Source organism: Hydrotalea sp. (assembly GCF_049968455.1).
GTDB lineage: Bacteria > Bacteroidota > Bacteroidia > Chitinophagales > Chitinophagaceae > Hydrotalea.
The window spans coordinates 166,863-335,753 of sequence record NZ_JBMFQT010000001.1 but is presented as its reverse complement, the minus strand read 5'-3'; the positions used below and the strand labels follow the sequence as shown (position 1 = coordinate 335,753).

General features: G+C 34.4%; 151 protein-coding genes, 6 tRNA genes, 2 rRNA genes and 1 pseudogene. 96 read left to right on the top strand and 64 right to left on the bottom strand.

All coding sequences use genetic code 11. The features are described 5' to 3' along the window. A 23S ribosomal RNA gene (locus tag ACP5P5_RS01515) occupies positions 1 to 142 on the top strand; the annotation flags it as partial. Positions 143 to 189: 47 nt separating this feature from the next. Further along, positions 190 to 303, top strand: a 5S ribosomal RNA gene (gene rrf, locus ACP5P5_RS01510). Between the two features lie 109 nt (positions 304 to 412). Here the strand turns inward: rrf and ACP5P5_RS01505 are convergent. The 7 genes from ACP5P5_RS01505 to ACP5P5_RS01475 form a co-directional block, all read right to left on the bottom strand. Then, on the bottom strand, positions 413 to 1,453 hold the full coding sequence (locus ACP5P5_RS01505; protein WP_428284352.1) for an agmatine deiminase family protein: 1,041 nt from the start codon (positions 1,451 to 1,453) through the stop codon (positions 413 to 415). Then, positions 1,453 to 2,328: a carbon-nitrogen hydrolase gene (locus tag ACP5P5_RS01500; RefSeq protein WP_428284351.1), complete on the bottom strand. Its 876-nt coding sequence runs from the start codon at positions 2,326 to 2,328 to the stop codon at positions 1,453 to 1,455. The genes ACP5P5_RS01505 and ACP5P5_RS01500 overlap by 1 nt, the downstream gene beginning before the upstream one ends. 151 nt (positions 2,329 to 2,479) lie before the next feature. Then, the gene (locus ACP5P5_RS01495) at positions 2,480 to 2,866 is read right to left on the bottom strand and encodes an RNA recognition motif domain-containing protein (RefSeq protein WP_428284350.1); all 387 of its coding nucleotides are present in this window, start codon (positions 2,864 to 2,866) and stop codon (positions 2,480 to 2,482) included. A gap of 225 nt (positions 2,867 to 3,091) precedes the next feature. After that, the gene (gene rplI / locus ACP5P5_RS01490) at positions 3,092 to 3,538 is read right to left on the bottom strand and encodes a 50S ribosomal protein L9 (RefSeq protein WP_298413608.1); all 447 of its coding nucleotides are present in this window, start codon (positions 3,536 to 3,538) and stop codon (positions 3,092 to 3,094) included. A gap of 94 nt (positions 3,539 to 3,632) precedes the next feature. After that, positions 3,633 to 3,896 carry a 30S ribosomal protein S18 gene (gene rpsR, locus ACP5P5_RS01485; RefSeq protein WP_298413605.1) on the bottom strand — a complete coding sequence of 88 codons (264 nt, stop codon included), beginning with the start codon at positions 3,894 to 3,896 and terminating at the stop codon, positions 3,633 to 3,635. A gap of 3 nt (positions 3,897 to 3,899) precedes the next feature. Further along, complete coding sequence (gene rpsF, locus ACP5P5_RS01480; protein ID WP_428284349.1) at positions 3,900 to 4,253, bottom strand: 30S ribosomal protein S6; 354 nt, start codon at positions 4,251 to 4,253, stop codon at positions 3,900 to 3,902. A gap of 228 nt (positions 4,254 to 4,481) precedes the next feature. Then, complete coding sequence (locus ACP5P5_RS01475; RefSeq protein ID WP_428284348.1) at positions 4,482 to 6,752, bottom strand: aconitate hydratase; 2,271 nt, start codon at positions 6,750 to 6,752, stop codon at positions 4,482 to 4,484. 167 nt (positions 6,753 to 6,919) lie between these two features. Between ACP5P5_RS01475 and ACP5P5_RS01470 the strand changes: the two genes are divergently transcribed. Beyond that, positions 6,920 to 7,150 (top strand): PspC domain-containing protein, encoded by a 231-nt coding sequence (locus tag ACP5P5_RS01470; protein ID WP_428284347.1) that lies wholly within the window; start codon positions 6,920 to 6,922, stop codon positions 7,148 to 7,150. 11 nt (positions 7,151 to 7,161) lie between these two features. On the opposite strand, the gene kdsA is transcribed toward ACP5P5_RS01470, so the two are convergent. After that, positions 7,162 to 7,995: a 3-deoxy-8-phosphooctulonate synthase gene (gene kdsA / locus ACP5P5_RS01465; RefSeq protein WP_428284346.1), complete on the bottom strand. Its 834-nt coding sequence runs from the start codon at positions 7,993 to 7,995 to the stop codon at positions 7,162 to 7,164. An 84-nt stretch (positions 7,996 to 8,079) separates the two neighbouring features. On the opposite strand from kdsA, the gene ACP5P5_RS01460 reads away from it, so the two are divergent. After that, positions 8,080 to 9,045: an NAD-dependent epimerase/dehydratase family protein gene (locus ACP5P5_RS01460; protein ID WP_428284345.1), complete on the top strand. Its 966-nt coding sequence runs from the start codon at positions 8,080 to 8,082 to the stop codon at positions 9,043 to 9,045. On the opposite strand, the gene ACP5P5_RS01455 is transcribed toward ACP5P5_RS01460, so the two are convergent. From ACP5P5_RS01455 to ACP5P5_RS01425, 7 genes are all read right to left on the bottom strand, one after another. After that, positions 9,035 to 9,820, bottom strand: coding sequence for a DUF3575 domain-containing protein (locus ACP5P5_RS01455; protein ID WP_428284344.1), 786 nt, complete (start codon positions 9,818 to 9,820; stop codon positions 9,035 to 9,037). The two genes, ACP5P5_RS01460 and ACP5P5_RS01455, sit on opposite strands and share 11 nt — an antisense overlap. 5 nt (positions 9,821 to 9,825) lie before the next feature. Then, complete coding sequence (locus ACP5P5_RS01450) at positions 9,826 to 10,239, bottom strand: RrF2 family transcriptional regulator (RefSeq protein ID WP_428284343.1); 414 nt, start codon at positions 10,237 to 10,239, stop codon at positions 9,826 to 9,828. 131 nt (positions 10,240 to 10,370) lie between these two features. Next, positions 10,371 to 11,090, bottom strand: a complete 720-nt coding sequence (gene dapB / locus ACP5P5_RS01445) for a 4-hydroxy-tetrahydrodipicolinate reductase (RefSeq protein ID WP_428284342.1) — start codon at positions 11,088 to 11,090, stop codon at positions 10,371 to 10,373. 14 nt (positions 11,091 to 11,104) lie between these two features. Then, on the bottom strand, positions 11,105 to 11,728 hold the full coding sequence (locus ACP5P5_RS01440; protein ID WP_428284341.1) for a DUF5683 domain-containing protein: 624 nt from the start codon (positions 11,726 to 11,728) through the stop codon (positions 11,105 to 11,107). A 41-nt stretch (positions 11,729 to 11,769) separates the two neighbouring features. Next, complete coding sequence (locus tag ACP5P5_RS01435) at positions 11,770 to 12,693, bottom strand: ParB/RepB/Spo0J family partition protein (RefSeq protein ID WP_428284340.1); 924 nt, start codon at positions 12,691 to 12,693, stop codon at positions 11,770 to 11,772. Positions 12,694 to 12,736: 43 nt separating this feature from the next. Beyond that, positions 12,737 to 13,537, bottom strand: a complete 801-nt coding sequence (locus tag ACP5P5_RS01430; protein ID WP_428284339.1) for a ParA family protein — start codon at positions 13,535 to 13,537, stop codon at positions 12,737 to 12,739. A 231-nt stretch (positions 13,538 to 13,768) separates the two neighbouring features. Further along, positions 13,769 to 14,449: a metal-dependent hydrolase gene (locus ACP5P5_RS01425; RefSeq protein WP_428284338.1), complete on the bottom strand. Its 681-nt coding sequence runs from the start codon at positions 14,447 to 14,449 to the stop codon at positions 13,769 to 13,771. A gap of 126 nt (positions 14,450 to 14,575) precedes the next feature. Here ACP5P5_RS01425 and ACP5P5_RS01420 point away from each other — a divergent pair, with 126 nt between their 5' ends. From ACP5P5_RS01420 to mbfA, 9 genes are all read left to right on the top strand, one after another. Next, positions 14,576 to 15,817, top strand: coding sequence for a metallophosphoesterase (locus ACP5P5_RS01420; RefSeq protein WP_428284337.1), 1,242 nt, complete (start codon positions 14,576 to 14,578; stop codon positions 15,815 to 15,817). Positions 15,818 to 15,943: 126 nt separating this feature from the next. After that, complete coding sequence (locus ACP5P5_RS01415) at positions 15,944 to 16,513, top strand: porin family protein (protein WP_428284336.1); 570 nt, start codon at positions 15,944 to 15,946, stop codon at positions 16,511 to 16,513. 186 nt (positions 16,514 to 16,699) lie between these two features. Further along, positions 16,700 to 19,096 carry an endopeptidase La gene (gene lon, locus ACP5P5_RS01410; RefSeq protein WP_428284335.1) on the top strand — a complete coding sequence of 799 codons (2,397 nt, stop codon included), beginning with the start codon at positions 16,700 to 16,702 and terminating at the stop codon, positions 19,094 to 19,096. A 53-nt stretch (positions 19,097 to 19,149) separates the two neighbouring features. Further along, complete coding sequence (locus tag ACP5P5_RS01405; RefSeq protein ID WP_428284334.1) at positions 19,150 to 19,770, top strand: RNA methyltransferase; 621 nt, start codon at positions 19,150 to 19,152, stop codon at positions 19,768 to 19,770. Between the two features lie 18 nt (positions 19,771 to 19,788). Further along, positions 19,789 to 20,697, top strand: coding sequence for a UbiA-like polyprenyltransferase (locus ACP5P5_RS01400; RefSeq protein ID WP_428284354.1), 909 nt, complete (start codon positions 19,789 to 19,791; stop codon positions 20,695 to 20,697). A gap of 13 nt (positions 20,698 to 20,710) precedes the next feature. Beyond that, positions 20,711 to 21,127, top strand: coding sequence for a Holliday junction resolvase RuvX (ruvX, locus tag ACP5P5_RS01395; protein WP_428284333.1), 417 nt, complete (start codon positions 20,711 to 20,713; stop codon positions 21,125 to 21,127). Between the two features lie 59 nt (positions 21,128 to 21,186). Then, positions 21,187 to 21,762, top strand: coding sequence for a peptide deformylase (def, locus tag ACP5P5_RS01390; RefSeq protein WP_428284332.1), 576 nt, complete (start codon positions 21,187 to 21,189; stop codon positions 21,760 to 21,762). Next, positions 21,759 to 22,724, top strand: a complete 966-nt coding sequence (locus ACP5P5_RS01385; RefSeq protein ID WP_428284331.1) for a hypothetical protein — start codon at positions 21,759 to 21,761, stop codon at positions 22,722 to 22,724. Before def ends, ACP5P5_RS01385 begins: the two co-directional genes overlap by 4 nt. A 187-nt stretch (positions 22,725 to 22,911) precedes the next feature. Further along, complete coding sequence (gene mbfA, locus ACP5P5_RS01380) at positions 22,912 to 23,865, top strand: iron exporter MbfA (RefSeq protein WP_428284330.1); 954 nt, start codon at positions 22,912 to 22,914, stop codon at positions 23,863 to 23,865. 14 nt (positions 23,866 to 23,879) lie between these two features. On the opposite strand, the gene ACP5P5_RS01375 is transcribed toward mbfA, so the two are convergent. The 5 genes from ACP5P5_RS01375 to ACP5P5_RS01355 form a co-directional block, all read right to left on the bottom strand. Beyond that, positions 23,880 to 24,863: a hypothetical protein gene (locus tag ACP5P5_RS01375; protein ID WP_428284329.1), complete on the bottom strand. Its 984-nt coding sequence runs from the start codon at positions 24,861 to 24,863 to the stop codon at positions 23,880 to 23,882. Between the two features lie 27 nt (positions 24,864 to 24,890). Continuing rightward, complete coding sequence (locus tag ACP5P5_RS01370) at positions 24,891 to 26,300, bottom strand: hypothetical protein (protein WP_428284328.1); 1,410 nt, start codon at positions 26,298 to 26,300, stop codon at positions 24,891 to 24,893. Continuing rightward, the gene (locus tag ACP5P5_RS01365) at positions 26,300 to 26,836 is read right to left on the bottom strand and encodes an RNA polymerase sigma factor (protein ID WP_428284327.1); all 537 of its coding nucleotides are present in this window, start codon (positions 26,834 to 26,836) and stop codon (positions 26,300 to 26,302) included. The genes ACP5P5_RS01370 and ACP5P5_RS01365 overlap by 1 nt, the downstream gene beginning before the upstream one ends. Positions 26,837 to 26,991: 155 nt before the next feature. Next, positions 26,992 to 28,101 (bottom strand): carboxylate-amine ligase, encoded by a 1,110-nt coding sequence (locus ACP5P5_RS01360; protein ID WP_428284326.1) that lies wholly within the window; start codon positions 28,099 to 28,101, stop codon positions 26,992 to 26,994. Positions 28,102 to 28,133: 32 nt separating this feature from the next. Beyond that, positions 28,134 to 29,087, bottom strand: coding sequence for an ATP-grasp domain-containing protein (locus ACP5P5_RS01355; protein WP_428284325.1), 954 nt, complete (start codon positions 29,085 to 29,087; stop codon positions 28,134 to 28,136). A gap of 207 nt (positions 29,088 to 29,294) precedes the next feature. On the opposite strand from ACP5P5_RS01355, the gene ACP5P5_RS01350 reads away from it, so the two are divergent. Continuing rightward, the gene (locus ACP5P5_RS01350; RefSeq protein WP_428284324.1) at positions 29,295 to 30,110 is read left to right on the top strand and encodes an alpha/beta hydrolase; all 816 of its coding nucleotides are present in this window, start codon (positions 29,295 to 29,297) and stop codon (positions 30,108 to 30,110) included. A gap of 84 nt (positions 30,111 to 30,194) precedes the next feature. Here ACP5P5_RS01350 and ACP5P5_RS01345 read toward each other — a convergent pair whose 3' ends face one another. Together ACP5P5_RS01345 and ACP5P5_RS01340 are read right to left on the bottom strand one after the other, a co-directional pair. After that, positions 30,195 to 33,458, bottom strand: coding sequence for a TonB-dependent receptor (locus ACP5P5_RS01345; protein WP_428284323.1), 3,264 nt, complete (start codon positions 33,456 to 33,458; stop codon positions 30,195 to 30,197). A 189-nt stretch (positions 33,459 to 33,647) separates the two neighbouring features. Continuing rightward, positions 33,648 to 36,914, bottom strand: a complete 3,267-nt coding sequence (locus ACP5P5_RS01340) for a TonB-dependent receptor (RefSeq protein ID WP_428284322.1) — start codon at positions 36,912 to 36,914, stop codon at positions 33,648 to 33,650. A 204-nt stretch (positions 36,915 to 37,118) separates the two neighbouring features. Between ACP5P5_RS01340 and ACP5P5_RS01335 the strand changes: the two genes are divergently transcribed. Then, positions 37,119 to 38,321 carry a bifunctional 3,4-dihydroxy-2-butanone-4-phosphate synthase/GTP cyclohydrolase II gene (locus ACP5P5_RS01335; RefSeq protein ID WP_428284321.1) on the top strand — a complete coding sequence of 401 codons (1,203 nt, stop codon included), beginning with the start codon at positions 37,119 to 37,121 and terminating at the stop codon, positions 38,319 to 38,321. A 43-nt stretch (positions 38,322 to 38,364) separates the two neighbouring features. Here the strand turns inward: ACP5P5_RS01335 and ACP5P5_RS01330 are convergent, their stop codons facing one another. From ACP5P5_RS01330 to ACP5P5_RS01310, 5 genes are all read right to left on the bottom strand, one after another. Next, positions 38,365 to 39,345 carry a PhoH family protein gene (locus tag ACP5P5_RS01330; protein WP_428284320.1) on the bottom strand — a complete coding sequence of 327 codons (981 nt, stop codon included), beginning with the start codon at positions 39,343 to 39,345 and terminating at the stop codon, positions 38,365 to 38,367. A gap of 234 nt (positions 39,346 to 39,579) precedes the next feature. Beyond that, positions 39,580 to 40,251, bottom strand: coding sequence for a MarC family protein (locus ACP5P5_RS01325; protein ID WP_428284319.1), 672 nt, complete (start codon positions 40,249 to 40,251; stop codon positions 39,580 to 39,582). Between the two features lie 13 nt (positions 40,252 to 40,264). After that, positions 40,265 to 40,741, bottom strand: a complete 477-nt coding sequence (locus ACP5P5_RS01320) for a DUF1003 domain-containing protein (RefSeq protein ID WP_428284318.1) — start codon at positions 40,739 to 40,741, stop codon at positions 40,265 to 40,267. Positions 40,742 to 40,760: 19 nt separating this feature from the next. Continuing rightward, positions 40,761 to 41,411: a ribulose-phosphate 3-epimerase gene (gene rpe / locus ACP5P5_RS01315; protein WP_428284317.1), complete on the bottom strand. Its 651-nt coding sequence runs from the start codon at positions 41,409 to 41,411 to the stop codon at positions 40,761 to 40,763. Between the two features lie 43 nt (positions 41,412 to 41,454). Beyond that, positions 41,455 to 42,279: a tetratricopeptide repeat protein gene (locus ACP5P5_RS01310; protein ID WP_428284316.1), complete on the bottom strand. Its 825-nt coding sequence runs from the start codon at positions 42,277 to 42,279 to the stop codon at positions 41,455 to 41,457. Positions 42,280 to 42,484: 205 nt separating this feature from the next. On the opposite strand from ACP5P5_RS01310, the gene ACP5P5_RS01305 reads away from it, so the two are divergent. Both ACP5P5_RS01305 and ACP5P5_RS01300 read left to right on the top strand, forming a co-directional pair. Next, positions 42,485 to 42,955 carry a hypothetical protein gene (locus ACP5P5_RS01305; protein WP_428284315.1) on the top strand — a complete coding sequence of 157 codons (471 nt, stop codon included), beginning with the start codon at positions 42,485 to 42,487 and terminating at the stop codon, positions 42,953 to 42,955. A 216-nt stretch (positions 42,956 to 43,171) separates the two neighbouring features. Further along, the gene (locus tag ACP5P5_RS01300; RefSeq protein ID WP_428284314.1) at positions 43,172 to 44,329 is read left to right on the top strand and encodes a homogentisate 1,2-dioxygenase; all 1,158 of its coding nucleotides are present in this window, start codon (positions 43,172 to 43,174) and stop codon (positions 44,327 to 44,329) included. Positions 44,330 to 44,478: 149 nt separating this feature from the next. Here ACP5P5_RS01300 and ACP5P5_RS01295 read toward each other — a convergent pair whose 3' ends face one another. After that, positions 44,479 to 45,210, bottom strand: a complete 732-nt coding sequence (locus tag ACP5P5_RS01295; RefSeq protein ID WP_428284313.1) for a LytR/AlgR family response regulator transcription factor — start codon at positions 45,208 to 45,210, stop codon at positions 44,479 to 44,481. 275 nt (positions 45,211 to 45,485) lie between these two features. After that, positions 45,486 to 46,436: a fasciclin domain-containing protein gene (locus tag ACP5P5_RS01290; RefSeq protein ID WP_428284312.1), complete on the bottom strand. Its 951-nt coding sequence runs from the start codon at positions 46,434 to 46,436 to the stop codon at positions 45,486 to 45,488. A 240-nt stretch (positions 46,437 to 46,676) separates the two neighbouring features. On the opposite strand from ACP5P5_RS01290, the gene ACP5P5_RS01285 reads away from it, so the two are divergent. From ACP5P5_RS01285 to ACP5P5_RS01270, 4 genes are all read left to right on the top strand, one after another. Next, positions 46,677 to 47,081, top strand: coding sequence for a hypothetical protein (locus ACP5P5_RS01285; RefSeq protein ID WP_428284311.1), 405 nt, complete (start codon positions 46,677 to 46,679; stop codon positions 47,079 to 47,081). Between the two features lie 121 nt (positions 47,082 to 47,202). Further along, the gene (locus tag ACP5P5_RS01280; protein WP_428284310.1) at positions 47,203 to 49,704 is read left to right on the top strand and encodes a M14 family metallopeptidase; all 2,502 of its coding nucleotides are present in this window, start codon (positions 47,203 to 47,205) and stop codon (positions 49,702 to 49,704) included. A 107-nt stretch (positions 49,705 to 49,811) separates the two neighbouring features. After that, positions 49,812 to 50,777, top strand: coding sequence for a YitT family protein (locus ACP5P5_RS01275; RefSeq protein ID WP_428284309.1), 966 nt, complete (start codon positions 49,812 to 49,814; stop codon positions 50,775 to 50,777). Positions 50,778 to 50,914: 137 nt separating this feature from the next. After that, positions 50,915 to 52,801, top strand: coding sequence for a PAS domain S-box protein (locus ACP5P5_RS01270; protein WP_428284308.1), 1,887 nt, complete (start codon positions 50,915 to 50,917; stop codon positions 52,799 to 52,801). On the opposite strand, the gene ACP5P5_RS01265 is transcribed toward ACP5P5_RS01270, so the two are convergent. Next, positions 52,796 to 53,836 (bottom strand): endonuclease/exonuclease/phosphatase, encoded by a 1,041-nt coding sequence (locus tag ACP5P5_RS01265; protein WP_428284307.1) that lies wholly within the window; start codon positions 53,834 to 53,836, stop codon positions 52,796 to 52,798. The two genes, ACP5P5_RS01270 and ACP5P5_RS01265, sit on opposite strands and share 6 nt — an antisense overlap. A 153-nt stretch (positions 53,837 to 53,989) precedes the next feature. On the opposite strand from ACP5P5_RS01265, the gene ACP5P5_RS01260 reads away from it, so the two are divergent. The 3 genes from ACP5P5_RS01260 to htpG all read left to right on the top strand — a co-directional run bounded on the left by ACP5P5_RS01260 (position 53,990) and on the right by htpG (position 60,657). After that, positions 53,990 to 56,545, top strand: coding sequence for a hypothetical protein (locus tag ACP5P5_RS01260; RefSeq protein ID WP_428284306.1), 2,556 nt, complete (start codon positions 53,990 to 53,992; stop codon positions 56,543 to 56,545). Positions 56,546 to 56,555: 10 nt separating this feature from the next. Next, entirely contained in the window at positions 56,556 to 58,634 is a 2,079-nt protein-coding gene (locus ACP5P5_RS01255) for a DUF5689 domain-containing protein (RefSeq protein WP_428284305.1), read from the top strand. Positions 58,635 to 58,770: 136 nt separating this feature from the next. Next, positions 58,771 to 60,657, top strand: coding sequence for a molecular chaperone HtpG (gene htpG, locus ACP5P5_RS01250; protein WP_428284304.1), 1,887 nt, complete (start codon positions 58,771 to 58,773; stop codon positions 60,655 to 60,657). Positions 60,658 to 60,764: 107 nt separating this feature from the next. Here htpG and recJ read toward each other — a convergent pair whose 3' ends face one another. Further along, on the bottom strand, positions 60,765 to 62,513 hold the full coding sequence (recJ, locus tag ACP5P5_RS01245; RefSeq protein WP_428284303.1) for a single-stranded-DNA-specific exonuclease RecJ: 1,749 nt from the start codon (positions 62,511 to 62,513) through the stop codon (positions 60,765 to 60,767). Positions 62,514 to 62,646: 133 nt separating this feature from the next. Further along, positions 62,647 to 63,609, bottom strand: a complete 963-nt coding sequence (locus ACP5P5_RS01240; protein WP_428284302.1) for a polyprenyl synthetase family protein — start codon at positions 63,607 to 63,609, stop codon at positions 62,647 to 62,649. A gap of 217 nt (positions 63,610 to 63,826) precedes the next feature. Between ACP5P5_RS01240 and ACP5P5_RS01235 the strand changes: the two genes are divergently transcribed. From ACP5P5_RS01235 to ACP5P5_RS01195, 9 genes are all read left to right on the top strand, one after another. Beyond that, positions 63,827 to 65,341: an OmpA family protein gene (locus ACP5P5_RS01235; protein WP_428284301.1), complete on the top strand. Its 1,515-nt coding sequence runs from the start codon at positions 63,827 to 63,829 to the stop codon at positions 65,339 to 65,341. A 186-nt stretch (positions 65,342 to 65,527) separates the two neighbouring features. After that, positions 65,528 to 66,382, top strand: coding sequence for an outer membrane protein assembly factor BamD (locus tag ACP5P5_RS01230; RefSeq protein ID WP_428284300.1), 855 nt, complete (start codon positions 65,528 to 65,530; stop codon positions 66,380 to 66,382). Next, positions 66,351 to 66,695, top strand: a complete 345-nt coding sequence (locus ACP5P5_RS01225) for a DNA-directed RNA polymerase subunit omega (RefSeq protein WP_428284299.1) — start codon at positions 66,351 to 66,353, stop codon at positions 66,693 to 66,695. Before ACP5P5_RS01230 ends, ACP5P5_RS01225 begins: the two co-directional genes overlap by 32 nt. Before the next feature lie 91 nt (positions 66,696 to 66,786). Beyond that, entirely contained in the window at positions 66,787 to 67,989 is a 1,203-nt protein-coding gene (gene coaBC / locus ACP5P5_RS01220) for a bifunctional phosphopantothenoylcysteine decarboxylase/phosphopantothenate--cysteine ligase CoaBC (protein ID WP_428284298.1), read from the top strand. Further along, positions 67,982 to 68,908 (top strand): DUF4835 family protein, encoded by a 927-nt coding sequence (locus ACP5P5_RS01215; RefSeq protein WP_428284297.1) that lies wholly within the window; start codon positions 67,982 to 67,984, stop codon positions 68,906 to 68,908. The genes coaBC and ACP5P5_RS01215 overlap by 8 nt, the downstream gene beginning before the upstream one ends. Positions 68,909 to 68,941: 33 nt before the next feature. Further along, a complete protein-coding gene (locus tag ACP5P5_RS01210; protein ID WP_428284296.1) occupies positions 68,942 to 69,304 on the top strand; it encodes a DUF4296 domain-containing protein in 363 nt (120 codons plus the stop codon). A gap of 130 nt (positions 69,305 to 69,434) precedes the next feature. After that, complete coding sequence (locus tag ACP5P5_RS01205) at positions 69,435 to 70,136, top strand: CoA transferase subunit A (protein WP_428284295.1); 702 nt, start codon at positions 69,435 to 69,437, stop codon at positions 70,134 to 70,136. 25 nt (positions 70,137 to 70,161) lie between these two features. After that, the gene (locus ACP5P5_RS01200; protein WP_428284294.1) at positions 70,162 to 70,818 is read left to right on the top strand and encodes a CoA transferase subunit B; all 657 of its coding nucleotides are present in this window, start codon (positions 70,162 to 70,164) and stop codon (positions 70,816 to 70,818) included. Between the two features lie 86 nt (positions 70,819 to 70,904). Then, positions 70,905 to 72,233, top strand: a complete 1,329-nt coding sequence (locus ACP5P5_RS01195; RefSeq protein ID WP_428284293.1) for a sensor histidine kinase — start codon at positions 70,905 to 70,907, stop codon at positions 72,231 to 72,233. 7 nt (positions 72,234 to 72,240) lie between these two features. On the opposite strand, the gene ACP5P5_RS01190 is transcribed toward ACP5P5_RS01195, so the two are convergent. Continuing rightward, a complete protein-coding gene (locus tag ACP5P5_RS01190) occupies positions 72,241 to 73,488 on the bottom strand; it encodes an S-adenosylmethionine:tRNA ribosyltransferase-isomerase (RefSeq protein WP_428284292.1) in 1,248 nt (415 codons plus the stop codon). 340 nt (positions 73,489 to 73,828) lie between these two features. On the opposite strand from ACP5P5_RS01190, the gene mraZ reads away from it, so the two are divergent. The 14 genes from mraZ (at position 73,829) to ACP5P5_RS01120 (ending at position 91,156) form a co-directional block, all read left to right on the top strand. Then, positions 73,829 to 74,290 (top strand): division/cell wall cluster transcriptional repressor MraZ, encoded by a 462-nt coding sequence (gene mraZ, locus ACP5P5_RS01185; RefSeq protein WP_428284291.1) that lies wholly within the window; start codon positions 73,829 to 73,831, stop codon positions 74,288 to 74,290. 27 nt (positions 74,291 to 74,317) lie between these two features. After that, on the top strand, positions 74,318 to 75,220 hold the full coding sequence (rsmH, locus tag ACP5P5_RS01180; protein WP_428284290.1) for a 16S rRNA (cytosine(1402)-N(4))-methyltransferase RsmH: 903 nt from the start codon (positions 74,318 to 74,320) through the stop codon (positions 75,218 to 75,220). A 12-nt stretch (positions 75,221 to 75,232) separates the two neighbouring features. Continuing rightward, on the top strand, positions 75,233 to 75,559 hold the full coding sequence (locus ACP5P5_RS01175) for an FtsL-like putative cell division protein (RefSeq protein WP_428284289.1): 327 nt from the start codon (positions 75,233 to 75,235) through the stop codon (positions 75,557 to 75,559). A 15-nt stretch (positions 75,560 to 75,574) separates the two neighbouring features. After that, entirely contained in the window at positions 75,575 to 77,677 is a 2,103-nt protein-coding gene (locus ACP5P5_RS01170) for a penicillin-binding protein (protein WP_428284288.1), read from the top strand. A gap of 5 nt (positions 77,678 to 77,682) precedes the next feature. Then, complete coding sequence (locus tag ACP5P5_RS01165; protein ID WP_428284287.1) at positions 77,683 to 79,137, top strand: UDP-N-acetylmuramoyl-L-alanyl-D-glutamate--2,6-diaminopimelate ligase; 1,455 nt, start codon at positions 77,683 to 77,685, stop codon at positions 79,135 to 79,137. 33 nt (positions 79,138 to 79,170) lie between these two features. After that, positions 79,171 to 80,484: a phospho-N-acetylmuramoyl-pentapeptide-transferase gene (gene mraY / locus ACP5P5_RS01160; RefSeq protein ID WP_428284286.1), complete on the top strand. Its 1,314-nt coding sequence runs from the start codon at positions 79,171 to 79,173 to the stop codon at positions 80,482 to 80,484. A gap of 7 nt (positions 80,485 to 80,491) precedes the next feature. Continuing rightward, positions 80,492 to 81,874 carry a UDP-N-acetylmuramoyl-L-alanine--D-glutamate ligase gene (gene murD / locus ACP5P5_RS01155; RefSeq protein WP_428284285.1) on the top strand — a complete coding sequence of 461 codons (1,383 nt, stop codon included), beginning with the start codon at positions 80,492 to 80,494 and terminating at the stop codon, positions 81,872 to 81,874. 2 nt (positions 81,875 to 81,876) lie between these two features. Next, positions 81,877 to 83,187 carry an FtsW/RodA/SpoVE family cell cycle protein gene (locus ACP5P5_RS01150; protein ID WP_428284284.1) on the top strand — a complete coding sequence of 437 codons (1,311 nt, stop codon included), beginning with the start codon at positions 81,877 to 81,879 and terminating at the stop codon, positions 83,185 to 83,187. Positions 83,188 to 83,195: 8 nt separating this feature from the next. Then, entirely contained in the window at positions 83,196 to 84,302 is a 1,107-nt protein-coding gene (murG, locus tag ACP5P5_RS01145; protein ID WP_428284283.1) for an undecaprenyldiphospho-muramoylpentapeptide beta-N-acetylglucosaminyltransferase, read from the top strand. After that, entirely contained in the window at positions 84,299 to 85,660 is a 1,362-nt protein-coding gene (gene murC, locus ACP5P5_RS01140) for a UDP-N-acetylmuramate--L-alanine ligase (RefSeq protein ID WP_428284282.1), read from the top strand. Before murG ends, murC begins: the two co-directional genes overlap by 4 nt. A gap of 56 nt (positions 85,661 to 85,716) precedes the next feature. Further along, complete coding sequence (locus ACP5P5_RS01135) at positions 85,717 to 86,736, top strand: cell division protein FtsQ/DivIB (RefSeq protein ID WP_428284281.1); 1,020 nt, start codon at positions 85,717 to 85,719, stop codon at positions 86,734 to 86,736. 35 nt (positions 86,737 to 86,771) lie between these two features. Then, positions 86,772 to 88,202 carry a cell division protein FtsA gene (ftsA, locus tag ACP5P5_RS01130; RefSeq protein ID WP_428284280.1) on the top strand — a complete coding sequence of 477 codons (1,431 nt, stop codon included), beginning with the start codon at positions 86,772 to 86,774 and terminating at the stop codon, positions 88,200 to 88,202. Between the two features lie 45 nt (positions 88,203 to 88,247). Beyond that, a complete protein-coding gene (gene ftsZ, locus ACP5P5_RS01125; RefSeq protein WP_428284279.1) occupies positions 88,248 to 90,101 on the top strand; it encodes a cell division protein FtsZ in 1,854 nt (617 codons plus the stop codon). 119 nt (positions 90,102 to 90,220) lie between these two features. Further along, a complete protein-coding gene (locus tag ACP5P5_RS01120; protein ID WP_428284278.1) occupies positions 90,221 to 91,156 on the top strand; it encodes a TIGR01777 family oxidoreductase in 936 nt (311 codons plus the stop codon). On the opposite strand, the gene ACP5P5_RS01115 is transcribed toward ACP5P5_RS01120, so the two are convergent. Genes ACP5P5_RS01115 through prmC form a run of 3 tightly spaced genes read right to left on the bottom strand, consistent with a single transcriptional unit; the run spans position 91,157 to position 93,851 of the window. Then, positions 91,157 to 91,984 carry an ABC transporter permease subunit gene (locus tag ACP5P5_RS01115; protein ID WP_428284277.1) on the bottom strand — a complete coding sequence of 276 codons (828 nt, stop codon included), beginning with the start codon at positions 91,982 to 91,984 and terminating at the stop codon, positions 91,157 to 91,159. 16 nt (positions 91,985 to 92,000) lie between these two features. Beyond that, entirely contained in the window at positions 92,001 to 92,897 is an 897-nt protein-coding gene (locus ACP5P5_RS01110; protein ID WP_428284276.1) for an ABC transporter ATP-binding protein, read from the bottom strand. A gap of 30 nt (positions 92,898 to 92,927) precedes the next feature. Beyond that, on the bottom strand, positions 92,928 to 93,851 hold the full coding sequence (gene prmC / locus ACP5P5_RS01105) for a peptide chain release factor N(5)-glutamine methyltransferase (protein ID WP_428284275.1): 924 nt from the start codon (positions 93,849 to 93,851) through the stop codon (positions 92,928 to 92,930). On the opposite strand from prmC, the gene ribD reads away from it, so the two are divergent. Together ribD and ACP5P5_RS01095 are read left to right on the top strand one after the other, a co-directional pair. Beyond that, positions 93,833 to 94,885: a bifunctional diaminohydroxyphosphoribosylaminopyrimidine deaminase/5-amino-6-(5-phosphoribosylamino)uracil reductase RibD gene (gene ribD, locus ACP5P5_RS01100; protein ID WP_428284274.1), complete on the top strand. Its 1,053-nt coding sequence runs from the start codon at positions 93,833 to 93,835 to the stop codon at positions 94,883 to 94,885. The genes prmC and ribD overlap by 19 nt on opposite strands. Continuing rightward, positions 94,878 to 95,486: an IMPACT family protein gene (locus ACP5P5_RS01095; RefSeq protein WP_428284273.1), complete on the top strand. Its 609-nt coding sequence runs from the start codon at positions 94,878 to 94,880 to the stop codon at positions 95,484 to 95,486. The genes ribD and ACP5P5_RS01095 overlap by 8 nt, the downstream gene beginning before the upstream one ends. Here ACP5P5_RS01095 and ACP5P5_RS01090 read toward each other — a convergent pair whose 3' ends face one another. From ACP5P5_RS01090 to ACP5P5_RS01080, 3 genes are all read right to left on the bottom strand, one after another. Further along, positions 95,487 to 96,242, bottom strand: coding sequence for a YdcF family protein (locus ACP5P5_RS01090; protein ID WP_428284272.1), 756 nt, complete (start codon positions 96,240 to 96,242; stop codon positions 95,487 to 95,489). Positions 96,243 to 96,314: 72 nt separating this feature from the next. Beyond that, positions 96,315 to 97,205, bottom strand: coding sequence for a 3-hydroxyacyl-CoA dehydrogenase family protein (locus ACP5P5_RS01085; protein ID WP_428284271.1), 891 nt, complete (start codon positions 97,203 to 97,205; stop codon positions 96,315 to 96,317). 28 nt (positions 97,206 to 97,233) lie between these two features. Further along, a complete protein-coding gene (locus tag ACP5P5_RS01080; protein ID WP_428284270.1) occupies positions 97,234 to 97,911 on the bottom strand; it encodes a carboxypeptidase-like regulatory domain-containing protein in 678 nt (225 codons plus the stop codon). A 234-nt stretch (positions 97,912 to 98,145) separates the two neighbouring features. Between ACP5P5_RS01080 and ACP5P5_RS01075 the strand changes: the two genes are divergently transcribed. The 3 genes and pseudogenes from ACP5P5_RS01075 (at position 98,146) to ACP5P5_RS01065 (ending at position 100,814) form a co-directional block, all read left to right on the top strand. Next, positions 98,146 to 99,237, top strand: coding sequence for an Mrp/NBP35 family ATP-binding protein (locus tag ACP5P5_RS01075; protein ID WP_428284353.1), 1,092 nt, complete (start codon positions 98,146 to 98,148; stop codon positions 99,235 to 99,237). Positions 99,238 to 99,286: 49 nt separating this feature from the next. Further along, positions 99,287 to 99,925: pseudogene (locus ACP5P5_RS01070) on the top strand (FMN-binding negative transcriptional regulator). Beyond that, positions 99,912 to 100,814 (top strand): glycerophosphodiester phosphodiesterase, encoded by a 903-nt coding sequence (locus ACP5P5_RS01065; protein ID WP_428284269.1) that lies wholly within the window; start codon positions 99,912 to 99,914, stop codon positions 100,812 to 100,814. The pseudogene ACP5P5_RS01070 and the gene ACP5P5_RS01065 overlap by 14 nt, the downstream one beginning before the upstream one ends. Here ACP5P5_RS01065 and ACP5P5_RS01060 read toward each other — a convergent pair. The 3 genes from ACP5P5_RS01060 to ACP5P5_RS01050 are packed head-to-tail and all read right to left on the bottom strand — an operon-like array spanning position 100,806 to position 104,596. Further along, positions 100,806 to 101,801: a LacI family DNA-binding transcriptional regulator gene (locus ACP5P5_RS01060; protein WP_428284268.1), complete on the bottom strand. Its 996-nt coding sequence runs from the start codon at positions 101,799 to 101,801 to the stop codon at positions 100,806 to 100,808. The two genes, ACP5P5_RS01065 and ACP5P5_RS01060, sit on opposite strands and share 9 nt — an antisense overlap. Before the next feature lie 11 nt (positions 101,802 to 101,812). Then, positions 101,813 to 103,327, bottom strand: coding sequence for an alpha,alpha-trehalase TreA (gene treA, locus ACP5P5_RS01055; protein ID WP_428284267.1), 1,515 nt, complete (start codon positions 103,325 to 103,327; stop codon positions 101,813 to 101,815). A gap of 12 nt (positions 103,328 to 103,339) precedes the next feature. Then, complete coding sequence (locus tag ACP5P5_RS01050; RefSeq protein WP_428284266.1) at positions 103,340 to 104,596, bottom strand: MFS transporter; 1,257 nt, start codon at positions 104,594 to 104,596, stop codon at positions 103,340 to 103,342. A 134-nt stretch (positions 104,597 to 104,730) separates the two neighbouring features. Here ACP5P5_RS01050 and ACP5P5_RS01045 point away from each other — a divergent pair, with 134 nt between their 5' ends. Further along, positions 104,731 to 105,276: a fasciclin domain-containing protein gene (locus tag ACP5P5_RS01045; RefSeq protein ID WP_428284265.1), complete on the top strand. Its 546-nt coding sequence runs from the start codon at positions 104,731 to 104,733 to the stop codon at positions 105,274 to 105,276. 144 nt (positions 105,277 to 105,420) lie between these two features. Here the strand turns inward: ACP5P5_RS01045 and mutS are convergent, their stop codons facing one another. After that, a complete protein-coding gene (gene mutS, locus ACP5P5_RS01040) occupies positions 105,421 to 108,048 on the bottom strand; it encodes a DNA mismatch repair protein MutS (protein ID WP_428284264.1) in 2,628 nt (875 codons plus the stop codon). A gap of 111 nt (positions 108,049 to 108,159) precedes the next feature. Between mutS and porQ the strand changes: the two genes are divergently transcribed. Then, complete coding sequence (gene porQ, locus ACP5P5_RS01035) at positions 108,160 to 109,182, top strand: type IX secretion system protein PorQ (protein ID WP_428284263.1); 1,023 nt, start codon at positions 108,160 to 108,162, stop codon at positions 109,180 to 109,182. Positions 109,183 to 109,203: 21 nt separating this feature from the next. Here porQ and bioB read toward each other — a convergent pair whose 3' ends face one another. From bioB to ACP5P5_RS01020, 3 genes are all read right to left on the bottom strand, one after another. Continuing rightward, complete coding sequence (gene bioB / locus ACP5P5_RS01030) at positions 109,204 to 110,208, bottom strand: biotin synthase BioB (protein ID WP_428284262.1); 1,005 nt, start codon at positions 110,206 to 110,208, stop codon at positions 109,204 to 109,206. Positions 110,209 to 110,273: 65 nt separating this feature from the next. Beyond that, positions 110,274 to 111,041: an FkbM family methyltransferase gene (locus tag ACP5P5_RS01025; RefSeq protein ID WP_428284261.1), complete on the bottom strand. Its 768-nt coding sequence runs from the start codon at positions 111,039 to 111,041 to the stop codon at positions 110,274 to 110,276. After that, positions 111,002 to 112,057, bottom strand: coding sequence for an RluA family pseudouridine synthase (locus ACP5P5_RS01020; RefSeq protein ID WP_428284260.1), 1,056 nt, complete (start codon positions 112,055 to 112,057; stop codon positions 111,002 to 111,004). The genes ACP5P5_RS01025 and ACP5P5_RS01020 overlap by 40 nt, the downstream gene beginning before the upstream one ends. A gap of 106 nt (positions 112,058 to 112,163) precedes the next feature. On the opposite strand from ACP5P5_RS01020, the gene lipB reads away from it, so the two are divergent. Continuing rightward, positions 112,164 to 112,856 (top strand): lipoyl(octanoyl) transferase LipB, encoded by a 693-nt coding sequence (lipB, locus tag ACP5P5_RS01015; protein ID WP_428284259.1) that lies wholly within the window; start codon positions 112,164 to 112,166, stop codon positions 112,854 to 112,856. On the opposite strand, the gene ACP5P5_RS01010 is transcribed toward lipB, so the two are convergent. Both ACP5P5_RS01010 and ACP5P5_RS01005 read right to left on the bottom strand, forming a co-directional pair. Then, on the bottom strand, positions 112,853 to 113,710 hold the full coding sequence (locus tag ACP5P5_RS01010; protein WP_428284258.1) for a hypothetical protein: 858 nt from the start codon (positions 113,708 to 113,710) through the stop codon (positions 112,853 to 112,855). The two genes, lipB and ACP5P5_RS01010, sit on opposite strands and share 4 nt — an antisense overlap. Positions 113,711 to 113,738: 28 nt before the next feature. Next, positions 113,739 to 114,635 carry a 1-aminocyclopropane-1-carboxylate deaminase/D-cysteine desulfhydrase gene (locus tag ACP5P5_RS01005; protein ID WP_428284257.1) on the bottom strand — a complete coding sequence of 299 codons (897 nt, stop codon included), beginning with the start codon at positions 114,633 to 114,635 and terminating at the stop codon, positions 113,739 to 113,741. Between the two features lie 77 nt (positions 114,636 to 114,712). Here ACP5P5_RS01005 and ACP5P5_RS01000 point away from each other — a divergent pair, with 77 nt between their 5' ends. Further along, complete coding sequence (locus ACP5P5_RS01000; protein ID WP_428284256.1) at positions 114,713 to 115,615, top strand: sugar phosphate nucleotidyltransferase; 903 nt, start codon at positions 114,713 to 114,715, stop codon at positions 115,613 to 115,615. Positions 115,616 to 115,703: 88 nt separating this feature from the next. On the opposite strand, the gene ACP5P5_RS00995 is transcribed toward ACP5P5_RS01000, so the two are convergent. Together ACP5P5_RS00995 and ACP5P5_RS00990 are read right to left on the bottom strand one after the other, a co-directional pair. After that, on the bottom strand, positions 115,704 to 116,816 hold the full coding sequence (locus tag ACP5P5_RS00995; RefSeq protein WP_428284255.1) for a S1C family serine protease: 1,113 nt from the start codon (positions 116,814 to 116,816) through the stop codon (positions 115,704 to 115,706). Positions 116,817 to 116,821: 5 nt separating this feature from the next. Then, positions 116,822 to 117,388: an RNA polymerase sigma factor gene (locus ACP5P5_RS00990; protein ID WP_428284254.1), complete on the bottom strand. Its 567-nt coding sequence runs from the start codon at positions 117,386 to 117,388 to the stop codon at positions 116,822 to 116,824. 147 nt (positions 117,389 to 117,535) lie between these two features. Between ACP5P5_RS00990 and ACP5P5_RS00985 the strand changes: the two genes are divergently transcribed. From ACP5P5_RS00985 to ACP5P5_RS00935, 11 genes are all read left to right on the top strand, one after another. Continuing rightward, on the top strand, positions 117,536 to 117,724 hold the full coding sequence (locus tag ACP5P5_RS00985) for a hypothetical protein (protein ID WP_428284253.1): 189 nt from the start codon (positions 117,536 to 117,538) through the stop codon (positions 117,722 to 117,724). Between the two features lie 399 nt (positions 117,725 to 118,123). After that, complete coding sequence (locus ACP5P5_RS00980; RefSeq protein WP_428284252.1) at positions 118,124 to 118,951, top strand: prephenate dehydratase; 828 nt, start codon at positions 118,124 to 118,126, stop codon at positions 118,949 to 118,951. 1 nt (position 118,952) lies between these two features. Then, positions 118,953 to 120,116 carry a pyridoxal phosphate-dependent aminotransferase gene (locus ACP5P5_RS00975; RefSeq protein ID WP_428284251.1) on the top strand — a complete coding sequence of 388 codons (1,164 nt, stop codon included), beginning with the start codon at positions 118,953 to 118,955 and terminating at the stop codon, positions 120,114 to 120,116. Further along, positions 120,109 to 120,957: a prephenate dehydrogenase gene (locus ACP5P5_RS00970; RefSeq protein WP_428284250.1), complete on the top strand. Its 849-nt coding sequence runs from the start codon at positions 120,109 to 120,111 to the stop codon at positions 120,955 to 120,957. The genes ACP5P5_RS00975 and ACP5P5_RS00970 overlap by 8 nt, the downstream gene beginning before the upstream one ends. Positions 120,958 to 121,040: 83 nt before the next feature. Continuing rightward, entirely contained in the window at positions 121,041 to 122,702 is a 1,662-nt protein-coding gene (locus ACP5P5_RS00965; protein WP_428284249.1) for a DEAD/DEAH box helicase, read from the top strand. A gap of 93 nt (positions 122,703 to 122,795) precedes the next feature. Next, on the top strand, positions 122,796 to 123,881 hold the full coding sequence (locus ACP5P5_RS00960; protein WP_428284248.1) for a chorismate mutase: 1,086 nt from the start codon (positions 122,796 to 122,798) through the stop codon (positions 123,879 to 123,881). Between the two features lie 112 nt (positions 123,882 to 123,993). Next, positions 123,994 to 125,016 carry a 3-dehydroquinate synthase gene (gene aroB, locus ACP5P5_RS00955; protein WP_428284247.1) on the top strand — a complete coding sequence of 341 codons (1,023 nt, stop codon included), beginning with the start codon at positions 123,994 to 123,996 and terminating at the stop codon, positions 125,014 to 125,016. Positions 125,017 to 125,025: 9 nt separating this feature from the next. Then, positions 125,026 to 126,306 carry a 3-phosphoshikimate 1-carboxyvinyltransferase gene (gene aroA / locus ACP5P5_RS00950; protein ID WP_428284246.1) on the top strand — a complete coding sequence of 427 codons (1,281 nt, stop codon included), beginning with the start codon at positions 125,026 to 125,028 and terminating at the stop codon, positions 126,304 to 126,306. A gap of 18 nt (positions 126,307 to 126,324) precedes the next feature. Beyond that, positions 126,325 to 127,332: a chorismate synthase gene (locus tag ACP5P5_RS00945; RefSeq protein ID WP_428284245.1), complete on the top strand. Its 1,008-nt coding sequence runs from the start codon at positions 126,325 to 126,327 to the stop codon at positions 127,330 to 127,332. Between the two features lie 4 nt (positions 127,333 to 127,336). Further along, positions 127,337 to 127,651, top strand: coding sequence for a DUF952 domain-containing protein (locus ACP5P5_RS00940; RefSeq protein WP_428284244.1), 315 nt, complete (start codon positions 127,337 to 127,339; stop codon positions 127,649 to 127,651). A 2-nt stretch (positions 127,652 to 127,653) separates the two neighbouring features. Then, positions 127,654 to 127,953, top strand: coding sequence for a thiamine-binding protein (locus ACP5P5_RS00935; protein ID WP_428284243.1), 300 nt, complete (start codon positions 127,654 to 127,656; stop codon positions 127,951 to 127,953). 9 nt (positions 127,954 to 127,962) lie between these two features. Here ACP5P5_RS00935 and ACP5P5_RS00930 read toward each other — a convergent pair whose 3' ends face one another. Next, positions 127,963 to 128,559, bottom strand: coding sequence for a M15 family metallopeptidase (locus ACP5P5_RS00930; RefSeq protein WP_428284242.1), 597 nt, complete (start codon positions 128,557 to 128,559; stop codon positions 127,963 to 127,965). Positions 128,560 to 128,896: 337 nt separating this feature from the next. Between ACP5P5_RS00930 and ACP5P5_RS00925 the strand changes: the two genes are divergently transcribed. After that, positions 128,897 to 129,328 carry a septal ring lytic transglycosylase RlpA family protein gene (locus ACP5P5_RS00925; protein WP_428284241.1) on the top strand — a complete coding sequence of 144 codons (432 nt, stop codon included), beginning with the start codon at positions 128,897 to 128,899 and terminating at the stop codon, positions 129,326 to 129,328. Between the two features lie 70 nt (positions 129,329 to 129,398). Further along, positions 129,399 to 130,763 carry an OmpA family protein gene (locus ACP5P5_RS00920; RefSeq protein ID WP_428284240.1) on the top strand — a complete coding sequence of 455 codons (1,365 nt, stop codon included), beginning with the start codon at positions 129,399 to 129,401 and terminating at the stop codon, positions 130,761 to 130,763. 116 nt (positions 130,764 to 130,879) lie between these two features. On the opposite strand, the gene glgP is transcribed toward ACP5P5_RS00920, so the two are convergent. Together glgP and ACP5P5_RS00910 are read right to left on the bottom strand one after the other, a co-directional pair. Next, entirely contained in the window at positions 130,880 to 132,532 is a 1,653-nt protein-coding gene (gene glgP, locus ACP5P5_RS00915) for an alpha-glucan family phosphorylase (RefSeq protein ID WP_428284239.1), read from the bottom strand. Positions 132,533 to 132,725: 193 nt separating this feature from the next. Further along, a complete protein-coding gene (locus ACP5P5_RS00910; RefSeq protein ID WP_428284238.1) occupies positions 132,726 to 133,682 on the bottom strand; it encodes a hypothetical protein in 957 nt (318 codons plus the stop codon). Between the two features lie 90 nt (positions 133,683 to 133,772). Here ACP5P5_RS00910 and ACP5P5_RS00905 point away from each other — a divergent pair, with 90 nt between their 5' ends. Together ACP5P5_RS00905 and ACP5P5_RS00900 are read left to right on the top strand one after the other, a co-directional pair. Then, on the top strand, positions 133,773 to 135,665 hold the full coding sequence (locus tag ACP5P5_RS00905) for an Nramp family divalent metal transporter (RefSeq protein WP_428284237.1): 1,893 nt from the start codon (positions 133,773 to 133,775) through the stop codon (positions 135,663 to 135,665). Between the two features lie 102 nt (positions 135,666 to 135,767). Next, a complete protein-coding gene (locus ACP5P5_RS00900) occupies positions 135,768 to 136,997 on the top strand; it encodes an NADP-dependent isocitrate dehydrogenase (protein WP_428284236.1) in 1,230 nt (409 codons plus the stop codon). An 80-nt stretch (positions 136,998 to 137,077) separates the two neighbouring features. Here ACP5P5_RS00900 and pafA read toward each other — a convergent pair whose 3' ends face one another. After that, entirely contained in the window at positions 137,078 to 138,751 is a 1,674-nt protein-coding gene (gene pafA, locus ACP5P5_RS00895; RefSeq protein ID WP_428284235.1) for an alkaline phosphatase PafA, read from the bottom strand. 226 nt (positions 138,752 to 138,977) lie between these two features. On the opposite strand from pafA, the gene ACP5P5_RS00890 reads away from it, so the two are divergent. After that, on the top strand, positions 138,978 to 140,237 hold the full coding sequence (locus ACP5P5_RS00890) for an aminotransferase class I/II-fold pyridoxal phosphate-dependent enzyme (protein ID WP_428284234.1): 1,260 nt from the start codon (positions 138,978 to 138,980) through the stop codon (positions 140,235 to 140,237). A gap of 76 nt (positions 140,238 to 140,313) precedes the next feature. Here the strand turns inward: ACP5P5_RS00890 and ACP5P5_RS00885 are convergent, their stop codons facing one another. Together ACP5P5_RS00885 and xerD are read right to left on the bottom strand one after the other, a co-directional pair. Beyond that, positions 140,314 to 141,156, bottom strand: a complete 843-nt coding sequence (locus ACP5P5_RS00885) for a DUF2911 domain-containing protein (RefSeq protein WP_428284233.1) — start codon at positions 141,154 to 141,156, stop codon at positions 140,314 to 140,316. Positions 141,157 to 141,218: 62 nt separating this feature from the next. Next, positions 141,219 to 142,121, bottom strand: coding sequence for a site-specific tyrosine recombinase XerD (gene xerD / locus ACP5P5_RS00880; protein ID WP_428284232.1), 903 nt, complete (start codon positions 142,119 to 142,121; stop codon positions 141,219 to 141,221). A gap of 172 nt (positions 142,122 to 142,293) precedes the next feature. Here xerD and ACP5P5_RS00875 point away from each other — a divergent pair, with 172 nt between their 5' ends. Further along, entirely contained in the window at positions 142,294 to 142,797 is a 504-nt protein-coding gene (locus ACP5P5_RS00875; RefSeq protein ID WP_428284231.1) for a YkgJ family cysteine cluster protein, read from the top strand. A 71-nt stretch (positions 142,798 to 142,868) separates the two neighbouring features. Here ACP5P5_RS00875 and ACP5P5_RS00870 read toward each other — a convergent pair whose 3' ends face one another. Beyond that, a complete protein-coding gene (locus ACP5P5_RS00870) occupies positions 142,869 to 143,225 on the bottom strand; it encodes a YraN family protein (RefSeq protein WP_428284230.1) in 357 nt (118 codons plus the stop codon). Positions 143,226 to 143,333: 108 nt separating this feature from the next. Here ACP5P5_RS00870 and manA point away from each other — a divergent pair, with 108 nt between their 5' ends. Next, positions 143,334 to 144,560 (top strand): mannose-6-phosphate isomerase, class I, encoded by a 1,227-nt coding sequence (gene manA / locus ACP5P5_RS00865; protein WP_428284229.1) that lies wholly within the window; start codon positions 143,334 to 143,336, stop codon positions 144,558 to 144,560. Positions 144,561 to 144,647: 87 nt separating this feature from the next. Then, positions 144,648 to 145,217 carry a DUF6580 family putative transport protein gene (locus ACP5P5_RS00860; protein WP_428284228.1) on the top strand — a complete coding sequence of 190 codons (570 nt, stop codon included), beginning with the start codon at positions 144,648 to 144,650 and terminating at the stop codon, positions 145,215 to 145,217. Positions 145,218 to 145,358: 141 nt separating this feature from the next. Here ACP5P5_RS00860 and ACP5P5_RS00855 read toward each other — a convergent pair whose 3' ends face one another. Together ACP5P5_RS00855 and glmM are read right to left on the bottom strand one after the other, a co-directional pair. Continuing rightward, a complete protein-coding gene (locus ACP5P5_RS00855; RefSeq protein WP_428284227.1) occupies positions 145,359 to 146,489 on the bottom strand; it encodes a cysteine desulfurase family protein in 1,131 nt (376 codons plus the stop codon). Between the two features lie 120 nt (positions 146,490 to 146,609). Continuing rightward, positions 146,610 to 147,998 (bottom strand): phosphoglucosamine mutase, encoded by a 1,389-nt coding sequence (gene glmM, locus ACP5P5_RS00850; protein ID WP_428284226.1) that lies wholly within the window; start codon positions 147,996 to 147,998, stop codon positions 146,610 to 146,612. A 307-nt stretch (positions 147,999 to 148,305) separates the two neighbouring features. Between glmM and ACP5P5_RS00845 the strand changes: the two genes are divergently transcribed. After that, the gene (locus tag ACP5P5_RS00845) at positions 148,306 to 149,991 is read left to right on the top strand and encodes an ArnT family glycosyltransferase (protein ID WP_428284225.1); all 1,686 of its coding nucleotides are present in this window, start codon (positions 148,306 to 148,308) and stop codon (positions 149,989 to 149,991) included. Here ACP5P5_RS00845 and ACP5P5_RS00840 read toward each other — a convergent pair. Then, the gene (locus ACP5P5_RS00840; RefSeq protein ID WP_428284224.1) at positions 149,981 to 150,424 is read right to left on the bottom strand and encodes a DUF6702 family protein; all 444 of its coding nucleotides are present in this window, start codon (positions 150,422 to 150,424) and stop codon (positions 149,981 to 149,983) included. The two genes, ACP5P5_RS00845 and ACP5P5_RS00840, sit on opposite strands and share 11 nt — an antisense overlap. Between ACP5P5_RS00840 and ACP5P5_RS00835 the strand changes: the two genes are divergently transcribed. Then, positions 150,423 to 151,106, top strand: a complete 684-nt coding sequence (locus ACP5P5_RS00835; RefSeq protein ID WP_428284223.1) for a HupE/UreJ family protein — start codon at positions 150,423 to 150,425, stop codon at positions 151,104 to 151,106. The genes ACP5P5_RS00840 and ACP5P5_RS00835 overlap by 2 nt on opposite strands. 13 nt (positions 151,107 to 151,119) lie before the next feature. Continuing rightward, positions 151,120 to 153,498, top strand: a complete 2,379-nt coding sequence (locus ACP5P5_RS00830; RefSeq protein WP_428284222.1) for a M1 family metallopeptidase — start codon at positions 151,120 to 151,122, stop codon at positions 153,496 to 153,498. A 148-nt stretch (positions 153,499 to 153,646) separates the two neighbouring features. Here ACP5P5_RS00830 and ACP5P5_RS00825 read toward each other — a convergent pair. Together ACP5P5_RS00825 and ACP5P5_RS00820 are read right to left on the bottom strand one after the other, a co-directional pair. Beyond that, positions 153,647 to 153,720, bottom strand: a tRNA-Gln gene (locus tag ACP5P5_RS00825). 132 nt (positions 153,721 to 153,852) lie between these two features. Then, on the bottom strand, positions 153,853 to 154,293 hold the full coding sequence (locus ACP5P5_RS00820; RefSeq protein WP_428284221.1) for an OmpA family protein: 441 nt from the start codon (positions 154,291 to 154,293) through the stop codon (positions 153,853 to 153,855). A gap of 178 nt (positions 154,294 to 154,471) precedes the next feature. Here ACP5P5_RS00820 and ACP5P5_RS00815 point away from each other — a divergent pair, with 178 nt between their 5' ends. Further along, positions 154,472 to 155,110, top strand: coding sequence for an SGNH/GDSL hydrolase family protein (locus ACP5P5_RS00815; RefSeq protein WP_428284220.1), 639 nt, complete (start codon positions 154,472 to 154,474; stop codon positions 155,108 to 155,110). Between the two features lie 53 nt (positions 155,111 to 155,163). Here the strand turns inward: ACP5P5_RS00815 and tyrS are convergent, their stop codons facing one another. Beyond that, complete coding sequence (tyrS, locus tag ACP5P5_RS00810) at positions 155,164 to 156,450, bottom strand: tyrosine--tRNA ligase (RefSeq protein WP_428284219.1); 1,287 nt, start codon at positions 156,448 to 156,450, stop codon at positions 155,164 to 155,166. Positions 156,451 to 156,589: 139 nt separating this feature from the next. On the opposite strand from tyrS, the gene ACP5P5_RS00805 reads away from it, so the two are divergent. Continuing rightward, a complete protein-coding gene (locus tag ACP5P5_RS00805) occupies positions 156,590 to 156,967 on the top strand; it encodes an RDD family protein (protein ID WP_428284218.1) in 378 nt (125 codons plus the stop codon). Between the two features lie 24 nt (positions 156,968 to 156,991). Here the strand turns inward: ACP5P5_RS00805 and ACP5P5_RS00800 are convergent, their stop codons facing one another. Beyond that, complete coding sequence (locus ACP5P5_RS00800) at positions 156,992 to 157,582, bottom strand: riboflavin synthase (protein ID WP_428284217.1); 591 nt, start codon at positions 157,580 to 157,582, stop codon at positions 156,992 to 156,994. 108 nt (positions 157,583 to 157,690) lie between these two features. On the opposite strand from ACP5P5_RS00800, the gene rpsU reads away from it, so the two are divergent. From rpsU to rpoB, 16 genes are all read left to right on the top strand, one after another. Continuing rightward, complete coding sequence (gene rpsU, locus ACP5P5_RS00795) at positions 157,691 to 157,888, top strand: 30S ribosomal protein S21 (protein WP_428284216.1); 198 nt, start codon at positions 157,691 to 157,693, stop codon at positions 157,886 to 157,888. 63 nt (positions 157,889 to 157,951) lie between these two features. Continuing rightward, positions 157,952 to 158,854, top strand: coding sequence for a tyrosine-type recombinase/integrase (locus ACP5P5_RS00790; RefSeq protein ID WP_428284215.1), 903 nt, complete (start codon positions 157,952 to 157,954; stop codon positions 158,852 to 158,854). A 168-nt stretch (positions 158,855 to 159,022) separates the two neighbouring features. After that, a complete protein-coding gene (locus ACP5P5_RS00785; protein WP_428284214.1) occupies positions 159,023 to 159,325 on the top strand; it encodes an HPF/RaiA family ribosome-associated protein in 303 nt (100 codons plus the stop codon). Positions 159,326 to 159,519: 194 nt separating this feature from the next. Continuing rightward, positions 159,520 to 159,592: transfer RNA gene (locus tag ACP5P5_RS00780), tRNA-Thr, on the top strand. 13 nt (positions 159,593 to 159,605) lie between these two features. Then, a tRNA-Tyr gene (locus ACP5P5_RS00775) sits at positions 159,606 to 159,688 on the top strand. Between the two features lie 55 nt (positions 159,689 to 159,743). Continuing rightward, positions 159,744 to 159,816 (top strand) — tRNA-Gly (locus ACP5P5_RS00770). Positions 159,817 to 159,883: 67 nt separating this feature from the next. Next, a tRNA-Thr gene (locus ACP5P5_RS00765) sits at positions 159,884 to 159,958 on the top strand. 131 nt (positions 159,959 to 160,089) lie between these two features. Further along, positions 160,090 to 161,277, top strand: coding sequence for an elongation factor Tu (gene tuf / locus ACP5P5_RS00760; RefSeq protein WP_428284213.1), 1,188 nt, complete (start codon positions 160,090 to 160,092; stop codon positions 161,275 to 161,277). A gap of 106 nt (positions 161,278 to 161,383) precedes the next feature. After that, a tRNA-Trp gene (locus tag ACP5P5_RS00755) sits at positions 161,384 to 161,455 on the top strand. Between the two features lie 71 nt (positions 161,456 to 161,526). After that, entirely contained in the window at positions 161,527 to 161,721 is a 195-nt protein-coding gene (gene secE / locus ACP5P5_RS00750; RefSeq protein WP_068246819.1) for a preprotein translocase subunit SecE, read from the top strand. 10 nt (positions 161,722 to 161,731) lie between these two features. Beyond that, positions 161,732 to 162,334, top strand: coding sequence for a transcription termination/antitermination protein NusG (gene nusG / locus ACP5P5_RS00745; RefSeq protein ID WP_428284212.1), 603 nt, complete (start codon positions 161,732 to 161,734; stop codon positions 162,332 to 162,334). Positions 162,335 to 162,507: 173 nt separating this feature from the next. Further along, on the top strand, positions 162,508 to 162,951 hold the full coding sequence (gene rplK, locus ACP5P5_RS00740; protein WP_428284211.1) for a 50S ribosomal protein L11: 444 nt from the start codon (positions 162,508 to 162,510) through the stop codon (positions 162,949 to 162,951). Between the two features lie 28 nt (positions 162,952 to 162,979). Further along, positions 162,980 to 163,672 carry a 50S ribosomal protein L1 gene (rplA, locus tag ACP5P5_RS00735; RefSeq protein WP_428284210.1) on the top strand — a complete coding sequence of 231 codons (693 nt, stop codon included), beginning with the start codon at positions 162,980 to 162,982 and terminating at the stop codon, positions 163,670 to 163,672. 52 nt (positions 163,673 to 163,724) lie between these two features. Next, on the top strand, positions 163,725 to 164,240 hold the full coding sequence (gene rplJ, locus ACP5P5_RS00730) for a 50S ribosomal protein L10 (RefSeq protein ID WP_428284209.1): 516 nt from the start codon (positions 163,725 to 163,727) through the stop codon (positions 164,238 to 164,240). Positions 164,241 to 164,347: 107 nt separating this feature from the next. Next, positions 164,348 to 164,725 carry a 50S ribosomal protein L7/L12 gene (rplL, locus tag ACP5P5_RS00725; protein ID WP_428284208.1) on the top strand — a complete coding sequence of 126 codons (378 nt, stop codon included), beginning with the start codon at positions 164,348 to 164,350 and terminating at the stop codon, positions 164,723 to 164,725. A gap of 297 nt (positions 164,726 to 165,022) precedes the next feature. Then, complete coding sequence (gene rpoB, locus ACP5P5_RS00720; RefSeq protein WP_428284207.1) at positions 165,023 to 168,826, top strand: DNA-directed RNA polymerase subunit beta; 3,804 nt, start codon at positions 165,023 to 165,025, stop codon at positions 168,824 to 168,826. Positions 168,827 to 168,891 lie beyond the last annotated feature (65 nt).

The window sequence follows — 168,891 nt, the reverse complement described above, 5'->3', positions numbered from 1 at the left end:
CTGAAAGCATCTAAGCGTGAAACCTTCCACAAGATGAGTTTACTTTTAAGGGTCGTCAGAGACGATGACGTTGATAGGCTACAGATGTAAAGCTGGTAACAGCAAAGTCGAGTAGTACTAATTACCCGTAAGCTTTATTTTTTTTATTTACACAAATCACTTCCCAATATGTTACCTTATTGAAGAGTTTATGGTGGTTATACCGAGGGTGTTCACCTCTTCCCATTCCGAACAGAGAAGTTAAGCCCCTCATGGCCGATGGTACTTGGGCCTTGTCCCTGGGAGAGTAGGTAGCTGCCGTATTTATCTAGCCTTCTTGTAGTACACAAGAAGGCTTTTTTATTTGATGTATATACAAAAAAAAGTGGCTATTTTTTTAAATAACCACTTCTACTATTCGGTACATTCTTTTTTAAACCTCAGGCTCTTGCTGGCTTAAACAATGCCAACTACCTAATCCCCAAATAACATCTGTTGAATCTATACCAATCACTTTTCGATTTGGAAATAAGCTTGCTATAATTTCTAAAGCCTCTTCATCTCTACTGCAGCGATAGATTGGAACAATTACTGATTTATTGGCAATATAAAAATTTGCATACGATGCGGGTAATCTTTGACCTTCATATATAACTGGTTCGGGCATCGGTAACTCAGCTATATTTAATTGTTTCCCATTTAATAAACGCATTTGTTGCAGCTGCTTTAAATTATGTTGCAATAAATGGTAATTCTCATCATTTTTATTCTCTTCAATAACAGTAATTACAGTATCGGTATTTACAAAGCGAACAGTATCATCAATGTGTCCATCCGTATCATCTCCAACAATCCCTTCATCAACCCATAAAATTTGTTCAACACCATAATAATTGTGTAAATAATCTTCTATTTGTTTTTGTGATAGGTGTGGGTTTCTATTTGGATTTAATAAACATGCTGTTGAAGTAATCAGTGTGCCGGCATCATTAAAGTCCACAGAGCCACCTTCCATTACAATGCCCGGATGGAATACAGGTAATCCTAACTTTTCTGCAATACGAGTTGGGATTACATCATCTAAATCGTAGGGTGGATATTTATTTCCCCAGGCATTATAATTCCAATCAACAATTGCTTTTTTCTGTTCAGTTCGGTGAATTAAAAACGCAGGGCCATGGTCTCTGCACCAAGCATCATTAGTAGGGTGCTGGTAAAATTCTACGGCATTAGTGTTAACCCCATTTTCTTTTAAAATAGTACGGGCAAATTGTTCCATTGATGCATCAGAAATATTAATGCAAACTTTTTCACCTTCGGTAAGTGTTTTAATAAATTCTGCATAAGGCTTATATATGGTATGAATTTTTCCGGGCCAACTTGCTTCCTTATGTGGCCAACTTAGCCATGTAGCAGTATGTTTATGCCATTCGGCTGGGAAATAATAGCCTTGTTGTTGCGGTGTTAAGTTCATTATTGTTCGTCAATAAATCGTTTTGTAATAGGTCGATAGGAGTCGATGCGCCTATCGCGTAAAAAAGGCCAGTGTATTCTATAGCTATCAGATTTTGCTAATTCTATTGGAACAACTGCCACTTCTTCTTGATCATGTGTAGCTTGGTAAAGTACAGTTCCAAATGGGTTGCTAACAAATGATCCGCCCCAAAATTTCATTAAACCATTTTGTTCAAATCCAACGCGGTTCACACTAACTACATGCACGCCATTGGCTATTGCGTGGCTGCGTTGCATTGTTTGCCAAGCATTGAATTGCTCTTTGTTTGTGGCTTCATCTTGTGAGGTAGCCCATCCAATGGCTGTTGGATAAAATAATATTTCTGCGCCCATTAAACTAGTAATACGTGCTGCTTCAGGATACCATTGATCCCAACAAATTAATACTCCAATAGTGGCAAATTTTGTTTTAAAAGTTTTATAGCCTAAATCGCCGGGCGTAAAATAAAATTTCTCAAAATATGCGGGGTCATCGGGGATATGCATTTTTCTGTACTTACCTAAGTAGGTGCCATCCGCATCAATTACGGCAGTTGTGTTATGGTATAAGCCTTGTGTTCTTTTTTCAAATAAAGAAGCTATTATTACTACATTATGTTCTTTTGCAACTAATGATAATGCTTCAGTAGATGGCCCCGGAATTGCTTCTGCTAATAAAAAATTATCATAATCTTCTACATCGCAAAAATATAAGGAAGTAAATAATTCTTGCAAACACACTATTTGTGCACCCTTTGCTGCAGCAGCTTTTATTTGTTGAATAGCTTTTTGCAGGTTGAGTTGTTTTTCGCTGGAACAACTCATTTGTACCAATCCTACATTAACAATTGACATGCTTAAAATTTTGTGTGCAAAAATAACGGTTGCATAGGGAATGTAATAAGCACAAACATTATTTTAATAACATTAGTTGCCATAATACCTATGAAAAATCCCATTCCTGCTTTGGAATGGGATTGAAGTGTCTTTTGTTTGGAACGGATGATTAATATCTGTTGTAACCGCCACCATTTCCACCACGGTCGCGATTGTAGCCGCCGCCACCACCGCGGTTACCACCATAACCACCACCGCGGTTACCACCGCCGTAGCTTTTTTTGAAGCCACCGCTTTTGCGTTCACCTTCGGGGCGTGGAGTTGATTCGTTTACCACAATTTTACGATCCTGCACGTCAGTATCGTGTAATGCACTAATAGCAGCTTTAGCAGCTTCATCATCAGGCATTTCAACAAAACCAAAACCTTTGCTACGGTTGTTATTGAATTTGTCAGTAACAATTTTAGCTGAAGTTACTTCACCATAAGGTGCAAAAAGTTCTTGCAGGTCTTCACTGGTCATGTTCCAGTTCAAATTTCCAACGTAAATGTTCATTTTTAAAAGTTAATTTAAGTGATACCAATGATAAAAACAGTAACCAAAAGCCCCGAAGCATTTACGTGAAAACCTTCTAGAGAAATGGAAGAACTGGTCATTGGACTAACGAAGATAATTTTTTTATTCATTCGTCCAACTTTTTTTTTAATAAGTAACAGATGTTTAAAAAAACAAAAGCCGCGGTATTAAGCCACGGCTTTTAATAATATTTGGAAAATTGAATTATTCAGCCACCACATCAAATTCAATTTCGGCAACATTACCATTACCAAAATCAATAGATGCTTTGTGTAATCCAATTTCTTTTACTTCAGTTAGAATATGAATACGTCTGCGGTCAATTTCGTAACCTTTTTGGTCGCGAATGGCACGGGTAATTTGCAATGCAGTAACAGTACCAAAAATTTTGCCGCTAGTACCTGTTTTAACACCAATTTTAACTGGAGAAGCTTTTAATACTTCCGTTACTTTATGAATTTCGGCTAACATGGCCGCTTCTTTTTTAGCCTGAACTTTTAAGCGTTCTTCTAATTGCTTTAAGTTGGAAGGGTTTGCCTCAACAGCAAACTTTTGAGGAATAAGATAATTACGAGCGTAACCATTTTTTACAGTTACTAATTCATTTTTTCCACCCAAATTATCTACATCCTGAATAAGAATTACTTGCATATTTTTAAGTTTTAGTTCCCTTTACCCAGTCATTTCAACTGTCCCTTACTCGGTTTGTGTATGAATAAGGTTAGGGAGGTTACTAAGAAAAGATTTATTTTAAAAGATCAGTTACATAAGGTAACAAAGCCATTTGACGGGCTTTCTTTATAGCATCGCCAACTTTACGTTGGTATTTTAATGAGTTTCCGCTTAAACGTCGAGGTAACATTTTACCTTGCTCATTAATGAATTTTTTCAAAAACTCAACATCTTTATAATCAACGTATTTAATGCCATATTTTTTAAACCGGCAGAATTTCTTTTTGGGTTTTTCCTGTTTAATGGCGGTCAGGTATTTTATTTCATTTTTTGCCATGGCTTATCCCTCCATTTTTTCGGTTACTTTAAATCCGCCATTTCTCTTTACTTCATTATACTCGACGGCGTTTTTATCGAGTTTAGAAATCATGTGACGCATGATTTGCTCATCGCGTAACATTTGGATTTTGAATTTCTCATTAAAGTCCGGAGTGGCAGTGTATTCCAATACCCAATAAATTCCGGTTGTTTTTTTCTGAATGGGGTAAGCTAAAGATTTTAAGCCCCATGGATTGCTATGAACAATGGTACCTCCATGTTCTGTAACAAAATCCGTATACTTTTTTTGAGCTGATTTAAAATCATCTTCGGAAAGTACCGGAGTGAAAATGATCATTAATTCGTAATGGTTCATTACTTGTTTTTTTGATGAAAAAATTGGTTTTTTCCCAATGGACAAACTTTCTTTGTTGAAAGTATGATTCTGCCAAAACAGAATTGGGGCTGCAAAAGTAGGAGTTTTTATTGAAACCAGAAACTGTTTTTTACTGCGGAAGTGCAATTTCGGTTGTTTTCCTATTTGAACAAAAAAGAACGCCATTGGTGGATGACGTTCTTTTAAATAGAAAATTTAGGATTACCCTTAATTGCCAGCTACTTGTTTGCGAATAATGTTTAATGCAGCACCTGCTTTAAACCATTCTATTTGTTGCTGGTTGTAGGTATGGTTAGCCGAAATGGTATCGGAAGTGCCATTGGCATGGTGTAAAACTATTGTTAAAGGCTTTCCGGGTGTAAATTCAGTTAAGCCTAAAACATCAATAGTATCGTCTTCTAAAATTTTATCGTAATCGTTTTTATCGGCAAAAGTCAATGCCAACATACCTTGTTTTTTTAGGTTGGTTTCGTGTATGCGCGCAAACGATTTGGTTAAAACTACACGAACTCCTAAATGGCGAGGTTCCATGGCTGCATGTTCGCGAGATGATCCTTCGCCATAGTTTTCATCACCAACTACTATTGAGCCAATTCCGGCGGCTTTGTAGGCACGCTGTGTTTCAGGAACAGGGCCATAAGTGCCATTCAATTGGTTCTTCACTAAATTAGCTTTATCATTAAAAAAGTTAATAGCACCAATTAAAAGGTTGTTGGAAATGTTATCAAGATGTCCGCGATATTTTAACCAAGGACCAGCCATTGAAATATGGTCGGTAGTACATTTACCTTTAGCTTTTATTAATAATTTCAAACCTTTTAAATCGGTTCCTTCCCAAGCGGGGAAAGGCGCTAATAATTGTAAACGGCTTGAATTAGGGTCTACAGCAACAGTTACCTTACTTCCATCAGCCGCAGGTGCTTGATAACCCGGATCGTCAACTGCAAATCCTTTTGAAGGTAATTCTTCACCTTTAGGTGGATCTAATTTTACTTTTTCACCCTTTTCATTGGTTAAATAATCTGTAATAGGGTTAAAGGTTAAATCGCCGGCAATTGCCAATGCAGTTACCATTTCAGGGGAAGCAACGAAGGCATATGTATTGGGGTTACCATCGGCACGTTTAGCAAAGTTTCTATTGAATGAATGAACAATCGTATTTTTTTCTTGTTTGTCAGCACCCATTCTATCCCACATTCCAATACAAGGACCACATGCATTTGCAAATACTTTAGCACCAATTTTTTCAAAAGTATCTAAGAATCCATCTCTTTCAATGGTAAAGCGTACTTGTTCAGAACCGGGGGTTATAGTATATTCAGCTTTGGGCTTTAAATTTTTATCGCTTACTTGTTTGGCTAAACTTACGGCTCTACTAATATCTTCATATGATGAGTTGGTACAACTTCCAATCAATCCTACCTCAACTTTAGTTGGCCAGCCATTAGCAGCAGCAACTTCCTTCATTTTAGAAATTGGCGTAGCTAAATCGGGAGTAAATGGGCCATTTAAATGGGGTTCAAGCTCACTAAGGTTAATCTCAATTACTTGGTCGAAGTATTTTTCTGGATTTTGATAAACTTCAGGATCTGCATTTAAATCAGATTTAATTGCATCTGCTAAGGCGGCAACTTCTTCACGGCCTGTTGCCTTTAAATAGCGGCTCATACTATCATCATAACCAAAAGTTGAGGTAGTGGCACCAATTTCGGCCCCCATATTACAAATGGTTCCTTTTCCGGTACAGCTTAATGAAGTAGCCCCTTCACCAAAATATTCAACAATGGCACCTGTTCCACCTTTCACTGTTAAAATGCCTGCAACTTTTAAAATAATATCTTTTGGAGCAGTCCATCCATTTAATTTACCGGTTAGTTTAATACCAATTAGTTTGGGCCATTTTAACTCCCATGGTAAGCCTGCCATTACATCGCAGGCATCTGCACCACCTACACCTATGGCAATCATTCCTAACCCCCCTGCATTCACTGTATGTGAGTCTGTTCCAATCATCATTCCGCCCGGAAATGCATAATTCTCCAAAACTACCTGGTGAATAATTCCTGCACCGGGTTTCCAAAAACCAATACCGTATTTATTGGAAACAGAGGCTAAAAAATCATACACTTCTTTACTTTCAGTTGTTGCCACTTGCAAATCGGCTTTTGCTTCCACACGAGCAGTAATTAGGTGGTCGCAGTGAACAGTTGAAGGAACTGCAACTTTAGGGCGGCCGGCTTGCATAAATTGTAGCAAGGCCATTTGGGCGGTAGCATCTTGCATTGCAACCCTATCTGGCGCAAAGTCAACATAACTTTTCCCTCTTTCAAAATTATTAAGGGGTTGATCTGCATGTAAATGAGCAAATAATATTTTTTCAGCTAAAGTTAAAGGACGACCTAAAGTTTTGCGTGCTGCTGCAATTTTTGCAGGCATTTCGGCATAAACTTTCTTAATCATTTCTAAGTCGAAAGCCATGATGATAAATTTTATTATGTGATGAAAAGACTTTAACCAGTTTTTTTGAAGTGGCAAAATTACATGAAATCATGCCGTTGTGAACAACTGTTTTTTTGAATTGTTATTAATATTAATTTTGTTGAAATACCTTAAATTGCAATTCGTTTATTGATAAAATAAACCTTATGAAAGCAATGAATAAAGTTCGTGAGTTTTTGGAGATGAATGCATTTGGTGTTTGTACCGCAATTGGAGAAAAACTGGGAATTGCCACATCGCGTATAAGAATGTGGTTTATTTACATTTCTTTTCTAACAATGGGTTCTCCACTCATTATTTACATGATACTGGCGTTTTGGATGAATATAAAAGAGTACATTTTAAATGCCAGAAGAAATCCGTTAAAGTATTTATAGCAAGAAGTTAATTAGCCAATCTTCACTATAGTTTCTCTTAGGGTTGCCAATTTCTCTAAAAGATTTTCCAATAAATGTAAGGGTAGCATATTTGCCCCATCACTTAAAGCTTTGGCAGGGTTAGGGTGTGTTTCAATAAACAATCCATTGGCCCCTGTAGCAATAGCTGCTTTTGCAATGGTTTCAATTAATGCCGGATTACCCCCTGTTATACCACTTGTTTGGTTGGGTTGCTGCAAACTATGGGTACAATCCATTATAACAGGTTGATTCAATTGTTTCATCCAAGTAATATTTCGGTAATCAACCACTAAGTCCTGATATCCAAAGGTGGTACCACGTTCAGTTAACATAATTTGTTCATTACCGGCTTTCTTTATTTTATCAACTGCAAATTGCATGGCAGGGCCACTTAAAAATTGCCCTTTCTTAACATTAACGATTTTTTGAGTAGCCGCCGCCGCTTGTAACAAATCAGTTTGTCTGCATAAAAAGGCTGGAATTTGCAATATGTCGATATATTTAGCTGCTTCGGCAGCTTCATCATGTGCGTGAATGTCGGAAGTTGTTGGCAGTGAAAATGTTTTACCTACTTTTTGAATTAAACTTAAACCTACTTCATCACCAAGCCCTGTAAAAGAATTGGCACTTGTACGGTTGGCTTTGCGGTAGCTTGCTTTGAAAATATAGGGTATACCCAATTTTTTACAAATGGTGTAAACTTTATCGGCTACTTCCATCACCAAATCTTCACTTTCCACAACACATGGGCCGGCAATTAGAAAAAATTGTTGTTGGTTGTATTGTTGTTTTTGTAATAATGGAGTAAGAAAATTTGGTATCATAAAAATTAAATGGATGATTGAAATGCGAACTTACAAGCATTTTTGTTTTCTTTGCGCTAACATTTGTTAGCAAATATAAAAGAAATGGTAAAAGATAAAATATTGGTAATTGGTGCAAGTGGTCAAATAGGTGTTGAATTAACGCTTGCTTTACGCAAAGTTTATGGAAATAACAATGTGGTAGCTTCTGATTTAAGGGAAGAAAATGAATTGTTGAAGGGCACCGGCCCTTATGTTAGTTTAGATGTGATGAATAAGGAAATGTTGCATGTGCAAGTAATACGACAAAACATTACTCAGATATATTTATTGGCTGCAATACTTTCTGCTACCGGTGAAAAAAATCCGAATTTGGCATGGAATTTAAATATGCAGGGTTTATTGAATGTGTTAGATATTGCACGTGAAGAACAAATTCAAAAAGTTTATTGGCCTAGTAGCATTGCAGTGTTTGGGCCAACATCTCCTAAAATAAATTGTCCACAACAAACAATTATTGAACCAATAACTGTTTATGGTATAAGTAAGTATGCCGGTGAATTTTGGTGCAATTATTATCACCAACGGTATGGGGTTGATGTAAGAAGTTTACGTTATCCCGGATTAATTAGTTATAAATCTGCCCCAGGTGGAGGAACAACTGATTATGCAGTTGAAATATTTCATGATGCATTGGAAGAAAAAAAATACAATTGCTTTTTGCGGGAAGACACTTACTTGCCTATGATGTACATGCCCGATGCTATAAAAGCCACGTTACAATTAATGGAAGCACCGCAAGAACAAATAAAAGTTAGAACCTCCTATAACATTGCAGCCATGAGTTTTTCGCCAAAAGAAATTGCTGCTGCCATTCAAAAGCATATACCGGATTTTACAATTCATTATAAACCCGATTACAGGCAAACCATTGCAGATAGTTGGCCTCAAAGTATTGATGATAGCTTTGCTAGGACAGATTGGAATTGGAAACCCGATTTTGATTTGGAGTTAATGACGGCAGAAATGATTCAGAATTTGCAACAAACAAAGGAGTTGGTTAAAAAATAAAGCCAATATTTACCCCTAATGCTCTTATGCCAATCCAGGGACCCGTTAAGTTTAAATTAGCGGTTGTACTACTGGTTACTGTACCTTTCACAGTAAAAGGGCCTCCGTTAATATTATTTAAATTATCTTGTAAGGAACTTTGTTCCTGCATTGTTAGTGGTGTGGTAAAGTTAGCATTTAATATGCCATTACCATTTCCAAAGTTGGCACCAACTAACCATATATCAAAAACAAAATGCCGACTAATATGCTGTTGTAAACCCAACAATAATCCGCCACTTATTGAAGTTATATTACCTTTAAATACTGCATTTTGAACTGTAGTATTTCCCCCCTGATTTGTATTATATTGAACGGGAATAGCTAAATTAAAATTGGCATAACGACCATAAGGCGCTAAATAAAAACCATGCATATTTTTATTTGCGTAGAGCCTTAATTCACCCGTAAAAGCATAATTCCCAAGGTTAATTCCATTAAAGTTAACATTTTCATTATTGGCAATTTGGCTAATAGTATTACTAAAGGGTAATGTTGTGAATGGCATATACCGATAACCCACTAATATGGAAACTTTATTTTTAATCAGTCTTTCATAGCTAATACTATAGTTTTGAAATGCTAGCGAACTTAAATTTATTTTTAATGAATTATGTAATACAGGCTTAACAAGTAAGGGTTTAGTGGTATCGGAATGCTTTATTTCATGAATAGGTTGTGCATGCAGATACTGAGTAGCTGTTACAATTAAAATGCTTAGGAATATTTTATACATTTTTTTCATTCTAACATGGCAAGATCAGCCACAGTTTTTCCTTCTAAAATTTTTAAAGATGCATCTCTTACTTCAATCATCACCTTATTTAATCCACAAACTTCTTCTTGGCAGTCTTTACATTTTTCGTAAAAATTTAAACTTACACAGGGTAATAATGCTATAGGCCCTTCAACTGTGCGCATCACTTTCGCCAAAGCAATGGTTGATGGAGGAGTTTTAAATAAATAGCCACCACCTTTTCCTTTTTTACTTTCTAATATACCGGCTTTTCTTAGTTCAAGTAAAATATTCTCCAAGAATTTTAGTGGAATGTTTTTTTTGCGGGCAATTTCTGCAATTAAAACAGGCCCATTATTTTGGTGTTGAGCCAAATAAGTTAAAGCTTTAAAGGCATATTGTGTTTTTTTCGATAGCATATACAGGGTATTATTGTATGAAAAACAAAAAAGCTTAGCTAATATCGGTAACAAATTTTGTTATTCAATATACTGAAATGCTATCTTTTTATTGCAAAATGTTTATTAGAAATGGTTAATGAAAAAATAAATTATGCGAAGCCTAATACATCTTTCATGGTAAATATGCCTTTTTTATCTTTCAAAAATTCAGCAGCTAATACTGCACCACCTGCAAAGCCAATACGGTTGTGTGCTGTGTGAATAATTTCAATATCATCAATTGGTGATTGATACAAAACTTTATGTGTGCCTGGTGCAGGATCAATTCTTTCTGAAATAATACTTAATTCATTAGATTGTTGAGTAGGAGTATTCACCCATTTTTTCTTTGATGTTATTTCCTGCATTATTTGTTCTGCCAATGTAATTGCAGTACCACTTGGTGCATCTTTTTTTTGTGTATGGTGTATTTCGGTTAAGCTAACATTATATTCACTGTGTTTGTTCATTAAACGAGCCAAAAATTTATTCAACTCAAAAAATAAATTTACACCAATACTAAAGTTGCTGGCATATATGAATGCTCCGTTTTTTTGTCTACATGTATCTTCTACTTCTTGCAATTTTTCTAACCATCCTGTAGAACCGCATACAACCGGCACGCCCCAGTTAATACAGTGCATTACGTTCTGAAAAGCGCTATGGGGGCCGGTAAATTCAATGGCTACATCTGCTTTTTGTAAATTTTCTTTAGTTAGTTCATGAGCATTGTTTACATCTATTTTTAAAACAATTTCATGACCTTTATTTAACGCTATTTGCTCAATAGCCTGGCCCATTTTACCATATCCAATTAACGCAATTTTCATTTCATTATAATTTTTTACCTGGCAGTGGGTAATGGTTTTAAAATTGGTTGTTTATTTCGAAAACTAAATGTAAAACTTAAACCCGGAGCTGATAAAGCTGAATTGAAGGTAGGTTCAATGTGTAAACTTAAGTTATCACTTACATCAAAGTCTTTTAAATGTCCATAAACAGTGGCATCCACTACATTTAATCCCCACAAAATTGCAAACCAAAGAATGGAGTAATCACGGTCTCTTCTAAACTGATTTCGATAGGTTTGTAAAGCAGCGGGATCAATATTTTGTAAAATAGGATAGATGTTGGCAAAATGGGCAGTGTCATTAGTAATCTTAATAGTATAAGCATCGCGAGTACGTTTATACCAAGTATTGTTGTAAATGAATGTTACAGTTGGTATTGCCAAAGCACCATATACTATGGGAATTTTCCAATATTCACGATTATAGGCTTGACCCAAACCCGGAAGTATTGCTGAACGAAGTGTTGCAATTTTAGGGTTATGTTTTTTTTTAATAATGGGGGACGTTTCTTTTATGCTATTGCTATCTTTTGTAGTGTCTCTTAGTGGTATTTCAACCCTAAGATTTTCAAATATAAGCGTATTGTTATTGCAAAATGCACTAACAAAAGCATGCATAAAAAATGTAATTAAAATTAATTTAATAGTTGCTTTCATGTTCAACTAACGCTTATATTCATAAGCTCTAATATTTTGTTCAATTCTTCTAACGAATAATATTCAAGAGTGATACTTCCTTTGCCTGTTTTTTGATGTGCCAAAGTAACTTTAGTGGCAAAATGTGAAGCTAAGTTATCTTCAATTTTTTTATAGGCTGGTGGAAGTTGATTTTTTGAAGAAGATTTAACAGCTGACTGACTTTGTGCTTTATACATTCGTCTAACCAGTTCTTCAGTTTGACGAACACTCAATTCTTTTGTTTTAATTTCATTGAAAACAAATAATTGTTTATCAACACTATCAATGTTGATGAGTGCTCTGGCATGTCCCATACTAATCTTCCCGTTTCTAACGGCTAATTGAATGTCGGGTGGAAGTTTTAATAGGCGCATGTAGTTGGTAATGGTGCTTCTTTCTTTGCCCATTCTTTCTGCTACTTGTTCCTGAGTATAATTTAATTCTTCCATCATGCGCTTGTAACTCAAGCCAATTTCAATGGCATTTAAGTCTTCGCGTTGTAAATTTTCAAGAAGTGCTAATTCCAATAACTCTGTATCGTTAGCTTGTCGCACATAAACCGGAACATCTTTTAATCCTGCCAATTTGCTGGCTCTAAATCTTCTTTCACCGGCAATAAGTTGAAATTTACCATTAGCTAATTTTGATACTGTTAATGGTTGAATGATGTCATGTATTTTAATAGAGGCAGCTAATTCTTGTAACGCAGTCTCATCAAAGTCGCGGCGCGGTTGTTTGGGGTTAATTTGTATGTCATCTATAGCGATGCGCATTATTCCCGTAACCTGTTCAACCACTTTATTTTTTAAATGGCCTGAGGTATTTTTTAAGTCTTCATCAATATTTTGAAGCAAGGAGCGGATGCCCTTGCCTAGCATAGCTTTATTTTGTTTGGGTGCACTCATATTGAAGGTTATAAATTAATGGCAAATGAAGCAATTTTTTTCTTTATTCAATAATTCTTTCCGTATTGCTCATATTTGTCATTTCATTTTTCTGTAAAATTTCTTTTGCTAAATTTAAATAATTTACAGAGCCTTTACTCTCTGCATCGTATAAAATTACCGGTTTACCCACACTTGGTGCCTCACTTAAACGGGTGTTACGATGAATAATGGTTGAGAATACCAAATCATCAAAATGCCTTCTAACCTCACTCACTACCTGGTTACATAAACGCAAACGCCCATCATACATGGTCATTAAAATACCTTCAATTTGAAGCTCGGGATTTAACCTGTTTTGTACAATTTTTACGGTATTCAAAAGTTTACCCAATCCTTCTAAGGCAAAAAACTCGCATTGTACCGGAACAATTACACTATCGGCAGCAACCAGTGAGTTAACAGTAATTAGCCCTAAAGAAGGGGAACAATCAATAATAATAAAATCGTATTTACTTTTAATCGGTTCTAAAACAGTTTTTAAAACGTTTTCCCGGTTAGGATAATTAATCATTTCAATTTCTGCCCCAACCAAATCAATATGTGAAGGAATGACATCTAAGTAGGGCATTTCACTTTTTAAAATAACATCTTCTGCAGTAGCATTGTTAACCATACAGTCGTATAAACTGTTGGTTATATTATGCAAATCAAATCCAACACCGGTAGTGCTATTGGCTTGCGGGTCGGCATCAACCAATAAAGTTTTGTATTCTAATACGGCAAAGCTGGCTGCCAGATTAATGGCCGATGTGGTTTTACCAACACCTCCTTTTTGATTTGCAATGCTAATAATTCGCGCCATAGGGTATATTGCTTAAAAGGCAATTAAAAAATTTATTTACTCATTTCAATTCATCAAGGTTGCAAATCTAAAGCATTCTGTTGCATGTGTTCATTTTTAATTGGGTATATTTTAACAATGCGGCGAATACTGTTCGTTTTTTAATAGAGAAAAGTTCGCTTTACTTGACATTAAAAAAGAAGCCTCTATTCTTATTTGGAATAGAGGCTATATAGTAAAAATTAAAAAAAACTATAAGGCAATTGTTTCGCCTATAGCAGGTAAATGCAATGTTTTTCCGGCATTTGCAAATGCTTGTTTGGCAGCGGCTTTATCTATTTTTATAAAACCGAAAGTATCATAATGTACCCCAATAATTTGATTGCATTTTACAAAATCGGCAGCTTTAATAGCATCTTGTACATCCATGGTAAAATTATCACCAATGGGTAATATAGCATAGTTTAGGTTTGCCCAACCGGGTATTAATTGCATATCGAGTGTTAAGGCTGTATCACCGCTATAATAAAAATTGCCTTCCGGGGTTGTAAAAACAAAACCAATTGGGTTGCCACCATAACTTCCATCGGGTAAAGCACTACTGTGTTGTGCTACTACACATTTTACAGTTCCAAATTCAAATTGCCATTTTCCACCGGTATTCATGGGGTGCGTATTGGTTACGCCATTTTTGTTTAGCCATTCATGAATTTCAAAAACAGCCACTACTTTTGCACCGGTGTTATTAGCAATAGTAATACAATCGGCTATATGGTCGGCGTGGCCATGACTTAAAAATATGTAATCGGCTTTAATACTATCAATCGATATGTTTTTCGCCAGTTCGTTATATGTAATAAATGGATCGAAAAGTATTTTTTTGCCTTGTACTTCAATCATAAAGCATGCGTGACCATAAAATGTGAGTTGCATAATTTAAATTTTAGATTGAAAAATAAATTCATTCCTTGTAACAAAATTACTTGAAAGATGTTTAAACAACATTAAATGCTCAATCAAATTTCAAAAGCAAAGTATATACTTATTTAAATTTTATGTATGCGTAGAAAAGGTTTTTGGTGGTTTGTTATTGTAATTTTTATATTAGTTGATGTTTATTTTTTTCAGGCAGTAGCAACAGTTATGCAAGGATTTTCAGTTTCTGTACAATTAGTTGTTACCATTATTTATTGGATTATTGCGCTGGCAGCATGGTTAGCACTTTTTGCCATGCCCTATTTACGAAGTGTACAGATAACCAAATTTTATCGCAATTATATTTTTTCTGTATTGGTGGGTTTATTTATTGCGAAACTTATTGGCTGTGTTTTTTTTGTAGCCGACGATATAAGAAGAGGTATTGAATGGTTGGTGCATTTAATGCCAGCTAAAAATGCAAATTCATCCGAAATGGCAGCTATTCATCGTTCTGTTGTGATGAGTTGGTTGGGTATAGGTTTTGGTACAACTTTATTAGGCACATTTATATATGGTTATCGAAATAAATATAACTATCAAATAAAATACGTGCATTTGCAATTTCCTAATTTACCCAATGCATTTAAAGGTTTTAAAATTGCACAAATTAGTGATGTACACAGTGGCAGTTTTACCAATAAACAACAAGTAATAAAAGGGGTAAACTTGTTAATGCAACAAAAAGCCGATTTAGTTTTATTTACCGGTGATTTGGTAAATGACCGTTATGAAGAAATGAATAATTACATTGATGTTTTTAACAAAATAAGCGCTCCTTTTGGTGTTTACAGTGTACTGGGTAATCATGATTATGGTGATTACATAGCCTGGCCATCTTTACAAGCAAAAGAACAGAATCTGGAAAATTTGAAAAAAGTACATGCATCATTGGGCTGGCGTTTGTTAATGAATGAACATGTAATTATTGAAAAAAATGGCGATGCCATTGCTTTAATTGGCATTGAAAACTGGGGTGCAAAGGGGCGTTTCCCAAAATATGGGAAAATGGAGCAAGCATATAAGGGTACCGAACCTTATGCATTCAAAATTTTAATGAGTCATGACCCCAGCCATTGGGATGCAGAGGTAAGACCTAAATATCCAGATATTGACTTGATGCTAGCCGGACATACCCACGGTATGCAGTTTGGCGTTGAAACTGTATTTTTTAAATTCAGCCCTGTACAGTGGATGTATAAGCAATGGGCCGGTTTGTATAAAGAAGGCAACCAATATTTATATGTGAACAGAGGTTTCGGGTTTATAGGCTATCCAGGAAGGGTGGGTATTTTGCCTGAGATTACTATAATTGAATTGTCATAATACAATTCCCTGCAAATGTTGTTATATTGTTAAATAGAGTTATTCATTTTCCCTTTGAAAATAAGTCATTATACATACAACATTATTTGGCATAATGATTGAATTATGATGACTTAAACTTAACTTATGAAACGAATTATCACACTTATTTTATTAGTTATTATAACAACTGCCGGCATTAAAGCACAGTCGTTTAGAGCCGGTATTAAAGCCGGTGGCAACCTTACCAAAATAGATGGAGAATCCTTCAATCAAGGATTTCAATTAGCTTATCAGGTAGGTGGTTTTGCTGAAATAGATTTCAACAAAAAATGGGGTATACAGCCGGAGGTATTATGGAGCCAGTCCGCTACAAAATCAGCAACTTTTAATACAATTTTCTTTCCCGATCAAAATATTAAATTAGATTATTTGTCAATACCTGTGTTACTTAGGTATAACTTAGGTAGTTTGGTTACTTTAAATGCGGGTCCGCAATTTGGCATTTTGTTAAATAAAAATGATAATTTATTGCAAAACGGTCAAACTGCTTTTAAATCGGGCGACTTTGCGATGGTAGGGGGCCTTCAACTGAACTTTAAATACTTAAGAGTATACGGTAGGTATGCTATTGGCTTAAATAATTTAAACGATATTAATAACCAAAATAATTGGAAAAGCCAACAAATACAATTGGGTATAGGGTTGAGATTCTAAAAAACTGGATTATATATTGTTGATGTGGCATATCTTACCGGGTATGCCATTTTTTTGCGCCAATTTGTACCAAAAAAATTGAAATTAACCCCATGGCATTAATATTGTTTTATGCTATTACTCACAAATAATTCGTTTATACATTCGTATAAATGACAAATTGACTTTTATTTTAGAAAATAGCTTATGAATACTAACAAATTACTATTATCAGCTGAAGATGAGAACGATTTTATGCCTATAATTGCCATTAATGAAAAAGACGATGAAGAAAACTTATCTATTCCCGATACATTGCCCTTATTACCATTAAGAAATACTGTGCTATTTCCTGGTGTAGTATTGCCCATAACTGTTGGGCGCGATAAAAGTATTAAAGCGGTAACCGAAGCCTATAAGTCCGATAAACTAATTGGCGTTTTAGCACAAAATGATACAGAAGTAGAAGATCCAACGGTAAATGATTTATGCCGAATTGGAACAGTTGCTAAAATATTGAAGTTAATTAAAATGCCTGATGGAGGCACCACCATCATTATTCAAGGCAAAAAAAGGTTTGAGTTTTTACACATGATTAGTGAGGACCCTTTTTTTGTAGCTCAAATTAAATTATTAGAAGATAAGGCGGTTGAAAATGATCCTGATTTTGATGCTTATATCAGCACCATACGTGATTTGGCTACCGAAATTATTAAGTTGTCGCCTAATATTCCTACTGAAGCATCCATTATATTAAAAAATATTGAAAACCCTTCATTCCTTATCAACTTTGTAAGTAGTAATTTAAATACTTCCATTACCGAAAAACAAGATTTGTTAACGTTGGAAAGTATTAAACTAAGGGCGGAAAGGTTAACTGCTTTCTTACATAAAGAACTTCAATTTGCTGAATTAAAAAATAAAGTTACCAGCAAAACAAGGCTTGAATTAGATAAACAACAGCGCGATTACTTTTTACAACAACAACTAAAAAGTATAAAAGAAGAGTTAGGTGGCGATCCCAACGAAAGAGAAATTGCCGACATGAAAAAAAAGGCCGAAACAAAACGTTGGCCTGAATCGGCAAAAAATATGTTTCAACTGGGAATAGAAAAGTTAGAACGTATGCATCCCAGTACACCTGACTATTCCATTGTTTACAATCACCTTGATTTATTACTTGATTTGCCTTGGGAGGAATACACGAACGATAATTACAACTTAAAACATGCCAAGCAAGTTTTAGATGCCGAGCATTATGGCATGCAAAAAATTAAAAATAGAATTTTAGAATATTTAGCGGTACTGCAGCTAAAAGGCGATATGAAAAGCCCCATTTTATGCTTTGTTGGTCCTCCGGGTATTGGTAAAACTTCATTAGGTAAAAGCATTGCTCATGCTGTGGGTAGAAAATATGTACGATTAAGCTTGGGTGGATTACATGATGAAAGTGAAATTAGGGGCCACCGCAAAACATATATCGGTGCAATGCCGGGTCGTATTATTCAAAATTTAAGAAAAGTAAAAACTTCAAACCCGGTAATGATTTTAGATGAAATAGATAAGATTGGAAATGATTTTCGTGGCGATCCTTCATCTGCTTTACTGGAAGTGTTAGATCCTGAGCAGAATAATACTTTTTATGACAATTATTTAGAGTTAGAATACGACTTGAGTAAAGTATTATTTATTGCAACAGCTAACGATATTCAAAACATACAACCCGCATTACGTGATCGTTTGGAAATTATTGACTTAAGTGGATATGCCATTGAAGAAAAAGTTGAAATAGCGAAGCGTCATTTAATTCCTAAACAAAAAGAAGCGCATGGTTTGGGAAAAATAAACTTCAAAATTTCCGATAAAGTATTGGAAAAAATTATTGAAAGCTATACTCGTGAAAGTGGCGTTCGTGAACTTGATCGTCAATTGGCATCCGTTATGCGTTATGAAGCTAAAGAATATGCTACCAAACAAAAAATAAAATCAGCATTAACCTTGTCTGATGTTGAAAAAATTCTAGGGCCTCAACGTTATAATAATGATATGTATAAAATGGCCAATATGCCCGGTGTTGCCGTTGGTTTGGCTTGGACTTATGTTGGTGGTGATATTTTGTTTATTGAAACCGTACTCAGTGAAGGAAAGGGTGAATTAAAATTAACGGGGAATTTGGGCAATGTAATGAAGGAAAGTGCAACTACTGCCTATACTTACTTACAGGCCAATGCTAAAAAACTGGGTATTGAAAGTGAAGCCTTTCATAAGCATAATGTACATGTGCATGTTCCGGAAGGTGCAACACCAAAAGATGGTCCAAGTGCAGGTATTACAATGCTTACTGCATTAGCTTCGGCATTTACCGGCAGAAAAGTGAAGCCCTATTTGGCCATGACCGGTGAAATTACATTACGTGGTCAAGTATTGCCGGTTGGAGGAATAAAAGAAAAAGTTTTAGCCGCTAAACGTGCCGGACTAAAAGAAATTATCATGTGCTGGCAAAATGAAAAAGATGTGCTGGAAATAGACAGCAATTTTATTGAAGGTCTTCAGTTTCATTATGTAAAAACCATGCAGCAGGTGCTTGATTTGGCCCTGGTGTAAAATTATAGTACAACCTATGAACAAATACAGATAATAACTGTTATAATGTTTTCATGTTGGTTGTTTTAAGGGTTAAGTTTCCTCATGTTTATGAGGGAACTTTTTTTATGTACACCATTCTATTGCCTATTGTACATTTGCGCATGCAAAAATTAAGTATGGATGCCCTTGGCCGAAAATCGGTTCAAGAGTTTAAGGCCGCTACAAAACACCCCATAATTGTTGTGTTAGATAATATACGCAGCATGCATAATGTAGGAAGCATATTTCGCACTTGCGATGCTTTTTTATTAGAAGGAATATGCTTATGTGGATATACTCCGCAACCTCCTCATCGCGATATTCAAAAAACAGCCTTAGGTGCAACGGAAACTGTTGATTGGATGTATATGCCAGAAACTACTACCGCTATTACAGAACTTAAAAAATTAGGTTACGAAATATTTGCTGTTGAACAAGCAAAAGGCAGTATAGGGTTGCAACAATTTTCCATGGCCGGAAATAACAAATTAGCCATCATTTTGGGTAATGAAGTAGATGGGGTAAGTGAAGAAGCACTAAGTTTGTGCAACGGGTGTATTGAAATTCCGCAATGGGGGTCTAAACATTCCTTAAATGTTTCAGTTGCTGCAGGCATAGTTTTGTGGGAATTGGTTAAACAACTGCAATCTTAAAAATGTTGAATTGTAATGATGCACACAGTAAAAAAATATTTAAGCTTAGTTAAATTTTCGCATACCATTTTTGCAATGCCATTTGCATTCATCGGTTTTTTTTTAGGGGTAATGCATTCAACTGCAGGTTTTGCCGATGCAGACCAAACTATTCTGCACCATTATTTCTCGTGGCAATATTTATTACAAAAACTTTTGTTGGTTATTATTTGTATGGTTACGGCTCGGAATTCGGCAATGGCATTTAATCGGTATTTAGACCGTCATTTCGATGCTCGTAACCCCCGAACCGCTATTCGCGAAATTCCGAAAGGCATTATTTCACCTGAAAGTGCCCTGCGATTTGTAATTCTAAACTGTTTGTTATTTGTGGCAGCAACCTACTTTATTAATAAAATTTGTTTTTATTTAGCACCGGTTGCTTTGTTTGTAGTATTATTTTACAGTTATACCAAACGTTTTACTGCATTATGTCATTTAGTGTTGGGAATAGGTCTTTCTTTGGCCCCTATTGGCGCATATTTGGCGGTAACCGGCCAATTTAATTTATTGCCTTTGTTGTTTTCATTTGCGGTAATTTTTTGGGTTAGTGGGTTTGATGTTATTTATGCACTGCAGGATATTGATTTCGACCAATCGCAAAAGCTTTACTCCATACCTGCAGCCGTTGGCAAAACCAACGCATTAAATATTTCCTCGTTTTTACATTTTTTAAGCGCTGCATGTGTAATATATGCTGGATTTTATGGTCATTTTCATATCTTGTATTGGTTAGGCATAGCCGTTTTTGTTGGAATGTTGTCATACCAACATTCAATTGTAAAACCAACTGATTTAAGCAGGGTGAATATTGCATTTATGACAGCCAATGGCATTGCTAGTGTGGTATTCAGTTTATTGGTAATTGCCGATTTGTTTATTTTCTAGAAAATTAAAAGCAATGGGAAGAATTCTTTGTATTGATTACGGTGGAAAACGAACTGGTATTGCGGTTACTGACCCCTTGCAAATCATAGCCACTCCACTAACTACCATACCTTCCAATACGTTAATACCTTTTTTAAAAAACTATGTGTCCAAAGAAGCGGTTGAGCTTATTGTAATTGGCGAACCTTATAATTTAGACCAAACCGCTACCCACGCTACTCCATTAGTGCATAAAGCCATTCAAAACCTTAAAAAAAATTTTCCCGGCATTCCCATTCAAACAGTTGATGAACAATACACTTCAAAAATGGCTTCTAAAGCCATGGTTGAAATGGGAATGAAAAAAAAGCAACGTCAAGTAAAAGAAAATGTTGACCAAATAGCGGCTACTATTATGTTACAAACTTATTTACAAGAGCGGTCAATGTAGCCATATTCTTTTATCTTTGGGGTATTGAATGTATTGTTGAATTTATTAGAATTTGTTATATGATTTTGCCTATAGTCGCATATGGAAATCCCATTTTAAGAAAGCCTGCAGCGCCCATTACTGCCGATTATCCAGGTTTAGCTAGCTTAATTGATGATATGTGGGAAACAATGTATGCCAGTAGTGGTGTTGGTTTAGCGGGTCCACAGGTAAATAAACCCATCCGTTTATTTGTAATTGATAGTGCCCAAATTTTTGCCAATATGGAAGACGATGATGAACGTTATCCTGATGAGCCTGGTATTAAAAAGGTATTTATTAATGCTGAATTAATTGATTTAAACGGTGAAGAATGGGTGTATAATGAGGGCTGTTTAAGTATTCCAAAAATTCGCGAAGATATTCAGCGTCCTGAACTCGTTACATTGAAATATATGGATGAAAATTTTGTGCCTCATACAGAAACTTTTACTGGTTTAACTGCACGTGTTATTCAACATGAATACGATCATATTGATGGGAAATTGTTTATTGATTATCTGAAGCCCCTTAAAAAGAAGTTATTACAAGGAAAATTAAATGACATTAGCAAAGGCAAAATAAAAGTAGATTATAAAATGCTTTTTGCCAAATGAGAATACTACAACTTGTTGTTGTAATGATGCTAACCGGTTTAACCGGTACAGTATTGGCACAAGACACTACTTCACAAACTTACCTCGCCGATACAACTGTTGGGTTTGGCAACTCCGGACGCTTCACATTGCCTGCAGTTTTAGTTCGAACCAACTTTGGTTACGAAAAATTATTGCAGCAAATTAAAGAAGATACTACTTTTTATAAGGCGTTCCGAAACTTGCGTGTGCTGGGTTTTACTGCGTACAACGATATTCAAATGAAGGATAAAGCAGGTGCAACCATCGCATCAATGTACAGTAAAATCCGTCAAAATTATCAGGATGGTTGTCGAACTATGGATGTGCTGGAAGAAAAAACTACCGGTAATTTTTATAACAAAAAACACGAATACAATTATTTAACTGCAGAACTATATGCGGCTTTATTTTTTACGAAGGGAAAAGTTTGCGGTGAAAATAATATTGTAAAAGGGCATAGTATTGCCACAACACAAAAATCGGGTATTGATAAGCACAAAGAACAATTGAAAATGCTTTTCTTCAATCCGGGAAAAAAGGTACCGGGAATTCCTTTTATAGGCAATAAATTAGACTTATACGATAGTAAAGCACATGAGCTTTATGATTATAGGTTAGACATACAAGAATATCATCAGCAATTATGTTATGTATTTACTATTACTCCTAAAGAAGATTTAACTGCAGCACAAAAAGATGATGTAGTGGTTGATGAAATGGTAACCTGGTTTAATACCCAAACTTTAGAAGTACAAGGCAGAAGGTATATTTTAAGTTATAAAGCCGGTGTGTATGATTTTGATGTGAGCATGGAAGTTGAAATGACTCATTATAAAAATTATTTGGTCCCATCTATATTGCGTTATAAAGGCAACTGGGATGTTATCTTTAAAAAAAGAGAAAGGGGCGTTTTTACTGCCACCTTATTTAATTTTCAGTAAGAAAATAGTTGAAACATAAAGCTACATTTAAACATTCTCTAAGACATATTGCGATAATACGGAATTGATTAAATGATGTTGATTGATACAATTAATAGCGCGATTGATTAACACTATTGTCTAAAAAATTAAAAAAAGTATTAATTTGCTAAAAGTTCATATTTTCTAAGAATTATTAATTTGTTGTATGCGGTTTAAGGATTTAAATGAAGCACAAATTTTAGCTTTAGCCATTCATACAGAAGAAGAAGATGCTAGCATATACCGCGATTTTGCGCATAGTTTTAAGCTTGATTTTCCCAAATCGGCTACTGTGTTTGAGACAATGGCCCAAGATGAAGACCGTCATAAACAACATTTAACCGATTTATATAAAAGCAAATTTGGCGAACATATTCCCCTTATAAGAAGACAGGATGTAAAAGGTATGTTTCAACGAAAGGCCTTTTGGTTTAATGAAATAATAACACCTGAAAAAGCTATGCAAGAAGCCATCTTTATGGAAAAAGAAGCTCGTAGCTTTTATGAATTAGCGGCCCAAAAAACAAATGATACAAATATTCGGGATTTGTTAACCCATTTAGCAGTTGAAGAACAACAGCATGAACATAAAGCTGAGGAAATTGATAAGGAAAGAATTGCGTCTGGAATAATCAATGTTGAAAGAGAAACAGCCAAGAAATTGTTTGTGCTTCGCTTTGTGCAGCCCGGATTAGCAGGATTAATGGATGGTTCTGTTTCAACTTTAGCACCTTTGTTTGCTGCAGCATTTGCAACTGCTAATCCCGATGATACTTTTAAAGTTGGTTTAGCAGCTTCTATTGGCGCGGGAATAAGTATGGCATTCGCTGAAGCATTATCTGATGATGGAAAAATTAGTGGTCGTGGTTCTCCGGTATTAAGAGGTTTGGTTTGCGGAGCTATGACTTCTATTGGTGGTTTAGGACACACTTTCCCTTTTCTCATACCTCAATTTAAACCGGCATTAACATTAGCCATTATTGTAGTAGTGGTTGAACTTGCCATTATTTCATGGATACGCAATCATTTCATGGATACACCATTACTATCTGCAATATTCCAAGTTGTTGTAGGTGGAATATTGGTATTTATTGTGGGCTGGTTAATTGGTGCAGGATAATTTTTATTGATACACTAAAGGTTGTTGAGAAATTCGTTTAATGCTTGGGGACTTATTTTAGCTGGAAACAGTTTTTGTAATCCTGCATTTATACCATAAAGTACATTGGTGCCAACATAAAGGTTACTATTGATTAATGAAATGCTTACTAGGGTTATATTGGCATTGGTAGGAATATGTAGTGCATAAAACCCTTTTTCACCTGCGGATGGAGTTAATTTTAAAACTGATCTAACATCATTAAATACAGCGAATACAAGTGTATTTTTATTAGTAAAATTTAATGGTAAAACCACATTTAGATTGGTGGTGCCCAAACTTGTGTCCATTGGTGCACCTGCACTAAACCATTGTGTGTGGGTTGATTGAATTGTATAGCCCAGAATATGATTCCCATTCATCATGGTATCCCAGTTACTAACGGTACCGGTATTGTCTATTTGCCAGTTAATATCATATTGTGCACTTGAATTAGGAATGCCACTGTAGTATTGCATTCCGCTTACCGCATCATCGTCCTGCCATTGTATGATAATAGGTTTGGTTGGAAGTATGGAAACTGGTTGATTGTTGCTTGTATAGCTTACATAAAATGCAGAGGCGCAAACTAATGGATATTGACTGGATGTTGCCGAAAGCAAATACCGAATAAAATCTCCTCTTTTTCTTATCTGAATTAATTTTAACTGAACTGAGTCGGTAACGGCATTTAAATTATTGTTTTGGTAAACACAACTTTTGCCAGGTATTTTTATTCTAATATTATTTTTTAGCCACACGGTTGTGTCGAGGCTAGGATTAAACAAACTTAAAAACGGATTGGTTAATCCAATTTGCAATTGCAATGAATCAATAAAACTATTACTAATGGGTTCGTTGGTCCAAGTTGTATCATTAAAAGCAATTCCCTGATATGGAGTAAATTCATCAGAAAAGTCTTTTTTACAACTGCTAATGGTTATAAAAAGAAGTAATGAGTAAAAAAGAATTTTTTTCATAGCGTTTGCAATAAGATAGCAATTGATTTATAAATGCTGCCTGCGTCCGTTTAATTGGATACGTGTACCTAAACTAATTCCTGCGGCACCAAAACGTTGATTTACACCATATAAAGAATTGGTGCCTAAAATATTGTATCTGAAATAAGGTTCAGCAAATACATCCAACTGTGGTGTTATTCGTCTATAAATTCCTACACTTCCATAAATGCTGGTAGTAAAACTATGTTCATAAACTCCTGAATTGGATTTACTATTGATGGCAACTACTTGTAAACTGGTATCTAATGTTTCGCCCATATACCATGATGACAGGCCAAAAATAAGTCCTCCATTTACAGTGAAGCGCCAATTGGCATCGGGCATACCAAATTCATAACCCAACATAACCGGTAATTCCACATTCTTGTAATGATTCATACTTTTAATAATCCTGTATCCAATTTGTGTTACGGATGAAGTGTCGGTAACCGTTGTTGTGGTACCTTGTGGTGTAGTAATGGTTCTGCGAACAATAACTGTAGTAGTTTGTACCTGATCTTCTTTTCTTTGACTAAACAATTCATTAATTTGATTATACTGAATACCTAATTTTAAATAAGTACGTTCACCGATGGTTTTACTAAATCTGGCGCCAACAGTAAAGCCACCTCGTAAATGCTCTGTACTATCTTTTTTCTGTAAATAATTAGCACTGGCACCATTTGCAGTTATTGATTTAAAAGTATAGTCCGGTGAACCATATAATTCAATATACCAGTCATTCCTTTGTGCTCCATTGGCATTGGGGCAAGCATCTAAGCCTAAAATGCGTCTTAAATTGAGTGGAGGTAGGTGTATTGAATTGGTATTGTATAGTAAGCTGTTTTTTAAAGCAGGTTCAGCATTTACCCTGTTGTAACTAAAACTACTTGTATTTAAATCATACTCATCATTAGAAAAATTATTTACGGTTTTATACTCATTTGTTAAGGAGTTAAGGCTGCTATAAGTTTGAGATTGAGATTTTTTTGATGATGAAAATATTGAAGTTGAATTTACTTTGATATTATTGTTGTTTATGCTGTTGGAGTTAGCTTTCACATCAGAGTTGGAAGAATTAATACTGTTGGGTGTTTTATTAATTGACAAATTTGAATTATCCTTTTCTGTTGTAGCATTATTTACATTATTAGGTATTGCGGAGTAGATAGGTGTAGTATTATGTTCGATAGTATTTTTATTTTGACTTGTGTTGTTAAAATAGTAAAACCCAAGCAATAGAGCTGCTATAAAAAAAGTAGCAGCCAGCATTAGCTTTTGGGATGGTGTTAACCAAAATGCTTTAGGTTTTTTTTGTCGTTCTGCCATAATTCGTTCCCACATATCGGGTGGAACGGGGGCGGAGTAGTTTTTCAGTTTATGGCTGAAAAATTCATCCAATTGTTTATCTGTCATTACACAGCAATTTTTTGAAGTTGTAAAATTTGTTCCTGTAATATTTTTCTAGCCTTTACCAGTTGACTTCTACTAGTACTTGCTTTTATATTTAATAATGTTGCAATTTCTTCATGGCTATAACCTTCTATCACATTTAAGTTAAACACTATTCTATAACCTGTTGGTAATTGTTGAATGAGTTGCATTAATACTTCTTCACCCAATTGGCTATAGGCCGTAGGTGGAATTTGTGCAGTTGAATCTTTTTGTTCATTTACTTCAGAAAATGCCAGTTTTTTTTTCTGTATATATTTTAATGCCACATTTACAGTTATTCTACGCATCCAGCCTTCAAATGACCCTTCAAATTTGAATTGATTAATGTAATTAAAAATTCTAACAAATGCATCTTGTAACATATCCTCTGCTTCCATGGGGTCTTTGGCATAACGCAAACAAACAGCCATTAACTTACCTGCATACTGCTCATAAAGCATACGCTGGCAAGATGCCTGTTGCTTAATACAGCCTTTAATTATTTCCAACTCTGTCAACTGAGGGGCAGGTTTTTTATGTTAACAATAAAAAGATGCCATAGTGGTGCATAATGCTGCCTACTAAGTACTCTTTCCTTAAAAATACCCAATCGTTTTAAATTGTTAACAAAATAGACTGTTAAGGTTGCCTTATTGTTTAATGGTAGAGATTTTTATAGTTGTAAAAATTGTGATTGAATAAAATCAACCACTTTGGGCAGGCTGTTGGTGTTTTGGTATACTTGAATTTGCTTATCGGCTCCGGTACCTTCTTCTAAAATAGTATGTATGTATTGTAAAGCGCTCCTGCTATCTAAATGATCCACTACATCATCAACAAAATCAAGCAATTCTATAATAAGCTGTCGGGTGGGTACTTCGGTTTCTTTTCCAAAATCAATCAAAGTGCTGTCAATTCCATAGCGGCTGGCCCGCCATTTATTTTCATTAATTAATGCCCTCTGGTATGAAATAAAGTTAAGATTATGTGTGCGTAATAAATATAATTTGGCACAAATGGCTTGAAATAGTGCAGCTATGGCAATGGTTTCTTTTATTTTTAATGGAACATCACAAATCCTAAATTCAACTGTGTTAAAAAATGGATGTACCCTTACATCCCACCAAATTTTTTTAGCATTATCAATGCAATTGGTTTTAATTAATAAGTTAACGTAGGCCTCATATGCTTCTATACTTTGAAAATGATCGGGAATGCCGGTACGGGGAAACTTATCAAACACTTTTGAACGAAATGATTTGTATCCGGTAAAACGCCCTTCCCAAAAGGGAGAATTGGTACTTAATGCATACACATGTGGTAAAAAATAGCGGGCACTATTGGCAATATGTATGGCCATTTTTCTATCTTCTACGCCCACATGTACATGTAATCCAAAAATTAAATTGCTTCTTGCGGCTTCTTGTAACTCGTTTACAATTTGGTGATAACGGTCATGGTCGGTAATTAATTGGCTATTCCAATGGCTAAAAGGATGTGTACCGGCTGCCCCAACAGCTAATCCCATACTATTGGCAATGGCAGAAATATTCCCTCTTAAGGCAGCAACATCATCTAAAGCCTCATTTATGTTACTGCAAACATCAGTGCCAACTTCTACAACTGCCTGATGCATTTCAGCTTTCACTTTATCTTTCAAAAGCTTTTGCCCCTCAATTACAATTTTTTGTTCATGACTTTTTAGCTCCCGGCTTTCGGGGTCAATAACCATATATTCTTCTTCAATACCTATAGAAAATTGGTGATAGTTAGGGGTTGACATATATAAAATATTTCAATTCTTAATTTGAATCATTAATAAAATGCGCTTTTTGAGCAACTTCTTTTTACAAATTCACCCCAGGTTAAGTTATCTCTTCCCGGTTGTTGAGTTTGGGCTCTTTCAATAGCGAAATTAGCTGCTGTTTCTACAACCCATTCAAAGTTTTCTTCACCCACACTTGCTTTGTCAGCATCGGGTGCGGGGTTACAAAAATCAATCGCAAAGGGTATACCGTTACGTACAGCTAATTCTACAGTATTAAAATCATAACCTAAGTATTGATTAATTCGAATGACAATATTGGTCATTTCTTGCAATAATTGAGGCGAGGGATTAAAATGTGCTTCATACCTTAAATGATGCGGATTGCGGGGTTCATAAGGCATTATTCTTACATGCTTGCCGCCAATACAATAGCAGCGATAGTATTCTTCAAAAATAATTTCTTCTTGTAAAAGCATTACTAACTGTCCGGTAGTATTGTATTTTTCAAAAAAATCGGCTTCATCTTCTAATTTAAATACATGTTTCCATCCCCCACCTGCAAAGGGCTTCATATATGCAGGGAAGCCAACATATTCAAAAATACCATTCCAATCTAGCGGGTATGCTAGGTTTGCAAAGGATGCGTCGGAAGTATCGTCGGGTAAGTTTTTGGAAGGGAGTATAACAGTTTTGGGGACAGGTACATTAATTTTTGTTGCTAAGCAGTTATTAAAAAATTTTTCATCAGCACTCCACCAAAATGGGTTATTAATAACTGCAGTACCACATAAGGCAGCATTTTTTAAATAGGCTCTATAAAAAGGCACATCTTGGCTAATTCTATCTATAATAACACTATAACCGCTATCTTCTCCTTGCATAACTTTACTTATCAATACAGGTTTTGCAATAATATCTTGTATTTGTTTATGGTTAATTCTTTCTATAATTGCCTGGGGAAAACTTCTTTCTTTTCCGAATAGAATACCTATTTTTTTCATAATATCTAAATTTGAAAATGATTCTTAAAAAAGAATTTTTAAAAAAAATTACAACATTAAAATAAGCTTTTTTATTTATGCTGCCATATGTTTATTGATTTTTTTTCTAAAATGAATACAGTAATTATTACAAAAGAGAATTAGTTGCATTTTGAATTGCCTACAAAAATTTAAATTTTACTTCGCTCCAATTATTATATTTGATATATGCCAATGGATGCTTTGCAAGAAACAACCAATTTCACAGTTGTTGCACATACTTTATATTCACAGTACTTAGAACGCAATGTTGAGGTTGAATTTTATGTACCTCCGGATATGCATGTATTAGAAGAAGTTAGTTTGTTGTTTTTTAATGATGGCCAGGATTTGGTTAAAATACCATTACTAGAAAAATTAAATCAACTGAATGCTGAAAACAAATTAACCCCATTGTTATGTGTTGGTATTTATTGTGGTGAAGAGCGAAAAAGAGAATATGGTGTTGCTTTTAGCCCCGATTATTTAGGCCGTGGTGATAAAGCTGGCTTATATACAAAATTTATTTTTGATGAATTATTGCCTTTTGTAAGAAAAAAATTTCATGCACCTTCTTTTAAAGAAAAAGCATTTGCTGGGTTTTCGTTAGGTGGTTTGAGTGCTTTGGATATTGTGTGGAATCACGCAACAGAATTTGCTAAAGTAGGTGTATTTAGCGGAAGTTTATGGTGGAGAAGAAAAGCTTATGATGAAGGGTATAATGATGAAACAGATAGACTCATGCACTTGCAGGTGCAGCATGGTACTTTCTATCCATGGTTACAATTTTTTTTACAATGCGGTACTTTAGATGAAACTGCTGATCGTAATAATAATGGTGTTATTGATAGCATTGATGATACACTTGATTTAATTATAGCTTTAAAAGCTAAAGGTTTTACGGATGCACACATTCATTATTTACTTGTTGAAAATGGGAAACATAATTTTACAACATGGGGTAGTGCAATGACAGAATTTTTGTTATGGGGCTGGGGAAAATAAATTATTCTGTTTTCAAATATTTTATACAAAAAAAGCTGGAAGAAGATTCTTCCAGCTTTTTTATTTACGTTTTAAACTATTGTTTTAGTTGAACAAGTAACGTACTCCAATTTGTCCTTGCCAGCGAGAGAAAATGCTGGTGTTATCTTGGAAACTATTAACCAATGGAATTTGGTTTTTAGGATCTTGATACAAGAATGAGAACATGGGTTTACCTGCATTTACACCAGATTGTGCTATACCTTCAAACTTCAAGAAAGATGTGTTGTTGAAGGTTTTTGCAATACCCCAATTTGGATTTAAGAAGTTGCCCACGTTAATTAAATCGAATGTTAAACGAAGTGTATGACGATTTTTTCCTGCTTTAATAGAAAAGTCTTGTGTAACATTCATATCTAAATGTTTGTACCATGGTAAAACAACTGCATTTCTTTCAGCATATTGACCTCTGTGCTTACTTAAATATGGGTCTTGTTGAATGAAGTTATTCAATTGATTCCAAATAATATCAGGAGTACGGGTATCAGTTATAGCTCCACCGCCACCTGTATTTACTGGTACTAAAACTATGTCTGATTGAGTTTTAGGGATATAAATTAATGAACTGTTACCTCCGGTAGCGGCGTTTACTAAATCTCCTTGGTAGGTATACGAACCAACACCTGCAGTTGCAGCCTCAAATACAAAACCTATTGAAGTTGCATAATGTTTACCATACTCAAAGCGGTATTGTGCATAACCGATAACGCGGTGAGGTTGATAGTAACCTGCATAACCTAATTCATCAGAGTTTAAGTCGCCATGTGTAGGTCTGTCTCTCCACATACTTTGTGCAATTGAACCACCATCATTCACATTTTTAGCTTGGCTATAAGTGTAAGCAATGCTTGTAGTTAAATTTTTAACTGAGCGTTGGAACTGAATAGTTGCTGTGTAAGCATATCCTTTATTGGTATTAGCCATCAAAATAGCACTACTAATATTAGGGTTAGTTACACTTGCTCCACCGGCACCAGACCAAATTTTGGGTGAAGAGTAACGTAAACGATTATCAGGTCCTACTAATGGAGTTCCTGTTGAAGGAAGGTTTACGTTTTGGAAATATACTCCATTAACGTCTTTTGAATAGGTTAATTCGATAGTAGCTACAATATTACCAGGTAATTTCTGGTCTACGGCACTACTTAACTTCATTACTTGTGGGTATTTAAAGTGTGGGTCAGTAAATACTAAGTTGTAAGAAGTGTTGGGAGAGGTGGCAGCCGGTCTGTAGGTATTGATATTGGGACTAAATACCCAAGGTTGACCTGTTGCAGGGTTAGTTTTTGCTTGGAAAAATGACCCAAACTGCACGCCATTATTACTAGCTTGGTTGCTAATCCATACAAATGGTGGAGGACCGGCAAATAAACCAAAACCGCCACGAACTTGTGTTTGGTGGTTATGATTAGGATCCCAGTTAAAGCCAATTCTTGGAGAAACTAATACTTGAGTATTTGGTTTATGTCCTACATCATAAGTTTTTCCATCTCTAAACTGCAATTGAGAAGCATAAGGGTTAGCAGTAAAACTATTGGTGAAGATAGGTGCATCTAAACGTAAACCATAAGTAAGCGTGAAGTTATCCTTCATTCTCCATTTATCCTGTGCAAAAACGCCTAATTCATTTGCACCAACTTTAGCATAGGGAAATGAACCATCGGGCGTTAAAGCATACTGTAAGGTATAGTTTCTTGCAGTCGGAGCTCCATTAATGGCACTGTTATAAAAATCAGTTAACGTATTGAATTGATAATCTCCAGCATAGTTAGGTGCAAAACCGTTTACAAATCTTTTTATGTAATTCTGTGTACCTAAAGTAATTTCATGGTTGCCTTTATATACTGTTAAGATATCGGAAAATTGAAATACATTGGTATTCAATTTATTGTTGTAAGTGAAGGGCTCATAACCAAAAGCAGTATAGCTTTGTCCTAAACCATTCATAATGTCAACCATTGGGAAATCAGCACCGGAAAGGCTAGATCTATAATCTCTTAAAGCTGTGTAACCTACTTGCAATTTGTTTGAAACTCTATTGCTAAAGCGAGTGTTTAATTCAGCAATAACAATATTAAAGTTGTTGTTAATTCTGTAACCACTACCACTGAAAGGTAAGCCGGTTAAGCTAGGCTGACGGTTACCATTTGGAGCACCGCTATTACTTGCAGCAATATCACGATAAGACTTTAAGTAGTTGTATTTTAAAGTGAAAGTGCTGTTTTTGCCTATGTTCCAGTCTAAGCGAGCAGTTAATTTATCGCTATAAGTGTTGTAATTGTAGTTTTGATAGTTGCCAGGGTTGTATCCATATTTCTGAATTAAAAAGTTTTTCAGAGCATCTAAAGTGTCAGCTACGGCTTGTGAAACAACACCAGGAACTGATGCTTGTCCGGGTTTTGCAGCTACATAAGTAGTAGCAGGTTGGCTAATTCTTTCTGATTCTGCACTAACAAATATGAATAATTTGTTTTCAATGATGGGTGCACCAATTGAAGCACCACGTAAGTTATAAGTATAGCTTGGGCGTGGTACAGTGTTCGTTCTTACATTGTATCCTTGCAATCCGGGAGTACGTATGTAGGTATAAACAGATCCTTTTACTTGGTTGGTACCACTGCGGGTTACCGTATTTACACCGGCACCGGCAAAACTACCTTGACGAACGTCATAAGGAGAAATATTCACTTGAATCTGCTCAATGGCATCTAAGCTAATAGGCTGAGAGCTAGTTTGTCCTCCTAAAGTTGAAGATAAACCGAAAGCGTTATTAAAATTAGCTCCATCAACAGTAATGTTATTATAAGAACTATTCATACCTCCAAAGCTCAATCCATTTGCGGAAGGAGTAAGACGTGTGAAATCCTGTAAGCTACGGTTAATGGTAGGTAAGCGTTCTATTTGAGCACGGCTAACAATTTCTTGGCTTCCTGTATGCCCAGTATTAAACACTTTATCTTGTCTTAAACCTTTTACTTCAACAGTTTTAAGCTCATTGGCAGCGGGTGTTAAACCAAAATCGGCTTTAAATTCCTGTCCTAATAATAAGAATACGTTGTCTTGTTGTTCTGTTCTATAACCCAAAAAAGTAACGGTAATTTGGTATGGGCCACCAATTTTCATGTTGGCCAAGTTGTATCGACCATCTTTACGAGTTGTGGTTACGTACTTCGTACCGGTGGGTAAGTGAATAGCAGTAACAACAGCACCTTCTATGGGGGTATTCCCATCCATTACCCTTCCTTGTATGTCGGAAGTAGTTTCTTGTGCTGTTGCATAACTAATGGCCCCAATAAATAGGGCTAACATAATTAGCAGTTTTCTTAACATGTGATTTGAGTTTTTAATTTCGGTTGCAAAATTGTAGGTTAACTTTTAACATAGCTTTATGTCCATGTTACCGTTTTATTAACAAAAAGCAAATGTGCGGTTAAAAAGCAGAAGCCCCGAAATTTTCGGGGCTTCTTTATTAAAATTTAATTGCTATTAAGCTAAAGTTTAAAAGAAGTATTTTAAACCTAACTGCATACCCCAAGTACTTGAGGTAGTTAGTGTATTCTGCCAAGGCTTAGTCAATAATTGACCATTTAAGGTTTGCATCTTAAATGTTGGACGCCCTTGGCTATCTAAATTATTAAAAATTAATGGTTGTGTAGTTGTGGTTTGTTGACGAACACCCCACATTTTATTAACCAAATTACCGGCATTTAAAATGTCTACAGAAAGTTGTAGGGTATGTTTTCTATTACCTACTTTAGCATAAAAATCCTGTAAAATTCTAACATCAAAAGTGCTTAACCAAGGCAAATAAGCAGCATTTCTTTCAGCATCTTTTCCCTTATTGTTTCTCAAATAAGGTGTGTTTTGAATAAACTGCTGGAATGCAGCAGCTTGTTGTGCCGGAGTAAATGAACCGTTTTGCACAAATATAACTTGTGATGGATCTTTGGGTATGTACATCAAATCAATTCCACTTAAACCATCATTATTAATATCACCTTGGTATACATAGCTATAATTGTTTTGCTTAGCTAACTGACCAAAAATACTGATGGTAGTTGCCATATGGTTTAAATACTCCCAACGATAAGAAAGAGTACCAATAAAGCGATGTGGGGTTACGTATGAGGATGTAGCCAATTGAACGGTGTTAGGTGTTCCGGTGGTTGCGTTACTATTCCAAACTGAAGTAGCTTGTGAACCAGGATTAGCACTTACTTCAGAAGCAAAGCTAGCTGTGTATGCAAATGAACCGTAGAATCCTTTAGCAGCAGATTTTTGAATTTGGAAAGTTGCAGAACCACTTGAGCCTAATGTTGTATTTTCTAATACAATTGCTGTATTTATATTGCTGTATACATATCTGGCAGCTAAAGAAGAAAATCTTCCTCTGTAATCAATTCCATTAATGGTGCCATCAGGATTTTTTAAGTTGGCATTGCGCATTACCACTGCATTAACATCTTTTGTGTATAAGAATTCAGTAGTAATTAACCAGCCTTTACCTAATTTCTTATCAAATGCTAAGTTAGTACGCCAAACCTGTGGGAACTTAAAGTTCGGATCAATCAACACAATATTAGCATTGTTGGGTAAAGCACCCGGAGTAGGGTTGAATTTGCTTAAATATGCATCAGGGTTCGGATTGAATAAGAAATTTTGCAATTGAGCAGCATTGTTTACTGCTTGTCCGCTTTGATACATGAAGCTGTTAGATGGCATATTCGTTAAGAATACAAAAGGTATTCTTCCTGTAAATAAACCGGTACCACCACGGAATACTAAATTCTCTTCATCAATTTTATAACGGAAACCTACACGAGGTGAAAAATATAATGTGCTTTTAGGCCATTGTCCGGTGCTATAATGAGTAGGATTACCATTTTTGTCAGGGAAGGTTAGTGCCGTGATGTTTGGATTTTCTAATGGTTGCTGAGGATAAACTGGCTTATCAATTCTCAAACCATAGGTAATCTTCAACTTGTCATTAACGTTAAACTCATCCTGTGCATAAATACCCAACTGTCCAATTTTTAAATCGGCTGAATAAGGAGCTGGTGTGCCAGGTACCAAAGAGAAGGTATAGGAGAAGAATACCGGTGCACGATTATTCATAAAGTCACTTAATGAATTATAAGCATAGTAACTTGATGCACCCGGCATAAACATATTACCTACGCGTTGATATTCATAAGTAGCTCCGAAAGTTAAGGTATGCTTACCTGCATAATAAGTAAAGTTGTCAGTGGCATTGTAAATGTCATTGATAACATCATTATTACGAGTAAAAGGGTCATTTCCGGCAGACATATAGTTTTGACCATTATTATTGAAAATATCAATAGTTGGGAAAACTTGTCCACCTGGAATGGTTCTGGTATCACGCACTTTGGTAATGGTAGCAATAAACTGATTTGAGAAGCGACTGCTGAAACTTGAATTCAATTCTATAGCACCTGATCTTACTAAGTGGTTAAAGCCATAGTTAGAATTGCTAAATGCCATAGAGCGTAAGCTAAAGCGGTTGTTAGGTAAACGGCTTACTTGGCTACTGCTACCTATTACTGAGAAAGGAGCAGCATTAGGTATACTACTACCGTTTAATGGGTTCATGTCAGTACCCACCAACTCATTGTATTTTACACTCAATTTGTGCACTTTATTAATGTTCCAGTCAACCTTCAATAATAATTTGTGGTTGGCTGCAACAAAGTTGGGGAAGTTATCATAAGCCCCCGGATCATAATTGTAAGTGTTTTTCAGGAAGTCTGAAAATTTCTTTAAAGAATCAATAGGCGTTTGTGAAACGTTACCAATACCACTTCCTCCTGTTGGTGAATAGGTAATACCCGGTGAAGTATTTTCTTCATGCTCATAGTTAGCAAAGAAGAATAATTTGTTTTTGATAATTGGTCCACCTAAGGTAAAACCGTATATTTTTTTGGTAGAAGGTGCGGGGTTTGTTAATGTAACCGAACCTACTTTTTTACCATTATAATCTTGATTGCGATACAATGTATAAGCAGAGCCATGGAAAGTGTTGGTACCACTTTTGGTTACAGCAAAAATACCTGCACCTGTAAAGCCTGATTGGCGAACATCATATGGAGCAATATTTACTGAAACTTCTTCAATTGCATCTAATGAAATAGGCTGGCTACCACCACCTGGTAAAGGGTCAGAGCTTAAACCAAAGTTGTTATTTAGGTTGGCACCATCAACCACCACATTGTTATACCTACCATCGCGACCAGCAAAGCTGTTACCGTTAGCCTGAGGGGTAATACGGGTAAAGTCAGTAATACTTCTGCTAATAGTTGGTAAAGTTGATAACTGCCTTTGAGAAATTTGAGTAGAAGCACCGGTGCGGTCTGTGTTAATTTTCCGTGCTTGTGATGATACCACTACTTCGCTCAAGTTGTTTGTTGCATCTTGCATGGTAACATTGGCAATGTAGGGTTCACCCAAATTCAGGTAAAAGTCATCTACTACTTCAGGTCTTAATCCTACATATTTAAACTCAATTTTGTAGGGACCGCCAATTCTTACATTTGGTAAAGTGTATTCACCGCTTTTACGCGATACTGTTGTGTACACGGTTCCCGAAGGAATGTGGGTTGCAGTAATTGAAACACCTTCTAAAGGTTTTCCGTCTTGCATTTTTACAAAGCCTTTAATGCTACTGGTGGTTACCTGGGCAAATAGAGTTACCGGTAAGCATAGTAATAGCAATACAAGGACTCGCAGTAGTTTTTTACTAAGCATAATGTTAAATTTTTCAGAGGCAAATAAAATGAATTATTTAGGTTCAGCAACATTAAAATATTAACAAATCGTTGCTTTTTATAAACGTTTACCGATTTTAAGGGAAAATCGCCCTTTTTTTAAACGCACTTAGCCAATAAGCATACACATATTTTTTAAACAAAAACGCTAGCTTAGCTGTACTTTTGTAGTTAATTATCATTTATGTTGAATTCTATTCAAGAAGGTATTGAAGCCATTAAAAATGGCCAATTAGTGATTGTTGTTGATGATGAAGACCGTGAGAATGAAGGTGATTTTATTACTGCTGCTCGTAATGTAACGCCCGAAATTATTAATTTCATGACTAAGGAGGGGAGAGGTTTAATTTGTGCGCCCATTTCAGAGGCTTTAGCTCAAAAGTTGCAGTTAGATTTAATGGTGAACCAAAACACGGCTTTACACGAAACTCCTTTTACAGTTAGTGTTGATCTATTAGGACATGGTTGTACCACAGGTATAAGTGCTCATGATCGGGCAAAAACTGTACAAGCTTTAATCGATCCAAATACAAAGCCTGAAGATTTAGGTCGTCCCGGTCATATTTTTCCATTGCGCGCCAAAAAAGGTGGGGTTCTACGCAGAACCGGCCACACTGAAGCTACGGTAGATTTGGCTCGTTTAGCAGGTTTTGAGGAAGCCGGAGTTTTAGTAGAAATTATGAATGAAGATGGAAGCATGGCGCGATTACCTCAATTACTTGAAATTGCCAAAAAATTTAATTTAAAAATAATTTCTATTAAAGACTTAATTGAATACCGCTTACAACTAGATTCATTAATTGAAGAAGTTACAAGGGTTGAAATGCCTACTAAATATGGCTATTTTAAACTGGTTGCTTTTAAAGAAAAACTTACCGGTGGGGAACATTTAGCACTGATTAAAGGAGATTGGCAAACCGGCGACCCTGTTTTAACCCGTGTTCATAGCAGTTGCTTCACCGGTGATATTTTAGGAAGTTTTCGTTGTGATTGTGGGGAACAATTACACAAAGCCATGCAAATGGTTCAGGCCGAAGGTAAGGGAGTAATTTTATACATGAACCAGGAAGGACGTGGTATTGGATTAATGAATAAACTAAAAGCCTATAAATTGCAGGAAGAGGGAATGGACACTGTTGAAGCAAACTTGCATTTAGGTTTTGGCATGGATGAACGTGATTATGGAGTTGGCGCACAAATTCTTAGAGCATTAAATGTAACTAAACTGCGTTTAATGAGTAACAATCCTAAAAAAAGAGCCGCTTTAAAAGGTTATGGCTTAGAAATTATAGAAGTTGTACCTATTGAAATTCCACCTAATCCTTTTAACGAAAAGTACCTGCAAACAAAACGTGATAAAATGGGGCATGAAATTTTAAAGAAATAAACATAAAAAAGCGGTAATCTTTTAACGATTACCGCTTTTAACTTTATCTATCTTTTAAGTAAGCTTCTTCCCGTTCATATTCTTTTTCATAAGCTTTTATAATGGCTTTTACCAGCCTATGCCTTACTACGTCTTCTTCAGATAATTCAACATGTTCAATACCATCAATCTTTTGTAAAATACGTGTTGCTTTATGTAAACCACTTCGTTGATTTCGCGGCAAATCAATTTGAGTAGGATCGCCGGTTATAATAGCTTTCGCATTGGCACCAATGCGGGTTAAAAACATTTTTAATTGTAAATCATTGGTGTTTTGTGCTTCATCTAGAATAATAAATGCATTATCTAAGGTTCTACCACGCATGTAAGCCAATGGCGCAATTTCTATAGTACGCGTAGTCATATAATAACCCAATTTGTCTGCAGGTATCATATCATCTAATGCATCATAAAGTGGTCTTAAATAAGGATCAATTTTTTCCTTCAAATCACCGGGTAAAAACCCCAAACTTTCACCGGCTTCAACAGCCGGTCGTGTCAGAATAATTTTTTTAACTACTTTGTTTTTTAAAGCACGCACAGCTAATGCTACTGCTGTGTAAGTTTTACCGGTACCAGCGGGGCCAATGGCAAAAACTATGTCATTTTTATCAATGGCTTGTACCATTTTTTTCTGGTTTGCAGTTCGGGCACGAACGGTTTTACCATTGGGTCCAAACACCAAAATGTCGTTGGGGTTTCTATCAATAAAATGATCTACAGTTTCAGCATCATCACCCCCCAGTATTTGTTCAAAGTAGTTTTCACTTAAATGGCCATTTCGCTCTAAATACTGCAGTATAAGTTCAATTTTTTCTTTGGCTGCATCAATTTGTTCCGGTGCTCCACTTATTTTAATTTGTGTACCCCTAGACAAAATTTTTAATAATGGAAATTTTTTTTTCAGTAAATCAAATTTGCCATTGTTTACACCAAAAAACTCAATGGGGTTAACGTTGTTTAGGCTAATAATTGTATCTGTCAATGTATATGGATTTTGGGTTAACAAATAAGGTTAGTAATAGATAACCGCTTCTTTCAAATTTAATTTTTTTATTCATTTAATTACAAACTTGTTTATGCACATGTGTGGAAAGAATTTTTATAAAAGAGTAACACACACCTTAAAAAGCTTGTTGTAATTTAAAGATTAAAATTGCAGTTAATCATTATTATTTTGTTAACAACATGGGTTTCGTAACAATTAATTATTGCTCTATTATTCCGGATGAATTAAATGCATAATTCCTGAAGTAGCAATTTGTAAGCCAACACAAAAAACCAAAAATGCACTTAAGCGATTTACAATTTGTCCTCCCTTTTCACCTAATTTTTTAATGAGTATTGGTGTATAAGCGTAGCTTAAAAATATAAGAATGGCCATTAGCAAAACCGCAAAAATTAAAGCTCCTAAATTGATGAAATAAGCAGATATTTTTTTGGCATTACCATGCGCACTTAAAGTCAACAGAACTGAAATAGTGCCTGCGCCGGTTGTCATTGGGAAAGATAATGGATAAAATAAAATTTTATTAACACTGTCCATATCAGTATCTGTATCAGGGCTTTTGGTTTCTTCGGTAGGCTTAACATCATTATTTGATGATAATAATTGCCAGCCCATTTTGCAAATTAAAATACCACCCGCTATTTGTACCACCGGTATTGAAATGCCAAACAGTTTAAATATCCAACTGCCTAAAATGGTCGCTACTGCACATATCATAAAACTGTATATAGCAATTTTTTTGGCTGCAATTATTCTTTGACTACTTGTTAAATGTGCAAGCAAAGGATCCATTATTAAAGCAGTGCCAATTGGGTTTACAGGCGGAAATAGTGCAACAAATCCTATGAACGAAAGATTTAAAATATTAAAAATGATATTCATTTATTTTAAGGGATTATGTGTTATTGGATGATTGATTTTGGGAATCTAGCTTTTTTAATATTTCTAATATTAATTCATTTTGTCTTTCTAAGTGTAATAAAATGGTTTCAATTTCCATTTCTGATTTTTGGTTAATTCTAAAATCGGTTTCAGCTCTTATTTCTGCGTGTATGCCTTGTAAGTTCTGCCCAACCATAATTAAAGGCATTAATAAAATTTGAATTAAATTAGAGATGAATAGCCAAAGTACAAAGGCAGGATAGGGATCAAATCGTAAAGCCTTCGGGCCTAATGTATTCCATAATAACCATAAAGCAGACCAGCTCAATATTAATATGAAAAATCGCATACTACCCACTTTTAAAGTAATCCATAATGCTAATTTATTAAGCGGAGTAAGTTGTTGCTTGTATGTCGTGTTTACATTTACTACAGGGCTATCAGACGAGAACGTATTATTCTCGTTAACTATTTTATTAATAGTATTCATAATGCAAAATGGGTTCTGATTATTTAATTTTTTTTAGTTGATGAATGGTTTCTTCAGGGGATGTTGAATGAAATACCGAACTGCCTGCAACTAAAACATCAGCTCCACTGTGAATTACTGCTGAAGCATTCTCAATAGAGATGCCTCCATCAACCTCAATTAATACATGTGGTGCAATTTTATTAATTTTTTGCTTCAATTCTTTTATTTTAATAAGAGAATGAGCAATGAATGTTTGACCGCCAAAACCCGGATTTACACTCATTATTAAAACCATGTCAATATCTGTCAGCACATTTTCTATCATGCAAATGGGTGTATGTGGATTTAATGCCACCCCAACTTTTATTCCTAAATTTTTTATTTGTTGAATATTTCTGTGTAAATGTGGGCAAGCTTCAACATGAACTGTAATGCTATCTGCCCCGGCTTTTTTAAAGGCTTCCACGTAATTTTCGGGTTCAACAATCATTAAATGAACATCTAATGTTTTTGTGGTGGCTTTTCTTATAGCTTCAACAACCGGAATGCCAAAACTAATATTTGGCACAAATCGTCCATCCATTACATCTAAATGAAACCAATCAGCCTCGCTTGAATTCAATCGCTGACATTCATTTTTTAAGTCTAAAAAATTCGCAGCTAAGATGGATGGTGCAATGATGGGCATAAAATTTTTATTTTTCAATTTTATGAAATGGTAAAAAGCAAATTTACTGATTTTGCAATCGGTTTATTGCAGATACTGCTTCATGCAGGGTTGGGTCTAAGGTAAGTGAAGTTTGATAGTTTTTAATGGCTTCATTTTTATTTTGCATAACTTCATAACACTTGGCTTGCCAATAATATGCATCTGCATATGTATTATTCACCTTCGATGCAAGTTGAAATATTTGTAAAGCTTGAATATAATCTTTTCTATCAAAATAAATAAACCCTTTTTCCATATAAGCTTCCATTAAAGTAAAATTTAAATTTATGCTTTGGTTAAACATGCCTAATGCTTTTTCCGTTTGTCCGGTTCTGGCATAATAAACACCTTCAATAAAGCTACAATTCGCATCAACTTCTCTACCAAGTTTTAAATCGAATACCTGGTTGCATAATTCAATTGCCTTTACATTTTTTTGTTCAGCATATAAATTGGCCAATGATAGTAGTGCATTGGCATCAGGGTATATTTCTATCGCATGCTTATAAGCATCAATGGCAGCAGCAGTATCTTCGGCATTTTCCAGCAAATGTCCTTTTCTATACCATAATTCATAGTTAAACTTATCATTCATGATAAGTGAATCTAGTTCGGCAATAGCAGGTTTAAACATATTTAAACTGTCTAACGCATCCAATAATTTCATTCGTAATGCAGTGCTGTCGGGATGGGTATTCACTACTTGTTGAAGCTTAGTAATGTATGGATTAATAAGGGTTGAATTGTTTGAAATGGTATTATTGAATTGTTTATCAGTTTTAGCTTGATGGCAGGCCATTACCCAAAAAAGAAAAAAAATTAAGATTAGGTATTTTATTGGTTGCATAGCTATTAAATTACTGATTACAGATATTTTATGCTTTTATTGAATCATTTAATTCCTTATACTTGCAAAAGTAATGGGCTATATGCCAAAAAAAATTAAAAATAAACGTTCTGTTTGCCTTTCAACCTTACTTCATATTTAATTTGCAATGATGTAATGTTTTGTAACTGAAAGTTCTATCTTCGGTGCTTTAAAATTAAAAAACATGGATACCCTTAACTCCTTATTGCTATTTATTCATAGTTGGTTACGTTGGATAATTTTGATTTTGCTATTGGTCGGTATTTTTAATAGCCTTTCAAAAATGCAGCGCCCATTAAGTAATGTGGCTAAAAAAATGAATTTATGGTTAATGATTGCTGCGCATATTACTTTACTAATTGGGTTGTATCAGTATTTTTTTGGTCCAAAAGGATTTGTTTTTTTCAGAACAATGGGGGTAGCATCAGTAATGAAAAATTCTGTTTACCGTTTTTGGGCAGTGGAGCATATTACAGGAATGATTATAGCCATTATTTTAATTACAATTACAAGGGGTATTGCTAAAAAAGATATGGAACCGGCTAGAAAAAACAAGAAGCTTTTGGTGTTCTATATTTTTGCCATTGTCATCATAATGGCCTCAATTCCTTGGCCTGGAAGATTTGGCGATTTACCACTTTTCCGTGGGCTATAAGAATTAAAAATTTTCATTTTTTGTAAAAGAGGCTTTCGCCTCTTTTTTTTATCTTTGAAGGAAGCCAATTGTTATGCCCTATTTTAGAAACTTTATTTATTGGATAGATAAGCGAAAGTGGAAATATGTTTTTTTGCTTACTATGTTGGAGCTTTCAGGAATTTATGCTTCCAACTAAATTGTAATGCTATTTTTTATTTTTCAAATTTTATTTGTATGCCTTATTATATTCAAAGAGGTAGTATTCCTCCCAAACGTCATACCCAATTTCGGCAAACCAATGGTTCATTATATGCCGAGCAACTATTTTCTACTGAAGGTTTTAGTAGTGATTATACTTTAATGTACCATTACCATCCACCTACACAAATCATTAAAGTAGATGAACCCATTAACTTCATGCCTGAAATAGCGGAAGAAAAAATGCTGATGCATCGCTGTTTTGAAACATTTAAGGTAAAGTCCGAAGCAGATTATTTAAAAAGTAGAAATCCCTTATTGGTGAATAATGATTGTTCAATCATTGTTGCCGCTCCTGAGAAAAGCATGGAGGAATATTTTTATAAAAATGCTGATGCTGATGAACTTTTATTCATTCATGAAGGCAATGGTATATTGCATTCTCAATATGGCGATTTATACTTTCAATATGGTGATTATATCGTTATTCCTCGTGGCACTATTTACCAAATTAGTTTTCAAAGTACTCAGAATCGATTGTTTATTGTTGAGTCGTATAGCCCCATATGTTTCCCTAAAAAATACGTTAGTAAAAAAGGACAATTATTAGAGCACTCACCTTATACAGAGCGCGATTTGAAATTGCCGGAATTTAAGGAACCCATAAATTCGAAAGGTGATTTTTTGATTGAAACAAAAAAACGTGGAATGCTTTATGGCATTCATTATGCCAATCATCCATTTGATGTAGTTGGATGGGATGGTTGCTCTTATCCTTACATTTTAAGTATTCACGATTTTGAACCCATTACCGGCCGTGTACACCAACCCCCTCCGGTGCATTTAACTTTCGAGGCTAACAATTTTGTTGTTTGTAGTTTTGTTCCTCGTTTATACGATTATCATCCATTAGCTATTCCTGCACCATATAATCATAGTAATATTGATAGTGATGAGGTGTTATATTATGTTGATGGCGATTTTATGAGTAGAAAAAGTGTGACTAGAGGAATGATTACTTTGCATCCTGCGGGTATTCCACACGGCCCTCATCCGGGTGCGGTTGAAAAAAGTATAGGTAAAAAAGAAACACAAGAAGTAGCGGTAATGGTTGATACATTCCATCCTTTACAATTAACAAAAACAGTCTTAGAAATTGAAAATAAGGATTATACTATGAGCTGGGCAGAGTAAAAAATGTTCTATTTTTTGAGAAACATATTATTGCTAAAAATAAAAGCTGTTATGTATATCCGTTAACAGCTTTTATTTACTAAATAAATTATTTATTTGCTCAAATTGTAAGCCATTCAATTAATTTAATCAATACTTTTCAGCTAAGCTTATATCGTTGCCCAACCCTTAAATTTTATGGCTTTAGGTCTGCTTACAATGGCTTCTTCTAACTGTTCCCCAAATTTTAGAAAAGCTTTTAAACGTTGATTAATGAACGGTTTAATATAGTTGATACTTTTTTGGTGTATAATATAATTACGATTAATTCTGAAAAATTCTGCAGGATTCAGTTGCGTTTCAAGTTCATCCAAATTATAATTGATCAAAAATTTTTGTCCTGAATGGCTAAAAAGATTTACTAATTTATTCTCCGATTTAAAAAATGAAATGTCACTGATGGGTATTAAAAATTGTTTTGAACCCACTCTTCCCCAAAATTGATTCATATATCCATTCTTATTTTGTTCGGAATTTTCTTTCAATTGTTTAATCAGTTGTAGTTTATCTAATGCAATTTTTAAATGTTTTTTGGTAATAGGTTTTAGTAAATAATGTATGCTAAAGTAATTGAATATATCCAATGAATAGGCAGCTTGCGTTCCCATGAAAATAATGGGGCATTTTATATTTTGCTTATTTAATAGTTCAAATGCCGTTCCCTCTTGCAATTCTACATTCATAAAAACCGCATCCGGTAATTCATGTGTTTCAAACCAATGAGTAGCTTCATTTATGTCACAAACTAATAATTCAACTACTATATTGGGATGTCCATGATTCAGTAGTTGTTTTAAACGTTTGGCGCTTGAAATATCTTTTTCCATTATTAGTACTTGCATAGCAAATAAATTAGTTAAACATATTAATGAAGCAATTTTGCTAAATACTAAAGGTGAATTTGGAATTTTCTTTCTAATTAGCAAATGATATTAAAATAGAATATAACAGTCATTCTTTTATATTGTTTATTTTATAAAATGCTACTGCATAATTGTATTCATTTCATTCGTAATTTAATGTTTGAACATTTGTAATGTAATATATAAAATAAAATAGCCTTTCACATTATTTATATTGCGAAAGGCTATTATAAGTCAGATAAAATATTTACGCTTTAAGGTAGTAATACACGATCAATTACATGCACTACACCATTGGTAGCCATTATGTTTGTTGCTATAATATTAGATGCAACAGTGTTACCATTACCCTTAACTGTTGCACCACCCGTTAATGAAATTGTTAGTTTTTCCGAATTTAAAGTGGTGGGTTGAGCTCCTTGAGTTAAATCAGAAGAAAATACCCGAGCACCAATAACATGGTAAGTTAAAATAGAAGTTAAAGTAGCCGGATCTGCATTATTTATATCATTCACAGTAGCAAAACCTGCTGCACGGAATGCTGCATTGGTAGGTGCAAATACAGTAAAAGGACCGGGTCCTGAAAGCACTGCGGCTACATTTACTGAGCCCTGACTAGCTCTAAGAACAGCTGCTACTAAATAACTAAAACTTGTATCACTTTGTGCAACTTGTACTATATTACCAACAGGTGGAATTAATACCCTAGCTATTGCATGAATTACACCATTGCTAGCCATTATATCAGCTTGTGTTACCGGAATACCATTAATAAAAACACCATTTGCGTTTTTAGTAACAAAAACAGAATCGCCGCTAGCTGTAATTACTTTAGCGTTAGGTCCCGCAGGTACATTGGCTGCAGGTATGTTGGCAGGAATTGTGTGATATAATAATAGCGTGTTTAGCTGGCTAGCGGTTAATGAATTAATGACGGAAGCAGTAATTCCACTTCCAGCAAATGCAGTATCGCTAGGAGCAAAAACAGTAAAGGGACCTGTTCCATTTAATGTGGTTGCTAAATTCGCTTTTAATACAGCCGTCTTTAATAAACTAAAATTTGCATTGTTTGAAACAATGGTAGTAATGGTTTGCTGGTTGGTTGACGGATTATTTGAGCTTTTCTTGCAGGCACTTCCAAGCAATATAATGGCAGATGCCAATAAGCTCAAAGTAAAAGTTTTTTTCAACAGTAAATTTTTCATAACGGTAACGTTTTGTTTAATTTTTATAACATAAATATCAAACAACAGTTACCCAATTATTACTGAACTGTATATTTTGATAGCTGAATTGTTCTTTTTGAGTAAATTTTCACATTTACACACCCAAAAGATGTAACTAAAAAGAAGGTGATTAAAATGCATATAATGTTAATTGAAAAAGACAAGTGCTAAGTTTTATTGCCATATTTTTTTTATATTCATGTTCTAAAACTTACCAATATGATACCGTTTCACGAACTTAAAATAGGTGACTATGTAAAATGCACCTATAATGGAAAACAATGGGATGGAGAAGTAACAAATTTAAACAATGATGAAAAACAGGTTTGTGTGGCTACGGAAGTGCAGGAGTTTTGGTATACACCTGATGCACTTGATCCATTGCCTTTAAATGATGAGCAGTTGCAACATTTAAAGTTTAAAAAAGAACAAATGCCCGATGGTTCCGTTAAATACAGTAAAGGTGCATTTAGAATGTTAATTCCAGGTGATGGCGACTTTTCAGCAATTGATTTATGGTATAGGGAAGATAGGCGTTATCATCCCAATGTACATTATATACATCAACTCCAAAATCATTATAGTGATATGACTAAAATTCACTTGACTACAGAACCTATGTAATAATAATTACAATCATTTCCATTCATCATAAATAAGGGCAGTTCTTTTGGACTGCTTTTTTTGTTTAGTTATATTCACGTTTTAATTATGATAACCTCAATAATTATTTTAAACTATCGTTATGCGTAAATGGATATTGTTTTTATTGTTAATCTCATTTTCTTTAGTTGCTTTTTCTCAGCAAGAAGTTACCAGCCCGGACGAATTTTTGGGATATACAGTCGGAAGTAAATTTTCAAGGCATCATCAAATAGTTGATTATTTTAAATTAGTTGCCAAACAGCGTCCAGATTGGGTTAAAATAATGCCCTATGGAAAAACAAATGAAGGACGTGAACTGCTAGTAGCGGTCATAGCTACGCCCAGTAACCTTCAAAGAATTGATGATATTCGGAAAAATAATTTGCGGATAACCGGTTTATTGAAAGATGGTGTAGCAGCAAACACTACTAATGCAGTACCCATTGTTTGGCTAAGTTACAATGTGCATGGAAATGAAGCAGCATCAAGTGAAGCAGCTATGTTAACCCTATATACATTGGTGAAACCCGACAATGCTGATGCGCAAAAATGGTTGCAAAATGAAGTAATAATTATGGATCCTTGTATAAATCCTGATGGTCGCGATAGATATATCAACTGGTACAATAGTGTAGTTGGTACACAAATGAATGTTGATATACAATCTCGTGAACATATGGAACCTTGGCCCGGCGGAAGAACCAATCATTATAATTTTGACTTGAATAGAGATTGGGCTTGGCAAACACAATTAGAAACACAACAACGTTTAAAGCTATACCAACAATGGATGCCTGAAGTGCATGTAGATTACCATGAACAAGGATTTAATGAACCTTATTATTTTGCACCTGCAGCAGAACCTTATCACGAGGTAATTACTCAGTGGCAACGCGATTTTCAACAATTAATTGGAAAAAATAATGCGTCTTATTTTGATAAGAATGGTTGGCTGTATTTCACCAAAGAACGTTTCGATTTGTTTTATCCTTCCTATGGCGATACTTATCCAATTTATGATGGGGCTATTGGTATGACCTTTGAACAAGGGGGGATACGTGCCGGCCTTGGTGTAATTAATGATGATGGTGATACTTTAACATTACGCGATAGAGTGTTGCACCATTTTACCACAGGAATTTCAACAGTTCAGGTTAGTGCTGAACAACACCAACAATTGATAGATAATTTTAAAAAATATTTTGATAATAATAATAACGCTGTTAACAATATTTATAAGACCTATTTAATCACAAGTAATGATGCTAACAAGATAAATGCCGTAAAAGAATTATTAGATAAAAATAATATCGAATATGGCGTTGCAGAGGTAAATAATTTAAGGGGGTTTCATTATGCTACTAACACTGTTGAAAATGTTCAGTTGCAAAAATATCAACTTGCTGTATCTATGTTCCAGCCCAAAAGTAGCTTAGCTCGAGTATTGTTTGAACCTAATTCAAAACTGTCTGATAGTGCAACCTATGATATTACTGCTTGGAGTATACCCTATAGTTTTGGGGTAGATGCATATGCTTTAAATGATAAAGTTACATTAAAGCCATTGGTAACTAATACAATAAATGCTGGTAGTATTGCTGTAAGCACTTATGGTTATATCATTCCTTATCAATCCTTTAACGCAGCTCGTTTATTAGCTTATTTAACCAATAATCATGTAAAAGTTAGGGTAACGGCTAAACCCATAACATACAATAATGTAACTTATCCCGTAGGTACTTTATTGGTATTAAAAACAAGCAATGATTACTTAAATTGGGTATCGCTAGTTAAAAATGCAGCAGTTAGATATAATATTTTACCTGTAGAGGTAACAACAGGTTTAATGCAAAAAGGCCCTGATTTTGGCAGTTCTGATATTTCTGTAATAAATGTACCAAAGGTTGCATTAATTACCGGTGAGCAAAGCTCCGCAACAGATGCCGGGGAAGTATGGAATTATTTTGATAAGGCTTTAGAATATCCTGTTACATTATTAAATGCAATTGATATTTATCGTTTGAATTTAAATGCATATAATGTAATTATTGTACCCGATGGGTATTACAAAGTTTTTAATGATAAATCTGTTGCAGACAAACTAAAGAGTTTTGTAACAGCAGGTGGGAAATTAATTACCATTCAAAATGCTACAGCTTTAATTGGTACTAATATTTTTGGTTTAAAGCAGAAAGAAATAAATACAGAAGATACAATAAATATTAGCAAACTTCCAGTTTACAATGAGTCTGAAAGAAATGACCTATCTTTTTCTATTCCAGGAAGTATTTACAGTGTGCAATTAGATAATACGCACCCACTTGCATACGGTTATGATAAAATTTATTATACACTTAAGCAGAACACTGATGTATATGAATTATTGAATAACGGTTGGAATGTTGGTACAATTGCTGGCAATAATTATGTTGCCGGATTTGTTGGCAGTAAAATTAAAAATAAGCTGAACAACGGAGTACTATTTGGTGCACTTAAGTTTGGAAAAGGTAATTATGTATTTATGGCTGATGACCCTATATTTAGAATGTTTTGGGAAAACGGGAAGTTAATGTTAGCTAATGCTATTTTTATGGTGCAATAATAAATTTTAAAAAATATATATCTAATAAAGCCCGTTATTTAACGGGCTTTTTAATGGAATGTTATCTTCAGCAATCAAATAATTTTTTGTATATTGTTGATAAAAAAATGAATCCATTTTGGTCGCAATTTATATATCATCAAATTTTACGAAGGAAAAGTGTTGTTATTGAAAAAACGGACTCTAATTATAAAAAAGCTAAAGGTTTTCGTTTTTTTAAATTATTGTTTTATAGGTTTTTAAAAGATGTTGTATTGCTGGTTGGTGGTATTCTATCTGCTGCTTTTGGATTAAAAGGTTTTTTGTTGCCCAATAAGTTTATCGATGGGGGTGTTACCGGAATTTCTTTGTTAATGGCTGCATTAACTCATTTGCCAATTTATGTATACATCATCATTATTAATATTCCATTTATCTTATTGGCATTTCGAGTAATTAATCAAGTATTTGCTATTAAGTCAACGCTGGCTATTGCAGGTTTGGCAATTAGTTTAGCCTTACTAAATTTTCCGGTAATCACTAATGACCATTTGTTGGTAGCTGTGTTTGGTGGATTCTTCCTTGGTGCCGGAATTGGGCTTTCGGTACGTGGGGGTGCTGTTATTGATGGTACTGAAATTTTGGCTATTTTCTTAAGTAAAAAATTACGCACTACTATTGGTGATATTATTGTAGTAATTAACCTTATTATCTTTTCTGCAGCAGCCTATTTATTGTCTATTGAAGCTGCAATGTATTCTTTAATAACCTATTTGGCAGCATCTAAAACGCTTGATTTTATAGTTGAAGGTATTGATGAATATATAGGGGTAACCATCATATCACCTCATCATGAAACTATTCGTCAAATGATTATTCATAAAATGGGCAGGGGAGTAACTGTTTACAGTGGTAAAAGAGGCTTTGGCAAAAATGGCGAAACTAAAGAAGTGGATATTATTTATACTGTTGTTACAAGGCTTGAGCTAAATAAACTAAATGCGGAAATTGAACGTATAGATTCCAATGCATTTGTAGTGATGAGTAGTGTGAAAGATACAAAAGGAGGTATGATTAAAAAGCGAAGAGTATAAATTGCTGATTTTGTATGTTTTTTAGTTTATGCTTTCCTATATGTAACTTTCTTAAGCTGATATTGTATAATACCTTTAAAAATAGCAATTTTGACTGTTCATGTATACGCAAATAAATTTCTATGCGCTCAAAAAACATGTCTAGTAATTCAAAACTTTCTAAAAATATTGCTCAAACCCCTAAAAATATTTTTGAAGAAATTTTCTTGCAATCAACTGTAAGTACACAAATTCTAGATAAAGAAGGGTGGTGTGTCCGCATTAATAAAAAATTGTCTGAAATATTTGGTGTATTACCTAAAGATATAGAAGGTAAGAAGTATAATATTTTTCAAGATGCTGAAATTAAAAAGCATGGTATTGATAAATTATTAAAAAAAGTGTACACTGAAAAGTCAATTGAACAATGGGAGGTATTTTTTAACATTGATAACGCCTCAAAATCGCAAAACATTCCTATTGCTACACCGGTTACAAAGTGGTTTTCGAATACGGCCTACCCGGTTTTAAATGAAAAGGGAGAGTTAGAAAATGTAATTATACAACATCAGGATATTACCCTGCAGAAGGAAAATAGTTTACGTTTAAAGGAGAGTGAAGAGAGTCTTCAGAAAATATTTAATTCTTCACCTGTGGGCCTTTTACTTTCCAATACAGAAAATGAGGAAATTATAATGGTTAATCGTGCGGTTGAGCAATTAATTGGGTTGCCCTCAAATAAAATTGTAGGCAAATCAGTTGCTTATTTTTTAGCCGATAAAGCTGACCAAAAAAAATATGTTGCTTCTATTAAACAGTTCGGAAAAGTAAGAAATATGGAAGTGGCTCTTAAAAAAGCAAACAATCAACTTATTACTTGCTATGCCTCTGGCGATGTTGTTGAAATGAATGGGGAATCACTGTTTTTAACAGGGATTGTAAATATTTCCGAACTAAAGCAAACCCAATACGCCTTACAACAAAGTGAAGCCAAGTTTAAGAATTTAATTGAAGACTTACAGGTTGGATTATTGGTAATGGATGAACATGCCAACATTTTAATGTTTAATAAAGCAGCATGTAATTTATTGGGTTATTCTTCCGAACAGTTATTAGGTAAATCTGCTTATGATACAGATTGGAAAATAATTCGTGATGATGGCACTTTTATGCCGGGTAATGAATTCCCGGTGCCTATAGTTATTGAAACATTACAACCTGTGCATAATTGTACTATGGGCATGTACAGACCTCTATACCATGACTGGGTTTGGCTTTTAGTTGATGCTATACCGATATTTGATAATAGCCATAATCTTCAACAAATTATTTGCACCTTTAGCGATATTACTGAAAAGAAACAGTTGGAGAAACAAATTCAAAACCAACAAATTAAAGAACAGCAACTTATTACCGAGGCAATTATTCAAAGTCAGGAAGAACAGCGCGAAGAAATGGGTCGCGAATTGCACGATAACATTAATCAATTATTAGCCGGTGCAAAAATATATTTAGATATGGCTATTAAAAATACTTCCATGAGTCATAATTTAATGTATAAAAGCATGGATATTTTAGATAAGGCCATACAGGAAATTAGAAAAATCAGCAAAATGTTGGTAGCCCCGTCATTGGAAGAAGACAGTTTACAACTTTTGGTAAAGGATGTGGTGAATACACTCAATAATAATAGGTCTGTAAAGTTTAAATTTGTGTTTGATAATTTTATAGAAGAAGGTTTAAGTAAAAATATTAAGCTTGTTTTGTATAGAATTATTCAGGAACAAATGAATAATATTTTAAAACATTCGAAAGCTACAGAAGCAGTTATTGAGCTAAATTCAGAAAATGGGTATGTGTATCTTACTATAAAAGATAATGGCCAAGGCTTTGATACCTCAGCAAAACCAAAAGGTATAGGGCTTAGAAATATAACTAATCGCTTATTATTGAATAATGGTAAGATGTTCATCGATTCATCTCCCGGGAATGGTTGCAAATTGTACATTAGTATTCTTATTGAAAATGAGGATACGCAATTATAAATTTTTTAAAAGAATAATATAAGTTGGGAGGTGATCACTATAGCCATTTTTAAATTGCATTCCCTCCCACGTACGCATTGGGTATCCTTTGTATTTCCCAGTAGGTTCTAATAAATAAGAAGCATTGTAGATGCCGCATTTATAAAAGTAGAAATTTGATTGTTGTTTATCTATCCATTCGGTTGAGAGTATGATTTGATCAAATAACGACCATGCATCTTGGAAGGCCAAAGTTCCATTACCATTTTTAAACAAGGGGAAAAATGGATTGTATAAGCTATTGTATCTTTCAGTCCTTATTTCTTTGGCTCCTAAAATATTGTAAATGCTTGCATTGTTTGGGTTATCATTAAAATCGCCCATTACCAATATTTTTCTTTTATAATCTATTCTTTTAATGTTATCTATATGATTCTTTAAAATTTGTGCGGCTTCTAAACGGGCGGGTTCACTGTGTTGGGTACCCCCGTATCTTGAAGGCCAATGATTCACATAAACATCAACTATTTCACCATCTAACAAACCTTCCACCCATAAAATATCACGCGTATACTTGCTTTCTTTACTTTTTCCTGATAATACAATGGATAGGGGCTTGCTTTGTAATATTTTGAAATAATTGGGCTGATATAGCAAAGCCACATCAATACCTCTTACATCTTTGCTATCAAAATGAATAAATGAATAATTACCACTTCGTAAGTAAGAGTGGTTAATTAAATCGTTTAATACCAACTCATTTTCAATTTCTGCTAATCCAATCAACGCAGGCAACATCATTTGTTTCCCAAAAGCTTCTTGTCCAATTCTGGCAATTGTGTAAGCAATATTATTCAGTTTCGAGTAATAAAATGTAGTGTTATAATTTCTAGCTCCGGAGGGCGTAAATTCCTCATCCTTGTATTTGTTACTTGGGATGGTGTCATAAAAATTTTCCACGTTATAAAAGGCAATAATTGCCGATTTATAAATATTGGTTTTTTGACCATAGCTAATGCTGGCTATAAGTACTAAAAAAAATAGAATGTTTTTCATAGTAAAAATGTTCTAAAATAAAAATATTAAAAAGATATTAAAGTAATTAAAAATTGTATTAAATTTATTTTTATAATCCTGCTATACTTGTGTGGTAAAGGGCATGATTGTAAATATTAATAAGCAGGCTAAAGTTTTGAAAACAATATCCATATGCACTATACCTGGCTTATTTTGTTATTATTAACCTTGAATTATTCTTATGCTCAAACCATTAGTGATACTACTAATAAGGTAATTTGGGAAAATTGGCGTCAAATTCAACAACAAACCTCCGATGAACTAGGTTTAATTGCTTTAGATGATGCTGAATTGGCTGATGAAAATTTTAATGCCTATGCTTCATTATTAAATGCCGGAAAAGACGTGTTATATAATGCCGCAGCATTTAATTGGAATATAGCTAGATTTTCAATGCGTGGGTATTCTAAAAATTTGTCTTCTACTTATTTTAATGGTGTACCGCTTGAGAATTTAATTAACGGGGGTAACCTCGTCAACTTGTGGAATGGATTAACCGATATTTTTAAAAATAGAGAACTTGTATTAGGGTTGCAACAAAATAATTTTTCTTTTGGCAATTTAGGAACTGCGTTGAATGTAATAGTTAAACCCAATACACAACAAAAGCTAAGTATTATAAATATAGCTTTTTCTAACAAATCATATGCTAACAGAAACTCATTTACACATTATTCGGGAAAATTAATGAATGGATGGTCGTTTGTTTACAGTGGTGCATGGCAGTGGGCAAATGAAAATTATGTACCGGGTACAGGTATGAAAAATTTTGCTTCATTCTTTTCGGCAGAAAAAAGTTTAAGTAATAGGCATTTTTTTACATTTAGTTTTTTGGGAAATTATAATAATAATATGTTGGCAGCACCTGCAACAGAAGAGTTAATGCTGCTAAGCAATAGCAAATATTATAATGCAAATTGGGGATATCAAAATGGGGAGAAACGAAATGCGATTGTCAGAAGAACAATTCAACCCATTGTGTTTATGAATTACCATTGGCAAATTGATGCTCAAAGTTTTTTTAAAATTGGTTTATTAACAGGAATAAACTTACAAAAGCAAAGTGGTTTTGATTGGAATAATGTTCCTGATCCTCGTCCGGATTATTACAAGTATTTGCCTTCATTTCAAACAGATACTATTTTGCGAAATGCAATTGAAAATTATTTTAGCAATCATCCCGAAGCTTTACAAATTAATTGGAGCAATTTATACGCTGTAAATAGAAATAATAAAGAAACAATATTCAATTTTAATGGGAATGCCAATCAAAGTTTTACCGGCTTAAGAAGCCGATATATTCTTCGAGATAATCATATAAACTCAGTTAATTTAGCTGCTAGCCCTAATTATCAAAAGGTCTTTTCTAAGAACTGGCAATTAAATATAGGTGCACAAATTCAATATCAACAGAGTCACTATTTTCAATCTGTAAATGATTTGTTGGGTGGCGATTTTTGGGTAAACTGGAATCAATTTGGCAATTCAACAAGCAGTAATAATTCAAATAGTATTCAATATAATTTATTACAACCTAATCAGTTAATAAAAGTAGGTGGAAAGTATGGCTATGATTTTGATGCCTCTGTATTTAAGTTGTCGCGGTTTCTGCAAGTAGTTAAGCAGTTTAAAAAAATTGATATAAATATAGCTGAATGGCTGGGTTATACTCAACTTCAACGGAATGGTAGGGTTCAAAATGGGCTATTCCCTGTTAACTCTTTAGGGAAGTCCAAGCAATTAACTTTTTTGAACTATGGAACGAAATTAGGTTTTACTTATAAGCAAAACGGAAAAAATTATTTCAATATTAATTTCTTGCAACAGTCATTGCCACCTAACTTTTTCGATGTATTCATTTCACCAAAATTCAATTCATTTACGCAGGAAGATATTCGTGCAGTACAATATAAATCAGCCGAATTGAATTATTTTAAAAATACGAATACTTTAAAGTTAAGAATTAGCGGGTTTTATACAGAAATCAATAATCTTTCTAAAATATATACCTATTATGATGACGATATTTTTTCATTCATGAATAATGAATTAACCGGCATAGCACAAAGGCATATGGGTATAGAATTTGGAGCAGAATGGAGATATAGTGATCAATGGCAATTTTCTGCTGCATTTGTTTTTGGGGATTATATCTATACCAACCGTTCTAAAGCCACATTAAGAGTAGAAAACACTGCCGCCATTATTCAAAGGGATATAGTTTATTGGAAAAATTTTAAAGTTCCGGGTTCACCTCAAAAAGCTGCCAATTTTTCAATAACGTATAGGCCATTGCGTAATGTGTATATGAGTGTTTCAACAAATTATTTAAGTGATAATTGGATTCATCTCAATCCTATTAGAAGAACCCCAAGAGCAATACAAGGATTAGATGCAAAAAGTTTAGCCTTTGCTAATATTATTCAACCTGGGGAGCTTCCGAAATACATTTTTTTTAATTTGTTTGCTGCTTTCCAGCTAAATAGCCCTAAAATCAGTAGTATTAAGTTAAAACCCTTTTTGATAAGTACGGGCTTAACAAATTTATTGAACAACCAACAAATGGTTAGTGGTGCTTATGAGCAAATGCGATTTGATTTTGCTTCTCAAGATATTTCAAAATTTGCTCCCAAATATTATTCAGCATTCGGTACTCAATTTTTTATCAGTACAAGTATAAAATTTTAAAATCAATACTATGATGAACAAGTTTACTATTTGCAACTGGTTAGTATTTTCTTTTCTTCTATTCAATAGTTGTACAAAACCTTTTGATGCACCTCCGGAGAATAATGTTGCATTGCCTAACGCCAATACTACTATAAGGAATATTAAACTGCTTCATGTAAAGAACAATTTTGAAAAAATAATGGATGATTTTATTATTCAGGGAATTGTTATTGCGAATGATAAAAGCGGCAATTGGTATAAGCAAATTATTATTCAAGATGAAAGTGGAGGAATTGTAATTAGAATGGATGCTAATAACTTATATGCCAACTTCCCAGTTGGTAGGAGGGTGGCTATTCAATTGAAAGATTTGTATTTAGGTGATTATGGCGGCGTTATTCAGTTGGGTATGGGTATTGATAATGCTGATCCCAATTATCCAACTTTATTGCCTATACCCATGTCATTGTTCGATAAATATATTATTAAAGGTTCATTTAATAATGTGGTAGCTCCTAAATCAGTAAATATAAATGCCTTTACTACAAACCTACAAGACACGCTCCAAAGTACTTTAATTCAATTGGATAATGTTGAATTTTCAATATCTGATATAGATAAAACCTTCGCGGATGCATTGAATAAACAGGCATTGAATTTAACTATTAAAAATTGTTCCGGAAACACCATTGCATTGAGAAGTAGTGGATATGCTGACTTTGCTTCTTTTAAAGTACCTACTGGTAATGGAAAATTAATTGCTGTGTATTCCATATTTGGTAATACTAAACAATTATTTATTCGTGATACTTCAGATGTTAATTTTCAAAATCCTAGATGTGGTAACACAGGGATTACTAAAATTACAATATCAGAGCTTCGCAATATTTACAACGGTACTCCATTTGTTTTTAATGATAATAAATTAATTACTGGTATTGTAATCACCGATGCTGCTAATGGAAATATTGCTAGCAATGAAATGGTTGTGCAGGAGAATAATAATGGTGCAGGTATTGTTGTTCGTTTAAAAGAAATACATCATTATAAATTGGGTGATTCCTTATCCATATTTCTAAAGGACGGGATTTTAAGCAAAGAAAATGGCATTTTGGTATTAAAGAATATAGATAGTAGTGCTATACAAATAAATGCTAACACTAAAACCATAGAAGCAAAGCAAATGACCATTCAACAACTTAAATTAAATGCCAAAATGTTAGAAAGTAATTTAATTCAAATTTCTTATCCGGTATTAAACGGCAGTGTTTGGAATGAGAATATGATAATTTCAGATGTAACAGGTACAATAAATTGTAATACGCTATTGCCTGCTAGTTTTTACAATGTTAATTTGCCCTCACAACCTATTAAAACTATTACCGGTTGGTTAAGTTTTATTGATACTTTACCTGTTTTATACATCCGAAATTTAAATGATGTTGAATTATTACCCCCGAATAACTCTAATCTAAGTAATGCCATTTATTTAAATACTTCGCCTTTGGTATTTAATTTCAATGATATTGGGAATGGACTTCCTACCGGTTGTTTTGTTTATACCAATGCAACTAATAATAGCTTGGGAACTGTTGCCACATTTAATGTCGCTAAAACAAGTTGGGGTAATACATCTGGTGGTTTTAAAAATTGTGCTTCTGCTTTGTCTCTGTCATCGTCGGCTACTAGCTCGCAGCAAGATAATGCAACCAATAGGGCTATTGCTTTGCGGCAAACTTCAACCGGAGGCTTTGATCCCGGGGCAGCTTTTGTTTTACATTTAGCGAATACATTAGGCAAAAAAAATTTACAAATTTCTTTTCAATTACAATCGCTTGATGTTAATAGTGCCAGAACTACTAATTGGGTAATAGAATATGGATTAGGTGAGACACCAACCATATTCAATCAAGTACCGGTAACAGGTAATCTGTTTACCGGGAATAGTCAGTTTGGCTCTCAAAATGTTCTAGTCAATTTTAATAATTTATTGAATAATGTTGGTAGTGAAATTTGGATTCGAATAGTTGCCAAAACAGCCACAAGCGGCACTGGTAGCCGGCCGGTTTCGGCAATAGATGACCTTGTAATAAGCTGGAATGACTAAAATTGTCAGCTTGTCAGTTTTGCGAATGTGGTATTTATTTTGCTAAAATTGAAAAGCTAAAAAAGGCAGTTTGTTCATAATGCTATGATTAACATGCCTGACAATTTTTCAATTATTTAATGTAAATACTATCAATATGCAAAAAGGACAAATTAGGGTTCAAACTGAAAACATTTTTCCTATTATTAAAAAGTTCTTATACAGTGATCATGAAATTTTTCTACGCGAATTAGTAAGTAACGCGGTTGATGCTGTTCAAAAGTTAAAAACATTGTCTTCAATAGGAGAATTTAAAGGTGAGTTGGGTGATTTAAAGATAGAAGTTGCATTAGATGCCAAAGAAAAAACCATTACCATTACCGACAACGGTGTGGGAATGACTAAAGAAGAAGTTGATAAATATTTAAATCAAGTGGCATTTAGTGGCGCAGAAGAGTTTTTGACAAAATATAAGGATGCAAATATTATTGGTCATTTTGGTTTAGGTTTTTACAGTTCGTTTATGGTGGCTGAAAAAGTTGAATTGCTTACACAGAGCCATAATGCAGAGGCTGCAACGGTTTACTGGAGTTGTGATGGTAGTCCGGAGTTTGAATTGTATGAAGTAGAAAAGCGCAATAGAGGTACAAAAATAATTTTACATGTTTCAGAAGATAGTAAAGAGTTTTTAGATGGCTATAGACTAAAAGGAATTTTAGAAAAATTCTGTAAGTTTTTGCCCGTACCTATTTATTTTAAAGATGAAGCAGAAGAAAAGAAAGGGGATGAGGCTCCAACACCAATTAATAACGTTGCACCTATTTGGATAAAGAAACCTAGCGAACTAACAAAAGAGGATTACGAAAAATTTTATAGAGAATTATATCCCTTTGGAGAAACCCCCTTGTTTTGGATTCATTTGAATGTTGATTATCCATTTAATTTAACCGGTATTCTTTACTTCCCAAAAATTAAACAAAGTCACGAAATTCAAAAGGATAAAATACAGCTTTATTGTAACCAGGTATTTGTTACCGACGAAGTAAAAGATATTGTACCTGAGTTTTTAATGCTGTTACATGGTGTAATTGATAGTCCTGATATTCCATTGAATGTTAGTCGTAGTTATTTGCAGGGTGATCCGAATGTTCGGAAAATTAATAACCACATTACTAAAAAAGTAGCAGATAAATTAGAGGAAATTTTTAATAATGACAGGGCTTCGTTTGAAGAAAAATGGGAGAATTTGGGTTTGTTTGTGAAATATGGTATGATGACTGATGACAAGTTTTTAGAAAAGGCCAATAAGTTTTTAATTATGGAAGAAGCTTTGACCGATGATTCAAACCCGGAAAATAAACCTAAGTTTTTTACATTAGACGAATACAAAAACGAAACCAATGCTTTACAAAAAAACAAAGAAGGCAAGCATGTAATATTGTATACAACCCAACCCGTTCAACAACATGCATTTATAAAAGCATGTAATGAAAAGGGTTATAAAGTTGTAAAAATGGAAACCTTAGTTGATGCTGCATTTATTAACACCATGGAAATGAAGTGGGAAAATGTACATTTTGTAAGGGTTGATGCCGATATTGTTGATAATTTAATTGATAAACAAGAACATAACGATATCGTATTGTCGAAAGATGAACAGGAAGCACTAAAAAACCTATTCAATTTTCCTATTAATGATTTACATGTTACTGTTGAAATAAAAGGCTTAACTCCCGATGCTACACCTGTAGTAGCTACTCGCCCAGAATTTATGCGTCGCATGAAAGATATGGGAGCAATAGGCGGAGGGATGGCTTCATTTTACGCACAAATGCCCGATGAGGTTACATTAACCATTAATGGCAACCATCCTATCTTTCAAAGAATTTTAAAGATGGAAGATAAGGTGCAACAAGAAAAACAAGTAAGGAATCTAGCTGATTTAGCATTACTGTCTCAAGGATTGTTAAAAGGCAATTATTTAACAGGTTTCATTAACCGGAACATTGAATTAATGCACCAACAAGTAGCAGAGAAGGCATAAATAAATTTTCATTTTTTTCTAAAAAGGCCAATTCATAAAATGAATTGGCCTTTTTAATAAACATAAACTTAAATAAATAGTTTTACTATTTATTCGGTTTAAACTGTTTATGTCTGTACATTTTTTTGATGATAAGTTATGCCATTATTAGTTAAGTTTTTATGTGCAGACTTTATATCAATTACCCGAATTTGTAAATTCTTTTCTCCCATGTAATCATTTTCATCTATTGTGCAAACCAGGTTTACAGGATTTTGATTGGCTAATAAATGAAATTGATGTGCCATGTTAAACCCAATGCCGGTAATGGTTAATTTATCTTGTTTTATTACGAAGCGTATATGTTCATTTTTTACAATCTTGGAATAACCGGTATCTGTTACTTCCTTCAGCATGAAAATAGGCTGCATATTTTCAGGTCCAAAGGGTTCCATTTGACTAATAATGCTATAAAATCCCTGAGTAATATCTTTCAATTCAATGGCGGCATCTATAATAATTTCAGGTATTAATAAGTTAGGATGAATAGTTTGTTTAACAACATTTTCAAACGCATTTGAGAAAGCATGTAAATTTTCAGCTTTTAATGTTAAGCCTGCAGCAGCAAAATGACCCCCATAGCCAATTAAATAATCCTTGCATGCATATATAGCCTCGTATAAGTTAAAGCCCGCAACGCTTCGGGCACTTCCAGTAATGTAATGGCCGCTTTTGGTTAATACGATAGTAGGTTTATAATGTTTTTCAATTAAACGGCTAGCTACAATGCCTACAACTCCTTTATGCCAATGCTCCTTATAAACAACGGTAGCACATTTGTGTATGTGGTTTTCATCTTCTTCAATTAAAGCTAAAGCTTCTGCGGTTATGCTGGAATCGGCCTCCTTTCTGTCTGTATTGTCATTATGCAGCATTTCAGCTAATTGCAAAGCTGTAGTTATATCTTTTTCAATAAATAGCTGAACAGCTTTTTTAGCATCATCCATTCTGCCTGCAGCATTTACCCTAGGCGCTATAATAAATACTAGGTTATTAATGCGAACTTCCTTTTGCATGCCGGCCAGTTGTAATAAAGCTTTAATACCTGCACATGGTTTTTCATTTACTTTTTTTAAACCGTAGTAAGCTAAAACCCTATTTTCACCTGTAATGGGTACAATATCTGCAGCAATTGCACAAGCAACTAAGTCCAAGTATTCAAAGGGTGCAGTTTCCGGTAATTGTAATTTTTCTGATAAGGCTGTTATTAATTTAAAGCCAACACCACAGCCACATAAATCTTTGTAAGGATAATTGCAATTGCTTTGTTTGGGGTTTAAAATGGCAACTGCGGGTGGAAGTACATTATCAGGCAAATGGTGATCGCATACAATGAAATCAATGTTTAAATTTTGGGCATATAGAATTAATTCAACACTTTTAATACCACAATCTAAAGAAATAATTAAGCTATAGTTGTGTTCATTGGCATAATCTATGCCCAGTTGGCTAATGCCATATCCTTCTTTATATCTGTGTGGAATGTAAAAACCTACTTTAGGGTATATGCTTTGTAAAAATTGAAACATACATGCAACAGAAGTAGTACCATCCACATCATAATCACCATAAACCAAAATGTTTTCATTTTTTTGAAACGCTAGCATTATTCTTTCAACAGCCTTTTCCATATCTTTCATTAACCAAGGGCTATGCAAATCTGAAAGTTGGGGACGAAAAAACTGTTTGGCTTTATCATAGGTATCAATACCGCGTTGTACTAAAATTTGGCAAATTACCCGGTTCACTTTTAGTGAAGCTTGTAGTTGCAATACTTTATTTTCATCCCATTGGGGTAGTGTCCAGCGTTTTTCCATGTTAGAGAATATCAATAATCTTTATGGTAAAGATATTGGTTAGTTCAATAAAATTATTGCGAAAACAATTAGTGAAAATAGGGAAAATGCTTTTTACACAAAAAATGAATTTAGTGTTTGGAATTGCTTTTGCCTAATATTTTCTATCAGTGGTGTATCGCACCATTTCTTCTAAAGCATTACGTGTTTCCGATTGTGGGAATTCAAATAAAATAGCGAGTGCTTCATCTCTAAATTGATTCATTACAGAAACAGTGTATTCTATTCCACCACTATCATTTACCCAATTTATTACCTGCTGCACTTTTGCTTTATTCTTGTTTTCATTTTTTAAGATATAAATAATTTCTCTTTTTTGTTTGTTTGAGCAATTATTGAGCGTATAAATTAAGGGTAGGGTTAGTTTTTTTTCCTTTATGTCATTGCCCGTGGGTTTTCCAACATTATTGCTTCCATAGTCAAACAAATCATCCTTAATTTGAAATGCCATACCTACTTTTTCGCCAAATAGTCGCATTTGTTCAACTTGTTGTTCATTTTGAAAAGTTGTAGCAGCACCTGCCGCACAGGCTGACGCTAGTAATGAAGCTGTTTTACCTTTAATGATTTCGTAATAAGTATTTTCGTTAATTTTTAAGCTTCTGGCTTTTTCCATTTGAAGTAATTCACCTTCACTCATTTGTTTTACTGCTTCCGATAATATTTTTAAAATATTGAAATCGTTATTGTTGAGCGATAATAGTAGTCCTTTTGAAAGTAAATAATCACCTACTAAAACAGCTACTTTATTTTTCCAAAGGGCATTAATTGAAAAGAAGCCCCGTCGTTCCATGGCTTCATCTACCACATCATCATGTACCAATGTGGCAGTATGCAATAATTCAACTAATGAAGCAGCCCGGTAGGTACTTTCATTAACTGGGGCTCCTAATTTAGCTGAAAGCAAAACAAACATAGGTCTTAATTGCTTCCCTTTTCGTTTTACTATGTATTGCATTATCCTGTCTAGAAGGGGTACTCTGCTTTGAACGGCAGTTTTAAAATGCTTTTCAAAAGCATCTAATTCGTTTTTAATTACCTGAAGCGCTAAATCCATGCCTTTTTTGTATAAAGTGCTGCAATATAAACATTCTAACCAGCAGATAACAGTATGTTAAAACCAAAAGTTGTACAATAATTTTATAAATGCAACGTTTTTGGAAAAATAACTGTCTTTTCAGGCAGTTATGTAAAAACATAATATAAAATTTGATTGTTCATTCCGATTACAATACTTTTGTCGGGAATTTTATCATCAACATTAAACATAAGCTATGGCAAGCAAAAAGTACATTTCGTTATTTGCGGCAATGTTTGTTCTGTTTCAGAGCATTGGTTTTGCGCAAACATCAACAGATTGGGGATGGGATTGGAAAGATAGTTCCAAAGTCCCAACCAAAAGAATTCCTCAATACAATGAGTTTTTAAACAACCAATACCCTTACCCTGCTAAACCTCGCGATCAGTGGGAATTAGGTTTAAGTGCTGGTAGCTCATTCATTTTAGGCGATAGAGCAATTTTAACCGGTGGTTACAATGGTGGTATTGTTGGTGGCATTTCGCTTCGCAAATCACTTAGCCATGTTTTCTCATTAAGAGGTGCATACAACGGATCAATCGTTTCTATTCCTAGCAATGCTAGCGGTTTTGTATGGGCAAAAAATTATACCCATATGGGATCAATTGATGCGATTGCATCTTTAAACTCTATGAGTCATTACAGAGGTAATCCTAAATGGGATATCTACGTATTTGGTGGTTATTCTTTAATTTATACAAGAGTAATGACTAACCAAGGTGGTTCATTGCACAATTTATATTATCCTCAAACAAACTTAATCGGTACTTCTAATTTTCCTAACGATGTACCTGCTGTAAACGGTCGTCATACATGGGCATTAATGCATGGCTTAAGCTATGGTGCCGGTATCTCTTACAAAATAAGCAACAGAGTTAACATTGGTATTGAACAAAGATTTACTGTTCCCATGTTTGGTAACGACTACTTAGATGGTAATAAATTAGGTAACTCGGGCGATCAATACAGTTTCTCAACTGCTCATTTAAACATTAATTTAGGTAAAACTGCTAAAAGAGTTCAACCCTTATGGTGGATTAACCCCTACAACTACGAATATAATGAGTTGAATAGCCCCAAGCACATGAAAATGCCTAAAGTTGTATTGCCTGATGCTGATGGTGATGGTGTAACTGACCAGTTCGACTTAGAACCCAATACTCCTGCAGGTGCTCCTGTTGACTCTCATGGTAGAGCAAAAGATACTGATGGTGATGGTGTTCCTGACTACAGAGATAAAGAAATTTTAACTCCACAAAGCTGTTTCCCTGTTAATGCTGATGGTGTTGGTACTTGCCCTGAACCAGCTTGTTGCAAAGAGTTAAGAGATATGATTGCTAATATGCAAAAAGCTCCAGTATGTAACATTAATAGCTTACCTAGTGTACAGTTTAAAAGAGGAAACAAACTGAGCAAAGAAGCTATGCAATTATTAGATGCAGCAGCTGCTAGCATTAAAGCAAATCCTGATTGTAAAGTAAAAGTTATTGGCCACCCAGCTGCCAGCAAAGCTGCTCAACAAATGGCTTGGGAAAGAGTAAATGCTGTAATTAAATATTTAGTTGATAAGCAAGGAATTTCTGAAAGCAGATTCATCTTCTCATACGATGGTGGTTCAGGCGACGCTAATACAATTGACTTACAAGGAACTACTGAAGAAGGTCCAAATACAGTTCCTGCTCCTCATCCAAACTTAAGAAGCAGAAACTAATTAAGAAATAGATTCTCTATATAAAAAAGCCCCAAAATGGGGCTTTTTTGTTTTATTTGCTGTATCGTTAATATGTTTCTATCTGGTATAAATTTTTTAATTGGTTTTTGAAAAAATGACAAAAATTAACGTATACTTAAAAGCTGCATAATTATATTGCAAAATTATTTACCTTCGCAAACTTGTATGAAGAAACTTGTATTGTTTTCGTTATTGATAATTGTTGGATTTACTGCCTGTTCACGTAAAGGGGTGAAGCTTCAAAAAAGCCACCGCTTTTCGCAAATATTAAAAAGTAAAGACATAGATTACAAGTTTAAAATGGCTGAACAATTTTATGTAAATAAAAAATACAACTTTGCTCAGCAGCTCTTTGAAGATTTGTTTCCTTATGTGAAAGGTACTGATAGGTACGAGGATATGTACTATAAATTAGCCTATTGCTATTATTATCAAAAGGATTATTTGAACGCAGAAAATTATTTTAAAACATTCACAGAAACTTTCCCTTCTAGTGCAAAATCGGAAGAATGTGAATACATGCGTGCTTATACATTTTATAAACAATCTCCCAAACCTGAATTAGACCAAACAAACACCAATAAAGCTATTGGCTTAATGCAGGCTTTTATCAATATGCACCCTGGTTCATCCAAATTAAATGAAGCCAATCATATTATTGATTTATGTAGGGAAAAGCTGGAAACCAAAGATTATTTGAATGCACAATTATATTATAACTTGGGTTATTTTAAAGCTGCTGCAATCACTTTTTCCGGTGTTTTAGAAAATTATCCTGATTCAAAGAATGGTGATTTATACAAATACCAAGCTGTGCTTTCTTATTTTAAATATGCTGAAATGAGTTATCCTGACAAACAGCTAGAGCGTTATGAAAAGGTAAAAGCCGATTGTTCGGAATTCATGGATCGTTTTCAGGGAAGTAAATACACTAATGAAATACAAAAAATAAAATCAGAAACAAATAACTTAATAAAAAACATACAAAATGAGCAAGCTAAGAAGACAGCTCAGCGCTAATATACCTAGCTCTGTTGAGCCTAAAAGTTTAAAAGATATAAAAGAAATTACCGGCAATCTTTATGAATCTATTGCCATAGTTGCACGTCGTGCTAACCAAATTAATATTACCATTCGGGAAGAATTGCACAATAAGTTAGATGAATTTGCCAGCCATACTGATAGCTTGGAAGAAATTCATGAAAACAAAGAACAAATTGAAATTTCTCGTGCTTATGAAAAAATGCCCAACCCGGCAATATTGGCATTAAATGAATTTATGGAAGGAAAAATTTATTATAGATTAAACACAGATAACGACTTGTTTCGCTAATTGTTTTAAATATCTTTATAATTAATAACAAAATAGGCAGTATATAATTTTATACTGCCTGTTTTATTAATTGAAATAAATTTCAATATATATGCTTCAAAATAAGAAAATTTTAATTGGCATCACTGGCAGTATTGCAGCATATAAAATGATAGGAATGGTAAGGATGCTAACAAAACAAGGGGCAGAAGTAAAAGTTATTATGACTTCATCTGCTGCAAAGTTTGTTAGTCCTTTAGTGTTGGAAACACTTAGCAAAAATGCGGTATTGCAAAATTTATCTAGTGCATCTACTTGGGCAAACCATGTAGAACTAGGGCGTTGGGCAGATGTTTTTTTGATAGCACCTTTAAGCGCTAACACATTGGCTAAAATGGCCAATGGTATTTGCGATAACTTATTATTAGCTGTTTATTTCTCTGCAACATGTCCGGTTGCAGTTGCTCCGGCTATGGATGAAGACATGTGGAAACATCCTTCAACAAAACGCAATTTGAAATTGCTTGAGCAAGATGGTGTAGCCGTTATGCCTGTTACTTATGGTGATTTAGCTAGTGGATTAATTGGTGAGGGGCGTATGGCTGAACCTGAAAATATCATTAATTTTTTGATTGTTCATTTTTTTAGGGGTAGCCTATTACAAAATAAAAAAGTACTAGTTACCGCTGGACCTACTTATGAATCTATCGATCCCGTTCGTTTTATTGGCAATCATTCATCCGGAAAAATGGGTTTTGCAATTGCTGAAGCTTGTTTTTTGCAAGGTGCTGATGTTGTTTTAGTTTCCGGTCCTTCATCTGAAAAACTAAAATACAATGAAATTAAGCGAATAAATATTACTACCGCTAATGAAATGTTGGAACAATGTAAAGCTGAAGCTCCAAAAGCAGATATCATTATTATGAATGGGGCAGTAGCTGATTTTACTCCTGTTCAGCAAGCTGCACAAAAAATTAAAAAAGAAAAATCAGAATCAGAATGGCAGCTATCCTTAGTTAAAACCACTGATATATTAGCATTATTAGGTCACAGTAAACTTCCGCATCAATATGTTATGGGATTTGCTTTAGAAACTGAAAATGAACTTAAAAATTCCTTAGAAAAATTAAATGTAAAAAAAATTGATAGTATTGTCCTAAATTCACTTAATAATGCACATGCAGGTTTTGGTTTCGATACGAACCAAGTTACCATCATTTCAAAAAATGGTAATAAAGAGGTTGTTCCATTAAAATCTAAAACTGAAGTGGCAAATGAAATTGTTGTTTTTATAAGTAAAGATTTAAATGCGTAGTTTTTTTATTATATTAATTGTATTAGCGTGCTCATTAGTTCATTTTGGTTTTGCTCAGGAACTGCAAGCCAAGGTAACTATTAATGCAAGCAGGGTAAATACCACTATTGATAAAAAAATATTTACAACATTACAATCACAATTAACCAATTTTTTAAATAGTCGTAAGTGGACTGACGATCAATTTAACCCTGCCGAAAAAATTGTTTGTAGTTTTTTATTCAATATTGAATCAATGCCACAAACCAATGTGTTTACTTCTTCCTTAATTATTCAGGCTGCTAGGCCGGTGTATAATAGTAGCTATCAAGCCGCATTGGTTAATTTTCAAGATCCGGATGTAACATTTAAGTATATTGAATTCCAGCCTATTGAATTTAATGATAGTAGAGTGCAGGGAAGTGATCCATTGGTGGCCAATTTAACTGCTGTATTAGCCTATTACGCTTATGTTATTATTGGATTAGATTATGATTCATTTGCCCCAAAAGCAGGTCAGCCCTATTTTTTAAAAGCTCAAAATATTGTCAATAACGCTCCTGAAGATGCCAGTATTAGTGGGTGGCGTGCATTTGATGGTTTGCGAAACAGATATTGGTTAGTTGATAATTTAACAAACAATGCCAACAATATTTTGCATACTGTTATTTATGATTATTATCGTTTAGGCTTAGATAATATGTATGATAATGAACAACAAGGTCGTTCAGGTGTATTGCAAGCATTAAATTTATTACAATCTTTTAATCGCGAACATCCAAATACCATGTTTGTTCAGTTTTTTATGCAAACCAAAGTACAGGAATTAATTGGTTTATTTGTGAAAGCGAATACAGATGAGAAAATGAAAGCCTTAGATGTTTGTACCAACTTAGATGTAGGCAATGCAACTAAATATAAAGAACAACTGCAATTATAAATTAATATACTATTTTATTTTTCTAAACACAAAATGAAGAAATTTTTAATCCTGATTTGTTTTTTTATCGCCCTAGCTGCATGTAACCATCATAAATCGGAAATGCCCATTCTCAACTTCGATTCTATGAAAGTTGTAATGTGGGATTTATTGAATGCTAATGAATGGAACAACATGAAAGCAGGGCAGGATACAGTGTTTAGAAAAATGCGAGATGATCGTAAACAATTTGAACAGGTTTTTTATTGGCATCATATCACTAAAAGTAGCTTTTATCATAGTTTATCATATTACGAACAGCATCCTGATAAAATGAAAAAATTAATTGACTCACTTTCAGCATATGGCAAACGTTTAACCATGCATCCAGTTGATTCGCTTAAATTGCACAAATAGTTTGTAACTTCTTCCTTACCATTTTTATTCATCTCGCTAACGATATTTGTATTAAATTGCAAGTGAACAATCGTTAGTTTTAGCAATAATTGCTATTTTTCATTCTTCTAACAACAACTTATAAAATAGTATGAATAAGGTAGTATCAAATGCGCACGAGGCTATCCAACCAATTGAAAGTGGTTCCACAATAATGTTGGGTGGATTTGGTTTAAATGGTATTCCTGAAAATTGTATTGCTGCATTAGTGCAAAAAGGAATTAATCAATTGACTTGCATATCAAACAATGCGGGGGTAGATGATTTTGGTTTAGGATTGCTTTTGAAAAAAAAGCAAATAAAAAAAATGATTAGTAGTTATGTAGGCGAGAATGCAGAATTTGAAAGACAGTTGTTGCATGGTGAATTAGAAGTTGATTTAATTCCACAAGGTACTTTAGCTACTCGTATACAAATGGCGGCTATGGGTATTCCTGCGTTTTATACACCCGCCGGCTTTGGAACAGAAGTAGCTTTTGGTAAAGAGGTTCGCTATTTTAATAATAAGCCTTATTTAATGGAACTGGCATTGCATGCTGATTTTGCTATTGTTAAAGCCTGGAAAGGTGATACTATGGGGAACTTAGTATTTAGAAAAACCACACGTAATTTTTCTACTTCAATGGCAAAAGCGGGGAATATTACAATTGCAGAAGTTGAGCACCTAGTGCAGCCCGGTGAAATCGATCCCGATGATGTACACGTTGCGGGCATCTATGTTCATAAAATTTTTCAAGGTGCTAATTATGAAAAAAGAATTGAAAAGCGCACCGTTAAAATAGTTAATAAATAATTTATTTATTTTAATACACATATTTATGGCGTTAGATAAATTTGGAATAGCTAAACGAATAGCCAAAGAGCTGAAGGATGGCATGTATGTTAATTTGGGTATCGGTATACCTACATTAGTGGCGAATTATGTTCCTGAAAACATGACCATTATATTTCAATCTGAAAATGGCATTTTGGGAATGGGGCCCTACCCAACAGAAGAAGAGGTAGATGCCGATTTAATTAATGCCGGAAAAGAAACAGTAACACTTATTAAAGGTGCTGCTTTATTTGATAGTGCAGAAAGCTTTGGAATGATACGAGCCGGAAAAATTGATTTAACTGTATTAGGTGCTATGGAAGTAAGTGAGCAGGGTGATATAGCCAACTGGAAAATTCCCGGCAAAATGGTAAAAGGTATGGGCGGTGCTATGGATTTAGTAGCTAGTGCTAAGAATATTATTGTTGCCATGATACATACAAATCCTAAAGGGGAAAGTAAATTATTACCGGCATGTACGCTACCATTAACAGGTTTAAGATGCGTGAAAAAAATAATAACTGACTTAGCTGTTTTAGAAATTACACCCAATGGCTTTCTCTTAAAAGAAAAAGCACCCGGAGTTACTGTTGAGGAAATTAAAAGTAAAACTTTGGGTAAATTAATTTGCCCCGATAATGTACCCGATATTGCACTTTAATAATAAATAATTTTTAATAAGTTAAAGGCTTTATAAAACTTTAACCTTTGCCTATGCTAATGGATGGTACATTATATTTGAAGTAAATGATGAAGAAAACTTTTCCATTAATTGTTGTTTTAATATCTCTATCACTTGTTGGCTTATTTTTATTGCAAGCCTCCTGGTTAAAAAATTTGCTGGCTGTTAGGCAGGAACAATTACAGCGCAATGTAAAAGAAGCCTGCATTAATGTAGCAGTTGACTTAAGTAAAAGCATGCATTATACTCCATCACTTCGTTTCCCTAAACGCCCGGGTTTTAGAATTGCCAATGACTTTATGAGTTTAATAAGGCCACCAGCTATAAGTGACAGATTTTCTCAACAGGATATTGCTCAAAAATTGCAATCTGCATTTCACAAATCCAATATTAAAGATTTAAATTTTGAGTTTGCCATTACCAATAATAATGATGAAATAGAAATGAAGTCGGCAGGCTTTGAAAAAGAATTTTGGGATACATTACATAACCGCAGAATTTTTGTTCCTATAATGCCCGAAAGTGGCAGTGATTTAGAAGGAATAGGACCTTATGAAAACTTAATAATAGTAGTGCCCGATTTTCAACATCAGGTATGGGATTCTTTGAAGTGGATAATTGTTGGAGCTGCTTTATTCATGTTAGTTATATTGGCTGCATTTTATGTTACCGTTCGTACGCTAATTAATCAAAAAAAATTAAGCGAAATAAAAAGCGATTTTATTAATAATATGACGCATGAGTTTAAAACACCATTGGCAACTATTTCTTTGGCTGTTGATGCTATTCGGAATGAAAAAGTACAATCTGACAAAGAAAAATTAAACTACTTCAGCGGCATCATTAAGGAAGAAAATAAACGCATGAATAAACATGTAGAAACTATTCTACAAGCAGCAATTACTGAAAAACAGGAATTACAACTGAAAAAGGTACAAATACATGTACATGATTTAATTAGAAAAGTAATTGATAATTACCAGTTGCAACTAAATGAAAAAAATGCGAAAGTTATTCTTCAACTCAATGCTAAAAATGATTTATTGTTAGTAGATGAAGTACATTTTTCTAACTTGCTTTCTAATTTGGTTGATAATGCTATCAAGTATTCACAAGAGCAGCCAGTTATTAAAATTACCACACAAAACGTAAGTAAAAATTTTACTATTAATATTGAGGATAACGGTATTGGCATGAGTAAAGAAACTGTTAGACGTGTGTTTGAAAAATTTTATAGGGCTCACACCGGTAATGTACATAACGTAAAGGGATTTGGGTTAGGTATGAGCTACGTTAAAACTGTTATAGATGCACATAAAGGCAAAATAAAAGTTGATAGTACTTTGGGAAAAGGAACCTCATTTACTATTGAAATGCCCATGAATAGTGCATAGTGAATTATTATAACCATAATAAGCTACCATCTCCATAACTTAAAAATCTAAAATTGTTGTTCAATGCAAATTGATAAAGTTTTTTCCATTCGGTACCAATAATTGCCGCAATGAGCAGTAGTAAAGTTGATTGTGGTTGGTGAAAATTGGTGATTAATCCCTTTATAATTTTAAATGTATATCCCGGCACAATAATAATGCTGGTTTTAGTTATGAGTCGTTCAGTTCCCTTTGCGTCCATCCAGTTAAGAATAGCTTGTAATGCTTCGCTGGAGGTAATGGATTTGTTGTTCGAATGGTAAGGTGCCCATTGTTCCACATTCAAATCGGTTAGCCCATTGTAATTTTGATGTATTTGAAACCATTCATGAATTTTTACTCCAATCCAATATAAAGACTCCAAAGTGCGCAAAGAGGTAGTACCAACTGCTATAATGGGTGCATTAAGTTGTTGTAAAAGGTGGCGAATAGTATTTTTCTGAACATCAATAAATTCTGCGTGCATTTCATGGTTAGCAATCTCATTTGCTTTAACAGGTTTAAAAGTACCTGCTCCCACATGCAGTGTAATATAGGCTTCTTTTATGCCGTTTCCTTGCAATTCGTTCAGTAATTGGGTAGTGAAATGCAAGCCGGCAGTAGGTGCGGCAACTGAGCCATCTTTTTCAGCATATACAGTTTGATAACGAACAGCATCCTCCTTTTCTGTTTCTCTGTTTAAATAAGGTGGTAAAGGTATAATACCCGCATAGTGCAAAATTTCTGCGAAACTTAGGGTTTCATTATTCCAACTAAATTCAATAACAAAAACGCCTGTTTCACTAATTTGTTCTTTTTTATTTGCCTGCAGCAATACAGTACCGTTAGGAGTATTAATATTTTTTTCTAAATTCCCGCTTTTCCATTTTTTGGCACCACCTATTAAGCATTTCCAATTAACCTTTCCAGTTGTTTGCATGGCCATAATAATATCTTCATTGTCATCATATGGTTCCAAACAAAAAACCTCAATTTGGCCGCCCGTTGGTTTTAAAAATTGTAAACGTGCCTCAACTACCTTCGTATTATTGAATACAAGTGTTGTATTTTCAGGTAAAAACCGGGGAAGAAATTTATACTGACTGGTTTCAATTAACCCATTTTTATAAATTAAGAGTTTACTGGCATCTCGTTCTGGTAAAGGATATTTGGCAATTGACTTTTCAGGTAGTTCATATTGGTAATCCTTTATTTCAATGTTAGGGATATGTTTCATGCTCCTTGGTTTTTAAAACTTATGGTTATTCAATGTTGCGAAAACATAAGTTTTCCTCATACATGGGTATTATTCATTTATAATAAATAGCTTTTTTTTCAGTTTTTGGTAGTTTTTTCCCTTATTCACAGGTTAATTCACAAAATTTGATTGCTTATCCACACTAATTAACATTCTGTTCATGGCTTTTTCTCAAAAATTCGCAGCAAATATAGTCTGAATAAGGCTTTACGTTTATTTTAGCTTGTGGATAAATTGAAAAGCCCAAAATTTGCATTTAAAGTGGGAAAAAGTGTTATTTTGTGTAAATAAATGGTAATTTTAAACCACAAACAATCACATGAACGGATTTCACGGCGAATATGAGGCTACAGTTGATGCGAAAGGTCGCTTCCTGTTGCCCGGTGGCTTGAAAAAGCAGTTGCCGGAGGGGGAGTCTCGTTTTATTGTAAGTCGTGGTTTTGAAAAATGCCTTACCCTGTATACCATGAAAAGTTGGGAGACCATTATTGCAAAAATTAATCGGTTAAATGATTTTGACCCAAAAGTAAGGCAATTCCGCCGCCAGTTTTTAGGTGGGGCTACTGAAGTTGAGTTGGATACTGCAGGGCGCTTATTGTTACCCGCTTCATTAAAAGAGTATGCATCGTTACTAAAAGATATTGTATTGGCTGCCGCTATAGATAGGTTTGAGATTTGGGATGCTGCTAAATATAAACAGCTCTTTGAAGATTTTTCACCTGAAGATTTCAGCAATTTGGCTAAAGATGTTATGGGTGGTTTAGATGATAGCAAGCAATAAATTGGTATTTATTTTAAATAATATATAATGAATGCTGCTTACCATATACCCGTAATGCTTAATGAAGCGATTGATATGTTAAACATACAACCCGGTGGTGTTTATGTTGATTGCACCTTTGGGGGAGGGGGGCATTCAACCGCTATTTTGCAAAAACTAAATAATGAGGGCCGTTTATTTGTTTTTGACCAGGATGCAGATGCTTTTAAAAATTTTAAAGCAGATGCAAGAATTGTATTTATTCCTGAAAACTTTCGCCATTTAGCCCGTTTTTTAAAGTTGCATGGTGTTGCTCAAGTAAATGGTGTACTGGCAGATTTAGGTGTAAGTAGTTATCAGTTTAATGAAGCCTCACGTGGGTTTTCAATTCGATTCGATGGGCCATTGGATATGCGAATGGATAGTAGAAATGAATTGACAGCTGAAAAAGTTATTGCAACTTATTCAGAACAACAATTGCATCAGTTATTTGAAAAGTATGGTGAGGTTACCAATTCTAAAACATTGGCAAAGCATATTGTTCAGGTTCGTCAGCACACCCACGTTAGTACAATAGCACAATTTAAATCTGCTATTGCCAATATGGTTAAGGGTAATCCTAATAAATATTTTGCTCAAGTATTTCAGGCGTTGCGTATAGCTGTGAATGATGAATTAGGGGCATTAACTGATTTGCTAAAACAATTACCCGATTTGCTTATGCCTTGTGGAAGAGCAGTTATTATTACGTTTCATTCACTAGAAGATAGGTTGGTGAAAAATAGTTTTAAAGGCATTGTAGATGAAGAAGAGAATAGTCCTTTTGGAAATAGTTCTTTTCAGCCAAAATTTAAATTAATTACTAAAAAGCCATTGGTGCCAAGTGCAGCAGAAATGAAATTGAACGCACGTAGTAGAAGCGCCAAATTGCGTGTTGCAGAAAAAATCTAAAACGAATATAGAATGGTGTCTGATCAATCTGAGAATAAAAAAAATAAAAAGTTAAATAAACTTTTTAAGTCAGAATGGATAACCAATAACCTGGTGTTTATTCTGTTTGTTAGCTTTTTAATTGTGTTATACATAGCTAATGGACATATTGCTGACAAGACCATTCGTAACATAAGTAAAACAAAAAATGATATAACTGATTTGCAATACCAGTATAAGACATTGAAGAGTGAGGTGATGTATAAAACTGAGGAATCGGAAATTTTAAAACAAGTACAACCAATGGGTTTACAAATAAACAAAGAATTGCCCGTTAAAATTTATATCAACAAAAAATAGTAAGCATTAGTGAATGTGAAAAACGACATATTATGGAGAGTTTACCTAATCTACATTTTAGTAGTAGTGGTAGGTATCTTCATTTTTGGAAAAGCTATTTACATTCAACAAGTACAAGGAAAATATTGGCAAAGCTTAAGTGACAGCTTGCACGAACGTTATGTAGAAACTGATGCTGAAAGAGGTACTATTTATAGTGAAGATGGTGAAATGTTAAGTACCAGTATTCCTCAGTTTGATATTTATGTTGATTTTGGTGCAGAAGGGTTAAGAGAAAAAAATGGTAAGAGGTTTAGAGAAAATGTTGATTCCTTAAGTATTTCTTTGGCCAATTTATTCAAAGATGCATCATCTGCAGAATACAAGCGGATTTTGATGAAAGGTTATAAAGAAAAATTTAGGTATTATTTATTGAAAAAAAATATTTCATACGAGCAATATACTGCCATGAAAAGTTTTCCGCTTGTTCGATTAGGTAAAAATAAAAGTGGTTTTATTGCCGATGATAAAAGTATTCGCTTAAATCCATATAAAATGTTGGCATTTCGAACTATTGGTTTAGATAGAGACTCATTTAAGGTGGGTTTGGAATTAAGCTATGACAGCATTTTAAAAGGTAAATCTGGAACAAGGCTGGTACGTTATATTGCCGGTGGTGTAGGTGTTCCTGTTGATGGAGCCTATGAGTCGGAGGCAATCAATGGTAAAGATATTATTACCAATATCGATGTTTTAATCCAAGAAATTACAGAAAATGCTTTATTAAAAATGTTGATGCAAAATGATGCTGAACACGGTTGTGCTATTGTAATGGAAACAAATACCGGTAAAATAAAGGCAATGGCTAACTTGGGAAAAGGACAAGATGGTAATTATTATGAAAATTATAATTATGCTATTAATGCATCTGAACCCGGTTCAACATTTAAGTTAGCAACATTAATGGCTTTGTTAGAAGATAAAAAAATAACACTAAATCAAAGGGTAAACTTACATGGAGGAACTTTCAAAATTGCAGACAGAACAGTTTTAGATGCTGAGCAACATGGCAATTTTGAAGTTACGGCTAAGCAAGCTTTTGAATTAAGCTCAAATGTTGGTATGGCAGAAATGGCTTTAGATGCATATAGAAATAATCCATCTGCATTCATTAAGCAATTACACAATTTTCGATTGGATGAAAAAACCGGAATTGATTTAGTAGGTGAACGTAACTCTACCATTATTAAGCCGGGCAGTAAAAATTGGAGTGCTACAACTTTGCCATGGATGGCGTTTGGCTATAATGTTGAAGTTACACCATTGCAAACACTTACATTGTACAATGCTATTGCCAATAATGGAACAATGATGAAACCTTATTTGGTAAATGCCATAACAGAGGAGGGAAAAGTATTGAAAAAAATTGAGCCTGAAGTTCTAATTAATAAGGTTTGTAGTAACAATACTTTAAAACAAGTAAAGGAAAGTTTGGAAGGTGTTTGTATTAATGGAACAGCTAAAAAATTATTTAAAAACTCTCCCTATCCGGTTGCAGGGAAAACCGGTACAGCATTGGTGGCAGAGGGAAATAAGGGATATGCCAATAAAGTGTATCAATCTTCATTTGCTGGTTATTTTCCGGCTAATCATCCACAATACACTTGTATTGTGGTTATTAAAAACAAACCATTTGCTAAAGTTTTTTATGGTGCTGATGTTGCCGGTGTTGTATTCAAAGAAATTGCGGACAGGTTATATACTTTATACGTAAAGCAAAACAATACTCAACTAGTTGCTTCTACAATTGATAGTAGCTATTTCAATTATGTAGGATATAAAAATGATGCATTAACCTTGGTTCAATCATTGAAAATTAAAGCGAAGGATTCTGCAAGCGTTGTTGATGATTGGGTAGGTGTTGCAGGAACAAAAGCCAGTGTAAAGTTGTATGCCAAAAATATACAACCGAATAAGATGCCTGCATTAACCGGGATGGGATTAAAAGATGTAATGTATTTGTGTGGAAATATGGGTTTAAAAGTAAATGCAAAAGGTGTCGGTAAAGTAATCAATCAATCAATAATGCCGGGAGAAGCCGTTTCAAAAGGAATGGTAGTATCTGTAATATTAAATTAATTGTGATGAAATTATTGCAGGACATATTATATAAAATAAAGTTACTCGAGATACATGGTGCTACTAATGTACCGGTTGTAGCTTTATGTATTGATTCTCGTAAAGTTGAAAAAAACTCTGCTTTTATTGCTATTAAAGGTACTGCTGTTGATGGGCACACATTTATTGCATCTGCAGTTAATAAAGGAGCTACAATTATTGTTGCAGAAGAGTTACCGGAAAATAGAGTGGAAGGGGTTACGTATATCAAAGTAGCTAACTCACATGAGGCAGTGGCTTATATGGCTCATTATTTTTATGATTGTCCTTCTGAAAAATTAAAGTTGGTTGGTGTTACCGGTACTAATGGTAAAACAACGGTAGCCACTTTATTATACAAATTATTTTCAGCATTGGGCTATTCCTGCGGATTAATTAGTACTGTTGAAAATAAAATTCAACAAACTGTAATTCCTGCATCATTAACAACACCCGATGCAATTAGTTTAAATGCATTATTGCATAAAATGGTAAATGAAAATTGTACACATGCTTTTATGGAGTGCAGCAGTATTGCCATTCATCAGCATAGAATAACTGGATTGAATTTTGCTGGTGCTTTGTTTACTAACATAACACTTGATCATTTAGATTACCACAAAACATTTGAAGAATATTTAAAAGCTAAAAAAAGTTTCTTTGATAATTTACCTGAAACAGCGTTTGCAATATCAAATAAAGATGATAAACGTGGTGAGGTAATGTTGCAAAATACAAAAGCAAAAAAATATTACTATAGTTTAAAAACCTCCGCAGATTTTAAAGGTAAAATTTTAGACGATTCATTAACCGGTTTGCAAATGCAAATTAATAGTACGGATGTGCATTTCAGACTCATTGGTGAATTCAATGCTTATAATTTGTTGGCAGTTTATGCCGCAGCAGTTTGTTTACAAGAAGAACCTACAAAAGTATTAACAACACTTAGTGGTTTAACGGGTGCTGAGGGTAGATTTGACTATATTATTAGCAATAAAAATGTAATAGGTATTGTTGATTATGCCCATACCCCCGATGCATTAGAGAATGTATTAACCACACTAAAGAAGTTAAAAAAAGATTATCAAAATATTATTACCGTAGTTGGTTGTGGAGGTGATAGGGATAAAACAAAACGTCCATTAATGGCACAAGCAGCTTGTGATTACAGTAACAAAGCCATTTTTACAAGCGATAATCCCCGTTCAGAAAATCCGATGGATATATTGGCCGATATGGAAAATGGTTTAACCACAGCAGCAAAGAAAAAATACATTGTAATTCCCGACAGAAGAAATGCAATTGAACAAGCCGTGAAATTGGCAAATGAAGGAGATATAATTCTAATAGCCGGAAAAGGACATGAAAAGTATCAAGAAATAAATGGCGTTAAACATCCATTTGATGATAAAGAAGTTTTGAATCATTTTTTTAACCAGTAGTAAACATTAAAATAACCGATAATAATATAAATCATGTTATACGAATTATTTAGCTGGCTTAAACAACATTACAATATTATGGGAGCAGGGGTATTTCAATACCTAACTTTCCGTGCAGCTATGGCTATATTATTATCATTGATTATTACTACTGTCTTTGGTAAAAAACTAATTCAATTTTTAAAGAATAAACAATTAGGCGAAACCGTTCGCGATTTAGGATTGGCGGGCGAACAAGAAAAGAAAGGCACTCCAACAATGGGCGGTATTATCATTTTGTTGGCCATCATTATACCCACTTTGTTATTTGCAGATTTAAATAAAGTATACATCCGATTAATGTTACTGTGTACAGTTTGGTTAGGTATTATTGGCTTTTTAGATGATTACTTTAAAATAAAAGCTAGAAAATTAGCTACACAACGTGGTGAGCAATACAAAAAGAAAGACAGTGATGGATTAGCAGGGGTTAGCAAAATAATTGGTCAGGTTGGTTTAGGAATAATTATTGGTGCAACCTTATATTTTAATAGTAATGTAACTGTGGAAAGAGAAGTGATTACAAAAGAAGTAAACAAGTCATTACATGCTGGTGAAATTGTAGCTAAAGGTTCAAATTTAGTAACAAGAAATATTGAAGGTGAAAATAGAAAATTTGTTGAAGTAAAAACACCGATAACAACTATCCCATTTACCAAAAACCATGAATTTAATTATAGCAAATTAATTAGTTGGATAGGAGAAGGGGCTGAAAAGTATACTTGGGTAATTTATATACTAATTGTAACATTTATTATTGCAGCAGTTTCAAATGGTGCCAATATTACCGATGGCTTAGATGGTTTGGCTGCAGGTGTAAGTGCTATAATTGGTGCTGGAATAGGCATATTCGTATATGTTAGTGGCAATTTAAAATTTGCTGAATATTTAAATATTATGTACATCCCTAACTTGGGAGAGTTGTCCATTTTTGTTGGTGCTTTTGTTGGAGCATGTATTGGTTTTTTATGGTACAATGCATATCCTGCACAAGTATTTATGGGAGATACCGGTAGTCTTGCTTTAGGAGGGATTATTGCTTCATTGGCCATTATTGTACGTAAAGAACTTTTAATTCCTATTTTTTGTGGTGTGTTTCTAATTGAAGAATTAAGTGTAATTATTCAGGTAAGTTATTTTAAATACACCAAAAAGAAATATGGCGAGGGACGAAGAGTTTTTTTAATGAGTCCATTGCATCACCACTTTCAAAAAAAGGGTTTTCATGAAAGCAAAATTGCTGTTCGGTTTTGGATAATTACTATTTTTTGTGTACTGCTTTCAATTGTAACCTTAAAAATTCGATAGTAATAGTATGATGAATATATTAAGTCATATCAATTTTAGTTCACCAAATAACCTGCCTCTTATAATAATAGGTGCCGGTGAAAGTGGCGTGGGTGCAGCTATTTTGGCAAAACAAAAAGGATTTAATGTATTTGTTAGTGATGCTAATGCTATTTCCGAAAAATATAAGCATGAATTGTACAAGTATGATATTGCTTTTGAAGAAAAACAGCATTCCGAAGATAAAATATTACAATCTGCTCTTGTTGTAAAAAGTCCCGGTATAGCTAATAAAACTATTATCATACAGAAAATTAAACAGAAAGGGATACCCGTTATTAGTGAAGTTGAGTTTGCTTTTCAATATTGCGGAGAAAGTAAAATTATTGCCATAACCGGTAGTAATGGGAAAAGCACAACAACTGCACTTACCTATCATATTTTAAATGAAGGTGGTTTTGATGCAGCATTGGTAGGTAATATTGGTATTTCTTTCGCAAAACAAGTGGCATTAAATTCAAAACAATGGTATGTTGCAGAAATCAGTTCTTTTCAATTAGACGACATAGTAAATTTTAAACCACACATAGCGGTATTACTAAACATTACAGAAGATCATTTAGACAGATATGACTATAATTTTCAGAACTACATCAGCAGTAAGTTCAGAATTATTGAAAATCAGAATTATGAAGATTATTTCATTTACTGTGATGATGACCCTGTAATTCAACAACAGCTAAACAATATTTCAATCACACATACTAACCCACTACCATTCTCTATGAAACACGAAATTAAAAACGGAGCTTACCTTAAAGGAGATCAAATGATGTTACGCATTCAAGAAGAACGCGTAAGTATGAGTATTTACGATTTCGCTTTAAAAGGAAAGCATAACACTTACAACACTATGGCTGCATGTATTGCCGCAACAACAGTTGGTATTAGAAAAGAAAAAATCCGGGAAGCTGTTAATGATTTTCAAAGTTTGGCACATAGAATGGAATATGTAGCAACTGTTCGTGGTGTTGATTTTATTAACGACAGTAAAGCTACTAACGTTAATAGTACCTGGTTTGCTTTAGAAAGTATGACAAAGCCTACCATTTTAATTTTAGGTGGCGTTGATAAAGGAAACGACTACAGCTTGATTACTGACTTAGTAAAGGAAAAGGTGAAAGCAATAGTTTGTATGGGCACCGATAATAAAAAAATTATTGCTGCTTTTAAAAACATTGTTCCCGTAATTGTTGAAACTGCCAGTGCTACTGATGCTGTAGCTCAATCCTTCAAATTAGCTGCAAAAGGCGATGTAGTTTTATTGAGTCCTGCTTGTGCAAGCTTCGATTTGTTTAAAAATTTTGAAGATAGAGGTAACCAATTTAAACTGGCTGTTAAAGATCTATAAAAATGAGTCAACTTAATAACGATACACTATTTGCGCAACTCTCTTCTATTGAAGAAGTAAAGGGAAACCTTTTGAAAAAAACAAGAGGTGACAAGTTTATTTGGGGTATTGTTATTTTGTTGGCTTTGATATCGGTATTGGTAGTTTACAGTGCTACTGGATCGCTGGCATACAAAATGAACAAGGGTAACAATGAAGTTTATTTGTTTAAGCAGTTGGCATTTATGGTAATGGGTATGCTGCTTATTTATTTCTTACATAAAATAAACTATACCATTTTTTCTAGAATAGCCACCTTTCTATTTTATATTTCAATACCCTTGTTAGCATATACTTTATTTTTTGGCACACGTATTAATGATGGTAGTCGTTGGATTCGTTTACCCATTATTAATATGTCATTTCAAACCAGCGATTTTGCTAAGCTTGCGCTTTTCATGTACTTGTCAAAAATGTTGAGCAAAAAGCAACAAGTCATTAAAAATTTCAAAGAAGGATTTTTGCCTATTATAATTTCTGTTGCATTAGTTTGTGTGCTTATTGCACCAGCCAATCTTTCTAATGCTTTACTAACATTTGCTACTTCATTACTGCTTATGTTTATTGGTAGGGTAAGTATTAAGCATTTATTATTGGTTATTGCTATTGCAGCAATTCCATTATTGGTTATTGTATTAGTGGCAGTTTCAACATACAAACCGGTAAAATCTGAAGTGGTAGAAAAAACGAACAACATTGAAAAATTAAATCATGTTGGCCGATTTACTACTTGGGTAAAGCGTGTACAGGATTTTATCTATAGTAACAGCACCGATGTACCTTACCAAGTACAACAAGCTAAAATAGCTATTGCTAACGGTGGTATATTGGTGGGGCTTGGGCCCGGTAATAGTCGCCAGCGCAATTATTTGCCGCAGGCGTATAACGATTTTATTTATGCCATTATAATTGAAGAGTACGGGCTTTTAGGCGGTGGGTTTATTATTTTTATTTATTTGCTTTTCTTATACAGATGTATTAGCATTTTCCGACGTTGCCCTTATGCATTTGGTGCATTTTTAGCTTTAGCACTAAGCTTTACACTGGCTATACAAGCATTAGCCAATATGGCTGTTAACGTAAATATTGTGCCGGTAACAGGTGTTACACTTCCATTAATTAGTATGGGTGGTAGTTCTTTTTTATTTACCTGTGCATCAATTGGTATTATTTTAAGTGTAGCACGAAATGTGGAACAATTAGAAGGAAAGGATACTGAAGAGGTTACAAATAATAAACCTGAAACTGTAACAGCAAAAGTAGCGAACACATAATTTTAAATATGCAAACAGTAATGCAAAATAAAGTGAACATTTTAATTGCAGGTGGCGGTACAGGCGGCCATATTTTCCCTGCTTTAGCTATTGCTAAGGCATTGGAAAAGAAAGCGTCCGTTTCATTGCTGTTTGTAGGTGCAAAGGGTAAAATGGAAATGGAAAAAATTCCTAAGGCTGGTTATAAAATAATTGGAATTGACATTGCAGGATATAATAGAAGCAATATTTTCAAAAATATTTCATTACCACTTAAGTTAATCAAAAGTTTTTGGCAGGTAAATAAAATATTGCAACAATTTAAACCCAATGCTGTAATTGGTGTTGGAGGCTATACAACTTTCCCAGTTTTACGTTCTGCTCAACGCAAAAAGATCCCCACATTTATTCATGAAAGCAATTCTTTGGCCGGCAAATCGAATAAGCTATTGGCCAAAAAAGCAAATTTTGTTTTTGTTGCTTTTGATGGAATGGAAAAGTATTTTCCTGCCAACAAAATTATATTTTCAGGTAATCCTGTTCGTGAAGAAATTATCTATAATAGCATTAACAAGAATGAAGCAATACAATACTTTCAGTTAAATGAAAATAAAAAAACTGTTTTGATTTTAGGCGGCAGTTTAGGTGCAAAAAGTATTAATTCAGCTATAGCTAAAAACTTGGATTTGATTAATGAAGCCGATGCGCAAATAATTTGGCAAACGGGTACGGCTTTGTATAGCGAATATCAAAATTTGGTTAAAGAATACCCTTTTGTTTGTATAAAGCCATTTATAGAAAATATGGCAATGGCATATGCAGCAGCAGATATCGTAGTATCTCGTGCAGGAGCCATGTCGGTTGCAGAATTATGTGTAGCTAAAAAGCCGGTTGTATTTGTGCCTTATCCATATGCGGCAGAAGATCATCAAACAATTAATGCACAATATTTAGTAAATAAAGAATCTGCATTAATGGTGAAAGATGCCAACGCTGCAGAACAGTTGGTCTCTACTATTATTTCATTATTAACCAATGAAATATTGCAAAAAAAGTTTATAAAAAATATTGCCGGTTTGGCGCAATTACATGCAGCAGAAACCATTGCTGAAAAAATTTTAGATACTATTCAATGATTGATATTAAAACCATAACGAACATTTATTTTATAGGTATTGGCGGCATTGGCATGAGTGCTTTGGCTCGTTATTTTCATGCAAAAGGGGCAACCGTTAGTGGGTACGATAAAACAAAAACGGCATTAACAGAGCAGTTGAATAAGGAAAGTATTAGTGTGCATTATGAAGAAGATGTAACATCAATTCCCCTTAATCCGGATGTTGTTGTATATACGCCGGCAATTCCAACAAATAATAAAGAGTTTATTTATTGTAAAGAAAATAATTTTTTATTGGTAAAGCGAAGTGATGTTTTACAATGGATTACCGCTAACAGTTTTAATATTTGCGTTAGCGGCACTCACGGTAAAACTACTACCAGTACTATGATAGCGCATATATTAAGGCATTCAGGTTTTGGATGCAATGCGTTTTTGGGAGGAATTGCTGCCAATTACGGAACCAATTTCTGGAGCAGTGATAATAATGTTGTGGTGGTTGAAGCAGATGAATACGATAGAAGTTTTTTGAAATTACATCCTAATTTGGCCATTGTTACAGCAGTTGACGCTGACCATTTAGATATTTATGGTACAGCTGCAGCAGTTGAGGAAGCATTTGTTGCTTTTACGCATCAAGTAAAAAATGAAGGCAGTTTATTGTATCATGCTTCTATACATTGTGGAAACCAATTGAATAAAGGAGTAGAAAATTTTACTTATAGTTTAAACAATACACAAGCTGATGTGTATGCAACAAATATCAGTGTACAGCAAGGTGCTTTTCATTTTTCTGCACAAACCCCAAAGGGATTAATTGCTGATCTTCAATTACACATGGGGGGAATGCATAATATTGAAAATGCTTTAGCAGCCATATGGGTAGCCAAACAGTTGGGTATTGACAATTATAAAATTCAAGCAGCTATTGCTTCTTTCAAAGGAGTGAAGCGGAGGTTTGAAATGATTGTAAATACAGATAAACATAGCCTAATTGACGATTATGCCCATCACCCCGCAGAACTAAATGCTTTAATTGAAGGTGTACGTACATTGTTTCCCAATAGAAAATTTGTATTGGTGTTTCAGCCGCATTTGTTTACCAGAACCAGAGATTTTGGAAATGATTTTGCTAGGGTATTACAAAAAGCCGATCAGGTTATATTATTGCCAATATATCCGGCTCGTGAATTGCCAATTCCAGGTATTGACAGTGCTTGGTTGGCATCTAAAATGTCTGCTGAAAAAACTTTGCTCATGAACAAAGAGTCATTATTGCAATGGGCGAATGTCAATAAGCCGGAATTGATAGTAACTGCTGGCGCTGGTGATATTGACCAATTAGTAGAACCTTTAAAAAATATATTAACACAATAATGGCATTTAAAAATTACATACAGTCCCAAAAGTTATTCCAAAAAACCAGTATAGTATTGCTTTTTTGGATTGCTGTGGGTATTGGTGTAATTGCACTTTTTTCAGCAGCTATGCAGCGACAAAATAAACAACTATGCTCGGGTATTAGTGTGGAATTGGATAAGGACTATCAGGAAGCTTTTATAGATGAAAGCGATATTGTAGATATATTAAAGAAAGGTGGTAACATTGATCATCAACCTCTTTCGGCTATTCATTTAAAATATTACGAATTATTGGTTAAAAAGAATGCGTGGGTAAAAGATGCAGCTTTGTATTTTGATAACCAAAATGTTTTGCATGTAAAAGTTAAAGAAAGAATACCGATTGCTTTAGTACTTGCTACCAATGGTAATACATTCTATATTGATAGTTCTGCTATGCAAATACCGGTTAGTGATAAGTTTGCGGCACATGTACCTGTTTTTACGTCTTATCCGGGCAATATGGCTGCAAAGATTTCAAAACCTGATAGCTTATTGTTGCGTAACATGGTTCAAATGGCTGAGTACATTAATGCAAATAAGTTTTGGATTGCGCAAGTGGCACAAATTAATATTGAACCCAATGCAGAATTTCAAATTGTTCCGGCTATTGGTAATCATATTATAAACTTCGGTACAACCGATAGTTTGGAAAAGAAGTTTAATAATCTGCTGGCATTTTATCAGCAAATATTTCCACATGTTGCCATGAATGCTTATAAAGTAATTGATGTGCGATTTAATAATCAGGTTGTTGGCGTTAAAAATAACGTTACTCCGCTTGTGTCGGATTCTATGGAAACAATTAATAACAATGAAGTATCATGGGTAAGTGATTCTAGCTATGCTAAACAAATAGATAAACCCTTAAATGTTCATGATTTGAAGGAAACCACACCAATTAAAAGTGATATTGATAGCGAAAAAAAACAAATACGTGATAAACAAAATAAAACATCTAAACCAACGTTATCATTTAATCAGAAATCAGGAACAAAAAATAGTTTATACAAACCCAATCATGTTCCAAAAGCTATAATGAAAAAGCAATAAAATTTTAAAACGTACCTTATATAAAACAAGTTAGTATGATGCAGCAAAATCAACCAAATATCAACGACATGGCGATCCCAACTACAGGAATTACAGAGAATCAGGAGTCGCCAATTATTGTTGGACTTGATATTGGTACCACCAAGGTTGCCGTAATTGCAGGAAGAAAAAATGAACAAGGAAAATTAGAGATTTTAGGTTTTGGTAAAGCTAATAGCAATGGCGTACAACATGGCGATGTGTTGAATATTGATTTAACCATTAAATCAATTCAACAAGCATTGCAAAACTGCTTAAAAAGTAATCCTGAATTATTAATAGAAGAAGTATATGTAGGAATTGCTGGTAAACATATTAAAAGCCTACAAACCCGTGGTGATATTGTTCGCCAAGATGCTGAAACTGAAATTCAGAAAAGAGAAATTGACCAACTGATTGCTGATCAAAGAAGAACTTTTATTCCGGCCAGTGATGAAATTATTGACGTAATTCCTCAGGATTTTAAAGTAGATAATATTCAAAACATTAAAGATCCTGTAGGGTATAATGGTGTGAAAGTGGGGGCTAATTTCCACTTAATTACCGGCGATAAAAATGCCATTCGGAATATTAATCGTGCAGTATTGAAAAGCGGTTTGCATACCAAGGATTTGGTATTACAACCCTTAGCTAGTGCTGCAGCAGTAATGAGTGATATAGATTTAGAAGCTGGCGTAGTTATTTTGGATATTGGCGGAGGTACCAGCGATTTGGCTATATTTTATGAAGGCATATTAAAGCATACAGCGGTAATACCTTTTGGCGGTGAAAATATTACACACGATATACGGATGGGCCTTGGTGTTTTAAAACAACAAGCTGAAGCCCTCAAAGTACAATTTGGTTGCGCTATTGCCGATGAAGCAAAGGCCAATACATATATAACTATTCCCGGATTGAAAGGGTTGCCTGCAAAAGAAATTAGTATGCGTAATCTAGCCCAAATTATTCAGGCAAGAATGAGTGAAATTTTAGAATTCATCAGCTATCATATTAAACAAATTGGTTTGGATGAAAAAGCCCTTAATGGTGGTATTATTTTAACCGGTGGTGGCTCTCAATTAAAAAATTTAAAACAATTAACAGAATATGTAACAGGTTTAAATGCCCGTATTGGGTACCCCAATGAGCATTTAGCACCCAATCATGTAGCTGAATTAAAACAGCCTATGTATGCTACCTGTTTGGGATTAATTTTAAAAGGTTATAGTGATTATGAATCTAAATCAAAAGAATTTTCTAAGCAGTTCAAACATATACAAGTGCCGCAGCAATTGCAAGAAGATGTAAAGATTGAAGCACCTGAAAAAATTCTGGAAAAAGCACAAAAATCAATCACTCCAAAGCTAAATTCAGGATTTTGGGATAAGTTTAAAAATGGTATTATTGAACTATTTAAAGAAGAGGATGACCAAATAATCAAATAAATTTCAAACTGTTTATTCTACTAACTAACCATTAAACCGTACGTTATGATTCACTTCGATTTACCTAAACAAAAATCTTCCATCATCAAAGTGCTTGGTGTGGGAGGGGGCGGAAGCAACGCCGTTAACTTTATGTATGAACAAAATATTGAAGGTGTTGATTTCATTATTTGTAATACTGATGCTAAAGCGCTGGAACAAAGCAAAGTGCCCAATAAAATTCAATTAGGACCACATCTTACACAGGGCTTGGGCGCAGGGGCTAATCCTGAAGTTGGGAAAAAAGCTACAGAAGAATCCTTACAAGAAATAAAAAGTATTTTAGAAGTGAATACCAAAATGGCTTTCATTACCTCCGGTATGGGTGGTGGAACAGGTACAGGCGGTGCACCTATTGTTGCACAAACTTGTAAAGACTTGGGTATTTTAACTGTTGGTATTGTTACAACACCTTTCGGTTTTGAAGGCCCTCGCCGTATGGCGCAGGCTGAAGAAGGTATTAAACAATTGAAACCTTATGTAGATACTTTATTGGTAATTAGCAATGATAAGTTACGCATGCAATATGGTAACTTAAAAATGAAAGAAGCTTTTAGTAAGGCTGATAATGTATTAGCTACTGCTGCTAAATGTATTACCGATATTATTAATAGCCGTGGACATATTATTGTTGACTTTGCCGATGTATGTACAGTAATGAAAAATGGTGGCGTTGCCATTTTAGGAAAAGCGGAAGTTGAAGGAGAAAATAGAGCAGAACGTGCTATTGAAGAAGCATTGAATTCTCCATTATTAAATGATAATGATATTAGAGGTGCAAAATGGATTTTAATTAATATTAATAGTGCCGAGGGTGATCATGAAGTTACAATGGATGAAATTGAAATTATTAATAACTATTTGCGCATGCAAGCAGGTGAAAATACCGATGTAATTGTTGGTATGGGTTATGATAACTCGCTTGATAAAAAAATTGGTATTACTATGATTGCAACCGGATTTGAGCATAAAAATCCTTTTGCAAAACCTGCCGCCCCACAAAAAGCAGAGCCCAAGCCGCAAAAGATAGTAGTTACTTTAAATGAACATGAGAATTATTCAACTAATAATATTTCAACCAATCATACTGTAAACCCTACTGAAGCGCCTGTTGCCCCTCCTCAAGATGTTTATGCTCCACACATAAAAGAAGAAACTCAGCAGGAGGAAGTTTTTTCTCTATCTAATCAGGAAGAATTATTAGATGCACGTGAAACAGAAATATTACAGTTTGAGTTAAGCACGGAAATTACTGACATAGTAGCTCCAAAAGAAGAAGTTAAAAAAGAAAATGATTTTCAAAGTGCTATTCAGGAAAATATTGCAGGTATGAAGGTTACTGAAAAGATTGAAGAAAATGATAAGCCTTCTAACTTTTCAATATTATCTAAACCTGTGAATATTTATGCTGAACCAGATCTTCCAAGTACTTCAAACACAAATCCAACTTTTGAAGTAAATGAAACACCTGCTCAAAACGAAGCTATACCTCCGGTAAATGAAGTGCCAAAAACAGTTTCAGAAAATAAACTACAACATTTTACTGAACGCACACAAGTTGAACAACCTTCATTATTTCAATATAATACTGATTTTGATGAGGCGGAAGAACAACGTCGCCGTGCAGCAGAGAGAATTCATCGATTAAGAAATTTATCTTTCAACATGAATTCTAATGATCCAAACAATGAGTTTGATTCGGTACCTGCTTATGTACGTAGGAAAATGGAATTGTTTGGTAATAATCAATTGGCATCAGTAGAAAATTTTTACAGTAAACTTACTGTTGAAAAAGATGACAATAACAAAACACAAATTTCAAGCTTAAATAGCTTTTTGGACGGTAAAAAGCCCGATTAACTATTTGGTTTAGTTGGTAGAATACATAAAACCCTTCGCTTTAGGTAACGAAGGGTTTATTTTTTGCAACAAACTATTACCTTTTATTGTTGATTTGCATATTAAAAGTATTCTGAAAAATGAAAACAGTTTTAATTACAGGTGGTACAGGAATGGTAGGCTCCTACCTTACAAAAAAATTATTGAAAAATAATTATAATGTTATTGTTTTAAGTAGAAATCCTCCAAAACAGGCATCGACAAATAATTTACAATATGCTGCATGGGATATTAATAAAGGGGAAATTGACACAACTGCTTTAGCAAAAGCCGATGTAATTATACATTTAGCAGGTGCCGGAGTGGCTGATAAACGCTGGTCTAACAAAAGAAAAAAAATAATTCAACAAAGTAGGGTAGATAGTAGTAAATTACTTGTTACTGCTTTACAAAAGTTGCCCAATCATAAAGTGCAAACTTGTATTAGTGCTTCTGCAATTGGGTGGTATGGACCAGATACACCCGAAAGTAAATTGAATGGTTTCGTAGAAACAGATTTGCCGTATAATGATTTTTTAGGAGAAACCTGTCAACTTTGGGAGGAGAGTATTAGCCCTTTAATTGACTTAAATATCCGTCTGGTTAAATTTAGAATTGGAATTGTATTAAGTAATACGGGTGGTGCCTTGGCTGCATTTAAACAACCCTTAAATATGGGAATTGCTGCTATATTGGGGAATGGTAGCCAAAAGGTAAGTTGGATTCATATAGAAGATTTGTGCAGAATGTTTTTATTCGCTATTGAGAATAATCATTTAAATGGCGTATATAATGCTGTTGCAAATGTTCCAGTAACAAATAAAGAACTTACTTTAACATTGGCTAAAGTACAACGCGGTAAATGGTATATTCCTGTTTATGTTCCTTCTATACTTTTAAAAGTGGCAATGGGTGAAATGAGTATTGAAGTACTGAAAAGTACCACCATTAATAATCAAAAAGTTCGTGAAGCGGGGTTTACATTTTTGTATCCAACTATTGAGCATGCATTAAGCCATTTAAAAAATTCCGAATAATTATATATCAGCTTTCTTGAATAAACGATAGCAAATCCACCAAATAATAGCTGTAAAAATTAAGGTATAAATTACATGCCATTGAATAGCAGCCAAACTATCCAAATAAGCTTTGTTTGCGGCTTCATCAATTTTACCCAAAAAATTTGGACGTGGTATTAGCCGGTTAGAAATTTCAAAGGGTAAATAGGCATTTAGTGGAATGCTTTTATAGGCAAAGTACACTTTGATGAGGTTTTCTACAATTAGCATATAAAAAAAGAAAACGGCTAAGGCAATAAATGCTTTTTTTATTAGGTAGCCTATAAAAAAAGCAATGCTTAGCTGAGCAAAAGTCATTAAAAAAAACAATGGTATGAAGTACAATTCTTCATTCCATCTTTGTGCGTTAATGGCATCAGAATAATAGAAACCTAAAATAGCAGCGACAATTGTATAAACTATTGTAACCATCAGCGCTATAATTACTACATCTATAAGTTTTGCAGTTATGAACTGATTGCGTGTCCAACCATCAATTATATTTTGCCGGTGTGTTTTGTAATGATATTCATTGGTAATAAGCATTATGATTAGAATTGCTGGTACCAGTAAAAACCAAGAAGAAAAATATGCAATAGAATGCCATGCATCGGGAAAGGCAAATGGATTACCTAATAAAAACTTTGCCGCATTGCCAGCCATATCTTTTCTTGAGGTAATATTTTGATAAATATTTTGAAATAGCAAATTAATGGCAGGATAGGTAAAAAGTACAATACCAAGCATCCACCAAAATGCGGCATAGTGCTTTATTTTTAACCATTCAATTCGTAATAATTGTTTCATTTGTTTATATTTAATTCTAATTTTCAGTTAATTCAAAGAATTTTTCTTCTAAACTTTTAGTTTTAATTTCTAAATGCGACAATACTATTCCGTTGTTAAAGCAATAAGCATTAAATTCCGCAGGTGAAATACTATTGCTTTTAAAGTAAATTTCAAAGAAACTTTTTTGTTGTTTTAATTCAACGAAATGAGGTAAAGTAGTTAGTAGTTGTTGTAAGTCAGCTATATTTTCTGTTTCAATCACTAATATGTCCTCATTTCTTAAAATTTCCTTTACAGGGCCACTTATAAGTAAATTGCCTTGCTTCAATATGCAAAAATGCGTACAAACTTTTTCAACCTCATCTAATAAATGGCTAGCCATAATAATGGTTTTACCTTGTTCTCCTAGCTGTTTTATCAGATTCCTAATTTCTACAATTCCTACCGGATCAAGTCCATTGGTAGGCTCGTCTAAAACAAGCACCTCCGCATTTCCTAATAATGCCGAACCAATGGCTAACCGCTGTTTCATGCCTAAGCTATAAGTACTAAATTTATCATGTTTTCTTTTATGCAATCCTACCATTGCAATGGCCTTATCAATGTCTGCTTCATTTCCTCTGCCGCTAATGGCTTCAGTAATTTTTAAGTTATCTTTTGCTGATAAATAATGGTAGAAGTTGGGTGTTTCAAGTAAAGTGCCAATTTTTTTTCTATAATAAATATCATTTGGATTATTAAACCAACAATATGTTCCATTATCGGGCTTTAATACATCTAATAATATACTTAGCGTAGTTGTTTTGCCACTACCGTTTGGTCCTAAAATGCCAAATATGGAACCTTTCGGCACTTCAATATTCAAATTGTTGAGTGCTTTTATTGGGCCATAATTTTTAGAAATATTGGTTGTAGTAAGAATATTTTCCATACAATTATTTGCAGTAATATACTGTTTTTTCTAATCAAAACATTTAATTGCTTTTAACATTCGGTTTTTTCCTTGCATATCTTTTCGTAAAACAGTTTTAAAACCATTATTAATTAATGCTTGCTCAGTTGCATTGGCAAAATGTTCGTGAACTTCAAAAAAAATACAACCATTCTTTTTCAAATGTTGTTTGGCAAAAAATGCAATAGTAGTATAAAATAGTAAAGGCTCATTGTCGGGTACAAATAATGATTGATGGGGTTCGTATTTTACCACATTAATGGGCATTTCATTTTGTTCATGTAAAGTTATATAGGGAGGGTTGCTAACTATCCAATCAAATTCAGGTAATGCAGTCCATTCCTCTTTATTTAAAATATTTATTTTTTTAAATTGAACGTCAGCTCGGATTTGTTCTGCATTTTGTTCTGCAACTTCCAATGCTTTTTCACTAATATCAATTGCCGTTACATTTAGGGCAGGATTTTGTATTTTTAATGCAATGGCAATGCAGCCGCTGCCTGTACCAATATCTATAATATTGCCATTTAATCCTTTCGTGTCTTCTAATATCCATGCTACTAATTCTTCAGTTTCCGGTCTGGGAATTAATACTGATTCATTCACATAAAACTGCAATTCAAAAAACCAAGCTTGCTTCAATACATATTGAACCGGTTTGTGTTGTAGTAATTCGGCGGTATAGTTTTCTAATAAGTTTTCCTGGCTGCTGCTTAAATTTATTTCGGGATGCATTATGCGGTTTATTTTATTGAAACCTGTTACAGCTTCAATAACCCAGTTGGCAATGTTTGCAGCCTCGCGGTCGTCATATATTTCAAATAAAGCCAAAACCAATTGTTGGTAGGCGGTTTTAATAGTCATGCTGCAAAATACCACCATTTCTGCTACATTTGCGCAACTAGTGTTAGAATATGGAATTGAATGAGGCATATATGCAGCGTTGTTTGCAATTGGCTAAAATGGGTGCCGGTCGGGTACAACCCAATCCAATGGTAGGCGCTGTTTTGGTGTATAATGATACAATAATTGGTGAAGGATTTCACCAGCAATATGGAGGCCCTCATGCTGAAGTAAATTGTATTAATAGCGTGAAGCCTGAATATCGCCATCTCATTCAACAATCTACTTTATATGTGTCGCTTGAACCTTGTGCACATTATGGTAAAACACCGCCTTGCAGCTTACTCATTATTCAACACAAAATACCCAGAGTGGTAATAGGTATGCAAGATCCCTTTGCATCAGTTAATGGAAAGGGAATTGAACAGCTTAAACAAGCCGGCGTTGAAATAGTGCTTGGCGTGTTAGAAAACGAGTGCAAGGCATTGAATAAAAGATTTATTACTTTTTATACAAAAAAAAGGCCATACATTTTATTGAAGTGGGCACAATCGAATAATGGTTTTATTGCCGGTAAAAGTTTGGAACGAATTCATATTTCAAACGAATTAACGAATAGAATGGTGCACGAGTGGCGAAGTGAAGAAGCTGCCATTTTAGTTGGAAGGAATACCGCAATTGCAGATAATCCCGCATTAACCAATCGTTATTGGCCCGGTAAACCACAACCTATTCGAATGGTCATTGATGCGCATGCTAATTTACCCAATCACTTGCAATTGTTGAATGATGGGAAAGTTACTTGGGTATGGAATCAGCAAAAGGTAGGTTTTGAAAATGATGTGCATTTTAAACAATGGAACAATACACAACCAACATTAGCCGGTATATTACAAGCCTGTTATGAAGAAAATATTCAAAGTATTTTAGTAGAAGGTGGAACTAACTTATTACAACAATTTATTGATGCCAAGTTATGGGATGAAGCACGCATCATTACCAATACAACCCTTAGCATTAATGATGGTGTAAAGGCTCCGTCATTAATGGGTGCTAATTACATTTATTCCCAATTTTTGCTAAACGATTTTATTGAATATTTTATCCCTGCAGAGTATGAGTGATTCACCCGATTTTTATTGTACTATTCAACAAACGGCTAATGCCGAATTTAAAGATCGTGGTAGCAAGTTTTTAGCTTTTGCCTATCCATTAAAAGATAAAGAGCAGGTAAAAGAATATCTGCTTCAATTAAAAAAAGAACATCCCAAAGCAGTGCATTATTGTTATGCCTATCGTTTGGGTATAAATAAAAATGATTTTCGAGTAAATGACGATGGTGAGCCTTCGGGATCGGCAGGTAAACCAATTTTAAACCAAATTGACAGCAAACAATTAACCAATGTGTTAGTGGTAGTAGTGCGTTATTTTGGTGGCACTTTGTTGGGAATTCCCGGATTAATTAATGCGTATAAATCCGCTGCAGCATTGGCTTTGCAAATGGTACCCATTATTCAATGTGCTGTTTTAGAAAACTACAGCTTGCACTTTAATTATACCACAATGAATGATGTAATGCTTATTGTTAAACAATACAATTGCAGCATTATCCAACAAGATACTCAATTGTTCTGCTACATGCAATTGGGCATTCCTAAAGCTAGAAAAAATGAAGTGCTGTTTAAATTCAATGATTTACAAGGTGTAGAAATAACTGCTATATAATTACAATTTATGTGTTATATGATAAACCGCATAGCCAATCATTTCTTTCCATAAATCTTGCCATTTATAAAAGTTACACAAGTTGGGGATGATGAAATCGTACCAGTTATTTTCTCCATGAGGTAATACATTATAATTCACCGGATAGGGAATAACCGATATGCCTGCTTGATGAAATACAGCTAAAGCTCTTCGCATATGTTCTGCCGAGGTAATTAAAACAAAAGGAGGTTGTAATTTATTCTGTTTAATTAATTTTTTTGTGAACAAAGCATTTTCATAAGTATTTCGCGAATGATCTTCAACCAAAATAGCACTATCAGGCACTGCTGCATTCAAAAACTGTTGTCTTAAAAATATTGCTTCTTTATCTGTTGTATCCAGTAACAAGCCCGAACCCCCGCTAACAATAATTTTTCTTATAAAACCCGCTTCATATAATTGTAATGCAGCTGAGTATCGCTCAGCGGCACCATTAAAAAATCCTTGGTGTTGTTGATTAAAACTTATTAATCCGCCTAAAACAATACCCGCTTCAAAGTGCTTATGTAAAGGTATTGGGTTTATTTGCCAGTATCTTTCAGTAATGTTATACAGATAGGTATTACTAAATATTAAAAAAATTCCTATTGCAATTATTTTTGACCACTTTCTAATAACTGTTCTTTTCGATAAAAAATATAAGAGTATTGCAATGACACACCAGGTTAGTGGTGACAGTAAAAAGTACAAGAGTTTCGATAGTAAAAAAAACATGCTTTATGAAATGAAAATTAAAAATAAAAAAACTACCTGAATAGGTAGTTTTAAATATAAGCTTAAGTTGTATTAATGTCGAAAGCGATTGCTAACAATCAATTCTTTGGTGCCCGGTGTATATACATAAAAACCTTCACCCGATTTTACGCCGAGCTTTCCTGCAGTAACCATATTAATTAATAATGGACAAGGCGCATATTTTGGATTGCCTAATCCTTTATGTAGTACTTCTAAAATACTTAAACAAACGTCTAACCCAATAAAATCGGCTAATTGTAAAGGGCCCATGGGGTGAGCCATTCCTAACTTCATAATAGTATCAATCGATTCAATATTTGCAACACCTTCATACAAACTATAGATAGCTTCATTAATCATGGGCATTAAAATACGGTTTGCTATGAATCCCGGATAATCGTTTACTACACATGGAGTTTTTCCCAACTGGGTACTTAACGCAATAATAGTATTCGTAACATCGGCATGGGTACTGTAACCATTAATAATTTCAACCAACTTCATTACTGGTACAGGATTCATAAAGTGCATGCCAATTACTTTTTCGGGGCGTTTAGTAACCGAAGCAATTTTGGTAATAGAAATAGAAGAAGTGTTGGAAGCTAAAATGGCATTTGCAGGTGCATGCGCATCAATTTGTTGAAAAATTTTGAGTTTTATGTCAATATTTTCAGTAGCAGCTTCTACAACTAATGCTGCATTTTCAATACCTTTTTCTATTGAAGTAAAAGTGGAAATATTGCTAAGTGTTGCAGCTTTGGTGGCATCTGTGATAGTTCCCTTAGCAATTTGGCGATCTAAATTTTTGGCTATTGTGGCTAATGCTTTATCCAGTTGGGCTTGTTGTACATCAATTAATGATACTTTAAATCCATTCTGTGCAAACACATGCGCAATGCCATTGCCCATGGTGCCAGCGCCAATCACTGATATATTTTCCATAATGTTCGTGTTTTATACTTCCCTATAGTTAATAGCTACCCGAGTCGGATGAAGAAGACTTTTTGCTTTTAAAATCACCTCGCTTCCAAGCCTTAATAAAATCGGCCCAGGCTAATGGATTAAATATGTTTTGAGGGGGTAACTGACCTTGATAGTAATAGCGGTTAGCTTGTTGCCTTAATTGATAATTCACTGCTTCACGCCCATCAGCAGGTAAAGCTGCTAATAGTGCACGTCGTTTCGATTCATCAGTATTTTGTCGGGCAATTTCATATTGATCGTCAGGAATTACGGTATTCACAAAGTCGCGTTCAAATTGCTCACGAGTAGGCCTTGGTTTTAAAATAGCGGCGGGTAAATAGTTGGTATCGCTAACTAAAAGAACAATTAAACTGTATTGATTATCGCTTAAGTTACCCGGGATTTCATAGGTTTTATCTTTATAACCTATAGACGAAAAGGTAATTCTATCGCCTTTCAATACTGCAATTGAAAATATACCATCATAATTGGTAATAGTTCCTCTTCCTTTTCCATCTACAATAACGCTGGTTGATGGAATAGCTTTTAAACTATCTGAAGTCATTACCACACCATAAAGTTGAATAACGGAGTCCTTGGGTGCCTTACTAATTTGTGCATGTAGTTTTGGCATTAGCAATAACGCCCCGAAGGCAAGCAAAAAATATTGTAAAGTTTTTTTCATTCGAAAAATCTGGTAAATAATTTTCGGTGCAATATACGTTCAGCTATCTTGCAATTTAGTATAAATTATGCTTTGCTTCACCAATTGTGCAGGCTTAATTTAACCTTAGTGTGCTTATGTTTATACTTTAAAGCAGGGAATAACCTAAACGTTGTCATTTAATTTCCTAACAAAGTAAGGGGGAAGGGGGCTAACTTTGCAAAAACATTGTTTTTTTTAACAAATACTTACGTGATGAAAGAAACCGATATTTTAAAAGCCTTAAGCCATGTACAGGAACCCGATTTGGGGAAAGATTTAGTTACCTTAGATATGATTCGTAACATTTCAATTGATGGGAATAATGTTCGATTTACCTTGGTGTTAACTACACCTGCCTGCCCTTTAAAAGAGATGCTTCGAAAAAATTGTGAAGACGCCATTCATAATCATGTAAATAAGGATGCTTTTGTGCAAATTGATTTTGATGCACATACCACCTCAAATAGAAAAGATGCCATGCATTTATTGGCTGGGGTTAAAAATATTATTGCCGTAGTTAGTGGCAAGGGTGGCGTTGGTAAAAGTACAGTTGCAGCCAACCTGGCTTTAGCACTGGCTGAAAATGGCGCTGCTGTTGGCTTAATGGATGCTGATATTTATGGTCCGAGTGTACCCATTATGTTTGGTGTTCGTGGTCAACGTCCTATGATGCGCGAAGTGAATGGCAAAGGAATGATTGTTCCATTAGAAAAGTATGGCATACAATTAATGAGTATTGGATTGTTAATTGATGAAAAAGATGCTGTAGTATGGCGAGGCCCCATGGCCAGTAGTGCTATCAAGCAGTTTGTTACTGATGTTGATTGGGGGCAATTAGATTATTTGGTTATTGATATGCCACCAGGAACCGGTGATATACATTTAACACTATTACAAACTGTACCTGTAACAGGGGTTGTTATTGTAACTACTCCACAAACCGTAGCATTAGCCGATGCTAAGAAAGGTATTGCTATGTTTTCGCAGGCGCAGGTAAATGTGCCTATTATTGGGTTAGTTGAGAATATGGCTTATTTTACACCTGCAGAACTACCAAACAATAAATATTATTTATTTGGTAAAGAAGGCGGAAAAAAATTGGCTGAAGAATATGAACTGCCATTTTTAGGGCAAATTCCAATTGTACAAACTATTCGGGAAGGGGGTGATAACGGATTACCCGCTATGGTAAGTAATGATAGTATTACGCAAGAAGCATTTAGAAATATTAGCAATATTGCCATTCGAAATATTGCCATTAAGAATGCTAAAGCAGTAGCAACAGCCGATGTATTAATGAAATAACAACCAGCTGCAATACTTGCTGAAAGTGTTGGGTGATTAATACTGTAATATGTACAATGTACCTTATTTCAAGGCGTTAGAACAAAAGGATGTACTTGCCTTTATGCAAACGCATCCTTTTGTTACTATTTGCGGTGTTACTGATGAAGGTTGGCCTGTTGCCACACAGGTGCCGGTTTTGGTCAATCATAATGAAGAAGGTATTGTTATTACAGGCCACTTAATGCGCAAGCAAATGCATACATAAGCTTTTGAAAAAAATAATAAGGTATTGATTATTTTTCAAGGCGAACAAAGTTATGTGAGTGCAAGTTGGTACACCCAGCCATTGCAAGCAAGCACATGGAATTATATGGCAGTTCATGCCACAGGCTACATGCGAATGCTAGATGAGGCTGCATTGTATAATGTGTTATTGCAGCAAACACGTTTTTTTGAGAGTAAAGCTGATAGTATTAATGATGTGGTAAAAATGCCTGATGATTATTTAAAAGCGAACATGAAAGCCATTGTTGCATTTGAAGTTAAAATAGCTGCTTACGAACATGTATTTAAGTTAAGTCAGAATAAGGATGATGCAACATTTCATTCAGTAGTGCAGCATTTACAAAATGGAACACCTCAGCAACAACAATTGGCCAAGGAAATGATGGATCAAAATAGAAATCGTTTGTATGAAAATAAATAGCTGGTTTTTTTTATTGTTATTCATGTCATGCACATCTGCCAAAATACAGCAAACCCATACCGCTATGCCTTTTGATAAAGAAGGGCACCGAGGCTGCCGCGGTTTAATGCCCGAAAACACAATTCCTGCTTTTTTAAAAGCACTCGACTTGGGTGTTACTACACTAGAAATGGATGCTGTAATTACAAAAGATAGTCAAGTTTTAATTAGTCATGATCCCTACATCAATTTCGAGTTTTCATTAGGTCCAAATGGGCAAAACTTAACAAAGGCCGATCAAAAACAATTGAATATTTATAAAATGACGTATGCTGAAACACAGCAATACGATGTTGGTTCTAAGTACTATCCTCGCTTTCCGAAACAACAAAAAATAAAAGTGCATAAGCCTTTATTAAGTACTGTTATTGATTCAGTAGAAGCATACATTCAACAGCATCATTTACCACCTGTACAATATAATATTGAAACCAAAAGCACCGACTCAACGGATGGTATTTATCATCCCAATCCTGCAACATTTGTTCGATTAATTATGCAAGTTATTGAGCAAAAAGGAATTGCATCGCGGGTCATCATTCAATCCTTCGATATAAGAACTTTACAATATTTACATGAGCATTACCCAACCATAAAAACAGCACTATTGGTTGAATCGCCGGTAACTTTAAATTTTGCAGCACAATTAAAACAATTGGGATTTATACCTACCATATATTCACCCGATTATACAATGGTTACACCCTTATTAGTGAAACAATGTCATGATATGGGTATTGCATTAATACCATGGACAGTGGATGATTTACCCACTATGCAAAAATTGAAAAACATGGGTGTTAATGGGTTAATTAGCGATTACCCTAATTTGTATGCACAATTAAAGTGATTGCCCTTGTACAAGAATAGAAGGTACTACAATTTCTTTGAATGAAGTATCGCCATTTAAACATTCCATCATACGTTTAAAAGCATATTTTCCAAGTTTTTGTCCGCTTGTTTCTATATAAGTAATGGTAGGCTTAAATAAGGTGGGAATGAAACCATTGCTAATACTGATTACTGCTGTTTGTGTTGGAATGTCAATTTGCTTTTCATAAAGTGCTTGCATGGCACCCATTAAAATCTGGTCACCCATACAGAATATGGCATCCGGTTTTTGTTGCGCATTTAAAAAATGTGAAGTTTCTTTTTTGGCAGCTTTGGTTTGATCGGGGAAACGGCAATGAACCTTTGTTTTTGGTGCATACTCATTAATGGTTTGTGTAAAAGCTGCTAATCGTTTTTCTGTAATAGTTAAGTTGGGGTAACCAAATAAAGCCAATATGTTTTTTTTGTTGTGTTGAATGAGTGCATGTGCCGCCATTGTTGCACTTTCCGTATCTGCTAAACAAATTTTATTACAATTATCGGCATGTGGTACTCTGTCAATATATACAACCGGAATATTTTGTTCTTCTAATTTTTCAAATGCTGATATATCATTGTTTTCTTTAGTTACTGCAACAAACAGTCCCGATATCCGATTTTTCTTCAACAGTTTTAAATTATTTAATTCTAACTCACTACTCTCACCCGATTGCATAATGAGTAAAGAGTAGCCTGCTTTACGCGCTTCTTCTTCAACTGAAGCAATAAAAGTATCATAAAAGAAATTGGTAATGGTGGGTATCATAATACCCAGTACGTTACTTACGTTAGTACGCAATTGAATAGCATATGCATTGGGTTCATATTCCAGCGAAGCGGCCAATTCTCTTACTTTTTGTTTGGTTTTCTCTGCAATATCCGGATGATTTTTTAATGCACGAGATACCGTAGATATACTCATGTTTAAAATTTGTGCCAGTTGCTTTAATGTACTGGTTTGTGCCATAGGTCAATTATTTAAAAAATCAATTGGTCATTTAGCATGGCAATATAAACACCATTAGTCCATCCAAAACCATCTTGCGTAGGATATTCACCACCACCTGCATTTATATTGGTATTTTTTACATTGTATTTTTCCATTAGCTTACCGGTTTGTTGGTAAGTATTTTCATTCTGTGCCATCCAATTTTGTTTTAATTGTAAGGCTAATTTGTTTTGTGAATAGTTTTTCAATGCTATATAAGTTATCCATTGTAAAGGTGCCCAGCCGTTAGGTGCATCCCACTGTTGTCCCGATTCAATGTTAGTAGTTAGTGCACCACCTGAAGTAGTCAACAACTGCTTTGTTAAAACCTCAATTATCTTTTCAACCTTATCCTTCTTAGTTATTTTGATAAATAGGGGATACATCGCTGCCAATGAATAAGTATCTTTTTGTTGCTGTTGAATAAAATGATAATCGAAATAAAATTTTTTTTCCTCATTCCAACAGAAATGTTCAATGGCTTTAGAGCGCTGTTCTGCTTTGCTTCGCATTGTTTTAGCCTTATCGGCTTGATTTGTAAACGCATATAATTCTGCCATTATATTTTCAACATTCAATAAAATGCAGTTTAAGTCAACAGGAATAATACTGGTTGTTTCAATGGTAGCCATGGCATAGGCGTTGGCAAACCAACGGCTAGAGAAATCCCATCCGGATTCAGCAGCAGCTCTGATATTTCTGTACAATAATCGGGCATTGTCATCCGATAAATTTTTTGCTAAATGGGTATCCTCTTTATATGCCTCCGGTCTGGGTGTATCACTATCATCCCAATATCGGTTCAAAATATACGAATCAGAAAGTTTTACAACTCTTCTAAAAGCTGTATTGGGTTGTTTAAGTGTATCAACACCATCCATCCAGTAAGCATATTCTTTTTCAATGAATGGAAGGTATTCAGTACAACTTTGTAATCCATTTTTTTCACTTAATAACTCTACCATAAGTGCAAAAAATGGGGGTTGCGATCTGCTTAAGTAATAAGTTCGGTTACCATTAGGAATATGTCCAAATTTTTCAATTAAATAAGCAAAGTTTTTTATCATGTTTTCAATAATGTCCCATCTTTTGTGTTCCATTAAACCCAGCATGGTAAAATAACTATCCCAATAATAAATTTCTCTAAATCTGCCACCGGGTACAATGTATGGATAAGGTAAAGGAATAAGCGTGCCAGCCGCTTCATCCGGTTGCCTGGTTAGTACATCCCACAATTCATAAATGTGTATATCAATAGGTTTATTGTTAGATTGATACCCCTGATTGCTTTCTGCCGGTAAACTAAAATGTTGCTTAATAAAATTCAATAAATTGAAATGAGATTTATCTTTTTCAAGATGGTATGCTTGTTGAATTTCTTCTATTGGGTGCAAAGGAATTGCATCTACAAAAAACTTTGAATCGCTGAATAAGTTGCTTTTTTGAACAGCCACATATAATGCTCCAAAATCTTCTATATTCAATAATTGATGGTTGAATTGCATAGGCTTCATTTTTTAAGAATTGGCCAAAGGGTTGCTTCTTTTATATTTCAATTGCAGTCTTCTAAAAATGAATAAGCAAATGGTCAATATGGTTATTGGAAGTAATGAAAAATAAAAAGCTGCTGACCCTCCATAATATTGAAAAATATTTCCTGTTATTAATGATCCTGTTGTTCCACCTAAGGCAGAAAATATAATGATAAGTCCAGCCATTACACCTTGTTTCTCAACCGACAAAGTGCTTAATATTACCGAATTAATTGCCGGATAAATTGGAGCAATTAATAAACCAATAAGTGGGAAAACAAAAGCAGCTAAAGGAGCATTTCCCCAACCCGTAATAACATGCCCATCAGTATTTTTTGCCAACGGTATGGCTATTAATACTAAAGCCGCTGCTAATATTAAACAAATTAAAAGAATAATAAACCAATTAAGTTTTTTCAACAACAAACCTGCTACAAAACGTCCTGCTGCTGTGGAACCAGCTAAAATACTGGCCATTTCTATACTTAAAGTAGTGGGCAGTTTTAATACTTGACTGTTGAAAGTGGGTAGCCAGCTCATTATGCTTTGTTCAATTAATACATAAAAAAATGCACAGGCAATAAATATTAATACAATAGGTGATACTATTAATTGAAGCATAGCAATAAAACTTTGTAACAATGTTTCTTTTTGTATTTCATGTTGTGCTTTTGATTCGTCAAGTGTTGCGGTTAATAACAATAAAAATGCAACAGTTGTAAAACCACCCAGCCATATATATACTTTTAGCCACGATGTAGAATGGGGGTCATTATCATTAACGAAATAACTAAATATAAAGTAGCCTGCTAAAATACCCACCATAAAAAAAGATTCAACAAAATTCATTAAGCTAATATGTTGTTTTTCTGATTGTGTTACCAGGCCTATAGTGCTGTAAACCGATATTTTAATCAACGCAAAACTGGCACCGATAGCAGCAAACAATAATTTGGTTGCTAAAAAGCTGTGGGTATATGGCATTATGAAACACACAATTGAAATGAATGCCAGAGCAATTAGCATGGATTTTTTATATCCAATTTTTGTAATAAATGAGGAAACTAAAAATGAAACAATTGCAATACTTAAATCTTTAAAGGGCTCTAATACAGCAGCTGCGCCTTGTGTTACCCCATAATTGTTTTGCACTTGTAAAATAACCGTGCCTACACTATTCAATAAAATGGCAAAAACAAAATAGTTAATGAATATGGACAATTTAATTTTCCAATAATGCATATGGCTTTTGTTTAGTGGTTGGTTGAAAAGTGAATTTAGAACATATTGGCTAAATCTTTTAAAAAAAATGAACTAGCGCAATCCAAAGTAAAATAAGTGCCGTATATGTATTATGAACAACAAAATTGAATATTATGAAAAAACTTTTCCTTTTAATGGCTTCTGCATTTGTTATGCATGTTGCTATGGCGCAAAATGAAAAAACAGTAGAAGTGGGTGGCGCCCCTATGTATCCAAGTAAAAACATTGTAGAAAATGCCATTCATTCTAACGATCATACAACGTTAGTGGCAGCTGTAAAGGCTGCAGGTTTGGTTGAAACTTTACAAGGTGCAGGGCCTTTTACAGTGTTTGCACCCACCAATGAGGCATTTAATAAATTGCCGGCAGGAACAGTTGATAACTTATTAAAACCTGAAAATAAAGCAATGCTTACAAAAGTATTGACCTACCATGTTTTGGCAGGTAAGTATAATGCAAAAGATATAGCAAAGCTTATTAAAGCAGGACATGGTAATGCCGTTTTAAAAACTGTAGAAGGTGAAAATTTAATGGCTAGTATGGAAGGAAATAAATTGGTGATTACCGATGCAAAAGGCGGTAAAAGCTATGTTACTATTGCAGATGTGAATCAAAGTAATGGTGTAATACACGTAGTGGATAATGTTTTGCTTCCATAAAATATTTTCTATCGAGGGGTGAACAATTATCCTATGAAAAACCAATACAAACAATATTCTTTGTAAAAATCGTCCGTTCCAATATTATAACTAAAGCAAACAGCTTACAAAGCGGTTATGTAAAATGCATAACCGCTTTGCTTTTTAATGAAGCATATTTTTTATTTCATTTAGTTTCATTAAAGCTTCTACAGGGGTAAGTCGATTAATATCAATATTTTCCAACATTTTTCTTATGCCTTCAAATGTTTCGGTATGTGCATCAAAAATGGACAGTTGTAACTGAGTCGTTGGCTTTGGTTTCCCCGACCGCACAGTTGGTAATGGATTGTTATGATAAATTTGTGTTTCTTGTTGTAATTCTTTTCCTTCTAATTGTTGTAATATTTCATTTGCTCGTGCAATTAATTCAGGTGGCATACCCGCCATTTTTGCTACATGAATACCAAAACTATGTGTACTTCCACCAGGAGCTAATTTTCTTAAAAAAATTACTTTATTTCCGGTTTCTCTATTGGTAATATGGAAATTTTTTACGCCCGGTAAATGATGCTCTAATGCGTTTAATTCATGATAGTGGGTAGCAAATAAGGTTTTAGGTTTATAGGCGGAATTGTGCAAATATTCTACCATGCTCCAAGCAATAGATATGCCATCGTAGGTAGATGTACCGCGTCCAATTTCATCTAATAACACCAAACTACGTTCCGATAAATTATTGATAATGCTGGCGGTTTCATTCATTTCAACCATAAAAGTTGATTCACCACCACTTAAATTATCGCTTGCGCCTACACGGGTAAATATTTTATCGGTTAATGGAATGGAAGCTTCAGTTGCAGGCACAAAACTGCCCATATGCGCCATTAAAGTAATCAGTGCTGTTTGCCGTAAAATGGCACTTTTACCGCTCATGTTTGGTCCTGTTAATATAATTATTTGCTGATTATCGGGATCCAAGGTAATGTCATTAGGTATGTAAGTTTCACCTGCAGGTAAATTTCTTTCAATTACCGGATGTCTGCTATCTGATAAATGTATTGTCAATCCATCATGCATGATGGGTTGGTGGTAATGATATTTTAATGCATTTTCCGCAAAGCATGTCAAGCAATCAATAATGGCTAACGTAGTGCCATTTACTTGTATTGGTGCTATATAATCTTGCAATGCATTGAGTAAGGCATCAAAAAGTTGTGCTTCTAGTGCTAACATCTTTTCTTCAGCCCCTACAATTTTTTCTTCATATTCTTTTAGCTCGGGTGTAATATAGCGTTCAGCATTCGTTAAAGTTTGTTTCCGAATCCAATGATTAGGTACTTTGTTTTTGTGCGCATTGGTAACTTCTAAATAATAACCAAACACATTATTAAACCCAATTTTTAATGAAGTAATGCCAGTAGCATCAGCTTCTTTTTGTTGTAAGTTTAGTAAGTATGATTTACCACCTGAAGCAATGCTTCGCAATTCATCTAATTCTTTGTTGATGCCTGATTGAATTAAATCGCCTTTTTGAGCAGTAACAGGTGGTGGATCTTTTAATTCACTTAAAATTTTATCGGTAATTACACTGCAGGTATTCAATCCATCTGCTAATCTTTGCAGATACTTATTAGCGCAATTATCCAGTTGTTTTTTTATAATGGCAGTTTGTTGTAAGCCTTTAGCAATTTGTAAAACTTCGCGGGGTGAAATTTTTTTAGATGCAATTTTACTAATCAGTCGCTCCACATCGCCGCATTGTTTAATGGCTTGTGCAAGCTTATGGCGTAAGTCGGTTTCTTTAATTAAAAAAGCAACTGCGTCTAATCTTTCTTCAATGGCTAATTTGTTTTTTAAAGGAAAGATAAGCCAACGTTGTAGCAGCCTTGCACCCATTGCACTTACAGTATTATCTAAAATTTGTAGTAAACCTTTTCCTTCATTAACACTACTGCCAATTAATTCCAAATTGCGAATGGTAAATCTATCCATCCACAAAAAATCATCCTTTTCAATTCTTTTGATGGTGGTTATGTGTTGCAGATTGGGATGTTCGGTTTCTTTTAAATAATGCAAAATAGCACCGGCGGCAATAATGCCGTTTTTTAAATGTTCAATACCAAATCCCTTTAAAGAATGCGATTGAAAATGTTTTAATAAACTTTCCTGCGCATAAGTTTCATCAAAAATCCATGACTCTAAGGTATAGGTATAGAATTTATTGCCAAGCAGTTCTTTAAATTGTTTTTGATAACTACGTTGAAAAATAACTTCGGCGGGTTTTAAGCTTTGCAATAATTTATCGGCATATTCGGTATTCCCTTCCGCAATGAAAAATTCTCCGGTTGAAATATCTAAGAATGCAACTCCTGCAATATTGTTATTGAAGTGAATGGCTGCTAAAAAATTATTACTGTTATTTTCTAATAATTTGTCATTTGTTGCAATGCCCGGTGTTACTAATTCGGTTACACCTCTTTTTACTATTCCTTTTGCCTGTTTAGGATCTTCTAATTGGTCGCAAATGGCTACACGATAACCGGCCTTTACCAATTTATGTAAATATGTTTCTAAAGCATGGTGTGGAAAACCCGCCAGTTCTGATGATGAAGCTGCGCCATTATTGCGCTTGGTAAGTGTAATACCCAGTACATTGGAAGCAACAATGGCATCGGCGCCAAAAGTTTCATAAAAATCGCCCACCCTAAATAATAAAATAGCATCGGGGTATTTTTGCTTAATAGCATTGTGCTGTTGCATTAATGGGGTATCGGAAGCTGACTTTTGCATGGCAACAAATATAATTATTGCTGCTGTGAGCTGCTATTCATTTTTTAAAATCGTGAACTTTATAGCTGAAAGGCTATTACATGGTTAAGTTTTAGTATATTGAACCCGTACATGAAACAACTGCTATCCATACTTTTATTAATGATGTGTATTCAGTTTGTAAAAGCACAAACTTTGGGGGGGAATACTGTGTTTAATTTTGTTACCCAACCTAACACCGCTCAGTTATCTTCCTTGGGTGGTATAAATATTTCAAATATCACCAATGATGTAGGCATGGCTTTTCAAAATCCTGCCTTATTGCGAAGTAATATGCAGCAACAATTAAATACTTCTTTCAACAATTTTGTTGCGGGTATAAAAAATTTTAGTTTAACCACAGCCGGGTATTTACCGAAATACCAAACCAATATGGCGTTGGGCATTAATTATTTTGATTATGGTTCACTCACTCAAACTGATGCCGCCGGAAATGTGTACGGCACTTTTAAACCGGTTGATTATGTTGCTCAACTGATGTTTTCGCATGCTTACCACGAAAAATGGAATGTGGGTGGCACAATTAAATTCATTAATAGCCACTATGCGCAATATAAAAGTAGCGGTATGGCAGTTGATGTAGGATTAAATTATTTTGATTCAGCTAAAGGATTTCAAGCCGCATTTGTTGTAAAAAATATGGGTACACAACTCAATACTTATACCCAAGGCGTAAAAGAAGAGTTACCCTTTGATGTACAAATGGGGTTTACAAAAAAATTAGCAAAAGCACCATTTCAATTTTCTTTAACTGCTCATCACTTGCAAACATTCAACACTTTATACAATGACACTGCATTTAATGCAGCCTATGGCATTAGCTCGAATGGTGGATTTTTTAAGCAATTAATTACCCATTTAGTTGGTTCTGTTCAACTGTTAATAGACCACAAGGTGGAAATTACTAGTGGTTATAATTTTTTGCGACGGCACGATTTAAATGCTTACACCACTGCGAATGGGTTAAATGGGTTTACGTTAGGTGCCGGTGTACTGTTAAATAAATTACACATTCGTTATGCAGCCGGCTTTTACCAACAAAACCTTTTTCACCAAATCAGCTTAAATTTTAATTGGAAAGGAAGCGGCCTTTAATGCAACTTTCAGAAGTAATTTTTATACAGTTGCTTGAACCATTTCACTTAGTTTTTGCTTTTCTTCTTTGAATGATTCTCTTGGAACAAGTCCTAATAAATCAAACATGGCATTATCTTCTTCAAAACTAGGGTTAGGTGTGGTTAATAATTTATCGCCTGCAAATATGGAATTGGCACCTGCCAAAAAGCATAAAGCTTGTTCAGCTATTGTCATGCTTGTTCTTCCTGCACTTAAACGTACCATGGTGGCCGGCATAATAATTCTTGCAGTTGCAATCATTCTAACCATATCCCATACATCTACCTTTTTATTGTGTGCTAATGGGGTACCTGCAATGGGTACTAATGCATTAATGGGTACACTTTCCGGGTGCTTTGGCATTGTGGCCAAAGTATGCAACATTTTAATTCTATCTTCCTGGCTTTCTCCCAAGCCTATAATACCTCCGCAACAAACCGTAACGCCTGCTTTTCTAACGTGTTCAAGAGTATTCAATCTATCCTGATAAGTACGGGTAGTAATAATATCATGATAATGCTCTTCACTGGTATCTAAATTATGGTTGTAGGCATATAAACCTGCATCAGCTAATTTTTTTGCTTGTTCTTCCGTTAACATACCAAGGGTACAACATACTTCCATGCCTATTTCATTCACCCCTTTCACCATTTCTAAAACCCGATCAAAATCTCGATTGTCGCGAACTTCACGCCATGCGGCTCCCATGCAAAAACGAGTACTGCCGGCTTCTTTGGCTTTTTTTGCATAAGCCAATACCTCCTCTTTTTGCATTAATGCATGCACATCAACACCGGTGTTATATCGAGCTGCTTGAGGGCAATAGGCACAATCTTCAGTGCATCCACCGGTTTTAATACTTAACAAAGTACAAACTTGCACTTCGGCAGTAGTATTGTATTTACGATGTATGCTGGCTGCTTTAAAAATTAAATCCAACAAAGGGGTATTATATATGGCTTCAATTTCAGATAGTGTCCAATTGTTTCTAATATCGTTATGCATAAAAAAACAAATTTCATTTTTGAAGCAACAAATATAGGAATACCTGAATAAAGTTGGGTTGAATGCTAAATTGGGGCTGCCAGATAGAAATAGCAGGTATCTGTGTTAAAATAATTTTCCAGCATTGAAAACGATATGGGTGGTTGGTGATTTAACCATCCCTGTAAAGTGAAAATATTATACTTCAAATCATTTTGCAAAAATGAATACATTTTTTCAGGGGTAATGTTATAGGTGCTTGCCCCTTTGTAACCAAACTCAAATAAAAGAATGGGTTTATGTTGTGCAATGGTTTGTTGTGCTCCTTTTAATACCCAGTATTCAGCCCCTTCAACATCCATTTTTATAAGATGTATACGTTGTTGAGGTGCAATAATTGCGTCTAGTGTTGTTGTATTTACTGTTATGTTTGTATCTGATTCTAACTTGTCATATGGCCTTTTTAATAAACCACTATATGCTTTGTTGGTAGTTACCAGGTTAAAGTTGCTATTCCCTATTTCATAGCTTAATGCATAATTATACAAACGAATTTTTTGTTGAAATTTTTTTTGTAATGCGGCGTATAGTTCAGGTATTGGCTCAAAAGCCAAATGTTGTTGCGGTGAAGCAGCTACCATCATTTGGGTAATTTTTCCGGTATGTGCGCCAACGTCAATTCCAAACCCGTTAGGTGCCAATACTTTTTTTATTACCCTTTCAGTTGCACGGTCTATTTGCTCGTTACGTGTAATAGCAAAGGGTAATTTTGTTATAATTAATTTGGCAAATGCTTTAAAGTTGTTTACCGGGTTCAATCCGTTATATTTTTGTGTTGAACATAATTTCTCCATTTTTCAATAAGCTGTTGCATATCGGTAGGTAATTCTGAATTAAACAATAATTCTTTACTTGTTTTAGGATGTACAAAGCCCAGTGTTTTGGCATGTAAAGCACAGCGGTTGCATACTTCAAAACAATTTTCAACAAATTGTTTGTATTTGGAATAGATAGTGCCTTTTAAAATTTTGTCGCCGCCATATTCGTAGTCGTTAAACAATGTATGGCCAATATGTTTCATGTGCACCCTAATTTGATGGGTTCTTCCGGTTTCTAAAACACATTCAACCAAAGTAACATAATTAAATCTTTCTATAACGCGATAGTGTGTAATGGCATGTTTGCCGGTTTCGCCATCGGGGTAGGCAGCAAACATTTTTCTATACTGCTGGTGTCGGGCAATATGTGCATTAATGGTTCCTTCATTTTCTTCCACATTACCCCAAACCAATGCAACATACTTGCGTTGAACGGTATGATGGAAAAATTGTTTGGCTAAATGTGCGGCAGCATCAGCAGTTTTGGCTAATACCAATAGGCCGGTTGTGTTTTTATCAATTCTGTGCACTAAGCCATAGCGGGGCAGCTCATCTTCATCAACATTTTCATTTTGTTGTAGTAAGTGGTATTTCACGCCATTTAAAAGCGTACCCGTATAATTTCCCACTCCGGGATGCACAACCATATTGGCGGGCTTATTCACAACTAAAATAGTATCATCTTCATACACAATATCCAGTGGTATAGGTTCAGCTTTTACTTCCGCGTATTCCGGATTGGTATAACTTAACAATACCAGCTCATCGCCGGGTTTTATTTTATAATTGCTTTTTACTATTTTACCGTTAACGGTTAAAAAACCTGCTTCAATGCCCTTTTGAATTTTATTTCGCGAAGCATTTTCTAAATGCATTTGTAACCATTTATCAATGCGTATGGGTTCTTGGTTTTTATCTATAGAAAAAGTTTTCCTTTCATACAGGTTTTCATTTCCTGCTTCCGGCATTATTTGTATATCCTCTGTATTCATTGTTGCAAATATAAAGGCATTTGTAAACGCATGTATTTCACGCCCAAGCTTTCGTAACTTTGTTGCCGGTTTACAATTCGTTAACGTTAATTTTGCCCATATTGCTATGGAACATTTAGTGTATTTTGAAGATTTGGGATTTCGACATTATAAAAGCGTTTGGGATTATCAGGAACGATTATTAGCCCGTAATGTAGCATTAAAATCGGATGAAACTACTCGGAACTTGACCACCAATTATTTGCTTTTTGTGGAACATTCTCCCGTTTATACTTTAGGTAAAAGTGGTAAACGAGAACATGTTTTAATTTCAGAAGAAGAAATGCATGAAAAAAACATTGATTTTTTTCATATAAACCGAGGGGGCGATATAACTTTTCATGGCCCACAACAGTTGGTTGGGTATCCTATTTTAGATTTAGATAAATTTAAAACTGATTTAGGTTGGTATTTACGCAGTTTAGAAGAAGTTATTATTTTAACATTGGCGCATTATGGTATTACAGGCAGCAGAAGTAAGGGTGAAACCGGTGTATGGATTGATCCTGATAAACCGGGCTTTGAAAGAAAAATTTGTGCCATGGGTATTAAATGCAGCCGTTGGATTACAATGCATGGCTTTGCATTTAATGTGAATACAGATTTAAATTACTTTAACTACATTATTCCCTGTGGTATAAAAAATAAACAAGTAACTTCTTTGCAAAAAGAATTGGGAAGAACCGTTCCCATGGAAGAAGTAAAACAATTGGTAAAAGAAAATTTTGCCCGAGTGTTTGAAGTAACTTACATGTCCTAAAACTCCTTTTCCAAGTAAAATTTGTTTTTTTCTTTTAAATGATGGTCTTCATACAATTCAAAGAAGTACCATCCTGCCTGTAAAAAATTCGATTTATCAACCACTAAATACTTTTCCTGAATATTATTCATTTGGAACATAAGTTCATTTTTGTCGTTAAAAAACTTTAGGTGGTACTCATGTTTTTTCACATCTGGCAATGCAATGGTAACGTAACCTTTATTATTAGTGAAAACATAAATAGATGGTTTCCAAACAATTTTGGGTACATATCTTTTTAACAATACTTCATAATTCGCTAACATCGTCAATGTATCTTTTGAATTTGCATATACAGAGTCTTTAAAATGCTTAAAATCTTGAGGTTCCAGCATATACAATAATGAATCTCTATCTCTGTTAAAAATGCGGTACATAATTACAGCATCTTTAGTTTTTGTGTTATTATGTGTATTGTCATCATTGTTATTTGTTGCCGGAGAAGCATTGGCATTGGTTGCTATACCATTGGCTGGCGATTTAGAAGCAGTAAAAAAATAATGCCCATCTTTTAATACATAGAATATACGATAGAATACTTTTACACCCGGTGTAAACTGGTTATCTACAAAACCATTTTGTTGCAGTTCGGGTGATTGGGCCGAAAAGATACTTGTAAAAAACTTTATACTATCATAAGAACGTTGCACTACCAACTGGTTACAATCGGGGTAAGGATTAATCCAACTTATCTGAACCTTATTTTTATTTAAAAAATGTACCGAAAAATTGGGCAAAGTATCTATGGCTTGTGCATTGGCGTGAGTTGCAAACCCGATAAAAAATAAAATAGTAAAAAATAATATACGTTTCATTCTAACAAATATACAAGTCAGCCTGTTACTAAAATTGCAAAATGTTTTTAGAAAGAGAAGTGTTGCCTTGTAATCCACCACTATGAATAGCCACAACATGACTATTGGGTGGAAAAAATTGTTGTTCTATTAAATGCCGGGTAGCATATATAAGTTTAGCAGTATAAACAATATCGGTTGGTAATTGGTATAAATTCCACCATTCATTCATGTTTTGAATTAAAGCAGCAGGATGTTTGGCATAACCACCAAAATGATATTCATTTTTCCAAACCATTTGTTTCATTTTGTCAGTATCATTTACCAATGCTGCAATATCTTGTTGAATAGCATCGGCCCCTTTCAAAACCGGAATTGCAATAATAGTTTGATTGGGCTCGGCAGCCATTAACAGTCCGGCTACCATGGTACCTGTTCCAACTGCAGCCAAAATATGAGTGGCCGTTGGTGGAATGAATGAATGAATATCTTTGGCACCTTGTGCACCTAAATGGCCATAACCTCCCTCATTAATAAAGTAATCGTTGGGTTGTTGTAATTGTTGCTGAAGCAATATTTTGTTTTTATAAACTTCTCTTGTAACAAAATGTAAGGTCATTCCTTTTGCAGCCGCAGCAGCCAAAGTATAATTATTTACTTTTTCGCCCCGTATAATACCCTGGCAAGGAATTTTAGCTAGTTGGCACGCAGTTGCAGTAGCCAAAATATGATTTGAAAAAGGTCCACCAAATGTTACGATGCGTTGGCAATTATGCAGCAATGCATTATTTAAATAATTTTTTAATTTAAACCATTTATTGCCACTTATTTCAGAATGAATGACATCTAACCGCAATACAGAAAATGTTATTTTTTGGTTAACAAGTGTTTCGGGCAATGGAATTGCTTGTAAATAGGGCATTTGCTCAAATTCCAACGTAAACATGTATGAATTTATTTAAATAAAACTATTGGCTGTTTTAAACATATCTTTTAGCTTCGCAGCTATTCAAATGTACAATTATGCAACCAACACTTGTAATTTTAGCAGCTGGAATGGCTAGTAGATATGGTTCAATGAAGCAAACCGAAGCATTTGGACCAAGTGGTGAAACCATCATGGAGTACTCAATTTATGATGCCATTAGAAGTGGTTTTGGTAAAGTTGTATTTATTATTCGCGAAGAATTTGCTGAAGCTTTTAAAGCACAATTTGAACCTCGTTTAAAAGGGAAAATTGCTATTGATTATGTATATCAGCATTTAGAAGATTTTGTCGGTAATCGTTCTATACCAGCCGATAGAGTAAAGCCTTGGGGAACAGCACATGCTTTGCTTTGTTGCAAAGGAAAAGTGAATGAACCTTTTTCAATTATTAATGCGGATGATTTTTATGGCAGAGAGGCTTTTGAAAAAGCCGTTCATTTTTTACAAAACCAATGCAATGAAACCACTTATGCTATTATGGGTTATGATTTATCTAAAACTTTAAGTGGACATGGGAGTGTAAGTAGGGGCGTATGTTCGGTAAATTCCGAAGGTAATTTGGTAAACATAACTGAGCGAACTAAAATTTACCGCAATGCTGATACCGGAAAAATTGTGTACGAAGATGAAAGCGGTGTTGTTGAATTGCCCGATCATACACCGGTTAGTATGAACTTTTTTGGTTTTCATCCCAACATTATTGTTTTAGCTGAAAAATTATTCAATGAGTTTTTGGATAAAAATATTCAGAACATAAAATCTGAGTTCTTTATTCCATTAGTGGTTGATGAATTTGTAAAACAAAAAATTGGTATTGTAAAAGTATTACCCACTTCTGCTCAATGGTTTGGTGTTACTTATAAAGAGGATGCCCCGGAAGTGAAAAAAAGTTTCCAACAGCTTATTAATAGTGGTGCTTATCCTGTCAGTTTGTGGTAAGTTCTTAAAAATGGTAGTAGGTAAAATGCAAAAAAAATCCACTGATATAATTCAGTGGATTTTTTTTGTGTTGTTTATGCTTTAAAAATTAGTTGTTGTAAGCTTTTACCAAGAAAACACAATCTTCCATTTTTTTAACTTGTTCTTCGCGGCTTGTATTCATGATGTATGATTTGGCAGGTAATTTAATTTTAGAAAACCCACTTGCCGTATCAGAAGTGTTTAAATAATTCACTAAGCGGTAGATATTTTTGCTTTGAATAGCAAAGGTAATACCATCAGCATGGGTTTGCCGGGTGCTTAATATACCAATTACTTCTCCTTTCTTATTTAATACAGGTCCACCACTGTTACCGGGGTAAGCGCTCATTTGAATTTGTGTGCTTAAGGTATCACCATCAAAACCGGTTTTAGCACTTAAATAACCTTGAGTATATACAATTTCATTACGAGGATAACCAAGTGTAAAAATTTCTTCTCCTAAATCGCCTGAATTTTTAGCAATGTTATATGGAATGTATTTTAAGGGTTTGTAGTCCTTGTCGTTTATTTTTAGAATTGCCAAATCCACTTTAGGATCTATGTTTACAATACTGGCAGTAAATTCTTGCCCCTTGTTATTAACTACAATAGCTCCTGAACCTCTTAATACGTGAGCATTCGTGATTAAATAACCTTTCGGGTCAATTAAAAAGCCAGTACCGCCACTGATTAAACGAGCATTTTCAGGCAACTTACTTTTTACTTCATTAATAATTTTGCCTTGTACTTGCTGATTGCGTTTAATAACCTCTATATCTTTACTTAATTGTTGAATTTGATTGGCATTCACTGCAGGAGAAAAATAAGAAAAAATAGCACTGGTAATAATAGCAATGGCCCCGGCTACACTTGCGGCAATAGCGGTAACTCTTTTGTATTTATGCCAAAGTGATACTATTTTACTTTGTGTTTGTACAATGGTACCTTCATCAATTACACCATCCATTACAAGTTTTTGGTGTGTTTGGTGTAAATTTTGCTTAAAGTGTTGCCTATCAGCTAATGCATTTAGCTGATTTAAAAACATGCTGTGTTCCACCACCATCTGATCAATTTCAGGCGAATTTTTTCTCAGTTGTTCAAAATAAGCCTTTTCATCAGGTAGCATGGACCCATCAAGGTAGCGTTCAATTGCTTGTATTAAAAGAATATCCTCCATGATAATTATTCTCCAATATTATATTGCGTAAAAAACAATTTTTTTAGTCGGGTTAAGCACTTATACTTTTGGTTTTTGGCATTATCCGCATTCGTATAGCCAAATGTCTTAGCCAATTCCTGCATATCTAATTTTTTCAAGTAAAAACCCTCCAATAAACTTTTACAAGGCTCGCCCAAACTATTTAATGCCCGTTCCATTATCGTAAACTCGGCATTGCGTTTTTCGTACATTTCAAGGTCATCTTCAACCTGAACAGTCTCTTCCAAACTATCAGTTTGTAATACAAATCTTCCCATTTGTTGAAGGCGTTTAAGCCATAATCGCCTGCATATGGAATATACATACGTGTTAATTTTTGAGGTTAAAACAAATGATTCGCTTTTTGCTTTTTCATATAGCGCAATCATCGCTTCCTGAAAAATATCTTTGGCATCGTCGTATGTTCCGTTATTGTTGATAATAAACGATTGAACCATATTATAATTATTTTTATATATGGTTTCAATAGCTTTGGTATCATTTTCTGCCAAACCTTTCAGTAATGCCTGTTCGTTTAACTCAGCTTTCACGGGTTGTACTTTTAATACTGATTTGGGGGTAAAAGTAACCCAAAAAAATTGTCAAAATTTTTTTTCAAAAAAAATACAACCATGGGGTTACCTTTTACCATTTAGGGGTATTAACTGGAAATTCATTCACAAAAAAAGCTCACAACAATGAAAAAATTATTAGCCGTTTTAGCAGTAGCCGGTGTAATGGTTGCTTGCAACAATGCAAAAACTGATGAAGTAAAAACTGATTCTACTACAGCTGTAAAAATTGATACTGCTGCTGCAAAAGTTGATACTGCTGCTGCAAAAGTTGATACTGCTGCTAAAAAAGTAGATAGTGCTGCTAAAAAATAATTGTATTTAGCATAAGAAAATAAATAGCCTGCTTGCAGCTTTTATTTTATTTAACTCTTTTTCATATGGCAAGCAATCGTTAGAGGCCGTTCCGTTTCCACGGAAGGGCTTTTTTTATTTCATTTTAAGCCATGTTTAATATTTTTAAATTTTATTATTATAAATATTTTTATTATTACGAACTAAAGTATGTTAGTTTTTAAAAATATTTAAAAATTTATTTTGTGGTGAAAGGATTAAGGATTACTTTTGAAACACAATGGAACAAACTACACAATATACCGGTACTTTCTGTTTTTTTTATTACTACTTTAATTAGCAGTAACCGGGTGTAATTTGCAATGTTTAATTTTAAAACAACCAATATAACACCCGGTCTCAGACCGGGCTTTTTATTTTATGGAAAAGAAAATAGCAATTCAGGGTTACGAAGGCAGCTTTCATCATATGGCTGCAACCGAATATTTTGGCAAAGAAGTAATAGTTATTCCTTGTGCATCTTTTAAAGATTTGGTAAAAGTTGCCGGAACAAAGAAAGAAAGTAATGGAGGTATTATGGCCATAGAAAATTCTATTGCCGGAAGTATTTTACCAAATTATGGATTATTGCAAAAAAGTAATTTACAAATTACAGGTGAAATTTATTTGCCTGTTAAGCAACATCTAATGGTTGATCCGGGTGTTCGTATAGAAGATATTAAAGAAGTACATTCTCACCCAATGGCCTTGCAACAATGTTTAGAATTTTTAGAAAAGTATAATTGGAAATTAGTTGAAACGGAAGATACTGCTTTAAGTGCACAAATATTGGCTACTCAACACAAAAAAGCCATTGCTGCTATTGCTAGTTCATTAGCAGCTGAATTATATGAATTGGAAATTATTGCCAGCAATATTCAAACTCAAAAAAATAATTATACCCGCTTTTTAGTAGTTGAACGTGCAGAAGATGCCAAAGAAACAGATGGTGCTAATAAGGCCACCGTACATTTTGCTACCGACCATACCCGTGGAAGTTTGGCAAAAGTGTTATCTATTATAGCCGATAATGGTATTAACTTAAGCAAACTGCAAAGTATGCCAATTGCCGGTACCAACTTTAAATATAGTTTTTATGCTGATATGGAATTTGATTCCATGGCCGATTTCAATAAACTTTTAAAATTATTAAAGCCGCATATTGACATGTTTAAAAATTTCGGTATATATAAAAATGGCAATATTTAAAATGATAACTGTAGCAAATAGATTAGCTGGAGTAGGGGAATATTATTTTTCCGAAAAACTTCGTGAAATAGATACTTTAAATCGCGAAGGTAAACAAATTATTAACTTGGGTATTGGTAGTCCCGATCTTCCTCCACATCCCGATGTTATGGCTGAGTTGCATCAAAATGCCGTTTTACCAAATGTGCATGGCTATCAATCATATAAAGGTTCTCCAATTCTTCGCAATGCAATTGCTAATTGGTACCAGACCTGGTACAAGGTATCATTAAATGCCGATACCGAAATATTACCATTAATTGGAAGTAAAGAGGGCATTATGCACATTTGCATGACTTACTTGAATAATGGTGATGAAGTGTTGGTGCCTAATCCGGGATATCCTACATACAGCAGTGCGGTTACTTTAGCCGGTGGGGTTGTGAAAAATTATACCATGAGTGAAGCTTTAAATTGGGAACCCGACTTCGACGCATTGGAAAAACATGATTTAAGTAAGGTAAAACTGATGTTTGTAAATTATCCACATATGCCTACCGGGCAGCTTGGTAGTTTAAATTTATTTGAAAAAATTGTTGCATTTGCTAAAAAACATCAAATTTTAATTATACACGATAATCCATACAGCTTCATTTTAAATGAACAGCCATTAAGTATGTTACAAGTAGATGGTGCCAAAGACAATGTTTTAGAACTTAATTCTTTAAGTAAAAGCCATAATATGGCCGGATGGCGTGTTGGTATGTTGTGTGCCAATCAACAGTTCATTACTGAAGTGTTGCGCTTTAAAAGTAATATGGACAGTGGTATGTTTTTGCCTTTACAAATGGCGGCCGCCAAAGCGCTTACTTTAGGTAAAGATTGGTTTCAGTCCTTAAATCAAGTGTATGTTAAACGCCGCAAACTAGTATTTGATTTGCTAGATATGTTGCAATGTGTCTATCAAAAAAATCAGGTGGGTTTATTTGTTTGGGCTAAAATTCCGAGTACTTATAAAGACGGTTATGCATTAAGTGATACGGTTTTATATCAATGTAATGTATTCATTACGCCCGGTGGAATTTTTGGTAATGCAGGAAATGGATATATACGGATAAGCCTTTGTGCAACTGAAGAAAAATTAAATGAAGCTATAAAAAGAATTAAGAATAATTTGCATGTTTAACAATGTTACCATAGTAGGTGTTGGATTAATTAGCGGTTCTTTTGCAATTGCTTTAAAGGATAAAGGCTTTGCTAAACATATTATTGGTGTAAGTCGTACCCGCGAAAGCGAACAAAAAGCTTTGGAATTAGGATTGATTGATGAAGCATTGCCATTAAATGAAGCCATAAAAAAAAGTGATTTTATTTACGTAGCCATTCCTGTTGATGCAACTATAACCGTAGTAAAAGATATTCTTGATCAAATTAATGGAACACAAATTGTGGCCGATGCAGGATCTACAAAACAAGCATTATGTAATGCCATACAAAATCATCCTATGCGCCATCGGTTTGTTGCTACACACCCCATGTGGGGTACAGAATATAGTGGTCCTGAAGCTGCAACACATAAGGCCTTCACAGGACGTTCATGTGTAATTTGTGAAAAACAATTATCGGACATTGATGCGGTTCAAAAAATTGAACACATTTACACAACACTCGGTATGCACTTGGTGTATATGCAGCCAGATGCACATGATGTACATGCTGCTTATGTAAGCCACATATCTCACATTACCTCATTTGCACTAGCCAATACTGTTTTAGAAAAAGAAAAAGAAGAGGATGCCATTTTCGATTTAGCCGGTGGGGGTTTTGAAAGTACCGTTCGCTTGGCAAAAAGCAATCCGGCAATGTGGGCACCTATATTTATGCAAAACAGGGAAAATGTTTTAGATGTTTTGAATGAACACATCGTTCAATTGAGAAAATTTAAAGCATGTTTGGAAAAAGAAAATTATGATTATTTAAAAGAATTGATGGAAAATGCTAACAAAATAAAACGCATTCTTCATTAAAATGCATAACAAAAAAATACTACTGTTATGCTTTACAAACAACGCAGTGTTTTAAAATAAACCTGCATAAAATTTAAGACGACATGATAACATTTGAAGCGTTAGGATTAGATGAAACATTAGTGAAAGCCACATCTGCTCTTGGATTTGAGCATCCTACACCTATTCAGGAAAAAGCTATTCCTGTATTACTTAGCGGAACTAAAGATTTAATTGGTTTGGCCCAAACCGGTACCGGCAAAACAGCTGCATTTAGTTTACCTTTATTACAATTAATTAACCCTAATCAAAAATATCCTCAGGCATTAATTGTTTGCCCCACTCGTGAACTTTGTTTACAAATTGTACATGAAATTGAATTGTTTAAAAAGTTTAAACAACAAATTCAGGTAGTTGCAGTTTATGGCGGAACGTCTATTGGTTTACAAATTCGCGATTTGAAAAAGGGCGTTCATATTGTAGTGGCTACGCCCGGCCGATTAATTGACTTAATTGAACGTAAAGCAATTCAGTTAGATCAGATTAGTTATGTGGTATTAGATGAAGCCGATGAAATGTTAAACATGGGCTTTAAAGATGATATTGAATTTATTTTAGAAAATACCCCAAAACGTGAATCCACTTGGCTTTTCAGTGCAACCATGCCACCGGAAATTAAAAGGGTAAGTAAAAAATACATGCACGAGCCTTTTGAAATTACGGTTGGAAAAGTGAATACTGCCAATAAAAATATTGACCATCAATATTATGTGGTAAACGCGCATCACAAATATGAAGCATTAAAAAGATTGATTGATTTTAATCCGGGTATTTATGGTATTATTTTTACTCGTACAAAAGCAGATGCACAAACTATTTCAGAAAAATTAACTCGTGATGGATATGATATTGATGCATTACATGGCGATTTGTCGCAGCAACAGCGCGATAAAGTGATGGGTGAGTTTCGCGAAAAATCATTGCAACTTTTAGTAGCAACTGATGTAGCAGCTCGTGGAATTGATGTAAAAGAAATTACACACGTTATTAATTACGATTTGCCCGACGATACTGAGGTATATACACATAGAAGTGGCCGTACCGGAAGAGCCGGAAGCACCGGTATTTGTATGAGTTTGGTGCATACTAAAGAAATTTATAAAATCCGTTCTATTGAAAAATTAGTGCAAAGTCCTTTTCATAAATTAGAGTTACCATCAGGAAAAGATGTATGCCGCAAACAATTTTATGCATTCATGGATAAGTTATTGCAAACAGATGTATCGAATGATCGATATGCAACTTATGTGCCCATGCTTCGTGAAAAGTTTGCAGATATAACTAAAGAAGAAGTATTAACCCGTATTGCAGCGCTTGAATTTGATAGGTTTTTAAAATATTATGAAAATGCTGAAGATTTAAATGTACGGGAAGTAAGACGTGATAAACGTGACAATCAAACACGTAACTCAAACTTTGGCGACAATTCGCGTCGTGGTAATTATGAAAAAGGTAGTCATTCAGCCAACTCTGACACTACTCGTTTGTTTATTAATTTGGGTAGTAAAGATGGCTTTTATAAAGCCAGTTTTTTACAGTTTATTTTAGATATGAGCGAGTTGAAGAAAGATGTTTTAGGTAGAATTGATTTACGTGAAATGAACAGCTGGATTGAAATTGAAAAGAAATCAGCATCTAAAATGATTAAAGCCCTAGATGGAAAAAATTACCGAGGCAGAAAAATTAGAATGAACGAAGCCAATTAATTATAAAAACTTTTGCTCAAGTAAATAATGCGGTCAACAATTATTTATGAAAAGCAATTAAACAACCATTCATCAACAACAAATTGTAACAACATGGAGCAGGCAACCCAACAAACAAAAAACGTAATGGATGTGTGGCAAAAGCGCCCACTCATCATTAGTGGCCCATGCAGCGCTGAAACTGAAGAGCAGGTATTGCAAACTGCCATCCGTTTGGCCGCAACGGGTAAGGTAGATATGTTAAGAGCAGGTATTTGGAAACCTCGTACACGTCCCGGCCAGTTCGAAGGCATAGGAGTAAAGGGATTACCCTGGTTATTGCAAGCCAAAAAAGTTACCGGACTTTTAACTACAGTTGAAGTGGCTACCGCAAAGCAAGTAGAAGATGCATTGAATTTTGACGTAGATGTATTATGGATTGGTGCCAGGACAACGGTTAACCCTTTTAGTGTTCAGGAAGTAGCTGATGCTTTAAGAGGCGTTAATATTCCTGTTCTTATTAAAAACCCCATTAACCCTGATTTGGAATTGTGGACAGGTGCAGTGGAGCGTATTGCTAAAGCCGGCATTCAAAATATCGGGCTTATTCACCGTGGTTTTAGTTCCTACGGTAATACGGAATATCGTAATGCACCTATGTGGCATTTAGCTATTGAAATGAAGCGCAGAAATCCGGGTATGTTAATGATTAATGATCCTTCGCATATTTCCGGCCGACGCGATATTTTGCAAGATGTTGCTCAAACCGCTATTGATTTGGATTATGATGGATTAATTATTGAAAGCCACATTGATCCCGATCATGCCTGGAGCGATGCAAAACAACAAATTACGCCTGAGCGTTTAGGTGAAATGATTGGAAGTATTAATTGGCGTAAAGAAGATGTACCTTCTGCCGAATACCATGCTGCATTGGAAAAACTTCGTCAACAAATCAATCATTTAGACGATGAGCTCATGCAAATTCTTGGTCAAAGAATGAAAGTAGCCGAAAAAATTGGTTTGTATAAAAAAGAAAATAACATTACTATTTTACAAACCAATCGTTGGAACCATATTTTGGAACGTGCATACGCAAAAGGTGAAAAATTGGGATTAAGCCGTGAATTCATTACACGGTATTTCGATGCTGTTCATATGGAAAGTATTCAGCATCAAAATAAAATTATGAACGCATAATATTTGCAGCCAATAATGTAAACAGTTATTGGCTGTATTTTTTTGATGGCAAATACAACTGCGTTCAATTGCCAAACCGTTTTTACAATTTGTGCAACCAATTTACTGTAACATGCTTCAAAAATCAGTTCAAGTTAACCAAAATAAAATAAATTTTTATTTTAATGCATCGTTTAAGCAATTAAAACAGTTAGTGAATGTTCAAAGTACATTTATAATTACAGATGCTAACGTTTATGCATTACATAAATCAGCATTTAAAAACTGGAAAACCATTGTAATTGCTGCCGGTGAATCCAACAAAAATTTAGCAACTGTTCAGTTAATTATTGAACAATTAATTGAACTAAAAGCCGACCGAACTGCTACAATTATTGGCGTAGGCGGCGGTGTGGTTACTGATATAACCGGTTTTGTTGCATCTATTTATATGCGTGGTGTAGCATTTGGTTTTGTGCCAACTACCTTGCTAGCCATGGTTGACGCTTCAATTGGCGGTAAAAATGGTGTTGATTGGAATTTGTATAAAAACATTATTGGCACTATTCGTCAGCCTTCATTTCTTTTGTATGATACTACTTTCTTAAATACACTGCCTGAACTGGAATGGCAAAATGGCTTTGCCGAAATAATAAAACATGCATGCATAAAAAATGCAGCTATGTTTACCATGTTAGAAAAGGTAAACCCAGCAGCATTAAAGAAAAATAAATTGCAATTAAACCAGTTGATTCAAAAAAATGTGCAAATAAAAATGGCTGTGGTTAAGAACGATGAAAATGAAAAGGGTGAACGGAAACTTTTAAACTTTGGTCATACCTTAGGTCATGCTATTGAAAATGAATATGGGCTTTCACATGGGTATGCAGTAGCAGTTGGTGTGCATTATGCAGCCCTTCTATCACAACAAATATTAGGATTTAAAAAAGCAGAGGCAGTATCTAATCTATTAACAAAGTTTGGTTTACCTACCTCCTTTTCTTTTAATACAGAAAAAGTAATGCAAATGCTGCAAATGGATAAGAAACGTCAACAAGCAGAAGTGCATTATATTTTATTGGAAAAAATTGGCAAAGGCGTTATTCTTCCCATTCCTTTGAAAGATCTTGAAAAAATGTATACACAATTATCATAATTTAATTACATGATTGCAACTATTCATCCATCTACAATAAAAGGTAATATTCAAGCTCCTGCTTCTAAAAGTTCTATGCAGCGAGCCTGTGCTGCAGCCTTGGTTAAAACGGGTACAAGCATTATTAACAATCCGGGTTACTCAAACGATGATCGAGCAGCATTACAAGTAATTCAACAATTAGGAGCAACGGTACAAATCGAAAATAATCGCATCATCATATCTTCAAAAGGCATTCATGCAACTACCAACGAAATTAATTGCGGCGAAAGTGGCCTTGGCATAAGAATGTTTACCCCATTAATTGCATTAAATAATTTTCCAATTAACATTAATGGTGAAGGAAGTTTATTGCAACGCCCTATGCAATTTTTCGATGCTATTTTCCCCGATCTAAATGTGAAAATAAAATCTAACAATGGTAAGTTGCCCATACAAGTGAAAGGTCCTTTGCAACCTGCTAATATTACGGTTGATGGCCATTTAAGTTCTCAATTTTTAACGGGTTTGTTAATGGCATTTTCTGCAGCTCAGGCACAAAACGTAACCATTACCGTAAATGATTTAAAAAGCAGACCCTATATTGATTTAACTTTAAAAGTGATGCAGCATTTTTGCTTGAAAACGCCGCATAACAATCATTATGAATTCTTTTATTTTGATGCAGCTTCGCAAAATGCTGCGCAAAATGTTGTAGTTGAATATACCGTAGAAGGCGATTGGAGCGGTGCTGCTTTTTTATTGGTGGCCGGTGCTATTGCAGGTAATATTACTGTTAAAGGACTTGATTTAGATTCTGTTCAGGCCGATAAAGCCATTTTACAGGCATTGATGGATGCAGGTGCAATTATGTCAATTGAAACACAGCAAATTCACATTCAACAAAGTTCATTAAGTGCCTTTCATTTCAATGCAACAGATTGCCCCGACTTATTTCCGCCATTAGTAGCTTTAGCTGCTTATTGTAAAGGCACTACCGTTATAGAAGGCATTGAACGTTTGGCACATAAAGAAAGTAACAGGGCATTGACATTACAGCAAGAATTTGCAAAATTGGGTGTTACAATTAAATTACAGGACAATTTAATGCTGGTAGAAGGTGGCAATGAAATTAAGGCTGCTAATGTTTCATCGCATCATGACCATAGAATAGCTATGGCTTGCGCATTGGCTGCATTAAAAGCAAATGGAGCAGTTGAAATTAACGATGCTGAGGCTATTAATAAGTCTTATCCTGACTTCTATCACCATATGAACGAATTAGGAGCTATTGTATCTTTACATCATTAACAACTTAATTGAAATATTTTGAACTCATTTGGCAGAATTTTTCGGGTGCATATTTTTGGCGAATCGCATGGCGAAAGTGTAGGCATTTGTATTGATGGAATACCTGCAGGTTTGCCTTTAACCATTGATGATTTTTTGCCCGATATTGAACGCAGAAAAGGTGGCATTCAAAAGGCAACAACGCCCAGGCAAGAAACAGATTTGCCTATTTTTAAAAGCGGCGTATTTAATCATCACACTACCGGAGCACCATTAACCATTTTATTTGAAAACAATAATACCCGTAGTGGTGATTATGATAAACAACGTGCCATTCCAAGGCCCGGACATGCCGATTTTGTTGCCCACCAAAAGTTTGGTGGGTTTGAAGATTACAGAGGCGGTGGACATTTTAGTGGCAGACTTACTGTTGCTTTAGTTGCTGCCGGTGTTATTGCAAAAAAATTATTGAAGCATATTACTGTTCAGGCTACTATTACAGAAGTGGGAGGTTTACCAACAGTTGATGCCGGAATTGAAAAAGCCATTGCCGCTAAAGATTCAGTAGGCGGTATAGTTGAATGCACGGTTACTGGTTTACCAATGGGATTAGGAGAGCCTTTTTTCGATTCACTTGAAAGTGTGTTGGCGCATGCTGTTTTTGCTATTCCCGCTATTAAGGGAATTGAATTTGGTGCAGGATTTGCAGCCGCAAAAATGTTGGGAAGTGAACACAATGATGCCATTCTCAATTCAGATGGAGTAACGAAAACCAATTACGCCGGTGGAATTGTAGGAGGTATTTCAAATAACAATCCATTGGTGTTTAGGGTAGCAGTAAAACCAACATCATCAACGCCTAAAATACAAGAATCATTAAATTGGGAAACCAATACAGTAGAGCCATTTACAGTAAAAGGTCGCCACGATTTGTGTATAGCGCTTCGTGTTCCCGTTGTATTAGAAGCAGTTACAGCCATTGTATTAGCCGATTTTATGTTAATGAATCAACTCATTCCTCGTATTTGGAATCAATCAAACAAATAGTTGTATGAAAGAAGATGCATTCATTTATCATATTACCACCCAAAATGAATGGATGGCTGCTCAAGAAAAGGGATATTTCGAAAGCCCAAGTTTGTTAAAAGAAGGATTTATTCACTGTTGTACCTTGCAGCAAATGGATGGTGTTTTAGAACGATATTTTTTAGGCATTCAAAATTTAGTTCAATTAACTATACTTACCAATAATTTAAAAAGCAACATCAAATTTGAACCTTCACCCATGGTTCCTGAACTTTTCCCACATGTGTATTGCAGAATAGCATTGACAGAAATCGTTAATATCCAATATATAAATCAATAATCATGCATCAATTTATAGTCAATGCTTCTATTCAGTTAATCCCCGTTGTAACAGATAAGCATCCCTATTTGTGGGTAGATGAAGCAATCAGTATCATTCAGCAATCAGGTATTTCTTATGAAGTTGGGCCTTTCGCAACGGTGATTGAAGGAAAATATACTGAAGTGATGCAGGTTATTCAAAATATTAATGAGTATTTATACAGTTTGGGTTGTGAGGAATGGATTCAAAATATTCAAATTCAGATTAGAAGTAAGGGCGATATTACCGGTTTAGAAAAAACGCAAAAATTTCAGCAGTAACAAATAACATTACTTAGTCATTCGCTGCAGTTGCTTGAAAGTAACATTCAAAATGGGAAAATGCTTTGCATTGGGCCAGCTATAATGCCACCATTCCGTAGGTAGTGATTCAAAACCATATGCTAGCATAGTTTGTCGTAATAATCTTCTGTTTACCAAAACAGAATCGGGCAAGCCCATGAAGTTAGCATGTGCACTATCGGTAAAATTATCAAAATCAGTACCCATATTCAGCAATTGCCCATTTTTTAAGTTGATAATGGATACATCTACAGCAATGCCTCTATTATGGCCACTACCATTTTTTGGGTTAGCTACATATCGTTCATCGTGCACCTTATTCCAGAAATTCACTGTGACATGATAAGGACGGTAAGCATCCCAAATAACCAGCGAAAGTGATTGTTTATTAAGCGCCTCTTGTGCCTTTTTTAAAGCTTCGGCAACAGGTTTTCTTAAAAAAGTAGTGTTGGGGTGCTGTTTATACATAGGTATATGCATGAAATTATTGTAGCCTGCATATCTTAAATCAATCACAATACCCGGAATGTATTGTTTTATGTTAATCATGCTTAAACTATCATAGTGTTTATCGTTCTTTTTCAAAAAGTGTTGATTTTCAGCGAAATTTACCTTATTTTTGCGCTTTGGCATAGTAGTTGTACAGGCCATATATCCAAATATCAAGCACAGAAGTGTACTATATTTTCGGTAATTGAAGTACCATGGATATTTTAAATTAGCAAAGTTCATCGCCTCAATTGGTTGGTTAATTAAAATTGGTACTTTTTAAATATTTTAAAGCATTTTTTCATTTTCTAGGTCATTTGACGGAATGAAATACCTGTAATGCTTAATTTAACGAATGAAAATGCCTATGAAATTAAATTCTGCTGCTGAGTAAACCCTAATGAAAGAATTTTTTAACAAAAATTGATGTAGTATGAAGTTTGTGATTTTGAATTTATTGGTGTGTATTTTTTTTACTTTTCAAGTAAAAGGGCAGGATAGTACGGCAAATGGTCCCGTAAAACCATTAAAAACAATAACAGGAATAGCAAGTTTTTACAGTTCAAACTTACAAGGAACTGAAACTGCTACCGGTGAAATATATGAACATAAAAAATTAACTGCTGCCAGCAACAATTTTAAACTGAATACCTGGGTAAAAGTTACCAATCTTCGGAATCACAAATCAGTAATTGTGCGGATTAATGACCGAATGAACAAGCGGATGTCTAAAAAGGGCAGAGTGATTGACTTGAGTAGAATTGCTGCCAAAAAGCTACAGTTTATGAAGATGGGTTTGGTAAAAGTAAAGGTAGAAGAATTACCCAATGAACCTTCGGGTGAAGAGGTTGTGAATATTAACTGAATATTAAAATAGCAAAAATTTTATTAAAATTCAATAACCCCTTTATTTTTGCTATAATAAAATTAACATTATGAAGAAAACCCTACTACTTTTAATCAGTATTGGCGGTATGCTATCTGTTTTCGCGCAGGATGCAACTCAGCTGATAAAAAGGCCTTCATTGAGTATCAACTTCTTCCTGAAGGATTTCGCAACTCCCGATTTAATTAGCAGCAGTTCTTTAACTACTGTTTTTGAAAACAAGCAATGGACGAAAATGAAAGACATGTCGCCTGGCTTAAATGTGCAGTATTTCCAAGGTCTTACTGATCATTTAGATTTCATGGCAGGATTAGGCGGTTCATTCTTAAAATACCCTTTTCTATATAAAAGCGGTGTTCAAACCCCTGTTCAGGATAAATTTTTATTAGAAGCCGATGCCAATGTGAATCTGAAATTATTGACTGATAAGTACTTCATGGTTCCTTATTTATCGGCCGGTATTGGTGCTTCTATGTATGCAGGAAGTTATTTTGGTGCTTATATTCCTGTTGGAACCGGATTGCAGTTTAATTTAGGTGAAGGAAATTTCATTAATCTGCAATATTCCTATCATTTAGGTGTATCAGATTTAACCAACTATAATTTTCAATATAGTTTAGGTTTTGCTTCTCCTATTGCCCCCGGAAAAAAAGAAGTGAAATTAGCACCAACGCCTCCACCTCCAGTTAAAGAAACGCCTAAAGATACTGATGGTGATGGTATTCCTGACGATAAAGATCAGTGCCCTAATGTTCCGGGTGTTGCCAAATACAATGGCTGTCCTGTACCCGATACTGATGGCGATGGCATTAATGATGAAAATGATAAATGCCCAACTGTACCGGGTTTAGCTAAATACAATGGCTGTCCCATACCCGATACAGATGGCGATGGCATTAATGATGATGAAGATAAATGTCCTACAGTTGCAGGTGTAGCTCGTTACCAAGGTTGTCCTGTACCCGATACTGATGGCGATGGTATTAATGATGAAGAAGACAAATGCCCAAATGTATTTGGAGTAAAGGAAAACTTTGGATGTCCGGTTGTAAAGGAAGAAGTAATTGTAAAAGTGAATACAATTGCCAAGAATATTTTCTTTTCTACCGGTAGTGCTCAATTAATTGCTAACTCCTACAAACCTTTGGGTGAAATGGTGAAAATTTTACAGGATGATCCAAATTTGAAGTTAGACGTTGAAGGTTATACTGATAATGTAGGCAGTGAAGCTGTTAATCAGGCATTAAGTGAAAAACGTGCTTATGCGGTTATGCAATACTTTGTTTCGAAGGGTATAAATGCGGATCGTTTGCATGCTGCCGGTTACGGTTCAAGTAAACCCATTGCAGATAACAAAACTGCTAAAGGCAGAGCAATGAATAGAAGAGTGGAACTAAAGTTGCGCTATTATTAGTACACCTGTAATTTGCATCAATATAAAACCCTTTACAAAAAAAATGTAAGGGGTTTTTTGTTTCCCCTTACTTTTTTTAGCTTATAAAATTATAAAGTATTTGAAATTTTAACTGATTACTTATACATTAACTCATAGTATTCATGTGCCATTCTATTACTATCAAATTGGAAGCGAACATCTCGCATTCCATTTTTCATAATTTGGCGCCAGGTTTCAAAATTGTTATAGTATAATGGAACAATTTGTTGCTCTAAAATTTCATACATTTTATTTAAATCGTAATTATCCTGATCGTGAACGCTTAAGTTTTCATAATCGGCCTTAGGTACAACAAAACCATTATTGCCATGATTCACAAACTCTGGAATCCATCCATCATCTGTTGAAAAATTAATCGCCCCATTCATCGCAGCCGTCATACCGCTTGTTCCTGAGGCTTCTCTTGGAACTCTTGGGTTATTTAGCCAAACATCCGCTGCTTGTTTTAAACGTTTGCTAAGGGTTAGTTCATAGCCAATGAGTACGGCTACATTTTTATAATTTTTACTTAGGTGTACTAAATTGTTGAATTGGCTAATAGCCGGATAATCAACAGGGTAGGGTTTGCCTGCCCAAATTATTTGAACGGGTCTTGATGGGTCGTTGATTAATTTTTCAAACCGCTCCAAATTTTGTGTTAAGAAATCGGCACGCTTATAGCCTGCAAATCTTCTTGCCCATACTATGGTTAGTACATTTGGGTCGAATAACTTTCCCGTTTGGTCAGCAACAATTTCAAAAGCTCTTCTTTTTAAATAATTTTTTCTATCATCAAAAGCCAAGTCATTGCCTTCTTCCATGGCTTTATACAATTGTTTATCCGCCCAATAGCGCCAATTTTGTGCATTTGTAATATGAATGATTTCACAAATGCCATTATAATGGCTCCACATTTTTCTACTTACTTCGCCGTGTAAACGACTAACGCCATTGGCTTTACGTGCAAAGCGAAGAGCAGCTAATGAGTGGTTAAATAAATCATCCTGAATACCGGTTAGTTTTCTCACTTCATCAATGCTAATTCCACTGAAGTAACTCATTTTTTGGCACAAATAAATATCGTGTTTTTCATTGCCGGCTTCTTCTGGTGTATGCGTGGTAAACACTAAGTGTTCTTTTACTTTTTCAATACTTTTAAACTTATTCAATAAATAAAACGCAGCAGAAACACCATGTGCTTCATTTAAGTGATATACATCCGGGTTAAAGCCTATTTCATCAATTAATTTAGCACCGCCAATGCCCAATAACATGAATTGAGCAATTTTGGTTGACACATTTGCATCATAAAGTCTATGTGATATTGTTTGTGAAACATAATCATTCTCCGGTAAATCAGTAGTTAATAAAAATAGAGGAGCTGTTTTAAATGTTTCAGGATTTAGATACATGGCCTTTACCCAAACTGGATGGTCGTGAATGATAATTTGAAATTTTATACCTGTATCTTCTAAAAAAGAATAAATTTTTTCCATCCATGTGGGCTGCAAAGTTTGGTCTTGGTTACGGGTTTGGTCATAATAACCATATTTCCATAAAATACCAATACCTACCATATTTTGCCGTAGTTCATATGCGCTTCTTAAATGCGAGCCTGCTAAAAATCCTAAACCACCACTGTAAATTTTTAAGGGTTGGTGTATCGCAAATTCCATTGAAAAGTAGGCGGCACGCTTATTGTATTGTTCACTAACTGCAAATGGCACCTGAAAGCTTCGAAAGTTCATACGTTGTTTTTTCTTGGTTGGTTATTTGAATTGGGAATGCAATTTAACTGTTTTATTTAAAATGTATTTTTTACACATTCTCTTACTAAGAAAATTGAAGCTATGTTAATTGTTTGAAAGTTGCTGTATAAAATTGTAAAAATTATAAACTGCAAACGATTGTAGTGGTTTACTCTATAAAAGAAATAGAATATTAACTATATTTCTTCTTTGCGGGTTTATGTTTTTTTTGCAATGGATATGTGTCATCAAAATAGCATTGTATACCTCTTTTATTTCCACATTTACCATTTTCTTTAAATGTAACTTCATGGTTTTTGAAAATAAATTCAATGCCACAAGGTTCACCTATTTCCTTGTATATACCTTTTTCTTCACCAATCATTTTTAAAGTGCCTTTTAATTCACCGGTGCAATTGTCATTGTTTTCAAAGTGAATGAAGAAGTGATAGAGTTTGGACGTTTTGCCATCTCGGATGGCTATAAAATTTTTATTATTCTTTACATAATTACCACTGAATTTATTTTTTTGTGGCAATGTGTCAATAGGGTTAATAATGGTATTGTTTTTAAGAGTATTCTCATTCCCATCGCTCATGGCTATCATAAATGTATTACCGCTATTATATATCCAACCGTTTCGTGTATACATTAGTTTTTTGTCAGAGCCATATTTTTCTCTACTAATTAAAAATGTGGGTTCTTTATTGATGTACACATTATGAAAATATCCATCATTATTTTTCATTGTTAATAATTCTTTTGCCGCCCTGAATTGATTATTTTCATTAAACACATAAACAACCAAATGGGTATTATTTTTTATGGTGAAATTGGCTAATAAGTATTTTTCCTTCGCTTTTTGAATACTTCCAACCGGGTGTACAACGGCTTTTTTATTGAAGCTATAGGGAATTACTGAACTATCCGGAATAAATTGTTCCATTGCTTTCAATCCAATGGAAGTTGTGTCCGAAAATGAATTAATATTTGTGTCAGCAATTGTTAAAGGTAAATTGATAGGCGAAAATGCCGCAAAAAAATCGTTGCTATTAATTGGTTTTGCACCACTGAAATCTTTTTTTTGTTGCTGACAACAAATAAAAAAAATAACAAATGTAACTCCCAATGAATACTGCAGTTTTTTCATGTTGCTAATTTCGAACTTTAAAAATAATAATTATCAATTAAGTTTAATTGTTTTGCCGTATTGAAACAGTTAAATTTGTGAGGAATATTTATGAATAAATTAATACAACACAGTAGCGAGGCTTCTTTAAGTGAGGTACATGAAACTGTAGATACAACTAAGCAACCCAAGAAAGGATGGCGAAGAATTTTAGCTTACATAGGTCCGGCTTATTTAGTTAGTGTTGGGTATATGGATCCGGGTAACTGGGCAACTGATTTGCAAGGTGGTGCTCAATTTGGCTATTCTCTTATTTGGGTATTGTTAATGAGCAATTTAATGGCATTATTGTTACAAAGTTTAAGTGCACGTTTAGGCATTGTACGTAGAAGAGATTTGGCACAAGCTAACCGTGAAGTGTATCCTAAATTTATTAATTTTAGTTTGTATGTTTTGGCAGAAATTGCCATTGCAGCCTGCGATTTAGCTGAAATTTTAGGAATGGCCTTAGGAATTAATCTGCTTACCGGTTTGCCTTTAATTTGGGGTGTATGCATTACTGTATTTGATACCTTAATTCTATTGCTATTACAGAATTTTGGCATTAGAAAGTTAGAGGCTTTTATTATTGCATTGGTAATAATTATTGGTGGTTCTTTTTTAATAGAAATACTTTTGGCAAAACCGGTTTTAAGTGATGTTGTGAAGGGTTTTGTTCCACACCATTTAAGTAGTGGTGCACTCTACATTGCTGTAGGTATAATTGGAGCTACCGTTATGCCACATAACTTGTACTTACACTCGGCCTTGGTACAAACACGAAAAATAAGTACTGATGAAGAAGGCCTAAAACGTGCTATAAAATATAATAATATTGATAGTGCTGTTGCTTTAAATGCAGCGTTTTTTGTAAATGCAGCCATTTTGGTATTAGCTGCCTCTGTTTTCTTTACTACCGGGAATACTGATGTGGCTAAGATTGAGGATGCACATAGGTTGCTGGAACCTTTGTTGGGTAGCAAATTAGCACCTTTATTATTTGCCATTGCTTTAATTGCTGCCGGCCAAAGTTCAACCATTACGGGAACATATGCAGGGCAAATTGTAATGGAAGGTTACATCAACATTCGTATCAATCCTTGGTTACGAAGACTACTTACACGTTTACTAGCTATTATTCCAGCTGTATTTACTATTCTGGTTTATGGCGATACCAGAATTGATGCATTATTAATTCTAAGTCAGGTTGTATTAAGTGTGCAACTCGGTTTTGCTATGGTGCCACTCATTCACTTTGTAAGCGATAAGGCTACCATGGGAAAATTTGCTATTAGTTTACCCCTTAAGTTTATTTCATGGCTTGTTGCCATTATACTTATTTATTTAAACGTAAAAATGGTGGTGGAACAGGCAGCAGAATTATATGCTGAACCGGGAAATTTAGTTTGGAAAATTATTGTTGCAATTGCAGCCATTTTTTTCACTTGGTTATTTTTAACTACTACTTTTTTGCCTTTAATAGTTCGGCATAGAATGCACAAAATATTTAAAATGCATGGCGAAATTCCCCAACTACAAACCCTTCCCGTGAAAGAAAATAATAGAATTGCTATTGCACTTGATTTTTCAAGTAAGGATGAAAAACTCATCTCGTATGCATTGGCGCAAGGGAATGAAAATACGGAGTATATCCTTATACACATAGTAGAAAGTGTATCCTCCATTTTTTCGGGCAAGATGAGTGATGATGATGAAACCCGACGAGATCAAGAACGATTAAATAAATATGCTGAACAATTAACACAAATGGGGCATAATGCAATTACTGCATTAGGGTTTAATCACCGTAAACGAGCAATTGTGAAAATTGTTGAGGAACACAATGCCGATTTATTGGTAATGGGAGCTCATCAACATCGTGGCATTAAAGATTATTTGTTTGGTGAAACTATTGAAACGGTAAGGCATCGGGTTAAAATTCCGGTTTTAGTGGTCAATATGTAAATGGTAGTAAATACATGGATGGGGCAGAAGCTATAAATACTATAGTTTAATAAAATATCAAAAACCCTACTTTTGTATCCCTTAAAATAAATTAGTTGGTATATGAAACAAAAAATTAAAGTAGCAAATCCTGTTGTGGAATTAGATGGCGACGAAATGACGCGCATAATTTGGAAATACATTAAAGATAAATTAATATTACCTTACATAGATGTAGATATTCAATACTTTGATTTAGGTATTGAGCATCGCGATGCTACTAACGATCAGGTTACTATTGATGCTGCCAATGCCATAAAAAAAGTGGGCGTAGGTATTAAATGTGCAACTATTACTCCCGATGAAGCAAGAGTAAAAGAATTCAACTTGAAACAAATGTGGAAAAGCCCTAATGGCACAATCCGTAATATTTTAGATGGTACGGTTTTCCGTGAACCAATTGTTTGTCAAAATGTGCCCCGATTAGTTCCTAATTGGACAGCACCCATTTGTATTGGTCGTCATGCTTTTGGTGATCAATATCGTGCAACCGATTTTGTTACAAAAGGCAAAGGTAAACTAACCATAAAGTTTGAAGGGGAAGACGGAAATATTCAGGAATTTGAGGTATATAATTTTAAAGGTGACGGTGTCGCATTAGCTATGTACAATACTGATGAAAGTATTCGTGGTTTTGCTTATGCTTGCTTTAATCAAGCTTTGAATAAAAAATGGCCTTTGTACTTATCAACAAAAAATACCATCTTAAAAAAATACGATGGTCGCTTTAAAGATATATTCGAAGAAATATATCAAAATGAATTTAAAGCCAAATTTGAAGCTGCAGGTATCACTTATGAACATCGCTTAATTGATGATATGGTTGCCTCAGCTTTAAAATGGAATGGTAACTTTGTTTGGGCTTGTAAAAATTATGATGGTGATGTACAAAGCGATACTGTTGCACAAGGGTTTGGTTCATTAGGTTTAATGACATCAACCTTAATTACACCCGACGGAAAAGTTATGGAAGCCGAAGCGGCACATGGTACAGTAACACGCCACTATCGTGAATACCAAAAAGGTAATCCTACTTCTACTAACCCCATCGCCTCAATTTTTGCATGGACACGTGGTTTGGAATTTAGAGGAAAATTAGATAATAATGAAGCACTAATTCATTTTTGTCATGCTTTAGAAACTGTTTGTATTGAAACTGTGGAGAGCGGAAAAATGACCAAAGACTTGGCGGTTTGTATTTACGGCAATAAAGTAAAACATGGCGAACATTACTTAAATACTGAGGAATTTTTAGAAGCCTTAAATGCCAATTTGCAAGCCAAACTTGCTTAACTACTTCTTCTAATGCTATCACAACAAAAAAGCAGTGCTCATTCATATGCACTGCTTTTTTGTTAAGCATTTATTTTCTTTTAGTTATTTTTATATACTTCTGTTATAGGCTGACCAATACAACCACTAGGCATTTGTATTTTCAATAAAGCAGCAATAGTAGCTGAAATATCTGTCATATATGTTGTTCTGTTTAAGTGACCTTTTTGAATGCCCCAACCATAAAACAACAAAGGAATATGTGTATCATAGGTATAAGCAACGCCATGACTCATTCCGGTTTTGCCAGCATCCATAACTCCCGATTTCATAATGATCTGTAAATCACCGCTGCGTTTAGGGGTATAACCATTAACAATCATTTCTCTGATGTTTACTGGTAATGAGGCAGTAGCTGCCTTTGCCTTGTTTACAACGGTTAAAACTCTATCATCTTTTTGCAGGTATTGAGTAATGCTTTTCTCAATAGCACTTTGATTTAATTGTAATGAATCAATTAAGTTATGGTTTAAATAAACATCAAATTCCCAAACAGCATTAATTAAATTGGGTTGGTGAAATTTTTCAGCTAAATATTGATTTAGCGAACGTTTAATATCCGGATCATCGGCTCTGCCACCTGGTATATTGTGTTTAGCTAAGAATTCAGGAATTTGTGCACCCGCATGGTCAGCAGTTAAAAATACGGTGTACTGGTTTTTGCCTACTGTTTTATCCAGATAATCAAAAAATTTACCCAATGTTCTGTCTAAACGTGCATAAACATCTAACACTTCCCAACTATTCGGACCAAATGAGTGCCCAATATAATCAGTACTTGAGAAACTAACAGCTAAAAAATCTGTAGCATTTCCTTTACCTAATTGTTCATTGGAAATGGTAGTTTCTGCTAAGTTTTCCAACAAATCATTGGCATAAGGAGTACTGGCAATTTTGCTGTAATCTTTCCCTTTAAATTTCTCTAAGTTGTAAGGAAAACCTTTTTGATCTTTTCCAAAAGGTTGGCTTTCATAATCATTCACATCCACATCGCAAAGTGCTTCATAAGTGGCTTTGGGTAATAAAGGAGCCCAATTTTTTTCATAATAGGTATCTACCCATTTTTTATTATTAAAGGCCGTTAACCATTCCGGTAATTGGTTCATATAATAAGTGCTTGAAATGAAATTACCGGTTTGATAATCATACCAGTAAGCCGCATTTGCTGCGTGGCCTGCGGGTAAAATGGCACCGCGATCTTTTATAGATATACCTATAGTTTTACTTTTAAAATTAGTGGCAAGTCGTAACTCATCGGTAATAGTGGTTACCCAAAGGTTACGGGGGCTCATTTCTCCTGCAGCTTTAGTATTGCTACCTATTGTACTTACACTGGCATCATCGGTACAATAAACGGTTTTATGAGTATTGTTATCATACCAGTTGTTACCGGTAATACCAGCAATGGTGGGTACACTGCCGGTGTATACACAAGTATGCCCAACCGCGGTTACTGTTGGTAAATAGGGCATTAAATTGTTATCGCACGAAAATCCTTGATTCAATAATCGTTTAAATCCTCCGGTAGGTTCATAAACATTATAAAATCTATACAAATAATCCCATCTCATTTGATCTACAATAATTCCAACTACTAATTTGGGTCTGGCAACCGTTGCATCTGAAGCATTATTATTTGGCTTACTTTGTGCAACTGCACCTGAAATGGCTAAGATGGCCATTGTAAGTAACATCAACATTCTTTTTCTATTCATAATAATTTCCGTTTAAAGGGTTAAAGATAAGCATCATAGGCTTGCTTGGTTTATTAATTTATTGTTTAAACGTTCATTTTATGGTCAAAATCTTTTTTGGTCTATCATTTTAGCAATTTACTAATTTTGCAGCCTAACTTATATGTGGTAATTAAATTAACCCTTTGTAATGATGGTTAAGTTGCCAAAGTGTAGGTATTTTTTTACTTAAAAACTTTATTGTGGCATGGCAGACATTTTTGAAAGATTAGTAAAGCATTACGGTCCTATTGGGCAGCATCGTGAAAGAGCGCATGGTTATTTTGCCTTTCCGAAATTAGAAGGTGAAATTGGTAATCGCATGAAATTTCGTGGTAAAGAAATGATTGTGTGGAGTTTAAATAATTATCTGGGTTTAGCCAATCATCCTGAAATCAGGAAAACGGATGCAGAAGCCACCAAAGAATTTGGCTTAGCTGCTCCTATGGGTGCCAGAATGATGAGTGGTAACAGTAACTATCATGAACAATTGGAAAAAGAGTTGGCAGCTTTTGAACATAAAGAAGATGCTATTTTATTGAACTATGGTTATCAGGGAATAATGAGTGCGATTGATGCGCTTTGCAGCAGGCACGATGTAATTGTTTATGATGCTGAAAGCCACGCTTGTATTATTGATGGCCTTCGTTTACATACTGGGCATCGCTATGTATACAAGCACAATGATATGGAAGATTTAGTAAAGCAATTGGAGAGAGCAACTGCTTTAATTGAAAAGCAAAAAGCCGGCGGAATTTTAATTATTACTGAAGGTGTTTTTGGAATGGCTGGTGATCAAGGTAAACTAAAAGAAATTGCTGCTTTAAAAAAGCAATTTGAATTTAGACTATTGGTAGATGATGCGCATGGATTTGGTACATTGGGTAAAACCGGTGCAGGTGCCGGAGAAGAGCAAGGTTGCCAAGATGAAATTGATCTTTATTTTTCAACATTTGCTAAATCAATGGCTTCTATTGGAGCTTTCTTAGCAGGTCCTAAAGTAATTATTGATTATATACGCTACAATATTCGTTCGCAAATATTTGCCAAAAGCTTACCAATGCCTATTGTAATTGGGAATTTAAAGCGTTTGGAAATGTTAAGAAATATGCCCGAAATGAAAGCTAAATTGTGGCAAAATGCTTTAAAATTGCAAAAAGGGCTTACAGAAAGAGGTTTTGATATTGGTAAAACCGATTCAGTAGTAACACCCGTTTACATGAAGGGTGGCGTTGAGGAAGCAACAGCCATGGTTATGGATTTACGCGAGAACTATCACATTTTCTGTTCAATTGTAGTTTATCCTGTAATTCCAAAGGGACACATTATTTACCGATTAATTCCTACTGCTGTGCATACTGATGCTGATATTCAAGAAACCTTGAATGCATTTAGTGAAACGAAAGCAAAGTTAGATGCAGGAGCTTATAAGGTAGATGCTATTCCTGATATGGCTGAAGTACATTAATTCTATTCTTTTTAATAAAAAGACTGCCGCATAAATATTTTGATGCGGCAGTCTTTTTTTGTGGGGCAATGAATGGTTATAGTGATTTTAATAACATATTAGCACCGCGTATGTAATCATCATTCTTAGCTTCAGTAGCCAATTGAACACATTTTTCAGCATCGGCTTTAGCACTGGCTTTATCACCTAAAGCTTTTTCAATTTTAGCTTTCAACAAAAACATATAGTAGGCTTTAGGATTACTATAAGTTGCCTTGGTTACGTTAGTTAATGCTTTGTTGTAGTCTTTGGCAATATCATAGTAAAAATTTGCAGCGGCAAAATACAAATTAGGGTTTACATTGTCAGCAGAAAGTGCTTTTTCAAATTGTTCATTTAACCTACTAACAATATGGGTAATAATGGGCACTTTTACATCAACATTTCCCCACATTAAATGTAATTCACAACTTTCGGGTTGAATGTTGGTGAATTGCATGGTAAAGGTTTCCATTGATTCTTTAGTAGTTTCGGCAGGTACATTGAATCGAAATAAATCATCATTAGCACTATAATCTGTTCCCCAATTTTTTGAATCTTTATTAATAATGATAGTCCATTCTTTTTTACCCGGTATAGTAAAAATTGCATATGTACCTGAATCAAGTTTGTTACCAGCTAAATCAATTTGGTCGGTTACTTTTAATTTAGTGGAAGCGTTTGCACCGGTACGCCAAACTTTTCCAAGCGGTGCCAATTCACTATTATCTTTAAAAACAGATCTGCCTCTTAAGTTAGGCCTAGAGTAAGTTAATTCAAGTTTACCCATGCCAAAGTCCTGAGTAATGGTTTCAGTTGGACTGGCAGCAGGAACTTTAATTTGAGCAAATCCTAATTGCATAGTTAATAGTGCAATGGATGCAAATACTATTTTTTTCATATTACAGCGTTTATTTAATTACAAACCTATTAAACCTTTTTGGAATAAGCCACTTATTGGTGTTAATTTTTAAAGGCCGGGTGAAAGCTATATAAGGTTGATCGTAAAAAATTACGATCGAGGTGGGTGTATATTTCTGTTGTAGTAATGCTTTCATGGCCCAACATTTCTTGTATAGCTCTAAGGTCGGCACCGCCTTCAATTAAATGTGTGGCAAATGAATGCCGGAAAGTGTGTGGTGAAACATTTTTCTGAATGCCCGCTTTTGTTGCTAAATCTTTAATAATATAAAACACCATAACCCTAGTAAGCTGTCCGCCTCTTCGGTTTAAAAATAAAATATCTTCACAGCCCTTACTAACGTTAAGGTGCTTGCGTACACCCTCAATGTAAAGTTGTATATATTTTAAAGCTGATTGGCCTATGGGGATTAATCGTTCTTTGTTGCCTTTGCCAGTAACTCTAATAAATTCTACATCAACATAAATTTGGCTAATGGCTAAGCTAATTACTTCACTTACACGTAAACCACAGCTGTACATAGTTTCTAATATGGCTTTATTTCGGGTACCTTCATTAGTGCTAACATCAATTTGCGCAATCATTCTTTCAATTTCATCAAAGCTGAGTACTTCGGGTAAACTGCGTTTGGTTTTAGGTGCTTCTAATAGTTGGGTAGGATCAATTTTTACCAATTGCTCACTCAAACAATACTTGTAAAATTGCTTAATTCCTGAGATAATGCGTGCTTGCGAAGTAGAAGTAAGCCCATAATCACTAATCCATTCTAAAAATTTTTGTAAGTCATTTAGTTCAATTTCTGAGGGATTTTTCTTTTCGTTGTTTAGTTGTAGATATTGGGTTAGTTTATCTATATCGTGTAAATAAGCTTCAATAGAATGATTGCTTAAGGAACGCTCAAGCTGTAAATACATTTTAAAGCCTTTCTTTACTGAATCCCACATAATCTAAAATCAGGTTGTAAAATAATGCATTTAAAATTATAATTAGCTTTTAAAGTATTTGTGGTTTTTGTCATTGTTTTGAAAATTACTGCTTCTGTAAGTTGTAACATTAATTTTTGTATTTGCTAAAACCACAATACTTTTACCGCCATACTTGTAATATTTACATTTTATGGAACCTGTAAACTTGCGTTCATTTAAACAAAAAGTAAGGCATCATCATTCTGCCTTTAAAAAATATCTTGGTAAAGTTGAAAAAAAACCACCTCGTACATTGAATAAATTGGTGGTTACTTTGAATGATGCTGTTTGGAAGGAAATTGATTGTTTAACATGCGCCAACTGCTGCAAAACAATGACTCCAACTTTTACCAATGCCGATATGAAGCGCATTGCAGCCTACCTAAACATTACAGTAGATGAAATGAAAAATCGTTGGTTGCACTTCGATAAAAAAGATAAAGATTGGGTAAATGATAAACAACCTTGTCAGTTTTTAAATTTAAAAGATAATAAGTGTAGCATTTATGCCGTTAGGCCTCAAAGTTGTGCCGGTTTTCCACATTTAACTAAAAAGCCTGTTGTGCAATACTTACATGTACATCAGCAAAATGTACAATATTGTCCGGCTACGTATTCAATGGTTGAAAAAATGATGGAGGCTATTTCACTTTAGTTTGGAAATTTTAAATTTAAAAAAAGTAGTTTTATTCTTAAATTTAAGAAATGAGGGCTGTTTCTTTAAATTTAAAAAAACACATCATCTATCCAATAAATTTCCTTTACTAAGTTCTTTTGAAGTGTTATGGCAATTACATCAAACTGAATGGAATGCCATTGTGGATTTTGTTCTAAATAAACAGTGGCTGCCTTTTTAAGAGCATTCATTTTCTGCTGTTTTACATTGTTTTCCGGATATCCGAACGGAGATTCCTTCCTCGTTTTTACTTCAATAAAATGTAAAATGTTGTTTTTTACAGCAATAATATCTACTTCCCAACTTTTATAACGCCAGTTGGTATGTAATATTTGAAAGCCTTGCTCTATCATATATTTTTTGGCTAAATCTTCGCCAAAATTACCAGTTTGTTTGGTTATTGACATGTGTAAAAATTTATTTTTACAAGTCACAGGAAATCATAGTTTAGCAATGATAATACAAATTTTTACATTCTAACGTAAGCACATTTGTATTTAAATTCGTAAATATACATGCAAGATAAGATATATAAAATAAAGGGTAAAGTTCAGCACTATGCATGGGGTGGGTATGATTTTATACCGCATTTGTTAAATATTCATAATGCAGAACATAAGCCTTATGCCGAATATTGGCTAGGTGCCCATTCCTTACATACATCCGAAATAATTGCAGACGACGGTTCTTGTATAAGTTTATATCATTTTATTAAGTCAAATCCGGAATTGACTTTATCTAACAAAGTATTTTCAGTTTTTGGTGAATTGCCTTTTTTATTAAAAGTGTTAGATGTACGCGAAATGCTTTCAATTCAAGTACATCCAACTAAAGAAAATGCTTTAAAAGGATTTGAAAAGGAAGAAAGCTTTGGGATTCCTGTAAATGCACCTAATCGTAACTATAAGGACAAAAACCATAAGCCTGAAGTAATGGTTGCTTTGAGCGATGAGTTCTGGTTGTTACACGGTTTTAAAAGCTTAAATGCTATAGAAGCTACACTTGCCAATACTACCGAGTTAAGTATTTTATTGCCTTTGTTTAAAAAACAAGGTTTGAAAGCACTTTATCAGTTTGTAATGGAAATGGAACAAGCTGATGTGAATACTATGTTGCATACTTTAGTGCGAAAGGAATTACATAAAAAAGCTACCCAACAATTAACAAAATTTGATGCAGGGTGGTGGGTGGCAAAGATTTTTGAAAATGGTGATGAATTGAAACATATTGATAAAGGAATTTTTTCAATTTATTTATTCAACATAGTTTGTTTAAAAAAAGGAGAAGGAATATTTCAACAGGCCGGGGTTCCGCATGCTTACCTGGAAGGACAAAATGTTGAGTTAATGGCCAATAGTGATAATGTTTTGCGAGCAGGCTTAACCCCCAAGCATATTGATGTAGCTGAATTATTAAAACATATCATTATTGAGCCCATTATTCCAGAGGTGCTATTAGGAAAGGCTATAACCCTTCATTCACCCGAAAGTGAATATCTTTGTCCGGTAAGTGATTTTGCTTTAAATAAAATTCAATGGCAAGGCTCCAATCAATACGAATCAGTGGCTTCTACCCCAGAAATTATTTTAGCAGCGGAGGGTAGCTTCATTATTCAAGATGACACCGGTAAGAATAAAGTGATAAAACAGGGTGAAGCTTGTTATATTATACCAAATACAGAATACAAAATAAATAGTAGTGGTAGTGTTCAATTGTTTAAAGCATTTGTTCCGATTTTATAAAATGTTACAGCAATATAACCACCGGAATACTTATTTTTGTTGCAATGATTCACTAATTTTTATTTTTTAAATATATAAAATGACCCTATGCAACTTTCAATGAAAAATATTATTTATGGTATTCTAATTATAACACTTACACTTAGCTGTAAGTTGGTTTTTGCAAATAATATTAGTTGGAGTGGTTTTTCGCCAATTATGGCTATAGCACTTGTGTCAGGTATGATGATACACCAAAAACATTCTACCTTTTTGTTTCCATTAATTGCCTTGGTAGCTAGTGATGTAATTATAGAAATACTTTATTTAAACGGTTTGTTTGGCTTTCCGGGAATATATAGCTATCAGTTTTTGAATTATTTATTTTTAAGTGTGTTGGTCAGTATAGGCTGGCTATTGAAAGGGAAAAGTTATAGTGGAATATTAATAGGTATTATTGCCGGACCTACTATTTATTATTTACTTTCTAATGGGTGGGTATGGGCTACTCATGGAGGTTACCAACGTCCATTAACATTGGAAGGCTTAGGTATGTGTATGTTAGATGGATTGCCATTTTATAAAAACTCTTTACTATCAACACTTGTTTTTGTACCTGTATTGTTAATGATTTATCATGTGCTTTCATTCAAAAAATTGGCACTGAAATTACAATAGCCTTAAAAGCACAAACTGTATAAAATACTGAGGCTGATTAATGTTAATCAGCCTCAGTATTTTTAGAAAAGTTGAAAATATTTTAAAGAAAATATAGATTAATTAAGCCTTTTGATACACTATCTTTTAAAAGCTACTTAATTAAATCATTGTTTTTAAGTGTTGAATAGCCTCATCAATTTCTTCCTTTGTATTGTGCTTGCTAAAAGAAAAACGAACGGCAACTTTATTGGGGTTATTGTTAAATGCTCTAATTACATGGCTTCCTTGGTCGGCTCCACTAGTGCAAGCACTGCCACCACTTGCACAGATGTTATGAATATCTAAATTAAATAACAGCATTTCACTTTTTTCAGTTTTAGGGAAACTTACATTCAGTACTGTATATAGGCTATTATTAGACGTATCACCATTGAAACCAATGCCTGGAATGTGCATTTTTAATTGTTCCATCATATAGGTTTTCAATGATCGAATGTAGGTGCTATTGGTTTCAAAATTGGCTGTTGCAAGTTCTAAGGCTTTGGCAAATCCAATTATGCCATATACATTTTCAGTGCCAGCACGCATATTTCTTTCTTGTGCACCACCTTGTATAAACGGATGTATTTTAATATTCTCATTAATATACAACATGCCAACTCCTTTTGGTCCGTGGAATTTATGGGCAGCACCGGTAATAAAATGAACGGGCAATTCTCTTAAATTAAATGAGAAATGCCCAACGGTTTGTACTGTATCACTATGAAAAATGGCATTGAATTTTTTGCAAATATTTCCAACTGCTTCTATATCTGTAATATTTCCAATTTCATTGTTGGCATGCATTAAGGTTACAAAGCATTTTTCATTGCTGGCAGCTAAAATTTGTTCAAGGTGATGTAAATCAACATGTCCATTTTCTAGAATCTTCAAATAAGTTAGTTTGATATTATGTGCATTTTGTAAATGCTCAACGGTATGTAAGGTTGCATGATGCTCAATAGGTGATGTAATAATGTGTTTACAACCTAAATCTGTGATGGCAGCATTGATTGCCGTGTTGCTACTTTCCGTTCCACCACTGGTAAAAAATATTTCTGCAGGATGGGCATTTAATAGCTTAGCTACGGTTTTACGTGCATTTTCAATGCCCATACGCGTTTCTCTGCCATAACTGTAAATAGAAGATGGATTTCCAAAATGTTCAGTTAAATAAGGCATCATAGCAGCTAAAACCTCGGGGTCGAGTGGGGTAGTAGCCGCATTGTCGAAATAAATTCTCTTAGTCATGTTGGTGATAGGTATAGTATAATAATGTGTAAAGGTAAATACTGTAATTGTGCTTACAAAAAACGGTTTACATGAGCATGTAAACCGCAATTTTTATGAAACTAATATACTTTTATCCTATTACATTACTTCTTTTATGTCTTGCATCATTTTTTTGGCAATGTTGTCGGCTGTGGTTGAAAAGTTGCTTTCTGCATAAATGCGAATAATAGGTTCGGTATTACTGGTGCGTAAATGAACCCAATCATTTTCAAACTCAATTTTTAAACCATCTTCTGTATTGATGGGGTATTTTTTATATTTCTTAGTGATTTGGTCAAAGATTTGTTGAATGTTAAAGTCTTTACCTAACTCAATTTTATTTTTACTAATAAAATAATCGGGATAGGTATTTCGAAGTTGCTTTACACTTTTCTTTTCTTTGGTTAAAAAGGTTAGAAATAACGCTATACCAATTAGGGCATCACGACCATAATGCAAATCGGGTACTATAACACCGCCATTTCCTTCACCGCCAATTACGGCATTAACCGCTTTCATTTTATTTACCACATTTACTTCACCCACTGCTGAAGGGTAATAGTTGCCACCATGTTTTAAGGTAACATCTTTTAATGCTCGGGTGCTTGACATGTTGCTAACGGTATTGCCTTTTCTATTATTCAAAACATAATCAGCAACAGCCACTAAGGTGTATTCTTCACCAAATAAACTTCCATCTTCACAAACAAAGGATAAGCGGTCAACATCAGGATCAACGGCAATACCAATATCGGCCTTATGTTTGTTTACGGCATTGCACAATTCCTGTAAATGTTCGGGTAAAGGCTCGGGATTATGTGCAAATTTGCCGTTCACTTCACTGTTTAAAACAATAATATCACTGTCCTTTACACCTAAGGCCTGTAATAATGCGGGTACAGCAATGGCACCTGAACTATTAATTGCATCAATTACAATTTTAAATTTTCGCTTTTTAATGGCCTGAACATCTACCAAATCATAAGTCACAATAGCTTGTATGTGTTTTTGAATAAAAGTATCATCAAAAGTTTTATTACCCAATTTATCAACTGAAGCAAAATTAAATTCGTTTTTTTCTGCAATTGATAATACTTGTTTCCCATCGTCAGCTGAAATAAACTCGCCTAAATGGTTAAATAATTTCAATGCATTCCATTCTTTAGGATTATGGCTGGCACTTATAATCATGCCACCTGCTGCTTTTTCAAATTGAATTGCCATTTCAATGGTAGGTGTTGTACTTAAACCTGCATCAATTACATCTATGCCAAGGGCTATTAGTGTGGCTGCAGCTAATTCTTGTACCATGGCACCACTAATTCTTCCATCGCGACCAATAACAACTTTTTTATTGGTTACATTTTGTTGTAATAACCAGGTGCCAAATGCTGCAGAAAATTTTACAACATCAATCGGACTTAAATTATCATCGGGTTTACCTCCAATGGTTCCACGAATTCCTGAAATGCTTTTGATTAATGACATATAAGTTTGGATTATTTGCTCTGCAGAGGTGCGTTTGCAAATTTATAGAATCTGCCGTTAATTTTCTAAGTAATCCAACTATAAAAAACAAATTGTTGAAGTGAATAATCAATTGAATTAGTTGTTGCATATTAATATTCTATTGGCATTCAACACTTAAACGGTATATTTTATTACCATGGCATAGTAGTTGCTGCAATGTTGGTTTTTAAGCTAAGATTATATTTAGGTTTTGTTTGTATAATTCTCATTAAATTAACTGTATTTTGCGCAAAAATGTTTGAATGGGTGGCTTAAGGCAACGGATATGTTAAAAAAAAATGTTGTTTTATTGGTTATTGGTTTGTGTATTATTACCTACCTGTTGGGAATATTTTTAATTCCTTTAATGGATATTGATGCTGCCCAATATGCATCTATTTCCCGAGAAATGTATGTACATAAAAGTTTTTTACAGATTTATGATTTAGGTCATGATTATTTAGATAAACCTCCTATGCTGTTTTGGCTATCGGGTTTCAGTATGTATGTTTTTGGTGTACATGATTGGGCTTATCGCTTACCTTCTTTTTTGTTTTCATTACTTGCCATATATGCAACCTATCGTTTTGCATTGCTCTATTATAAAAAAGATATAGCTTATTTAAGTGCAATGGTATTAGCTTCTTGCCAAGCACTTTTTTTAATAAACCATGATGTAAGAACTGATACCATGTTAATGGGGTGGGTAATGCTTAGCATTTGGCAATTAGCAACCTGGTTCAACACACAAAAAATTATTCATTTTGTTATTGCTAGTATAGCCATTGCAGGTGGAATGTTAACGAAAGGTCCTATTGGATTAATTGTACCCATATTGTGTTTTTTACCTCAATTTATTTTGAGTAGAGAATGGAAACATTTTTGGCATTGGGAATATGTATTAGGCATTGCAATCATTGCCATTTTATTGTTACCCATGAGCATAGGGCTTTATAGGCAGTTTGATATGCATCCCGGAAAAATTGTAGGTGGTAACTATATAACATCCGGACTAAAATTTTATTACTGGACACAAAGTTTTGGTAGATACACCGGCGAGAATGCCAATAGAGAAATGAATGAGTTTACTTTCTTGCTTCAAAATATGCTTTGGAGTTTTTTGCCGTGGATTTTGTTCTTCTTAATAGCATTATTCTTGGAAGTTAAAATGCTTATAAAACAAAAAGTAAGATTATTGTTGAATCAGGAATGGATTTCAACTGGAGGTTTTATTTTAACTTATTGCGTATTAGCCAGAAGTCAGGCACAATTGCCCCATTATATATTTGTGGTTTTTCCACTAGCAGCCATTATTACCGCTAAGTTTTTATATAAATTATTCTTTGAGCATCAATGGAGGCATTTACGTCGCACTTTGGTATTGTTGCATTTAATTATATTTACTTTATTATGGATTGCGTTGATAGTTTTAATTGCTTTTCCTTTTTCAGACATTCCAAAATATGTGGCCGCACTTTCTTCTTTGTGTTTATTGTTAATGTATTCATTGTTTTATTCTAAACGATTACATTTTCACCGATTGTTGATTATTGCTTTCTTTACAATCATAGGTATTAATATCTTTTTGAATACAGCTTTTTATCCAACTTTACTACAATTTCAAATGGGTAATACTGCGGCCGGATATATTAATTCCCAACACATTGATAAAAATAAAGTTGTTATTGCAGGTATACATCCCGGATATCCATTTTATTTTTATGGGCAACATATTTTTCTTGATACAACTATCAACGCATTACAACCAAATGAAATTGTAGTTACCAATGCAGATAGCTTAGAAATTATTCAACACAAATTTCCCTATGTAAAAGTGTTGCATAGAGGAGATAATTTTCATGTTAGCCAATTGAATATTTCATTCTTAAATCCTGAAACCAGGCCAAAAGTGTTACAACATTATGCTATTGTTGATTTAACTAGTCCTAACAAAAAGCTAACTAAAAAGTAAAGCTTACAAAGCTGTTAGGGTTATCTAATTTGTAACTTTTCTCTTTACCGTTATATGTAATGTGAAATATGTTTATTTGGCTAGGTTGGTAGTCATATAAAAGGGTAGAAGTAATTGCTACGGATTGAATGCTACTAACATTGTCAATTTCAAAATAACACCAAGTACTTTCTTGTTGAATTTCATAACCAACATATTTCATTTTTGAAATGCTATTGTTTATTTTTATATTTAGTTTGTTTAAAATATATTGATTAATATAATTATTTACTTCAGTTGTATTGGTAGGATGCGTGAGGTCGATATTTTTATTAAAATTATTTTTCAGTGTTTTTTCAAGATCATCAGTAAAAATTCTAATGCTTACTTCAACCATTTTCTCTTTATCATTATAATGCAGGTCAGTAACCGATACATAAAACGGATGGGCCATGTTTATAAAAGCCAGTAATACCCATTTATACAAAATAGCAACCATTTATCGTTATTTTTTGGTAAATACAAATGTCGGTATTATATTCATTGCCATGAGCGATTTTAATTTGTATTTTACCCTTGGTCGTCAACATATTGCCAATATCACTGCATTAGATCATATTTTGTTTTTGGCAGCTTTGTGTACCCGCTATCAGTTTTCCGACTGGAAAAAATTGTTGGTATTGGTAACCGCATTTACCATAGGCCATTCTATAACCTTAGCATTAAGTGTATTAAATGTTATTCACTTTTCAACTGCCTGGATTGAGTTTCTTATTCCTATAACTATTTTTATTACGGCTTTTAGTAATTTGTTTGTAAAGAAATTTGTATTTAAATCGAAATTTCCTATCATTTATTTTTTTGCCCTATTTTTCGGGCTTGTTCATGGGTTAGGTTTTAGTAACTACTTAAAAAGTTTATTGGGGAAAAACGAAAATATAATTTGGCAACTATTTGCATTTAACTGTGGTTTGGAAATAGGGCAATTAATCATTGTGCTTATTATTTTAATTATTGCTTTTATTTTGGTTTCCATTTTAAAGATAAGCCGACGTGACTATCTGTTATTTTTGTCAGCCGCCATTATTGCCTTATCCTTAGAAATGTGTTTTCAAAGATTACCTTTTCATATATAAAACATTGAATGCTATGAGAAAATGGACTTTTTTATGCTTTTTATTTCTTTTTGTGCAGCATTTGCAAGCGCAAAACATTCAAAACAATCCCGGTTCAAATCATGGTAACAGGTTTGAACAATTGGGTACAATTTTACCAACTCCTAATGAATATCGCACGGCCAGTGGGGCTCCAGGGCCAAAATATTGGCAGCAACGCTGTGATTATGATATTAAATGCTCGCTCGATGAAAAAAATTTAACCTTAACCGGTACGGAAAACATTACCTATTATAATAATTCTCCCGATGTGCTCACCTATTTATGGATTCAGTTGGATGAGAATGAGCATAACAATTTACATAATGCCAATTACCAAGATGCCAGTTATTTAAGTAACCGTTTAACCAATACCATGATTGATCGGTTAGAAACGTCGAAAGAAGACAATGGTTATGGCGATAAAATTCATGCGGTAATTAACTTAGCTACGGGGAAGGCTTTGCCTTATACCATAAATAAAACCATGATGCGGATTGACTTACCGCAACCCTTAAAACCTGGACAGCAATTCAATTTTAAAATTAACTGGAGCTACAAAATTTCCGACAGAATGCAAATGGGGGGCCGTGGTGGTTATGAATATTTTCCTGAAGATGGAAATTATTTATTTACCATTACGCAATGGTACCCACGTTTATGTGTGTACAGCGATTTTCAAGGATGGCAAAACCATCAATTCACTGGTCGTGGTGAGTTCGCTTTAACCTTTGGCAATTTTAAAGTACAAATGACTGTTCCAGCCGACCATATTGTAATGGGTACAGGTACTTGTCAAAACTATCAACAAGTATTAAACCCACAACAATACGCTCGTTGGACAAAAGCACAAACTGCAAAAGAGCCTGTTGAAATTGTTACTTTAGATGAAGCCAAAAAAGCAGAAATGGGGAAAGCTACTACCTCTAAAACCTGGATTTTTAATGCCGATAATGTTCGCGATTTTGCTTGGACTTCTTCCAGAAAATTTGTTTGGGATGCAATGCCTACCTATATAGAAGGTAAAAAAATTATGTGTATGAGTGCCTATGGTAAAGAAGCTTACGGATTATATAGGAAATTTTCTACCAAAGTGGTAGCACATACCATTAAAACCTATTCTAAGTTTACTTTCCCTTATCCTTACCCGGTAGCACAAAGTATTGAAGCTAGTAATGGCATGGAATATCCCATGATATGCTTTAATTACGGAAGAACAGAAAAAGATGGTACTTATAGTGAAGCAGTAAAAAATGGAATGCTTGGTGTTATTATTCATGAAGTAGGCCACAACTTCTTCCCAATGATTGTAAATAGTGATGAGCGCCAATGGACTTGGATGGATGAAGGTTTGAATAGTTTTGTAGAATACCTTACGGAAGAATTATATGATAATAAATTTCCTTCCAGAAAAGGGGCTGCATGGACTATTACCGATTATATGCGTTTGCCGAAAGATCAATTAGAACCTATTATGACAAATAGTGAAAATATTGTTCAGTTCGGTCCCAATGCCTATACCAAACCTGCAACAGCATTAAATATTTTACGTGAAACAGTAATGGGGCGTAAATTGTTTGATTTCGCATTTAGAGAATATGCACGTCGTTGGGCATTTAAACATCCTACACCTGCCGATTTGTTTAGAACTATGGAAGATGCCAGCGGTGAAGATTTAGATTGGTTTTGGAGAGGTTGGTTTTTTACTACTGAACCTTGCGACATAGCTATTGATACTGTTAAACATGCAGTTGTGAATGAAAATTCAACCGGCATTATGCCCCAACGTAATGGTACACGAATGCTACCTTTAGCAAAACCTGCTGTACCTCAATTCGATGATATTTCTAAAATTCGAAATAGAGAAAATAGTAGCATTACTTTTTTAACTGATGCAGACACTTCATTACATGATTTTTATTGGAAATATGATCGTGGAATTATTGCATACGATTCTACCATAAAAGTAAAATTACCTGAACCTGCTGCAGTTGAACCATTTACTGCTGAAGATTTAAAACCATATTTAGGCAAACATTTATATGAGGTAACTTTTAAAAATAAAGGTGGTTTGGTGATGCCAATTATTGTTCAATTTACTTTTAATGATGGCACCAAAGAAATTGAAAGAATACCCGCACAAATTTGGCGTAAGAATGAAAATGAAGTAACCAAAGTTTTCGTTACCAATAAGTCCGTTACTTCCATTTTGTTAGATCCCTATCGGGAAACTGCTGATATTGATGTTTCAAACAACCAATGGCCAAAAGTAAATGCGCCCACAAAGTTTGAATTATTTAAAGCCGGATTGATGAATAGAAGGAACCCGGTGAATCCACCTAACCCAATGCAGGAAATTAAAGCAACCAATTAATTTCTTTGAATGAATATTTAAGCCGAAACAAACTGTTTGTTTCGGCTTTTTTTATGGGTTGCATAACCTGTTTAAAATTGTTAGGGCAAAGAAATTTTGAGGAGGAAAAGCAAAATAAAAAAGCCGGCTCAATTTTGAACCGGCTTTTTGGTTGGGTTACTAGGATTCGAACCTAGACAGACAGAACCAAAATCTGTAGTGCTACCGTTACACCATAACCCAATCCAGATATCCAATGTTTATATTGGGCTGCAAAAATAGGGTAGCAATAGGTTTGTTCCAAAAAATTTTCGCACAATTCCGTATATTTTTTTAGCAGTGTTATTGCATGCTAATTTACCGGACCTCATATATTCAAAATTCTTGTGTTTGTTTAGCCGGAGGCCTTATAATTATTGTTTTTTCAATTAATGCAGCATCATAATCAATTTTAATAGGTACCATCACTTCATGGTTTGTGCTAAGTTGATTTGATGTATCAATCATTGTTTGTACATGTATAATGGATGACTTGATTCCTAAGTGTACTAAATATTTTTTTATTTGTTGAGCACGCCTTAAAGCCAGCTTTTCATGTTTTTCAACGGCTAATGAAGTGCCGTAAATCGTTATACCGGTTAGGGTTATAGATGAATCATCAGGAAGTACATCATTTAAAATTATTTTGGCATTTTGGGTAAGTTTATATCCTTGTAATGGAAAATAAATACGTGCACTGGTAGTATCAGGCTCAGCTGCCACCGCATATGATATAAATGAAAATATAAATATATTTAAAACCAATAGCCTCTTCATAGCAAAATTTTTAAATAAAATGCTTAGCTAAGTTCTGGCTATTATTTGGTAAAATTAAATATTGACAAAAAAATAAAATATTTACGGCAAAAAGGTTTATTATTAACTTTAATAAGCTTAATGGCTAATGGAAAGTAAACTCATTCTTTTAACCTTATTTGTAATTGTAATGTTGCTTATGTCGCAAACACATTTAAAAAGTAAAAAGAAAATTATTTTTTTCGGTGATTCAATTACTGAAATGGGCATGTTGCCCGGCGGGTATATTCAAATCTTTAACAATATGCTTAAGCAGCATCATTTCAATAACTTGGTTGGTGTTGGTGCCGGAATTAGCGGAAATAAAATTTATGATTTATATCTTAGGTTGCAGCATGATATAATAGAACAGCAACCTTCTTTAGTAGTTATCTTCATTGGTGTAAATGATGTTTGGCATAAGTTGTCGCATGGCACAGGAACCGATGCAGGAAAATTTGAACAATTTTATACGGCTATTATTCTACAACTTAAACAACATAATATGGCTACCGTATTATGTACCATTTTGAGTATTGGAGAAAAATGGCATGGTCAAAACCCGCAAGATGAGGATATTGATTTGTATAATGGTATTATTAGAAACTTAGCAGTTACCCATAATTTGCCTTTGTGCGATTTACGAAAAGAGGCAGTTGATTATATTCAAAAAAACAATACTTCAAATTTTGATAGAGGGTTTTTGACTAAAGATGGAGTGCATTTAAATGATGCAGGTAATACTTTAGTAGCAACTAAAATTTGGGAAGTTTTGCAAACATTGCCTATTATGCAATAAAGAAAGCAGTTAAAAAATAACTGCTTTCCTGCTTAACTTTTTTAAAAATTGCTTTAATTGTTGGCTACAATTAAATAGTAATTTTTCTTTCCTTTTTGAATTAACAGGTATTTCTGTTGCAATAAATTATTGGAAGTGATATGGGTATAGTCGGGTTCAACTTTCTTTTTGTTAATGCGTATACCACCATTTTGCCACATTTTTCTAGCTTCGCTTTTACTGGGGAAAATACCTGTTTCAGTTAAAAAATTCACCAAATCGCTACCATTATCTAATTGCGATTTTTCAACGTGTATAGTAGGTACACCTTCCAATACCTGCAACAATTGTTGTTCATTTAAACTGCTTAAAATATCGGCGGTTTCGTTATTGAATAAAATTTCAGATGCCTGAAGTGCAAATTCAAAATCGGCTTTGCTATGAACAAATATGGTTAAAGACTCAGCTAATTTTTTTTGTAAAATTCTTTCATGTGGGGCGGCATCATGTTGCGCCAATAAGGGTTCAATGGTTTCTTTGGGTAGAAGGGTAAATATTTTTATCCATTTTTTGGCATCATCATCACTAGCATTTAACCAAAACTGATAAAATTGGTATGGTGAAGTTTTTTGGGCATCTAACCAAACATTTCCTTTTTCAGTTTTTCCAAACTTGCCACCATCAGCTTTGGTAATTAAGGGGCATGTAAATGCAAAAGCTTCACCACCAGCTTTCTTCCGAATTAGTTCAGTACCCGTAACAATATTTCCCCACTGATCGCTACCGCCCATTTGCAGTTTACAATTCTTATTCGTGTAAAGCCAGTAAAAGTCATATCCCTGAACCAATTGATAAGTGAATTCTGTAAAGCTCATCCCATTTTCATTTTCCAATCTTTTCTTCACACTATCTTTTGCCATCATGTAGTTAACGGTTATATGTTTCCCTACATCTCTAATAAACTGCAAGAAACTCATGTTTTTAAACCAATCGTAGTTATTCACTATTTCCGCAGCATTTGGTTTTGAAGCATCAAAGTCTAAAAATTTCTCTAATTGTTTTTTTACGCATTGTACATTGTGTAGCAACACTTCTTCACTTAATAGGTTTCTTTCTTCACTTTTGCCGCTTGGGTCACCAACCATGCCGGTTGCACCACCTACCAATGCATAAGGCTTATGCCCGGCTTTTTGCAAATGCACTAATAATAAAATAGGAACGAGGCTACCAATATGCAAACTATCAGCAGTAGGGTCAAATCCAATATATGCTGAAGTCATCTCTTTATTTAGCTGCTCAATGGTGCCTGGCATTATGTCTTGAATTAAGCCCCGCCATTGTAATTCTTCCATTAAAGTCATACGATTTTCAATTTGGGCAAATGTAATTACAAATGCTGTTTGGTGTAAATGTAATTGTTCGTGTATGTTTGCAATAAACTTATTTATTGAGTATTAATGCAGGTTGTTCACTATAATTATTCAAAGTAAAATAATCAATATGCGAATAGTAGGTTTCGGCACCCGTGTTCTTAATTTTTTAATTGATACAGCTATTATTTTTATAATTGCATACATCTTAAAAAAAGTGTGGGACTGGTATGTGATTTTTTACCAATATACCCCTTACAATTTTGGTGAAATATTTGCTTTGGTTTTGGTAATATATTATTTTTTATTTGAATTAATTTTTACAAGAACACCCGGAAAATGGTTAACAGGAAGTAAAGTGAAGAACAAAACAGGTGGCAGACCTGCATTTTGGCAATTTATTGTACGCAGTATTATTCGCTTAACAATTATTGATGCATTTTTTATTCCTTTTTTAGAAATGCCGTTACATGATTATTTGAGTAAGACTAGGGTAGTAGAAGCATAAGCCTTATGTATTATAATCGCTTGGTTATTTGTTTAAATTTTGTAGGCGTAACAAATATTTACCAATAATGTCGAACTCAATATTAACGCTATCATTTTCTTGAATGTGGCCAATGTTGGTATGCTCATAAGTGTAAGGTATAATAGCTACCGTAAAAGTGTTTTTGGTAACATTAAAACAAGTTAAGCTAATACCGTTAACGCATATTGAACCTTTTTCTATAACCAATGGCGCAAATTTTTCTGAGAATTGAAACACATATTCCCAACTGCCATCCATTGCTTTTTTTTGTAAACATGTTGCGGTGCAATCAACATGTCCTTGAACAATGTGCCCATCAATACGACCATTCATAGATAAACAACGTTCAATATTAACGGCATCTCCGGGTTTCAAAAAGCCCAAGCTGGTTTTTAGCAGCGTTTCTTCAATTGCAGTTACCTTGTGTATGTTGTTTTCAATGTGTTCAATGGTAAGACAAACCCCATTATGTGCAACACTTTGATCTACTTTTAGCTCGTTACTAATAGGCGATTCAATAAAAAAACTGACATTACTACCTTTTTTCTCAATTTGGGTTATAGTGCCTAAACATTCAATAATTCCGGTAAACATGGTTGCAAGTTAGCAGTAAAACCCTAAAAAAATAATTTTGATATTTGGAAATTTAATGAAACCTTTTATCTTTGCACCCCATTCATTCAAAAAAGGAGACATTTTATTATGCTTATCATTGATTCAAAAGATTGCGAAAACATAGACAAGGCTTTAAAAAAGTATAAGAAAAAGTTTGAAAAAAGTAAAACTTTATTGAAGTTAAGAGAGCGTCAAACTTATGTTAAGCCTTCTGTTAAACGCAGAGAAACCGTTTTAAAAGCTATATACAAACAAAAAATTGCCAGTGGAAAAATAGAAGCATAGTTTGCTTTTATACCCATTTATATATTTGGTAGCCTGAGATGATTAATTTTAGGCTACTTTTTTATGCCCATAACCGAAGTATATACTGATGCTCAAAAATTTATTGAATACCTTCGACATGAAAAAAGGTATTCGAAACATACCCTTACCGCATACGAAAACGATTTGATGCAATTTTTGCATTTTCAAATCCATCAATTCAATGCACCTGCACTATCTGACATTCAAGCTCCATTTATAAAAACCTGGTTAGCATTTTTAAAAGAACAGGGCATTGAATCGAAAAGTATAAAACGTAAAATTTCTACATTAAAATCTTTTTTTCGCTTTCTTCAAAAAATAGGATGCATTCATCAATCGCCAATGGTTACTATTATTGCCCCCAAAGCAAAAAAACAGTTGCCTGTTTTTGTTGAAGAAACCAAAATACAAGCATTGCTACAAATGCCTGTAGATGAGACCGATTGGGATGAAAGGACTTATTTCCTAGTGCTTCAATTATTTTACCATACCGGCATGCGTTTAAGTGAACTAATTTATTTATCTGAAAAACAAATTGATGCGGCCAATCAGCAAATAAAAGTTTTGGGAAAAGGAAACAAGGAGCGTATCATTCCAATACACAACCAACTGCAGCAACAAATAATGGCGTATATTAATGAGAAGCATCAAAAATTTGGTAGTCAAATTGAACAAGTTTTTGTGAATCATAACAACAAGCCGCTAAAACATAGGCAAGTTTACGAACAAGTAAAAAGAAGATTGGCATTAGTTACAACTCTAAAGAAGAAAAGTCCGCATGTTTTGCGCCACAGTTTTGCAACGCACTTACTAAATAATGGGGCGGATTTGAATGCAGTAAAAGAATTATTGGGGCATAGCAGTTTAGCAGCCACACAGGTGTATACACACACTACAATAGAAAAGTTAAAGGAAGTGTATAAAAAGGCTCACCCAAAGGCTTAATGCTCAAATATTTTGTTATACAGAAATTCTTTTTAAAAAACAATGACGAATTAGCTTTATTTTATAAAATGAATGCAGTAGATTTATAATTGAAAATAAAGCGAGAATATCGCAGCGTTTTCATTAAGTTCTTTACCATATTTTTTCACCATTTAAACGTGTGTTGCTATGAACATCAACATTCAAACCGTGCATTTTGAAGCAGATTTAAAGTTATTAGATTACGTAACAAAAAAAGCAGAAAAACTAAACACATTTCACGACCAGATTTTAAAAGTAGATGTCTTTCTGAAACTGGATAACATTGTTCATAAAATAAAGGACAAAATAGTGGAAATTCGAGTACATGTGCCCAAGCATGATTTTTTTGTGAAAGCCTCTTCAAAGTCCTTCGAGGAATCATTTGATATGGCTTTTGAATCATTAATTAATCAAATTAAGCGCAAAAAAGAAAAGCTAACCCTTGCTTAGCAAAAAAATAAGCCCTCAGAAATGAGGGTTTTTTTATGTGTATAATGCAGTATTCATGGCCGTTTTTAATAATTATATTTGCAGTGTTAAAAAAAAAGTTGAAAACTGGTTAAAAATATTTGTTGAAGAATTTTGTTGAAATAAGTTTTCCATTACCTTTGCCATCCCGAAAAAAACGGTAGTTCTTTGTTTAAGCCGAAGTAGCTCAGTTGGTAGAGCAGCTGATTTGTAATCAGCAGGTCGTGGGTTCGACTCCCTTCTTCGGCTCATCAATTTCATTGGGCAGGTTCCAGAGCGGCCAAATGGGGCGGACTGTAAATCCGCTGTCTTTCGACTTCAGTGGTTCGAATCCACTCCTGCCCACTGTTTATTGGGTTAAAGTTCTTTTTCAATAACACTAATACTGTTATCATTTCAAGCGGGAGTAGCTCATTTGGTAGAGCGATAGCCTTCCAAGCTATAGGTGGCGAGTTCGAGCCTCGTCTCCCGCTCTTTGCCTGAAATAACGGAAATAAAAAAATTGGTTCGATTTTAAAAAGAACCCGGTTTTTTTATCAGGCCGTTGTAGCTCAGGGGTAGAGCACTTCCTTGGTAAGGAAGAGGTCGTGAGTTCAACTCTCATCAACGGCTCCATTTTTACAATGGAATGTGTTGCAGTGAATGTGCAGGAGATTTGTAAAATAGGATCAACAAATCCTAAAAAATAACAAACAATAAAATGGCGAAAGCCACAATTTTTTAAACACAACTAAAAAACAAATAAAATGGCAAAAGAAAGCTTCTTGAGGGATAAACCCCACGTAAACGTTGGTACAATTGGTCACGTGGATCATGGTAAAACCACCTTAACTGCAGCCATAACTACAATCTTATCAAAAAAAGGTCTTGCACAAGCTCGTAAATATGATGAGATTGATGGTGCACCTGAAGAAAAAGAGCGTGGTATTACTATCAATACTGCACACGTGGAATATCAAACCGCTAATCGTCACTATGCACACGTTGACTGTCCTGGTCACGCTGACTATGTGAAAAATATGATTACCGGTGCTGCTCAAATGGATGGTGCAATTCTGGTAGTTGCTGCAACTGATGGTCCTATGCCTCAAACAAAAGAGCACATTCTTTTGGCCCGTCAGGTAGGTGTACCTCGTATTGTAGTGTTCATGAACAAAGTAGACCTAGTTGATGATCCTGAATTATTAGAATTAGTTGAAATGGAAATCCGTGAGTTATTAAGCTCATATGGTTTCGATGGAGATAATACACCAATTATTAAAGGTTCTGCTACTGGTGCTTTAGCCGAAGATCCAAAATGGGTTGGTAAAATTGATGAGTTAATGGAAGCTGTAGATTCTTACATTCCTTTACCTCCCCGCCCAATCGATCAGCCTTTCTTAATGAGTGTTGAAGATGTGTTCTCAATTACCGGTCGTGGTACCGTTGCTACAGGTCGTATTGAGCGTGGTATTGTGAAAGTTGGTGATGCTGTTGAAATTGTAGGTTTAATGGAAGCGCCACTTTCTTCAACTGTTACCGGCGTTGAAATGTTCAAAAAATTATTAGACGAAGGTCAAGCTGGTGATAATGCAGGTTTATTATTACGTGGTATTGAAAAGAAAGATATCCGTCGTGGTATGGTAATTTGTAAGCCTAAGAGCATTACTCCGCACACAGAATTTAAAGGTGAGGTTTATGTGTTAAGCAAAGAGGAAGGTGGTCGTCACACTCCATTCTTTAATAAATATCGCCCTCAATTCTATTTCCGTACTACCGATGTAACCGGTGAAGTACAATTACCAGAAGGAACTGAAATGGTAATGCCTGGTGATAATATTAACCTAACTGTAAAATTAATCCAGCCCATAGCTATGGAAAAAGGTTTGAAATTCGCTATCAGGGAAGGAGGAAGAACAGTAGGTGCCGGACAGGTTACTGAAATTTTAAAATAGGCTCTTTATTTTAATAAAACCTTTTGTTGCATTTTTTATATATTTGCATCAATTAAATTTCTTAAAGGCTGTCCCGAGGCATTTTCGGGATAGCTTTTAAGTTTATACGGGTATAGTACAACGGTTAGTATAGAGGTCTCCAAAACCTTCGATCTGGGTTCGAATCCTAGTACCCGTGCATATAGTTAAACGTTTAACTGTAATTGTAGCTGATTTATAAGCGGTTGCAATTGCCTAATTTCAATTTAAATGAATAAAGTTACTACCTATTTTAGAGACAGCTATCGCGAGTTAGTTGAGAAAGTAACCTGGCCAACTTGGCAAGAATTGCAACAGAGTACAGTAATTGTTTTGGTTGCTACCATTATTATTACTGGAATTGTTTGGTTAATGGATTTTAGTTCCAATCAGGTTCTAAAATTAATTTATTCATTATTTAAGTAATTTTTTATCCATGGAAATTTCTTCTGAAGTTATAAATGCCATTACTACACCACAACCCGAAACAAAGTGGTATGTTCTTCGTGTAGTTAGTGGCAAGGAAAGAAAAGTAAAAGAATATTTGGATAAAGATATTCAGCGTAGTGGGTGGGTTGACATTATTAAGCAAGTTTTTTTACCAATGGAAAAGGTTTACAAAGTGCAAAACGGTAAAAAAATAATGCGTGAAAAAAACTATTTTCCTGGTTATGTAATGATTGAAGTAGCCGATGGAAAATTAACAGATGAAATTATACAGCACATTAGCAATATTAGCAATGTAATGCACTTCCTTACCGATGGAAAAGGTTCAAAAGGTAACATTATTTCATTGCGCAAATCGGAAGTAAATAAAATGTTAGGAAAGGTTGATGAAATGAATGATCAAGGCATTAGCATCAGCGAACCATTTATAGTTGGCGAAACCATAAAAATTATTGAAGGACCTTTTAACGATTTTAACGGCATTATTGAAGAAGTGAATGATGAAAAGAAGAAATTAAAAGTTACCGTAAAAATATTTGGCCGATCAACTCCTGTAGAATTGAATTATATGCAGGTTGAAAAAATTAGTTAGTATCAACAAACCATATTTCTTAAAAAATCCCCTGAATAGGAGATTTTTTTCTTTTAGTGTACTTGTGTATTCAAATTTCTACTACCTTTGCCGTCCCAAATTAGTTCTTATTAGTAATGATGGAGTTTGGGAGTGCTTGTAAAAGCACGCTATCACCAATAAAATCGAAAATTATGGCAAAAGAAATTACCGGCTTTGTTAAGCTACAGGTAAAAGGTGGCCAAGCCAATCCGGCACCACCTGTTGGACCTGCCCTAGGTTCTAAGGGTATTAATATTATGGAGTTCTGTAAGCAATTCAACGCAAGAACTCAAGATAAAATGGGTAAAGTAGTACCTGTTCTTATCACAGTTTACTCCGACAAATCATTCGACTTTGTTATTAAAACTGCACCTGCTGCTGTTCAATTAATGGAAGCAGCTAAAATTCAAAAGGGTAGTAAAGAGTCAAACAGAGCAAAAGTTGGCAAAGTAACTTGGCAGCAAATTGAAGCTATTGCTAAAGATAAATTGCCTGACATGAACTGTTTTACTTTAGAAAGCGCTATGAAAATGGTTGCAGGTACTGCACGTAGTTTAGGATTAACTGTTGAGGGAGATGCTCCCTGGAAAAACTAATTATTCACCTTAAATAATATTTTTAATTATGTCACTGACTAAAAAAAGAAAAGTAGCAGAAAGTAAGGTGGATAAAAATAAAGTTTATTCCCTGAAAGAAGCAGCTTCATTGGTAAAAGAAATTAATTGTACAAAATTCGATAGCTCTGTTGATGTGCATATTCGTTTAGGTGTTGATCCTAAAAAAGCTGATCAACAAGTGCGTGGAACTGTAAGTTTGCCACACGGTACTGGTAAAACAAAACGAGTATTAGTATTGTGTACTCCCGAAAAAGAGGATGCAGCAAAACAAGCTGGAGCCGACTATGTTGGTTTAGATGAATTTATTCAAAAAATAGAAGGCGGATGGGTAGATGTAGATGTAATTATTGCAACCCCTTCTGTAATGCCTAAAATTGGTAAATTAGGCAAAGTATTAGGTCCTCGTAACTTAATGCCTAACCCAAAAACCGGTACTGTAACTAATGATGTTGCAGCTGCTGTTAATGAAGTTAAAGGCGGTAAAATAGCTTTCAAAGTTGATAAAGCAGGCATTGTTCATGCTTCAATTGGAAGAGTTTCTTTTGATGCTCAAAAAATTGCAGAAAATACTGCTGAATTAATCAATGCTATTTTAAAATTAAAACCGGCTACAGCAAAAGGAACCTACCTGAAAGGTGTAAGCATAGCTTCAACTATGAGCCCCGGTATTACTTTAGATGCAAAATCATTAGCCAACTAAGTCCTGGTGATTCGTTCCTACGAAAATGACCCGGGTATTTAAAAATTTAGTTATGACCAAAGAACAAAAAAATGAAGTAATTGAACTTTTAAAAGAAAAGTTCTCTCAATACAATAACTTCTACGTTACCGATACTGAATCTTTATCAGTAGAACAAATTGGTAAATTACGTAAAGCTTGTTACGATAAGAAAGTAGAAATGAAAGTGGCTAAAAATACGCTTATTAAAAAAGCGTTAGAAGCCATTGATGCAGAAAAATATACCGGTGTATATGATTCATTGCACAATGTAACTGCTTTATTATTTTCTGAAAATCCAAAAGAACCCGCTTTAATTATTTCTTCTTTCAGAAAAGAAAGCAATAATGAAAAGCCACAGTTAAAAGCTGCCTTTATAAATGGTGAAATTTATAGTGGTGATGCAAACTTGGTTACTTTAACCAAAATTAAGTCCAAAGAAGAATTAATAGGCGAAGTAATTGGCTTATTACAATCTCCTGCTAAACGTGTATTGGCTGCTTTATTACACCATCACGAAAAGCAGGCTGAAACTACAGCTGCAGAATAAAATTTAAAATAGCTAAAACCAACACCTCTGAGGTAAAAATGGGGTATTTTTCCATAACCTTCCGCCGGAGCAATAGCAATGAAGGCGGTTTTTAAAACTTAAATATTATGGCAGACGTAAAAGCATTAGCCGAAACCTTAGTAGGTTTAACAGTAAAAGAAGTACAAGAATTAGCAGACGTATTAAAAGCAGAATACGGTATTGAACCCGCTGCTGCTGCAGCTGTAGTAGTTGCAAGTGGCGATGGTGGTGGTGCCGCTGCCGCTGCTGAGCAAACTTCTTTTGATGTTATTTTGAAAAATGGTGGTGCCAGCAAATTAAACGTGGTTAAAATTGTAAAAGAATTAACCGGTTTAGGTTTGAAAGAAGCTAAAGATTTAGTAGATGGCGCTCCAAAACCAGTAAAAGAAGGTGTTTCTAAAGCAGAAGCTGAAGAATTAGCCAACAAGCTGAAAGAAGCCGGTGCTGAAGTAGAAATTAAATAAACTACCTTACACATAAGCTTTTATTACCTCCGAAATTACTTCGGAGGTAATTTTTTTAGTAAAAACACAATTTTGCCTTGCATACATCATAATACTTGCTTTTAGGGTGAATGAATATGGAAATAAATTTTGTTTTTACTTTCGCATGGTTTCCATACCTTTGCCATCCTTATTTTAAGGCATTTATTTTTTAATGATGGGGAATGGCCATTGATACCCCTTCATCGTTGGTAGAAAAAGCGCTGGAAACACCAAGTTTCCTTATTTATTTAGCTAAAACCGGTTTTACAAAATACTATGTCAACAACAACACTGAACAAAAGGATCAACTTCGGCAAAACAAAAAACTTAGCAGAAGCACCTGATTTACTAGACATTCAACTTGAATCATTTCGTGAATTTTTTCAGTTAGAAACTACGCCTGACAAGAGGAATAATGAAGGCCTGTTTCGTGTATTTAAGGAAAATTTTCCTATTACCGATACACGTAACATTTTCGTACTGGAATTTTTAGATTATTTCATCGACCCTCCTCGTTATTCTATTGAAGAATGTATGGAGCGTGGATTAACTTATGCAGTTCCTTTAAAAGCAAAACTGCGTTTAAGTTGTAATGATGAAGAGCATGTTGACTTCCAAACTATTGTTCAGGATGTATTCTTAGGTAATATTCCTTACATGACTCCCCGCGGTACATTCGTTATTAACGGTGCCGAAAGGGTAGTAGTATCACAATTACATCGTTCTCCTGGTGTATTCTTCGGTCAGTCTGTACACCCTAATGGTACTAAAATTTATTCTGCTCGTGTAATTCCTTTTAAAGGTGCATGGATGGAGTTTGCTACCGATATTAATAATGTAATGTATGCTTACATTGACCGTAAAAAGAAATTTCCGGTAACAACATTATTACGTGCCATTGGTTACGAAACCGATAAAGATATTTTGGAACTTTTTGGTATGGCTGATGAAATTAAAGCCGATGCTAAAGAATTATCAAAATACATAGGAAAAAAATTAGCAGCACGTGTATTAAGAACCTGGGTAGAAGATTTTGTGGATGAAGATTCTGGTGAAGTAGTTTCCATTGAAAGGAATGAAATTGTAATGGAACGCGACACTGTTTTAGATGAAGATGCCATTGAAACAATTGTTGAATTAGGCGTTAAAAGCGTTTTCATTCAAAAAGAAGATGTAGGTGGTGACTATGCAATCATTTATAATACTTTAAATAAAGATACCTCTAACAGTGAATTAGAAGCTGTACAGCACATTTATCGCCAATTGCGTGGTGCTGATGCTCCGGATAATGAAACAGCAAGAGGTATTATAGATAAATTATTCTTTTCTGATAAACGTTACGATTTAGGAGAAGTTGGCCGTTACAAAATCAATAGAAAATTAAATCTGGATTTATCCATTGAAAAAAAGGTATTAACCAAGCAAGATATTATTGAAATTATTAAATACTTGGTTCGGTTAACCAATGGTAAAGCAGAAGTAGATGATATTGATCACTTGAGCAACCGTAGAGTAAGAACTGTAGGCGAACAATTATATGCTCAATTTGGTGTTGGTTTGGCTCGTATGGCTCGTACCATTCGTGAAAGAATGAATGTTCGCGATAATGAGGTATTTACTCCTGTTGACCTTATCAATGCTCGTACATTATCCTCTGTAATTAATTCATTCTTTGGTACTTCTCAACTTTCTCAATTCTTAGATCAAACCAATCCCTTATCAGAAATTACACATAAACGTAGGATTTCAGCTTTGGGACCCGGTGGTTTAAGCCGTGAAAGAGCTGGTTTTGAGGTGCGTGACGTTCACTATTCTCACTACGGACGTTTATGTACGATTGAAACTCCTGAAGGACCTAATATTGGACTGATTTCTACTTTATGTGTACATGCTACCATTAATGAAATGGGTTTTATTGAAACACCCTATCGTAAGGTAGAGAATGGTAAAGTAAATTTGAAAGAATTAACTTACTTAAGTGCAGAAGAAGAAGATACAGCAAAAATTGCACAGAGTAATACTCCATTAAATCAAAATGGTGAATTTGCAGTTGATCAGGTAATCTCTCGTGAAACAGGCGACTTCCCAATTTTAGATAAAAATGAAGTGGAATATATGGACGTTGCGCCTAACCAAATTGTAGGGTTAAGTGCTTCCTTAATTCCCTTCTTAGAGCATGATGATGCTAACCGTGCATTGATGGGTTCTAACATGCAACGTCAAGCCGTACCCCTTATTCGTTTAGAGTCTCCAATTGTTGGAACTGGCTTAGAAGGTAAAGCTGCACGTGATGCAAGAATTCAAATACACGCTGAAGGTGATGGTGTAATTGAATTTGTTGACGCAAATGAAATTCATGTTCGTTATGAAAGAAATGAAGTAGAACGTTTAATTTCTTTCGATGATGACTTGCGTATTTATAAACTTACCAAGTTCATAAAAACCAACCAGGCTACTTCTATAAATTTACGTCCCGCTGTTAAAAAAGGACAAATTGTTAAAAAAGGAGATTTCTTAACTGAAGGATATGCAACCCAAAACGGTGAATTAGCATTAGGTAGAAATTTACAAGTAGCTTTCATGCCTTGGAAAGGTTACAATTTCGAAGACGCTATTGTAATTAATGAGAAAGTAGTTCGCGAAGATTTATTTACCTCTATCCATATTGATGAATATGAATTAGAAGTACGCGATACTAAATTAGGTGAAGAAGAATTAACACCAGATATTCCAAACGTTTCTGAAGAAGCTACTAAAGATTTGGATGAAAATGGTATTATAAGAATTGGTGCTGCTATCAAGGAAGGTGACATTTTAATTGGAAAAATTACTCCTAAAGGAGAATCAGATCCTACACCGGAAGAAAAATTGTTAAGAGCAATTTTTGGTGATAAAGCGGGTGATGCAAAAGATGCTTCTTTGAAAGCACCCAATGGTACAGAAGGAGTGGTAATTGATAAAAAATTATTCCAACGTGCTAAAAAAGATAAAAACAGCAAACAAAAAGAAAAAGCACAATTAGAAAAAGTAGAAAAAATACACCAACAAAATGTTGAAGCCTTAAAAGAGCAATTAATCAGCAAATTGCAGGTATTGTTGAAAGACAAAACATCTGCAGGTGTAACAAATACTTTTGGTGAAGTGCTAATTGGTAAAGGTGCTAAGTTCAATGCCAAAAATATTGCTGCAATTGAATACCAAAGTGTAAATCCATTAGGTTGGACCGCCGAAGCTGAAACTGATCATTATATTAATACATTGTTGCATAATTATAACATAAAATATAATGAAGAGTTAGGTAGATATAAGCGCGAAAAATTCAATATATCAATTGGTGATGAATTACCTGCCGGTGTATTGAAATTAGCCAAAGTTTATTTAGCTGTTAAACGCAAACTTAAAGTGGGCGATAAAATGGCAGGTCGCCATGGAAACAAAGGTATTGTGGCAAAAATTGTACGTGCTGAAGATATGCCATTCATGGAAGATGGAACACCGGTTGATATTGTATTAAATCCATTGGGTGTACCTTCTCGTATGAACTTGGGTCAGATTTACGAAACCATTTTGGGATGGGCCGGAAAAAAACTAGGACTTAAGTTTGCTACTCCAATTTTTGATGGTGCTACTACCGGCGAAATTGAAAAATATTGTGAAGAAGCTCAAATACCTTTAAACGGACACACTTACTTATATGATGGTGAAACAGGTGAACGTTTCGACCAAAAAGCAACTGTGGGTGTTATTTATATGATTAAGTTACACCACATGGTTGATGATAAAATGCACGCTCGTTCAATTGGGCCTTACAGCTTAATTACACAACAGCCATTGGGTGGTAAAGCACAATTTGGTGGTCAGCGTTTTGGAGAAATGGAAGTGTGGGCTTTAGAAGCTTATGGTGCTGCCAATATATTGCAGGAATTGTTAACATTAAAATCTGATGATATCATTGGCCGTGCTAAAACTTATGAAGCTATTGTGAAAGGCGAAAATATTCCTAAAGCCGGTGTGCCTGAATCATTCAATGTATTAGTACATGAATTAAGAGGTTTAGGTTTAGATTTAAAATTTGAATAATCTGCCTGAAAGTTTAATCATAAAAGCCATTTGATTTTTTTTCAAATGGCTTTTTTTATTCGCAT

Excerpts from the sequence above, each read along its gene's own strand:
- ACP5P5_RS01505 (WP_428284352.1), bottom strand. The coding sequence starts at position 1,453 with ATGAACTTAACACCGCAACAACAAGGCTATTATTTCCCAGCCGAATGG.
- ACP5P5_RS01500 (WP_428284351.1), bottom strand. The coding sequence starts at position 2,328 with ATGTCAATTGTTAATGTAGGATTGGTACAAATGAGTTGTTCCAGCGAA.
- ACP5P5_RS01495 (WP_428284350.1), bottom strand. The coding sequence starts at position 2,866 with ATGAACATTTACGTTGGAAATTTGAACTGGAACATGACCAGTGAAGAC.
- rplI (WP_298413608.1), bottom strand. The coding sequence starts at position 3,538 with ATGCAAGTAATTCTTATTCAGGATGTAGATAATTTGGGTGGAAAAAAT.
- rpsR (WP_298413605.1), bottom strand. The coding sequence starts at position 3,896 with ATGGCAAAAAATGAAATAAAATACCTGACCGCCATTAAACAGGAAAAA.
- rpsF (WP_428284349.1), bottom strand. The coding sequence starts at position 4,253 with ATGAACCATTACGAATTAATGATCATTTTCACTCCGGTACTTTCCGAA.
- ACP5P5_RS01475 (WP_428284348.1), bottom strand. The coding sequence starts at position 6,752 with ATGGCTTTCGACTTAGAAATGATTAAGAAAGTTTATGCCGAAATGCCT.
- ACP5P5_RS01470 (WP_428284347.1), top strand. The coding sequence starts at position 6,920 with ATGAAAGCAATGAATAAAGTTCGTGAGTTTTTGGAGATGAATGCATTT.
- kdsA (WP_428284346.1), bottom strand. The coding sequence starts at position 7,995 with ATGATACCAAATTTTCTTACTCCATTATTACAAAAACAACAATACAAC.
- ACP5P5_RS01460 (WP_428284345.1), top strand. The coding sequence starts at position 8,080 with ATGGTAAAAGATAAAATATTGGTAATTGGTGCAAGTGGTCAAATAGGT.
- ACP5P5_RS01455 (WP_428284344.1), bottom strand. The coding sequence starts at position 9,820 with ATGTATAAAATATTCCTAAGCATTTTAATTGTAACAGCTACTCAGTAT.
- ACP5P5_RS01450 (WP_428284343.1), bottom strand. The coding sequence starts at position 10,239 with ATGCTATCGAAAAAAACACAATATGCCTTTAAAGCTTTAACTTATTTG.
- dapB (WP_428284342.1), bottom strand. The coding sequence starts at position 11,090 with ATGAAAATTGCGTTAATTGGATATGGTAAAATGGGCCAGGCTATTGAG.
- ACP5P5_RS01440 (WP_428284341.1), bottom strand. The coding sequence starts at position 11,728 with ATGCATGCTTTTGTTAGTGCATTTTGCAATAACAATACGCTTATATTT.
- ACP5P5_RS01435 (WP_428284340.1), bottom strand. The coding sequence starts at position 12,693 with ATGAGTGCACCCAAACAAAATAAAGCTATGCTAGGCAAGGGCATCCGC.
- ACP5P5_RS01430 (WP_428284339.1), bottom strand. The coding sequence starts at position 13,537 with ATGGCGCGAATTATTAGCATTGCAAATCAAAAAGGAGGTGTTGGTAAA.
- ACP5P5_RS01425 (WP_428284338.1), bottom strand. The coding sequence starts at position 14,449 with ATGCAACTCACATTTTATGGTCACGCATGCTTTATGATTGAAGTACAA.
- ACP5P5_RS01420 (WP_428284337.1), top strand. The coding sequence starts at position 14,576 with ATGCGTAGAAAAGGTTTTTGGTGGTTTGTTATTGTAATTTTTATATTA.
- ACP5P5_RS01415 (WP_428284336.1), top strand. The coding sequence starts at position 15,944 with ATGAAACGAATTATCACACTTATTTTATTAGTTATTATAACAACTGCC.
- lon (WP_428284335.1), top strand. The coding sequence starts at position 16,700 with ATGAATACTAACAAATTACTATTATCAGCTGAAGATGAGAACGATTTT.
- ACP5P5_RS01405 (WP_428284334.1), top strand. The coding sequence starts at position 19,150 with ATGTTGGTTGTTTTAAGGGTTAAGTTTCCTCATGTTTATGAGGGAACT.
- ACP5P5_RS01400 (WP_428284354.1), top strand. The coding sequence starts at position 19,789 with ATGCACACAGTAAAAAAATATTTAAGCTTAGTTAAATTTTCGCATACC.
- ruvX (WP_428284333.1), top strand. The coding sequence starts at position 20,711 with ATGGGAAGAATTCTTTGTATTGATTACGGTGGAAAACGAACTGGTATT.
- def (WP_428284332.1), top strand. The coding sequence starts at position 21,187 with ATGATTTTGCCTATAGTCGCATATGGAAATCCCATTTTAAGAAAGCCT.
- ACP5P5_RS01385 (WP_428284331.1), top strand. The coding sequence starts at position 21,759 with ATGAGAATACTACAACTTGTTGTTGTAATGATGCTAACCGGTTTAACC.
- mbfA (WP_428284330.1), top strand. The coding sequence starts at position 22,912 with ATGCGGTTTAAGGATTTAAATGAAGCACAAATTTTAGCTTTAGCCATT.
- ACP5P5_RS01375 (WP_428284329.1), bottom strand. The coding sequence starts at position 24,863 with ATGAAAAAAATTCTTTTTTACTCATTACTTCTTTTTATAACCATTAGC.
- ACP5P5_RS01370 (WP_428284328.1), bottom strand. The coding sequence starts at position 26,300 with ATGACAGATAAACAATTGGATGAATTTTTCAGCCATAAACTGAAAAAC.
- ACP5P5_RS01360 (WP_428284326.1), bottom strand. The coding sequence starts at position 28,101 with ATGTCAACCCCTAACTATCACCAATTTTCTATAGGTATTGAAGAAGAA.
- ACP5P5_RS01355 (WP_428284325.1), bottom strand. The coding sequence starts at position 29,087 with ATGAAAAAAATAGGTATTCTATTCGGAAAAGAAAGAAGTTTTCCCCAG.
- ACP5P5_RS01350 (WP_428284324.1), top strand. The coding sequence starts at position 29,295 with ATGCCAATGGATGCTTTGCAAGAAACAACCAATTTCACAGTTGTTGCA.
- ACP5P5_RS01345 (WP_428284323.1), bottom strand. The coding sequence starts at position 33,458 with ATGTTAGCCCTATTTATTGGGGCCATTAGTTATGCAACAGCACAAGAA.
- ACP5P5_RS01340 (WP_428284322.1), bottom strand. The coding sequence starts at position 36,914 with ATGCTTAGTAAAAAACTACTGCGAGTCCTTGTATTGCTATTACTATGC.
- ACP5P5_RS01335 (WP_428284321.1), top strand. The coding sequence starts at position 37,119 with ATGTTGAATTCTATTCAAGAAGGTATTGAAGCCATTAAAAATGGCCAA.
- ACP5P5_RS01325 (WP_428284319.1), bottom strand. The coding sequence starts at position 40,251 with ATGAATATCATTTTTAATATTTTAAATCTTTCGTTCATAGGATTTGTT.
- ACP5P5_RS01320 (WP_428284318.1), bottom strand. The coding sequence starts at position 40,741 with ATGAATACTATTAATAAAATAGTTAACGAGAATAATACGTTCTCGTCT.
- rpe (WP_428284317.1), bottom strand. The coding sequence starts at position 41,411 with ATGCCCATCATTGCACCATCCATCTTAGCTGCGAATTTTTTAGACTTA.
- ACP5P5_RS01310 (WP_428284316.1), bottom strand. The coding sequence starts at position 42,279 with ATGCAACCAATAAAATACCTAATCTTAATTTTTTTTCTTTTTTGGGTA.
- ACP5P5_RS01305 (WP_428284315.1), top strand. The coding sequence starts at position 42,485 with ATGGATACCCTTAACTCCTTATTGCTATTTATTCATAGTTGGTTACGT.
- ACP5P5_RS01300 (WP_428284314.1), top strand. The coding sequence starts at position 43,172 with ATGCCTTATTATATTCAAAGAGGTAGTATTCCTCCCAAACGTCATACC.
- ACP5P5_RS01295 (WP_428284313.1), bottom strand. The coding sequence starts at position 45,210 with ATGCAAGTACTAATAATGGAAAAAGATATTTCAAGCGCCAAACGTTTA.
- ACP5P5_RS01290 (WP_428284312.1), bottom strand. The coding sequence starts at position 46,436 with ATGAAAAATTTACTGTTGAAAAAAACTTTTACTTTGAGCTTATTGGCA.
- ACP5P5_RS01285 (WP_428284311.1), top strand. The coding sequence starts at position 46,677 with ATGATACCGTTTCACGAACTTAAAATAGGTGACTATGTAAAATGCACC.
- ACP5P5_RS01280 (WP_428284310.1), top strand. The coding sequence starts at position 47,203 with ATGCGTAAATGGATATTGTTTTTATTGTTAATCTCATTTTCTTTAGTT.
- ACP5P5_RS01275 (WP_428284309.1), top strand. The coding sequence starts at position 49,812 with ATGAATCCATTTTGGTCGCAATTTATATATCATCAAATTTTACGAAGG.
- ACP5P5_RS01270 (WP_428284308.1), top strand. The coding sequence starts at position 50,915 with ATGTCTAGTAATTCAAAACTTTCTAAAAATATTGCTCAAACCCCTAAA.
- ACP5P5_RS01265 (WP_428284307.1), bottom strand. The coding sequence starts at position 53,836 with ATGAAAAACATTCTATTTTTTTTAGTACTTATAGCCAGCATTAGCTAT.
- ACP5P5_RS01260 (WP_428284306.1), top strand. The coding sequence starts at position 53,990 with ATGCACTATACCTGGCTTATTTTGTTATTATTAACCTTGAATTATTCT.
- ACP5P5_RS01255 (WP_428284305.1), top strand. The coding sequence starts at position 56,556 with ATGATGAACAAGTTTACTATTTGCAACTGGTTAGTATTTTCTTTTCTT.
- htpG (WP_428284304.1), top strand. The coding sequence starts at position 58,771 with ATGCAAAAAGGACAAATTAGGGTTCAAACTGAAAACATTTTTCCTATT.
- recJ (WP_428284303.1), bottom strand. The coding sequence starts at position 62,513 with ATGGAAAAACGCTGGACACTACCCCAATGGGATGAAAATAAAGTATTG.
- ACP5P5_RS01240 (WP_428284302.1), bottom strand. The coding sequence starts at position 63,609 with ATGGATTTAGCGCTTCAGGTAATTAAAAACGAATTAGATGCTTTTGAA.
- ACP5P5_RS01235 (WP_428284301.1), top strand. The coding sequence starts at position 63,827 with ATGGCAAGCAAAAAGTACATTTCGTTATTTGCGGCAATGTTTGTTCTG.
- ACP5P5_RS01230 (WP_428284300.1), top strand. The coding sequence starts at position 65,528 with ATGAAGAAACTTGTATTGTTTTCGTTATTGATAATTGTTGGATTTACT.
- ACP5P5_RS01225 (WP_428284299.1), top strand. The coding sequence starts at position 66,351 with ATGAGCAAGCTAAGAAGACAGCTCAGCGCTAATATACCTAGCTCTGTT.
- coaBC (WP_428284298.1), top strand. The coding sequence starts at position 66,787 with ATGCTTCAAAATAAGAAAATTTTAATTGGCATCACTGGCAGTATTGCA.
- ACP5P5_RS01215 (WP_428284297.1), top strand. The coding sequence starts at position 67,982 with ATGCGTAGTTTTTTTATTATATTAATTGTATTAGCGTGCTCATTAGTT.
- ACP5P5_RS01210 (WP_428284296.1), top strand. The coding sequence starts at position 68,942 with ATGAAGAAATTTTTAATCCTGATTTGTTTTTTTATCGCCCTAGCTGCA.
- ACP5P5_RS01205 (WP_428284295.1), top strand. The coding sequence starts at position 69,435 with ATGAATAAGGTAGTATCAAATGCGCACGAGGCTATCCAACCAATTGAA.
- ACP5P5_RS01200 (WP_428284294.1), top strand. The coding sequence starts at position 70,162 with ATGGCGTTAGATAAATTTGGAATAGCTAAACGAATAGCCAAAGAGCTG.
- ACP5P5_RS01195 (WP_428284293.1), top strand. The coding sequence starts at position 70,905 with ATGATGAAGAAAACTTTTCCATTAATTGTTGTTTTAATATCTCTATCA.
- ACP5P5_RS01190 (WP_428284292.1), bottom strand. The coding sequence starts at position 73,488 with ATGAAACATATCCCTAACATTGAAATAAAGGATTACCAATATGAACTA.
- mraZ (WP_428284291.1), top strand. The coding sequence starts at position 73,829 with ATGAACGGATTTCACGGCGAATATGAGGCTACAGTTGATGCGAAAGGT.
- rsmH (WP_428284290.1), top strand. The coding sequence starts at position 74,318 with ATGAATGCTGCTTACCATATACCCGTAATGCTTAATGAAGCGATTGAT.
- ACP5P5_RS01175 (WP_428284289.1), top strand. The coding sequence starts at position 75,233 with ATGGTGTCTGATCAATCTGAGAATAAAAAAAATAAAAAGTTAAATAAA.
- ACP5P5_RS01165 (WP_428284287.1), top strand. The coding sequence starts at position 77,683 with ATGAAATTATTGCAGGACATATTATATAAAATAAAGTTACTCGAGATA.
- mraY (WP_428284286.1), top strand. The coding sequence starts at position 79,171 with ATGTTATACGAATTATTTAGCTGGCTTAAACAACATTACAATATTATG.
- murD (WP_428284285.1), top strand. The coding sequence starts at position 80,492 with ATGATGAATATATTAAGTCATATCAATTTTAGTTCACCAAATAACCTG.
- ACP5P5_RS01150 (WP_428284284.1), top strand. The coding sequence starts at position 81,877 with ATGAGTCAACTTAATAACGATACACTATTTGCGCAACTCTCTTCTATT.
- murG (WP_428284283.1), top strand. The coding sequence starts at position 83,196 with ATGCAAACAGTAATGCAAAATAAAGTGAACATTTTAATTGCAGGTGGC.
- murC (WP_428284282.1), top strand. The coding sequence starts at position 84,299 with ATGATTGATATTAAAACCATAACGAACATTTATTTTATAGGTATTGGC.
- ftsA (WP_428284280.1), top strand. The coding sequence starts at position 86,772 with ATGATGCAGCAAAATCAACCAAATATCAACGACATGGCGATCCCAACT.
- ftsZ (WP_428284279.1), top strand. The coding sequence starts at position 88,248 with ATGATTCACTTCGATTTACCTAAACAAAAATCTTCCATCATCAAAGTG.
- ACP5P5_RS01120 (WP_428284278.1), top strand. The coding sequence starts at position 90,221 with ATGAAAACAGTTTTAATTACAGGTGGTACAGGAATGGTAGGCTCCTAC.
- ACP5P5_RS01115 (WP_428284277.1), bottom strand. The coding sequence starts at position 91,984 with ATGAAACAATTATTACGAATTGAATGGTTAAAAATAAAGCACTATGCC.
- ACP5P5_RS01110 (WP_428284276.1), bottom strand. The coding sequence starts at position 92,897 with ATGGAAAATATTCTTACTACAACCAATATTTCTAAAAATTATGGCCCA.
- ribD (WP_428284274.1), top strand. The coding sequence starts at position 93,833 with ATGGAATTGAATGAGGCATATATGCAGCGTTGTTTGCAATTGGCTAAA.
- prmC (WP_428284275.1), bottom strand. The coding sequence starts at position 93,851 with ATGCCTCATTCAATTCCATATTCTAACACTAGTTGCGCAAATGTAGCA.
- ACP5P5_RS01095 (WP_428284273.1), top strand. The coding sequence starts at position 94,878 with ATGAGTGATTCACCCGATTTTTATTGTACTATTCAACAAACGGCTAAT.
- ACP5P5_RS01090 (WP_428284272.1), bottom strand. The coding sequence starts at position 96,242 with ATGTTTTTTTTACTATCGAAACTCTTGTACTTTTTACTGTCACCACTA.
- ACP5P5_RS01085 (WP_428284271.1), bottom strand. The coding sequence starts at position 97,205 with ATGGAAAATATATCAGTGATTGGCGCTGGCACCATGGGCAATGGCATT.
- ACP5P5_RS01080 (WP_428284270.1), bottom strand. The coding sequence starts at position 97,911 with ATGAAAAAAACTTTACAATATTTTTTGCTTGCCTTCGGGGCGTTATTG.
- ACP5P5_RS01075 (WP_428284353.1), top strand. The coding sequence starts at position 98,146 with ATGAAAGAAACCGATATTTTAAAAGCCTTAAGCCATGTACAGGAACCC.
- ACP5P5_RS01065 (WP_428284269.1), top strand. The coding sequence starts at position 99,912 with ATGAAAATAAATAGCTGGTTTTTTTTATTGTTATTCATGTCATGCACA.
- ACP5P5_RS01060 (WP_428284268.1), bottom strand. The coding sequence starts at position 101,801 with ATGGCACAAACCAGTACATTAAAGCAACTGGCACAAATTTTAAACATG.
- treA (WP_428284267.1), bottom strand. The coding sequence starts at position 103,327 with ATGCAATTCAACCATCAATTATTGAATATAGAAGATTTTGGAGCATTA.
- ACP5P5_RS01050 (WP_428284266.1), bottom strand. The coding sequence starts at position 104,596 with ATGCATTATTGGAAAATTAAATTGTCCATATTCATTAACTATTTTGTT.
- ACP5P5_RS01045 (WP_428284265.1), top strand. The coding sequence starts at position 104,731 with ATGAAAAAACTTTTCCTTTTAATGGCTTCTGCATTTGTTATGCATGTT.
- mutS (WP_428284264.1), bottom strand. The coding sequence starts at position 108,048 with ATGCAAAAGTCAGCTTCCGATACCCCATTAATGCAACAGCACAATGCT.
- porQ (WP_428284263.1), top strand. The coding sequence starts at position 108,160 with ATGAAACAACTGCTATCCATACTTTTATTAATGATGTGTATTCAGTTT.
- bioB (WP_428284262.1), bottom strand. The coding sequence starts at position 110,208 with ATGCATAACGATATTAGAAACAATTGGACACTATCTGAAATTGAAGCC.
- ACP5P5_RS01025 (WP_428284261.1), bottom strand. The coding sequence starts at position 111,041 with ATGGAGAAATTATGTTCAACACAAAAATATAACGGATTGAACCCGGTA.
- ACP5P5_RS01020 (WP_428284260.1), bottom strand. The coding sequence starts at position 112,057 with ATGAATACAGAGGATATACAAATAATGCCGGAAGCAGGAAATGAAAAC.
- lipB (WP_428284259.1), top strand. The coding sequence starts at position 112,164 with ATGGAACATTTAGTGTATTTTGAAGATTTGGGATTTCGACATTATAAA.
- ACP5P5_RS01010 (WP_428284258.1), bottom strand. The coding sequence starts at position 113,710 with ATGAAACGTATATTATTTTTTACTATTTTATTTTTTATCGGGTTTGCA.
- ACP5P5_RS01005 (WP_428284257.1), bottom strand. The coding sequence starts at position 114,635 with ATGTTTACGTTGGAATTTGAGCAAATGCCCTATTTACAAGCAATTCCA.
- ACP5P5_RS01000 (WP_428284256.1), top strand. The coding sequence starts at position 114,713 with ATGCAACCAACACTTGTAATTTTAGCAGCTGGAATGGCTAGTAGATAT.
- ACP5P5_RS00995 (WP_428284255.1), bottom strand. The coding sequence starts at position 116,816 with ATGGAGGATATTCTTTTAATACAAGCAATTGAACGCTACCTTGATGGG.
- ACP5P5_RS00985 (WP_428284253.1), top strand. The coding sequence starts at position 117,536 with ATGAAAAAATTATTAGCCGTTTTAGCAGTAGCCGGTGTAATGGTTGCT.
- ACP5P5_RS00980 (WP_428284252.1), top strand. The coding sequence starts at position 118,124 with ATGGAAAAGAAAATAGCAATTCAGGGTTACGAAGGCAGCTTTCATCAT.
- ACP5P5_RS00975 (WP_428284251.1), top strand. The coding sequence starts at position 118,953 with ATGATAACTGTAGCAAATAGATTAGCTGGAGTAGGGGAATATTATTTT.
- ACP5P5_RS00970 (WP_428284250.1), top strand. The coding sequence starts at position 120,109 with ATGTTTAACAATGTTACCATAGTAGGTGTTGGATTAATTAGCGGTTCT.
- ACP5P5_RS00965 (WP_428284249.1), top strand. The coding sequence starts at position 121,041 with ATGATAACATTTGAAGCGTTAGGATTAGATGAAACATTAGTGAAAGCC.
- ACP5P5_RS00960 (WP_428284248.1), top strand. The coding sequence starts at position 122,796 with ATGGAGCAGGCAACCCAACAAACAAAAAACGTAATGGATGTGTGGCAA.
- aroB (WP_428284247.1), top strand. The coding sequence starts at position 123,994 with ATGCTTCAAAAATCAGTTCAAGTTAACCAAAATAAAATAAATTTTTAT.
- aroA (WP_428284246.1), top strand. The coding sequence starts at position 125,026 with ATGATTGCAACTATTCATCCATCTACAATAAAAGGTAATATTCAAGCT.
- ACP5P5_RS00940 (WP_428284244.1), top strand. The coding sequence starts at position 127,337 with ATGAAAGAAGATGCATTCATTTATCATATTACCACCCAAAATGAATGG.
- ACP5P5_RS00935 (WP_428284243.1), top strand. The coding sequence starts at position 127,654 with ATGCATCAATTTATAGTCAATGCTTCTATTCAGTTAATCCCCGTTGTA.
- ACP5P5_RS00925 (WP_428284241.1), top strand. The coding sequence starts at position 128,897 with ATGAAGTTTGTGATTTTGAATTTATTGGTGTGTATTTTTTTTACTTTT.
- ACP5P5_RS00920 (WP_428284240.1), top strand. The coding sequence starts at position 129,399 with ATGAAGAAAACCCTACTACTTTTAATCAGTATTGGCGGTATGCTATCT.
- glgP (WP_428284239.1), bottom strand. The coding sequence starts at position 132,532 with ATGAACTTTCGAAGCTTTCAGGTGCCATTTGCAGTTAGTGAACAATAC.
- ACP5P5_RS00910 (WP_428284238.1), bottom strand. The coding sequence starts at position 133,682 with ATGAAAAAACTGCAGTATTCATTGGGAGTTACATTTGTTATTTTTTTT.
- ACP5P5_RS00905 (WP_428284237.1), top strand. The coding sequence starts at position 133,773 with ATGAATAAATTAATACAACACAGTAGCGAGGCTTCTTTAAGTGAGGTA.
- ACP5P5_RS00900 (WP_428284236.1), top strand. The coding sequence starts at position 135,768 with ATGAAACAAAAAATTAAAGTAGCAAATCCTGTTGTGGAATTAGATGGC.
- pafA (WP_428284235.1), bottom strand. The coding sequence starts at position 138,751 with ATGAATAGAAAAAGAATGTTGATGTTACTTACAATGGCCATCTTAGCC.
- ACP5P5_RS00890 (WP_428284234.1), top strand. The coding sequence starts at position 138,978 with ATGGCAGACATTTTTGAAAGATTAGTAAAGCATTACGGTCCTATTGGG.
- ACP5P5_RS00885 (WP_428284233.1), bottom strand. The coding sequence starts at position 141,156 with ATGAAAAAAATAGTATTTGCATCCATTGCACTATTAACTATGCAATTA.
- xerD (WP_428284232.1), bottom strand. The coding sequence starts at position 142,121 with ATGTGGGATTCAGTAAAGAAAGGCTTTAAAATGTATTTACAGCTTGAG.
- ACP5P5_RS00875 (WP_428284231.1), top strand. The coding sequence starts at position 142,294 with ATGGAACCTGTAAACTTGCGTTCATTTAAACAAAAAGTAAGGCATCAT.
- ACP5P5_RS00870 (WP_428284230.1), bottom strand. The coding sequence starts at position 143,225 with ATGTCAATAACCAAACAAACTGGTAATTTTGGCGAAGATTTAGCCAAA.
- manA (WP_428284229.1), top strand. The coding sequence starts at position 143,334 with ATGCAAGATAAGATATATAAAATAAAGGGTAAAGTTCAGCACTATGCA.
- ACP5P5_RS00860 (WP_428284228.1), top strand. The coding sequence starts at position 144,648 with ATGCAACTTTCAATGAAAAATATTATTTATGGTATTCTAATTATAACA.
- ACP5P5_RS00855 (WP_428284227.1), bottom strand. The coding sequence starts at position 146,489 with ATGACTAAGAGAATTTATTTCGACAATGCGGCTACTACCCCACTCGAC.
- glmM (WP_428284226.1), bottom strand. The coding sequence starts at position 147,998 with ATGTCATTAATCAAAAGCATTTCAGGAATTCGTGGAACCATTGGAGGT.
- ACP5P5_RS00845 (WP_428284225.1), top strand. The coding sequence starts at position 148,306 with ATGTTAAAAAAAAATGTTGTTTTATTGGTTATTGGTTTGTGTATTATT.
- ACP5P5_RS00835 (WP_428284223.1), top strand. The coding sequence starts at position 150,423 with ATGTTTATAAAAGCCAGTAATACCCATTTATACAAAATAGCAACCATT.
- ACP5P5_RS00840 (WP_428284224.1), bottom strand. The coding sequence starts at position 150,424 with ATGGCCCATCCGTTTTATGTATCGGTTACTGACCTGCATTATAATGAT.
- ACP5P5_RS00830 (WP_428284222.1), top strand. The coding sequence starts at position 151,120 with ATGAGAAAATGGACTTTTTTATGCTTTTTATTTCTTTTTGTGCAGCAT.
- ACP5P5_RS00820 (WP_428284221.1), bottom strand. The coding sequence starts at position 154,293 with ATGAAGAGGCTATTGGTTTTAAATATATTTATATTTTCATTTATATCA.
- ACP5P5_RS00815 (WP_428284220.1), top strand. The coding sequence starts at position 154,472 with ATGTCGCAAACACATTTAAAAAGTAAAAAGAAAATTATTTTTTTCGGT.
- tyrS (WP_428284219.1), bottom strand. The coding sequence starts at position 156,450 with ATGACTTTAATGGAAGAATTACAATGGCGGGGCTTAATTCAAGACATA.
- ACP5P5_RS00805 (WP_428284218.1), top strand. The coding sequence starts at position 156,590 with ATGCGAATAGTAGGTTTCGGCACCCGTGTTCTTAATTTTTTAATTGAT.
- ACP5P5_RS00800 (WP_428284217.1), bottom strand. The coding sequence starts at position 157,582 with ATGTTTACCGGAATTATTGAATGTTTAGGCACTATAACCCAAATTGAG.
- rpsU (WP_428284216.1), top strand. The coding sequence starts at position 157,691 with ATGCTTATCATTGATTCAAAAGATTGCGAAAACATAGACAAGGCTTTA.
- ACP5P5_RS00790 (WP_428284215.1), top strand. The coding sequence starts at position 157,952 with ATGCCCATAACCGAAGTATATACTGATGCTCAAAAATTTATTGAATAC.
- ACP5P5_RS00785 (WP_428284214.1), top strand. The coding sequence starts at position 159,023 with ATGAACATCAACATTCAAACCGTGCATTTTGAAGCAGATTTAAAGTTA.
- tuf (WP_428284213.1), top strand. The coding sequence starts at position 160,090 with ATGGCAAAAGAAAGCTTCTTGAGGGATAAACCCCACGTAAACGTTGGT.
- secE (WP_068246819.1), top strand. The coding sequence starts at position 161,527 with ATGAATAAAGTTACTACCTATTTTAGAGACAGCTATCGCGAGTTAGTT.
- nusG (WP_428284212.1), top strand. The coding sequence starts at position 161,732 with ATGGAAATTTCTTCTGAAGTTATAAATGCCATTACTACACCACAACCC.
- rplK (WP_428284211.1), top strand. The coding sequence starts at position 162,508 with ATGGCAAAAGAAATTACCGGCTTTGTTAAGCTACAGGTAAAAGGTGGC.
- rplA (WP_428284210.1), top strand. The coding sequence starts at position 162,980 with ATGTCACTGACTAAAAAAAGAAAAGTAGCAGAAAGTAAGGTGGATAAA.
- rplJ (WP_428284209.1), top strand. The coding sequence starts at position 163,725 with ATGACCAAAGAACAAAAAAATGAAGTAATTGAACTTTTAAAAGAAAAG.
- rplL (WP_428284208.1), top strand. The coding sequence starts at position 164,348 with ATGGCAGACGTAAAAGCATTAGCCGAAACCTTAGTAGGTTTAACAGTA.
- rpoB (WP_428284207.1), top strand. The coding sequence starts at position 165,023 with ATGTCAACAACAACACTGAACAAAAGGATCAACTTCGGCAAAACAAAA.